Raw genomic sequence first — 226,809 nt, forward strand, 5'->3', positions numbered from 1 at the left:
GCGCGCTTCTCCGAGCCCTCGATGCACTCCTTGTAGAAGTCGTTGCCGAAGATGTTGACGCCGTAGGATCCGGTGAGGTCGTAGGAGGTGTTGCCGTCGAAATCCGTGACGGTGACGCCGCTGGACGATTCCATGAAGGTCGAGGTGCCCAGATGCTCGCGGACGAGGCGCGAGAACTGGAACGGCACGCGGTAGGTTTCGGTGAAGTGCAGGTCGGAGATCTTTTCCGCCGCTTCCTTCGTCATCGCGCGGCCCTTGGGGTAGCGCTCGGCGTAAAGGCTGGCGAGGCGGAAGAAGGCGTCCTTGCGCTGCTGCACTACGTTATCAGGCGCGCCGTCGCAGCCGAAATACTTGTCGCCCTCGAACTCGTAGAACGGGAGCAGCTTTGCCACCCGGCGCGACATCTTGGAGTGTCCGGCGAGCGACCGGTGCTTGGCGCGGGAGAGCTCGATCCGCGCCTTGAGCTTCGGGAAGGCGGCGGCAGCGGACGCTGCGGCGGCCACGGAAAATGAGAGAATCGGGAGTGTCGTTTCCATGACAACAAGCGCTAATACTGCGAGCTGACAGATTCATGACAGTCAAAGCCCTCATCGCCTCTTTCACCCAGCAGGAAGACCTCAACTTCCTGTTGACCAACCGCATCCCCCGCGCGGCCCTGACCCGCTTCATGGGCCGGTTCTCCAAGATCGAGAACCCGCTCGTCAGGGACTTCTCGATCGCGCTGTGGAAGCTGTTCTCCGACCTCGATCTGTCGGAGGCACGCAAGACCCACTTCAAGAGTCTGCACGACTGCTTCACCCGGGAGCTCAAGCCGGGGCTGCGTCCCTTTGATCCCGACCCTTCCATTGTCGCCAGCCCTTCGGATGGCATTGTCGGCGCCCATGGCCGGATCGCCGACACCGAGCTGTTCCAGGTCAAGGGCGCGCCCTATTCGCTGCTCGACCTGCTCGGTGATTCAGCGCTGGTCGACCAGCACCGTAACGGAAGCTTCGTCACGTTGCGGCTGACATCGAGCATGTATCACCGCTTCTATGCGCCATATGATGCGCATATCGAACGCGTCACGCTGATCCATGGCGACGTCTGGAACGTCAACCCGATCGCGCTGAAGCGGGTCGAGCGTCTGTTCTGCAAGAACGAGCGCGCGGTGATCCGCACGCATTTGTCGACTGGCGAAGCCGTGACGCTGGTGCCGGTCGCCGCGATCCTGGTCGCGAGCATCCGCCTGCACTTCCTCGACATGGTGCTGAACGCGCAGACCCGCGGGCCGGTCAATTTCCCCTGCGACGTCAACGTGACCAAGGGCGAGGAGCTCGGCTGGTTCGAGCACGGCTCCACCATCATCATCCTGGCGCCCGGTGATTTCAACTTCTGCGACGGCATCGGCGAGGGCACCCGCATTCGCGCAGGTCAAGCGCTGTTGAAGAAGAACTAGCCTTCAATCCGCCGCGTCGGCAGCCTATATCGTCGGCGGGCCGATTGGATCGACACGGAATCTTGTGATGGCGCGGGCGCCGGTGATGGCGGCGGGTGGTATTGTGCTGCGGCGTGGCGCACCGCCGCTGGTTGCGGTCGTGCGCCAGCGCAAGCGCAACGAATGGGTTTTGCCCAAGGGCAAGCTCGACGACGGCGAGACGCCGAAGGAAGCCGCGCACCGCGAGGTGCTGGAAGAGACCGGCCACGATGTGGCCATCCACGAATTCCTCGGCACGCTCGTCTACCAGTCGGGAGGGCGCTCCAAGGTCGTGCATTTCTGGCGCATGGAGGCCGAGGGCGGTCCCGTTCGCAAGCTGATGAACGACATCAAGGCGGTCGACTGGCTGACGCTGGAGGATGCGCTCGCGCGCCTGTCGCGCGAATATGAGCGGGCATTCCTGGTGCAGGTCGGTCCGATCGCGCTCGCAGCGGCCGGACTGGCGCCTACGCCGGTGCCCGAGCCGGCGCCAGCAACCGACGACATCGATATAGCTTTGCAACCCCTGACACCAGCTGAAGCCGCCTCAGTCGACGAACTGCGTCATGGCCTGTTGCAGAAGGTGAAGGCCTGGCTGCGCGGCGAAGCGTGAGTTGTCTTCACGCTGCTCTGCTCGCGAGTTTGGAAAAATCCGCGAGCTAGCAAGTTTGTGGGAGCCTTAGTTCCCTCCAAGTCGTCATTGCGAGCGCAGCGAAGCAATCCAGAGTCCCTCAGCGGAAAGATTCTGGATTGCTTCGCTTCGCTCGCAATGACGGAGGAGAGGGCCGCGCACTCGACGTCGACCCTCATGGTGAGGAGCGCGCGTCGCGCGTCTCGAACCATGCGGCCCGACTGTGGCCTCGCCCTTCGAGATGCTTGCTTCGCAAGCTCCTCAGGGTGAGGGGAGGCACCGTTCACCGCCGCTCTTTCTTCTCCTTCGGAGCGGGCGCCGGTCTGCGCGGTGCTGCGGGACGTTGCGCGGCGGGGAGGCGCTGCTGGAATCCGCCCTGGCGCTGGATGCCGCCTGGCTGCTGAGCCGCGGGCGGCTGGCCCGGCTGCAATCCGGTGCGGGGCGTTTGCGGCTGCGGCGCCGTGCCCGGCTGTGACGGCGCGACTCCGCCGGGCTGCGCCGGGGTCTGTCCGTTTCGCTGTGGCTGCGTCTGCAACGCGCCGCCGGGCTGCGTGCCTTGTCCGGTACGCGGCGCACCTGCCGGCTGTCCCGCACCTTGCTGCTGACCTGGTTGCTGCTGGCCCTGTGGTTGCTGGCCTCGCTGCTGCTGCCCCTGGCCCGCGCGCGGCGCGCTCGGCTGCACGGCGCCGCCTTGTCCTTGCCGCTGCGGCGGCTGCGCGCCCTGGCGGCCTGGCGTGCCCGGCTGCTGCTGACCCGGACGGTTGTTCCGGCCAGGCTGGCCGTTCGGGCGCTGCGGCTGCTGGCCGGGCGCTGTCGTCGGCCGCAATTGCTGCTGCTGCGGAGGCTGGGTCGGCCGCGGAATGCGGCTGATCGCGGCCGGATTGGCGCGGCGGAAGTCGCGCTGCTCGGTGACGATCTGCCGGCCGGTGGTCTGCGCCAGATGCACCTGGCTGACGAAGCCGCGGTCGCGCGCGATCTGCTGCGGGGCGATCGTGATTGGCACGGCGGCAAAGCGCATGCCGCCTGCGCTGCCGGCGCCTGGGCGGATCGCAAAACCGCTTGCGGCCTGCGTCAGCGCGCCGAGTCGCGTGCCGCTGGTGCGGTCGTTGACCTCGATGTGGCCGACCCGGCCGTCGGCGTCGGGATAGAGCTTGATGTTGACGTTGTTCGCAGCACTGGCCGTCGCGCCTTCGGGAACGTCGACGACGCCGGTGGTGCCCCGGATGCCGAGCGTTGCGGTCGGCGTTGCGATCTTCATGTCGCCGGTCTTCGCCACGGCTGCCGCAACGAAGGCAACGGTGCCCTTGCCGATGTCGAAGATCGCCGAATTTTGCTTGCCGCCGTCCTCATAGACGTAATTGTCGATGGTGATCTTCGCGCTGGCGGAGAGGTTGAACGTGGTGGCGTCGTTGAAGGTGATGCCGAGCGAGGAGTTCGACGAGGTCTGCACGACGTCGTTGAGATAGATGTCGTCGCGCACGCGCAGCGGATAAGAGTTCTTGTCGCGGACCACGGTCGCGATCCCCGTCACGGTCGCGACGTTGCCGATCGGCTCGATGGCGGCAGGTTGCGCGTCCGTGGCAGGCGCAGGTGAAGCCGACGGCGTCGGGGAGGGGGCGGGATTTGGCTGCGCCTGGGGCTGGGCCTGCGCAAGCTCGATTGCATCGGATGCGAGCGCCACGCTCGCGCCGGCCAGCGGCAACGCCAGCAACGGAAGCGCGAAGACGAAGCGGCGCCAAGCCACCATTGATGTCACGAGGAAGTCCCGGTGAGAGCGCGAGGCGAGATCGGCCGATATCAGCCGGGGTTAGCTGAATGGCGGATGAACATGTGTCGCATGGATGGGGCGGACGTTCAAACGACCTGCGATACGAGCGAATGAGCTCGGCCCTCTCTACTGCGTCATGGCGGGGCTTGTCCCGGCCATCCACGTCTTAACGCGCGCTACCGAGAACGTGGATGCCCGGGCCTTCGCCTCGCCGAAGCGGCTTCGGCCGCGCAGGCGGGACAAGCCCGGGCATGACGATCATTGTGCACCTGTCGAGGATGACACCTCCGGTGTCAGCTGACACGCTTCCAGGTCTGGCCGCCGCAGAACATGCCGCCGAAGGCGCAGCCCTGCACGCGCATCGCATTCGGGCCCTTCATCGCGATCGTGGAGTCGTAGTTGCGGCCGGAGTCGGGATCGTGGATGCGGCCGCTCCACTTCGCGCCGTCGGGCTTCATGTTGATCAGGATGCGCTCGTTGGACTTGACGGCGTAACCGCAGAGATTGGCGCCGCACTGTTCGACGCGGACATTGCCCTTGTTCTCTTCGGTCGCCCAGACGCCGATCGGCGTATTGGCGGCTTGCACGGGCGCGGCAGCAACCGGCGCCGGAGCGGGCGCGGGAGCAATCGCGACCGGCGCCGTGTTGTCGTAGCCGGCGGCCGGAGCGGCGGCAACAATCGTGGCGGGAGCCGCGGGGGCGGCGACAGCAGGCGCGGCCGGCGCGGTCGCCTGCAGCGGCGCCTGTTGCACGGGCTGCTGCTGCACCGGAGCCGGCGCCGGCTTTGCGGTCGTCGTGGACGGAGCTGGCGTGGTGTCGTCGTCGTCCTTGGAGCCGCCGAGGCCCTTGAGGTTGATGTTGTTCAGTTTGATCGGCTTGTCCGACAGGCCCGGTGCGACGATCGTCACGCAATCGAGCGAGGCGCAGTTGCGCGGCGTCTCGATGCGGATGTGCTGGCCTTCGATCTGGAACGCAATCGAGTTGCCGGCATGCGCAGCGGCGGTCGAAGCGAGGAAAAGCGCGGTGGCGGCGATGGTGAGCTTGTTCATGACAACCTCCGAAAATTGTGCCGGTCTGAACAGGTGTCGCTGGTGGATGGAGCGTGGTTCGACCCTAGGCCGAGCCTGTCCCGCCTTCTGTGATGGATGTCACAACGGACCGCGTCGGCTGGGTGAGGCAGCGCACATTCAGCGGTGGGTCGTCCCGCGTAACCTCGTCGCGACACAGAGGGAGGCGCCGATGAAGCGGCTTGCGACATCGCTTGGCACATTGATCGCTTTGGCGGCGATGGCGTCGTCGGCCCAAGCCGGTTCCTACACCTTCTCGATCGGCGGCCACCGGTTTCATGTCGAGGCGCCGCGGACTTGCCGGTCTGTTTCCTGTGTGTCGGTTTCATCCAATCGCAGGTTCCGGCCGACGAACGACGTCGACACGACACCTGCTCCGTCGCCCGCGGTCGCGCCGTCGCAACCGGCGTGTCCGGCAGCTCCGGTCAGGCCTGCGCCAGCGGCCGTCGTCGTGGCACCGCCAGTGCCGCCGGCTCCTGTCATGGCCGCGACCACATCGCAGCCTGTTGTCCTGCCGCCGCCAAGACTCGAGCCGCCGAGCCCGCCGAGAGTTGAGCTGCCGCGCACGGATCCGCCGAAGACGGTCCTGCTCGATCCGCCGCGCATGGAGGCGACGGCCGTCGCTCCGAGGCCCGACGAGACTTCATCGATCGCCCAGCGCAGCGATGACGAGCCGGCTTATTCGCCGCTCGGCGAATGGGAGAGCCCAGGCGCGAAGGGCATGGTTCGCATCGAACGCTGCGGCGCCGCGCTGTGCGGCTATGCGTTGACCGAAGCCTCGAGCCGGGGCGAAAGCGTGCTCGTCAACATGAAGCCGAAAACGCACGATTCCTGGACCGGCAGCATCTACAGCCGTTCCAGCGGCAGCACCTATTATGGGACGATGACGCTGACGGCTTCCGGCAGGCTTCGCGTCGAAGCCTGCGCGCTCGGCCACTTCTGGTGCTCCGGCAACGACTGGACGCGCGTCGAGGAGCGGCAGCAGAAGGTGATCACGACATCGCGGCAGTGGGGGGCAAGGTCGTAGCGTTTCTCTTACCCTCCCCCTCCAGGGGAGGGTGGCAGTTTGCCCCTGTCCAATTTGTAATCGTCCCGCACCGAACCTGCTTCTCGCTTGCGCGCGACCGATGGCTGACGACGCATGCAAGGACAGCCAACATGAAACGTCTCGGCCTCATCGCCGCGCTGCTGATCGGCAGCGCGATCCCGGCCCACGCCGACACCGACATCTGGAACAACATGCTGAAGCGGCAGCGCGGCGACGATGCGGTGCATGTCGACAGCGCGTTCTGCGATGCGCAACTCGGTGCGCCGCAGAACGGCAAGGTGACCTCAGCGCAATACAAGCGCTGCATGCGCACGCGGGGCTGGCGCTTCAGTCATACGGTTCGCGAGAAGGACGACGGCTATCCCGATCCTGACAATCCCGGTCTCGTCTGTCACGACTTCAAGATCGGCGGCGTCACGGGATCGTCCTGCTCGAATTTCTGAGCACGGCAATAGGCCCGACGGCCGGATGATCCGGCGCCGCCAGGCAAGCCCGTGATGCGGTCGGTGATGTCTCTAGATCATGCCGAGCACGATGGCGCCGACAAAGGCCATGGCGAGGTACGCGGTGATAACGCTCAGTCTCCCGGCGAACGTCATAAGGTCGCTCCCGCTGTTGTCCCCCGTGCGAGCGGCATCATGGTTAACAGAGAGTCTCTCTCCGAAAAAGTCAGCCTTGCTTCCGCTGCTGCCGGACGGCGCATGCGCGGGCGCGCCGGTATGGTTAAAGAACACTGAAATCAACACGTTGAAGAGTCTTTAAGTAAATTCACCGAACGTGCGTGCATGACGCGCGGAGTTCGTTTGTATCTCGTCGGCTCCATCGTCCTTGTTTCGCTTGCGGGTTGCGGACGCGGCTTTTTCCAGGCCGAACGCGAACCGTGGCGGGCCGAGGCCGAAGCCGCATGCCTGAAATCGGGCGCGGTGAAAGAGGGGCCGGATCTCGTCCGCATCGACCCGATCTCGGGCCCCGGCATGTGCGGCGCCGAGTTCCCGTTGAAGGTCGCCGCCATCGGCGAAGCCTCGGGCAGCTATGGCTTCGCCGACGAGGAACTACGTCCGCCGGGGAGTGTCGGCGGCCAGCCGCGATGGCCGGTGACGCAGCCGCGATCGAACGCTCCGCAGAACCAGAACTATCCGTCATCCTCCTATCCGCAGCGGTCGAACTATCCCGAGAGCGCGGTGCGCCAGCCCTCCGGCTATGGCAATTCGCCCGGCCCGATGTCGCTGAACGCGCCCGGCGTGGCACAGCAAGAGGACGAGATCGACTTACCGCCCGAGGGCACCGATGCCGCGGGCGCCGCACGCTACATGAATGCGCCGAGCTATCCGGCGCGGCCGGCGCCGTACTCGCAGGCGCCCGCGCAACAACCCTTGCCGCGTCTTGGTCCGGCGCAGGGCAATCCCGTCATCGCCGTCGGCCCCGTCGCGATCAAGCCGACCGCGACGCTCGCCTGTCCGATCGTCTCCGAGCTCGATCGCTGGCTCGCCGATACCGTGCAGCCATCGGCGATGCGCTGGTTCGGCGCCCGCGTCGTCGAGATCAAGCAGATCTCCGCCTATTCCTGCCGCGGCATGAACGGCAACTCGCACGCCCACATTTCCGAGCACGCCTTCGGCAACGCGCTCGACATCGCCGCCTTCGTGCTCGCTGACGGCCGCCGCGTCACCGTGAAGGACGGCTGGCGCGGCATGCCGGAAGAGCAGGGGTTCCTGCGCGACGTGCAGTCGGGCGCGTGCGCGCATTTCACCACGGTGCTCGCGCCGGGCTCGAACGTCTATCACTACGATCATATCCATGTGGATCTGATGCGCCGCGCCAGCCGCCGCCTGATCTGCCAGCCCGCCGCTACCTCGGGCGACGAGGTCGCCGGCCGCGCGCAGCAGCGCAACCCTTACGCCGGTCGGCGTGATCCCTATGTCACGGGCTCGCTTGGAACGCGCAAGAGCGCGACGCGCAAGCAGGAAGAGGACGAGTACGCCGACGAGTAAGATGACCGCCGATATCGTCCGCTATCTCACCCATCCGCAGGTGCAAATCGATCCCGCCGTGCCGGTGCCGCAATGGGGCCTGAATTCGGTCGGTCGCGCGCGCGCCGAAGCGCTGGCGAATGCGGGCTGGCTCGCGAGCACCACGCAGATCGTCTCGAGCGCCGAGCGCAAGGCGATCGAGACCGCCGAGATCATCGCGGGCCGCCTCGGAATCATGATCGAGATCCGCGAGGCCATGCATGAGAACGACCGTTCGGCGACCGGCTTCCTGAAACCGGCCGAGTTCGAGGAGGTCGCCGACCAGTTTTTCGCGCAGCCGCATCTCAGCGTTCGCGGCTGGGAGCGCGCCGTCGATGCGCAGGCGCGCATCGTGCGCGAAACCGAGGCGGCGCTCGCCCGCAACCGTCCCGGCGATGTTCTCTTCGTCGGCCACGGTGCCGTCGGCACGCTGCTGTTCTGCCACTATGCCAGTCACGCAATCGATCGCGTTCACGATCAGGCGGCCGGCGGCGGCAACTGCTTCGCATTCACCCGGGAGGGGCGCCGCGTCCTGCATGGGTGGCGCAAGATGGAAGAGATCGGGGCCTAGCTCCAGGGCGCCGGACAATCATTTCGAGAGCGGCTTTGACGGTGCGGGGACCAGCCCCATGCACCGCTGCACCTCGCCCGGAACGTTGTAGGTCCGCATGATATGGCGGCTGTCGCGCAAGCCGGTCGCCTCACGTTGCACCACGAGCATCCAGAGCGCCTGGCCGGCTTCCATCACCAGCTTGCGCCGCGCCGCTTGCATTGAGGCCGGCACTTCCGAGCGCGCGTGAGCGGCGTCGAATTCGCGCAAGCGCGCAAGACTCTGTTCGAGTGCACTGCCCATCCGTCCAAGCGCTGAGGCCTGTTCCTGGACGATCTCGTAATGGAGGATATCGACGGGCGGGCGAAGATCACGGGACATGGCGCTTAATATAATGCCGCGGCAGCGGGCTGCGCAACGCGTGGCCCGCTGCTGCTACTTCGCCCTGTACGCCGCCAGAAACATCCGCGTCGCGCTGTCGACGACCTCGGTCATGCGTTCTTCCGACGGCGCAGGCGCGGCCTGGAAGACGAAGGGCAGGAAGAGCGAGGCCTTGCACAGCTCCATGAACTGCGACGCCGCCAGATCGCAATCGTCGATCTTGAGATCGCCGGAGGCGACATGGATTTTGAGATATTCGGAGAGCCGGTTGATGGTCTTGTCCAGCACGCGCAGATAATAGCGGCGGCCGACGTCGGGCATGCGCTCGGCGATCGCCATCACGGTGCGAATCGCCGAACCGCCGCCGGGCCGGCACAGCAGATGGATATAGGCCCGGCCAAAATCCTTCAGCGTGGTCTCGGCGTCGCGCGCGGGATCGAAATTGAAAACGACCTGGCCGTGCTGGAGCGCCTCCTGCTCAAGGATGGCTTCGAACAGCGCGCATTTGTCGGCGAAGTAGACGTAGAGCGTGCCCTTGGAGACCTGCGCGGCGCGCGCGATCTCGCCCATGCTGGCGCCGTCGAAACCGAGATCCATGAACACCTTGCGGGCTCCGTCCAGGATCTGGCGGCGCTTGGAGCTGTCCTCCACCTGGACGATGTGGAGATGTTCGCGGCCGGCTACAACCATTGGTTCAGCGTCTCTGAAGGTTTCTGGATCGGGCCCGACCCATGAAACCCAAATAAAGGATTCGGGCCAGTAGGGTCCTGCCCGGGAATATTATCTATGTTGACCGAACCGTTCGGTCAATGATATTTGGAATGGGCGAGAGGGAACCGGCCGCAGGACGGCCGTCCCTGGTCGCCGCTTTTTTGTTGGGGAGGCCTTTATGGCCGTATCGAGAGACCAGGCTGCGCGTGTCCTTCGCCAGGAAGCGGTGGAGACGACGCCGGGGCAGGCCGGCAGTGAAGCTGCGACCGAGAAATCCGTCGCCCTTGCCGAGCAGTTGCGCTCTCATGTGGCCGAGGAAACCAAGCGCCGCACCAATGAGGCGCCGGAGACGCCCGTGACCGACAAGCCGGCTGCACCCGCTGCCGCCGACGGGCCGAAGCCCGGCAAGCGCAAATTCGTCCTGATGGGTGTTGGCCTCGTGCTGGCGCTCGCGGCCGCGAGCTATGCCGGCTACTACACGCTGGTCGGCCGCTTCTACGTCTCCACCGACGACGCCTATGTCCGCGCCAACAACACCATGCTGGGCGCGCGCGTTGCCGGCCACATCTCTTCGATCCTCGCCGGCGACAACACGACCGTGCGCGCCGGCGACGTCGTCTTCCGCATCGATGACGGCGACTACAAGATCGCGGTCGATGCCGCCGCGACCAGGATCGCGACCCAGCAGGCCACCATCGATCGCATCGGCCGCCAGATTGCAGCGCTCGACAGCCAGGTTGCACAGGCCAAGGCGCAGCTCGTCTCGGCCGAGGCGGGCCTCAAGCGCGCCGATCTCGATTATGAGCGCCAGCAGGCGCTGAGCAGCAAGGGCTTTGCTTCGCGCGCCACGTTCGAAAGCTCGGAAGCCGGACGCGACCAGGGCGCCGCCGCGGTCAAGGCCGCCCAGGCCGCCTACGACGTCGCGGTCAGCAATGTCCACGTCACCAAGGCGCAGCAGGCCGAAGCGCAGGCGCAGCTCGCCGAGCTCAAGACCTCGCTCGCCAAGGCCGAGCGCGATCTCGCCTTCACCGCGGTGCGCGCGCCGGTCGACGGCACGTTCTCGAACCGCCTGGTCAGCGCCGGCGACTTCGTCGCGGTCGGCCAGCGTCTCGGCAACATCGTGCCGCTCGACGACGTCAATATCGACGCCAATTTCAAGGAAACCCAGCTCAAGCGCATCCGTCCCGGCCAGCCGGTGACGATCAAGGTCGATGCCTACGGCATGCGCAAGTTCTCCGGAATCGTCGACAGCATCGCAGCGGGCTCCGGCTCGGTGTTCACGCTGCTGCCACCTGACAACGCCACCGGCAACTTCACCAAGATCGTGCAGCGCGTGCCGGTCCGCATCCGCGTGCCGAAGTCGGTGGCGAAGCAGAACCTGCTCCGCGCCGGCATGTCGGTGTATGCGACCGTCGATACCAACAAGGGCGCGGCCGACGCCGACAGCGAGATCGATCTCGACGATCCCACCGCGATCCACCCGCAGTAGCCACAAATCGAGCGCTGCGAGGTCAGACCATGGCCAACGCCACCACCGCCTCACCCGCCATGATGGCGAACCCCGACTCGGAGCGCATCGCGCCGAAGCGGCTGTTCGCCTTCATCATCATGGTGTTCGGGATGTTCATGTCGATCCTGGACATCCAGATCGTCTCGGCGTCCCTCAGTGAAATCCAGGCAGGCCTGTCGGCAAGCTCCAGCGAGGTCGCCTGGGTCCAGACCGCCTATCTGATCGCCGAGGTCATCGCGATCCCGCTGTCGGGCTTTTTGTCGCGCGCTTTCGGCACGCGGCTGCTGTTCGCGATCTCGGCCGCGGGCTTCACGGCCTCGAGCCTGCTCTGCGGCTTCGCCACCACGATCGAGGAGATGATCCTCTGGCGTGCCCTTCAGGGCTTTTTGGGTGCCGGCATGATCCCGACCGTGTTCGCCTCGGCCTATACCGTATTCCCGCGCTCCAAATTCCACATCGTCGGTCCCATCATCGGGCTTGTTGCGACCCTGGCTCCCACGATCGGCCCGACGGTCGGCGGCTACATCACCGATCTGATGTCGTGGAACTGGCTGTTCTTCATCAATGTCGTGCCCGGCATCGGCATCACCCTGGGCGTGCTGGCGCTGGTCGATTTCGACGAGCCGCATTTCGAGCTGCTCGACCGCTTCGACTGGTGGGGCCTGCTCTTCATGGCCGGCTTCCTCGGCACGCTGGAATACGTGCTGGAGGAAGGTCCGCAACATGAGTGGATGCAGGACACGTCCGTTGCGATCTGCGTCTGGATCTGCGCGATCTCGGCGATCGCCTTCTTCTGGCGCGTCTTCACCGCGGCCGAACCGATCGTCAATTTGCGCACCTTCTCCAACCGCAATTTCGCGGTCGGCTGCGTCCTGCAGTTCTGCATCGGTATCGGCCTCTACGGCCTGACCTACATCTATCCGCGCTACCTCGCCGAAGTGCGCGGCTACAGCGCGCTGATGATCGGCGAGACCATGTTCGTCTCCGGCATCACCATGTTCCTGGTCGCGCCGCTGGTCGTCCGTCTCATGGTGAAGGTCGACATGCGCTACATGATCGCGTTCGGCCTCATCGTGTTCGCGATCGGCTCCTACCAGATGACCTGGATCACGCGCGACTACGATTTCTACGAGCTGCTGGTGCCGCAGATCCTGCGCGGCATCGGCATGATGTTCGCGATGGTGCCGACCAACAACATCGCGCTCGGAACGTTGGCGCCCGACAGGGTGAAGAACGCCTCCGGCCTGTTCAACCTGATGCGCAATCTCGGCGGCGCGGTCGGCCTTGCCGTCATCAACACCGTGCTCAACAACCGCACCGACCTGCACATCACCCGCCTTCAGGAGCGGGTGACCTGGGGCAATGCGACCGCGACCGAAACCCTGACCATGTTCATGCAGAAATTCCAGGGGCTCGGCGATTCCACGCTGATGGCGATGAAGCAGCTCAGCCAGATCGTGCACCGCCAGGCCGTGGTGATGAGCTTTGGCGACGCCTTCTTCGCGCTGACGCTGTTTTATCTCGGCCTCAGCCTGCTGGTCACGCTGCTGAGCAAACCGGCCTCGATGACCGGTGGCGGCGACGCGCATTAGGCAAGCGGCTTACGAGGTGTCATCGCCCGCGGAGGCGGGCGATCCAGTACTCCGCGGCGGAAGTTGTGTGAGCTTACTACCGCCGCGGAGTACTGGATGCCCCGGTCAAGCCGGGGCCTGACAGCGGAGATTGAGGCGGCGGCGATGCCGGACCAAGGCGCCACGCACCAAATTGCAACACTCGTCCGTGAATTCGCGGGAGCCCCGTTGCAAACCGGAAACGATACATCTATAAAGCGCACCTCATTGAAGCCAACCGGGGAGGGATTTGCATGATTTCGTCGCATTCGCAGATCGTACGCCCGCGCTCGATGATCGCCTGGTTCGGTATGTACGCGGCCTGTTAGAGGCCCCTTCCGCCAGATTCGATCGGGTCACGAGTCCCGATCTCTCCACTTCCCAAGTCAAAATCAGCTGTGAGTGATGCCGGTCAGCCCTCCGTGGCGGACTTGCGTCCGTCGATGGAGCCGGCCTGCGCCGAAAGCGGCCGGATAATGTCATGACCTCTCTGTCAAAAAGGCCCGCGGCCATACGCGTGGTGCTGCCCTTCGTATTCCGGCACTGGCTGAAGCAGCCCGGACGCGGCCTGATCGTGGCCGGCGGCCTGCTGGGCGCAACCATCGCCGACTTGTTCATGCCGGTATTCTCCGGACATATGGTCGATGCGCTGACGCGCGGCTCGTCCGATCCCGACGCGCGCCGCGCGGCGCTGGTTGCGTTCGGCGCCATCGTGGCGCTCGGTGCGGCCTCCGTGGTGCTGAGGTTGATCGGTCTCCAGGCGATCGTCCCGTTCACGCTCAAGATCATGTCGGATGTCGCCCAGGAGGCTTTCACGCGCGTGCAGCGCTTCTCGACCGACTGGCACGCCAACTCCTTTGCCGGCTCCACGGTGCGCAAGGTCACCCGCGGCATGTGGGCGCTCGACCTGCTCAACGACACCATCCTGATGGCGTTGGCGCCGTCTCTGCTGGTGTTGATCGGCTCCATGGTCCTGATCGGCCTGCACTGGACGTCGCTCGGCGCGGTGATCGCGGTGGGCGCGCTTTTCTACGTCGCCATCACCGTGCTGTTCTCGACGCGCTACATCGCGCCGGCCGCGCGCGTCTCCAACGCCTGGGACACCAAGGTCGGCGGTACGCTGGCGGACGCGCTGACCTGCAACGCCGTGGTGAAATCCTTCGGCGCCGAAGCGCGCGAGGATACGCGGCTCGCCCGCGTCATCAACCGCTGGCGCGTGCGCGTGCGGCGGACCTGGTTTCGCTACAACTACACGGCCATGGCGCAGCTCTCGCTGCTGCTATGCCTGCGTGCGTCCGTGATCGGCGGCGCGGTGCTGCTGTGGATGTCCGGGCACGCCTCGCCCGGCGACGTCACCTATGTGCTGACGAGCTATTACGTCATCCACGCCTATCTGCGCGACGTCGGCATGCACATCAACAACCTCCAGCGCTCGGTCAACGACATGGACGAATTGGTGGCGATCCATGGCGAGCCGATCGGGATTGCCGATGCGGCCAGTGCGCGACCGATCGCGATCGAGGCCGGCGAGATCGTGTTCGACGACGTCACGTTCCACTATGGCGGACACCGCGCGCCACTGTATGACGGACTGTCGGTCACGATCCGCGCCGGCGAGCGCGTCGGCCTGGTCGGCCGCTCCGGTTCCGGCAAGACGACCTTCGTCAAGCTGGTGCAGCGGCTCTACGACGTCTCCGGTGGCCGCGTGCTGATCGACGGGCAGGACATCGCGCACGCTACGCAGCAATCGCTGCGCAGCCAGATCGCGATCGTGCAGCAGGAGCCGATCCTGTTCCACCGCACGCTTGCAGAGAACATCGCCTATGGCCGGCCCGGTGCCAGCCTGGAGGCCATCGAGCATGCGGCGCGGCTGGCGAATGCGCACGACTTTATCCTGCGCCTGCCGAAGGGCTACGGCACGCTGGTTGGCGAGCGCGGCGTGAAGCTGTCGGGCGGCGAGCGGCAGCGTGTGGCGCTGGCGCGCGCCTTCCTGGCGGACGCGCCGGTGCTGATCCTGGACGAGGCGACCTCGAGCCTCGATTCGGAATCGGAGGCGCTGATCCAGCAGGCGATGGAGCGGCTGATGAAGGGCCGCACCTCGATCGTGATCGCGCACCGGCTGTCGACGGTGCGCAGCCTCGATCGGATCCTGGTGTTCGACCGTGGCGAGATCGTCGAGCAAGGTAACCATGCCATGCTCGCGGGCAAGCCAGGGGGCATCTATCGCGGTCTGTTCGAGCGCCAGGTGGTGGAGCTCGGGCGTATCGCGGCGGCGGAATGAGAGGCGCGCGGCAGCGGGACGAAAGTCCCGCGGTCACGCCGTTAAGGATGGAATGAGATGAAGGACCTGACGCGCGGCTCCATCGTGAGCCACATCCTGAGCATGGCGCCTCCGATCGTGGTTGGCATGATCACGATCATGATCTGTCAGCTCGTCGATCTGTATTTCGTCTCGGGTCTGGGCGAGGCGGCGATCGCCGGCGTCGCGGCGGCCGGTAATGCGGGCTTTCTGGTCAATGCGCTGATGCAGGTGCTCGGCGTAGGCACGGTTGCGCTGATGGCGCACGCCGTGGGGCGGAAAGACCGCGACGACGCCAATCTGGTCTTCAACCAGTCGGTCGTCCTGTCGGTGCTGTTCGGGATCCTGACATTGGTCGCGGGCTTCGCGCTGTCGCGCCCCTACATGCGCGCGGTTGCAGCCGACGAAGCTACGGTCGAAGCCGGTACCGTTTATCTGCTCTGGTTCATGCCGGCGCTGGCGCTGCAATTCGCCACGCAAGTGATGGCATCCGCATTGCGGGCGACCGGTATCGTGCGGCCGAGCATGCTGGTGCAGGCGCTTGCCGTGGTCATCAACATCGCGCTGGCGCCGGTCCTGATCACGGGCTGGGGCACCGGACATGCGCTCGGTGTCGCCGGTGCCGGCCTTGCCAGCTCGATCGCCGTCTTCGTCGGCGTGCTGATGCTGCTCGGTTATTTCCTCAAGCTGGAGCGATACGTCGCGTTTCACCCCGAGCAATGGCGGCCGCAGCTGCGGCAGTGGAAGAGAATCCTCAATGTCGGCCTGCCCGCCGGCGGGGAATTTGCGATGATCTTCATCATCATGGCCGTGGGCTATTACGTGCTGAGCGTCTTTGGTCCAGCGGCGCAGGCGGGGTTTGGCATCGGGACGCGTCTCCTCGGGCTGATCCAGATGCCGGCGCTCGCCATCGCCCTTGCTGCAGGGCCCATCGCCGGCCAGAATTTCGGCGCCGGCAATGGCGCACGTGTGCGGGAGACCTTTGTCAAGGCGTCGCTTATCGCGACCGCCGTGATGATTGTCTTCATGATCCTCGCGCAGTTCGCGCCCGGTCTGTTGCTTGCCGGCTTCTCGAGGGATCAGGAGACGATGGCGGTTGCGTCGCTGTTTCTGCGCCTCGTCTCGCTCAACATGGTGGCGCAGGGGCTGATCTTTACCTGCTCCAGCATGTTTCAGGGGCTTGGCAACACCAAGCCGGTGTTGTGGACCTCGGCGACGCGGGTTCTCACCTATTCCCTGCCGTCGATCTGGCTCTCGACGTGGCCGGGCTTCCGGATGGAGCATGTCTGGTATTTGTCGATCGCGACGACCACGCTACAGGCCGCCCTGAGCGTGTGGCTGTTGCTCCGGGAGTTCAGAAAACGCCTTGCGCTGCCGGCACAGGAGAAGGTCACGAAGCCGGCAAATCCCGAGCCGGTTGTGCCTCCCATGCGCGAGCCCGCGTAGCAGATCGAACGGACGCGCGCTTGTCGCCCACCCACGGCTCCGGCTAGTTTGCCGCGCCGTGGGTGGGCCGCGAATCTGCAAGGGACAGCAATGACCGAGGTGTTGAACGAGCAGGGACGAGCGTCCTGGCACTCCGCGATCTGGGCGGCGCGCTACCGCACACCGGCCCGCTTCGTTGCGCTGGTCGCGTTGCTGCTGCCCTGGAGCACCACCGGCGTGACTTTTGCGCTCGTGCCCTGGCTGATCGCCTTTGCTTTCATCGACCTTCGCGAACTCCCGCGCTCGCTGCTGCGCCCGATCTGCCTGCTGCCGATCGCGCTGTTCGTGCTGGCACTCGTCGGCACGCTCTGGTCGGTTGCGCCCTGGGCCGAGCGGCTGCACGCGCTCGGGCCGCCGGCAAAACTGCTGGTGATCCCGCTGCTGATCTACCAGTTCGAGCGCTGGCCCTACGGCAAATGGGTTTTTGCGGCGTTCCTGGTCTCCTGGACGCTGCTCATGCTGTACTCCTTCACTGTCGCGATCGATCCCAGGCTCTCGCTAAAGCTCTATCTGTCGCGCGGGCCCTACCAGGTCGAGAGCGGGATTGCCGTGCGCAATTATATCGACCAGAGCCAGGAATTCGCGCTCTGTGCGATCGCGCTGGTGTACCCGATCGTGACGCTGGTCCAGCAGGGCCGCGTTCGGATCGCGGCGTTATTCGCCGTATTGGCGCTCGGCTTCCTCGCCAACATGATGTTCGTCGTGGTCTCGCGCACGGCGCTGGTGACGCTGCCGGTCCTGCTCGTGGTGTTTGCACTGCTGCATCTGCGCTGGCGGGCGGCGCTCGTCGCCGGCGCTGCGACGGCGTTGATCGCCGTGGCGCTCTGGGCCGTCTCGCCGCATCTGCGCGCGACCGTCGGCAAGTTCCAGAGCGATTATGAAAGGAGCCTGGAGGCCGACAACAATTCGATCAGCGGCATGGGCTCGCGTCTCGAATACTGGCGGAAGTCCTTCGGGTTCATCGCCGACGCGCCGCTGATCGGGCACGGCACCGGCTCGATCCGCGGTCTGTTCGCCAGCGTGGCCGCCAATCCGCACGACGACCCGCTGCGCGGCGAGATCGTCAGCAACCCGCACAATCAGACCCTCAGCAACGCCGTGCAGTGGGGCATCGTCGGCGTGCTGGTCCTCTACGCGCTGTGGATCGCGCACCTTCTGATGTTTCTCGGCGAGGGACTGGCCTGCTGGATCGGCATGCTGGTTGTGGTGCAGAACATGCTGTCCTCACTGCTCAACACGCATCTGTTCGATTTCACCTCGGGCTGGATCTACGTGCTCGGTGTCGGCGTCGCCGGCGGCATGGCGCTCGCCGCGAAGAGAGCATCGAGCTAGAGCGCGGCAATACTGTTCCATACGAGGGTGAGGCCCGACAGGAACAACAGGCCGAGCACGACGTCGCCAAAATGCTTGTCGTTCAGCGCGTGATAGACGCGGGCGCCGGCCCAGGCGCCGATCAGCGTGCCCGGGAAGGCGACCAGCGCGAGCCAGACCACCTTGAACTCGACGAGGCCCGACGCCGTCTGCAACATCAGCGCGGTCGCGAGCACGGTGAAATTGAAGAGCTGGAAGATGCCGCGCCGCTCGTGCTTGTTCCAGCCGCGGATATTGGCCCAGAGGATCGGCAGCGGCCCGGACAATCCGGCGAGGCCGCCGAGAATGCCGCCGGCAAAGCCGATCGCGCCGTCGGCAATGCGGCCACCGAACGTCACGGCGAGGGGCCTCTTGTTGAGATAGAGAGCGGTCGAAAAGATCAGGATCAGCACGCCGACGCTCAGCTTGAACACTTTTGGATCGGCGGAGGCGATCAGCATGGTGCCGAGCGGCACGCCGATCAGGCCCCCGATCAGGAACGGCCAGACCAGCGACAGGTCAAAACTCTTCCACATCGACGGCAGCGTCGAGGTCTGGGCGATCACCGAGCAGATCAGCACCAGGGGCATCGCGAGCGAGGGCGGCAGGACGTAGAGCCAGATGCCGAGCGCCATCAGCGCGGTCCCGAAGCCGGCCAGTCCCGAGACGAAGCCGCCGGCCAGCGCGCCGAACAGCAGCAGCGCATAAGTGAGCGTTTCCAACAGATTGTCCTTGTCGCAACGGACGATCCCGAACTGTTGATCGCCAACGCCCGCATAGCACGGCTGCGGCCGTGCAGGTCAATTCCAAAACCGCACGCAAGCGTGATCCCCAACCGCGGGCATTCGCCAAAGGCAGGCCTACATGATGACCATACTTCAATCCGGGGGCCTGCCCGACGCCATGATGCGCTTTCATTGGCCTTTCCCCGAACGAGATGATGGAGAACGACCATGACCCGCACGAAGATTGCCGTTGCAGCCGCGCTGCTGTCTGCGGCGGCCCTGATGCCGACGATGGCGCAGGCGCAGTTCTCCGAACCCGCGGCCTATCAGGCCGCCCATCCCGACCGCGATGTGCTGAACGGCGGCCAGCTCACGCCTGCGGCGCGCCAGGCTCGTGGCGAGACGGTGGCACCGAGCGAGGCCTATGCGGCCTATCCGTCAGGTGTGACGCCGGTCGTTCGCCCGCGCCACCGCCGTCACCACCAATAAGAAGAGTCTAGACGATCTGCCTTGTGTCGGCCGGCCTGTGCAGCGCGCCGACCAGGATGCGCAGCGCTTCCGTCAGCTCCGATCGATTGCGCGCGGCGCCGAGCGAGACGCGCGCGGCATGCGGCGGTGTTCCGTCCACAGTGAAAGCATCGCCGGCGACGACTGCAAGTCCATTCCGCAACAGATGCGCGGCGACGTCGGGGCGGCCCTCCGGCAGCCGCAGCCAGAGATGATGGGCGGCGGGCTTGGCCAGGAACTGAATGCCTTTCAGCGCGCGCTGCGCAATCTGCTGGCGGCCGATCGCCTCGTTGCGGATGGCGGCGATGATCCGATCGGCGATGCCGTTCTCGATCCAATGCGTCACCAGCGCGACCATCAGCGGCGCCGGCATCTGCACGGTGGCCTGCAAGCCGGCACGCATGTCGCGCTGCGCGGCGTTGTCGGGCGTCACGAGATAGGCGACGCGCAGCGCCGGCGCGATGCATTTCGACAGCGTGGTTGCGAGATAGGTCCGCTCCGGAATGAGGTTTGCGATCGGCGATGCCGAACGGTCGAGCAGCCCGTAGGCATCGTCCTCGATCAGCGCCGTATCGGAATCGCTGATGATCTTTGCGATGGCGTTGCGCCGTTCGGCGGAAAGCGTCGCGGTGGTCGGATTGTGCAGCGTCGGAATGAGATAGACGGCCTTCGGCCTGTGCGCGCGACAGGCCTTCGCCAGCGCATCGGGCAGGATGCCGCCGTCATCTATGGCAACACCGACGAGCTTGACGCCGAGCCGCGCCGCGGCGGCCTTGATGCCGGGGAAGGTGAGCGCTTCCGTCAGCACGACGTCGCCGGGCCGTGCGAAATGCGCGAGCAGGTTGAACAGGATCGTCTGCGTGCCGGGAAAGATCACGAGCCTGTCGGCGTGCGCGTGCGGAACCCGTGCACGCATCCAGCGGGCCGCGACCTCGCGCTCATGCGCGCTGCCGCCGGGCGGCTGGTAGTTGAGATGCGCCGTCAGGCCCGATTGCGCGCGGATGGCTTCCATCCCGGCAATGATCCGCTCATCGAGTTGCGCTTCGAGCGGATGCGGCGGCACGTTCATCGAGAGGTCGATCGCGACCGGATGCGGCAGGTCGACCGCGCGGCGCGCGCTGGTCTCGGATACGAATGAGCCTTGTCCGACACGGGCTTCCATGATGCCGCGGCGCCGCGCCTCGGTGTAGGCGCGCGTCACCGTGGTGAGGTCGATGCCGAGGGCCTTGGCCAGCGCGCGCTGTGTCGGCAGCTGCTGGCCGCGCACCAGCCGGCCCGCGGCGATGTCGGCCTCCATGGCCTCGACGATGCGCTGGTAGCGCGGCCCGCTCAGCTCCGAGATTGTAGGGGTCCAATCCATGCAATTTAGGCCCATATCCTTTGAATGTATGGATGCAAGATATTATTGTATGGATCAGCGAAAAGGAAGAGGTGCTGTCATGGCAACCGGTTCAGTCTCTCTCACGAAAGCGATGTGGCGCGGCTTCTTGGGCAAGTGCCCGAACTGCAGCGAAGGACACATGTTCGGCCGTTTCCTGAAAGTGGCCGACAGCTGCGACCATTGCGGCGAGGAGCTGTTTCACCAGCGCGCCGATGACTTCCCGGCTTATCTGGTGATGGTCGTGGTTGGTCACCTCGTCGTACCGGCGATCCTCGCGGTCGAGACGGCTTACGCGCCGGCGGTCTGGCTGCAACTGGCCGTGTGGCTGCCCGTGACGCTGTTCGCTTCGCTCGCGCTGCTGCAGCCGACCAAGGGCGCCATCGTCGGCCTGCAATGGCAGATCGGCATGCATGGTTTTGAGGCGGGCAAGCTGCGGCGCGAGGCGGTTGCGCCCGTCCTCGTGAAGGCGAACACCCGCGCGGCCTGAGAGGCCGCAGCGTTTACATCGCGCGCGCGGCCGCTACACTCCATCGTACAAACAAGAACGATGGAAACGCCGATGGCCGCACGCGCGAAGACTTTTCTGCTCTGTCATGGTGCATGGTCCGGCGGATGGGCCTGGAAGAAGATGCATCCGCTGATGGCGCAGGCCGGCCACCGCCTGGTGGCGCCGACCTACACCGGCCTCGGCGAGCGCGCGCATCTGGCCAGTCCCGCGATCGATCTGGATACGCACATCCAGGACATCCTCAACGTCATCAAGTTCGAGGACCTCGACGACATCGTGCTGCTCGGCCACAGCTATGGCGGCATGGTCGCGACCGGTGTTGCCGACCGCGCGCGCGAGCGCGTCACGCAACTGATCTATCTCGACGCCTTCGTGCCGCGTGACGGCCAGTCGCTGTTCGATCTCAATGAGGGCGGCCGCGAGCCGATGCGCAAGGCGACTGCCGCGGGCGACGGCTACCGCATCCCGCCGAATCCACCGCCGCCGGATACGCCGCAGGCCGATCTCGACTGGCTCAATGCGCGCCGCATCAACATGCCGATCAAATGTTTCGAGACGAGGCTCAAGCTCGAGCATGGCGAGCCGGCGATGCCGCGCAGCTACATCTATTGCAAGCGCATTCCGCCGGGCGATGTGTTCGGGCAGTTCGCGAAGCGCACGAAGAACGAGGAGGGCTGGCGCTATTTCGAGCTCGATGCGAGTCATGCGCCGAACGTGACGGCGCCCGAGGCTTTGATGGGCGTGTTGAACGAGATTGTCGCTTAGTTCGCAGCCGTCATTCCGGGGCTCGCGAAGCGAGAGCCCGGAATCCATCAGGCGGCAGAGTCGGTGGATGAATGGATTCCGGGCTCGTGCTGCGCACGCCCCGGAATGACAGCCGGGTCAAAATGGTGAGGGGCTCGATGCGGTCAGCATCGAACCCCTCGTTGCAAGATATCAGCCGGCCTGTAAGCCGGGTTCTGTAAGGCACCGTCCGCTTGCGCGAACGATACGTGACGGCCATTCCTCTGGGACCATGTTTGCACATGGCCTCGAGCAACCTACCCGGACGGCGGGCCTGACATCGCCCCGCGGCGTTATCGCTTGCGCGAACAGCCCGCTACGCCGTCCCTATTCGGTTTTGCTCCCGGTGGGGTTTACCATGCCGGCTCCGTTGCCGGAGCCGCGGTGCGCTCTTACCGCACCTTTTCACCCTTACCTGCCTACGCAGCTTGCGCTGCTACGGCACGGCAGGCCCGAGGGCTTGCCGCGCCAGAGCCCCGAAGGGGCGTCGGCGGGCGGTTCGTTCTCTGTGGCACTTTCCCTGGGGTTGCCCCCGCCGGACGTTATCCGGCACCGTATGTCAAGGGAGCCCGGACTTTCCTCCCCGGCGGCCTTTCGGCACCTGCCGGAGCGGCCGTCCGGCCGACTGACCGGCTACGCATGGGGCATTTGTGACGGTTCCGTCAAGCAGAGATCGCCGCGCACGCCGGCTGCGAATAATTTATCCTGAACATGTCGTTGGGCGTGGGCCCGGTTCGACTGGATGCCGGCAATCCAGCCGAGCAACAGGAGTTAAGCGATGCAGTATTTGCTGCTGATCTACCGGAACGAAGCTCAACAGAGCAAGATGGACCCCGCGGATTACCAGAAGCTGTTGGCGGAGTATTCCGCCTACACCCAGTCCATCGTCCAGAGCGGCAACTTCAAGGCCGGCGACGGGCTCCAGCCGACCTCGACTGCGACCACCGTTCGCGTTCGCGACGGCAAGGTACTCGCGACCGATGGTCCGTTCGCCGAGACCCGCGAGCAACTCGGCGGCTATTATCTCGTCGAGGCGAGAGACCTCGACGCAGCGATCGCGATGGCCGCGCGGATTCCCGGAGCCAGGGACGGCTCGATCGAAGTCAGGCCCGTGATGATCTACAAATGATCTCGTCCCCTGATATCGAATAATTATCCCGAGGATGTCGTTTGATGTTGGCCCCGTTCGACTGGATGTCGGCAATCAGGCCGAACAACAGGAGTAAGCCATGCAGTACCTACTGCTGATCTACCGGAACGAAGCGAAAATGATCAACATGTCCCCCGCGGACCGTCAGGCGCTGTCGGCGGAGTACGGCACTTACACGCAGTCCATCGTCCAGAGCGGCCATTTCAAGGCCGGCGACGGGCTTCAGCCGACCACGACGGCGACCACCGTGCGCGTGCGCGAGGGCAAGACCCTGACGACCGACGGTCCCTTCGCGGAGACTCGCGAGCAGCTCGCCGGCTACTATCTGGTCGAGGCCAAGGATCTGGACACCGCCGTCGGACTGGCTGCTCGGATTCCCGAGGCCAAAGAGGGATCCATCGAAGTCAGGCCGGTCATGATCTACAAGTGATCTGTCCTGCCGACATCGCTCGGATTTTTCGCGACGAGGCGGGGCGGGTGCTTGCCACGCTGATCCGCCTCGTCGGCGATTTCGATCTCGCCGAGGACGCGCTCCAGGATGCCTTCGCGGTCGCGCTGGAGCGCTGGTCGGCGGGCGAGGTGCCCGATAATCCGCGCGCCTGGCTGGTCAATGTCGGTCGCAACAAGGCGATCGATCGCATCCGGCGGCAGGCCGTGTTCCGCGGCAAGCAGCGGGCGCTCGTGCATGAGCTCGAGTTCAACGCGCAGGCGCGCGACGAGCCGCCAGCAACGCTCGATGACGATATGCTGCGGCTGATCTTCACGTGCTGCCATCCAGCCTTCGCCATCGAGGTCCAGGTCGCGCTGACGCTGCGCACCGTCTGCGGGCTGTCCATGGCGCAGGTCGCGCGCGCCTTTCTCGTCGGCGAGGATGCGATGGCGCAGCGCCTCGTCCGCGCCAAGCAGAAGATCAGGCTCGCCGGCATTCCTTATGAAGTGCCCGAGCACGCCGCGCTTGCGCCGCGGCTCAACGGCGTGCTCGCCGTGATCTATCTCGTCTTCACCGAAGGCTATGTTGCGACCTCGGGTGCGGATTTGATGCGGCCCGATCTCGCGGTCGAAGCGATCAGGCTCGGCCGGTTGCTCGACCGGCTGATGCCGGATCGCGCCGGGATCAAAGGCCTGCTCGCCTTGATGTTACTGCACGATGCGCGCCGTGCCGGGCGCGAGACCACAGCCGGCGACGTCGTTCTGCTGGAAGAGCAGGATCGTTCGCTCTGGAATTGTGTGCAGATCGAGGAAGGTCTGCGTCTCGTGGACGACGCGCTCCGCGTGCCTGGCCGCCCGCAGCCCTATGCTGTGCAGGCCGCGATCGCCGCGCTGCATGCCCGTGCGCCGAGCTACGAGCAGACCGACTGGCCGCAGATCGCTGGCCTCTACGAAGTGCTCTTGCGCATCAATCCGTCGCCGGTGATCGAGCTTAACCATGCCGCCGCAGTCTCGATGGTCGACGGCCCGGCGCGCGCGCTCGATCTCGTCGACGCGATCACCGCGCGCGGCGGGCTTGGCGGCTACGAGCTGTTGCCCGCGGTGCGCGCGGATCTGTTGCGACGGCTTGGGCGCAAGGGCGAAGCGCGCGAGGCGTATGTCGCCGCGACGGCGGCGACGCAGCTGGAGCCGTTGCGGCGGCTCTATGCGCGACGGATGCGGGAGATGGAGTAGTTGCTAGATACTCCGTCATTGCGAGGAGCGTAGCGACGAAGCAATCCAGACTCTTTCCACGGAGGCAGTCTGGATTGCTTCGCTGCGCTCGCAATGACCGGAGTGTGTGGCTTGCGCCGTTACTTCGCCGCGACCGCCGTTGCATCCGCCGGCAGGCTCGCGAGCAACGCCTGCAATGTCGACAGCGTCGAGTGATCCGCGACACCATCGAGCCGCGCGGGGCGGAAATGGCGCTGGAAGGCGGTGACGACTTCCATCGTCGCGGCGTCGTATTTGCCGGTCAGCGGCACGCCGTAGCCGTATCGGGCGAGCGCCTGCTGCAGGCTCAGCACCTCGTCGCTGATGGTGCCGAGCATCAGGCTCTCGCCGCGCACGACCGGCGCGGGCGTCACCCAGTGTCCGACGCCGGAATTGGCCAGCGAATGCCACGGAAATTTCTCGCCGGGATCCTTCTTGCGCGCCGGCGCGACGTCGGAATGGCCGAGCACCCGGTGCGCGGCGACGTTGCGGCGAAGCATGATGCCGCGGCACAACGTGATCACGGCGGCGATCTGGCGCGACGGATATTCCGGATAGCCCCAGTCATGGCCGCGATTGATGATCTCGATGCCGATCGAGCAGGAGTTGATGTCGTCCTCGCCGGCCCAGGACGAGACGCCCGCGTGCCAGGCGCGCTTGGCCTCGGGCACGCATTGCACGATGCGGCCGTCCTCCAGCACGACGTAATGCGCCGACACTTCGGTGCCCGCCGTGCACAGCCGCGCCAGCGCGCCCTCGACGTCGGGCATGCCGGTGTAGTGCAGCAGGATCATATCCGGCTGCCGTCCCTTGTTGCGGTCGCCATGGTTCGGCGAAGGGATGATGTCGGAGACGATCGAGGAATCCGGCTCGAACGTCCGCGTGTTCGCCGCGGCCTTGGGAACCGGAAGAACGCGTTGACGTTTCGAATCAGATCCAGACGGCGTGGAAGGACCGGACGACATAGACAGCTCAAGTCGGACAGAGAGTGGGCCAAGCCCTTCTCTTTACTATTCCTTTACCCTCCGCCGCGCGCAATCGCGCGGCGCGGTTAATGGATGCATTTTGGCGCATGTGTGTGGATGGAGCATCACCGACGCGTCACCTTTTCGACTTGTAACAAGCCGATCAACGCTTTCTTAACGCTAAGGGCCGTTACTGAGGATTGAAGAGCCGACCCGCGTCCGGAGGCGGCCAAAGCGTATTTTGGCTCGAAATCCCATGGCTGCCCGACAAATTCCACTGGGAACACTGGGTTTGCGGCCCGGGATGACCGGGCTCGGTAACCATGCTGGACGAGGGTTGGGTCGTGGAACCGCCGCGACGCGGAATTATTCGAGGCGTTATGGACTCGCTCGTCCCAGATCTCGCATGGACGCTCTGCGGGTGTGGCGCATGAGCTCGGTTCCGCACATCCCCGTTCTTGGCCGCGAGGCGGTCGATCATCTCGCGCCGCGCGCGGGCGGTATCTATGTCGACGCCACCTTCGGCGCCGGCGGCTACAGCCGCGCCATTCTCGACGTGCCGGGAACCCGGCTGATTGCGATCGATCGCGACCGCACGGCGATCGCCGGCGGGGCTGAGCTCGTCGAACGCTCCGCGGGCCGGTTGACGTTGGTCGAGGATCGCTTCTCCAATCTCGCCGAGGTCTGTGCGGCGCAAGGCGTCGATGCCGTCGACGGCGTCGTGATGGATGTCGGGGTCTCCTCGATGCAGCTCGACCAGGCCGGCCGCGGCTTCTCCTTCCGTCTCGACGGCCCGCTCGACATGCGGATGGGGCAGGCGGGGCCGACGGCGGCCGACATTGTCGCGCGCGCCTCGGAAAGCGATCTCGCCGACATCATCTATCTCTTTGGTGAGGAGCGGCAGTCGCGCCGCATCGCCCGCGCCATCGTCGCCGACCGGCAGGAGACGCCGTTCACGACAACGCGCGCGCTCGCCGATCTCGTCGGCCGGGTCGTGCGCTCGAAACCCGGCGATATTCATCCGGCGACGCGAACGTTCCAGGCCCTGCGCATCTTCGTCAACGAAGAGCTCGAGGAACTCCAGACCGCGCTCGCTGCGGCCGAGCGCGTGCTCAGGCCGGACGGCCGCCTCGTGGTGGTCTCGTTCCATTCGCTGGAAGACCGCATCGTCAAGAATTTCCTCTCCGAGCGTAGCAAGACAGGCGGCGGTTCGCGGCATCTGCCGGAAGTGGCGCAAACCGCGCCGAGCTTCCAACTGCTGACCCGGCGGCCGGTGATCGCGGGTGAGGAGGAAGTCGCGCATAATCCGCGCGCGCGTTCCGCAAAGCTGCGCGCCGCTGAACGTACCGATGCGCCCGCGCACGACGACGGCGAGACCTCGTCCTGGCCAAAGCTCTCCGACGTGATGAGGGGCGGCTAGCGCATGCGCTTCATCCACCTCCTCGTCATCGGCGCGCTGATCTTCGCGGCGGCCTATGTCTACCGGATCAAGATGGACTCCACGGCGCGCACCGAAAAGGTGCTGCGGCTGCATGCGGAGATCCGCGAGCAGCGCGATGCAATCGCGGCGCTGCGCTCCGAATGGGCCAAGCTCGATGCGCCCTTGCGTCTGCAGGGCCTTTCCGACCGGCATCTGCCGCTCAAGCCGGTCAACGGCACGCAATATGACTCGCTGAAGAACCTGCCGGAGCGTCCGCCGCGGATGTTCAGGCCGGGCGAGCCGGATCCGATCGGGGCCATGCTCAACACCATCGAAGCCGCGAGCGATCCGGATACGGTGACGGGCTCCGTTCCTCAGCCCGAGGACAAGCAATGAGCGCTGTGACCCCGGCCAAGCCAACTCAAAAGCCGCCCGAGCCCTGGCGGCAGCGGCTGATCCGCAGCCTGCTCTACGGGCGCAACGTTGACCGCGCCGCGAAGGCGCGCGCGCGCGTTGGCCTCGCGATGATCGCCTTTACCTCGGTCTACGTCCTGATCGGCGGCCGGCTTGTGATGTTCGCGATCGGTGCCGACGCCCACAGCGCGCGCCGTGCTGCCGCGCAAGAGGTGGTCGCGACCGCGCGGCCCGACATCGTCGACCGCAACGGCGCGATCCTGGCAACCGACGTCAAGGCCGCGAGCCTGTTCGGCGAGCCGCGCCGCATCATCGACAAGGACGAGGCGATCGAGCTTCTCACCGCAACTGTGCCGGACCTCGATGAAGCCGAGGTGCGCGAGCGCCTGTCGTCGCGAAAGGGCTTCGTCTGGCTCAAGCGCGAGATCACGCCGAAGCAGCAGCAGGACATCCACAAGCTCGGCATTCCCGGCATCGGCTTCCTGCGCGAGAACAAGCGCGTCTATCCGACCGGCAACGAGGTCGCCCACCTCATCGGTCTCGTCAACATCGACAACCAGGGCATCGCCGGCATGGAGAAGTGGCTCGACAATCAAGGTCTCGCCGATCTCCACCGCGCAGGCTTTGCCACCGACCGGCTGCAGAAGCCGATCGAGCTGTCGGTCGATCTGCGCGTCGAGCACGCGCTGCGCGACGAGCTCTTGAAGGCCAAGGAGAAGTACCACACCAAGGCCGCCTCCGGCATCGTCTCGAATGTCAAGACCGGCGAGATCGTGGCGATGGTCTCGCTTCCGGATTTCGATCCCAACAATCCGAAGGAAGCGCACGACCCCGACCGCATCAACCGCCTGACCACGGGCGTCTACGAGATGGGCTCGACCTTCAAGGCCTTCACGCTGGCGATGGCGCTCGATTCCGGAAAGATCAATTTGAACTCGTCGTGGGATGCACGCGGAAACCTGCACTACGGCAAGTTCACCATCCACGACAGTCATTCGCTCGGACGTTTCATCAACACCAAAGAAGTGTTTTATTACTCCTCCAACATCGGCGCTGCGCGGATCGCGCTCGGCCAGGGTGTCGAGGCGCACAAGGCGTTCCTTGCCAAGATGGGCCAGTTGACGCGGCTGCGCACCGAGCTGCCGGAGAGCGCAGCTCCGCTGGTGCCGCGCCGCTGGAGCGAGCTGAACACGGTCACCATCGCGTTCGGCCAGGGTCTGTCGGTGGCGCCGCTCCAGGCGGTGATGGGCATCAACGCGCTGATGAACGGTGGCTATTTGATTCCGCCGACCTTCATGAAGCGAAGCGAAGCTGAAGCGGCGGCGATGGCCAAGCGCGTGATCAAGCAAGAGACCAGCGACAAGATGCGGTATCTGATGCGGCTCAATGCGGAGGTCGGGTCGGCGAGACAGGCAGACGTCAAGGGCTATTATGTCGGCGGCAAGACCGGCACGTCCGAGAAAGTCATCAATGGCCGCTACGCCAAGAAGCGGGTTCTCAACTCCTTCACGGCGATCATGCCCTCCGACAATCCAAAGTATCAGATCCTGATCATGCTGGACGAGCCGCAGGCGCTGCCCGAAACGCATGGTTTCATCACCTCGGGCTGGAACGCAGTGCCGACCGGCGGCAAGGTGATCGAGCGGATCGCGCCGCTTCTGGGCATCGAGCCACGGTTTGACCTGCCGCCGTCCGACCGCCTTATTCTTGCAGCATCCAGGACAACCCAGTAATCAACGGGGGTGGGCCGTCGCCGCTGCTGAGTCGGGGCTTTTCCGAAGATCCGGCTTTCCGGACGGCATGTCGACTGGAAGACCATGAAGCTGCGCGACCTCCTAGGTCAGGACATTCCAGGCAATGATGCCGCAATCGAGCCCGCTGTCGCGGCGCTCGATGTGACCGGCGTTGCGCTCGACAGCCGTGTGGTCAAGCCCGGCGATCTCTTCTTCGCCCTCGCGGGCAGCAAGACCGACGGCGCGCGCTTCGTCGATGCCGCGATTGCAGCAGGCGCGGTGGCGATCGTCGGCGACCATGCACCTGATGGCAGCAAGGTGCCGTTCGTTACCGTGGCCAATCCGCGCCGCGCGCTGGCGCTGGCCGCGGCCAAATTCTTCCCCGCACAGCCGGCGACCATCGCGGCGGTGACCGGCACCAGCGGCAAGACCTCGGTCGCCGCGTTCGCGCGCCAGATCTGGGAGCGACTGGGGCATGCCTCCGCCAGCATCGGCACCATCGGTCTCGTCTCGCCCAGGCGCACCGTCTACGGTTCGCTGACGACGCCGGATCCGATCGCGCTGCACCGGCAGCTCGATGAGATCGCGCGCGAAGGCGTGACGCATCTCGCCTTCGAGGCGTCCTCGCACGGGCTCGACCAGTACCGCCTCGACGGTGTCCGTGTCTCCGCCGGCGGCTTCACCAATCTCTCGCGCGACCACATGGATTACCATCCAACCGTCGCGCATTATCTCGCAGCAAAACTCCGCCTGTTCCGCGAACTGGTCCCGGCGGATGGGGCGGCGGTGATCTCCGCCGATCATGATTGCTCGGCGGAAGCAATCAATGCTGCCAGGTCGCACGGCCTGCGCGTGCTGGCGGTCGGCCGCAACGGCGACGGGGCAGGCGAGGGCATTCGTCTCGCCGCGGCGGAGGTCGAAGGTTTTTCGCAAGTCCTTGCCGTCGAACATCGCGGCAAGCGTTATGCGGTCCGGCTGCCGCTGGCCGGCGAATTCCAGATCGAGAACGCGCTGGTGTCAGCCGGCCTTGCCATCGGCACCGGCAGCGATCCGGCCAACGTGTTTGCGAGCCTCGAACATCTCGAAGGCGCCAAGGGTCGGCTCGAGCGCGTCGGCGAGCGCAACGGTGCGCCGATCTTCGTCGACTACGCCCACAAGCCCGACGCGTTGGAGAAGGCGTTGCAGGCTTTGCGGCCTTACGCAAAACGCCGGCTGGTCGTCGTGTTCGGCGCCGGCGGCGACCGCGATGCCGGCAAGCGCCCGATCATGGGCGAGATCGCGGCCGAAAACGCCGACCGCGTCATCATCACCGACGACAATCCGCGCAGCGAGAAGCCGGAAGCCATTCGCGCCGAAATCCTCGCGACTGCAAAAGGTGCCCGCGAAATCGGCGACCGTGCCGCGGCGATCCGCACCGCGATCGAGGAGTTGGAAGACGGCGATGCGCTGCTCGTCGCCGGCAAGGGCCACGAGACCGGACAGATCGTCGGCGGCGAGGTGCTGCCCTTCAGTGATCACGAGGCGGTCGCCGCCGCATTAGCGTCGAGGGATGCATGAGCGCGCCAATATGGACGGTTGCCGAAGTGGCGCGTGCGCTGGGCGCTGCGGGATCATTTCCGGACACGCCGATCGACTTCGTCACCCAGGACAGCCGCCTGGTGAAGCCGGGCTGCCTGTTCGTCGCGCTCAGCGGCACGCCGAGCGGCGGCTTCATCTCGGCCTTCGCCAGCGCGCGCGACGGCTGGGAGTTCGCCGACAAGGCGGAAGCTTCGGGCGCGGTCGCGATGATCGTGCCGCACGAGATCGCCGGCATCCGCATTCCCCAGATCGTCGTCAAGGACACGCTGATCGACGGTCTCTGGGGCCTCGCACGTGCCGCACGCGCCCGTTTCAACGGACCGGTGATCGGGCTCACCGGCAGCGCGGGCAAGACCAGCACCAAGGAATTCCTCGCGGCCTACCCCGGCGCCTATGCGAGCCCGTCGAGCTTCAACAATTTCTGGGGCGTGCCGCTGACGCTGTGCAACGCCAGGCCCGATGCCAGCCTCTGGGTCGTCGAGATGGGCATGAACCAGACCGGCGAGATCGCGCGGCTCAGCGAGCTGACGCGGCCGACCGTTGCGCTCGTCGTCAACGTTCAGCCGGTGCATCTGGAAAAGCTCGGCTCGCTCGAAGCCATCAGGCGCGAGAAGGTGTCGATCGCGCTCGGCCTGCCCGAGGATGGCGTGCTGGTGCTGCCTGCCGGGATCAAGGCGCCGGACTGGAAGGGCAAGGTCGTACGCTTCGGCGAGAAAGCCGAGGTGCACGAGGTCGCGCACGCGCCGCATGGCGAGAGCTGGCAGGTCGTGGCTGCGCTCGGCAAGAAGGAGATCGCCTTCAGCCTGACGCCGGGCGCACCGCACCGCGTGCAGAATGCGCTTGCGGCGCTCGCCTCGATCCGCGCCGCGAACCTCGATGCGGCGACGCTTGCGATCAAGCTCGACCGGGTCGGCATCATGACCGGCCGCGGCGTCGAGCAGGCGATTGGCGGCGTCACCGTGATCGACGACAGTTTCAACGGCAATCCGGCCAGCGTGGCTGCTGCACTGCAAAGCCTCCAGGCGCGCAACGTGACCGGCGGCCGTCGCATTGCGGTGCTCGGCGACATGCTGGAACTGGGCGATGACGCACCAAGCTACCATACGGCCCTCGCCAAGCATCTCGACGGCATCGACGGCGTTTACTGCGTAGGTCCCTTGATGCGCCATCTCTACGAGGTGTTGCCGGCGGGCAAGGGCCTGGGCTGGCACGACGACCCCGTCACGCTGAAGCCGGGCGAGGTCGCAAATCTGCTGAGGGCAGGCGATGTCGTGGTTGTCAAGGGCAGCAAGAAGATGTTCTGGGTCAACAAGTTTGTGCCGGGCCTAGTGGCCGCCTTGCAGGCAAAGGCGTAAACTGCTTGGAAGGCGCTGTTCCCGAATCCCACCCTTTGCGGCGCGAAGCCGTCCGTTTTCCCAGAGGTCGCCCGACCCATGAAGAAGACCCGCGAATGCGCGTGAGGCAAGTCAAGGCCAACACCAGGGCCGCGTGCAAAGGCGCCATAGGACCGTCTGAATGTTTTACTGGCTGATCGAGCTCTCCAACACATTTCCCGGCTTCGGTGCCGTTCGCACCTTCCTGAACGTCTTCCGCTACATCACCTTCCGCACCGGCGGCGCCGTCGTCACCGGCGCGCTGTTCGTGTTCCTGTTCGGGCCCTGGATCATCGACCATCTGCGCATCCGTCAGGGCAAGGGCCAGCCGATCCGGACCGACGGACCGCAATCGCATCTCGCCAAGAAAGGCACGCCCACCATGGGCGGGCTGATGATCCTGTCCGGCCTCACGGTTGGCACCGTGCTGTGGGCCAATCCGCTCAACCCCTATGTCTGGATCGTGCTGGCGGTGACGCTCGGCTTCGGCTTCGTCGGCTTCTATGACGATTACCTCAAGGTGACCAAGCAGACCACGACGGGCTTCGGCAGCAAGCTGCGCCTGCTGATCGAGGCCGCCATCGCGTTGGTCGCCTGCTATGCGCTGGTGCGGTTGAACCGCGATCCCGCGTCGACCGCGCTGACGATTCCCTTCCTCAAGGACACCGTGCTGCATTTCGGCTGGTTCTTCGTCGTGTTCGGCGCCTTCGTCATCGTCGGCGCCGGCAATGCGGTGAACCTCACCGACGGTCTCGACGGCCTCGCCATCGTGCCCGTGATGATCGCGACCGCGAGCTTTGCGATGATCGCCTATCTCGCCGGCAACGCGGTGTTCGCCGACTACCTCCAGATCAAATATGTCGCCGGCACCGGCGAGCTCGCGGTGCTCTGCGGCGCGCTGCTGGGCGCCGGTCTCGGGTTCCTCTGGTTCAACGCGCCGCCGGCCTCGATCTTCATGGGCGACACCGGCTCGCTCGCGCTCGGCGGCATGCTCGGCGCAATCGCGGTCGCGGTGAAGCACGAGATCGTGCTCGCGGTGATCGGCGGCCTGTTCGTGCTGGAAGCGGTTTCCGTCATCGTGCAGGTGGTGTCGTTCAAGCTCACCGGCAAACGCATCTTCCGGATGGCGCCGATCCATCACCATTTCGAGCAGCTCGGCTGGACTGAGCCGCAGATCGTGATCCGGTTCTGGATCATCTCGGTGATGCTGGCGCTCGCCGGTCTGTCGACGCTGAAGCTGCGGTGATCGATCGATGATCCCGGTCACATCCTTCGCCGGCAAGACGGTCGCGGTGTTCGGCCTCGGCGGCTCGGGGCTTGCGTCCTGTCACGCGTTGAAAGCGGGCGGCGCCGAGGTGATTGCCGCCGACGACAATGCCGAGAACGTCGCCAAGGCCGCGCAAGCGGGTTTCATCACCGCCGATTTGCGCAATGTCTCCTGGGTGAATTTCGCGGCGCTGGTGCTCGCGCCCGGCGTGCCGCTCACCCATCCCGTGCCGCACTGGAGCGTGCTGAAGGCGCGCGAGGCGGGCGTCGAGGTGATCGGCGATATCGAGCTGTTCTGCCGCGAGCGGCGGCGGCACGCGCCGAACGCGCCATTCGTCGCGATCACCGGCACCAACGGCAAGTCGACCACGACGGCGCTGATTGCGCATCTCACAAAGGTCGCCGGCTACGACACCCAGATGGGCGGCAATATCGGCACCGCGATCCTGTCGCTGGAGCCGCCGCGTACGGGCCGCGTCCACGTCATCGAGATGTCGTCCTACCAGATCGACCTCACGCCATCGCTCGATCCCTCCGTCGGCATTTTGCTCAATGTCAGCGAGGACCATATCGACCGTCACGGCACCATCGCGCATTACGCTGCGGTGAAGGAGCGTCTCGTCGCCGGCGTGCAGGCCGGCGGCACCGCGATCGTCGGCGCCGACGATGGCTTCTGCCGCGACATCGCCGACCGGCTCGACCGCGCCGGCAAGAACGTGGTGCGGATCTCCGTCAAGAATCCGCTGGCCTCCGGCATCCATGTCGAGCACGGCACCATCGTGCGCACCGCGGGCGGCGCGCGGAGCGAGGTCGCAAAGCTCGGCGGCATCGGCTCGCTGCGCGGCCAGCACAACGCGCAGAACGCGGCCTGCGCCGCCGCCGCCGCGCTCGCGATGGGCATCAGCCTCGATGTGCTGCAGAACGGCCTGCGCAGCTTTCCGGGCCTCGCGCATCGCATGGAGCAGGTCGGCCGTCGCGGCAACGTGCTGTTCGTCAACGACTCCAAGGGCACCAATGCGGATGCCACCGCGCATGCGCTGTCGTCCTTTTCGGAAATCTTCTGGATCGCCGGCGGCAAGCCCAAGGCCGGCGGCATCACTGGCCTGACCGGCTTCTTCCCGCGCATCCGCAAGGCCTATCTGATCGGCGAGGCCGCGCAGGAGTTTTCGGGAACGCTGGGCACGCAGGTCGCGCACGAGATCAGCCAGACGCTGGACATCGCCGTCGAGCACGCCGCGCGCGATGCCGAAGCCTCGGGCCTCGCGGATGCAGTGGTGCTGCTGTCACCCGCCTGCGCGTCCTTCGACCAGTACCGCAACTTCGAGATCCGCGGCACCAAGTTCCGCGAACTGGTTCAGGCGCTGCCGGGTGTGAAGCCGGTGGTGTAGGGCGCGGCTACTCCTTGCTCCGCTGTCGTCGCCCGGCTTGACCGGGCGACCCAGTATCCCAGAGGCGGTGCTTGAGCCGGGAGGCCACGGCGTACTGGATGCCCCGGTCAAGCTGGGGCATGACGAGCACGTGAGGTCGGCGCTCGCTCCTATCTCCAAACATCCGCATTTCCTTAACCCCCCGGTAACCAACCTCGGCGACCAATGGACCGACCTCTGTCCGAAAGCGGCCGCCCATGCTCTCCCGTGAAGAACGCACCCCCTTTTCCGAGTGGTGGTGGACCGTCGACAAGCCGCTGATGGGCGCCATCCTGGCGCTGATGCTCACCGGCGTGATCCTGTCGCTGGCGGCGAGCCCGCCGGTTGCGACCCGCATCGGGCTCGATCCGTTCCACTTCTTCAGCCGGCACGTGATGTTCCTGGCGCCCTCCTGCCTGGTGCTGCTCGGGGTGTCCTTCCTGACGCCGCGCGCGATCCGCCGCTCGGCCCTGATCATCTTCGCGGCCAGCATCATCCTGATCGTGCTGACGCTCGCGATCGGCCCCGAAGTGAAGGGCTCGCGGCGCTGGATCACGCTGCTCGGCGTCAACATCCAGGCCTCCGAAGTTGCAAAGCCGTCGTTCGTCGTCATCGCTGCCTGGCTGTTCGCGGAATCGACCAGGCGGCCCGAGATGCCGGCGACCTCGATGGCGCTGGTGCTGCTCTTGATGCTGGTCTCGCTGCTGGTGATGGAGCCGGACTTCGGCCAAACCATGCTGATCCTGATGGTGTGGGGCTCGCTGTTCTTCATCGCGGGCATGCGCATGATCTGGGTGTTCGGCCTGGCGGGCGCCGCCGCGGCCGGTCTGTTCAGCGCTTATCTGTTCGTCCCGCACGTCGCCGGCCGCATCAAGCGTTTCATGAATCCGGCTTCCGGCGACACCTTCCAGGTCGATACCGCCATGGAAGCCTTCTACAACGGTGGATGGTTCGGGCTCGGGCCGGGCGAGGGCATCGCCAAGCGCAGCCTGCCGGACAGCCACACCGACTTCGTGTTCGCGGTTGCCGCCGAGGAGTTCGGCATCATCCTGTGCCTTGCGATGCTGGCGCTGTTCGCCTTCGTCGTGATCCGCACGCTGTCGCGCGCCTACGCCAATGAGGACATGTTCTCGCGCTTCGCCGCATCCGGCCTTGCGATCCTGTTCGGCGTGCAGGCCGCGATCAACATGTCGGTCAACCTCCAGCTCATCCCCGCCAAGGGCATGACGCTCCCGTTCATCTCTTATGGTGGCTCCTCGATCGTGTCGCTGGCCTATGGTGTCGGCATGATGCTGGCCCTGACGCGGCTGCGCCCGCGCACCGAAGTCGAGGCAAGCGGCCACGCCGAGGCGATGCGCAGCTACGCGTGACCACTCTCGTGTCCCGGACAAGCTCCGCGAAGCGGCGCGCAGAGCCGGGACCCAGAATGCCGCACCAATGGGCCCCGGTTCAGCAGCGCACCACGCCGCGAAGTGCAGCGTACTGCGCTACGCCCGGGGCACGAGCACGGCTCGCAATAGGCGCTTTTTCCCTGTAAATACCGCTACCATGGACACTTCCCCCCTGATTCTTCTCGCCGCGGGCGGCACTGGCGGCCATTTGTTTCCGGCCGAGGCGCTCGGTGTCGAGCTGATCCGGCGCGGCTTTCGCGTCCGCCTCGTCACGGACGAGCGGGCGCTGCGCTATAGCGGGCTGTTCAGCAAGGACATGATCGACGTCGTCTCGAGCGAGACCGCGCGTGGCCGCAATCCGTTGCAGCTCGCCTATGCCGGCCTCACGCTCGCCGCCGGCACGCTGTCCGCCTACGGCCTGATCAGGCGATTGAAGCCCGTCGCCGTCGTCGGCTTCGGCGGCTATCCGACGCTGCCGCCGTTGGTCGCTGCGAAATTTGCGGGCGTGCCCAGCATCATTCACGACGCCAATGCGGTGCTCGGCCGCGCCAACCGGTTCCTGGCGAGCCGCGTCCGCGCCATCGCGACGTCGTTGCCCGGCGTGCTCGACCGCGATCCGGCGCTGGCAGGCAAGACCACGACCGTGGGCACGCCGATGCGTCCGGCGATCCTCGCCGCAGCCGCCGTACCCTATGTCGCGCCTGAAGCGAACGGACCGCTGCGCCTGCTCGTCGTCGGCGGCAGCCAGGGTGCGCGCATCATGGCCGACGTCGTCCCCGGTGCGATCGAGCGCCTTGAGCCTGCGCTATGGAGCCGGCTCGTCCTGACCCAGCAGGTGCGCGACGAAGACATGGCGCGCGTGCGCGCGGTCTACGACAAGCTCAAGATCAATGCCGAGCTCGCGCCGTTCTTCACCGATCTGCCGGCGCGGCTCGCCTCCAACCATCTGGTGGTGTCGCGTTCAGGCGCCGGCACGGTCGCCGAACTCGCCGCGATCGGACGGCCCTCGATCCTGGTGCCGCTACCCGGCTCGATCGACCAGGACCAGTTCGCCAATGCCGGCGTGCTGGCCAAGGTCGACGGCGCGATCCGTATCCCGCAGACCGAGTTTACCTCCGACCGGCTAGCCGCCGAGATCTCCGCCTTCGCCGCCGAGCCCGCGCGTCTTGCCTCCATGGCCGCAGCCGCGAAGAGGGCGGGGCGGCTCGATGCGGCCGAACGGTTGGCCGATCTGGTGGTCAAAGTCGCGGGAATCTGACGCGAAAAAGCCCTTGTCTTGGCCTTCCAAAGCGGGGCATCCAGTAACAACGGCGCGGCTGATTTGGCCGTGACCTTCGCCAGATGCCGCCTTTCCGGCGGCAAGGTCAGGGAACAGAGCATGAGACTGCCGCGCGAGATCGGACCCATCCACTTCGTCGGGATCGGCGGGATCGGCATGAGCGGGATCGCCGAGGTGCTGGTCAATCTCGGCTATGTCGTGCAGGGCTCGGACGCCTCCGACAATTACAATCTCGACCGTCTGCGCAAGGCAGGTGCAAAGGTCTCGGTCGGCCACAAGGCCGAGAATGTCGACGGCGCTGCGGTCGTCGTCGTCTCCACCGCGATCAAGCGCGACAATCCGGAATTGATGGTGGCGCGCGAACGCCGCATTCCCGTGGTGCGCCGCGCCGAGATGCTGGCCGAGCTGATGCGGCTGAAGAGCTGCGTCGCCATCGCCGGGACCCACGGCAAAACCACCACGACCACGATGGTCGCAACGCTGCTCGATGCCGGCGGCCTCGATCCCACCGTGATCAATGGCGGCATCATCAATGCCTATGGCTCGAACGCGCGCCTCGGTGCCGGCGACTGGATGGTGGTCGAAGCGGACGAGAGCGATGGCACGTTCCTGAAGCTGCCGACCGATGTCGCGATCGTCACCAATGTCGACCCCGAGCATCTCGATCACTTCAAGACCTTCGAGGCGGTGCAGGACGCGTTCCGGCATTTCGTCGAGAACCTGCCGTTCTACGGCTTCGCCGTGATGTGCATCGACCATCCCGTCGTGCAGAGCCTCGTCGGCAAGATCGAGGATCGCCGCATCATCACCTACGGCGAGAATCCGCAGGCCGATGTGCGGTTGCTTGACCTCACCCCGATGGGCGGTGGCTCGAAGTTCAAGGTCGCGTTCCGCGATCGCAAGACCGGCGCCGTGCACGAGATCGCCGATCTCATGCTGCCGATGCCGGGACGCCACAACGCCTCGAACGCGACGGCCGCGATTGCGGTCGCGCGCGAACTCGGCGTGTCGGACGAGGCGATCCGCAAGGCGATCGCAGGCTTCGGCGGCGTCAAGCGCCGCTTCACCAAGACCGGCGAGTGGAACGGCGTCACGGTGATCGACGATTACGGTCATCACCCCGTCGAGATCGCGGCAGTGCTGAAGGCGGCGCGGGAATCCACCAATGGCAAGATCGTCGCCGTGGTGCAGCCGCATCGCTACACCCGCCTGCAATCGCTGTTCGAGGAATTTTGTACCTGCTTCAACGACGCCGATGCGGTCGTCGTCGCCGACGTCTACGCCGCCGGCGAGACGCCGATCGACGGCATCGACCGCGATCATTTCGTAGCCGGCCTGCGCGCCCATGGCCACCGCGAGGTGATCCCGCTGCCGGCAGCGCCGGAGCTCGCAGGTATCGTCAAGGGCCTGGCGAAGTCCGGTGATCTCGTCGTGTGTCTCGGTGCGGGCAACATCACGCAATGGGCGTATGCCTTGCCCGGCGAATTGAAGGCGCTGGGGTGAGCGCTCTCATGAGAGTCTCACAGACAGCCACACGGCACACCGCACTCCCTCCCCCCTTGCGAGGGAGGGCGGGGGAGAGGGGTGGCCACGAACTCCGATCTCGCTTGTGGCTACCCCTCTCGCTGCCCCTCCCCCGCAAGGGGGGAGGGAACGGAGAGATTGTGCCTTCCTCACTTGAGGATGCACCATGACCTTCCCGGACATCACACCCGAACTTAAAGCCGCGATGCCGGAGCTGCGCGGCCGGATGCTGGCCAACCAGTCGCTCGCCGAGCTCACCTGGTTTCGCGTCGGTGGTCCCGCGCAGGTGCTGTTCACGCCGGCGGATGAGGACGATCTCGCTTACTTCCTCGCGCATCTTGCGTCCGACATTCCCGTCTATGTCGTCGGCGTCGGCTCCAACCTGATCGTGCGCGACGGTGGCATTGCGGGCGTGGTGATTCGGCTGGCGCCGCGCGCCTTTGGCGAGGCGAGCGCGAGCGGCGATGTCGTCACCGCTGGAACTGCCGCGCTCGACAAGCGCGTGGCGGAAGTGGCGGCCTCCGCCAATATCGGCGGGCTCGAATTCTATTTCGGCATTCCCGGCACCATCGGCGGTGCGCTGCGCATGAATGCGGGCGCCAATGGCGGCGAGACCAAGGACGTGTTGATCGAGGCGACCGGCGTTGCGAGGGACGGCAGCAAGCACGTGTTCTCGAACGCCGACATGAAGTTCGTCTACCGCAACAGCGGCGTCGATCCCTCCATGATCTTCACCTCCGCGCGCTTTCGCGGCGAGATCAGGGATCCCGATACGATCCGCGCGCGGATGGCGGAGGTACAGACCCATCGCGAGACCGCGCAGCCGATCCGCGAAAAGACCGGCGGCTCGACCTTCAAGAACCCGCCCGGCCATTCCGCCTGGAAGCTGGTCGACGCCGCCGGCTGCCGCGGCCTGCGCGTCGGCGGCGCGCAGGTCTCGGAGATGCACTGCAATTTCCTGATCAACACGGGCGATGCCACCGCGCACGACATCGAGACGCTGGGCGAGACCGTGCGCGAACGGGTGAAGGCAAACTCCGGAATTGAGCTACATTGGGAAATCAAGCGGATTGGAATTCCCGGCTAACCTGGACAGGCGACGAGAGAACATGCGCATCACCATCCTCTTCGGCGGCTCCAACCGGGAGCGTCTGGTTTCGGTCGCCTCAGCCCAGGCGTTACATCAGGCGCTGCCCGAGGCCGATCTCTGGTGGTGGGACGTCGAGGACAAGGTGCATGTCGTACAGTCGAAGCAACTGCTCGAACACGCCCGTCCATTCGAGGACGAGTTCAAGCCCGGCACATCGGGCATTCCGCTAGGGCAGGCGCTCGACCAGGCCAAGACGGAGGGCCGCGTGCTGGTGCTCGGCCTGCATGGCGGGCGCGCGGAGAACGGCGAATTGCAGGTGATGTGCGAGGCGCGCGGCGTGCCTTTCACCGGATCGGGCTCGGCCTCCTCGCATCTCGCCTTCGACAAGATCGCCGCCAAGCATTTCGCCGCGCTCGGCGGCGTGACGCCGCCGGCCAACGTTGCGCTGGACAAGATCGACGAGGCCTTCGCCGAATACGGCCGGCTGATCGCAAAGCCGGCGCGCGACGGCTCGAGCTATGGCCTGATCTTCGTCAACGCCAGGCAGGATCTCGTCGCCGTCCGCAATGCGGCGAAGCACGAAGACTATGTGATCGAGCCCTACATCGCCGGCGTCGAGGCAACCTGTGGCGTGCTGGAGCGCCCCGACGGCTCGATCATCTCGCTGCCGCCGATCGAAATCATTCCGGGCGAGGGCAATTTCGACTACGCCGCAAAATATCTCCTGAAGTCGACCCAGGAGATCTGCCCCGGGCGTTTTTCGCCCGAGATCACCGCTGCGCTGAAGGAGCAGGCGATGCTGGCGCATCGCGCGATGTCCTGCACCGGCTATTCCCGCTCGGACTTCATCGTCTCCGATAGGGGCCTGATCTATCTCGAGACCAACACGCTGCCCGGGTTGACCAAGTCCTCGCTCTACCCCAAGGCGCTGAAAGCCGAAGGCATCGAGTTCGTCGACTTCCTGCGCGGCCTGGTCGAGCTCGCCGGGCGGGGCGTAAGAAATTAATTAGGACTGGTTAACGGCCGAACGGGCGAAATGGCCGGTTTTGGAACCCAAAACCGGTAAAATGCCGAACATCGCGGCATAAATGCCTCACACGCCTGGGCAAAACGCATCCCGCGTTAACGAAGTTTACCTTTTGTTTACCAGGACGTCCGAAGGTTAACGCTGGCGGCGCATATGACGCTTTGGCTGCCGGCGCGTGGGCTGTTGCGGGTGATGTCACCTCCAGCGAACGCTTTGAAGGGGAGAGGTTTTCTTCTTCTGAAGACCAACACCCGGCCCGGCAAGTCCGAGACGTCATGTTCGCCAGGACCCGCGCGATGTCGCGGGCTAACTGTTGACGAGCTCGTGCAATGGATGGTGCAGGAAGCCTCACCCGGTCGTTTCTGAGATCGCTGAGGCCCCAAGCTGACCTGAAGGCGGCCGCTATCGGAGCGGTCGTGCTTCTGCGCGAGTGGGTGCAGGATAAGCGCGACCAGAAGCGCGCTGTCGCCCAGAACAAGATCAGATCCAAGACCAAAGCCAAGCCCGTCGTCGAGCGCGAGCCGCCGCCGCGCGTGGTCGCGCTGGTCGAGCGCTATGCGCCGCGCCGGATCGGGATCACCATGACCGTTCTGCTGCTGGTCGGAAGCTGCGGCTTCGGCATCGTCAGGGGCGGCCACCTCCAGGATTTCATCGCCGCAGTCAGCGACACCCGCAACGCGCTGGCCAATTCTGCGGGCTTCCGCATCACCTCTGTCGTGATCAACGGCCGCAAGCAGCTCAGCCAGGACGAGATCCTCGCGGTCGGCGGGGTCAGCGGCCGCTCCTCGCTGCTGTTTCTTGACGCCGACGTCGTGCGCGACAAGCTCAAGGCCAATCCCTGGATTGCGGATGCGACCGTGCTGAAGCTCTATCCGGGCCGGCTCATGATCGACATCACCGAGCGCCAGGCCTTCGCGCTGTGGCAGGAGGCCGGCCGGCTCTCCGTCATCGCCGATGATGGTGCGGTGCTCGAGCCTTACGTCTCGCGCCGGTTCCTGTCGCTGCCGCTCGTGGTCGGCAAGGGCGCCGACACCCAGGCGCGCGATTTCCTGGCGCTGCTGGCGCGCTATCCGCAGATCAATTCGGTGACCAAGGCCGCGATCTATGTCGGCGAGCGGCGCTGGAACCTGAGGCTCAAGGATGGCCTCGACATCCGTCTGCCCGAGCAGGACGTCGGCAACGCCCTCGCGATGCTGTCCAGGCTCGACAAGGAGGACAAGCTGTTCTCCCGCGACATCGTCGCCGTCGACATGCGCCTGCCCGATCGTCTGGTGGTGCAGCTGTCCGACGACGCCGCCAAGGCGCGCGAGGACCTGTTCAAGGACAAGAAGAAAAAGAAGGCCGGGGACGCCGCATGACCGGTCTTGATCGCACCCAGACCCCGAAGACGCGCCCGATGCCGCACAAGCGCGGCGGCATCGTCGCCTGCCTCGATATCGGCACCAGCAAGATCGCCTGCATGATTGCGCGGCTGAGGCCGTCGGCGCCGAGCGAAGCCCTGCGCGACCGTACCCACGCGGTGGAGCTGATCGGTTACAGCCAGATCCAGTCGCGCGGCATGAAGGCCGGCGCGGTGATCGATCTTGCCGAATGCGAGCAGGCGGTACGCCAGGCCGTCGGGCTGGCGGAGAAGATGGCCAAGGTGCGGGTCGAGTCCGTGCTGCTGTCGGTCTCCGGCGGCCGGCTCTCCGGCCAGCTGGTCGAAGCTGCGGCCGACATCCGCGGCGGCGCCGTGACGCCGGCCGATGTCAGCCGCGTCACCTCGACCGGCATGCGCCACGCCACCGGCGAGGGCCGCACCGTGCTGCACGCGCTGCCGGTCGGCTACACGCTCGACGGCGTCAAGGGCATCCGCGATCCGCGCGGCATGGTCGCGCATCAGTTCGGCGTCGACATGAACGTCGTCACCTGCGAGGCCACCGTTGCCCGTAACCTGATGCTGGCGGTGGAGCGCTGCCACATCAATGTCGAAGCCATGGCGGCGAGCCCGTATGTGGCCGGCCTGTCGGTGCTGACCGACGACGAGGCCGATCTCGGTGCGGCCGTCGTCGAGATGGGCGCGGGCACCACCACTATCGCGGTCTATTCCGGCGGCCGCTTCGTGCATGCGGCGGGCTTTGCGGTCGGCGGGCAACACATCACGATGGATCTCGCGCGTGGACTCTCCGCGACCATTGCCGATGCCGAGCGAATCAAGACGTTATATGGGACCGTCATCACCGGCGGATCGGACTCGCGTGAGCTGATGTCTGTACCGACAGCCGGTGACGAGCAGGATCTGCCGCAGATCGTCTCCCGCGCCACCATCGCCAACATCGTCAAGCACCGTGCCGAGGAAGTCTTCGAAATGGTTCGGGACAAGCTGAAGGATTCGCCCTTCGCCTCAGAGCGCAACGGCCGCGTCGTGCTCTCCGGCGGCGCCTCGCAGCTCACCGGCCTCGTTGAACTCGGCACACAGATTCTCGGCCGGCCCGTGCGGGTCGGACGTCCGCTCGGTTTCGGCCGGCTGCCCAACGAGGCGAAGAACGCCGCGTTCGCGGTGCCGGCAGGGCTCCTCGTCTACCCGCAATATGTTCATCACGAGCATGTCGAACCGCGGCATACGCGGCAGCAGGTCAAGACAGGGACGGGCGGTTATTTTGGAAAGGTCGGACGATGGCTACGCGAGGGCTTCTGATGAACCGGTTCCGCAACCTTCGCATTTCACCAACTCCCGCGGCCGCCGGCCGGGGCGAACCCACGCGCGCGTGATCGAGAGGCAAACATGACCATCAGCATCAATGTTCCTGATATTCACGAATTGAAGCCCCGGATCACCGTGTTCGGCGTCGGTGGCGCCGGTGGCAACGCCGTCAACAACATGATCACGGCGGGCCTCCAGGGCGTCGACTTCGTGGTCGCCAACACCGACGCGCAGGCGCTGACGATGTCGAAGGCGCAGCGCATCGTGCAGATGGGCACCGCGGTCACGCAAGGCCTCGGCGCGGGTTCGCAACCGAACGTCGGCGCGGCGGCGGCGGAAGAGGTGATCGACGAACTGCGCGACCATCTCTCGGGCGCCAACATGGTGTTCGTCACCGCCGGCATGGGCGGCGGCACCGGCACAGGTGCTGCTCCCGTCATCGCCAAGACCGCGCGCGACATGGGCATCCTCACCGTCGGCGTCGTGACCAAGCCGTTCCACTTCGAGGGCGGCCGGCGCATGCGCACCGCCGAGGCCGGCATCAACGAGCTGCACAAGGTCGTCGACACGCTCCTGATCATCCCGAACCAGAACCTGTTCCGGGTCGCCAACGAGAAGACCACCTTCGCCGACGCCTTCGCGATGGCCGACCAGGTGCTTTACTCCGGCGTTGCCTGCATCACCGACCTGATGGTCAAGGAAGGTCTGATCAACCTCGACTTCGCCGACGTCCGCGCCGTCATGCGCGAGATGGGCAAGGCGATGATGGGTACGGGCGAAGCTTCCGGCGACAAGCGCGCGCTGACCGCCGCTGAAGCCGCGATCGCCAACCCGCTGATCGACGATAGCTCGATGAAGGGCGCCAAGGGCCTCCTCATCTCGATCACCGGCGGCAAGGACCTCACCTTGTTCGAGGTTGACGAAGCCGCGACCCGCATCCGCGAGGAAGTCGACCAGGACGCCAACATCATCGTCGGCGCGACCTTCGACGAAGCGCTCGACGGCCTGATCCGCGTCTCGGTCGTTGCCACCGGCATCGAGCAGGCAACGATCGCCCGCAACACCCAGGCCACCAGCGCCCCGGTTGCGAACGCGGCGCCGCAGCAGATCCAGCAGGTGCAGCAGGCTCCCGCTGCTCCGGCCGCCGCTGCCGAGAGCCGTCTCGCCGATCTGACCGCGCGTCTGCGCGCCGACAATCAGCGCATGGCCGAGCGCGCCCAGAAGCTGGAAGCCCAGATCCCGGCCGCCGCCCCGACCGCGCCGCGTCCGAATGTCGAGCGCGCCGCGCTGGCCGCCATCGCGGCTGCCGTTGCCGAGGTCCCGCAGGCGCCCGCGCCGATGCAGACCTATGGCGACGTCACGGTGCGCCCGATCGCACAGAAGCCGACGCTGTTTCCGGAGCCTGACATGGCCCCGGTCGCGATGCAGGAGCCGATGACGCCGGATACCTTCATCCCGCCGCAGGCCGAGCGTGGGCCGGTCCGCGCGCCTCGGATGCCGCGCATCGACGAACTGCCGATGCCGGCCCAGGCCGAGCTTCGCCAGGCCCGCGGCGAGGTTGAGGAAGAGACCCCGCAGAAGACCCGCCTGTCGCTGCTCCAGCGCCTCGCCAATGTCGGCCTCGGCCGCCGCGACGAGGAGAGTGAGGCGCCGGTCGCAGCCCGCACCGCCGGTCCCGCGATGCCGCCGCTGCCCGATCGCCGGCCCCAGAAGAGCGTGGCGCAGCAGATCGCGGCAAGCGAGCCGGTATCGGAGTATGCCCGCCGTCCTGCGCCTCAGGGCCTGGACATGCATGGCCGCCCGGCGCCTGTTGCGCCGGCGCCACAGGGTGACGACCATCTTGATATCCCGGCCTTCCTGAGGCGTCAGGCGACCTGAGGATTGTTACAATAAGGCTGACGAAAAAAGGTCCCGGCGGGAAGCTTGCCGGGACCTTTCCTTTGGTCCCGTGCATGCCCGGATTGCGGGATCAAACAACTGATTTTAAATCATTAATTACGCATTTGGTGGTTCAGTAAAACTGCCGATAACGGTCCCAAACTCCGGCGCAATTTGGTTAAGCCTTGGCGCGAATACGGCAGGTTTGGGGTAACAATCGGTAAAAAAGCGTGAGTTGGCGCTGTTTGAGGCTGTGACTATGGTTTGCCGTGACTTGGGGATACGGAGATTCGCAACCGTCGGCACTGGCCGGCCAAGCGGGCCTAGTATAAGTCGCAGTGGGTCGTAGTGGGGCGGATTCCTGATGAAATTTAGCCGGCAAACAACGCTTCGTGCGCAAGCCACCGTGGCCGGCGTTGGCGTTCATTCCGGGCTTCCCGTCACTCTCACGCTGGGGCCTGCGCCCGTCGATGCGGGGTTTGTTTTTGTCCGCACCGGCCTCGAGGGAAGTGACCGTGAGATTCAGGCGACCGCCGACCAGGTGATCGCGACCGACTTCGCCACCGTCCTCGGCGATCGTGACGGCCCGTTGGTTTCGACCGCCGAGCACGTGCTTGCGGCGCTGCGGGGCATGGGTGTCGACAACGCCACCATCGAGATCGACGGACCGGAAGTGCCGATCATGGACGGCAGCGCCGCGGCCTTCATTGCCGCGATCGACCAGGCAGGCATCGTCAGCCAGCCGGCACAGCGCCGCTTCATTCAGATCTTGAAGCCGATCTCGGCCAAGGTCGGTGACTCCTTCGGCGAGATCCGGCCCTACGCCAACGGATTCCGCGTTGATATCGAGATCGACTTCACCAATCCCGTCATCGGCCAGCAGAGCTACGGCTTCGACCTGAGCCCGGAGCGCTTCCGCCGCGAAGTCGGCCGCGCCCGGACTTTCGGCCTGATGTGCGACGTCGCCCGGCTCTGGAGCGCGGGTTACGCACTCGGCGCTTCCTTCGACAATACCGTCGTGTTCGACGACGAGCGGCTGCTCAACACCGAGGGCCTGCGCTACGCCGACGAATGCGCCCGCCACAAGGTGCTGGACGTGATCGGCGATCTCGCGCTGGCCGGCCTGCCGCTGCTTGGCGCCTACCGCTCGGTGCGTGGCGGTCACAAGCTCAACCACGCTGTCCTGACCGCGCTGCTTGCCGACCGTACCGCCTGGCGGGTGGTCGAGGGCGAGGCGGTCCGCCGCACCACGCGTCCCGTGGGTGAAGTCGGTCGCGGCATCGTTGGCGGCCGGATCGCCGCGGCCTACGGGCCGGACGTGTCCTGAAGAGACCTGTCGCCACTGGCGTTTTGTTGCCGCCGGCGTTTGGCGGCGGCTTTCCCCGGGAAACTCCTGGTAACGATGATCGGCTAGGATTGCGGCGCGTTCGCCTTAATCCGGGCGAAATGCCTGCCTATCCGGTTGGTTCGAGATCGTTTTTCGGTTACACGGCGTGGTCGCATGGCAGGCGCCACGGCTACATTTCGCGCCCATGACGGGGTTCATGGGCTGGCGGACACCGCATCACAGGGCGTCAGGGCTTAAATTCATGTCGGCACAGCGTATGACGCGCGGATATCTCTCGGTCTCGCCTGGAGTCCGCGGGCTGCTTCAAGCCGCCACCTTCGTGGTGCTCGCGCTGCCGCTGGCCGGCTGCGGCACCGGCGCGCTCTGGGACAAGTTCACCGCCAAGGACGACACCTTCACCGAGGAGCCCGCCGACAAGATCTATAATGAGGGCCTGTACCTCATGAACGAGAAGAAGGACATGAAGGGGGCGAACAAGAAGTTCGAAGAGGTCGACCGCCAGCATCCTTATTCCGACTGGGCCCGCAAATCGCTGCTGATGTCGGCCTATGCCTCCTACCAGGGCGGCGACTATGACGGCTGCATCGGCGCTGCGACCCGCTACGTCACGCTGCATCCCGGCAGCCCGGACGCGGCCTATGCGCAGTACCTGATCGCCGCCTCCCACTACGACCAGATCCCGGACATCAGCCGCGACCAAGCCCGCACCGAGAAGGCGATCGCCGCGCTGGAAGAGGTGAACCGCAAATATCCGAACTCGGAATATGCGACCTCGGCCAAGGCCAAGATCGAGGGTGCGCGCGACCAGCTCGCCGGCAAGGAAATGAACGTCGGCCGCTATTACATGCAGAAGCGCGACTACACGGCGGCGATCAACCGCTACAAGGCCGTCGTCACGCAGTACCAGACCACCCGCCATGTCGAGGAGGCGCTGTTCCGGCTCACCGAGGCCTATATGACGATCGGCATCGTCGCCGAGGCGCAGACCGCAGCCGCGGTGCTTGGCCACAATTTTCCTGACAGCCGCTGGTACAAGGACGCCTATAATCTTGTAAAATCCGGGGGTCTCGAGCCGAGCGAGAATCAGGGTTCCTGGATGAGCAGGGCCTTCAAGAAGATAGGCCTATAGTCTCGGCTAGGAAATTTGATTCCATGCTGGCGCGTCTGTCGATCCGTGACATCGTCCTGATCGAGCGGCTCGATATCGAATTCGCCACCGGACTTGCGGTTTTGACCGGTGAGACCGGTGCGGGCAAATCCATCCTGCTCGATGCCTTTGCGCTGGCGCTCGGCGGCCGCGGCGACGCCGGGCTCGTGCGCCATGGCGCGGAGCAGGGGCAGGTCACCGCCGTCTTCGATATCCCCAAAAATCACCCTGCGATGAAGATTCTGGCCGAGAACGGCCTGGATGATACCGGCGAGATGATTCTCCGCCGGGTGCAACTCGCCGACGGCCGCACCCGCGCCTTCATCAACGACCAGTCGATCAGCGTGCAGACGCTGAAGGCGGTCGGTGGTGCCCTGGTCGAGATCCATGGCCAGCATGACGAGCGCGCGCTGGTCGATGCCGCCACCCACCGCCGCCTGCTCGACGCCTTTGCCGGGCTCGAAAAGGACGTCACCGCGGTCGAAGCGCTCTGGGACGCGCGCCGCACGGCCAGCGCCGCGCTGGAAGAGCACCGCGCCGCCATGGAGCGCGCCGCGCGCGAGGCGGACTATCTGCGCCACGCCTCCGACGAGCTGAAGCAGCTCGCGCCCAAGGAAGGCGAGGAGACCTCGCTCGCCGGTCGCCGCACCACCATGATGCAGGGCGAGAAGATCGCCTCCGATTTGCGGGAGGCGCAGGAAGCCGTCGGCGGCAATCATTCGCCGGTCGCCTCCCTGTCGGCCGCGGTGCGCCGGCTGGAGCGGCGCGGTGTCAATTCGCCGGCGCTGGTCGAGCCTGCCGTGAAGGCGATCGACACCGCGATCAACGCGCTGGAGGAAGCCGACCAGCATCTCCTGGCCGCGCTCGCCGCGACCGACTTCGATCCGGGCGAGCTCGAGCGCATCGAGGAGCGGCTGTTCGCGCTGCGCGCCGCCTCGCGTAAATATTCGACGCCGGTCGATGGCCTCGCTGCGCTTGCCGCCAAATACGCTGCCGATGTCGTCCTGATCGATGCCGGTGCTTCGCGGTTGAAGAAGCTGGAGCAGGCGGCGATCGAGGCTGACGCGCGCTATGCCGCTGCCGCCAAGAAATTGTCGATCGCCCGGCAGAAGTCGGCGGACAAGCTCAACAAGGCGGTCAACGCCGAGCTCGCGCCGCTCAAGCTCGAACGCGCCAAGTTCATGACGCAGGTCGAGACCGATGAGGCCGCGCCGGGCCCGCAAGGTTTCGACCGCGTCGAGTTCTGGGTGCAGACCAATCCCGGCACCAAGCCGGGTCCGATGATGAAGGTCGCTTCCGGCGGCGAGCTCTCGCGCTTCCTGCTGGCGCTCAAGGTCGTGCTGTCCGACCGCGGCTCGGCGCCGACGCTGGTGTTCGACGAAATCGACACCGGGGTCGGCGGTGCGGTCGCGGACGCCATCGGTGGGCGGCTCGCGCGGCTTGCCGGCAAGGTGCAGGTGATGGCCGTGACCCACGCCCCGCAGGTCGCCGCCCGTGCCGGCCAGCATCTGCTGATCTCCAAGGACGCCCTCGACAAGGGCAAGCGCGTCGCCACCCGCGTCAATGCGCTGGCCGCCGACCACCGCCGCGAGGAGATCGCCCGCATGCTCGCCGGCGCCGAGATCACCGCCGAGGCGAGGGCGGCCGCGGAGCGGCTGCTCAAGGCGGCGAGTTAGACTTTGTGTCCCGGATGCGCGTAGCGCGAGCCGGGACACGGAACGAGACCAACCGCCTTTACCCTCCCGCCCGCTCCGTCGTATCCAAGCACCATGGCAAGAGCAGCAAAATCCAAAGCAAGGCCTCTTCGCGACGTCGCCGACCTCACCAAGGCGCAGGCCAAGGTCGAGCACATGCGGCTTGCACTCGAACTCGAAGAGCACGACAGGCGCTACTATCAAGAGGACGCGCCCACCGTGACCGACGCCGAGTACGACGCGTTGCGCCAGCGCTTCAACGCGATCGAAAAGCGCTTTCCGGATTTCGTCAGCGCGGAGTCGCCGTCCCAGAAAGTCGGCGCGGCGCCGTCGGGGCGCTTCAGGAAAGTCCGGCATTCCGTTCCGATGCTGTCGCTCGACAACGCGTTTGCCGAAGAGGACGTCCGCGACTTCGTCGGCCGCATCGTGCGCTTCCTGAAGCTTGACGACGACAAGGTCGATTTCTCGGCCGAGCCGAAGATCGACGGCCTCTCGATGTCGCTGCGCTACGAGGGCGGCGAGCTCGTCACCGCGGCGACCCGCGGTGATGGCGCCGAAGGCGAGGACGTCACCGCCAACATCCGTACGCTCGAAGACATGCCGCAGAAGCTGAAAGGCCGCAACATCCCTGACATCTGCGAGGTGCGCGGCGAGGTCTACATGACCAAGAAGGCGTTCCTCGCGCTCAACGAGCGGCAGAAGGCGGAAGGCAGCACCATCTTCGCCAATCCGCGCAATTCGGCCGCAGGCTCGCTCCGGCAGAAGGACCCGACCATCACCGCCTCGCGTCCCCTGGGCTTCTTCGCCTATGCCTGGGGCGAGATGAGTGCGATGCCGGAGGGGACGCAGAGCGGCATGATCGGCTGGTTCGAGCGCTGCGGCTTCAAGACCAATCCGTTGACCAGGCTCTGTCATTCCGTCGAGGAGCTGCTCGCGTTCCATCATTCGATCGAGGAGCAGCGCGCAAAGCTCGATTACGACATCGACGGCGTCGTCTACAAGGTCGACCGCATCGACTGGCAGGAACGGCTCGGCTTCGTCTCACGCACGCCGCGCTGGGGCATCGCGCACAAATTCCCGGCCGAGCGCGCCGTGACGGTGCTGCGCGACATCGAGATCCAGGTCGGCCGCACCGGCTCGTTCACGCCGGTCGGCAAGCTCGAACCGGTCGGCGTCGGCGGCGTGATCGTGCAGAACGTCACCCTGCACAACGAGGACTACATCAAGGGCATCGGCAACAAGGGTGAGGTTCTGCGCGAGGGGCGCGATATCAGGATCGGCGACACCGTCGTGATCCAGCGTGCCGGCGACGTCATCCCGCAGGTGGTCGACGTCGTCCTCGACAAGCGGCCGAAGAGCGCCAAGGAATTCCATTTCCCGACGAAGTGCCCGTGCCCGCTGCACACCGACGTCACGCGCGAGGAGACGGCGGCCGGCGAAGAGGGCTCGCGCGCCCGCTGCACCGGCGAGTTCGCCTGTCCCTATCAGAAGATCGAGCACCTCAAACTGTTCGTGTCGCGGCGCGCCTTCGACATCGACGGTCTTGGCGAGAAGCAGCTCCAGTATTTCTTCGACGAGGGATGGGTGAAGGAGCCCGCCGATATTTTCACGCTGGAGAAGCGCAATGCGAAGCTGAAGCTCGAGGAGATCGAGGGCTACGGCGAAACGTCGGTGCGCAACCTGTTCGGCGCCATCGAGAGCCGGCGCAGAATCGCGCTGGAGCGCTTCGTCTTTGCGCTCGGGATGCGTCATGTCGGCGAGACCACCGCGCTGGCGCTCGCACGCGGCTATGGCTCGTGGGACGCTTTCCACGACGCCTGTCTCAAGGTCGCCAAGGGCGACGAGGAGGCGATGGCCGAGATGGACGCGCTGGACCAGATCGGCGAGACCGTGATCAAGAGCATCGCCGACTATTTCGGCGAGAGCCACAATCGCGGCATCGTCGAGCGCCTGACCAAGGAAGTCGAGATCATCGACGCCGAGAAGCCGAAGAGCAATTCCGCCGTCGCCGGCAAGACGGTGGTGTTCACGGGATCGCTGGAGAAGATGACGCGCGACGAGGCCAAGGCCACCGCGGAGCGTCTGGGGGCCAAGGTGTCGGGCTCGGTGTCGAAGAAGACCGACCTCGTCGTCGCCGGCCCCGGCGCGGGCTCCAAGCTCGCGGAAGCCAACAAGCACGGCGTCAAGGTGTTGACCGAGGACGAGTGGCTGACGCTGATCGGGGAGTGAGAGGGCACTTCACTCTCCACTTACTCCGCTGTCATTCCCCGCGACCCGTCTACGCCAAGGCTTCGCCGGGGTTTGAGGTCTAGGGGCGCCGAAGCTTTAGCGTAGGCGGCAGGCGGGGAATCCAGTATTCTAGAGGCGTGCGTTGAAGATCTCGCTGTTGCTGCCGGTGCCGCGGCGTACTGGATGCCCCGGTCAAGCCGGGGCATGACAGCGAGGTTGCGGCACGCGCGGTGCCCCCCTCACATCATCCCGCTCTCTTCCTCCTCGGCCTGCTCAATCAACTCCTCGCTCACCACCACCTCGCGGCGGGGAACGACGAAGATCATCATGCAGGCGCAGAGCAGCGAGATCGCCAGCACCGCCGAGGTCAGCGGTAGCGTCGTTGCGGAATGGCCGCCGAGATAGGCGCCGAATTGCGACATCAGCGCGCCGATGCCCTGCTGGAGGAAGCCCATCGCGCCTGACGCGGTGCCGGCGGCTTCAGGGCGGATGCTGATGGCGCCGGCGGCGGAGTTCGCCATCACGAAGGCATTGCCGACCATCACGATCATCTGCGTGCCGAATAGCCAGCTCGGAGCCTCGTTCCAGCCGGTGAAGCTCCAGAGCAGGTTCAACAGGCTGCCGCAGAGTTGCAGGCCGAGCCCGAACCAGATCAGCTTTTCCAGCGAGTGTCGCGGCGCGAAGCGCACGCAGAGCAGATTGCCGACGAGATACGCAAAGCCTGTTGTCGCGAACCAGGCGCCATATTCGGCGCTGGTCCGGCCCATCTGCGTCACCACGATGTAGGGGCCGCCGCCGGCGAAGGTGAAGATAATCTGGGACGCCAGCACCTGGCACATCACATAGCCGATGAAGGCGCGGCTCTTGATCAGGGTGCCGACGTCGCTGCGAAAGCCGCCGCTGCCGACCGCGCGATCGCGGCGGGTCTCGGGCAGCGCGATCGCGATGCCGATGGCGACCGCGATCGCGCCGATCGTGACGGCGTAGAAGATCGCCCGCCAGCCGAATGCGGTCTCGATCAGGCCGCCGGTGAGCGGTGAGACCATCTGGCCGATCATGAGCGCTGCGATTACGAGGCTGATCATGGAGGCGACGCGGTCGCGCTCGTAGATATCGCGGATGATGGCGCGGCTCACCACCATGCCGGAGGCGCCGCCGAGCGCCTGGAAGAAGCGCGCTGCGATCAGTTGCGGCAGGGTTTCGGCGAAGATGCAGGCGATGCTCGCCGCGACCATCAGCGCGAGGCCGCCAAGCAGCACCGGACGCCGACCGAACTTGTCCGACAGCGGTCCCATGATGAGCTGCGACAGTGCGATGCCGACCATGTACAGCGACACCGTCATCTGCGCGATCGAGATGTCGCGGCCGAACGTCGTCGCCAGCACTGGCAGCGCCGGAACCAGGATGTAGAGCGAGATCGGCGCGATCCCGGTCATGACGACCAGCAGCAGCAACACCACGCGCGAGGTCGCGATGTTTTTCGTCGCCGCGTCCGGCGGCCTGCTGATCATGCCGTGCATAGTCGTCCGTCTTTCGAAGTCGAATCGACTGTAGCGTGCTCGCGCAAGACGGATATCGGCGTTTCGGAATGCGGCTATTCGGATTTCGGGACGGTTAGGATGAGGGCACGATGGCGACCGATTGGGCGCGTTGTTCCTGCCTTAAAGGCAGTTGTCATCGCCCGCGAAGGCGGGCGATCCAGTACGCCGCGGCTTCTCCGCATGCGTTTGCTGTCTCTGGATACTGGATTCCCCGCTTCCGCGGGGAATGACAGCGATGGGTGGGGAAACAGCGTTGCGCAATTCGCGTAGAGCTATGCATCGTGCGCCGCAGGCCGAGCTCTACGTCAGCTCTGCCGTGGCCTGATCAAGCCAGGCCTTCGTCGCTTCGTCCAGCGCCGGCCGCACCTCGGCCCTCACGCGCGCGTGGTAGGCATTGAGCCAGTCGAGCTCGTCCTTGCCCAGCATCGCGACGTCGACCAGGCGCCGGTCGATCGGCGCCAGGGTCAGCGTCTCGAACGCATTCATCGGTTTTTCCGCGCCCTCGATGTCGGCGGCGACCACCAGCTCGAGGTTCTCGATGCGGATGCCGAAGCCGTCGGTCTTGTAATAGCCGGGCTCGTTGGAGAGGATCATGCCGCGCTTCAGCGGCGTTGTGCCGAGCTTCGAGATCCGCGCCGGTCCTTCGTGCACGCTGAGATAGCTGCCGACGCCGTGGCCGGTGCCGTGCTCGAAATCGACGCCGGCGGCCCAGAGATATTGCCGCGCCAGCGTGTCAAGCTGTGCGCCGGTGGTGCCGTCGGGAAACACCGCGCGCGCGATCGCGATGTGGCCGCGCAGTACCCGGGTGAAGCGGTCGCGCATCTCCTCCGTCGGCTCGCCCACGGCCATGGTACGGGTGACGTCGGTGGTGCCGTCTTCATATTGCGCACCGGAATCGATCAGCAGCAGATCGCCCGGCGCGATGCGCCGATTGCTCTTGCGGGTGACGCGGTAGTGCACGATGGCGCCGTTCGGGCCGGTGCCTGATATGGTCGGGAACGAGACGTCCTTCAGCGCGCCGGTGTCGCGGCGGAACGTCTCAAGCGCCTCGACCGCGTCGATCTCGGTCAGCTTGCCGCTTGATGCCTCGCGGTCGACGAAGGCGAGGAAGCGCGCCAGCGCCACGGCATCGCGGCGGTGCGCCGTCCGTGTGCCCTTGATCTCGGTCGCGTTCTTGACGGCCTTGAGCAGTGCAATCGGATCGCTGCCGCGCACTGGCTTGCCGCCGGCGCTTGCGATCAGCCGGCTGAGCGCGTCGGCCGCGGTGGCATTGTCGAGTGCGATCGCGGCGCCGCTCTTGGCGAGCGCCATCAGCGTCGGTGCCATCGCATCGGGTTCGCGCACATCGGCGGATTGCTCCAGATGGTCGCGGGTCAAATTGGAGAGTTTTCGGTGGTCGATGAACACGGTCGGGCGGCCGTCCTTCGGCACCAGCGCGTAGGACAGCGGCAGTGGCGTATGGGCGACGTCGGCGCCGCGGATGTTGAAGGTCCAGGCCACGGCGTGGCTGTCGGAGAGCACCAGCGCGTCGACGCCGAGCTTGGCGATCTCGCTTTTGATTTGCGTGATCTTCTCGGCCTCGGCGACCCCGGCATTTTGCAGGCTGTGCACGGCGACCGGGGCCAGCGGCGGCTGCGGCCGGTCCTGCCAGATCGCATCGACCGGATTGCTGTCGACGGGAACCAGCTCGGCGCCGGCCTTGGCGCAGGCGGCGGCGAGGCGCTCGGCTGCCGAAGAAGTGTGCAGCCACGGATCAAATCCGAGGCGGTCGCCGGCTTTCAGGTGCGTCGATACCCAGCTCTCCGGCGGCGGATCGATCAGCGATACCACCGCCCAGGCCTTTGCGTCGACCTGCTTGGCCGCCTGGATCGTGTAGCGGCCGTCGACGAAGATCGCGGCCTCATGCGTCAGCACCACCGCCAATCCTGCGGAACCGGTAAAGCCGGTCAGCCAGGCCAGCCGCTCCTCCGAGGGGGGCACATATTCGTTCTGCTGCTGGTCGGCGCGCGGAACGACGAAGCCGGTCAGCTTGCGGCGGGCGAGTTCTTCACGGAGCGCGGCAAGGCGCGCCGTCAATGCGACGCCGGCCTCGGGCTCCTCGAATGTCTGGAAGTGTGCTTCGAACATGGCTCAGTTTAGGATCATGAGGATCAGTCCGCAATGTAGACGCATTTGGGGTCGCATCTGGCACGGACCGTGCTTGAAAATGGTCCATTCGAATTGAGTGGAGTACAGGATGCAGCAGTTGCGCTTCGTCCGGATAACAGGGAAATTCGAGCGAGTGGTTCATCTCAACGGCGAGGGGACACACGATGCCAGCGTTCATGTTTGAGAAGATTTCGCCGCCGGCCCACCGCGCCCCGGCCGCAACGACACCGAAGAAGCCGCGCGGCCTCATCAGCCAGATGATCGACCGTTTCGCCGAGCGCCGCGCCAGGCGCGCCTTGCAGGGCAAGCGCGCGACACGTCGGGACGAGAAGCGGGCGGAGTAGGGCGGTGTCGTAGGGTGGGCAAAGGCGCAGAGCGCCGTGCCCACCATGTCTCCTTGATCCCAAATAGATGTGGTGGGCACGCTTCCGCCGTCGCTCTTCGAGCTATGGCGGACAAGTCGCTTTGCCCACCCTACGACAGTTTCCTCAGCAACAAACTGCTCCACCCCTCGATCCGCACGTGCCGCAGCGGCACGAGGCCGCGTGCGCGGTAGGCGGCGATCACGGCGGGGGCCTGGTGGGTCAAGAGGCCGGAGAGGATGACGCGCGCGCCGGGCGCGAGGTGCCGCGCCATCGGGCCGGCCAATTGCCTTAACGGATTGGCAAGGATGTTGGCCAGGACCAGGTCGAACGGGCCGCATCTGGCAAAGTCCGGTGCGGCAAATCCGGTTGCGCGGATCACCCGCACCTGGTTGCCGACGTGGTTCAGCATCGCGTTCTCTGCCGCCACCCGCACCGACGGCGGGTCGATGTCGGAGGCGAGCACCGCGCGATGCAGCGCCTTCGCTGCGGCGATGCCCAGCACGCCGGTGCCGGTGCCGAGGTCGAGCAGGTTCCTCGGCCGAGAACTCTTCAGGACGTGGTCAAGCAACAGTAAACAGCCGCGGGTGGTGCCGTGGTGGCCGGTGCCGAAGGCGAGCGCCGCCTCGATCTCGATGGCAAGCTTGTTCGGCGCGACGCGGTCGCGATCGTGGCTGCCGTGCACGACGAAGCGGCCGGCCGGTACCGGGACGAGATCCTCGAGGCTCGCCTTGACCCAGTCCTTGGCCTCGACAATGTCGAAGATGAGCGTGTCCGCGATCTCGTTTCCTGCCGAAGTTACAATGAGTTCCCGCAGCCATGCCTGATCGGGCGCCTCGGCGAAATGGAGCGTGACGTCCCACTGTCCGTCCGGCCGTTCGAAGGCGGCGACCGCCGCATCGCCGTCGAAAAAGACCTCCGTGAGCACGTCGACGACGCGCTTGGCCGCGGCCTCGGTGCCGATCGAAAAGCAGGCGCGATGAGTGGGAGAAAGCTGCATTCTAGGGTTCCGTCAGTTCAATTTTTGGAACTTTTGTTCCCAATTTTCCGCATAACTTGCAGGTTCCGATTTAACCTGACTGCAGGTTGTACCCCGTACATTTCCGGGTGTTGGATTCAGCCAACGCATCTTGGAATTGAAACGGAGGCGAGTCTTGAAGAGCATGGTTTTGAAGTTCTGGTCGGACGAATCCGGTGCAACCGCGATCGAATACGGCCTGATCGCAGCGGGCATCGCGCTGGCGATCATCACCGTGGTGAACAGCCTGGGCACCAGCCTGAACGACAAGTTCGGTTCGATTAGCAGTTCCTTGAAGTAATTTCCGCCTCCCATTTCCTGGCGGGGGCTGTTTTTCTTTAGAGGCTGTTACCTGACGATCGCCCGCACGGGGAGTTGCCCCCGGCGGGCGAGGTCGTTTTGGGGGGCGGCCCGGAAATGCCCACAGGCCTTCCACTCGTTTCCCCCAAGTTGTCCACGGCTTTATCCCGCCACTCGTCCCCAGCTTTTCCACCGCCTTGTACGGGGCGCGCCGGGCCTGCCGCGCGCAGGCGACCCACTGCTTTCTCACAGCCCTGCCAACAGCCTGTCCACAGCCCTATCCACGGCTTCCGAACAGCGAGCGGTGATCCCTCAAAATAGCCTGCGCGGCGTTGTGGCCGGGCGCGCCGGTGACGCCGCCGCCGGGGTGGGCGCCGGAACCGCAATGATAGAGGCCCTTCAGGGGACCGCGATAGTCGGCATGGCCCAGCATCGGCCGCGCCGAGAACAGCTGGTTCAGCGTCAGAGCGCCGTGGAAGATGTCGCCTCCCAGCAGGCCGAATTGCCGTTCGAGGTCGAGCGGGGAGAGGATCTGGCGGCCAAGCACGCTTGCCGCAAAGCCAGGTGCGTATTTGTCCACCGTCGCGATCATGAGATCGGCGACCTCCTCGCGATGGTCGTCCCAGGACTTTCCGTCGGGCAGTTCGGGCGCGACGTGTTGGCAGAACAGGCTCGCGACGTGTTTGTCCGCCGGTGCGAGCGTGTCGTCGAGCGTGGAGGGGATCAGCATTTCGACGACAGGCTCCCGGCTCCAGCCCAGCGCGCGCGCGTCGAGATAGGCGCGGTCCATGTAGCCGAGGCTTGGCGCGAGGATGATGCCGGAGGTGAGGTGATCGCCGTCGCCCGGGAGCGCGGTGAAGGAGGGCAGGCGGTCCAGCGCCACATTCATGCGGAAGGTGCCGGAGCCGTTCTTCCAGTGCCGGATGCGCGCGAGGAAGTCCGGGGGCAGCGCGTCGGCCGCGATCAGCCGCGTGTAGAGCAGCTTTGGATTGACGTTGGCCGCGACATATTTCGCGCGGATGGAGGTGCCGTTGTCCAGCACTACGCCCACCGCGCGGTCGCGCTCGACGATGATCTCGCGCACACCCGCATCCGTGTCGATCGTGACGCCGCGGCCCTGCGCGACGCGCGCCATCGCCTGCGTGATCGCCCCCATGCCGCCGATGGCGTGGCCCCAGACGCCCTTCTTGCCATTCACCTCGCCGAAGGCGTGGTGCAGCATCACATAGGCCGAGCCCGCCGCGTACGGACTGGCATAATTGCCGACGATGGCATCGAAGCCGAACAGCGCCTTGACCAGATCGTGCTCGAACCGCTCGTCCAGCATCTCGCCGGCCGAGCGAGTGAAGAGATCGAGCAGGCTGCGGCTTTGCTCCAGCGTCAACCCACGCAGGATGTTGGCGCTCTGCAACGCGTTCACCGCTTCGCGGATCGCGTTCGTGCCAAAACCGTCGAGCAGGTTCGGCGGCGCACGCAGCACGAACTGCCGCAGCACGTCGGCGATGTCTTCCAGTTCGCGCGAGAACCCGTCGAGCGCGCTTGCGTCATGCGCGCTCAGCCGCGCGACGGATTCCTTTGTCCGCCCCTCGCCGGTGAGCAGATAGCTGCCGTCGGGCGCGGGCAGGAAATTCTGCGCGCGCCGCTCGACGATCCGCAGGCCCTGTTCAGTCAGCCCTAAGTCACGGATCACCTGTGGATTGAGCAGGCTCACGGTGTAGGCCGCGACCGAGTTGCGGAATCCGGGGTGGAACTCCTCCGTGACCGCGGCCCCGCCGACCACCTTGCGGCGCTCGACAACGCGCACGCGCAGGCCGGCCATCGCGAGATAGGCCGCGCAGGTGAGGCCGTTATGGCCAGCGCCGATGATGATGACGTCGGTTTCGCTCATGAAGGATTCAAAATGTTCCGCGGTCTTTCCGGGATGGTCCGAAGGACCAGGCCCGGAATGACATCTGTATATCAAGCAATCGTCGCTGCAACATCACGAGACCCTTTATTGCCCGTTCATGCGCCTTGTGCTCCATTGCGCGCGTCCGGCGCCCGCCGGGGTTTAAGCCGGAGCTTCCATGGATTCGATCGTGCAACCCGCCGCCACGGAGCAGCCCTCCTCGTCGCGCAACCGGCTGCTGCTGACGGTCTATACTGCCGCGATCTTCGTCAGTGCGCTCTTGCTGTTCTCGGTGCAGCCGCTGTTCGCCAAGATGGTGCTGCCGCGGCTCGGCGGCTCGCCGGCAGTGTGGTCGGTGGCGATGGTGTTCTTCCAGTCGCTGCTGCTGGCGGGCTATGCCTATGCGCATCTCCTGATGCAGATCAGGAATCGCATCGTTCCGGTCGCGGTGCATCTGGTTTTGCTGATCGCAGCCTTCGCCACGCTGCCGCTCGGCATCGCCACCGCCTATGGTGAGCCGCCGGCCTCCGGCTATGCGTTCTGGCTGCTCGGCCTGTTCGTGGTCTCGATCGGCCTGCCGTTCTTCGCGCTCGCCGCCAACAATCCGCTGCTGCAGGCCTGGTTCGTCCGCACTGGCCATCCTGCCGGACACGATCCCTATTTCCTCTATGCATCCTCCAACATCGGCAGCTTCCTCGCGCTGTTGTCCTATCCGTTCCTGCTGGAGCCGATTTTCACGCTGCACACGCAGAACCGGTTCTGGACCCTTGGCTATGGCCTCCTGATCCTCCTGATCGCCGCCTGCGGCGTGCTGCTGCTGCGTTCGCCGAAGCTGGCCGTGGTCGACGCAAAAACCGAGGACATCAATGCGCCGGCGCCAGGCTTCGTGACGCGGCTGCGCTGGATCTTCCTCGCCGCAGTGCCGTCCGGCCTGCTGATCGCCGTCACGGCGCACATCTCGACCGACGTCGCGGCGGCGCCGTTGCTCTGGGTGCTGCCGCTGTCGCTGTATCTGCTCACCTGGGTGGTGGTGTTCCAGTCGCGGCCGCTGCTGCCGCACAAATGGATGCTGATGCTCCAGCCGGTCGCGATCGCGGGCGTCATCGTCCTGCTGGCGTTCGGCGGCGAACAGAATCTGCTGCTGACCCTCGGCGGCCACCAATTGTGCTTCTTCGTTATCGCCATGGCCTGCCATGGCGAGCTGGCGCGGACACGCCCGGCCGCCAAATATCTCACGGGTTTCTATGTCGCGCTGTCGTTCGGCGGCATGGTCGGCGGCCTCTTTGCCGGCCTCGTTGCTCCATTCACCTTCTCCTGGATCGCCGAATACCCGATCCTGGTCGCGCTGGCCGCGCTGTGCCGGCCGCCGGCGAACGAGCGGCTGGCGGGCATCGTCAGATGGTACTGGCTGGCACTCGCCGTGCTCGCGGTGGCGCTGGTCGCGCCGTCTTACATGCCGGGCAATCTCTCGACCTGGTTCGAGGATCATCGCGTCTGGGTCGCGGGGGCTGTCGGCGTGCTCGCAGCACTTCTGGCGCTCGCGCTCAACGCCAGCCGCTGGAAGATCTTCGCCACCGCCGCGCTCGCGCTGGCGTTGATCCGCGTCTATCCGGCGGACGAAGGCCGCGTCACGACGGTGCGCAGCTTCTTCGGCGTGCACAAGATCGTGGTGACGCCCGGCGGCTATTTCCATGTGCTGATGCACGGCACCACGATCCATGGCGCCGAGCGCTTTCGCAACAATGACGGCACGCCGGTCGTCGGCCGGCCCGAGCCGATCACCTACTACCACAAGGACGGCGGCATCGGGCAGGCCATCACCGCGATCCGCGAGCGCAAGGGCGCGCCGCTGAAGGTCGCCGCAATCGGCGTCGGATCGGGCACGCTCGCCTGCGCCGCCGAGCCCGGCGAAAGCTGGACCTTCTTCGAGATCGACCAGTCCATGGTCGACGCGGCGAGCGACCCGAAGAACTTTCGCTACATATCGAGCTGCATGCCGGGCCTGAAGCCGGTGATCGGCGATGCTCGCCTCACCTTCGCGAAGGAGCCTGACGGCGCTTATGACCTGATCATCGTCGATGCCTATTCGTCGGATGCGATCCCGATTCATCTCGCCACCGAAGAGGCGATGAATATCTACAAGGACAAGCTGGCGCCGCACGGCGCCGTGGTGATGCACGTCTCCAACCGGCACCTCGATCTCGAGACCGTCGTGGTTGGCATCGCCGATGCCAACGATCTGAAGAGCTGGGTCTTCAACGAGGATTCCGGACGCGACGGGGACTACATCTTCTCGACCGACGTCGTCATCTCCGCGCGCGAGGACGCCGACGTCGGCCGGCTCGCCTCCTCCAAGTCATGGGAGCAGACCGAAGCCGACGACCGGGTGCGGGTCTGGACCGACGACTATTCCAATATTTTGGGCGCGCTGTACCGGCGTCTGCGGGACGGGGAGTAGGGACGTCTTCGTAGCCCGGATGGAGCGAAGCGCAATCCGGGGGCGCTTCCGCGTGGCGACACTGCTCCCGGATTTCGCTGCGCTCCATCCGGGCTACAAGGGGAAGGCTTCTACGGCACGACCGGCGTTCCCGCCGGCAATGCAATTCCCTTCTCGCCCGCGACTTGCCGCAGCAGGTCCGGCCTGTCCGAGATGATGCCGTCGACGCCGAGCTCGATCATGCGCGCCATGTCCTCGCGCTTGTTGACGGTCCAGACCACGATGCGCAGTCCGAGCGTGTGTGCCTCCGAGACGACCGCCTCGGTCACATCGCCGAAATAGGGCGACCAGACCGCGCCGCCCGCAGCCTTGATCGTCCGCGGCAGCGAGCCGCCGTGATCGGCCGGGCTGAAACCCGCCGTCCAGTTCGTCGCCTTGTCCAACGCCACCGTCTGGCCCGAGCCGCGCTGGAGCGTCAGGTAGACCGTCGGAATGTTGGGCGCCTGTTGCTGGACGAGCAGCAGGGTCCGCCAGTCGAACGACTGGATCATGACGCGATCGGAAAATCCCTCGGCCTCGATCAGCTGGAGCAGCTTTGCGACGAAGCCTCGCGGATCGAGCGACTCGTCCGGATGGTTTGGATCGATCTTGGTCTCGATATTGAAACGCACGCGCGTGTTGCCGGCCTTGCGTACCAGCGCGAACAGCTCGCCCAGGGTGGGAACGCGTGTCCCCGGCACGGCCCGCTGGTCGGGGAATTGCTTCGCGTAGGAACTGTCGGGGCGGATCTGGCCGACGTCATAGGCCCTGACCTCTTCGAGCCGCAGCTTCACGAACGGTGTGCCGGGCGCGGCGACATAGGCGCCGCCTGCATCGCGCGCGAGGTCGGGATTGAGCCCGCGTTCATGCGACACGACGACCTCGCCATCCGCGGTCACGCCGACGTCGAGCTCCAGCGTGTCCACGCCCATCGACAACGCGTTGGCGAAGGCCGGCAGGGTGTTTTCCGGCAACAGCGCGCGCCCGCCGCGATGCGCTTCGAGATCAAAGGCCATGGCTCGTCCCGCAGTGAGAACCGAGAGCACGATCAGGATTGTCGCGGCACGTGACGGCATCAAGGTTCGCAGCCCAGGTGAAAGGAGGAGCTTATGAAATCTTCGCCCGGTTCGTCCAGCTTCGTGGTCGACGGGTGCTTGACGGCGGCCGGGGAAGGCGGAAACTGGCTCTCAAAAAACAACGGTTCAGGGAGCCATTCATATGCGGCTTATCTTCATCGCAACGATGGCGGTTCTCATGGTCGGACAGGCGCTAGCCAAGGATGTGCTCTCGGGTGCGAGCCTCTACGAAGATGTGGCGCGCTATGCGTCCTTCGGTCTGCACCGCTTCGGCTCTGCGGGCGATCGCGCGACGGCCGACTGGATCGCCGGCGAGATGAAGCAGGCGGGTTTCGAAATCAGCTTCCAGCCCGTCGTGCTCGGGCGGCAATATGTCGTCGAGCGGGCCAGCGCCGAAGCCGCCGGCATCTCTGTCGAGGCGACGCCTTTCTGGTGGCCGCCGGAGGACAAGGCCAGCTTCCATCTCGCCGCGCCGCTCGCGCGCGATGGCGATGTCACCGGCAGGATCCTTCTGCTCGATCTGCCGTTCGATCGCGGCGCCTATCTGGGGCCGACCCATCGTGCGGCGATCGCGGAAGCCGCGGCAAGGAAGCCGGCGGCCATCCTGCTGATGATCGGCAATCCCGCCGATGACCGCTTCGCCTATAACGTCACGCAGGAGGATGCGCCCTGGCCGGTGCCGGTGATCGTGGTCGGCGCGGCGTCGCGAGCGGTGCTCGAGCGCGCGCTTGCCTCAGGCGCGCCTGTCACCTTCGACGTGAAGGGCCATTACGAGCGCGATGTTGTCGGCCGCAACGTCATCGCCGAGATCGGGGCCGGCCGTGGGCCGGTCATCGTCGTCTCGACGCCGATGACCGGCTGGTACTCGTGCGTCTGCGAGCGCGGCCCCGGCATCGCCAACTTTCTCGCGCTGGCGCGCATCGTCGCCGCCGAGAAATGGCCGGCGCATCTTGTTTTCATCGCCACCGCCGGCCACGAGATCGGCCATGGCGGTATGGAGCTGTTTTTGAAGCACGGAGCGCCGGCACCGAAGGACACGCTGGCGTGGATTCACTTCGGTTCGTCGAACGCCTGCTATGCCTTCGCGGAAGGCGCCCGCACCGATCGGCCCGAGCAAGAGCGTTATCTCGTGCTGAGCAAATCCGCCGTCGCGCTGACCGATGAGACTTTTGCAAAAGTCGAGGCCAAGCGTCTGGTGACGGAGAAGCAGGCGGTCGGTGAGCTGCGCGACGTGCATGCGGCGGGCTACGCCAATTTCCTCGGCATGGCCGGGCGCCATCGGACGTTTCATACGCCGTCGGATGATCTTGCCGCGACCGGGCCCGAGATCCTCGAGCCGGTCGCGCGCGCCTTCGTCGATGCTGCGCGAAAGATCGTCGAACGCGGCAACGCCGCGTTCCGGTAACGTCAGTTCTGATAGTAACCGCGCGGCTGATAGTATTGCCGGGGCTGTGGCTGATAGTAGCCCTGCTGGCCGTAGCCTTGATTGTAGTATTGCTGCGGCTGCTGCTGTTGATAGACCTGTGCGTCATACAGCGGGCGGCTGGCCGAGCGCGGCGCGGGATAGCGCGTGCCGGTGTCGCTGCCGTCGGCCGGGTAGATGTAATTGTCGTCCTGCGGCATGTAGCGGCGGGCGGGCTGCGCCGGCGGTGCGAGATTCACGGGATCGCCTGAAGTGGCGTACTGCTCTTCGGCCAGCTGCGGCGCGCGGGCCACTGCAGTGGGGTTGCGGCCGCGCGGGTTGCGGGCCAGAGCCACCTGGGCCGAGCCGGTCAGCGTCACCGTGGTGTTGAGCACGCCCTGCTGCTGCACCAGCGCATAGAGCGTCGAGGCATTCTGACGCGACAGTCGCACGCAGCCGTGCGACGCCGGCGAGCCGAGGCGGCTGACCGAGTCGGTGCCGTGAATCGCGTGCCCGACCTTGGTGAAGAAGATCGCGTGCGGCATCGGCGCGTCGTCGAATTCCTTGGAGTAGTGATCCTCTTCCATGCGGAAGGCGCGGAAGGCGCCGCCCGGCGTTTCGCGCGAGGGGATGCCTGTCGACACCGGCCAGCGATAGCGCGCGACGCCGTCGACGGCGACGGTCATCTGCTGATTGTCCTTGTCGACGGTGATCTCGACCTTGGCCTGGGCGGCGCCCGCGCTCAAAAACATCAATGAGGAAAAAGCGATGAAAAAAGAACGCATCTGGAAACGCATTTGAGTTCTGGCCTCCGGCCTGTTCACGCTAGGCGCCGCAGCCCCGTCCCCCGGCGTGCAATATGCCTGCAATCCGGCTTTCGTTCCAGCGGGCTGCCCCTCCATCGTTAACGCGATGCCGGGCGTAAGCAAGGCCGCTTTGTGCCGCGTGGCTGGCGGCGGCGCTGACATTTTCGCGAGCGCGCCAAGCAGTCACAACGCCGACAATTCGTCACAAAGGCGCAACCATTCGGCCGCTTCAGGCGTTGATCGTGGCTGCCCTCGACGGGCGGCTTCCGCTGCCCTTTCCCCTTTAATTCCCTTGGGACCGAAGATGAACAAAGCCCGTATCGCCGCCGCGCAATTGCCGGCCGGTTTGCCCATCCGCCTGCTGTTCGCAGCCACCGCTATCCTGCTCGCGCTGTTGTCGCTGCCGCAAGCCGGCCACGCCCAGGGCATCGTGCGCGGCGCCCAGGAAGGCTCCTACGAAGGCAATCGGATCGCCGGCCCTGTCGTTGGCGGCGCGGTCGGCGCCGGTGTTGGAGGGGCCGTGGGTGCGGTGGAGGGCGTGTTCGGCATTCCGCATCACCGCCATTACCGCTGCCGCGGCTACTATGACGGCTACCATCGCTTCCACTGCTACAGGTGAGGTAGCGCCGTAGCCCGGATGGAGCGAAGCGCAATCCGGGGCCGCTGGTGCGTGAGGTGACGCTTGTCCCGGATTTCGCTGCGCTCCATCCGGGCTACGGATCTGCGGTCAATTCTTCAGCCGGTAGCCCGTGCGGAAAATCCACCAGATCACGGCGAGGCAGATCACCAGGAACGCCGTCGTCATGCAGATGCTGACGGACACGCTGACATCCGCAATCTCGTAGAAGCTCCAGCGGAAGCCCGAGATCAGATAGACGACCGGGTTCAGCAGCGCCACCGTGCGCCAGCCTGCCGGCAGCATGTCGATGGAATAGAAGCTGCCGCCGAGGAAGGTCAGCGGCGTCACCACCAGCATCGGGATCATCTGGAGTTTTTCGAAGCCGTCGGCCCAGATGCCGATGATGAAGCCGAACAGGCTGAACGTCACCGCCGTCAGCACCAGGAAGGTCAGCATCCAGACCGGATGATGGATGTGCAGCGGCACGAACAGGCCGGCGGTGGCGAGAATGATCAGGCCGAGAATGATCGACTTGGTCGCGGCGGCGCCGACATAGCCGAGCACGATCTCGCCATAGGAAATTGGCGCCGACAGGATTTCGTAGATCGTGCCGGTGAATTTCGGAAAGTAGATGCCGAAGGAAGCGTTGGCGATGCTCTGCGTCAGCACCGAGAGCATGATCAGCCCCGGCACGATGAAGGTGCCGTAGCTGACGCCTTCGACCTGGCTGATGCGCGAGCCGATCGCGGCGCCGAACACCACGAAATAGAGCGAGGTCGAGACGACAGGCGAGACGATGCTTTGCAGCAGCGTACGCCAGGTGCGCGCCATTTCGAACAGATAGATGGCGCGGATGGCGCGATGATTCATGACGTCCTCACGAGGTCGACGAAGATGTCCTCGAGCGACGATTGCGTCGTGTCGAGATCGTTGAAGCGGATGCCGGCGTTGCGGAGGTCGCTGAGCAGGCTGGTGATGCCGGTGCGCTCGCCCTTGGTGTCGTAGTCGTAGACGAGCGTCGCGCCGCCGTCGCAGACGTCGAGTTCGTAATGGCTGAGGCTGTCCGGCAACGTCGTGACCTTGCCCTGCAGATGCAGCGTCAACCGCTTCTTGCCGAGCTTCTCCATCAACGTCGCCTTGTCCTCGACCAGCACGATCTCGCCCTTGTTGATGACGCCGATGCGGTCGGCCATCTCCTCGGCTTCCTCGATGTAGTGCGTGGTCAGGATGATGGTGACGCCGGATTGCTGCAGCGTGCGTACTACTTCCCACATGCCCTTGCGCAGCTCGACGTCGACGCCGGCGGTCGGCTCGTCCAGGAATAGGATCTGCGGCTCGTGCGACAGCGCTTTCGCGATCATCACGCGGCGCTTCATGCCGCCGGAGAGCGTGATGATCTTGTTGTCCTTCTTGTCCCAGAGCGAGAGGTCCTTCAGCACCTTCTCGATGTGCGCAGGGTTCTTCGGCTTGCCGTACAGGCCGCGGGAGAAGCTCACCGTCGCCCACACGCTCTCGAAGGCGTCGGTGTGCAATTCCTGGGGCACGAGGCCGATCAGCGAGCGGGCCTTGCGGTACGACGTCTGGATGTTCTCGCCGCCGACGAGGACCGTGCCTTCGCTCGGGTTGGCGATGCCGCAGATGATCGAGATCAGCGTGGTCTTGCCGGCGCCGTTGGGGCCGAGCAGCGCAAAAATCTCGCCGCGCTTGATGTCGAGATTGACGTTCTTGAGCGCCTTGAAGCCGGACCCATAGGTCTTCGACAAATTGGCGACGGAAATGATGGAGGACATGATGGCCGCAGGGCTGAAAGGTAAAGACTGGGGAGGGGAGGCTGGAACCGTCCGGGAGGAGGTCAGCGGAGCCCTGAAATAGGAATGCACTTGCCCGGCCGCAATTGGCCGGAGAAAAATGGTCTCAAAACAGTCCCTTCGGTGGCAGGTTCCGGGCAAGTGTTGCGCGAGGGTCACGGCTTGTGGCTAAGATTGCCGCTCACGCGCCTCTTTGTTGCGTCTGCGAGCAGGCCGTGGCTACGATTCCGGCCAATCGCAAAGCTTATCGTCCCCAGGGAAAACATCGAGATGAGACCGAACGGCCGTCACACCGCCGGCGCCAGCCAGTTGCCCGCCCTCCGTGTGTGGGCGATCTGCCTGCTCCTGCTGTCAGCTGTTGCCATTAGCCCGACCACCGCCAGGGCGGCGCCGAGCCAGTCCGCGGCCGCGACCACGCATGTCTACCTGCTCCGCGGCGTGCTCAACATCTTCTCGCTCGGGCTCGATACGATCGGCTCCCGCCTCCAGGCGCAGGGCGTCCAGGTGACCGTCGCGAACTTCGTGTCCTGGTCCTCGCTCGCTGATGAGGCCGCGGCCAACTACAGGGCCGGTCGCGTCAAGACCATTGTCCTGGTCGGCCATTCCTCCGGCGCGACCGCGCTGCCGGACATGATCGCCAAGCTCAACCAGCTCGGGGTGCCCGTGAAGCTCGCGATCGGCCTCGATTCCGTATTCAAGACCAGGCTGTCGACCGGCGCCGAACGCTACATCAACATCTATATCGGCGACGGTCCCGGCGAGCCTGTGCGCGCTGCGGCTGGTCTCCGCGGCAAGCTCGACAATGTCGACGTCCGCGGCACCGGCGTCGGCCACATCTCGATCGACAAGAACGAGGCGATCCAGCGCCGCGTCATCGGCGAGATCGACGCCGCCATCTTGCGCTCGCGCGCCCCGGCAGGTCCGGTCGCCGAACCCGGCGCACCCAGGGCCCCGCGGCAGGCGCGCTCGGCGGCGGCGACGGCTCCGGCCAGGAACTGAGGGCGCGTCGCGCCCGCAGTACCGCGTGATGCCGCCTAAGCGGCGGTCACGCGGACCGGCATGCTCTCCAGCCCACGCAGGGAATTGTTGAGCCTGCGTTTCGGCTCTGCCGTGAGCTCGATGGTCTTCACGCGCCTTGCGAGCTCGCCGAATATCAATTCGCCTTCCAGACGCGCGATCATCTGGCCGACGCAGGCGTGAATGCCGGCGCCGAAGCCGACATGTCCGGTCGCACTTCGTTCGACATCGAAGTGGTCGGGTTTGTCCCACCGCGCCGGATCGCGGTTGGCGGAGGCCATGAACAGCAGCACCTTGCGGTGCGCGGGGATCACGCCGTCGCCGATCTCGACGTCGCGCGAGGTGGTGCGAAAGAACGTCTGCACCGGTGAGTCGTAGCGCAATCCCTCCTCGAAAGCGTTGCGCGCCAGCTCCGGCTTGTGGTGCAGCTTGCGATATTCATCCGGGTGCGTCGCGAGTGCCAGCAGGGTGTTGCCGATGCCATTGACGGTGGTGTCGATCCCCGCGGTGAGGAACGGCCGCACCAGGTGCGTTGCTTCGTGCTCGGTGATCTCGCCGTCGTCGGCCGCCTGGTAGATCATCATGCCGAGCCCGTCAGGCTGCAACGCATCCCGGGCGCAGCATTCCATGATCCAGCTCTGTACGGCGAGGCCCGCCTTGCGCGATGCGGCCAGCATTACGTTCTCCGGGCCAAAGCTGTCGAACACGAAGGTGCTCCAGGCCAGCAGCTTCTCGCGGCCATCCGGCCGGATGCCGATCGCATCCGGAAACACTTTCATGGGATAGGCCTCCGCAAGATCGGCCACGGCATCGAAGGTGCCTTTGTCGATCAGCTCCGAGACCTTCCTCTCCGCCTCCTGCTGAAACGTTTCGCGCAGCTTCCTTGCGACGCCCGGAGACAGCGTGCGGCCGAGAACCCGCCGGCCCTTGTCGTGATCGGGAGGATCGATCTGGAGTGTCAGCGGTTTCGGCAGGGCAGGATTCATCCCGTGAAGCCCGACACCCTCGCCGCTGATGAACGTCTTCCAGTCCTTCAGGGCCGGCTCGACTTCGGCATAGCCTGCCATGGCCCACACGCCATACTGCTCCAGCGCGAACGCAGGCCCGAGCGCGCGCAGCGCTTCATAGGCGGGATAGGGATCCATCAGGAAGCCAGGCGCGAACGGGTCGATCGGACTGGATGCAATGCCGCTCATGGTCAGCTCCCGGCCGTTATTGCGTGGTCAGCGGACACTTGCCTTCGCTCTCCGAGCGGAATGCGTCCTCGCCCTTGATCGTGGCGACGACCTTCAGCAGGTCCCAGGCCGAATTCGACTCCTCGGGCGCCTTGACCTGGAGCAAATAGAGCGGGTGGATCTTGCGTCCGTCCTTGCGGATGTAGCCCTTGCCGAACAGCGGATCGTCCGTCGGCATCTCCTTCATCGCGGTGACGACGGCCTTGCCGTCCTTGGCGCCGCCGACCTTGTCGACCGCCTTGAGGTAGTGAATGACCGAGGCATAGACGCCGGCCTGCATGTCGTTGGGATAAGCCTTCGAGGGAATGCGCTCGGCGAAGCGTTTGGCGAAAGCCCGCGTGCCGTCGTTCAGATCCCAGTAGAACGGGTTCATGATCTGCGCGCCCTGCGCAAACTTCAGTCCGAGTGAGGGAAGGCCGTTCATCCCCAGGATCAATCCGACCAGCTTGTGGTCCTTGGTCAGCCCGAACTCGGCGGCCTGCTTCATCGAGGTGATGGTATCGTCGCCGGCATTGGCGAAGCCGACGACGTTCGCGCCCGAAGCCTGGGCCTGGAGCAGGAAGGAGGCGTAGTCGGCCGTTCCCAGCGGATGCCGCACGCTGCCGAGCACCTCGCCGCCGGACGCTTTCACGGCCTCCGCGGCCTGCTTCTCCAGATCGTGACCGAACGCGTAGTCGGCGGTGATGAAGAACCATTTCTTGCCGCCCTGCTGCACGATCGCCTTGCCGAGGCCGCGCCCGTAGGCATAGGTGTCGTAGGTCCAGTGCACGTTGTTGGGCGTGCATTTTTCGCCGGTGAGCAGCACCGTTCCAGCGCCCGATCCGACGAAGACCTTGTTCTTCTCGGCGCTCATCCCGGCGACAGCGAGCGCGATCGACGGGTTGGGGATGTCGAAGATCGCATCGACGCCGTCGTTCTCGTACCAGCGCCGGGCGATGCCGATCCCGATGTCGGTCTTGTTCTGGTGATCTGCCGCGACGACCTCGACAGGCTTGCCGCCGGCCTTGCCGCCATAATCCTCGACCGCCATTTTTGCGGCGACGACCGAGCCGATCCCCTGATAGCTCGCGAACGGACCGGATTGGTCGTTCAGGATGCCAATCTTCACGGCATCCTGGGCAAAGCCCGGCGCGGCAACCAGCATCGGAGCCAAAATGCACAATTTGTGCAGGAATTTGCTGTTCATTGTGTCCCTCCCATATGCGGTCTTGGTGCCGCTAAATAATAGTTATATTTTATAGCTATTTTTGAGAGTGTCAATTCGGCTGTGGCCGCCGCGGATTGAGGATCATGAGTTCGAAAACCGTAAGACCCGGGTTGAAGTCCGATCAGCAGCCGGAGAAATCGCTGGACTTGCGCGCGCTCCGGCGGACGCCCGGCTTCATGCTGCGCCTCGCGCAGTTGAAGTTTTTCGAAGGCTTTTACGAGGAGTTCGCCGCGTTGGGCCTGACGCCGGCGACCTATGCGATCTTCGCCGTCATTCGTGACAATCCCGGCGTGCCGCCGAGCAGCCTCGCCAGCCTGCTTCGGCTGCGCCTGCCGAACCTGATCAAGATCCTGAACGAGCTCGAATCGTCCGGCTTCATCAAGCGCAACCGCTCGAAGGCGGATCGTCGCGCCGTCGAGCTGATGCTGACGCCGAAGGGCGCAAAGCTCATTGCCGAGGGGGCAAGGCTGACGGAGCCCTACAACGAAAAGATGCTGGCCCCGCTCAGCTCGGCCGAGCAGCGCGCGCTGCTGGAATTGCTGAACCGGCTCCTGCCGCTCTAGGGTCGGGCTCTATCGCTTCCTGACCAGCTTCAGGGGACGACCGGTCTTCTGAATGCGGGGCTTGGTCGCAACGCTCTGTGCGTCGGGGGGGTTCAGGAAGCGGACGAGCATCGTTCTCAGATGCTCTACGCTCTGCTTGATATCCAGCTTGGGATTGCGGATCGGCATGGCGCGGGATCCGTCGACGAGGGCGATCAGGATGTTTGCCGTCGCGTCCGGATCTAACCCCGGATCCACCCGCCCCTGCTGCTGCGCCTGGCGCAGGAAATCGCTCCACATGCGGCGGACCGCCCCGGTGTGGCGTTCGATGATCTCGGCGAATTCCGGATTGCGGGCGGCCTCCGCGAGGCCATCCAGATTGAGGATCTGGGCGGGACGAAATCGCAGGCTGGATTCCTCGATATCGACGAGCAGCGCCTCGATCACGTCGGGGGCGGCCAGAATTTTTTCGAACTTTTCGGCCGACCGCGCGAGACCGAGGTCGATCATCGCCTCGATGATCGCCTCCTTGCTCGCGAAGTAGTGATAGAGGTGGCCCGGACTGATGCCGGCTTCGGTGCAGATATCTGTCGTGCTGGCGCCGCGGAAGCCGTCCCTGATGAAGCAGCGGATCGCCGCGCCGAGGATTTCCCCGCGCTTCTGCTCATGCTTGACGGGGTCGACTTTCCTCAAACCGGACATCTCCATTCACACTCGCCCCGTTTAGCACGACGGTCCGCCACGAGAAAATCAAAATTAGAGAGTTCCATCTATTTATGTTGACGGATGTTGCGAGGCGTGAGAAGTGATTATTAGAGCGATCTCTCTAATAAGCTGCCGAAGCGGGAATGGGACCATGTGCTTTCCACGGACGGCCCTGATGGGTGCCGCGCTTGCGCTCGGAGGGTGTGCGACCGCGCCGCTCGAACAGGCCGGCTCGCTCAGGAGCTACGACCGGATGTCGGAAGCGAACGGGCTGGTGACGCGATCGAAAATCCGCGTGAACAAGCAGGATGTGCTGGCGGCGAAGACGATCCGGATCGCATCGACCGTCTTTCCCGCGCGCACCGATGTCGTGTTGAACGAAAAGGAACGTCGCCTGGTTGCGAACGCCATCAGCCGCGAGCTGTGTCTCCGCTTGAGCGAGCGCTTCCGTATCGTCTCATCCGATGACGACGCCGATCTCACGGTGCAGGCGACGGTGACGCATGCCGCGCCGACCAGCCCGACCGCCTCCGGCGCATCGAAAGCCCTGTCGATTGCCAAGACCGTTGCGCTGCCCGGCGTGCCTGTACCGGTGCCGAGGCTTCCGGTCGGGCTCGGCAGCCTGTCGGTCGAGGCGGAAGCGCGCGATTTTGCAGGATTTCAGAAGGCGGCCATGGTCTGGGCGCGCGGCGCCAACTCGATTACCAACTCTCCGCGGGTCGCCAATGAGGGCGATGCCTACGATCTCGCCGCCGATTTCGGCACGGACTTCGCAAAACTGGTTACGACCGGAGAGTCGCCGTTCGGCGGCATCCCTGCGCTGCCGCCGATGGACAGCATTCCCGTGCGCCTCGGCGGTGCACCCAAATACGTCGCCTGCGAAGCGTTCGGACGGTTTCCCGGCATCACCGGCATCGCGGGGCAGGGGCTCGGCCTGCCGCCGGCCTGGACCGATTCCGGCGCCAAGGAGAGCCCGGCCAACAATCCGGCCCCGCCGCCTGTGCCCGGAGCGAATTCAGAGCAGGCGCTGACACAATGATGCGGCTGCGCGCCCCGCAACATCCGAGCTCGACATATTGGTAGCCGATCAGAGTTGATGACATGCTGACATCCGGAATAACTCGCCCTTCCCAACGCGCCTTGCGCCAAAGCGCAGCGCGTGACGATGCGCGCGCGAGCAGCGTTCCCCTGTTCACGGCCGATGAGGCGTGGAGCCGGACGAACGCAGATCGGCATGCAGTCGACGAGAGGGATGACCAGGACTCGATGCTCGAGCCCGGCTTCTGGATGACGGCCCTGGTCGCGTTCCTGCCCACGGTCGCCGGCTGCCTCTATCTCGTCTTGACCCAGGGATGAGGCGCGCACCGAGCGCGGCACCGGGGACAAGCGATGCATTCACGATATGAGTTGGCGTGCGGCCAGCGAAGGTCCGTCTTCGGCCGCCGCAGATCTCTGGCGGCCTTGTCCGCCGTCTTGACGCTGCTGCTGGCGGGATGCGCGTCGAGCGGGAATTTGCCTCCTGTCTATCATCCTCCGCGTCCGCCTGGTGCCAAGGCGGTGCAGGAGGGCGTCAGGAAGGCAGCCGCCGAAGTCAAGCTGACCGGAGCACTCGAGACATCCGCCGTCCGCCCTACTGACCACGGGCCGGCGTCGTATTTCGTCTGCCTGAGGCAGCTCGGTGGTCCGTCTGACAGACACCCGGCCTATTCGGTCTTTTTCGACGATGACGCCTACAAGGGAATCCAGAGCTCGGTGATCCTCGACGCCTGCGAAGCCCAGCCATGGGTTCCGTTCAATTGATGTCGGGGATGGCAAGGGGGCCGAATGAGAACCTCGACCGACGGGCGTCACGGGCCCGGTTCCGTGCCCCAAAATCCACCCAATCGGTGGTCACTAAGCCCGCGGAGGAGGCCTTTGCCTCCCATGGCGGGACTGCTGGACGGATGATCGATTTGAGGCGGCTAGTCGTGCTGGCAGCGGTTGCGCTGCTCGCCCTAGGCACCGGCATGGCCGTTGCCTCACCTGCGAAGCCGAAGCGCCCCGCGGTCGCGACCGCTGTGCCGCCGCCTCCTGCCCCGCCCGCCGAACCGCTGCCGCCGCCAAAGATCTACCTGTTCCGCGGCGCCATGGGGCCGATCTTCTCGACCGGCATGGACCGGCTCAGCGAAAAGCTGACGAAGGCCGGCTTCTCGGCCGACGTCTATGAATTCACCATCTGCCGATGGATCGGCGATCGTGTCATCTCCAGCTACAACGAGAGCCCGGCGCCGATCGTGCTGATCGGCCACTCCATGGGCGGGCTGTGCTCGGTCGTGATCTCCGAGATGGCGGCCAAGGAGAACATCCGGATCAGCCTCGTCATCGCCATCGATTCCGCGCATGCGACCGGCGACGTGCCGCTCAATGTCGAGCGCTTCATCAACATCTTCCTCTCCGACAGCGTGCTCGGCGGCGGCGACGTCGTGGCCGTGCCCGGCTATCGCGGCCATTACGCGAGCTACGACCTCAAGGAGAACAGCCGCGTCTCGCACATCAACATCGAGAAGTCGGACGACATCCATCGCCAGATCATCGAGATGGTGACGCAGCTGCCACGCATCCCCGCGCAGAGCCAGGCCGATGCGGTACCGTTGCGCTATCTCGTGCCGCCGAACACGCCGGTGGAATTGTGGGACAGCGGCGTGCGGGTGCCGGTGCGCGCGGGCGACACCATGGAGAGCATCGCCGCCGCCCGCCGCGTGCCACTGTGGACGCTGGCGCAGAGCAACTCGCTGGCGGAGAACGCGACCCTCACCCCCGGCCAGTCCATCATCGTCCCGCGCCATCTGACGCCGCCGGAGCCTGTGGCCGCGATGGCGGCGCCGGCGCCGCCGCCGCAAGGGCGGAAGTAGTTGATCCACAACTCGTCATGGCCGGGACAAGCCCGGCCATGACGTCGGGTAGCGATTACACGTTCGTCCCGTGGATCGCGTCGATCACGGCGTCCGTGACTTCCTTCGTCGTCGCCTTGCCGCCGACATCGGGCGTCAGCACACCGGCCGCGCAGACGCGCTCGACCGCCGACATCAGCCGTATTGCCGCGTCCTTCTCGCCGAGATGCTCCAGCATCTGGGCACCGGTCCAGAAGGTCGCGACCGGGTTGGCGATGCCCTTGCCGGTGATGTCGAACGCCGAGCCGTGGATCGGCTCGAACATCGAGGGGAAGCGGCGCTGCGGGTCGATGTTGCCGGTCGGCGCGACGCCGAGGCTGCCGGCGAGTGCGCCGGCAAGATCGGAGAGGATGTCGGCGTGGAGGTTGGTCGCAACGATCGTGTCGAGGCTCTTCGGATGCAGCGTCATGCGCACCGTCATGGCGTCGACCAGCATCTTGTCCCAGGTCACATCGGGGAATTCGGTCGCGACTTCGGCTGCTATCTCGTCCCACATCACCATGCCGTGGCGCTGCGCGTTCGACTTGGTCACGACCGTCAGGAACTTGCGCGGCCGCGACTGCGCGAGCTGAAACGCGTAGCGCATGATGCGGGTGACGCCGACGCGGGTGAACACAGCGACCTCGGTGCCGACCTCTTCCGGCAGGCCCTTGTGGGCACGGCCGCCCATGCCGGCATATTCGCCTTCCGAGTTCTCGCGCACGATCACCCAGTCGAGATCGCCAATGCCGACATTGCGCAACGGCGAGGCGACGCCGGGCAGGATCTTGGTCGGCCGCACGTTGGCGTATTGGTCAAAGCCCTGGCAGATCGGCAGGCGCAGGCCCCACAGCGTGATGTGATCGGGCACATCGGGCGCACCGACCGCGCCGAAATAGATCGCGTCGAACTTCTTCAGCTCGGCAAGGCCGTCAGCCGGCATCATCACGCCGTGCTTCTTGTAATAGTCCGAGCCCCAGTCGAACGTCTTGACGTTGAAGGCGAGGTCGCCGCTGCGTTTTGCGAGCGCCTCCAGCACGCGGACGCCGGCCGAGATAACCTCGGGGCCGATGCCGTCGGCCGGAATTGCTGCGATCGAATGAGTGCGCATGAAGATGCTCCGTTTGAGATGTCAGTGGGATTGCGGGACGGGTTCGACGGGCGCGGTCTGCGCGCGCGACAATAGCAGGGTCAGGACCGCCGAGAGAACGAGCAGGCCGCTGACGAAATAGAGTCCGCCGACAAAACTGCCGGTCTGGTCCTTGATCCAGCCGATCATGGCCGGACCGACGAAGCCGCCGAGATTGCCGATCGAGTTGATGGTGGCGATCCCAGCCGCGGCCGCGGGGCCGGACAGGAACAGCGTCGGCATGCTCCACAGCGGCGGCTTGGCCGAGGAGATGCCGATGTTCACCAGCGCCAACGCCACCAGCACGGCGACGACGCCGGCCGCAAGCCCGGCATAGGCGAGGCCCGCAGCGGCGATCAGGCAGGCCCACACGACGTGCCAGGTACGCTCGCCGGTGCGGTCCGAGTGCCGCGCCCAGAGGATCATGGCGACGACGGCGGCGGTTGCAGGCAGGGCGTTGAGGAAGCCGACCTGAAGCGAGGAGAGGCCGAACTGCTTGATGATCTGCGGCGCCCAGACGCCGAGCGTGTAGAGGCCGGCCGAGGTGCCGAAATAGATCAGCGACAGCGCCAGCACCCGCGGGTCCGCAAGCCCGCGCCAGATGCTGTGGCTCGCGGTCGCGGCCTTGCTCGTGGTCTCAGCGTTCATGGTCTCGACCAGCCAGCGCCGCTCGTCCTCCGCAAGCCATTTCGCCTTCTCGGGGCGATCGGTCAGGAAACCGAGCACGACGAAGCCGAGCACCACGGCCGGCAGCGCCTCCAGCACGAACAGCCATTGCCAGCCCTTGAAGCCGAGATGGCCGTCCATCTCCAGCAGCGCGCCTGATATCGGCGAGCCCAGCACGGTCGAGAGTGGCGCGGCCGCCATGAACAGCGCGGTCACCGCGGCGCGCTGGCGCGCCGGGAACCAGTAGGAGAGGTAGAGGATGATGCCGGGAAAGAAGCCGGCTTCGGCGACACCAAGCAGGAAGCGCAGCACGTAGAAGCTGGTCGCGCCTTGCACGAACGCCATCGCCGCCGACACGAGGCCCCAGGTGATCATCACCCGCGCGATCCAGATCCGCGCGCCGACCTTGTGCAGGATGATGTTGGACGGCACCTCGAACAGGAAGTAGCCCCAGAAGAAGATGCCGGCACCGAAGCCGTAGACCACGGACGACAGGCCGATGTCCTTGTTCATCGTCAGCGAGGCGAAGCCGATATTGACGCGGTCGATGAAGGCCACGAAGTACAGCAGCATGATGAAGGGAACGATGCGCCAGGTGATCTTGCGCAGCACGCGCGTCTGAATCTCGCTCGCCACCCTGGCCTCCTCGAGTTCCGGTTCGTTGTTGTATCGGCGGACCCGGAGGTCCACGCCGGCAACGAGCCTAGGCGGGGGAAGGAGGCATACTCAATTGGCGCTGGTTTATACAAAAAAATGATATAATCCTCGCCTGGCGAGACGAGAGGACCTTGGATGGAATTGCATCAGTTGCGATGCTTCGTGGCGGCGGCCGAGCAGCTGCATTTCGGCCATGCGGCGCAGCAGCTTCAGATGCTGCCCTCCGCGCTCGGCCGGCAGATCAGGCTGTTGGAAGAAGATCTGGGAACGCGGCTGTTCGCACGGACCACGCGCGCGGTGTCGCTGACGGAAGACGGTTCGACGCTGCTGCGCGATGCCCGCGCCATCCTCGCCAAGGTCGAGGCGGTCGAGAGCAATCTGCGCAACCGCTCGCGTGCCGGCGCCGCGCGGCGGCTGCGGGTCGGCGCCATCGACAGCGCGGCGGCGGGATTGCTGCCGCCGCTCTTGCGCGATTTCCGCGACAAGCATCCTGAGATCGCGGTGCAGCTGCTCGAGGACAAGACCGTCCGGCTGCTGCCGAAGATTTTGACCGGCGCGCTGGATCTCGCCTTCGTCCGCCCGCCCGACAGTGCGGACAAGCGGCTCGAATTCCGCGATCTGCTCCAGGAGACCGCCATCGTGGCGTTTCCGCAGCGGCATGCGCTCGCCGAGCGCAAGTCGATCACGCTGGCGCAGATCGCCGACGAGGCGATGCTGGTGCCGGACCGCCGCTCGCGGCCGCACAGCCATGACCTCACGATCAAGCTGTTCGAGCAGGCCGGACTGACGCCGCGCATCGTGCAGGTCGCCGACGAGAAGCAGACCATCATCCATCTGGTGGCAACGAAGCTCGGCGTTGCGATCGTGCCGCGCTGGACCACGCGGATGGCGGTGACGGGCGTGCGCTTCGTGCCGCTGCGGCCGAAGCAGAGCGGCCCCATCGGCCGCCTGCCGCTTGCCGCCGCATGGCTGCGCGGTTCGCGCGACCCGGCCCGCGATGCCATGCTGGCGGTGCTGGAGGCGCGCCTGCGCAGCTATGCGCGGGAGGCGTGAGCGGCTATGACATTGGCCTGGCGAGAAGGTGGGATGCGATGACTGGACAGAAAGCTTCGAACGAATTGCGGGTTGCCATCGCAGGCCTGGGCTCGATCGGCACCAAGATCGCGTCGGCGCTCGATCAGGGTATCGAGGGCTTGACCCTGTCGGCCGTCGCGGTGCGCAATCCCGCCAAGCATCAGGCGTTTCTGGGCGGCCTGCGTCGTGCGCCATCCGTGCTGCCGATCGATCAGCTCGGTGACGCCGCGGATATCGTGGTCGAATGCGCGCCGAGCAGCCAGTTGCGCGCGATCGTCGAACCCGCGGTGAAACGCGGCAAGGCCGCGGTCGTCGTCAGCGTCGGCGGGCTGCTCGACAATTTCGATCTCGTCGATCTCGCCCGCGCCAATGGTGGCCGCATCATCGTGCCGACCGGGGCGTTGATCGGGCTGGACGCCGTCAACGCCGCCGCAATCGGCACCATCAACTCGGTGAAGATGGTGACGCGCAAGCCGATCGACGGCTTGAAGGGCGCGCCCTTCATCGTCGAGAACAACATCGATATCGACAATCTGCGCGAGCCGCTCAAGCTGTTCGAGGGCACCGCGCGCGAGGCCGCAAAGGGCTTTCCGGCCAATCTCAACGTCGCGGTCGCGCTGTCGCTCGCGGGCGTCGGGCCCGACCGCACCTCGGTGCAGATCTGGGCCGATCCGACCGTGACGCGCAACGTTCACCGCATCGAGGTCGAAGCGGATTCGGCGCGCTTCTCGATGTCGATCGAGAACATCCCGTCGGAGAATCCCAAGACGGGCCTGATCACGGCGCTCTCCGTGATCGCGCTGCTACGCAAGCAGCGCGCCACGCTTTGTGTCGGGACGTAACCTCTACGCGCCCGTGACGCGCCAGATCACGTTGCCGACGTCGTCGGCCATCAGCAGCGACTTCTTGTCGGGGCCGATCACGACGCCAACCGGGCGGCCGTAGGATTCCTTCTCGTCCGGGGACAGGAAGCCCGACAGGATGTCGCGACCGGGGCCGGAAGGCTTGCCGTTCTCGAACGGGATGAACACCAGTTTGTAGCCGGACAGCGTGCTGCGATTCCACGAGCCGTGCTGGCCGATCACCATGCCGTCGGGGAAGCCGGGCAGCGTGCCCGCCGGCATCCAGCACAGGCCGAGCGAGGCGGTGTGGCCGCCAAGCGCATAGTCCGGTTGAAGCGCCTTGGCGACCATCGCCGGATCCTGCGGCACGCGATCGTCGACCGTCTTGCCCCAGTAGCAATAGGGCCAGCCGTAGAAGCCGCCGTCGCGCACCGAGGTGAGATAGTCCGGCGGCGTCTCGTCGCCGAGCCCGTCGCGCTCGTTGACGACGGTCCAGAGCACGTTCGTATTGGGCTCCCACGCGAGTCCAACCGGGTTGCGCAGTCCCGCACCAAAAATGCGATGCGTGCCGGCGGCGAGATCGAGCTCATAGACCGCGGCGCGGCCTTCCTCGACCTCCATGCCCATCTCGGCGATGTTGCTGAGCGAGCCGACACCGGCATAGAGCTTCTTGCCGTCGGGGCTTGCGAGCAGGCTGCGCGTCCAGTGGCCGCTCGGCTTGAACGTCGTGAGCCGCTTGCCCGGCGCGGTGATGCGGTCGGCATTGGCGACATAGGGGAAGGCCATCACGCCGTCGGTGTTGCCGACATAGAAGGTGTTGCCGACCAGCGCCATGCCGAAGGGCTGGCTGAGGTTCTCCATGAAGGCGCCGCGCACTTCGGCGACGCCGTCGCCGTCCTTGTCGCGCAGCAGCGTGATGCGGTTGGCGCTGACGCCGAGCGCTGCGGCGCGCCGCATCGTCGCCTGCATCGCATAGTGAAACACCGACCTTGGCGCGCCCGCAATCTGCGTCGCCTCCGCGATCAGCACGTCGCCATTCGGCAGCACCTCGATCCAGCGCGGATGGTCGAGTCCAGTCGCGAACGCATTGACCTTGAGCCCGGGGGCGACCGTCGGCTTCTGCCCCTCGCTCCAGCCCCTGGCCGTCGGCATCTTCAAGGTCGGCAGCGCCCCCTGCGGCTTCGCTTCGGGAATCGCCGGCGCCTGGCCCCAGGCCGGCGCGGGCGCGGTGCCCGACAGCCGCCGCCATTGCAGCGCGGCACCGCCGATCAGCGCGACGAACTGCGCGAAGATGCTGGAAAAGGTCATGGAAATCCCCTGTTGAACGTACGGCACAGTCCAACGACGGATCGCCCAAAGCCCCGCGCGGGCTCAGACCTTATCGTCGACCTCTCCATATCCACGATGGGATGTCGTCGTGCCTTTTTGCGCGCGCATCCAACTGGGTAGCGGCAAAAAGGTCAACCGTTACGGAACTAGATCAGCGCCTATTCCCGAGGAATGGCAGCCGACCAAATTTGCATGGAGAGGAAAGTCAGCGGCCGATTTGCCGGTCCAGCCGCCGGCGCGAGCCTCTGCTCCTACGCTAGGCACGCCCAAAGGACGTTGCTGACTGATTTTCGGTGCCATTGCCCGCCGCGCGCCGTTACGACATCTCCAAGCATGCAACTGTTTAACCATCCGTTAACCATAGCTATTCATGATACTGCCCGTGTATGTGTGTTCGCGACGAGCTTGAATTGCATGGCGCAGCGTGGTTCCAGAGCGCCAGTTGGAGGGGATGAGGGCGTCCTGAGCTTTCCCTCACCGCTGGCACCAGACAAGGGAGCAACGGCTCTCGATCTGGTATATCAAGCGGCCGATGTCTTCCGCGATATGGAGAAGCACGCCCGCGTGACCGAAGCGCGTGCCCAATCACTTTGCACGAGCGCCATAGAAAGATTGCGGCTGGCCGAAGGGCGAGCGGAGGCCGCCGAGCGGGCACAGCGTGAACTCACCGTAGCCACCCAAACTAAGCTGCAAGATGCTTGCCGAGCGCTGGAGCAAGCCCAGTGCTGCATTGAAGCTCAGAAGGATAAGTTGACGGCCGTAGAGCTTCGCGCCGAAGTTGCGGAAGCCGAAGCGCGACAAGCCAAGGAAGCGCTCGCGCTCGTTGAAGAGGCCATTCGCAAGCGTCTGCTTTGCGCAAATCCGCATGCCGATGGCAGGTTGGCAGCGGTAGCCTGATCAATTGCGACTGCAATGACTCACTGGGTGCTACCGCGCGGGCAGGCGCGGAGCGGGCGAACTCACCCTGCTGTGAGCCTGGCGGTAGCCACCGCCTTCAGCATTTGAAATCGGGCGGGATGGGGTTCGACCCAAATAGGGCCGGTGCAGCCTGAGAGGCTCATTTTACTTACGGGACAACACCCCGCGTTACCCGCGCGCGCCAATTCCAATGACAGAGCCAAACGATAACGAACCATTAACCATGTTGGGCTATCTGGAGAATTGGGCATTCGGGGCGCGTGTGCTGGCTTGCGGGCCAGCCGGTGGGGATGTCCCGGGTTCTGTTGAATTTCTGAAGAGGTCGGCGTTGCCCACCTTGAGCCGGTAGGCTCGGGGTGCTGATTCCACAAAGGAGAGCAACGCCATGACGAGAGATATCACACCGGCTGGTTGGCCGGCGACCGGGGCTGTGGAGAATCATTTGCGGAAGTGCGAGCGAGCTTCGATCGGTTCTGCCTTGCGGCAGGAATCGAGGCGCTCGGCACGATGATGGAGGCGGATGTGACAGCGGCCTGCGGGCCGCGCCACGGTCGTGATGCGGCGCGGCGGGCGCACCGTTGGGGCCGAACGCGGGGGCGGATCGGTTTCCACGGCGGCAAGATCGAGGTCGGTCGCCCGCGGGTCCGGGGCATGGACGGCCGCGAGGTCACGATCCCGAGCTGGGAAACGGCGGCGCAGGAGGACTGGCTCGGTCGCTGGGCGATGAACCTGATGCTGATCAATGTGTCGACGCGCCGGTTCGGCCGCGCCGTCCGGCTGCCCGAGGGTGACGTGCCGGCACCGCCCGGATCGGGGATTTCGAAGTCGGCGGCCTCGCGGAGGTTCGTGGCTCTGTCGGCGGCGCGGCTGGCCGACTTCATGGCTGCCGATCTGTCCGCGCTCGACCTTCTGGTGGTCCAAATCGACGGGCTGCATCTCGACGACGATCTCGTGCTGGTGGCCGCGATCGGGGTTGACGGCGAAGGCAACAAGCATCCGCTGGCGCTGGTGGAAGGGGCGACCGAGAATGCAGCAACGGTTCAGGCCCTGCTGGACAACCTGGTCTCGCGCGGGCTCGACCCGACGGTGCCAAGACTGTTCATCGCCGACGGCGCGAAGGCGTTGTCGAAGGCGATCCGCCGCACCTTCGGTTCGGCCGCTGCGATCCAGCGCTGCCAGATCCACAAGGCGCGCAACATCATGGAACGCCTGCCGAAAGAGCATCATGCGGCCACCCGCCGGGTGCTGCGCCAGGCCTGGGAGCTCGATGACGCCGACAAGGCTGAAAAATTGATCCGCAATCTCGCGCGTCGACTCGACCAGCAATGGCCCGGCGTTGCGGCCAGTATCCTCGAAGGCCTCGACGAAATCCTGACTGTCGTCCGGTTGAAGTTGCCGAAGGAGCTTCGCCGATCGCTCGCCTGTACCAATATCGCCGAGAACATGATGGGCACCATTCGCCGCGTCACGCGCAACGTTAAACGCTGGCGGGATGCCGGTATGGCCTTGCGATGGGTCGCGGCCGGTATGATCGAGGCCAACAAGGGCTTCCGACGATTGAAGGCGCATAAGCAATTGTCGGTTCTGCGTGCGGCCCTTCAAGCTCACCACGATCGCATGACAATCAAGTCCGTTGCCCACGTCACGAGGGCTGCGTAATATTCATTCCGGCAACGTCGACCCGACGTAGTTCAACAGCGATCGGGACATCCCCCAGCCGGTAGCGTAGGCGTGGACCCATGGCCCTTGACCCGGAAGAACTCGTCACCCTGACAGATCACGGCTCGATGAAACTGCGCGCGGCAGTATCGCGCGCGATGACGTTGCCACCCAAGGAACGCAAGCGGACGACAATCGTCCGCGAGGGTGAACCGGCGATCCTGCATTTCGAGCAGATCAAAAACCTTGCGGCGCGGTGGAACGAACGGCTCGCGCCAATCGACTGACTAGTTTCGCTGTGCTGGTGTCAATCGAGCCCCGAGCCCCCAAAAGAGGCGGCCCGTGCACGGCCTCGTCGACCCTCGGTAAGCATGAGTTTGATGCCGGTCGCCGCATGCGGATTACCGTTCGTTGCGACCTGCGTCCGCGAAGGCCGCCGAGATTTCTCGCAATGAGCGCCGACCGCCCTTGGGCCGCACCCGCACGACTCATGGCTTCCGCTGCCCCGTTAAGATTTCATTAACCCTACTGGAGCAAGTCTTTTGGCCGGGCTGGGCGGATCATTCGCAAGGAAAATCCCATGCCAAATCTGGAAGAGGCAATTCGCGAGCGCGCCTACCACCTCTGGGTCGCCGATGGGCAACCCGACGGAAAGGCGGAAGTCCATTGGATGCATGCTCAATACGAAATTCTCGAGACGTCAGTTGCAAGCCCTGCTGTGGCTGACATCGTAGTGACAAAACCCGCCAGAAGGGTGCGATCCCCGAAAAAGCAAAACTCGCGCTAACGGGTCCAGCGCGAGGACGTGCGCCATTCGCAATTCGGTCGGCGGGCTGCCGGTCGTCGTTAGAAATGACATCCAACGATGCGGGAATTGGCAGCCTCGCTAACCCAAATTTCTTCGAGAGGAACAGACAACAACACCTAGACTATTCGTCGGGTCGGCAGTTCAATTGGCATTGGTTGATCGAGTCGGTTTCTCGCACCATCCAGCGCCGAGAGCGACGAGCGCCGACGTGACCAGAGCCAATGGCAACCAGTGTCCGACGGGACCAGCGTCCATAAGGCCAGCGTCAAAGAGGCCAGGGTCCAGAAGGCCAGCGTAGAGCGAGCATCAACCCTGCAAGCAGCCCGCCAAGTCTGCTCGCAGCCCAACTTGGCAAGACACGGCAAGGCCTTTGCCAGCGAAGAGCCTTTGAGGCTTTTGGGACCATCGGTTACTCCGATGGTCCCTTTTCATTGTGGTGCCATTGGCGCGAGACATCGGGCGGCTGTTGCTTCCGCGTTCACCATGCAATCGAGCGAGGAACGCTATTTGATCGTCGCGTGCACAGTGATTGCCGACGTGCCAGAAGCTGTCGGTCCCTGACCCGTCGCTTTGATGGCAAAGGTATCGCTACCCTTAGTGTCTGTTCCAAAACATGTTGAGTCGAATGAATCGGTTGTGATTCAAGGTGAGCGGCCTGATTCGATGGGGACGCGCCGCCAATGTGGACTACCGAGAACCGTGCACGCTACGACCGCAGCCGCCTGCGCTATCCGAGCGACTTGACCGACGAGGAGTGGGCGCTGATCGCGCCTCGCATCCCGCCGGCCAAGCGCGGCGGCAACAAGCGTACGGTGGACCTGCGCGAGATTGCCAACGGGCTGATGTACATCCTGAGCACAGGTTGCCAGTGGCGCGCGATCCCCAAGGACCTGCCGCCGCGCTCGACGCTGTATGGCTACTTCGATCTGTGGAGCTGGAACGGCACGCTCGATAAAATTCATCACGCCCTCTATGTCGAATGTCGCGAAAGGGCCGAGCGCGAGGCTTCTCCCACCGCCGCCATCATCGATAGCCAGAGCGTGAAAAGCGCTGAAAAAGGGGGCCTCATGATCTCCATGGCTACGACGCGGGCAAGAAGATCAAGGGCAAGAAGCGGCACATTCTCGTCGACACGCAAGGCCTCTTGATGCACGCCATCGTGCATGCGGCGGACATCCAGGATCGCGACGGCGGCGTGCTCCTGATGGCAACGTTGTTCGGCCTCTATCCCTTTCTTCTGAAGCTCTACGCCGACGGCGGATATCAAGGGCCACATTTCCAGAAGGGGCTGCGTAGCGCTCTGAAGCGCGTGAACCTCGAAATCGTCAAACGCTCCGATCAGGCTCACCGTTTCGTCGTCTTGCCCAAACGCTGGATCGTCGAGCGTACCTTTGCCTGGCTCGGGCGATGCCGAAGACTGTCCAAAGATTGGGAATGCTTCAATCACAGGGCGCTCGCCTTTCTCAAGCTGGCCTCCATCCGACTCATGCTGCGAAAGCTATGCAATCCAAGGTAATCTTTCCGGACAGACTCTTATATTTGGCCTTCGCCTTGTATTCGAACGTAGACAGGTTGACCCTTTTCAGCTTGCCGTGTGACGGCTTTTGAGAGATGTCCGAGCCACTCACCGTGCCGCGTATCTTGATTGGAAATTGGCAACTTCCTCCGGACGTGAGGTCAATGTCGGCCGTCGAGTTCTCGCCCCAATCCGCTAGTGTGCCTGAGATTGAGCATTCAGAAACGGCCGCCGCCCGAGATACAGACAGTAGGCTTGGACAAGCTAGCGATGAGCGCCAACGCGGCGACCTTTGACAACTGCATAATAGGCTTCTCCGTAGCGTTGTCAGTTTACGGACTTCACTCCTCTGGCACCACGGCTAGGGCTAGGCGCATGCCCTCGCAGACCCGCTCTCGTCCTGCGAGATATTTCGTATCGTCGCTTGCTTGGCTGACAAGCAAGCGACTGATGGTAAAACTTGGATCGAGCGCAAGTCCGACACTAGCAGTAACGTCGTGCAGAGAAAGCGGAACGCAGCGACCGCGCCTTCAGGACGCTCACCGCGGCGATAGGAACGGAATGATCATCGGCACGCGGCGGCAATAGGCGCCGTAGGCGTCTTCGCCGAGCTCCTTGGACAGAAACACCTCTTCCATCCGGCCCTTCTGCCACATGCCGAGCGAGATCAGGATGGCGCCGAGGATCGTCGTTACGAGGCCGATCGCGATGCCGGTGACGAGCATGCCTGCAATCAGTCCCGTGTAGATCGGGTGACGCACGATGCCGTAGGGGCCAGTGTCGATAACGCGGTGGTCTTCCTTGTGGGTGATGGTGTTGGACCAGAATTTTCCGAGATGCAGCCGGCCCCACCAGGCGAAGGCGATGCCGGCGGCCGAGAGGACCGCGGCGATGTAGATGCCGGTGTTGCCGAGCACCCAGAGCGGCTTCCAGCCCAGGACCTGTGCAACCCACGGCGTGTACAGGATTCCGCCGACCAGGATCGGCAGGCGATAGCGCTGCGACTCCAGCGTCATGACCTGCTTCTGGGTGCGGCCCTGCCAGAACGAGGCGCCGACCCAGCTGGCGAGAAAGGCGAGCCAGATCAAGGCCAGGAGTTCGGTCGGCCAGGTCGTGGTCCAGCCACCCCAGGCCACGGAGAGAAGCTTGCTGAAATCGAAGGACATGAAGGTTCTTTGCGTTTGGGCGGAGGCCTTAGCTCGCGCGCGAGGAAAGCGCGTGATGCTCGATGGCGCCGGAGGGCCGCTGGCCGTTGCGGGCGAGCAGATGGGTGATGGTTTCGCGCAAGACCGGTTCGATCGGGCGCGGCGCGTAGCCGAGCTCGGTGCGCGCCTTGCCGATCGAGAGGTCGCTCGCGGCAAGCGCGATGCGCACGCCCTCGGCGGTGCCGTTGGGCGGCCGGCGCGTGATGCGATCGGAGATGGATTCGAGCATGATCGCGGAGAGCTCGGCGATCTTGCCGGGCACGACGACCGGGAACTGCCGGCGGCCGCTCATCGCCGACATCATCCGCAGGATGTTGCCGAGCGGGACGCAGTCGCCGCCGAGGATGTAGCGCTGGCCGATGCGGCCGCGCTCCATGGTCAGCACAAGGCCCATCGCGACGTCGCGGACATCGACGAGATTGACCAGGAAGTTGAGATGCGGCTGCACCTTCTTCTGGAGGAAGTACCACAGCATTGCGGTCGGCGGCGTCAGGTTGTGGTCGGCGGCGCCGATCGGCATGGTCGGCGTGCCGATCACGAGCGGAAAGCCCGCGGCCGCCGCCTTCGCGGCGTGGTGCTCGGCGAGCGACTTCGACCGCGTATAGGCGCCGGGCATCGCATCGGCCGGCTGCAGCGCCTCTTCGGCGGCAACGCCGTTGAGGTCGGAATAGGGGAATAGGATCGATTCCGTCGAACAGTGCAGGAAGCGCGACACGCCGCGCTTCATCGCCGCGGCAAGCACGATTTCGGTGCCGCGGCAATTGACGTCGTGGAAGTCCTGCTTGTTGGCGACCCACATGCCGGGCAGGCCGGCGAGGTGATAGACCTGATCGACACCGGCGATCGCGGCCTCGACCGCGGTACCGTCCAGCACCGAGCCGTGGATGTGTTCAACGTCCGCGTTCGCTGCGGCCGGCGCACGGACATCGAGAACGCGTACCCGCTGCCCACGGGCGCGGAGCGCTTCTACAAGATGATGTCCGATGAAGCCGCTGCCACCGGTAACCAGTACGAGAGCCATGCAGAAGGTTTGCTGTTTCGCTTCTAGAGCTATCGGGTTGAAAGGGAATTGGTCGGAAGAGGCGCCAAAATCGCGGCAAGGTCGCGACGGAAGCCCAATGCAATGAATAATTTCGCCATGACAAACATCGGTCCAAGCAGGAAATGCGCGGGGTGGTCGACCATCGACGGCTGCCGTTCCTCGAAAACCCTGTGGCCCACGATCTGCGCCGCGACGCCAAATCCGATCAGCACCGCAAAAATCGACCACATCATGACGATCGAGGCCTGATTGCCGATTGCGGTTGCGACCGAAAGCAGCACGGTCATCGCGGCAAGGATGCCGAGTCCAATCCCGGCGTCCAGCATCAGCCAGTAAACCAGCACCGGCAGGGCCGCAACCACGGCCAGGCTCACCTCGATCCCGAAGATGGGAAAACGCACGAGGGTGAGCGGCAGCACGGCGCCGGTGAAGAGCAGGAGGATTCCGACCACGTGCATCGCGCAGTTCCAGGGATCGCGATGATATTCGACGTAATCGGCCAGTTGGCGTTGAAAATAACCAGCCATCTCGGTCTCGTGCAGCATGGGGTCGGGGAAGGGCGAGAACTGGCTATAGCACCTGATAGGGCAGTGCACAAACCGGCTCGCGTGTCGCGCAAAGCATGGCTGTTGCGCTTTCGACAGGCCGCAAAACGGTCGGAACTTCAAAGAGTTCCGTCAGGGGAAGCGATCTCGCTCAGCGCTTCTTGGCGGGCTTTTTCGCCGCAGGCCCGGGCGCCGCAGCTGGATGCGCAGGCGCCTCCTCCGGCACCTTGGCATAGGTCAGGATTTGCAACTGACCGTTGACCGTCGAGGTCGGCTTGGCCCGGTCGAGAAACTGCTCCTCGCCGAGGCCGATCGGATGCAGCCGCTTGGTCGAGATCTTGAAGGTGTTCACCAGGACGTCGCGGATCGCATCGGCGCGTCGCTGGCTCAGGATCGCATTGGCCTCGCGCGTCTTCACATTGGATTCGACATGGCCGACGATCAGGAACGTGTACGGCAGCAGCGAGGAGTTAACCAGCGCGTCCGCGATGCGGCCGACGGTCTGGTAGGACGCGGGCTGGATGATCGGCGTGTCGGCGTCGAACTGGATCTGCGCGTTGAAGGCGGGCAGGTTGGCGAGGTCAGGCGCGATCAGCGGGCGGTTCACTGGACCCGGATCGTTCTTGATCCTGGCCTTGGCGCGCTCCATCACCTGCTGCTTCAGCGCGGGAAGGTCGACCTCGGCGGCCTGTTCGAAATGGTTCAGCTTGCCGACGATGTCGTCACGGGTCGGCGCCGCCGTCTGCGCGCTTGCTGCGCCCGCGAGCAGGGCCAGGACCACGACCAGCGTGATGGCGATTCCGTTCGCGCGCATCACCGATACCCCGCGTCGTCGACGGCCTTCAGGCAGTTGTTGCTGATGCCCTTGGGCGTCGAGACCAGACAGGGGATCGACTTGCTGGTCTCCTTGGTCGAGCCGCCGCAGACCTTGACGATCTCGCGCTGGCAGGCGTTCGCCACCGTGACGCGCGCGGCGACGCGCTTCTGGATGGCATCGAAGGCGCCGAGATAGTCGCTCTGGCATTGCTGCGAGAGCACGTCGCGGTTGCGGGACAGGCACTCTTTCAGCCGGGTCGAGTCCGGGTTGACGCCGCGGCAATTCGCGACGATTTCCGCGCCGCAGCTCTTGGCCAGGAGCCCGATCGAATCGCCAAAGCTCATGGTCTCCGCCGCCGCTAGCGACGGCATAACCAATGCCAGCAAGATCAGTGTGATGGAGCCCCGGACCATGGGCGCATCTGATACGGGGAAGTTCGCGGTGGTCAAGGGGCGTTCGGGCGAGAACTGTCGAACGTCCGGCTAGTGCGGCGAACAGTCCTCACTCGGCCTCAGGGAGGGGTGGCCATTCGATCAGGGCGACCGTGTGTTTCCTGAGGTCGTCGGCCGCAGCAGGGTCGGCCTTGAGCTCGTCCAATGTCCGCGGCGGGGGAAGCTGGCGGCCGTCCGCGCGCAGCTCCTGCGCATAAAATGCGAGCGCCTCGGGCGCACCCTCCAGGGCCTCGTCGACGTCGTCGCCGCCGGAAATGCAGCCCGGCAGGTCGGGAAACCACAAGCCGACGGCGTCGTCCGGGCCTGCGTCCACGATGATGGCGACGTACCGAGGCATATCAGGCCTCACGCCCGCTGCACGAAGCTGTCCACGACCTTCTTCTCGCCGGCCTTGTCGAAGGCGATGGTGAGCTTGTTGCCGTCGATCTTGGTGACGCGGCCGTAGCCGAATTTCTGGTGGAAGACGCGGTCGGAGAGGGAAAATTCCGAGGTGGTGCCGGTGGATTTGGCGACCAGCTCGCCCTCGATCGTCATCGGCCCGCGGCGGCGTGAGGAGAAGCTGCCGAAATCCGGGCCGGATGAGGAGGAGAACGACGAGGCCTGTTCCTCGAAGCCGCCTTGGCCGCCGCCACTGCGGCCGCCGCCCCGGTTGCGGTTGGCCTGGGCGCGCTGCCAGCCCGGGGTCGAATAGGTGGAACCGAACGCCTCCATGTCGTCGAAACGCGAGGCGCCGTAGCCGCCGGTGCCGCCCCAGGCCGAGCCGCCCTTGGATTCCGTGATCTCGACATTGGCGGACGGCAATTCGTCGAGGAAGCGCGACGGGATCGTGGTCGACCAGGTGCCATGGATCCGTCGGTTGGTCGCAAAGTAGATCTTTGCGCGGCGCCTCGCGCGGGTCAGGCCGACATGGCCGAGCCGGCGCTCTTCCTCGAGGCCGGCGCGGCCCTGTTCGTCCAGCGTGCGCTGGCTCGGGAACAGGCCTTCCTCCCAGCCGGGCAGGAACACGTTGTCGAATTCGAGGCCCTTGGCCGAATGCAGCGTCATCAGCGACACCGCGTCTTCCTCGGCGCCGCCGTCGCGGTCCATCACCAGCGAGATGTGCTCCAAGAACCCCTGCAGGTTCTCGAACTCCTCCATCGAGCGCACCAGCTCTTTCAGGTTCTCCAGCCGACCCGCGGCATCCGCCGAGCGGTCCTTCTGCCACATCTCGGTATAGCCGCTCTCGTCGAGCACGATCTGGGCGAGATCGGTATGCGCGGTGACCTCGCGCTGGGCGCGCCAGCGGTCGAACTGGGCGACGACGTCGCGCAAGCTTCCGCGCGCCTTCGGCTTCAGCTCGTCGGTCTCGACCACCGCGCGCGCCGCCTCGAACAGCGGGATGCGGCGCTTGCGGGCGTGGTCGTGCAGCATCTGCACGGTGGCGTCGCCGAGGCCGCGCTTGGGCACGTTGACGATGCGCTCGAAGGCGAGATCGTCGGCGGGCGAGTTGATGACGCGCAGATAAGCCAGCGCGTCGCGGATTTCGGCGCGCTCGTAGAAGCGCGGGCCGCCGATCACGCGGTAGGGCAGGCCGAGCGTGACGAAACGGTCTTCGAATTCGCGCATCTGGTACGAGGCACGCACCAGGATCGCGATCTCGTTGAGCTTCTCGCCCTGGCGCTGGATCTGCTCGATCTCCTCGCCGATGCCGCGGGCTTCCTCTTCCGAATCCCACGAGCCGGTGACGGTGACCTTCTCGCCGTCATGGTCCTCGGTGCGCAACGTCTTGCCGAGCCGGCCTTCGTTGTGCGCGATCAGATGCGAGGCGGCGGCGAGGATATGGCCGGTCGAGCGGTAATTGCGCTCGAGGCGAATGACCTTGGCGCCGGGGAAATCGTGGTCGAAGCGCAGGATGTTGTCGACCTCGGCGCCGCGCCAGCCGTAGATCGACTGGTCGTCATCGCCGACGCAGCAGATGTTCTTGACGTGGGGCGACTGCTCCCTCGCCCCGCTTGCGGGGTCGCGACGAGCTTCGCTCGCGCTGAGAGCGTCGGGGTGAGGGGCTGTCTCCACGAGTTCAGTCTGCGGAGAGTCCCCCTCACCCGCATCGCTTTGCGATGCGACCTCTCCCCGCACGCGGGGAGAGGTGAAGGAGGGAGACGTCGGCGCCTGCGACAGCAGTCGCAGCCACAGATATTGCGCGACGTTGGTGTCCTGATATTCGTCGACCAGGATGAATTTGAAGCGCTGCTGGTACTGCCGGAGGATATCCTGGTGCTCGCGGAAGATGCGGATGTCTTCGAGCAGCAGATCGCCGAAATCGGCGGCGTTCAAGATCTTCAGCCGCTCCTGGTAGCTCGCATAGAGCTTGCCGCCCTTGCCGTTGGCGAACACGGCGGCTTCGCCTGACGGCACCTGCGACGGCGTCAGGCCGCGGTTCTTCCAGCCGTCGATCAGGCCGGCCAGCATGCGTGCCGGCCAGCGCTTGTCGTCGATGTTGTCGGCCTGCAGAAGCTGCTTGAGCAGCCGCACCTGGTCATCGGTGTCGAGCACCGTGAAGTTCGACTTGAGCTGCGCCAGCTCGGCATGGGTGCGCAGGATGCGGCCGCCGATGGAGTGGAAGGTGCCGAGCCACGGCATGCCTTCGACCGCATGGCCGAGCATCTGGCCGAGCCGATGCTTCATCTCGCGCGCGGCCTTGTTGGTGAAGGTCACCGACAGGATCTCGGCGGGGCGGGCGCGGCCCTGGCTGAGGATGTGGGCGATGCGCGTGGTCAGCACGCGCGTCTTGCCGGTGCCGGCGCCGGCCAGCACCAGGACCGGGCCGTCCAGCGTCTCCACGGCGTCGCGCTGCTCGCGATTGAGCCCGGACAGATATTTCGGGCCCACGGACGCGCGCGCACGCGCGGCGATGCCGCCGGCTGCGGGCTGGTGGTCGGGTACGCTGGTGATTTTGCTCGGCTCGGTCATGCGAATCATTGGCCCCACGATGGCACCGCAGGGTGGTGGAAGGGAGCCTTCTTAACAGGGATTGCTCCCTATATGGGGCGCCGGGCCGAGGTTTTCCACGTGCGCGGCGGGCCGATTTGTTCCCTCGGCGAGGGCGAATTTCCAGCTTGCGTGGGCCGGAACCATCGTTCCCGCGTCGAGATTGTCTGGACAGGTGGCGCGGCCAGCCGCGCCGACGCAGACAGACATCAAGACGAGGGTTTGACCATGCTAGGCTGGGTTGTGACGTTTCTGGTTATCGCACTGATCGCCGGCATCCTGGGCTTCGGCGGCATCGCCGGCGCCTCGATCGAGATCGCCAAGATCATCTTCTTCATCGCGGTCGTACTGTTCCTGGTCTCGGCCGTGGTGGGCCTTGCCCGAGGCCGCAACAGGGTGTAGCGCGGTCTGATGGGTGCATGGCCTTACCGGAAAACCGCTTCACACTTTTCCGGATCATGCACTACCGCTTCGAGGGCATCGCCACGTTTCGGCCGATGCCCTCGGGCCGCGGCACGGCGCCGTGGGCGCCCACGACGGCTGCAATGCGCTGCCGGATATCGGGCGGAAAGGCCGCCACCTTTCGCGAGCCCATGTCGATGTGGAGCGACATGTTTTCGGAGGTCGCCGACAGCCAGCCTTCGGTCGCGTGCCGCAACTCCTGGAACGTATGCAGCCGCTTGTCGTCGGCTTCGAGCAGCCAGACCGACACCTGCACGGGATCGCCGAGGTGGATTTCGCGCAGATGCCGCACATGGCATTCGGCAGTGAAGGTCGAGCCGCCTCGCTCCTTCATGTAGCCCGGCCCGATCCCGAGCTGTAACCACATCTGGTCGATCGCGCGGTCGAACATCACGTTGTAATAGGCCATGTTGAGATGGCCGTTATAGTCGATCCATTGCGGCTCGATCTGCATGATCGACGAGCGGAACGGCTCGGCAGCGGCGGTCTCCGGCATGTGTCTTTCCTGCTATGCGCGCGGTCGCTTGACTTGACCGGTTAGATGTCCTTTGCCACGGTTCTTCTGTCGGGAGGAATGTCCGTGGGTACGACCATCACCAATAATCCGCCGCGGGTCGAGCCGAAAGCCCTCGCAAGCGCGCTGGAGCAGCTTGCCGCACGGTTCGGCAACCGCCTCATCACCTCGCAGGCCGTTCGCGAGCAGCACGGCCATACCACCACGTGGATCGTCAACCAGCCGCCGGACGGCGTGGTGATGGCGCAGGAGACCGCCGACATCCAGGACGTGGTGCGGATCTGCGCCAGGAACCGCGTGCCCGTCATCGCCTTCGGCACCGGCACCTCGCTCGAGGGCCAGGTCAACGCGCCCGCCGGCGGCATCTCGATCGACCTGCGCGACATGAACAAGGTGCTCGCGGTGCATGCCGAGGACCTCGACTGCGTGATCCAGCCCGGCGTCACCCGCAAGGCGCTGAACGAGCATCTGCGCGACCAGGGCCTGTTCTTCCCCATCGACCCCGGCGCGGATGCTTCGCTCGGCGGCATGGCCTCGACCCGCGCCTCCGGCACCAACGCGGTGCGCTACGGCACCATGCGCGACAGCGTACTCGCTTTGAAGGTCGTGCGCGGCGACGGCGAGATCATCACCACAGGCACGCGCGCCAAGAAATCATCCGCCGGCTACGACCTGACGCATCTGTTCGTCGGCGCCGAAGGCACGCTCGGCATCATCTCCGAGCTGACCATTCGCCTGCGCGGAATCCCTGACACGATCGCGGCCGGTGCGGTGTCGTTCGAGACCGTGCACGGGGCATGTCAGGCGGTGATCCTGGCGATCCAGACCGGCATTCCCGTGGCGCGCATCGAGCTGCTCAACGCCGCGCAGGTGAAGGCCTGCAACGCCTATTCGAAGCTGACGCTGCCGGAAACGCCGCTGCTTCTGATGGAATTCCACGGCAGCGAGGTCGAGGTCGGCGAGCAGTCCAAGGCCTTCGGCGAGATCGCAAAGGATTGCGGCGGCGGCGATTTCTCCTGGACCACCAAGCCGGAGGATCGCACCAAGCTGTGGCAGGCGCGGCACGACGCCTATTGGTCGGTGAAGGCGCTGCGTCCCGGCGACAGCATCGGCGTGGTTGCAACCGACGTCTGCGTGCCGATCTCGCGGCTTGCCGATTGCGTCGGCGAGACCGAGGAAGATCTCAAGCGCCTCAACCTGCTGTCGCCGATCGTCGGCCATGTCGGTGACGGCAATTTCCACTGCTCGCTGGTCTGCGACACCAACGATGCCGACGAGATGGCGCGTGGCGAGGAGTTCATGCATCGCCTGGTCGAGCGCGCGCAGGCGATGGACGGCACCTGCACCGGTGAGCACGGCATCGGCCAGGGCAAGCAGAAATATCTCAAGGCGGAACTCGGCCCCGAAGCGCTCGACGCGATGCGGGCGCTGAAAAAGGCGCTCGATCCGCTGAATATCTTCAATCCTGGCAAGATCGTGCCGGAGGCATAGCGCGCGGGCGGCTGCGTCGCGGTCGCGGAACTTTCGGCAGTCAGGCCGGTTCCAATCCCGTCAATTTCCGATGCCTCGATGGCGCGGCTCTGCGGGAGGATGCGATGTTGCGACCTGTCATTGGAATTGCCGTGATGGCGCTTGCCTGCATGCTGGCGGGCACGGCTCTGGGCAAGGGCGGGCACGGTGGCGGCCATGGTGGTGGGCACGGAGGCGGGCATGGAGGCGGGCATGGCGGTGGCCATCACGGCGGCGGTCATCATGGTGGTGGTCATCATGGAGGCGGCCATTTTGGTGGTCATGGCTTCGGGCACGCGCATGGCGGCGGGCATCATGGCGGGCCCCGCTTCGCAACTGGCGCGCGACATCGCGGCCCGAACTTCGGCCAGATCCGCAATGCGGCCGTCCGTCCTGCGAATTTTCGCAACGCCCTCAACGTGCATTCCAGCGCCTTCCGCAACGGCCGTCTGATCAGCAATCCGGCCGCGCGAGCCCAGATCGCAGCGGCGGCCGCACTGGCCGGCTGGCACGGCGCCAGCAGCGGGTGGTGGCAACATGCGGGCGGCGGTTATGGCTGGGTCGGACCGCTGTTCTGGCCGTTCGCCTACAACGATCTCTACGACTACACGATCTGGGGCGACGGTCTCGGCTTCTGGGGCTACGGCTATCCGGACATCTATGCCGGCATCTTCGGGCCCTACGGCTATGACGGTCTCTCGGCCTATCTGCCGCAGCGGCCGGTGGGACGGCGCCAGGCGCGCGGCGTCCCGCTGGATCGGCTCTGCGGCAGCGACCGCCGCGAAATCGTCGGTCTGCCGATCGACCAGATCGCCGCCGCGGTGCAGCCGACCGAGGCGCAAGGCGCAAGCCTCGACGAACTCGGCAATGCCTCGATCCAGGCGTCCGAGATGATCCGCGCGTCCTGCCCGTCGCAGGTCGCGGCGACAGCGCCAGGTCGGCTGACGGCGATGCAGCAGCGCATCGAGGCGATGGAGAAAGCCGTCGATCTCGTTCAGCCCGCGCTCGATCGATTCTACGGCTCGCTCACCGACGAGCAGAAGGCGCGCTTCAATGCGCTGGCCGAGGATCAGCGTCGTGCGACGGCTTCCAGCAACACCGGGGGATCGCTGGTCCAGAATTGCGCGACGCCTGCTGCGCTCGATTGGCCCAGCACTGACATCGACGCGAGGCTTCATCCCAACGACACTCAGCGCGCCGCGCTACAGGTGCTCCAGGATACCAGCGCCAAGGTCAGCGCATCGCTCAAGGCGGCCTGCGAGCCCAGCGACGTGATGACGCCGCCGGCGCGAATGGCCGCGGTTCGCAAGCGGCTCGACACGATGCTCGACGGCGTCAAGTCGGTTCGCGCAGCGCTGGAGGATTTCTACGCCACGCTGAATGACGAGCAGAAGGCGCAGTTCGAGGCCATCGGACCACGTCGGACGTCCTGACTGCATATCGATAATGCGTGGCGGAAAAATCGCCTCGCCGATCTCGATCGGCCTCTCTATGCTGGGCGAGGCGGGAGCGCGAAACTACGGCGGCTGGAAGACCATTGGTGACGGGGCGATGAAGTGGTTCGCAAAGCGGAAGCCGGCGGACATCTGGGACGAGACGATCGAAGGACCGCTCGGCGACATCGAGGCCGCCGAGCGCATCCGCGCGATTTGTGACGCCGCAGCCGCGAGCGCGGCCGGTTCGGCGCGCAACGACACGCGCGAAGGTGAGCGCTATGAACGCGCGGCCAAGGTGGCGATGGAAATCGCGATGAAGATCTCGGATGGATTGATGCGCGACGCCGCCGTCCATCGCATCGTCGATCTCTGCATGACAGCGAACGACCTCAAGACCGCGCAGATCCTGTTTCGCGCGATCCATGCCAGCTGGATCCGTGAGGCGATACAGCGGGATCATCCGACCCTGGCCTAGAGGCGTGTACTCGTAAATCCGGTGTGCCCGGCAACGAGCCAAGTGCCATCGAGCTCTCCGGGCGTCATCGAAGCTGGTGACAAGAAGGCGAATTCCCGCTCACCGGTGGAATTGATCCTCTGCCGGGGTTAGATGGCCGCCTCGGTCTGCGCGTCGAAAACATGAAGCCTGGAAGGCCGCATGGCAACGCGCAGCCTGTCGCCCACCCTCACCCTCGCGGTCGGCTCGACGCTCGCCACCATGATACTCTCGCCGACCTTCATATCGAGCAGGATTTCCGAGCCGAGTTGCTCGACCACCTCAATCACAGCATCGAAGCATGAGTGGCCGAGATCAGCGCTACCCGCCACGGTAAGGTCCTCCGGCCGCACGCCGAGCATGACCTCGCGTCCGATATGGCCGCGCAGCCGCTGCGCGGTCTCGTCCGGCAGCTTGATGCGCAGGCCGGAGTTCTCGGCAATCAGCGATCCGTTCGCCTCGGTCACCGTAACGGCGGCGAAATTCATGGCCGGGGAGCCGATGAAGCCGGCGACGAACTTGTTGGCGGGCTGATTGTACAGTTCGAGCGGCTCCCCCACTTGCTGGACCACGCCGTCTTTCATGACGACGACCCGGTCACCCAGCGTCATGGCCTCGACCTGATCGTGGGTAACGTAAATGGCGGTGGTGCCGAGACGGAGATGCAGTTTCTTGAGCTCAACGCGCATCTGTACCCGCAGCTTGGCATCGAGGTTCGACAGCGGCTCGTCGAACAGGAACACGCGGGGGTGACGCACAATGGCACGACCCAACGCCACGCGCTGGCGCTGGCCGCCGGACAGCTGGCGCGGCTTGCGCGTTAGCAATTCACCGATGCCGAGGATGTCGGCCGCCTCCCGCACGCGCTTGTCAATCTCGGGCTTTTCGAATTTGCGCATCTTCAGGCCAAACGCCATGTTGTCGTGCACGCTCATGTGCGGGTACAGGGCGTAGTTCTGGAACACCATGGCGATGTCGCGGTCCATCGGCGCCAATTCATTGACCACGTTTCCGTCGATGGAAATGTCGCCGGAACTGATCGCTTCAAGCCCGGCGATCATTCTCAGCGTCGTGGTCTTGCCGCAGCCGGACGGTCCGACGAACACCACGAACTCCTTGTCGCGGATCTGCAGATTGACGTCTTTGACAGCGTGCACGCTGTCGTAGAACTTGTTGATCCCCTTGAGGACGACCTGGCCCATTCGCTCCACCCGCCTTCCGCATGCCCACTTTCCTGATGATCCGGGGTGCTGTCAGCCCTTCACCGATCCAGTCAGTCCTGCGACGTAGTGCTCGACGAAAAACGAATAGGCGATAGCAACCGGGATCGATCCGAGCAGGGCGCCAGCCATCAGCGGTCCCCAGAAGAATACATCGCCGCGGATCAGCTCCGATGTGACGCCGACCGGCACGGTCTTCTGTCCAGGCGAGGACAGGAAGACAAGTGCGTAGATGAACTCGTTCCACGACAGGGTGAAAGCGAAGATGCCGGCCGAGAGGATGCCCGGGATCGCCACCGGGATGACGATGTAGAGCATGGCCTGCCAGCGCGAGGCGCCGTCAATGCGCGCGCATTCCTCGAGTTCCTTGGGCACCGCCTTGAAGTAGCCCATCATGAGCCAGGTGCAGAACGGAATGAGAAAGGTCGGATAGGTCAGGATCAATGACCAGGGCGTGTCACCCAGCCGATAGTTGCGGATGATCTCTGCCAGCGGAATGAAGAGCAGCGTTTGAGGCACCAGATAGGTGATGAAGATGCCGGTGCCCAGGCTGCCTGCAAATGGAAAGTTCAGCCGCGAGAGAGCATAGCCGGCGAACACGCCGCACACGAGCGAGATGGCGGTTGACGCGAGCGCGATGAACGTCGTGTTCCACAGCCACGATGCAAACAGCGTCTCCTCGAACAGGTACCTGACATGGTCCCAGGTCGGGTTCCAGGTCCAGAACGGATTGTAGTTGATCGAATTCCAGGGTCGGTAAAGCTCGCCGTCCGGCCGCACCGAAGTGATCACCATCCAGTAGAACGGGAACAGCAGGAAAAGCAGGAACATCGCCATGGGGACGTAGAAGAACGCCCACTTTCGCCACCTTGCGCCCTCGATCATGGCTCAGCGGACCTCCACGCGGCGGATGTAGAGAAGTTGGATGATAACGACCAGAAACAGGACCGGAAACATGGCGAGCGAGATGGCAGCGCCCTCGCTTAGGAGGCCGGTGCCGATGCCGATCTGATAGGCGTAGGTGGCGAACAGGTGCGTTGCATTGGCTGGTCCGCCGCCTGTCATCACATAGACGATCTGGAAGTCGGCGAACGTCTGAATCACCGAGAACAGCACCACGACCATGGTCACGGGCAGCAGCAGGGGCCAGGTGATGTGCCAGAACCGCTGCCACAGCCTGGCACCGTCTATGGCGGCGGCCTCGCTAAGTTCGGGACTGATGGTCTGCAGGCCGGCGAGCAGGCTGATGGCGAAGAACGGCACTCCGCGCCAGATGTTGACGATGATGATCGAGATCATGGCGAGGTCTGGATCGCCAAGCCAATTGATCCGACCGCTGATCAAACCGAGATGGTAGAGGAGCCAATTGAGGACGCTAAATGTCGGGTCGAACATCCACTTCCAGGCGAAAGTCGAGAGCACGGTCGGGATGATGAAGGGCAGCAGGATGAAAGCACGGGTGAAAGCCTTGCCGCGGAAATTCCGGTTGAGCAGCATGGCCAGCCACAGCCCGAGCGCCAGCTTGAAGACGGTGGTTACGCCCGTATAAAGAAACGTGTTGTAGACGGAGGTGCGAAAGATCCCGTCATTGAAGATCTTGTAGAAGTTGGCGAGGCCGACGAACTCGCCTGGAACGCCGACGCGCGAGTTGGTCACCGACAACAAGATGCCGCGCAAGAACGGATAGGCGATGAACGTACCGAGCAGCGCCAGGGTCGGCACCAGCAGCACGAATGCGAGCCAACGCTCGTCCTCAAGCAGCCGGATTCTGGGCCGCGGCGCCTGCGGCATGTAGACTTGGGTCTCGGCGATCGCCATCTCGCTTCACCTCTAAGCGCACGCCAGCAGACGCGTCATGCGAAACTTTGATCGCGCCGCCTCACAGAGAGACGGCGCACCGTACAAGTCCGAGACGCGGGGCGCGCGGCAGCCACTTCGCAGCCGTGCGACTCGCTGCGCACGTACTTTCAAGAATAGACCTTCTTGAGTTCGACTTCCGCCCATTTCACGGAATCCTCCGCCGGAGCGCCCTGGATCGCTTTGGCGTACATATCTGTGATGATGTATTTGGTGAGCACTTCGGCAGCCTTCTTGCCTGATGAGGGCAGAGGGTACCCGGGCGTCTGACCCAGGAGGCCGGCGATCTTGAAGGGCGCCATGACCTTGTCCTCTTCCCACAACTTGTGTTTCTCCCATTCGTGGGTCGGCGGTGTCGCGAAACCTTTCTGGGAGACGAACCACGGCTCGTAGTTCGCCTTGGTATGGACCCACTTCAACAACGCCTTCGCACCGTCCTGATTCTTCGAATAGTTCGGAATGACGTGAGAGAAATAGGTGTGCATGGCGAATTGGCCGGCCGGGCCTTTGGGCAACGGCGAGTGCTGGATGTCGGTCTTCAGCTGTGCGCCTTTTTCAGTAATATATTTGTCGGGGTTGCGCAGCGATTCGATGTAGATCGAAGCGCCGTTGAGGGTGGCGCAGATGGTTTGCGACAGGAACGCACGGTTGTTGTTGGTGTCATCCCAGGCAAGCCCGCCCTCGTCGTGGGCTTCCTTCCAGAAAGCCGTCATGAACTTGACGGACTCGATGACCTCTTTCTTGTTGATGTTGACAGTCTTGCCGTCCTTCTCGACCTCGGTGCCGCCCCACGACCACATGTACGGGTAACTGAACGTCGGCGCGTCACCGAACGTGTGGCCGAGCGTCTGACCGATCGGCCGGCCCTGGGCCTTGAGCTTCTTGCCAACCTCGCGATACTTCTCCCAAGTGTCCGGGAAGGTCGATGAGCCGATCTCATCGAACCAGGATTTTCGGTAGGCGATCATGGCGCCGACGATGGTCCACGGCAAAGAGATCCATTTTTGGCCGTCGGCGGAGTTGGACTTGCACAGATCATAATAGCCATCTTCGGCCTCGCTCACACGACCTGCGATGTCGGACAGGTCGATGACGCTCTCCGAATAGATCTGCGGGTGGTTATTGAAGAGCATGATGATGTCGGGACCTGAGCCCGACTGGATCGCCGCGGTGATGCGCGGCTGCAGGTCGTTGCCATTCACAGTCTCAAGATTGATCTTGATTCCCAGCGCCTTCTCGGCAGCAGGCAGCAGCTCCTTGCGCAATAGCTGATCGGAAGCTGGCACGAAGTCATTCCAACGCAGCCAGTGTACCGTGGTGCCCTGTGCAAAAACGGGAGCCCTGCCAGTGGCCAGGATGCCGGCCATGCCGCCCACAAGCGCCGTGCCGCCCTTGAGGATGTTACGTCGGGTTACCGTCGTCATGCATTCCTCCCTCGGTGTGTCTGAGCTAATATCCTTTGGCCAGTCTAACGCCGGCCTGGAGTGCCTTTCAGTCTATCGCGCCTCCGTGGCCCAACGCATGCGCCCGCGACAACGTCCGCAATGTATTGGCTCGATGATCATTTGGTGGCGTTCCAGTTGCAGCGCCGGGGTGGCGAGTTCGCCGCGAACCAGGGGCGTTCTTCGCGGAGCAGCGGCGCGATTGCATCGCACCCAATCGTAACGGCGATACGATCGGCGGCCTGGATCATGTCGGCGCTGCAGCCAGCGCTTGAACCCTACCGTCATAACGATCCCTCCCGCGCAGCGACGGTATAGCCGCGGCCAAGCGGGTTTTCCCCGTCTTATATGAAGTTCGGTACCGGAAGCTGGCGCGACATCATTGTCGCCCGTCGCAGCAGGAAATCAAGTGCTAGCTTTGACGCGGCGGCCATGGTCTTACTCCGCGAACTGGCCGGCGACCAAAAGTATCGCTCCCTTTGGGGCGGCGGACCGAGTGAAGGCGGTGGTTATTTCGCCAGCTGGCGCACGGCTTCATCCACGCTGTGGAAGACGTGTTCGCGGGGCAGGGCGTCGAACAGTCTGAAACGTTCGAACGCGTTCTGCGCGCGCACCGATTCCAGCCGCGCCAGCGCGACGGTGACGCCCTGTTCGCTGCACGCCTTGAAGACGTCGAGCAGGATCTGTGCGGCGGTGAAGTCGATCTCGACCATGCCGCTCGCCTCCAGCACCAGCAGTTGCGGCGTCGAGGTGCCGAGCACTTTGGCCACGTCGCTGCGAAAACCCGGCGCGTTGAGGAAGGACAGCGGCGCCTGGAGCCCGATCACGGCGACGCCGGCGATGCGCTCGCCGGTGATGTGCGGATGCGCCGGCCACCAGATCGTGGTGCCCGGCACGCGCTCGAACTCGACGAGCCGCGCGCGCGTCGTGCTCCAGATGCCGTGCAGCAGCGACAGCACGATGCCGAGGAAGGCGCCCTGCTGGATCGGCAACACGATGATCAGCGCGGCAGTAGCGACGATCAGCAGGAACTCGCTGAACGATTGCCGGTAGATCATGGTGATCTGCTTCACCCGGATGATCCGCAGCGCCACGAACAGCAGGATGCCGCCGAGCGCGGCGTCCGGAACGTGCTGCAGCAGCCCCGTTCCGAATGCGAGCAGCGCCAGCACGATTGCCCCGGCCGCAAGGCCCGCGAGCTGCGATTGTCCGCCGGTCTCGGCAACGATCCCGGTTCGCGGCGGGCTGGCATTGACCGGAAACGCGCCGAACAGGCCGGACAGCACGCTGCCGGCGCCCGCACCGAGGAAGTCGCGGTCGACATCGGCAGGCTTGTCGGGATCGGACGGGAACGACCGCGTCGTCGCCGCGGTCTGCACCATCACCACGACCGTGATGACGAAGGCGAGCGGCACCAGGCGCACCCACAGCTCCGGCGCAAGGTCAGGCAAGGTCGGCCGCGGCAGCGTGCCCGGCACCGCGCCGACGACGCTGACGCCCTGGCTTTCGAGGCCGAGCGCGATTGTGGCCAGCGTCGCGGCGACGAGGCCGATCAGTGCACCCGGAATTTTCGCGCTGATCCTCTCGGCGATGAAGACCACGGCGAGCACACCAAGCCCGATGCAGAGCGTAAAGGGGTTGGTGCGGCCGAGTTCGGTCGCGAGCACGCCGATGCGGTCGAGCGTCGGCCCGCTCGGTGACGGAAGCCCGAGCACGCCCGGCAATTGCGACACGATGATGTGGACGGAAATGCCGGCGAGGAAGCCGACCATGACCGGCACGGACAAAAGATTGGCGATGCCGCCGAGGCGGAAAGCGCCGCTGGCCAGCATCATCGCGCCGACCATCAGCGCCAGCGCGATCGCAAGCCCCTGATACTCAGGCGAGCCGGTGGCCGCGAGCGCGGCAAGTCCGCCGGCGAAGATCGGCGTGATCGTGGAATCCGCGCCGCAGGACAGGAAGCGGTTGCCGCCGAGCAGCGCGAAGCCGAGCGAGCCCGCCATGAACGCGAAGAAGCCGATCTGCGGCGCAAAACCGCCGAGCCGCGCCGTGGCCATCTGCTCGGGGATCGCAATCGCCGCCAGCGTCAGGCCCGCCATGAGGTCGCCGGGCAGGGCATAGGACGCGAGTGACCGGAACAGCGGCCATGAGTTCTTGGCGGGCGCGTCGTGCGGCATCGATATGGAATCCCCGGAAAGGCTGGCGTCAGCAGATCAGCCTACAGTACTTCCGGAAGGCCACAGAAGGCGAAATATCCGCAACTCTCGTGTCCCGGACGATGCTTCGCATCGCCGGGAGTGCTGCGCTGCGTCCGGGGCACGAGAGTTGCTGGCCGCTCACCATCAACAGAAATGTCCGCAGGCAGGGCCTGCGGACATCCATTCGCTTGGTGAACTGGGGCTCAGTACCTGCCGCGATTGTAGTCGCCGCGTCCGTAGCCGCCTCCGCCACGACCGCCCATGCCGAGACCAATCCCGACACCGATTCCGACGCCCACGGCTTCAGGCGGCAAGCCAGGGGGTGGCGCGCGCTCGTAGATCACTTCGTCGGGCGGCGGCCGGCGCGACTTCGGCGGCGTCTCGACCACTTTTCGCTTCGGTGGGGTGTCGTCGACGCGCTTCTTGATGACGGGCGCCACCGCCGGATTGACCGGCGTTGCCGGTGTCGACGGCGCCGAGCACGGGCAGGTGGGGGCCATTGCGACCGCGACCGGAGCAGGGGCGGCAGCAGCCGCGACCGGCAAGGCATAGTTGCGGTTCTGCACGCGGAGCAGCAGCCGGCGCGCGGTTGCGGCGAGATCGCTGTTGTCCCAATTCGCCAGATAGGCCTCGAACGAAGCGCGGGTGTTGATCGCGGTGGCGCGCTCCCAGGCCAGCATCTGGCGCCGGCGCTCCAGGATCGTGCGCAGACGCGGCGTGTAGGAGGCCTGTGCGTAGAGTTCGACATAGGCCTGATACGCCTCGACGGTGTCGTCGGCGATCACCAGCTCATAGGCAGCCTTCGGCTCCTTGCCCTGCAAATCCTTGCGCCAGTCCGCGACGCTGCGCGTGCCGCTGGCGAGTGCCATGGCGGATGCGCCCGGGAGAGCAGGCTGTCCGCCGCTGCTCTCGCCGCCGAAGAACCTGAAGTCGGTCGTCAGCGACGAGCTCTCCCACGGGATCTGCCGCCCGTCGGTCGATTGCGCCACGGCGATGCGGATGCGCTTGAACACTTCCTCGATTGGCAGGTTTGGCTGCTTGGCGACGGTCAGCGCCGCGGTGGTGTAGGGGCTGTCGACGCCGGAGCCGTCCTCGGCTTCGGCGCCGGGCGAGGTCGAGTAGGAGATGAAGGAGCCGGGTGCACCGGCCTTGGTGTCGACGATTGCAAGCCCGTGGCCGGCGCCGCTGAGCGCAGGGAACGGATTGTTGCGGCAGGCGTCGAGCATGAAGATGCGTGCCCGCGTCGGCAGCGCGCCGAGCGTGTTGAGCAGATCGTTCAGCCGCACGCCCTGCAGCGGAATGTCGGCCTCGCGCTTGGGATCGAGATCGACCGGCACCAGATAGTTCTCGCCGTCGATCTGCAGGCCGTGGCCGGCATAGAACACCAGTGCGACGGTGTCGGCGCCGCTGGCGCTGACCTTGCCGGCGAAATCGGAGATCGCAGCGCGCATCTCGTTCTGCGCCAAATTGGCCGCCGTGGTGACGGTGAAGCCGGCATTGCCGAGCAGTTCCGTCATGCCCTTGGCGTCGTTGGCGGCGTTGGGCAGCTCCGGCACCGTGCGATAGGCCGATTGGCCGATCACCAGTGCGAGCCGCGCCTCGGCGTCGGCGTCGGTCGGCGTCATCAATTGCGCGAGCGCGACAAGGCTGGAGGCAAGAAACAAATTGCGAAGGACTGGACGGCGCATGGTGTCACCTCCATCGGCAATGCGCGCGATGATGTCACCTTTTCTAGGTCGCGGCCACGCGTCTGTCTGTGCACTGGATCACGCAGCAAGCTGCGGCAAAATGGGGCAGGGCGTCTGCCGGAGCCGCCGGGTATCGCTCCGGCAGCATCCATGTGAATTGCGCATTGATCCATGCACCAATTGGATTGATCCGTGCTGCCGCGCGAAGCGTCCTGTCGCACATCGACCCGCAGGCCGATCCGATCGAGAATCCCGGACAAACATGGTTGTTTTGACCGTGCCGATGCCGTCGATGTTCGCGACACGCCGCTTTGCGGCAGCCGGCCGCAACCCTTGCCTGCCCCGTCGCTTTGGCCATACAGTCCGCGCAACAGGCCGTGGCAGCGATCTCGGCCGTAAGCAAGAATATTCGGGGAGAGACCGCGCCATGACCATCGTGCCTGTGAGCCGTCGCACGTTCATCAAGTCGTCGACGGCGGTCACCGCCGGCCTCGTTCTCTCTCCTGCCATCATCGGTCGCGCCGAAGCGGCGACGCTGAAGCTGAAATGCTCCTCCTCGCTGCCGAACGATCCGAAATACGCCAACGGCCGCGTCTACTATGACAACCTCGTCAAGAACCTGAAGGGCAACGGGCTCGGCGAGCAGGTCGAGGTCGCCTTCTTCCCGGACAACCAGCTCGGGCAGGAGATCGACGTCATCAATTCGGTGAAGCTCGGCGTCATCGACCTCATGGTATCGGGTTCGTCGATCTCCGCCAACCTGGTGCCGCTGGTCGGCACCTTCGACCTCGGCTTTCTGTTCTCGAGCTTCCCGCAGCAGACCAAGGCGTTCGATTCCGGCGCCGCCAAGCCGATCGAAGACGCGCTGCTCAAGAGTGGCAACATCCGCATCATCGCCTGGGCCTATAATTTCGGCTCACGCAGCGTGCTCGCGAGGAAGCCGGTGAAGACGCCGGAGGATCTCGCCGGCCTCAAGATCAGGACGCTGCCGAATCCGGTGATCACGGAATGCCTGCGCCTGATGGGCGCCGCCGCGACGCCCCTGGCCTTCGGCGAGATCTACACGGCGCTCCAGGCCGGCGTGCTCGACGGGCTGGAGCACGATCCGCCGACGATCCTGGCCAGCAAGTTCTTCGAAACGGCAAAATTCTACTCGCTGACGCAGCACAATTTCTCGCCGCTTGCGATCTACTTCAGCGACGTGACCTACAACCGCATGGATCCGAAGCTGCGCGAGGGTTTCCTCGATGCCGCCAAGAAGGCCGCGGCCGACACGCGCGCCCACGGGCTTGCCGTCGAGAAGGAGGCGCTGACGGCTTTGACCGAGAAGGGGGTGACGGTGGCCGAATGCGACCGCGAAGCCTTCAAGAAGCGCGTCGCGCCGCAGCACGAGAACTTCATCAAGGCGCGGCCGGAGTCCAAGCCGGTCATCGACATCATCCGCGCGACGCAAGCTTGAGATGACCAAGTCTGAGATGGCGTTGACAGGCGCCGTACCCCTCTCGGGCGGCCGCCACGGGAGCATTACGCTGCTGCTTCGCCTCAGCGACGCGATCGCGGCCATCCTCCTGGCCGCCGATCTCGTGGTCGTCTGCGCCTCCGTGCTGCTGCGCTTCTGCTTCAATGCGCCGGTCGAATGGTCTGATGACGTCGCGCGCGGCCTGATGGTCGGCTCGGCCTTCTTCGGCGCGGCGAGCGCGCTCGCGCGTGGCGAGAATGTCGGCGTGTCCTTCTTCCGCGATCTGCTTCCGGTGCGGCTGCGCACGCTGGTGGATGCTGCGAGCGCGCTTCTGGTCGTACTGATCTCCGGCTATGTCGCCTACAACGCGATCAAGCTGGGATCATTGACTTCAGGCCAGACCACCGGGTCCGGCCTGCCGCTGGAGCTGACCTTCTACCCGATGGGCATCGGCGCGCTGTTCATGACGGTGTTCGCGATCGACCAGCTCGGCGCGCGGCCGCTGCCCGACATCGTCAGGGGCCTCGTTGCGGTCGTCATCGTCAGCGGCCTCTATCTCGCCTGGGATTATCTGTCGCCGTCCACGGTGCCGTCGGCGGGCACGCTGATGTTTATCGGCTTCTTCGCAACCCTGTTCGGCGGATTGCCGATTGGGTTCGCGCTGGCGCTGGCCGCGCTGATCTTCATCTGGGTCGAGGGCGCGCTGCCCGGCGTGATCTTCGCCCAGCAGATGGCGCGCGGCATCGACAATTTCGTGCTGCTCGCGATCCCCTTCTTCATCCTCGTCGGCTACCTCATGGAAGCCAACGGCATGTCGGTGCGGCTGATCGAACTGCTACAGCGCGGCGTCGGCCGTATGCGCGGCGGCCTGAATGTCGTGATGGTGGCCTCGATGGTGCTGTTCTCCGGCATCTCCGGCTCGAAGATGGCGGATGTCGCCGCGGTCGGCTCGGTGCTGATCCCGGCGGCGCGACGCTCGAAGCAGAATCCGGGTGGCGCGGTGGCGTTGCTCGCCGCGTCCGCGGTGATGGCGGAAACCATTCCGCCCTGTATCAATTTGATCATCCTGGGATTCGTTGCGAACTTGTCGATCGGCGGCCTGTTCGTCGCTGGCCTCCTGCCGGCGGCGCTGATGGCGCTGGTTCTGATCGCGGTGTCCATCATCTTCGGCAAGCGGCCGGCGGATACCGAGGACGTTGCGCCGCAGATGCCGGTGTCGGGCCTGTGGAGCGGCGCCATCGCCTCGTTCGGCCTGATCTTCATGATCTTCTTCGGCTTCAAGAGCGGATTTGCGACGGCGACGGAGATCTCCGCGTTTGCCGTGGCCTATGCGCTCGTCGTCGGCAGCGTCGTGTTCCGCGAGCTCACCTTTAAGTCGGCCGCACACAGCTTCGTGCAGGGCGCGACGCGTGCGGGGCTCGTGCTGTTCATCGTCGCCGCCGCGCAGTCGCTGGCGTTCACGCTGACCCTGCAGCAGGTGCCGCACGCGGTCGGCGACTTCATGTTGGGATTGTCCAAGACATCAGGGACGTGGCTGTTCATCCTGCTCGCGATCGGCGTGCTGATCGTGATGGGCTCGGTGTTGGAAGGCGCGGCCGCGTTGATCATCTTCGGGCCGCTGCTGCTGCCGGTGGCCGTGCAGCTCGGTGTCGATCCCCTGCATTTCGGTGTCGTGCTGGTCATTGCCATGGGCATCGGCCTGTTCGCGCCGCCGCTCGGGCTCGGACTCTACGGCGCCTGCCTGATCGGCAACGTGCCGATCGAGCAGACGGTGAAGCCGATCATGGGCTATCTCGGCCTGTTGTTCCTCTGCCTGCTCGTCATCGCCTTCGTGCCATGGCTCTCGACCGCACTGCCGCGGGCATTCGGCTACTGAAGGAGTCTTGTCGTGAAAGTCTTGCTGGCTCACACGCCGGAGATGCGCCGCAATTACTACGGCGACCGCAGCCTGAACGGCCTGCGCGCGGCCGCCGAGGTGATCCTGCACGAGAGCGACGACACGCTGGACGCGGTTACCCTCGTGCGCGCGGCGAAAGATGCCGACATCATCGTCGCCGATCGCATGACGGAAGGGCGTAGCGAGATCTTTGCGCAGTTGCCGCGCTTGCGTGCCTTCGTCCGCTGTGCCGTCGACATCCGCAATGTCGACGTCGATGCAGCCTCGAACGCCGGCGTGCTCGTGACCCGCGCCGGCCCGGGCTTCGTGCAGGCGGTGGCCGAGCTTGCGATCGGCTACATGGTCGATCTCTCCCGCGGCGTGTCGCGGGCGACGGCGGATTACCAGGCCGGCCGCAAGGTCGAGGCACGGATGGGCCGCCAGCTCGCCGGCAGCAAGATCGGCATCATCGGCTATGGCAGCATCGGGCGCTATCTCGCCGAGATCGCCAAGGTGATGCGCATGGAGGTACTGGTCTCCGATCCCTTCGCTGATGTCAGCGACAGCGCGATCCGGCAGGTCAGTCTCGACGAGCTTCTTGGTGCGTCCGACTACGTCGTCTGCCTCGCGATCGCCAACGAGCAGACCGAGAATCTGATCGGCGAGGCGGCACTGGCGCGCATGCGGAAGCATGCCGTCTTCATCAATCTCTCGCGCGGCAATCTCGTCGACGAGGCCGCGCTGGCACGTGCGCTGCGCGAGAACCGCATCGCCGGCGCGGCGATGGATGTCGGCCGCGCGCCCGACCAGATGCCGAGCCCGGAGCTGGCGAGGCTTCCCAACGTTATCGCGACGCCACATGTCGGCGGGCTGACACCACAGGCGATCGAATACCAGTCGCTGGAAACGGTGCGGCAGGTCGAGGCGATCGTCAAAGGCGAGGTCCCGCAAGGCGCCGTCAACGCCGAGCGCTGGACGCGCCGGCCTTGAAGACTTTCTAGCCGACAGCACAGCTCTCTCCGTTCCCTCCCCCCTTGCGGGGGAGGGGCAGGGAGAGGGGGGCCACTCGGGGACTCTATCCGTCGCGCACCGACCCCGTGTAAGGGGGGAGGGAACGCACCTCCATCGGTGCGCCAGTGGAGGTTCACCTTGTCGAGCCTACAGCCGATCCACTGCCCTGAACGTCCCGTCCTTCTGGATCACGGTCAAGAACACCTTCGGCGGCGCGTCGATCATGCGTGCGCCGACGGTGACGATGCTGCCGCTGATGTCGAAGCGGCCGACGTCGTTGATGGCGCGCAACAGGCTCGCGCGGGTCGGCTGCGGCCCGGCCTTTTCCAGCGCCGCAGCCGCGAGGCGGCCGGAGAGATAGCCTTCGAGCGACACGAAGTCCGGTGTCAGCGTCGGGTCGAACGCGTTCTGCGCCGCCTGGTAGTCGGCGACGAGCTTTTGCGAGCGATCCCAGGGAAACGGCACGACCTGCGAGACGATGACGCCTTCGCCGTCGGGGCCGAGCTCTCTGGCGAGCGCATTGGCGCCGACGAAGGAGATGCTGACGAAGGTCGGATGGAAGCCGCTGCGATGCGCGAGCTTAATGAACTCCGCGCAAGGGCCGTAGGTCCCGACCATGACGACGGCTTCGGGCTCGGCGCGCTTGATCATGCGCCAGGCCGCGCCGACCGCGCGGGTGTTGCGCTCGAAGGTGCCTTCGGCGGCGAGCTCGAGGCCGCGCCTGGCGAGTGCGCGCTTTACGCCGGCGAGACCGTCGCGGCCGAAGGAATCGTCCTGGTAGAAGATGCCGATGCGGGTGAAGTGGCGATCCTCGGTGAGGTGCTTGACCCAGGCCTCCGCTTCAGCGCCATAGCTTGCGCGAATGTTGACGACGTTCGCAAGCTCGAGGTCGCGCAGGAATTCGGCGCCGGTGAAGGGGCCGATGAAGGGGATGTTCCTGGTACTGGTGATCGGTATCGTCGCCATCGCGGTCGGCGTGCCCACCGCGCCGATCAGCGCGAACACCTTGTCGTCCTCGATCAGCCGCAGCGTTTGCGCCACCGAGCGGTCGGGATCGTAGCCGTCGTCGCGGCTGATGAGCTGGAGTTTGCGGCCGTGGACGCCGCCCTTTTCGTTGATCTCGGTGAACGCCGCGACGATGCCTTGCCGCATGCGCTGTCCGAGCGCGGAGGAGGGGCCTTCGAGCGCGGCGGCCTGGCCGAACAGGATCGCATCGTCGCTGACGCCGACCTCGTCGCCTTTCGCTGCAAGATTGGCCGCGGCGAGTAGCGCGACGGCCAGAGCGACGCAGGCCGCTGATCGCGATCGTGTCATGAGGATGTTTGCCGGATAAGGGAATACCTGCCGGAAACGATAGTCCCGTCGTCCTGAACAGCTCGCTAACCCCTGATGTGATGGTGCTCCGTAAGACTCCGGGGAAAAGCGGCAAATTGCTCGCACAATGGGCCCTGTTTGCAGGCCAATCGTTAACTAAGCCGCGCAATCTGCGATGACCCGGTTCTGAAATTGTGCGGTTTTTAACCTCGATCCTTGTCCGATAGCAGTTCCGGCAGCTCAACCAGAAGTGGGTTGCCGCGCTGAGGGGGACTTGCGGGATCAAGATGGGCGGTCGGGGTCAGAACGATCAGGATCGGGAACGTAGGACCGGATGGTGGCGTGCCGCGCCGCTGCTCGGACTCTATCGCCCTGCGCTCGTCGCAGTCGGCGTCGGTCTTCTGTTCTCGCTCGTCGGCGCCGCCGCCGTGGCGCGATGGGAAAACCGCGTCAACAGGATCGAGTTCGAGAACGCCGCCGAAACCGAAGCCATCGTCATGCAGAACGGCATGAGCGAGTACATCTCCAGGCTCGTCGCGCTGCGTACGCTGTTCGAATCGACCAACGAGGAAATCACCCGCAGCGAATTCGAGACCTTCAGCTCCCGGCTGTTCGAACGTCATCCCGGCATGCTGCGCATCTCCTGGCTGCCGCGCGTCAACCGCAAGGAGCGCGCCGAATACGAGGCCGCCGCGGCCACGGACGGCGTGTCCGGCTATCGCATCAAGTCGCTCCAGGGCGAGACCTTCGCGACCGCGCCGCAGGCCGATGAATATTTCCCGGTGTTCTACTCGACCCAGCCGAAGACGTCGTCGGTCTATGGCATGGATTACGCGACCGTTCCAGAGCGCCGCGCAGCCCTCGAGCGCGCGCGCGACAACGATCGCGTCGCCGCCATTCGCACACGCCTCTACGAGCCGAAGGAGGGTGGCCGGCAGCCCGACGTGCTCGTTGCCATTCCCGTCTACGCCAAGGGAACCTCGCGCGAGGCGGTGGCGGACCGGCGCCGCAATCTGGCGGGCTTCGTCGTCGGCGTCTTCGACCTGCCGCTGCTGATCCAGTCCATTCGCGTGACCACGGGAGCAAGCCCCGCGGTCAGCGTGAACGTCTATCCGCCTTTCACGGGACAGATCGTCAGCCTGGAACAAACCCTGCCGGACTATGCGTCGGCCTCCACGTCGCCGCAATCGATGCGGGACGTCGCCCGGGCGCTGCACTGGTCGGGCAGCCTCAAGATCGGGGATACCGACTGGCAGGTGCGCGCCATGCCGACGGCCGGCGGTTCGCTGGAGACGGCCTACGACCGCGCCGTTGCCGTCATCGTCGTCGGCATGCTGCTGACGCTGTCGCTCGCAACCTATCTCATGCTCGCCAGCCGCAACTCGCGGCGGCTGTCGCTGGCGAACCGGCGGGTGCTGGAGCTCGCCCAGACCGACATCCTGACCGGGCTGCCGAACCGCGCCTTCTTCCTCACCCGGCTCGACATGATGAACAGCCAGTTGGGCGTGCGGGGCCTGCCGTTCGCGATCCTGATGCTCGATCTCGACCGCTTCAAGAACGTCAACGACTCGCTCGGCCACGGTGCGGGCGATGCGCTGCTGCGCCAGGTGGCGCTGCGGCTGAGATCCGCGCTGCGCGCCACCGACGTGCTGGCGCGGCTCGGCGGCGACGAGTTCGCCATCATCCAGGAGGCTTGCGACGATCAGCGGGCCTGCGCGACCGAGCTCGCCGCGCGGATCGCGAAGCTGGTCGCCGAACCGTTCCTGCTGCCCGGCCATCGCGTCGAGATCGGCACCAGCATCGGCATCGCGATCGCACCGGACCACGGCAGCGACCAGGAGCAGCTGCTGAAGAAGGCGGATCTCGCGCTCTACCGCTCGAAATCGGCCGGCCGCAACTGCTTCACCGTCTACGACGAGGCGATGTCGGCCGAGCTCGAGGCCCGCAATACGCTGGAAGGCGATCTGCGCGATGCCATCGCGCAGTGCCAGCTGGAGGTGCACTATCAGCCCTTTGTCGACGTCGCCGGCGGTGGCCGTCGCGGCTTCGAGGCGCTGGTGCGCTGGCGGCATCCGAGCCGCGGATTGATCCCGCCGGACCAGTTCATCGCGCTTGCCGAGGAAACCGGGCTGATCGTGCCGCTCGGCGAATTCGTGCTTCGGCGCGCCTGTGCGGACGCCGCCGCCTGGCCATGCGATTTCATGGTTGCCGTGAATCTGTCGCCGATCCAGTTCAAGGAAGCCGAGCTGTTCGAGACGATCTGCGCGGCGCTGGCAGATTCCGGCCTGGCGCCGCAGCGGCTGGAGATCGAGATCACCGAATCCGTGCTGCTGGAACGCGGCGTCGAGAACCTTGCCTTCATGGAGCGGTTGAAGCACATCGGCATCGAGCTCGCGCTCGACGATTTCGGCACCGGCTATTCCTCGCTCAGCTATCTGACGACGTTCCCGTTCGACAAGATCAAGATCGACAAGTCCTTCATCCGCAACCTCACGCATCAGCCGCGCAGCTCCGCGATCATCGCCTCGATCGTGACGCTCGCACGCGGACTCGATATGTCGGTTACTGCCGAAGGCGTCGAGACACGCGAAGAGTTCGAGCGGCTGACGGCGCTCGGCGTCAATTTTGCGCAAGGCTATCTGTTCGGACGCCCGCAGCCGGTCGACCAGATCGAGTTCGACGCGCCCGTCCGGGCTTCGCAGCGCGACGCGGCCTGAGCGCGGGCTCGCAACATTTGAACATATACGAGAGGTCGTCATGCCCGGGCTTGTCCCGGGCATCCACGTTCCTTGTTCCGCGTAGCAAAGACGTGGATGGCCGGGACAAGCCCGGCCATGACGATGTGGCAACTTCTGCGCCCCGCCAAGAAACACATTCGCGAAAATCGCTTGACCCAGACGGCCCTGGATGGTCGGTAGCACCATCTAGGGATGAAATAAGCACAACATGCGGCTTCCGTTCTTCTACGGCTGGGTCGTGGTCGCGGTGACCTTCGTGACCATGGCGATCGGCGTCAACGCGCGCACCGCGTTTTCGCTGTTCTTTCCTCCCATCATCTCGGAATTCGGCTGGGAACGCGGCGTCACTGCCGGCGCGTTCTCCTTCGGCTTCGTCGTGTCGGGCATCGTCAGCCCGCTGATCGGCCGCCTGATGGATCGCGCCGGCCCGCGCGCGGTGATGGAGCTCGGTGTCGTGCTGATGGGCGGCGGACTGCTGCTCGCGCCACTCACCAGCACGCCCTGGCATCTCTATGTGACCATCGGCGTCATGGTCGGCGCTGGCTCGGTGTGTCTCGGCTATTCCGGCCAGTCGCTGTTCCTGCCGAACTGGTTCATCCGCAAGCGCGGCTTCGCCATCGGGATTGCCTTTGCCGGCGTCGGCATCGGCTCGGTGACGCTGCTGCCGTGGGTGCAGCACATGATCGAAGAGACCGGCTGGCGCACCGCCTGTACCGCGATGGGGCTGCTCATCCTCGTCGTGCTGGCGCCGATCAATCTGTTCCTGCATAAGCGACCCGAAGACATCGGCCTTCAGCCGGACGGCGATGCCACGCCGGCGGCGGGCGCGGCGACACCGGTCTCCAACATCGTCGATCCCGTCTGGGTCGGCACCGACTGGACGCTCAAGCGGGCGGTTGCGACCGCGCGCTTCTGGTGGATCGCGCTCGGCTATTTCAGCGGCTTGTACATCTGGTACGCGGTGCAGGTGCACCAGACCAAATTCTTGCTCGACATCGGCTTCAGCCCCGGTGTCGCGGTGTGGGCGCTCGGCATCGTCAGCCTGCTCGGCATTCCCGGCCAGATCCTGCTTGGCCACGTCTCCGACCGGATCGGGCGGGAATGGGTGTGGGCGATCAGCTGCGCGGGCTTTGCGATCTGCTTCGCGGCGCTGATGGCGCTGAAATTCCAGCCGTCGCTGTGGCTGGTCTATGTCATGGTGTTCGCGCAAGGCGCGCTCGGCTACGGCCTCACCTCGATCATGGGCGCGGTGGTGTTCGAGATCTTCCAGGGCAGGCACCAGGGCAGCATTTTTGGAACGATCATGCTGGCGGCCCTGGCCGGCGGCGCGGCGGGTCCCTGGCTCACGGGTTTCCTCTATGATCGCACCGGCGACTACACGCTCGCCTTCGCCATCGCCATGGTTGTGAGCGGACTGTCGGCGCTCTCGGTCTGGCAGGCCGCTCCCCGCAACGTGCGGGCGGTGGCCGGCCGGCTGCACAAGCTCAAGCCCACAAGCGCGGCCGAATAGGTTCCGAATGCATCGGATTGCCTTCGCATCTTTCGCGAGCCGTTAAGCATGTCGCGTCTTGTCCGGACGCGACCCGGTTGCAAAAACGTCTTGGACACCATCGCGGCGCTAGCCTCGGCCCCCCTTGCCATCTTCCCGATGCATCCGGGTCCAACGATGTCTGCCGCCGATTGTCCCATGACAGAAATTCCGGACGTGCTGCTGGCTGCGCTCGAATGCGCCGACGGCGGTATCGTCATCGTCGACAGCGCCCGTCGCATCACGCATTTCAATGCCGGTGCAGAGCGGATCTGGAAACTCGCGCGCGCCGAGGCGCTCGGCCGCGACGCCGAACTTCTCACGCTCAAATGCCTTCAGGCCGATCCGGTCGCGGAGTTCCGCGACGAGATCAGCCTCGTGCGGCGCGACGGCACCCGGATCCGGGCGGCGATCTCGCTTTCATCCGTCACGCGTGGCGGCGTCACCCATCACGTCGTGTTCGCGCGTGACGTCACCGCGGAGGCCGAGCGCCGCGTCAGAATCGGGCTTCTCCACGCCGTCTCCGACCAGACCAACCGCGCGGTGCTCATCACCGACACGGAGCAGAACATCGTCTACGTCAATTCCACCTTCGCGACGCTGTTTGGCTACTCCAGCGAGGAGGCCGAGGGCCGCCGCGCAGGCGAGTTGATCGCCGGCCGCCACACCGATCGGAAGGCCGTCGCGAAGCTCGTCAAGCGCCTGATGACCGGCGGCCGCCGCGGCGAAATCGAGACGCTGGTCTACAACAAGGGCGGCGAGGAGATCTGGGTCTGCGCCCGTATCGACGTCTTCCGCGACAAGAAGGGCCGGGCCAGGCACATCTTCGCGCTGCTCGAGGACATCACCGAGACCAGGCAGCTGCGCTCGCTCCAGCAGCTCATCATGAGTGCGCTGGCCGACGAGGTTCCGATCACCGATATCGCCGACAGGCTGTGCCGAAGGGTCGAGGAGATCGCGCCTGACGTGGTTTGCTCGCTGCTCCACGTCGATGCCGCAGGCCTTGTCCATCCGCTCGGCGGGCCCAGCCTGCCCGAGGACTATTCGCGTGCGCTGGACGGCATCGCGATCGGTCCGAATGTCGGATCCTGCGGCACCGCCGCCTTCTACGGTGAACCGGTGCTGGCCGAAGATCTCGACACCGATCCGCGCTGGCAGCCCTACAAGACGCGTCCGCTCGAAGTGGGCCTGCGCGCCTGCTGGTCGACACCGATCAAGGCCAAGGACGGCCGGGTCATCGCCACCTTCGCCTTCTATTTCCGTGAACCGCGCGCGCCGAGCAACTGGCACCGCCGCATCGTCAACGCCTGCGTCGATCTCGGCGCCTTCGCGATCGAGCGCAAGGAAGCGCGGGCCGAGATCGCGCGGCTCGCCTATCACGACATTCTCACCGGGCTGCCGAATCGCGCGCAGCTGCGGCACCTGATCACCACGGCCATCGATGCCTGCCCGACCGGAAGCCACGTCGCGCTGGCCTTCCTCGACGTCGATCATTTCAAGGACGTCAACGACACGTTCGGCCACGCTGCCGGCGATGAGCTGCTGATCCAGCTCGCGCAGCGCCTGCGCGAGCAGATAGGCCCTGAGGACATGCTGGGACGGCTCGGCGGCGACGAGTTCGTCATCCTGCTGCCGCAGCGCAACGCCGAGAGCGCCGAGCGCGTCGCGGCCGGGGTCACGGAGGCGCTCGCCGCGCCGCTGCGGCTTGGCTCCAGGCAGCTGCAGATGTCGGCAAGCATCGGCATCAGCCTCTATCCCGACCATGCGACCGACATCGACACCTTGATGCAGCAGGCGGACGCGGCCATGTACATGGCCAAGCAGGCCGGCCGCTCCACCCATCGCATCTTCAGCGCCGAAATGAACGGGCTCACCGAGCAGCGCCTGGCGCTGATTGCCGCGCTGCGCCGCGCCGTCGCCGAGGGCGCGCTGACCCTCAGCTACCAGCCGCAGATCCGCAGTTGCGACGGTGCCGTCCACGGCGTCGAGGCATTGGCGCGCTGGCACGATGCCGTGCTCGGCGACGTCTCGCCGGCGAAGTTCATCCCGCTCGCCGAAGAGTGCGGCCTGATCGACCAGATCGGCCTGTGGTCGGTGCGTGAGGCCTGCCGGCAGATGGCGGACTGGCGCCGCGCCGGGCTCAACATTCCCAGCGTGTCAGTGAACCTGTCGCCGATCAATTTCCGCAACGTTACGCTGGCGGCGCGGCTCAAGGACATCCTCGCCGAATACGATCTGCGGTCGGACGCCCTGATGCTCGAGATCACCGAGGGCACGTTCATGCGGGACAGCGTCGCCGCGCTGGAGACGATGAACGCGATCCGCGAACTCGGCGTCGGGCTTTCCGTGGACGATTTCGGCACCGGCTATTCCAGCCTCAGCCGGCTCGCGCATCTGCCGATCCGCGAGCTGAAGATCGACCGCAGTTTCATGCGCGACATCGAGAGAGACGCGGGCGCGCTCGCGGTCGCTACCGCCGTGGTGCGCGTCGGACAGGGCCTCGGCATGACCGTCGTCGCCGAAGGCGTCGAGACAGAAGGCCAGCGCAGGACGCTGGCCGAGCTCGGCTGCGACGTCGTCCAGGGCTTCCTCTACGCGCCCGCGCTGCCGCCGGTCGCGTTCGAGCGCTGGCTGATCGAGCACTGCACCGAGCAGGCGAGGGCGATGCTGGGGCGGCTCGATGTTACGCCGGCCGGTCGCGACGTGGTGAAGCGGTCGGCATAGTCGGCTCCAGGGCGTTCGCGCACAATCCGGCAGTCATCCCTCTCAACGGGTAGCTCCAGCCCCAGCTGATGATCGGCTGGTCGGATTTTTGTTTCTGGATATTTCTAGTTGCCGATCGGCAATATCGAGCAATCGGAGCGGCGCCCTGCCAAATGCTCCGCGCCAGCTCCCGTTCCTACCACCGCGCAACCGGGCAAATCCAACTGCCAGGGCGAACTCAGGACTGGATGGGACTCGGGGCAACGTCACCTCGGGTCCGCCAAAAGCACGGAAAGCCACCATGACCTCGATTTCTGCGCTCTCCTCCCATCACCACCGCTCATCACCGTTGCAACAAATACAAGACGAACTGCAAACGGAAGTCGATTCCGGCGCGATCGATGCGTCGGATCAGTCGGCGCTGTCGGCCGCGCTCAGCAGCATCGGCTCCGCGTTGCAGTCAACCGGCGCCAGCGATCAATCCGGCGGCGGGACATCTTCGCCCGACGCCTTCGCGTCGAAGATTAATGGCCTCATCCAGCAGCAAGTGTCGGCCGGCAAGTTGACGGACGAGCAGGCCACCGAGCTGCAAGGAATTTTCAAGGCGGCGCTCTCGCATGGGCCGCACGGAGCGGGTGGACCGCCGCCGGACGGGCCACCGCCATCCGGCGAGCCTCCCTCGGTCAACGGCACGGACGACTCGTCAAGCGGCAATTCGACGGCGGAGCTGCTGCAACAGTTTCTCCAGCAGCTGAAAAGCTCGCTTGCCGACTCGACCTATAGCGCGACGAAAGCAGGCGATACGACCAATGCGAACGATCCGTCGTTGTCCGGCGTCCTGATCAACGATCGGATCTGATATCGGCGGCGCGCCGCGCTGACTCGGTTCGCCGCATCGAAACCAGGGCCCGCCATGAATGCGCGCCCTGGTCTCACGTTGGCTCAGCGAGCGATCAGTAATCCCAGAACACCGGCACCCAGCGGAAGGCGTCGCCGGCGACCGCCACATGGCCGACGGACGGGAACGGCATGTGGGTCGCCACCAGCATCTCGCCGCTCGCGGCAATCTCTCGCAACAGACCGACCCGAACGCGCGCCGCCTCTTCGGGGTCGTGTTCGAAACCGTTGTGCCAGTCGGGTTGATCGAACCCGACGGCAAACACGGCGTCGCCGGCGAATGTCAGCCCGTCGCCGCCGGATGCCACGCGAACCACGCTGTGTCCGGGGGTGTGACCGCCGGTGCGACGAACGACGACGCCCGGCGCAACCTCGTGCTGCTCATCGAACTTCCGCAATTGACTTCCGTACTCCTTGACGAATCGCTTGGCGGTCGCCCGAAGCGCGTCCGGGAAACCCGGCGGCATGGCGGTGTGGGAGAAATCGGGCGCCTCCCAGAATTTGACCTCGGCGGCCGCCACGTGGATCCGCAGGTCTTTACGCAGCCGCTCCTTCACCCCGTCGACGAGCAGTCCGCCAATGTGATCCATGTGCAAGTGGGTCAGCACCAGATCGGTCACGGACGAGAGGTCGATGCCGGCGGCTTCCAGTCGCTTGATCAACTGGCCGGCGCGCGGCAAGTGCAGATCCGGGTCTGACCCCAGTCCAGCATCGATCAGGATGGTCTTGTCGCCGCTGCGGACCACGACCGCATTCAGCGCCCAGTCGAAAGCGTCCTGCGGCAGGAACATGTCGTGCAGCCAGGTCGCACGGACGGCCGGGTCGGCATTGTGCGCCAGCATCGTGGTTGGCAGCGGCAGCACGCCGTCGCTGACCACCAGCACGTCGATTTCGCCGACCTTCAGCGCGTAGCGCGATGGAACGAGCTCTTCCGGCTTCGATGTCGCGGGGTATGAGGTGTTGTGCAGGTTCATGTTGGTCTCCTGTTTCAAGGTAGGGCTCCCGGCTGGTCTTGGTTGAGCAGGCCGCGCAGCCAGGGAGGTGCGGCCGTGATCGTTTCGTGCTTCTAGAGGCTCGTCACACGCTCCGGATCGGCCGAGGCGAGCGCTGCGGCACGCTCGGCGCGGGGCGGGTAGATCCAGACCGTGTTGATCTCCTGCTTGGTCTTCTTGGCGACGTCACCGACCATCTCGACCTTGCGCTCCCAGCCGCGCGTGAACAGCGCGCCGGCTTCGCCGAGATCGAGGCAGGTGACGTAGGCCTTCTGGTGATACGGCCTGGTCGGGACGCGCAGGAGTTCAGCGGCCGCATTGTTGCCGGCAAAGGCGCCCATCCGCGTGGCGTGCTGGCAAGACATCAGCGCGTAATTGCCCTCGTCGTCGCATGCGGCTCGCGCCGCATCGCCGGTGGCGAAGACGCCGGCGACGCCGGACACGCGCAGATCGCGGTCCACCAGCAGCCGGCCGAAATTGTCGCGCTCGGCGGGAATCTGCGCTGTCAACGGCGCGGCGCGAATACCGGCTGCCCAGATCACCGTCTCGGTTTCGATGTGTTCGCCGGTCGACAGCGTCACGCCGGATTTGTCGAGCGAGGCAACGCCGGTGCCGAGCCTTGTCTCCACGCCGAGCTTGCGCAGCGCTTGCTCGATGACCGGGCGGGAGCCTTCGCCCATGTCGGGAGCGATTGCGCCGTTACGCTCGACGATGATCACGCGCGTCCTGGCGTTTTGGCCGAAGATGGCGCGCAGGCGCGCGGGCAGCTCGGTCGCCGCCTCGATGCCGGTGAAGCCGCCGCCGGCGACCACGACCGTGTCGCGTCCATTGACGGCCGGCCGGTCGGCGAGGCCATGCAGATGCTTGTCGAGAGCAACCGCATCGTCGAGCGAGTCGACGCTGAAGCCGTGCTCGGCAAGGCCGGGAATGTTGGGTCGGAACAGGCGGCTGCCGGTGGCGATCACCAGGCGGTCGTAGGACAGGGTCTTGCGGGTGCCTTTGGGAGTCGAGATCTGCACCGTCAGCGCCTCGGTGTCGACAGTCTCGGCGCTCCCCTGGATGTAGTCGACGTCGATCGCCTTGAGGACATCGAGCAGCGGCGCCGTCAGGGTTTCCGGCTTCGGCTCATAGAGCCGAGGGCGGACCACCAGCGTCGGCTCCGGTGCGATGAGCGCGATCTCGAGCTCTTCCGGCGAGACGCCCTGAATGTCGCGCAGGCGGGCGGGCGGAGAGGGCGGCGTACATGCCGGCGAAGCCGGCGCCAATGATGAGCAGTCGCATGTGGTTCACTCCTGGATTTGGTTCTGGGTTTGTTGGTTCGAAACGCGCGCCATCGCCGCCGCTCGATGCGAGCAGTGCCTGTTGCGAGCGATGATGACGCGAAGAGGTGAGACGGAGACCGCCTGGTCCTTACGGCGCGGTGCAGTTGGGCAGCGAGGACAGCAGCGCAGGGCCTTCACATCCTGCGCGGCAGCTTCGCGGGCCCGATGGCCAGCCGCGCAGGGCGACCGGCAGCGCAGGTTTGTTGGTCCAGCCGCGATCGATCAGGATCGACGTCGAGACCTTGGCGTCTTGTGCGATCTGTGGCGGCGCCTCTTCGGCCGTCGGCGAGGTGAAACGCACGGTCAGTGAAAGCCCGTACATGAGCGCCGTCGAGACGGCCTTCCGTCGTGGCGCGATTGCAAGCCGTTTCCTGTCCATCGTTTGTCTCCGTCCCCATGATGTGACGTTGCGATGTTTAGCCAACCGGATCGTCGACTGCGCCAGAGCGATTGCCGTCCCTGTCGAGAGATTGCTGCTAACCCACGCGCCTGCGCCAATCGCCCGGCGCCTAGCCGGTTAGCGGCGCGGAGGCCCGGCGTATTTCCCGAAGCGGCAATGCCTTGTCCGATCCTGCTGCAATCAGGCGCACGTTTTCAAAAACGCACGATTGGGGCGGGCGGCGAGTTGTCGGAGAATTCAACGCCGGTCGGATGGTGGGTCCGGTCGTGCGACTGATATCGGCGATCCAGGCTAGTTCGACGACAATCCGGTCCTGCGCCTCAAATCCGTGATCGCGCGCAGAAAACTGTCGGCCGGCGTCGTCTCCGGATCGATCAGGCGGTGCAGGCGAAAGCCGTCTTCCAGCGCCAGCACGACGGAGGCCATCCATGGCGGATTCAGCGTGTCGTTCCTGCCGTTGCTCTTCAACGTGGCCTCGACGATGTCGGCGACCAGCTTGCGCCGCGCGCGCAGCCGCTTGGCAAGCTCCGGGCGGCGCTTCTCGGCGCGCGCGACGAACAGGATCATCTCCATGTGCAGGAGGGGCGAGCGGCCGAGCGGGTCTTGCCGGCTGCGATCCATCGTCTTCAGCGCCGCGATGAAATCGTCGAGATTGTCGTGCTGCGCGAGGATGTCGAGGTTGCGCCGGATCGACTGCTCGACATGATCCTCGAGCATGGCGATGATCAATTCATCCTTACTCTTGAAGTTGGAATAGAACGCGCCGCGGGTGAAGCCCGCGGCGGCCGCGATCGCCTCGATGCTGGCGCCGCCGATGCCGTCCGCCTCGAACACGCGCGCGGCCGCCTCGAACAGTTTGTCGCGCGTGTCGTCCCTGGTCGGCCTGGTTCTCAGCCTTGACATCGGCGCAGGTTAGGGCAGAATGCAACTCGATACAACAATGTATCGAGTTTATAATCCTGGGGATGGTTACGCCGCGCGCAAGGGGACTGCCGGCGTATTCGTGTCATGCGGCAACCGATTGAGGTCACCATGAACGAGCAAGTGCAACCCGCAGGCGGACCGCTGTTCAATCCGCTGTCGCCGGACTTCATCCGCGATCCCTATCCGCACTATGACCGGCTGCGCACGATCGAGCCGATCCATGTGACGCCGTTCGGGCAGTTCGTCGCAAGCCGCCATGCCGACGTCAGCTTCGTGATGCGCGACAAGCGCTTCGGCAAGGATTTTGTCGAGCGCTCCAAGCGCCGCTATAGCCCTGCCATCATGGACGAGCCGGTGTTCCGCAGCATGAGCCACTGGATGCTGCAATCCGATCCGCCCGACCACACCCGCCTGCGCGGCCTCGTCGTGAAGGCCTTCACCGCCCGTCGCGTCGAGGACATGCGGCCGCGGATCCAGGCGATCGTCGACCAGGCCATCGATGCGGTGATCGAGCGCGGCCACATGGACCTGATCGAGGATTTCGCCTTCCGCCTGCCGGTCACCATCATCTGCGACATGCTCGGCATCCCCGAGGATCATCGCGAGACCTTCTACAACAGCTCGCGCGATGGCGGGCGGCTGCTTGACCCCGTGCCCCTCACGCCGGAAGAGATCGCGAAGGGCAACGCCGGCAACATGATGGCGCAGATGTATTTACAGCAGCTGTTCGAGCTGCGCCGCCGCAATCCCGGCGACGATCTCACCACCCAGCTGGTGCAGGCCGAGGAAGACGGCCACAAGCTCACCAACGAGGAATTGACCGCCAACATCATCCTGCTGTTCGGCGCCGGCCACGAGACCACCGTCAATCTGATCGGAAACGGCCTGCTCGCGCTGCATCGCAATCCGGATCAGCTCGCGCTCCTGAAGGCGCGGCCCGAGTTGATGGTCAACGCGATCGAGGAATTCTTGCGCTACGATTCCTCGGTGCAGATGACCGGACGCGTGGCGCTGGAGGACATTGCGGATCTCGGCGGCAAGAGCATCCCCAAGGGCGAGACCGTGCTGTGCCTGCTCGGCTCGGCCAACCGCGATCCGGCGGTCTACCCTGATCGCCCCGACCGGCTCGACGTCACCCGGCCCAACGTCAAGCCGCTATCGTTCGGCGGCGGCATCCATTTCTGCCTGGGCGCCCAATTGGCGCGCATCGAGGCCGAAATCGCCATTGCGACGCTGTTGCGGCGGCTGCCGGATCTGCGCATCGACGACGTCGAGAACCCGGAATGGCGCCCGACCTTCGTGCTGCGCGGCCTGAAACGCCTGCCGGCAAGCTGGTGATGGCCGCCAGCGCTGCATCTGCGCGCGCCGGTCCTCATCCTGAGGAGGCTGCAAAGCAGCCGTCTCGAAGGATGGCCGCGGGCGCGGGGCCTCTATGGTTCGAGACGGCGCTTAGCGCGCCTCCTCACCATGAGGGTCTTCCCGCCAGCGTTAACCTCCGCGCGCAACAGTCGCTGTGACTTCGCCACACTTCCCTTTATATAAGGGGCTGTTCCGGCGCGCCTGAGGCCCTCAGGTTCGGCCCGGGCCGGTTTGGCCGAGGGGAGACCCGTGCAGACGACGCTGCTCGGATTGGCGATTGCCTTCATCATTGCGCTGCTGACCGCGCTGATCGGGCCTTACTTCATCGACTGGAACCAGTTCAGGCCCCAGTTCGAGGCGGAGGCGGGCACGATCATGGGCGTGCCGGTGCGGGTGGCGGGCGAGCTGGATGCACGGCTGCTGCCGGCGCCGACGCTGCGGCTGCGCTCGGTCACCTTCGGCGGCAACAACGATCTCGGCCGCCTGCGCGCCGACAAGCTCGACGTCGAGTTCAGCCTCAGCTCGCTGATGCGCGGCGAATGGCGTGCCACCGAGCTGACTGTCAACGGCATGGCGGTGGATCTCGGCCTGGATGCCAAGGGACGGGTCGATTTGCCGTCCACCGCGAGCCGCACCTTCAATCTGGCCTCGCTTGCGATCGAACGGCTGAACCTCACCGGCCGCATCGCCCTGCACGATGCCGCCAGCCGCTCGACGCTGGAATTGAACGACATCACCTTTTCCGGCGACGTGCGCTCGCTGGCCGGCTCGGTCCGCGGCGACGGCAGTTTCACCGCCACTGGCGTGCGCTATCCGTTCCGCGTCTCCTCCGGGCCGAGCGCCGACGGCAGCGCCACCCGTCTCCACCTCAACATCGATCCCGGCGAGCGCACGATTTTGGCCGATTTCGAAGGCGTGCTCGCCTTCGACAACCGCCTGCCGAAATTCGACGGCGCACTGACGCTCGCTGTGCCCCCGGTCAAGAAGGCGGGCGCGGCGGGGCCGACACCCTGGAAGCTCACGGCAAAGCTCAAGGCCGATCCGGCCGGCGCCAAATTCGATCAGATCGATGCGAGCTTCGGCGCCGAGGACAATGCGCTCAAGTTTGGCGGTGTCGGCGATGTCAGGTTCGGGGCCTCGCCGCTGCTGCGCGCGGTGCTGTCGGCGCGCCAGGTCGATGCCGACAAGCTGGCGGGCAAGGACGATGCCGAGCCGCAGCGCGTCTTGCCGGCGCTGCGCGCGGGCCTTGCGGCGATCCCGCAGGCGCCGATGCCGGCGCAGATCGAGTTCAACTCCGACCAGATCATGCTGGGCGGGCGTCCGCTCCAGAACATCACGGCGGAGCTTCAGACCGACGGAAGGTCCTGGACTTTCCAGCGGCTCGAGCTGCGCGCGCCCGGCATGACGCAGCTCTCGCTCAACGGCGCAACGCCGGGCGCCGACAGCTTTAGCGGCCGTCTCAGCGTCGAGTCGTCCGACCCCGATACGCTGGTGGCCTGGCTCCAGGGCCGCAGCGAGATCAACCGCCGCAGCACGCGGCCGCTGCGCCTTGCCGGCGACGTGACCATCGCCGCCAACCATCTCGCCGTCGACAGGCTGAAGGCCGAGATCGAGGGCGGCGCGGTGGAGGGCCGCATCGCCTTCGTCCAGACCGGCGCGAGCAAGGGCTCGCGGATCGACGCCGAGCTCAAGGCCGACCGTCTCGACCTCGATGCCGCCGCAAGCTTCGTGCGCGCGCTCGCGGGGCCGCAGGGCGAATGGCCGGAGGAAGCCAAGCTTTCGCTCGATGTCGGCCGCGCGATGTCGGCCGGACAGGAGCTGCGGCCGTTCACGGCGAAACTCGGCTACGGCCCGGCGGCGCTGTCGCTGGAGCAGTTGCGCTTCGGCCAGGCGAGCGGGGTGACCACCGAAGCGAGCGGCAGCTTCGACCGCGTTCATGCCACCGGCAAGCTCGCGCTGAAATCCTCGGCCAATTCGCTGCGTGAGCTCACCGCGCTGCTCGAGCCGATCGCGCCTTCGGTGCGCGCACGGTTCGACGCCATCCCGTCATTGCCCGGTGCGACGCGGTTGAAGCTCGACCTCAGCCTCGACAAGAACGCCGACCATGCCGATCGCAACGACGCGCGCGCCGTGCTCGATCTCGATGCGCCGCAGCTCAAGGCCACCGCGACGCTGGCCGGGCAGACGCCGGTCGCGGCGGTCAACGGCATCGACATCGACCGCTTGCGCAACAGCGACTTCACGCTGGACTCGAAAATTTCGACGCCGAAGGCCGGCGCATTGCTGGCGCTGCTGGGCCTTGATCGCGTCGCCGCCGCGGGCGAGGGCGCCTCGCAGTTCGAAGGCCGGTTGAGCGGCGCGTGGCGCCGGCCGTTGCAATTGAACGCAAAGCTCAGTGGCGGCGGACTGGATGCGGATGCGCAAGGCAGCATCGAATTGTCGGACCCCAGTTCGTCCCAGCCGAAGGCCAGCGTGAATTTGCGCGTGCGCAATGCCAATCTGGCGCCGCTGTTCGGGACCAGCCCGGCGGACAAGTCAGTGCAGAGCGTCAACCTGTCCTCGCGCGTCGGCCTCTCCGGCAACCGCCTGACCTTCGACGATCTCGACAGCAGTGCGGCCGGCTCGCATCTGCGCGGGCATCTCGCGGTGACGCTCGATCAGGAGAAGAGCGTCGATGGCGAAATCGGCCTCGACGCGCTCGATCTTGCGCCGGCGTTCGCAATGGCCATCGGCGCCGCCGGACGTGATGCCGGCGATCCCCTGAGTGCGGGGCTGCTCGGCGGCTGGCGTGGCCGCATCGCCTTCCAGGCTTTACGCGGCACCTTGCCTGACGGCATCGAGCTGCGCCCCGTCGGCGGCACGATCCGTAGCGACGGCCAGTCGCTCGCGCTCGACGCGCTCAAGGGCGGGGTCGGCGGCGGTGAGATGTCGGCGAGCTTCGACGCGCGCAACGGTGCCAATGGCGTTGCGCTGAACGCGCGTATCGAGCTGCGCAATGTCGATGCGGCGGCGCTGCGCTACCGCGATCTCGCATTGCCCAAGGGACGCGCCTCAGTGCAAATGGCCCTGACCAGCCAGGGCCGCAGCGTTGCGGCGTTGACCGGTGCGCTCGCCGGCAATGGTACGGTGACGCTCGAGGCCGCGGAAATCAGCGGCCTCAATCCGCGCGCCTTCGAGATCGCCATCCGCGCCAGCGACGGCGGCCAGGTTGCCGACGACAACAGGCTGCGGCAGCTCGTCGAGCCCGCGCTGTTGGCTGGTCCGATCGCGGTCGCCTCGGCGCAGATCCCGTTCACGATCCGCGACGGGCGCCTGCGCGTCGGCGCGACACCGCTGGAAGCAAAGAACGCCCGCGCCATTGTCTCCGGCGGCTACGACATTCCCGCCGACCAGGCCGACATCCGCGCCAGCCTGACGCCGATCATGACCGGGCTTTCCGGCGCGCCGCCGGAGATCCAGTTGTTCGCGGCAGGTCCCCCCGACAAGCTCAACCGCACCGTCGATCTCGCGCCGCTGTCGTCATGGCTCGCGGTGCGCACGATCGATCGCGAGACGCGCCGGCTGGATGCGATCGAGCGCGGCGAGCCGCCGCCGGCGACTGCGGCGCTGCCGACGCTGGTCTCGCCCGATCCGGTGCCCGAGCCGTCGCTGACCGACGTGCCGTTGCCCGGCCGCGATCCGCGCCGCGCGCCGCCGAAGCCAAAGGCCGCGCCGACGCCGAAGGCGCCGCAGGCAGCGCCCGCGGTGCCGAGCCCGCCACTCACAAGCCCGCCGCTCGCGAGCCAGCAGATCGCCCCGCTGCCGCCGCCGATCGAGGTGAGGCCGGCGCCGGGCCCGCCGCCCGCAAAACCCAAGCCGAAGCCACCGCTGGTGCTGACGCCGTCGAATCCGTGAACGCGGCAGCCTGTTCGGCAAGCGCTGGCCCTTGCCCGCCGGTAAACCGATTCCCGCGCATTTTAACGAATTTTGCTCGGCAAAACTGATCTGCCGACTTTACTGGATTCTCGCGTTTGATCTCTAGTGTCGGTTCCCAGAGGAATTCGGCGTCCTGCCAGCACAAGCAGGATGGCTAACCAAGAACTGGGGTAACGAGATGAACGGGGCGAAATCGCTTCTGCAGGATCTGGACGACGCGATCGCGCGCGGCACCGACGAGAGCCGGGCGAAGGCGTTGTGGCATGCGACCGACATCCTGATCACCGGCCGCTACAGCGACGACGAGATCAGCATGTTCGGCGAGGTCATCGGGCGGCTCGCCGACGAGATCGAGGTCGCCGCGCGGGCGCAGCTCTCCGAGCTGATGTCGGCCTGCGACCACGCTCCGCTCAATGTCATCGAAAAGCTCGCCCTCGACGACGAGATCGACGTGGCCGGTCCCGTGCTGCGCGACTCCGCTCGTATCGACGAGAAGATGCTGGTCGAGAGCGCCATGACCAAGGGCCAGGCGCATCTGCTTGCGATCGCCCAGCGCAAGTCGATCGGCGAAGCCGTCACCGACGTGCTGGTCAAGCGCGGCGACCAGGCGGTCGTGACCTCCGTCGCAAGGAACGAGGGCGCGCGCTTCTCGGGCTCGGGCCTGCTGCACATGGTCCGGCGCGCGGAGGGCGACTCGATCCTCGCCGAGCAGCTCGGCCTGCGCAAGGACGTGCCGCGCCACATCTTCCAGCAGCTCATTTCCAAGGCGTCGGAAGACGTCCGCCGCCGCCTCGAGCACGAGCGGCCCGAGATGATGGCGCAGATCCAGAGCTCGGTGACCGACGTCACCGGCGATCTGCAGTCCAAGTTCGGTCCGTCCTCGCGCAGCTATTTCGTCGCCAAGCGCGTGGTGACGACGCAGTACCGCCAGGGCAACCTCAACCAGGACTCGATCTCGAACTATGCGCGCCAGCACCGTTTCGACGAGGTGCAGATCGGCCTGTCGCTGTTGTCGTCGCTTCCGGTCGACGTGATCGAGCGCGCGATGATGGACCGCAATCGCGAGATACTTCTGGTGCTGTGCAAGGCGCTCGACTTCTCGTGGGACACGACCATGTCGCTGCTGTTCCTCGGCGCCAAGGATCATCTGATCACGGCGCGCGAGCTCCATGACAGCGAGCGCGAGTTCGGCAAGCTCAAGATCGAGACGTCGCGCAGCATTCTGAAGTTCTACCAGTCGCGCAAGACCGGCGCGGGTGCCGATACGGGCCGTCAGCCCGAACTCCAGGTGCACTGAGCGAGAGGGAGTAGTTGCAATGTTGCCTCAATTCGGCACCGCAATTCGCAAGAACAAGAGCCTGCCCGTCGATGCCGGCGGTTCGGCTCCCGAGAAGGCTTCCGTCGACGCCGCCTGGCTCGTGCTCGAAGCCGCCAACGATCTCGGCGATCACGCCGCGATCGCGGCCTGCCGCCGCGTCATCGACGCCGAGCTCAACGGCACGGTTGCCGGCAGCGCGGATATCGATCTCGTGCTCGGGTATTTCAGGTAGCGACGGTCACCAGCGTCTAGTGCGCCATCGCGATTTCGCCGGACACTTGCTCGCGCCTTGCATCGATGCGTAGCAGCACGACAACGACTGCGCCCACCAGCGCGCAACCCGCCAGCAACAGAAGACCTGCGGTAAAACTGCCGGTTAAATCCTTCAGGTAGCCCATTGCGTAAGAGCCTGACTCAAAATTGCATTGCTGTTTTTATCGCTGCGATGCGCCTTGTCATGAGTTGGACAGAGGCGAGGAAGAGCCAGGCAGTTGCGCTTTCGATGGTTCGCTCGAAGTCCTTGGCCAATCTGCGGTTGCGGCCGAGCCAGGCGAAGGTTCGTTCGACCACCCAGCGGCGCGGAAGCACCTCGAAGCCCTGTGCGGCATCGGAGCGCTTGATGATCTCGACAGTCCACCGGCCGATCTTTTCCAGCACCGCCTTGAGCTTTTCGCCGGCATAGCCGCCATCGGCGAAGATATGGCGCAGCCAGGGGAAGCGGTAGCGAATGCTGCACAGGACATCTGGCGTGCCGTCACGATCCTGGACGTCGGCAGCGTGAACGATCGCTCCGACCAGGAGCCCTTGGGTGTCGGTGACGATGTGGCGCTTTCGACCCTTGATCTTCTTTCCCGCGTCGTAGCCGCGAGGGCCGCCACTTTCCGTGGTCTTGACCGATTGGCTGTCGATCACGCCGGCCGTCGGCGAGGCCTCCCGGCCGATCGCCTCGCGCGCCAGCATCAGGAGTGCGTGGTTGATCGATTGCCACAATCCGCTGTCGCGCCATTGGTAGAAATAGTACTGCACCGTGGTCATTGGTGGAAACAGAGTGGGCGGCAGCATGCGCCACGGCAATCCGCCGCGCAGCAGATAGAGTACTGCCTCGACGATGTCGCGATAGCTCCATTTCGGGCGCCGCCCGCGCTTGGCCCGCACAGGAAGCAACCTCTCCAGCACGCCCCATTCCGCATCCGTCAAGTCGCTTGGCAAACGCAGCTCCTCTCGGGCAAACTGTGCCCGGGTGATATCAGTCCACATTCTCGATCCCTTTGATGCTTCGCAACACCGATGGAATCAGAACTCGCTGATATCACTCAACTTATTTTTCGGTCGGACACTAAGGACCGGCGAAACCGGAAAGATTTCCAAGCGAGTTGATCGCGGCGATGCCGGCGGCAGCCGATGCTCCCGTTAGAAAGCTCGCCGGCAGCGGCCAAAACATCGGGGGGACCGCGGAGACGCCGATCTGTGCGAAGCAAAGCAATGCCATGACAAGGACGGAGTTGGAAACGAGACCCGCCACTCCGATTCCCACCGCTGCCATCAACAGTGCCGCGGCGACGTGACCCTTTCTTTCCATGGTCCGATCGGAATGACGACCAAGCAGCACCATGCCCGCGGCCCCGAAAATAAAGGGCAACGCTGCGAGCAAGCCGGTCTGGGTATCACTGACGCCAAAACCCTTGATGATGGTTGGCAGGAAGAACGCCACACCATAACTTGCAGCGTTCAGGCAGAAGTACACCAGAGCGCACAACAAAATGCGGTAATCGGTGAGCGCCTGACCCAATGACAGGTGTTCGACTTTCTCCTTGTTTCGCTTCTCGGTGGCCTGCACGTCTTCCAGCCAGGCAATCTCGTCTTGTTGCAGCCAGCGGGCCTGGCGCGGAAAATCGGTCAGATAGAGCAGGACGCAGATGCCTACCCACGGCCGACGGCAGCGCCTCGAGAATGAACAGCCACTGCCAGCCTTCCAATCCCCAACCGGTCACGCCGAGCAGAAGCCCGGAGATGGGCGATCCGATGATGGACGAAATCGGGATCGCCAGCATGAACAGGCTGATGACCCGAGCCCGGTAAACCGCCGGGAACCACAGGGTCAGATAGAAGATGATGCCCGGAAAGAATCCCGCCTCGCAGGCACCGAGCAGCAACCGAAGAGAGTAGAAGACGCCCGTCGTCGGTATTCCCGTTGCTGCCGATATCGATGGGATGAATGCGAAGGCCGCCGAGACGATTCCCCACGTAATCATGATGCGGGCGATCCAGACGCGCGCGCCGACTCGTTCCAGGAAGATGTTGGAGGGGACTTCAAACAGGAAATACCCGACGAAAAACAAGCCCGCGCCCAGTCCGAACGCTGCTTCACTTAAACCCAGCGCCTGGTTCATGTGCAGCTTGGCAAAGCCGACATTGACGCGGTCAAGATAGGCCACGAAATAGCAGACGATCAGGAACGGTATAAGCCGCCACATAACCTTGCCAATGACACGCTTCTCGACGTCTTGCATGGCAAGGCCTCCCGCTTGATCACCGGAACCCGCTCAACATCCGGGCGGCGTTGCGAAACAATGACGGGGGCGAACGATGAGTGCAAACGGCATTTTGACGTTCAAGCCAAAGTGACAGTCGTGCTGTCATGCTCGAAGCTGGACGAGAGACGAAGCACGCGACACGCTCTATCTAACGTTCGGGGGCGGCCCAGGCATCGGCCGCCCGCCATGATGATCGCGAACATCATCTTATTTTGCCATCGCAGTCATGGCCAGCTTCTCAACCTCCTGTTGGACGAACGCGAAGCGCCAGAATGTCTAGGCGTTCGCGCCGCCGTCGACGGTCAAGGTCGAGCCGGTGATGTATTTTGCCTTCGCGCTCGCCAGGAATGTCACGGCATTCGCGATGTCATCCGTCGCGCCGTACCGGCCGAGCGCCATGAACTGTTTCAGCGTCTCCGCGGTCGGGCCGTGCGCCGGATTCATGTCGGTGTCGATCGAGCCCGGTGCCACGAGGTTGACCGTGACGTCCCTCGGGCCAAGCTCCCGCGCCAGCGCCTTCGTGAATGCGGTTAGCGCCGACTTCGACGCCGCGTACACGCCGAGCGCCGGCGAGGGCACGCGGTCCGCAAAATAGCTGCCGATGGTGATGATGCGGCCGCCCTTGCCAAGGTGCGGCAGCGCGGCCTTGCTCGCGGCGATCGGCGAACGCACGTTGACGTTCAGCAGCGCGTCGATGTCGGCGAGCGAGATGTCATTGAGGCCTCCCAATCGCAGAATGCCGGCATTGTTGACCAGGATGTCGAGCCCGCCCAGCTCCTTGACGGTCTTGTCGACCGAAGCCTGAACGGCAGCGACATCGGCGCTGTCGGCCTGGATCGCTACGGCTTTCCGGCCCGTCGCCTTGATCGCGTCCACGACCTTGGCGGCGCTCTCCGCAGACTTCTCGTAAGTAATCGCGACATCGGCGCCTTCCGCGGCTAGCGCCTTCGCGATGGCCGCACCGATACCCCTGCTTGCGCCCGTCACCAAGGCCCGTTTTCCTGCCAGCGTCATGTGATCTCTCCAATTCTGTAATGATCGACACAGAATATGTGGAGTCTTGATTGCCGCGGTCAGGTGAATTATGTGTTGATCATTACAGAAAGACGGGCGATGGCAGGCCGGCCACGGGAATTTGATCGCGACGCGGCGTTGGAGGCCGCCATGCTGCTGTTTTGGCGCAAGGGCTTTGCGGCAGCCTCGATGCACGACCTCTGCGACGCCATGGGCGTCAGCTCGCCCAGCCTCTATGCGGCCTTCGAAAGCAAGGAGGCACTCTACCTTGCCGCGATCGAGCATTACGTCGAGACCCAGGGCCAGCCGGTCTGGGACCGGCTTGCGGAAGGCGCGACCGCGCGCGCCGGCATCGAGAATCTGCTGATCGGGGCGGCCGAGACCCTGCCGAAATCCCGGAGAGCGCCGGCCGGCTGCATGGCCGTGCTGGGCGCCGTCAGCGACGAATGGCCGGCAACGATTGCCCGCGAGATCAAGAAGGCCCGGCTCGACATGCTCGGCAATTTGCGCGGGCGGCTGGAGGCTGCGGTCGCGAGCGGCGAACTGCCTGCCGCAACCGACATCGATGCGCTGAGCCGGTTCTACCTCAGCGTCTTCGAAGGCATGGCGATCCAGGCCAAGGACGACGCGACGCCTGAGGAGTTGAGAGGCGTAGCGAAGGCGGCCATGGCGATGTGGCCGGGCGAGCGGTAGCTCGCGGCCTGTACCATGGGTAGAGCGCAGCGAGACCCATCGTTCCATCCAGGCGTGTTGATGGGTTTCGCTCCGCTCTATCCATCCTACGAGCTAGGCCGAGAGATTGATCTATCTCAAGACCGTATCCGAAACGCGGGCCCAGCTTACATTCGGAAGGCAGCGATACGTCCAGACAGGCGGGAGGTGAAGCATGTACCGGCATATTCTCATTCCGACAGATGGGTCGGAGCTAGCGGAGCACGGCGTGGCGCATGGGTTGGCGCTGGCGAAATCCCTTGGAGCCAAGGTATCTCTAATCTTCGTTGTGGAGCCGTTTTCAGAAATGACAGGGCGGTTCCGTGAAGCAGTCGCAACATATGCCGAGCTGCGCAAGGAACAGGCCACGAGCGCGTTGGATCGCGCGGCAAATGCGGCCAAGGAGGCCGGCGTTTCCTGCGAACCGATTCAAGTGGAGAACGGGCAACCCCATCAAGCCATCATCGCAGCAGCCGAGAATAAAGGTTGCGATCTCATCGTGATGTCATCCCATGGCCGCAGCGGACTCTCCATGCTTCTCATCGGTAGCGTGACAAACAAGGTGCTGGCACAGGCGAAAACTCCCGTACTGATTTGTCCGTGAATGTGCGGATCGGCTGACAGAGTTCTCGCTCGCCGCGAGGACTAGAAAACTCAACGGCCGCATAAACCGCCTTGTCTGCTTTTCGTCATCTGCGGGCCTTACCTGCCGGTCAGGCCTTGTCGGCCCGGCACCCGGGTAGCCGGTGACAGTGCGCTTAACTCGAAGCCGGGGACCCCGTGCGCATCAATTGAATGCACTGTCACCGCAATTGCGGCGACGGCTAGAGCCTGTCGATCCGAAATGCGCGAGTCTCGACCGTGGTGCGGACACGCGCGTTGCACGCAGCTGTGATCGTGGAACCCCGCCGCGGATGTAACGACGGACGCTCCCCTCCGAATAGCCCGTAGCGGACGCTTCGTTCGCCAATAGATGGATGCGCAATCCGGGGAGAAATCGTCGCATGATGGGATTCAACGTCGCGGAGAATGGTGGAGGCTCTTATCGTCCGCTCGCCATTCTGCGCTGGGTCATGGTGGTCATATTCGTATCGTTTGGAATGCAGAAATTCACACTGCAATCCGCACAGGGTATCGCCCAGTTCATCAGCCACAGCCCGTTCATCTCCTGGCTGTCGGTATTCGGCCTGAGGGGAGAGGCCTATGTTCTCGGTGTCGCCGAATTCGTGATCGCGGCGCTGCTCGTGGCAGGCAGCTTCAGTCCGGTCTTGTCGGCGCTGGGTTCGTTCATGGGCATGGTGACCGCGATCACGTGGTCGTTCTTCTTTACGACGCCGGGCGTCGTCACATGGAGCCTGTCAACCGATCCGATGGCGTGGAATCTGGCCGGCGAGTTCCTGTTCAAGGACATCGTCCTGCTGTGTGTTTGCGCGGTGTTGTTTCTCGCCTCGTTGCCGCAATCGGTTGTCCGGCTCCGCACCGGCGGAGCCTAAAGCGGCTTTGCGATAGCCCGTAGGATGGGTAGAGCACAGCGAAACCCATCACGCTTCAACGCGCCCGGAAGCAAGGATGGGTTTCGCTTCGCTCTACCCATCCTGCGAGACGCAGCTCACCGCCGAGCGCGGTAAATCACGACATCATTGCCATGACGCGTCGTGCTCTTCTCGAGGATGTAATTGGCCTTTTCCAGCACGCGGCGGGATGCGCCGTTGCTGACATAGACAAGGCCGATGAGAGACGGCAGTTCGTGGTGCGACAGCCCAATGTCCGTCAGCGCGATTGCGACCTCGCTCGCAAATCCGCGGCCCCAGAACTCGCGCTTGAATGCGTAGGCAATCTCGATCTCGTCGATGTCGTCCACGAGGATGTGCCGGATCCCCGCTCGCCCGGCGAAGGCGCCGTCCTTCGTTCGCAGCATCCACAGCCCAAAACCGTGCTGGTCCCAATGCGCCATGTTGGTCGCGAGATAGGTCTTGGTGACCTCGGGTGCACGCACGCCGCCGAGATAGCGGGACACCTCGGCATCGAGATGCAGCGTGACGAGGTCGTCGAGGTGGTCTTCGCGAAGCCTCTCGGCGGTCAATCTGTCGGTGCTGAAGCGGTCCATGGAGACTGATAGCCGCTTTGGCGGCCGGTCGTCGATCGCTTTCGCGATGCGACACCGCACGCGTCAGCAGCGGCTGGACCGCTTGGACTCCATGTCGCGCCCGGGTTCTGACTTGGCCGCGCTGAGCGCCGCGGCCAGCTCGTCGATATGGTAGGGTTTCGGCAGAATCTGCAGACCCGCCAATTCGGCGTCTTGAACCGCGGCTTCGGAGTATCCGCTGGTCAGAAGCACGGGGATGTCGCTTCGCCTTCTCTTGATCTCCCGCGCCAGCTCGACCCCATTCATGCCGCCGGGCATCATGATATCGGAAAAGACGAGGTCGACGGCGCGGCCGTCGGCCAGGGCACCGAGCGCGGCCGCGCCACTCGCCGCGTGCGTGACCTCGTAACCGAGCTGGCCCAGCATCTCGCTCACCAGTGCGGCAACCTCGTCATCGTCCTCGACCAGGAGGATGCGGCCATGATTGCTCTTCTTCGGCCGCACCATGTTGAGATCGATCAGGTGTCGCTCCCTGGAAGGAATGCTGAGCGATCGCGGCAAATAGAGTTCGATGCTGGAGCCTCGGCCGACTTCCGATCGAATGCGGACCGTCCCCCGCGACTGCGTCGCGAATCCATGGACCTGGGCGAGCCCGAGCCCCGAGCCCTTTCCGACCTCCTTGGTCGTGAAGAATGGTTCGAAAACGCGTGACAGGATCTCCGGACTCATGCCGACACCGGTATCGACGACGGACAGGCGCACATAGTCTCCGGCGATCTGCTCGTCATTCAGATCGGGCAGATTTTCCCCGCGCACGAGAATCGTGCCGCCATTGGGCATGGCGTCGCGGGCGTTGACGGCGAGGTTGAGGATCACGAGTTCGAGCTCGCCGGGATCGACCTCCACCGGCCAGAGCGTGTCCGGAAAATCGAACTCGACGTGGACGTCGCCTCTCAGGCTTCGATCGAGCAGTTCGCGCATGCCGCCCATCTGTGAGGCGACGTCGACAGGCTCCGGCCGGAGCGTCTGCCGGCGGGAGAACGCGAGAAGCTGCCTGGTCAGGCTGGCCCCGCGCTGGGCGGCCTGGACCATCCCGTCCATGAGCCGGCGACGACGGTCCGGATCGGTCTGGCGGTCGAGCATGTCGAGGCCGCCGGAGATCACCATCAGCAGATTGTTGAAGTCGTGCGCCACCCCGCCGGTCAGCTGTCCGATGGCTTCGATCTTCTGGGCTTGCCGAAGCGTCTCCTCGACCCGGGCCCGCTCGTCGATCTCGACGCGCAGTTGTTCGACGGCTTCCGCAAGGGCCCGCGTGCGCTCGACCACCAGCGTCTCGAGCTCCTGAGCCGCCTGTTCGCGCGCCGCAAACAGGGCCCGGATTTCATATTGGCGCCGCCGCGCGCGCAGTGCCGATTGAACGGCGCTGGTCAGCGTCATTGGCTGAACCGGCCGCTCGAGCAGCGAGACGTTACGGAGAAGCGCGACAATGCTGCGGCGCCAGGCGAGGACGGCCGGCTGCTCGCGATGGCTGGTCAGGACGACGAAGGGCAGGTCGGACCAGGGCGGCTGGCTCTCGATCCATTGTGCCAGCGGCGAGGTGTCTTTCCCGAACAGAGCTTCCTCGGCAAGGAAAACGGCGCCGACGCCGGCTGCCATCTCGCTGACGAGTTCGGGCAGACTGCGGCAGCTGGTCGCTTCCAGGTGCGAACTCCGGAACAGCTCGACGGAGGCAAGCCCGTCGCGCCCGATCGGAGCAAAGACGAGAACATGGTGATCTCGCTCAACGCTCATTCAACCGACCCTTCGGGCTTAGGTGCCCCGGTATAATGCGGATTGCCGGAAAAGATGCCGCTGAACTCCCTCAGGGGCGGGCCGAGCGTGATGCCGGCGCTGCTAAGCCGAAATTCCCGGATGGTATGCTCGTGTCGGCCGCTGCGCTTCTTGACGACAGACAGAGCGCGCCGCACCGTTCCGCCGACCTCGAAATAGCGCAGCATGACCACGGAATCGCTGAGATAGCTGATGTCGAGAGGCGTATCCATCGGACCGACGAGGCCATGCTGGGCGAGGACCAGGATGGTCAGCACACCCTGCTGCCCCAGGTAGCTCAAGAGTTCGTGCATCTGCAGGATGAGAAATCGCTCGTCGGGCATCGCGGCCAGATAGCCGTTCAGACTGTCGATGATGACGAGGCGGGCATTGTCGGCCTCGACGCTCTTTCGCACGTTTGCGGCGAACTCACCCGGCGACAGCTCGGCGGGATCGATCTGCTGAAACCGGACAAGCCCCGAATCGACGTGTTCTTGCAGGTGCAGGCCAAGTGTCCGGGCGCGCGCTTCGACCGTGCCGCGGCCTTCATCGAACGCGAAGAACACCGCGTGCTCGCCACGTTCGGCCGCCGCGATCGCGTAGGTGAGCGCAACCGATGATTTGCCCACGCCGGCGGCGCCGATGAGCAGCGCATTGGTGCCGCGCTCGAGGCCGCCTCCCAGGAGCTGGTCGAGCTCGGCGTTGCCGCTCGGGGTGAAGTCGCCGACGAAGGTCTTGTGATGTTCGGCCGCCACCAGGCGGGGGAATATCTGCAGGCCGCCTCGCTCGATCGTGAAATCGTGAAACCCGCCGCGAAACCGGATGCCGCGCATCTTGATCACGCGGAGCCGGCGCCGCTCGGCGCCGTAATCGATCGCGACCTGTTCGAGCATCACCACGCCGTGAGCAATGGAATGGAGCTGCAAATCGTCCTGAGATGACGAAAGATCGTCGAGCAGGACCACTGTGCAATTGCGGTTGGTGAAAAAATGTTTCAGGGCCAGCACTTGGCGCCTGTAACGAAGCGGGTTCTGGGCAAGCAGGCGCAGTTCGGACAGGCTGTCGAGCACGACGCGGTTGGGATTGACCCGCTCGACTTCCCTAAAGATCAGGCCGGTCGTCTCGCTCAGCTCCATTTCGGCGGGATGAAACACCGTGAGCTCGCGCTCCGGATCGAGCGTCGTCTCCGGCGGAACCAGTTCGAAGATGTCGATGCCGTCCAGCGTCCAGCCGTGCCGCTGTGCCACGACGTCCAGCTCGCGCTTGGTTTCGGACAGCGAAATGTAGAGCACGCGCTCTCCGTTCCGCACCCCCCTCAGCAGGAACTGAAGCGCGATGGTGGTTTTGCCCGTGCCGGGCTGCCCCTCGTAGAGATACATCCGGTTGGCGTCGAAGCCGCCTCCCAGGATGTCGTCCAGGCCGGCGCTGCCGGTCGATATTCTGGACAGCTCTCGGGGCGCACTGTCCGCAACAGTGCAGGATGGACTGCTCATTGGTTTCCCTTGACGCTTCGAGAGAACGGCGCCACCGCCCCTGCACGAGCTCCGGGGCTCGCACTCGGTTAAGGCCGAACGGCCTTGGAACGAACTCTCAGATCGGCGCCGGGTTCCCTGCTGATGGGGTGGCGGTCGGCCCTGATCACGACGCCGATCCAGCCCGAAGACGGTACCGCACCGCCACTCGCAGGACGGAGAAGGTCGCGAGCCGGATGTCACTGAAGCCGACGATGCCATCGTGCTCCTGTGTTGCCCGACGGGTCAACCGATCCTCCGTTCGCAGCCCGGCGCGTCAAGCGTTCGCAGTCAAGTCGCTGCTTGATCTGAATCAAACAGGCGGATGACAGCCGCACCATAACGCGACTCCAGGGACTGGTGACATGTTGGTGTGCGCAATGAGTCCGACCTGGTACGTCACCTTCGAAGTGCAACGGCGAGGCGTTCTGCCGAGACAACGAAGTCCGCGCGAGACGAAGACCTTCGCGACTGAACATGAAGCCAAGCTGTTTGCGCGCGCCAAGCGCGATGATGGACTTTCCGTCTTTGCAGGCACGATCAACCCGCACCTGCCGAAGCGGGTGATCCCATCCTCCGGCATCGGCGCGTGGCTTGCTGACGAACAGGACGGTGCTGGAGCGCACGGCACTTCAAAGACTGACTAAGCACGCTTCTGTGCACAGCGATGGCCCTTGGGTGTTGCCATTTTGATACGGGCCCAAAATCCTCTCGCGCGTAAACTTCAGGATGCTCGCAAGCTTTATGCACGCCAGCCTGCATTAGGGCTCGCTTCTGACGGAAGAGATTTGAGCAAAGGGGATGAGACGATGAAAAAGCTTTCGATCGCGGCGATCGGCTTCGCGGCGCTGAGCATGTCGGCTCCGGCCATGGCGGCCGATATGGCCGTCAAGGCGCCGCCGCCGGCACCGGTGGTGGCGGTTTACAATTGGACCGGATTTTACATCGGCGCCAACGGAGGCTGGGGGCAGAGCCACGGTTGCGTCGATTTGATAACGCCCGCAGGCAACGTCGCAAGTGGTTGCGCCGATCGCTCCGGAGGCCTCGTCGGTGGACAGATCGGTTATCGCTGGCAGACCAATCAGTTCGTGCTCGGCCTGGAAGCCCAAGGTGATTGGGCCGAGATCAAGAACACGCGCGTCAGTTTGATCGATCCGTTGATCTCGACCACGGGCAAGACCGATGCGATCGGGCTGTTCATGGCTCAGCTCGGTTGGGCATGGAACGCCTCACTGCTCTACGTGAAGGGCGGCGCCGCCGTGACGCGCAATCGCTTTGACATCTTCAACAATGTCACAGGCGTCGGCCTCGCCTCGGCAGGTCACACGCGCTGGGGCGGTGCTCTGGGTGTCGGCTGGGAGTATGGCTTCACCCCGAACTGGACGGTCGGTGTTGAATACGATCACCTCTGGATGGGGCGTGACAACACCTCCTTCGCAGGCGTGGTCACACCCGGTGGGTTCACCCTCACCGGCAGCGGAGTCACCCAGGATATCGACATGGTCACGGTTCGCGTGAACTATCGCTTCGGCGGTTACGGCGCGCCGCGCTATTGATCCAAAGTCCTCCCAGTGAACTCAGGCCCCGGCATCGACCGGGGCCTTTTTCATGGGGGAGCGAAAGAAAACGCAGAGGCACCGGAGGAGGCCTTGCGTCGCCTCCATTTGATTTGTTGATTTTGGTTCGGACCGAACGCGTCCAGTCGTGTGGTGGCGCAGTCGAGGCGGCAATCCCGGGAGGATGCCATCATGCTCCTGTTTTGCCCGACGGCGCAACCGGCACGCCGTAGTCCGTAGCCCGGATGGAGCGAAGCGCAATCCGGGCCCAGTGATACGTTGCGCAAGAATCCCGGATCTCGCTTCACTCCATCCGGGCTCCGTCTATTTCCTTGGATGCATCAATGGTTTCACTGCATCCATCGGTCGCTATCCCGGCAGCATGCGCGGCGTCCCGCATCACCGCATCCCGGTTCTTTGCTCTCCGCTCGCGATCGTCTCGAACCATCTGAACAGGTCCGGTCGGTTAGCCCTCAACCATTCGGGGTCGCCGATGTAAAGCGTGAACGCTTCCGGAAAGAATTCGTCTGCCGGTTTCGAGGCTGCATACCAGGTCACCGGCCTGATCTTTTTTGCTTTGACGAGTGCCTGGAAGGAATCCTTCAGACCCGGCGTCGCCGCTACGACATGACCGAGTTCGTGCGCAAAAGTCACGAATGTTTCGCCCGCGATCTCGGGCTGGCCGCCGACACCGGATCCTCCGATGAAAAGCGCGTCAGAGTTCATGTTCGAGGAATCGAAGACGATGACCATCCGGTCGTTGCCGCGCAGAAGCGCCAGTCCTGCCTCCAATCGGTTGTTGATCGCGAATTTGGTTGCGGTGACGCCAATCAGTTCGACTGCAATTTTCTGGCGCGCGATTCGCAGCCCCTTGAATTTCGCTGCGAGTTGATCGCTCATCCGCTCCAGGGTGACCTCGAGCATCTGCAGCTCGTTCGGCGTGAATTCCTGCAAGCCCGTAAGCTGTTGCGCGCTGTATTGGAACAGCCGGGCGAGCTGGCTTTGTGCCTCCGAGGGGGCGAGTATTTCAATTCCATAGTTTTCCCTAAACCAGGACGGCGTGCCGCTCCTCGTCTGGATTTCGGCGGTGACGCTGTTCTCCAGCTCGGCAACGGTCGTCCCTCGCGGCTTCACGCCGGGGTATCGCCTTTTCAACCACGCCATCAATGCGGCAGCGTCGCCTGAATTGGCGCTGAAACCGTTCACCCGACGCAATTCACCAGGACGTTCGAGTGTCGAACCCTTCCGGTCTTCGCCGATCCGCTGGATGCTGACGCTGTTGTTTGGCCCGAACCGGATGGTCAGCAGGACCCGCTTTTCGACGTTTGGAATGGGAACGATGGCATCGATTTCTGCGTCGCGTGTCCCGTTGCCGAAGTACTGCAAGATCATAAATTTGGCTGGAAGGTGCTCCTCGGCAGCAAGTCCGGCCAATCCCGTGATGTCGCCGAGCCTGCTCTGCTCCGCGGTTTGATTCTGCGCTTTTTCAATCTGCAGGTCCGCAAAATCCCTGGCGTCGTAACCCGCTGGCACGCCCGCACTCACGGGTGCCGTGTCGCTGAGGAAGGCGATACGCAACGTCAGGATGGGGCCCGAAGGGACCTTCGTTCCCGCGACGAGGAAGCTGGCCTGACGACCGGCGGCACCTTCAGCGGGGCCGGTCGTCAGAATCTGATCGAAGCCCGGATTGGGGCTGGCGGCAATCCAGGCCAAAATGCTCCTCAGCTCGCCGGGATGCCCGGCCCAGTAACTGACGATGTTGTTGTTCTGGGGAAAGCCTGCGTATGCGTAGGTCGACGGCAGCCGCGGAATTGCTCCAGCTGCGGTCGCCACGGCCGGTTTGGCGCTGAGCCCTTCCGCGATGAACCGGGTTTCAACCCTGTCCTTATCACGGGCGCTCATTCGCGGGATGAAGACGATCTGATATGCGAGGTCGGTCGATCGTGGTTTCGCCGGCCGCTTGGGAATGATCGCAACGATCTTTGTTTCGGCGTTGACGGTCTCAGGCTTGACTTGCCAGACCGTTGCAAGCACGGCGTCACGTTCCTCCGCGTTGGCCTGCATGCGGGGATCGAAGCCCATTTCGAAGGCTTCCCCGATCTTTTGCTCCCAGTAACTCGCGCCGGCCCAACGGCGCAGCTCCCTGCTGTCGAAAGGCGCACCCTTGGTTTGATATGTGGTTTGCTCCTGCGAATAGGCGGCGCTGACGGCCGGCTCTGCGATCGCATTGGCGGTGCCGATCAGTGTCGCGAACAGTCCAGCAAACCTGCTCGCAAGCCGTTTCATTCGCATCGAGGAAAAGTCCCAAAGGTCTCCACGCGCGAGGCGCGAAAGAAGCCGCACCGGCAATGATCTGAGCGCGTCAACCCTGGCGCGCGACATCGATTGCGTTCAATTCACGTTAGATATGCTGCTGAAAGTTATATTTTATGTGACGATCCACCGAGCCCGATGTCGGATGGTACGACAATATGTTGATTTTCCGAAGTTGTCATCATGCTCCTGTTTTGCCCGACGGGTCAACCGGCGCGCGGCCGATAGCCCGGATGGAGCGAAGCATAATCCGGGTCCGGTGAAGCGTTGCGCAAGACCCCCGGATCTCGCTTCGGTCCATCCGGGCTATGGTCAGATGATTTCGCATATGCGTAACCCATTGATCTCACAGCTTCCGTCTACTGTGCATGGGGTTGTTTTCGCAATTTTAGTTTAGAGAGGGCGCTAGCCCGCGCCGAGTGCGACCGCGACGTTGTAGGTCAGAAGGCTCGCGGCATAAGCCAGCACCAGCATGTAGAAGAAGGTCACGGCCATCCAGGTCCAGCTTCCGGTCTCGCGCCGGATCACGGCGAGCGTGGATGCGCATTGCGGGGCGAAGATGTACCAGGCCAGCATCGACAGCGCGGTCGCGAGCGACCATTTTGTCGCCAGCACCTGGCCGATCTGCTCGGCGGCTTCCTTGCCACCTTCGATCGCGTAGACGGTGCCGAGCGCTGCGACCGCGACCTCGCGCGCCGCCATGCCCGGGATCAGCGCGACCGCGATCTGCCAGTTGAAGCCGACGGGGGCGAGCAGCGGCTCGAGCGCCTTGCCGATGATCGCAGCGAGGCTGAAGTCGATCGCCGGCTCGGTGGCGCCCGCGGGCGGTTGCGGGAACGAGGCCAGAAACCAGATCAGCACCATCATCGAGAAGATCGTGGTGCCGGCGCGGTGCAGAAACATTTTCGCCCGCGTGTAGACGCCGATCGCGATCGATTTCAGCCGCGGCATCTTGTAGTCCGGCAGCTCCAGCATGAACGGCGCCGGCGCATAGTCGCGCAGCATGAAGAATTTGATCAGGAACGAGACGACCAGCGCGCTGGTGATGCCGGCGGCGTAGAGGCCGAACATCACGAGGCCCTGGAGGTTGATGAAGCCCCAGACGTCCCTGGCCGGAATGAAGGCAGAGATGATCAGCGTGTACACGGGAATGCGCGCCGAGCAGGTCATCAGCGGCGCGATCAGGATCGTGGTCAGCCGGTCGCGCTTGTTGTCGATCACGCGCGTCGCCATGATGCCGGGAATGGCGCAGGCAAAGCTCGACAGCAGCGGAATGAAGGCGCGGCCGTGCAGGCCGGCGCCGCCCATGATGCGGTCCATCAGGAACGCGGCGCGCGCCATGTAGCCGAAGTCTTCCAGCAGCAGGATGAACAGGAAGATGATGATGATCTGCGGCAGGAACACGATGACGCTGCCGACGCCTGATATCACGCCGTTCTGAAGGAAGCTCTGCAGCAGGCCGGCGGGCAGGGTGGCGTGCACGAATTCGCCGAGCGCGTCGAAACCGTTGTTGAGCAGGTCCATCAGCGGCTGCGCCCAGGCGAACACCGCCTGAAACATCACGAACAGGATCAGCGCGAGCACGAGGAGCCCGCCGACCGGATGCAGCACCACGGCATCGATCCGCGCAGTCCAGGTGTCGGGTCTAGCAGGCAGGCTGACGCAGTCGGCGATGATGCGGTCGGCCTCGCGCTGGGTGGCGCGCAGCTCGGCGACGCTGAGCGCGCGCCAGCTGTTCTCGGCCGGCTCGGCGGCGAGCTTGGCCGAGATCTCGTCCGTCAGCGCCAGCAGATCGGCCGTGCCGCTCTTGCGCACCGCGATCGAGGTGACCACGGGCACGCCGAGCTCCTTGGCGAGCCGCTCCACGTCGACAGTGATGCCGCGGCGGCTCGCGATGTCGAACATGTTGAGCACGAGGATCATCGGCCGGCCGGTGCGCTTCAGCTCCAGCAGCAGGCGGATGGTCAGGCGCAGATTGGTCGAGTCGGCCACGCACAGCACGAGGTCGGGTACGGTCTCGCCGGACGCCTTGCCGAGCACAAAGTCACGGGTGATCTCCTCGTCCGGGCTGCGGCCGCGCAGCGAGTAGGTGCCGGGGAGGTCGACCACCGAGACCTGGCGTCCCAGGGGCGTAACGAAGAAGCCTTCCTTGCGCTCGACGGTGACGCCGGGATAGTTCGCGACCTTCTGTCGGCTGCCGGTCAGCGCGTTGAACAGCGACGTCTTGCCGCTGTTCGGCGTGCCCACCAGGGCGAGATGCAGCAGAGGAGCTTCCATGGGATCAGATTTCCGGTCGCTATCTAGGCGACAATGATGGCCATGGCTTCACGACGGCGGACCGCGATCGTGATGTTGTCGACACGGACGGCGATCGGGTCGCGCCCGACCAGGCCCTCGTGCAGGACCTCGACCCGGGCGCCCTCGACGAAGCCGAGCTCGATCAGCCGGCTCTCGAGCTCGATGTCCGAGAGCGCCGAGCCCGCATCCCTGGCGGAAAGATGTTGGATGACGCCGATATAGCCGCGCTGGGCCAGGCCCAGCGGCATCCGCGAACGCGTGTCATTGGTGTCGGTCATGCCCTGTATTTTCAACGCAGGGCAGTGAGGTCAAGCGCGCGGGTCGGCTGAAACTGCACCTTAGAGTGATTTTAAAGTGCAGAACCGTGAGGCGCCGTTGGGGGACGCCCAACGGCTACTGGGCCGGGACCTTTTCCGGCTGGATGGCGGCCATGGCGCGGCTCTTGAAGTAGTCGAGGACGAACAGGCGGATCGCCGAGGACAGATTGCCCTGCTGGCGGTTGCCGTCGATCTCGCCGACCAGCTCGGACAGCGTCATGTTGCGCAGGCCCGAGATCTCCTTCATGCCGTTCCAGAACGCCTCTTCCAGGCTGACGCTGGTCTTGTGGCCGGCGACCACGATCGACCGTTTCACCACGGGCGACTTCATGACTGATCCTCGCGATCGATCTGATGCTGGTCCAGATGCGCCTTCGCCTGGTCCGCGCGCGTCTCCTCCGCCGACCGCTCCGCCTTCGTGCGGCCGAACTTCGCCCGGTTGACGTCCGCCTGCTTCGCCGTGGCTTCCCGCTCGGCGCGCTTCCTGAAACGATTCAGGTTGATGACGTTCCCCATGCCGCGTCTCCATCATCCGCTCCTCTTCTGGCAGGATGAAACATTCAGAAACTGGGTGCCGTGTTGCGCCCTATGAGACTTGATCGCCATTCGCTCGTCCTCGTCAATTGGCCCCTCGGGCCATCAAACGACGAATTAGCCCCGTCAAAGGGCAGAGAGGCCTGCGTAGCACGCCGCCTCGCCACAACATTGACGGTAATCAAATCCCGGCCCTTAGGCCTTATATTTATGAGCCCCAGGGCACCGTATCATTACGGATGACTATCGGAATTCGGAATTCATCCAGGCCGCGTCATTTTCTCCGGCTGCACCAGCCGGTCGAACTCGTCGGCGGAGACGAAGCCGAGCCGCAGCGCCTCCTCCTTCAGCGTGGTGCCGTTGGCATGCGCGGTCTTCGCCACCTTGGCGGCGTTGTCATAGCCGATCTTCGGGGCGAGCGCGGTCACCAGCATCAGCGAGCGCTGCATCAGCTCCCTGATGCGCTTTTCGTCGGCGCGGATGCCGCTGACGCAATGTTCGGTGAAGGAGCGCGCGGCGTCCGCCATCAGCCGGATCGAGTGCAGCATGTTGTAGGCGAGCACGGGCTTGTAGACGTTGAGCTCGAAATGGCCCTGGCTGCCGGCGACTGTGATCGCAGTGTGATTGCCGAACACCTGGCAGCACACCATCGTCATCGCCTCGCACTGCGTCGGGTTGACCTTGCCGGGCATGATCGAGGAGCCCGGCTCGTTCTCCGGCAGGATCAGTTCGCCGAGGCCCGAGCGCGGGCCCGATCCGAGCAGGCGGATGTCGTTGGCGATCTTGAACAGGCCTGTCGCGACGGAATTGATGGCGCCGTGCGCCAGCACATAGGCGTCGTTCGAGGCCAGCGCCTCGAATTTGTTGGCGGCGCTGGTGAAGGGCAGCTTCGTAATCCCGGTAACGTGCTTTGCGAACAGTCTTGCGAAGCGCGGCTTGGAGTTGAGGCCGGTGCCGACGGCGGTGCCGCCCTGGGCCAGCGGATAGAGGTCCTTCACCGCCACCTTGAGGCGGGCGATGCCGCTTTCGACCTGCGCGGCGTAGCCGGAAAATTCCTGGCCGAGCGTCAGCGGCGTCGCGTCCTGGGTGTGTGTCCGCCCTATCTTGACGATTTTTGCGAACTCTTTCTCCTTCTTGCGGAGCGCGCGCAGCAGCTCGCCGAGGGCAGGGACGAGATCGGCATTGATGCGGCTTGCGGCCGCGATGTGCATCGCGGTCGGGAACGAGTCGTTCGACGACTGGCTCATGTTGACGTGATCGTTGGGATGCACCGGCTTCTTGGCGCCGAGCTCGCCGCCGAGCAGCTCATTGGCACGGTTGGCGATGACCTCGTTGAGGTTCATGTTGCTCTGCGTGCCCGAGCCGGTCTGCCACACGACAAGCGGGAAATGATCGTCCAGCTTGCCCTCGATCACCTCGCGCGCGGCGCGGATGATGGCGTTGGCCCGGCGCTGGTCGAGCAGGCCGAGCGCGAGGTTGGATTGTGCGGCGGCGAGCTTGACGATGCCGAGCGCATGCACGAGCGCGATCGGCATGCGGTCGATGCCGATGCGGAAATTCTGGCGCGAGCGTTCGGTCTGCGCCCCCCAATAGCGATCGGCGGGGACCTCGATGGGACCGAAACTGTCGGTCTCGGTGCGGCTGGCGGGGCGGGCAGTCTTCGAGCGAGCAGTGTTCGAGCGAGCAGTCTTGGCCATGAGCACATCCATTCTGCGGCACGGAATGCCGTGCAGCCTCTTCATGTGCTCTTCTATATCGGCAGTTTGGCCGGGCGCGACCGTTTCGGGTCCAACCTAGATCATTTCTTGCGGAAACGATCGAGCCGCACCACCTCGGCGCCGCCCTGGTTCGGGGCGGTCGGCTCCTCGGCGCTTTCCGCCGGTTCACTGGCAGGTGCGGGCACCGCGACGGCCGACGGCGCGGGAGCGGCCGGCAATGTCTCGGGCGAGACCTCGGCGACATCGGAGGTGTCGAACTGGAGGCCGAACTTCACGGACGGATCGAGGAAGCTCTTGATCGCGCTGAACGGCACGATCAGCCGCTCCGGAATGCCGCCGAAGGACAGGCCGACCTCGAAACGATCCTCGAGTACGGTCAGATCCCAGAACTGGTGCTGGAGGATGATCGTCATCTCTTCCGGATATTGCGCCAGGAGCCGCGACGACAGCTTCACGCCCTCGGCTTTCGACACGAAGGTGATGAAGAAATGGTGCTCGCCCGGCAGTCCATGGGACGCGGCATCGGTCAGCACCTTCCGCAGCACGCCGCGCAGCGCGTCGCGGGCCAGCACATCGTATCGGATATGATCGGTCGCCATGGTGGTCCTGTTGCATTCCAGGAGTTGGGCCCTGCCGGCCCGACTCGCCAAGCCGCAATAGTACCGCGCCTGACGGGTCAGCAGGAGTCCCCGCCGGGAAGGAAATAAGAGGTAAGTGGAGGCTTCTGTTGCCAGGTGCCTCCGAACCCCGCCTAACGGAGCTTAACCCGTTAGGACTTTAAGATGGTCTTTCAAACTGCGTTACGCAGCCTGAGCAACCGGAGCAAAGTTGTCGTTGGCAACTATTGCAGTAGCCCGATAACGGCGGAACAATACCGGGAAAAAGCACGCCCTTTACGCCCTCGTCGATCCTATTTCGCCCCCGCCAAAACCCGCTCTGGGTGCGCCCGCTGGTGGGCTTTGGTGGAGGCGCCGGGTACCGCCCCCGGGTCCGAATGGTTTATTGCGACGACCGTTTATTTCCATAGCCGGCGAACCGGCAGCCCCAATATAGGGGGCAAAGGTTTCAAATGACAGGTGTTTCGAGCGGCGATCCCACGGTTCCCTTTGGATAGGTCCCGGGCGGGCCTCGGTATGATCTTGGCCCTGGGACGGCCAGCGTTCTAAGCTCCTGACATGTCCATGGATTCAGCACCGGCCGCCCAAGAGCCGGACCATCCAGCCGCCCACGCTCCTCCGCCCGGCCTCGTCGCGCTGTTCCTGGCCTTCGCCCGGATGTCGCTGGCCGGCTTCGGCGGGGTCCTGGTGTTTGCCCGCCACGCCATCGTCGATCAGCACCGCTGGATGACAGCGGACGAGTTCAACGAGACCTTTGCGCTCTGCCATTTCCTGCCCGGGCCCAACATCGTCAACCTGTCGATGGTGTTCGGGTCGCGGCTGCGCGGCATCGCCGGCGGCGTTGCCGCCTTTACCGGGCTGTTGCTGCCGCCGACGGTGATCATGACCGTGCTTGCGATCATCTACGCCCGGTTCGGCGATGTGGAGGTGCTGCGCCGGATCCTCGCGGGCATCTCCTGCGCGGCGGTCGGGCTGCTGATCGCGGTGGTCTTCCGCATGATGATGCCATTGCTCAAGCGGATGGACGCCGTCGTGCTCATTCTCATGCTCGGTGTGTTCGTTGCGATCGGCGTGCTTCGCCTGCCGCTCCAGGCGGTGCTGCTGGTCGCGATTCCCATCAGTATCGGCGTCACATATTGGGTGCGGCGGAAGGTAGCAGCATGAACAGCGAAAACCCGATCTGGGCGCTGATCTCCACCTTTGGTCTAATGTCGCTGTTCGCAGTCGGCGGCGCTGCGGCGGCGGTACCGGAGATGCACCGCATCGCGGTCGACGTGCATCACTGGATGACCGAGAAGCAGTTCGCCGACGCCTATGCGATCGCACAGCTCTCGCCAAGTCCGAACGTACTTATCGTCACGTTAATCGGCTATGCCGTCGCCGGCATCCCCGGCGCGCTGGCGGCAACGCTGGCGATGTGCCTGCCGACGGCGCTGCTTGCCTATTATGTCAGCCGTCTGCTGAGCCGGCCCAGCCAATCGCGCTGGCCCGCCTTGATTCAGACTGCACTGGTTCCGCTATCGATTGGATTGATGGCAGCCAGCGCCCTGATCCTGGCCCAGTCGACCGATCGCACCTTTGCTGCGCTGCTTCTGACCGCGGCAGTTGCAGTGCTCGCGTCCGTCTCGCGCATCAATCCACTCTGGCTTCTGCTCGCCGGAGGCCTGATTGGTTTTGCTGGCATTGTGTAATGAAAATCGCTAGGCAGTGATCCGGGCGGGGGATCCTTTTCCAGCCGATTAGAACAACAGTGCTCGTGACTTAGGAGTCGCGGAGGAGACAAGCATGGCCGACACGATGGGCCACTCGGCGACTGCCACCCGAAACACCTCGGTGGCGATCGGCTTCTGCCTGCTGGCGATCGCGCCGCAGATTTTCGAATTCATCTGGTCGATCGGGACGATCTTTGGCTGGGGTGCCGGGCGCGGCCCACTGCAGGTCGTAACCGGCCATGCGACAGCGCTGCTCGCCGGCGCGCCCAGTGCCATATTCGGATCGTTCGGTGCCGGCACCAAGAAGGCGTCATCTGATGTGCTGCTGGCGCTGATCTATTCCTATCCGCTGTTTGCGGTGGCGATCCTCACGCTGTTCATGACGATCCGGTCGGCGCAGGACTATGTCGGCGGCGTCATCCTGATGGCGCTCGCCCTGTTCGCGCTGTGGGCGTCGAGCGATCTGCAGGGCATGCGCGGCTTCTCCTTCGGTGCCGGCACGGCACCGCGGATGTTCGGTGGATTGCTGGTGGCCTTGTCGGCCGCCATCGCCTTGACCGGCCTTCTGACCGATGGGCCGGCGATGGCCCATTATTCCTGGCGCGGGCCTCTGTTCGTGATGGTCGCGATCCTGTTTTTCGCGCTGGCGATCCGGCCGCTCGGCCTCGTGGTCACGGCCTTCGTGAGCTTCATGATTGCAGCGCTGGGCTCGCATGAGACGCGCTGGCTGGAGGCCGCCATCGTCGGCGCCTGCCTGACGCTCGGCTGCGCAATCCTGTTCCCGTACGTGCTCGGGTTGCCGATGCCGATGTTCCCGCGTTTCCTGGTTCAGTGAGGGTGTAATGGAGCTCTTTGCCAACCTCGCTCACGGTTTTGCCGTCGCGTTCTCTCCGATCAACCTGCTGATGTGCCTGATCGGCGCCCTCGTGGGCACGCTCGTCGGCGTGTTGCCGGGCATCGGCACCATCGCGACGGTCGCGATGCTGCTGCCGATCACTTTCGGCCTGCCGCCAGTCGGCGCGCTGATCATGCTCGCCGGCATCTATTACGGCGCCCAGTATGGCGGCTCGACCACGTCGATCCTGGTCAACATACCCGGTGAGGCGACATCGGTCGTCACCGCCATCGACGGCCACCAGATGGCCAAGCAGGGCCGCGCCGGCCCGGCGCTGGCGATCGCCGCGATTGGCTCGTTCTTCGCCGGCTGCGTTGCGACCGTTTTGATCGCCGTCCTCGGCGCGCCGCTCACGAAGCTCGCGCTGGCGTTCGGTCCGGCCGAGTATTTCTCGCTGATGGTGCTCGGCCTGATCTTCGCGGTGGTGCTTGCCAAAGGCTCGGTGCTGAAGGCGATCGCGATGATCGTGTTCGGCCTGCTGCTCTCGATCGTCGGCTCTGACATCGAGACCGGCGCCTCGCGCATGGCCTTCAACATTCCGGAGCTCGCCGACGGCCTCGGCTTCGCGACGGTGGCGATGGGTGTATTCGGCTTCGCCGAGATCATCCGCAATCTCGACGCCGGCGCCGAGATGAATCGCGATCTCGTGCAGCAGAAGATCACCGGCCTGATGCCGACCAGGAAAGACCTGACCGACTCGGCGCCCGCGATCCTGCGCGGCACGGTGCTCGGCTCGATCCTCGGCATTCTGCCGGGCGGCGGCGCGGTCATCGCGTCGTTTGCCGCCTATACGCTCGAGAAGAAGCTCGCCAAGAACCCGTCGCGGTTCGGCCGCGGCGCGATCGAGGGCGTGGCGGGGCCGGAAAGCGCCAACAACGCCGCGGCGCAGACCTCGTTCATTCCGCTGCTGACGCTCGGCATCCCGCCGAACGCGGTGATGGCGCTGATGGTCGGCGCGATGACCATCCACGGCATCGTGCCGGGTCCGCAGGTCATGCAGAAGCAGCCGGATCTGGTCTGGGGCATGATCGCCTCGATGTGGATCGGCAATCTGATGCTGATCATCATCAACCTGCCGCTCGTCGGAATCTGGGTGCGGCTGCTGCGCGTGCCTTACCGGCTGATGTTCCCCTCGATCGTGATCTTCTGCGCGATCGGGATCTACTCGGTGAACAACGCACCGGTCGACGTCATCCTCGCGGGCGTCTTCGGTCTGGTCGGCTACTGGCTGATCAAGCACGATTTCGAGCCGGCACCGCTGCTGCTCGGCATGGTGCTCGGACCGCTGATGGAAGAGAACCTGCGTCGTGCGCTGCTGATCTCGCGCGGCGACTGGAGCGTGTTCCTGACGCGTCCGTTGTCGGCAGTGCTGCTGGCGATCGCGGCGTTTCTGCTGATCCTCACGGTCCTGCCCGTGCTGCGCGCCAAGCGCGACGAGGTGTTCACCGAATCCGAGAACTGACCGCGCCTGCGTTGTCGCGGCGCCCTGCGTCCGCACGCCGCATTCGGAAGTCGAATCGACTTGTGTGACCGCTTCGTGAAATGAAAATGCCGGCCCTGTGGCCGGCATTTTTGTTTTACGTCCGAGGGGATCGAGATGACTTCCATTCGCGCGCTTGCGGGCGCATGTGCTGCGGCGTTCGCATCGTTGTGCGGCTTTGTCGCACCGGCGGAGGCGCAGACCTATCCGACGCGCAGCATCACCATGATCGTGCCGTTCGCGGCCGGCGGACCGACCGACGTGATTTCGCGCATCGTCACCGGGCACATGGCGCGCAGACGCGGACAGAGCATCATCATCGAGAACGTGGTCGGCGCTGGCGGCACCACCGCGACGACGCGCGCTGCGCGCGCGGCCAATGACGGCTATACGCTCATTACCGGGCATATGGGCACGCATGCCGCCTCCGTGCCGCTCTATCCGAAACTCGCCTACCACCCGGAAAAGGATTTTGAGCCGGTCGCGCTGCTCGCGGGCACGCCGATCCTGATCCTGGCGCGCAAGGACTTTCCGCCGAAAGACCTCAAGGAGTTCGTCGCCTACGTGAAAGCGAACGCCGAGAAGGTCAACGCCGCGCATGCCGGCGTCGGCTCGGTCTCGCACGTCTCCTGCGAGCTCCTGCACTCGATCCTCGACATCAAGCCGGTCGGCGTGCCCTTCAACGGCACGGGCCCCGCGATGAATGCGCTGGTGGCCGGACAGGTCGACTACATGTGCGACCAGATCGTCAATGCGGTGCCGCAGATCAATGCCGGCACCATCAAGGCCTATGCGATCGCGACGGCCGAGCGCAATCCGTCGCTGCCGAACGTGCCGACGACGGCGGAGGCCGGCCTGCCTGCCTTCCAGGCCCAGGCCTGGAACGCCATGTTCGCGCCGAAGGGAACTTCGCCCGCGATCATTGCGAGCCTGAATGCCGCCGCCATCAAGGCGCTCGACGACGAGACCGTGAAGAAGCGCCTGCTCGAGCTCGGCAGCGTCATTCCGGGGCCCAAGGACCGGACGCCGGAGGCGCTGGCGACCCTCGTCAAGAACGAGATCGCGAAGTGGACCCCGGTGCTCAAGCCGGCAACTTAACGAGCACTTTCAAGCCGATAGGCGAGGGGCGGGACGCAAGTTCCGCCCCTCGTTGTTTGCACCGGGAATAGTCACTTTTCGGGGTATAATGGGCTTAAACAGCGAATCGCTGCTGTCGTAGCGCGGGGCGCGCCGTTAAGTTCGCCGCCTCCCCAAAGGCTCAATGGCACATGCACCAGTATCAGGACCTGCTCGAGCGGATTCTTTCAGACGGCGCCGAGAAGACCGACCGGACCGGTACCGGCACGCTGTCGGTGTTCGGCCATCAGATGCGCTTCAACCTGTCTGCCGGCTTCCCGATGCTGACCACCAAGCGGCTGCCGCTGAAGGCGATCGTGCATGAGCTGTTGTGGTTCCTGAAGGGCGACACCAACATCAAATATCTGCGCGACAACGGCGTCACCATCTGGGACGAGTGGGCCGATGCCAATGGCGATCTCGGGCCGGTCTACGGCCATCAATGGCGTTCCTGGCCCACGGCCGACGGGCGCAGCATCGACCAGATTGCCAATGTCATCGACATGATCAAGCGCACCCCGGACTCGCGCCGGCTGATCGTCACCGCCTGGAATCCCGCCGACGTCGAGAAGATGGCGCTGCCGCCCTGCCACCTGCTGTTCCAGTTCTATGTCGCCAACGGCAAATTGTCCTGCCAGCTCTATCAGCGCTCGGCCGATGTCTTCCTCGGTGTACCCTTCAACATCGCATCCTATGCGCTGCTCACGATGATGGTCGCACAGGTCACGGGGTTGAAGCCCGGCGACTTCGTTCACTCGCTCGGCGACACCCATCTCTATTCCAATCACCTGGAGCAGGCGCGGCTCCAGCTCACGCGCGCGCCGCGGACGCTGCCGGTGATGCGGATCAATCCCGATGTGAAGGACATCTTCTCCTTCCGCTACGAGGATTTCGAGCTCGTCGGCTACGACCCGCATCCGCACATCAAGGCGGAAGTCGCGGTCTAACGCAGATGTCGTTGACCATCCGCCGCGTGCGCGCCGGTGAAGCCGGGCTGGTTCTTGCTCTCATCCGCGAGCTTGCCGAATACGAAAAGCTTTCGCACGAAGTCGAGGCGACCGAGGCGATGATTGCGGAAGCGCTGTTCGGCGAGCGTCCGCAGCTCTATTGCGCCATTGCCGAGTGGAACGGCGAGCCCGTCGGCTTTGCGGTCTGGTTCGTCAATTTCTCCACTTTCAGCGGCCGTCGCGGCATCTATCTCGAAGATCTCTATGTGCGGCCGTCGCATCGGGGCAAGGGCCTCGGCAAGGCGCTGCTGGTCTATCTCGCCAGGGAGTGCGTCGACAACGGCTGGTCGCGGCTGCAATGGGCGGTGCTCGACTGGAACGCGCCGTCGATCGCGTTCTACAAATCGCTCGGCGCCGTCATGATGGACGACTGGACGCTGTGCCGCGTCACCGGCCCCGCGCTGACACGACTTGCAGGGAGCGCGTCCTGATGGAGATCATCTTCGTCGTAGCGATCGCGGAGAACGGCGTCATCGGCGCCGGCAACGGGTTCCCGTGGCGATTGAAATCCGATATGGCGCGCTTCAAGGCGCTCACGATCGGCAAGCCCGTGATCATGGGCCGCAAGACCTTCGAAACCCTGCGCCGGCCGCTTCCTGGCCGTACCAACATCGTCATCACGCGCGATGCGGATTATCGCGCCAATGGCGCCATCGTCACGACATCGGCTGCCGATGCGGGCGCGGTTGCGCTTGGCGATGCCCTGCGGCGTTCGGTCGCCGAGATCGCGGTGATCGGTGGCGCCGAGATCTACCGGCAATGGCTCGATCGCGCCGATCGCCTCGAAATCACCGAAGTGCATGCGCGCCCCGAAGGCGACACGCATTTCGACATCGACAAGGCAGAGTGGGATGAGGTTGAGCGCATCCGGCATCCTGCCGGACCCGACGACAGCGCCGACTACTCCTATGTGACATATCGTCGGCGGGCGGGCAATTAACCGCATTCGTCAATGTTTACATTGACTTTTTCGTGCCCGAGCATAGCTCGAAGGACAGCCCGGGCCGCGTTGTAAGGGACTTGCCTGTCCCCTATAAAGCCGGACCGGACAAAGCGGGCGGGGGCGATTTTCACCCTGCCGAGGAGAGCGTCGAATGCCGTGGAAGAATCAGGGCGGTGGCCCATGGGGCTCGGGTCCGAAGGGACCATGGGGCAACGGCCCGCAACCGGTCGGGCCAAGGCCGCCGGATCTGGAAGACCTTCTGCGGCGCGGCCAGGACCGCCTCCAGCAGATCATGCCGGGCGGCTATTTCTCCGGCATCGGCATCACGCTGATCGTCCTGCTCATCATCGCGTTCTGGCTGCTGTCGGGCTTCTTCCGGGTGCAATCCGAAGAGCTCGGCGTCGTGCTGCGCTTCGGCAAGCATGTCCGCACCGTGCAGCCGGGTCTGAACTATCATCTGCCCTATCCGATCGAAACCGTGCTGCTGCCGAAGGCGTTGCGCGTCAACACGATCTCCATAGGCATGACGCTGATCGACGATCCGGCGCGGCGCGGCCGCTCCATTCGTGACGTGCCGGAAGAGAGCCTGATGCTGACCGGCGACGAGAATATCGTCGACGTCGACTTCACCGTGCTCTGGCGCATCAAGCCGGACGGCGTCGGCGACTTCCTCTTTAACATCCAGAATCCCGAAGGCACCGTGAAGGCGGTCTCCGAGAGCGCGATGCGCGAGGTGATCGGCCGCTCGCAGATCCAGCCGATCCTGACCGGTGCGCGCAACGTTACCGAACAGGGCGTGCAGGAGTTGATCCAGAGGACCCTGGACAGCTACGGCGCTGGTATTCTCATCAGCCAGGTGCAGATGCAGAAGGTCGACCCGCCGGCGCAGGTGATCGACGCGTTCCGCGACGTCCAGGCGGCGCGCGCCAATCTCGAGCAATTGCAGAACGAGGCGCAGACCTACGCCAACCAGGTCGTGCCGCAGGCACGCGGACGTGCGGCGCAGATCACGCAGGCCGCCGAAGGCTACAGGGAGCAGACGGTCGCCGAGGCCAAGGGCCAGAGCTCGCGCTTCCTGAAGGTTTACGAGGAATACAAGAAGGCGCCCGACGTGACGCGTGAACGGATCTATCTGGAGACGATGGAGCGCGTGCTCGGCGGCGCCGACAAGCTCGTCTATGACGGCGGCCCCTCGGGCCAGGGCGTCGTGCCCTATCTGCCGCTCAGTGAGTTGACAACCAAGCGGCCGCCTACCACCGGTCAGCAGTCGAGCGGAGGCAACCGATGAGGTCTCCGGTCACAGGTATCGTCACGCTGCTCGCCCTCCTGCTCGTCGTGATCGTCGGCTACATGTCGCTGTTCACGGTGCAACAGACCGAGCAGACCATCGTGCTGCAGTTCGGCCGTCCCGTCGACGTCGTCACCGCGCCCGGCCTGCACTTCAAGGCGCCGTGGAATTCGGTGATCAACATCGACAAGCGGATCCTCGATCTGGAGAACCCGTCGCAGGAAGCGATCGCGTCCGACCAGAAGCGGCTCGTGGTCGACGCCTTCGCGCGTTACCGCATCAAGGACGCGCTGCGCTTCTACCAGAGCGTCGGCTCGATCCAGGCCGCCAACATCCAGCTCACCACGCTCCTGAACGCGGCGCTGCGCCGCGTGCTCGGCGAGGTCACCTTCATCAACGTGGTGCGCGACGACCGCGAGAAGCTGATGCAGCGCATCCGCGACCAGCTCGATCGCGAGGCCGACGGCTACGGTATCCAGGTCGTCGACGTCCGGATCCGCCGCGCCGACCTGCCGGAGCAGAACAGCCAGGCGGTCTACCAGCGCATGAAGACCGAGCGCGAGCGCGAAGCCGCCGAGTTCCGTGCGCAGGGCGGCCAGAAGGCACAGGAGATCCGCTCCAAGGCCGACCGCGAGGCGACCGTGATCGAGGCGGAAGCCAAATCGCAGGCCGAGCAGATCCGCGGCGTCGGCGACGCCGAGCGCAACCGCCTGTTCGCGGAAGCCTACGGCAAGGACGCCGACTTCTTCGCCTTCTACCGGTCGATGACAGCCTATGAGAACGGGCTGCGCGCGAACGACACCCGCTTCCTGCTGCGGCCGGACTCGGATTTCTTCCGGTTCTTTGGTAACCCGTCCGGCAAGACGGCGACCGAGACGCCGGCGAAGCCGTGAGCTAGACAGAGGGCGGCAGTTCTGCCGCCCTTCGTCCAGACAAGAACAGCACTACGGGAGGTTCCATTCCGATGAGGTCCATTGCGTTCGCCGACTTCCTCATCGGCTTAGGCATCCTGTTCGTGCTGGAAGGCTTGATGTTCGCGGCAAGTCCGAACTGGATGCGCAAGGCCATGAAAAGCGCGATCGCCACGCCGGACAATATCCTGCGGGCGGTTGGGATCGGTTCGGCCGTGGCCGGCCTGGTCTTGATCTGGGTTATGCGCCGTCCGATTTAGGCGTCACGCCAACGCCAAAGTGAAGGCGAGAGACTGGTTTTCGCCGTATTATCCGGGTCTTGAGGCCCGTTAAGCTCCGCGCTTGCGCCGTCCCCCCGTTCGAGCGCAGTCTTGGAGGCGAATCCTTGGGGCCTGATCCTTTTCTCTGGAGATACCAATGACCGCTGCCACCATTGCCCCGACCCGCTTGCGCTTAGGGCTGGCCGCGCTCGCCGTCAGTGCATTCAGCGCGTTCGGCACGCCGGCCCTTGCGCGTGGCCCGGACGGGATCGCCGACGTCGCCGAGAAGGTGATCGACGCGGTCGTCAACATCTCGACCTCGCAGACCGTCGAAGCCAAGGGCGGCGGCGGCGGCAGCAACACCATGCCGCAACTGCCGCCCGGCTCGCCCTTCGAGGAGTTCTTCGACGACTTCTTCAAGAACCGCCGCGGCCCCGGCGGCGGCGGCAAGGGCGGCGAGCGCGGTGACAACCCGCCCCGCAAGACCAACTCGCTCGGCTCCGGCTTCATCATCGACACCGCTGGCGTCGTTGTCACCAACAACCACGTCATCGCGGACGCCGACGAGATCAACGTCATCCTCAACGACGGCACCAAGATCAAGGCCGACCTGGTTGGTGTCGACAAGAAGACCGATCTCGCCGTGCTGAAGATCAAGCCGCCGAAGCCGCTGGTGGCCGTAAAGTTCGGCGACTCCGACAAGCTGCGCCTCGGCGACTGGGTGATCGCGATCGGCAATCCGTTCAGCCTCGGCGGCACGGTGACGGCCGGTATCGTCTCGGCCAAGAACCGCGACATCTCCTCGGGGCCGTATGACAGCTACATCCAGACCGACGCCTCCATCAACCGCGGCAATTCCGGCGGTCCGCTGTTCAACCTCGATGGCGACGTCATCGGCGTCAACACGCTGATCATCTCGCCCTCCGGCGGCTCGATCGGCATCGGCTTTGCCGTGCCCTCGAAGACGGTTGTCGCCGTGGTCGATCAGCTCCGCCAGTTCGGCGAACTGCGCCGCGGCTGGCTCGGCGTGCGCATCCAGAGCGTCACCGACGAGATCGCCGAGAGCCTCAACATCAAGCCCGCGCGCGGCGCGCTGGTCGCCGGCGTCGATGACAAGGGCCCGGCCAAGCCCGCCGGCATCGAGCCCGGCGACGTCGTCGTCAAGTTCGACGGCAAGGACGTCAAGGATCCCAAGGATCTCTCCCGCGTCGTCGCCGACACGGCGGTCGGCAAGGAAGTCGATGTCGTCATCATCCGCAAGGGCCAGGAGGAGACCAAGAAGGTCACGCTCGGCCGTCTCCAGGATCCCGACAAGGTGCAGGCCGCGGTGAAGACCGACGAGCCGGCGCCCGAGAAGCCGGTGACGCAGAAGGCGCTCGGTCTCGATCTTGCCGCGCTCAGCAAGGATTTGCGCACGCGCTACAAGATCAAGGACAGCGTCAAGGGCGTGGTCGTCACCAATGTCGACGCCAATTCGGACGCTGCCGAGAAGCGCCTCTCCGCCGGCGACGTCATCGTCGAGGTTGCGCAGGAGGCGGTGTCGAGCGGCGCCGACATCCAGAAGCGGGTCGACCAGCTCAAGAAGGACGGCAAGAAGTCCGTGCTGCTGCTCGTCTCCAACGCCGACGGCGAGCTGAGGTTTGTGGCGCTGAGCGTGCAGTAGTCGCGGTTCAATCCAGTAGGGTGGGCAAAGCGAAGCGTGCCCACCATCTTTCCACCATCGCGACAAGAGTGGTGGGCACGGCGCAAGTGCGCCTTTGCCCACCCTGCGGCCGCTGGGCGTGCCGCAAGTGCTGACGACGGGAGAGGCTAAGCCTCCACGAACTCGTCCCGCCGATACCCCTGCGCGTAGAGCAGCGCGGTGAGATCGCCATGGTCGATCCGCGCGGCGGCCGCAGCCGCGACCGCTGGCTTGGCGTGATACGCCACGCCCAGTCCCGCCGCCTGGATCATCGCGAGATCGTTGGCGCCATCGCCGACCACGACGGAGTCGATGTCGTCGAGATCGAACGACTCCATCAGGTCCACCAGCGTCGCAAGCTTTGCCGCGCGGCCCAAAATCGGCTCCTTGACCTCGCCGGTGAACTTGCCGTCGCGGACGACGAGCTCGTTGGCGCGGTTCTCCTGGAAGCCGATCTTGGCGGCGACCGCGCGCGTGAACAGCGTGAAGCCGCCGGAGACGAGACAGGTATAGGCGCCATGGGCGCGCATGGTCGCGACCAGTTCGCGGCCGCCCGGCGTCAACGTGATGCGCTTGGCCAGCACCTCGTCGACCACGCTGGCGGGAAGGTCCTTCAGCAGCGCGACGCGCTCGCGCAGCGCCGGCTCGAACTCGATCTCGCCGCGCATCGCGCGTTCCGTGATGGCCGCCACGTGGGCCTTCATCCCGACGAGATCGGCGAGCTCGTCGATGCATTCCTGGCCGATCATGGTGGAATCCATGTCGGCGAGAAAAAGCTTCTTGCGCCGGAAGCCGACTGGCTGCACCACGATGTCGATGGGAAGGTCGCCGCGAAGCTCGCGCAACCGCTGTTCGATGGCGTGACGGTCGCCTTGGAGGTTATCCTGCGCGCCGAAGGGAATGTCGACCGCAACCCCGTCGAACAGCCAGTGCGCAGGTTGCGCCTGGGGCAGCACGGCGCGGGCGCCGTCGACGATGGTGCTGTCGAGCGCGGGATTGTCGGGATTGCAGATCAGCGTGGCGACGAGGGACATTTGAGGTTTTCGTGAGCGAGGGACAAGTCAGCAGAAGACATGTTGGCAAGGCCGTGCTTATCGCAGGCCCGACCGCCAGCGGCAAGTCGGCGCTGGCGCTCGAGCTTGCCCTGAGTACGGGCGGAATCGTCATCAATGCCGATTCCATGCAGGTCTATCGTGACCTCCGCATCATCACCGCGCGCCCCACACATGGCGAGGAAGGACGCGCGCCGCACCGTCTCTACGGCCACGTCGATGCGGCCGTGAATTTCTCGGCCGGCGCATGGGTGGTCGACGCGACGAAGGCGCTGGAAGAGGCGAAAGCCGCAGGCCGCCTGCCGATCTTCATCGGCGGCACGGGCCTTTATTTCAAGGCGCTGACGGCGGGCCTCTCGGTGGTGCCGCCGATCCCCGCCGAAGTCCGCGACGACGTGCGCGCGCGGCTGGAGCGGAACGGCGTCGAGGCGCTGCATGAGGAACTTGCACGCCGTGATCCGCGCGCTGCGGAACGATTGAACCTGCGCGACCGCACCCGGATCGCGCGCGCTCTCGAAGTGGTCGAAGCGACGGGCCGTTCGCTGCTCGACTGGCACCATGAAGGCCAGCCGCCGCTGCTGCCCAAGGACAGTTTTCGCGCGGTGTTTCTCGCGCCCGAGCGCGACGAGCTCTATGCCCGCATCGATGCCCGTTTCGATGCCATGCTCGGTGCCGGCGCGTTGAGGGAGGTGGAGTGGCTCGCCGCCAGACATCTCGATCCGCTGCTGCCGGCGATGAAAGCCCATGGCGTGCCGGCCCTGATCCGGCATCTGCGCGGTGAGTTCGGCCTGGACGAGGCGGCCACGATCGGTCGCGCCGACACCCGCCACTACGCCAAGCGGCAATTCACCTGGTTCCGGCACCAATTGCCCGAATTCGAATGGGTGAAGCCGGAGGAGGCGAGGGGGTGGCTTGCCGCCATCGTGAATGCGGCCCGAGACCCCGGCTGACGCGCTTTTGTACCCGGGTTCCCGAATTTACCTCTCGCCGAACCCTGGGAACACCGCTACATTGCCAAAATCGCGCGGGAGCGGTCGCATTGCCTTGACATCCGGGCTTTGACCGTTATGTTTCGCGCAACCTTTGGGAAGCCGGGCACCTGCCATGCGTAACATTATTACCAAACTCCTTATCGCCGTCGTACCCAGGCACACCGCCGGGGGTGGCTAGCTGCCATCCACAAGACAGGCGGTGTGCATGGGCCCTCTTCGGGGCCTTTTTTATTTCCCGAACCCGACACGAACGAAGCCGCTGACAACAGCGCATCCGGAGCAAGACAATGAGCGACAAGAGCCACGATCCGAACCAGATGACCGGCGCCGCGATGATCGTTCGCGCGCTCATCGATCATGGCGTGACCGACATTTTCGGCTATCCCGGTGGCGCCGTGCTTCCGATCTATGACGAGATCTTCCAGCAGAGCGAGGTCCAGCACATCCTGGTCCGCCACGAGCAGGGCGCGGGCCACGCCGCCGAGGGCTATGCGCGCTCGACCGGCAAGCCGGGCGTTGCGCTGGTGACCTCCGGTCCCGGCGCCACCAACATGGTGACGCCGCTGACCGACGCGCTGATGGACTCGATCCCGCTGGTCTGCATCTCCGGCCAGGTGCCGACGCATCTGATCGGCAACGACGCGTTCCAGGAGTGCGACACGGTCGGCATCACGCGGCCCTGCACCAAGCACAATTGGCTGGTGCGCGACGTCAACGATCTCGCCAAGGTGCTGCACGAGGCCTTCTATGTCGCGACCTCCGGCCGTCCCGGCCCGGTGCTCGTCGACGTGCCCAAGGACGTGCAGTTCGCGACCGGCACCTATCATCCGCAGCGCAAGTCGGACGTGCACCGCTCCTACGCGCCGCGCGTGAAGGGCGACGCGACGCAGATCCGCAAGGCCGTGTCGCTGCTCGCCAACGCCAAGCGTCCGGTGATTTACAGCGGTGGCGGCGTCATCAATTCCGGCCCCGAGGCGACCAAGCTCCTGCGCGAGCTGGTCGAGGTCACCGGCTTCCCGATCACCTCCACGCTGATGGGCCTGGGTGCCTATCCGGCGTCGGGCAAGAACTGGCTCGGCATGCTCGGCATGCACGGCACCTATGAAGCCAACATGACCATGCATGATTGCGACGTCATGCTGTGCGTCGGCGCGCGCTTCGACGACCGCATCACCGGTCGCGTCGATGCGTTCTCGCCGGGCTCGAAGAAGATCCATATCGACATCGACCCGTCCTCGATCAACAAGAACATCCGGGTCGACGTGCCGATCATCGGCGACTGCAGCAACATCCTCGGCGATATCCTCCAGGTGTTCAAGGCGGAGGCGAAGAAGCCCGACATCAAGGCGTGGTGGCAGCAGATCGCGCAATGGCGCGCCCGCAACTCGCTCTATTACAAAAAGAGCAACGACGTCATCCTGCCGCAGCACGCGATCCAGAGCCTGTTCGAGGCGACGCGCGGCAAGGACACCTACATCACCACCGAGGTCGGCCAGCACCAGATGTGGGCGGCGCAGTTCTTCGGCTTCGAGGAGCCGCATCGCTGGATGACGTCCGGCGGTCTCGGCACCATGGGCTACGGCCTGCCGGCCGCGGTCGGCGTGCAGGTTGCCCATCCCGACAGCCTCGTCATCGACATCGCGGGCGATGCCTCGGTGCAGATGACGATGCAGGAGATGTCGACGGCGGTGCAGTACGAGCTGCCGATCAAGATCTTCATCCTGAACAACCAGTACATGGGCATGGTGCGGCAGTGGCAGCAACTGCTCCATGGCAACCGGCTGTCGCATTCCTACTCCGAGGCGCTGCCGGATTTCGTCAAGCTCGCAGAAGCCTATGGCGGCGTCGGCATCCAGGTGCACAAGCCGTCCGATCTCGACGGCGCCATCCAGGAGATGATCTCGGTCAAGCGTCCGGTGCTGTTCGATTGCCGCGTCGCCGCGCTGGAAAACTGCTTCCCGATGATCCCCTCCGGCAAGGCGCACAACGAGATGCTGTTGCCCGAGCAGGCGAACGACGAGGCCACGGCAAAGGCGTTCGCCGGCGGCAAGGCGCTGGTGTGACGTCATGTTCGACTTGACGGAGCTCGAGCGCGCACATGCGATCGTGGGGCAGGCGGTGCCGGCGACGCCGGCACGCGGCTGGCCGCTCCTCGCCGAGCGCCTCGGGACGCAGGTCATCGTCAAGCACGAGAACCATACGCCGATCGGCGCCTTCAAGGTGCGCGGCGGTCTCGTCTATCTCGAACGGCTGAAGCGCGAGCGGCCGAACATTCCCGGCATCATCTCGGCGACGCGCGGCAATCACGGCCAGAGCCTGGCCTTTGCCGCGAGCCGCCACGGCGTGCCGGCAGTGATTTACGTGCCGCGCGGCAACTCGGTCGAGAAGAACCGCGCGATGAAGGCGTTTGGCGCCGAGCTCGTCGAGCATGGCGAGGACTTTCAGGCGGCCGCCGAAGAGGCGCAGCGGCGCGCCCAATTTACCGGCCTGCACATGGTGCCGTCGTTCCATCCGGATCTCGTGCTCGGCGTCGCCACCTATGCGCTCGAACTGTTCCGGACGGCGCCGGATCTCGATGTTCTCTATGTGCCGATCGGGCAGGGCTCTGGCATCTCCGGCTGCATCATGGCGCGTGACCTGCTCGGCCTGAAGACCGAGATCGTCGGCGTGCAGTCGACCGAAGCGCCGTCCTACGCGCTGTCGTTCGCGGCCGGCAAGGTCGTGACGACGAAGACCAGCAACACGCTGGCCGACGGCATGGCAACGCGCATTCCCGACGCAGACGCGTTCGCGCTGATCCGCAAGGGTGCCGCGCGCATCGTGCAGGTTTCCGACGACGAGGTCGCCGCCGCGATCCGCGCCTACTGGACCGACACGCACAATCTCGCCGAAGGCGGCGGGCGCCGCCGCGCTCGCTGCGGCGCTTCAGGAAAAGAACAAGCTGTCAGGCAAGCGCGTCGGTCTCGTGCTGTCCGGCGGCAATATCGATTTCGATCTGTTCCGCAGTTGGGTCGGGGCAGAGGCGCCAGCGATGGCGTGACGGAGAGACAAGAGGGGACGACCATGAACCAGCCGGCATCCGCCTATTTCATCGAGGACCGCCACGATCCCAACGAGACGCATACGCTCTCGGTGCTCGTGCAGAACGAGCCGGGCGTGCTTGCGCGCGTTATCGGGCTGTTCTCCGGGCGCGGCTACAACATCGAGAGTCTCACCGTCTCGGAGACCGAGAGCCAGAAGCATCTGTCGCGCATCACCATCGTCACCACGGGAACGCCGATGGTGATCGAGCAGATCAAGCACCAGCTTGACCGCATGATCCCGGTCTATCGCGTCGTCGATATGACCCTGACCAAGCGCTCGATCGAGCGCGAGCTTGCGATGGTGAAGGTGCGCGGGCAGGGCGAGCATCGTGTCGAGGCGCTGCGGCTGGCGGATGCGTTCCGCGCTCGCGTGATCGACGCCACCACCGAGAGCTTTGTGTTCGAGATCACAGGCAATACGGACAAGATCAACCAGTTTATCGACCTGATGCGCCCGCTCGGCCTTGTCGAGGTGTCGCGCACCGGCGTTGCCGCGATTGGCCGCGGGCCTGAGGGGATGTGAGCCATGCTGGCGCGCGACTGGTACTATAACGAGCGCAACCGGATGGGGATCGAGCCCGCAGTGGCCTCGATCTACGACGCCCATGACGATGCCGATCTGCGGGCGCGCGCCGCGCTGAAAATGCTCGGGGTGCAGCGCGGCTGGCGCATCGCGGATATCGGCTGTGGCAACGGCGTGCTCGCGACCGAAGCGGCGCTGATGGGTGCCGAGGTGGACGCCATCGATATCTCGCCGGCGATGCTGGCGCTCGCCGAGATCTACGCCCGCGACCGTAAGGCGCCCGTGCGCACACAGTCCGCCGGCTTGCTCAGCTTCGCCTACCGCCCGGAATCCTACGATCTGATCGTCAGCGAGTTCACGCTGCACCATCTGCCGGATTTCTGGAAGGCGGTGGCGATGTCGCGGATCTACCGTGCATTGAAGCCGGGCGCGAGCTTCTATCTGCGCGACATCGTCTACGCCTCGATGCCCGATGCCATCGAGCGCGACGTCGAGCAATGGGCCGACTTCCATATCAAGAACCACGATTTTTCGCGCGAAAGCGTCGTCACGCACATGCGCGACGAATATTCCACCTTCGGCTGGGTGATGGAGCGGATGCTGACCGATGTCGGCTTCACGCTGGTCTCTGTCGACTACCACGCGCCCATGCACGGCACTTATCTGCTGCGGAAAGCGAAAGCCGGCGAGCAAGGCTAGAACAGAACAACAAACAGGGCTGCACGACAAAGCAGAACCGAGAACAACAATGAAGCCGGCCGATATCCTCATCGCCATTCTGGTGGCGGTCATCTGGGGGCTTGCCTTCGTGGCGAGCCGGATCGCGCTCGACGAATTTTCGCCGGAGCTGATGACGGCGATGCGCTTCACCATTGCCGCGGTGCCGTGCCTGTTCATTCCCAAGCCGAAGATCGCCTGGTCGCTGCTGATCGCGATCAGCTTCACGCTGTTCCTGGGCCAGTTCCTGAGCCAGGCCTATGGCATCGCGCGTGGTGTGCCGGTGGGGCTCACCTCTGTCGTCGTGCAGAGCCAGGCGCTGTTCACCATCGGCTTTGCCGCGATCGCATTCGGCGAGCGGCCGACGCCGGTGCAGACGCTTGGCATCGTCGTCGCCGCAGTCGGCCTGCTCTTGATCTGCGGTACCGTCGGTTACGATTTCAGCGTTGGTGCCTTCGCGGTGCTGATGATCGCCCCGATTTGCTTTGCCGTCGGCAATCTCCTGCTGCGCGGCGCCCGTGGCGCGCCGATGTTCGACCTGTTCGCCTGGCTCTGCCTCACCGCCGCCGTGCCACTGTTCGCGCTGGCGCTGGTCGTCAACGGGCCGGCGCCGACCTTCCAGTCGCTGATCCATATGTCGCCGACTGGCCTCGTCTGCCTGCTGGCGATCGGCGCCATCTCGACCAGCATCGCCTATTGGCTGTGGGGCCGGCTGCTGCGTGATTATCCAGCCGCTCAAGTGGTGCCGTTCGCGCTGCTGGTGCCGTTCGTCGGCTCGGCTGCTTCCAGCATCGTGTTTGGCGAGAAATTCGGACCGTTGCGGCTGGCCGGGATGCTGACGGTCATCGGCGGCATCGCGGTGATGGTGCTGGCGAGACGCCCGCAGCCGCTGCCGAAGACCGCGTGAGGTGAGCATGTCCCAGTCGCTGCTCTATGCCTTCATCATCTTCGCCCTCGTCATGTTCTTCACGCCGGGGCCGAACAACATCATGCTGCTGTCGTCGGGACTGACTTACGGCTTCCGCCGCACCATCCCGCATATCGCCGGCATCACGATCGGCTTCGCCTTCATGGTCGGCGCCGTTGGCCTCGGGCTCGGCACTGTGTTTCTGGCCTATCCGATCCTCCAGACCATCCTGAAATATGCCGGCGCCGCCTACTTGATTTACCTCGCCGCGGTGATCGCCTTCTCGGGTCCGGCCAAGCCGGGCGAGGAGGACGGCCGTGGCCCGATGACCTTCTGGGGCGCGGCGATGTTCCAGTGGATCAACGCCAAGGGCTGGGTCATCGTGATCGGCACCATCACCGCCTATGCGGCGATTGCCCAGTTCCCGATCAACATCGCGATCCAGACCGTAATCAGCCTGCTCGTCGGCACGGTCTCGACGGTGGTCTGGGCCCTGTTCGGCACTGCACTACGACCGGTACTGACCTCGGAGCGGCTGGTCCGCGCCTTCAATATCGTGATGGCGCTCCTGCTGCTCGCCTCCCTCTACCCCGTTTTCATGGATGCATGATGTCGCGGATTTCCATGCAGAAACGGGTTTCCCTAGGGGCTGAAAATGCTCTAGACAGCCCCCGAAATCCGCAAATTTCACCCTTCGGACACTGACCTTTGGCCGATTCTGGCCCTGAACGAGGAAACGACTATGCGTGTTTATTACGATCGCGACGCCGACCTGAACCTGATCAAGGGCAAGAAGGTCGCCATCGTCGGCTATGGCAGCCAGGGCCACGCCCATGCGCTCAACCTCAAGGACTCCGGCGTCAAGGAAGTCGCCATTGCGCTGCGCAAGGACTCGGGCTCGGTCAAGAAGGCGGAAGCCGCCGGCTTCAAGGTGATGGAAGTCGCCGACGCCGCCAAATGGGCCGACCTCGTCATGATGCTGACCCCGGACGAGCTCCAGGGCGACATTTATCGTGAGCACCTGCACGACAACATGAAGAAGGGCGCCGCCCTCGTGTTCGCGCACGGCCTCAACGTCCACTTCAACCTGCTCGACCCGCGCGCCGACCTCGACGTGCTCATGATCGCGCCGAAGGGCCCCGGCCACACGGTGCGTTCGGAATATCAGCGCGGCGGCGGCGTGCCCTGCCTGATCGCGATCGCCAAGGACGTCTCGGGCAACGCCCATGACCTCGGCCTCTCCTACGCCTCCGCCGTCGGCGGCGGTCGTGCCGGCATCATCGAGACCACCTTCAAGGAAGAGTGCGAGACCGACCTGTTCGGCGAGCAGGTCGTGCTCTGCGGCGGCTTGGTCGAGCTGATCAAGGCCGGCTACGAGACCCTGGTCGAAGCCGGTTACGCCCCGGAGATGGCCTATTTCGAGTGCCTGCACGAAGTGAAGCTGATCGTCGACCTGATCTATGAAGGCGGCATCGCCAACATGAACTACTCGATCTCCAACACCGCGGAGTACGGCGAGTACGTCACCGGTCCGCGCATCGTCACGGCGGAGACCAAGGCCGAGATGAAGCGCGTTCTCGCCGACATCCAGGGCGGCAAGTTCGCCCGCGACTGGATGCTCGAGAACAAGGTCAACCAGACCTCGTTCAAGGCGACCCGCGCCAAGCTCGCCGCGCATCCGATCGAGGAAGTCGGCGCGAAACTGCGCGACATGATGCCCTGGATCAAGAAGGGCGCGCTGGTCGACAAGAGCAAGAACTGACGGCTGCGCCGTCATTCCGGGTTCGCGACTTCGTCGCGCCCCGGAATGACGAGCGAAACACAAGCTTCGCTCGCCAAACCAAATTTTAAACCTTCTCGACTACATCGGAGCGAGATCGCGAACGGCGGTCTCGCTCCTTTCATCTCGCGCGAAGCATTGCTGCTTCATTCAAATTCTTCGCGAGCTGACGTGCCCTCTGAGCACGAAGAACTGACGCTTAAACCACATTCTTGGTCTCGCGTCGTTTTCATGACTTCTCCAAAAGCTCGCGATCGCCAAAACCCCAGCGTCTTCAGAGTCAAGGATTCGACTCTTCATCCGCATCTTCAGGGCGCACTCAATCTCATGTCGCGAAGCTCGCGCGCCGCTTCATCTTAAGAATCGACACCCGCGACGTCCCTTTGAGCGTTGGGTGGCATTGCGCTGACACATCCTTCTCTCCATGATCGCGGGAACTTGAGGGGAGGGGTCTATGCGATCTGTCGTCATCACCGGCGCGTCCACCGGCATCGGCTGGGCCAGTGCGAAATTTCTGATCGGGCGCGGCTACGGCGTCTTCGGCAGCGTCCGCAAGCAGGCCGACGCCGACCGGCTCAGGGGTGAGTTCGGCGCGAACTTCACGCCGCTCCTGTTCGAAGTTACCGACGAGGCCGCCGTGCTCGCCGCTGCGCGCCAGGTTCGCGAGGCGCTGGCTGGCGACACGCTGGCGGGGCTCGTCAACAATGCCGGCATTGCGGTCGCGGGGCCGGTCCTGGAATTGTCGGTCGACGATTTCCGCCGCCAGATGGACATCAACGTCATCGGCCCGGTCATCGCGACGCAAGCCTTCGGGCCGCTGCTCGGCGCGGACCCATCGCTGAAGGGGCCGAAGGGGCGGATCGTGATGATCAGCTCGGTCGCCGGCAAGAACGGCAATCCGCTGTCGGCGCCTTACTGCACCTCCAAGCACGCCATCGAAGGGCTGTCGGAGAGCCTGCGGCGTGAGCTGATGCTGTTCGGGATCGACGTCATCATCGTCGCCCCGGGCGCAGTGAAGACGCCGATCTGGAGCAAGGCCGAAGAGATCGATCTCTCCGTCTATCAGAACTCGCCCTATCTGCCGGCGCTGAACAAGGTCATGGCGTTCATGATGGACCTCGGTGCGAAGGGGCTGCCGGCCGAGCGGATCGCCGAAATCGTGTTCGAGGCGCTGACCGCCGCGAGCCCCAAGGTGCGTTACCAGATCACACCGGACCCGCTGCGCCATCTGATCGGCGCATTGCTGCCGAAACGGACGGTCGATCGCATCATCGCCAAGCGCCTGGGGTTCCTGCCGCAGGGCTGATCGACGTTCAGCTCGCTTCGGCCGTCCGTCGTCGGGGGTGGGCGGCCATCGCGATCAGCCGCAGCGCCATCACGGCGAGTAGCGGAATAAGGAAGGCGGCATAGAGCGGCATCGCCGGCACGCGCTTGCCGAACGACACCATGAACTGGAACCAGAGGTAATAGCCGCCCACGAGGTGCAGCACGCGCCAGGCCTGCGGTCCGAGCAGCGCGGCGGTGCGGTCGAACGAGGTCGCGCTCATGGCGATGATGAATGCATAGCCGATGCCGCCGAAGATGTAGGAGGCGGCCGAGGTGGCCTCCACAAAGCCGGCCGGGTCCATTTTGGCGAAGGCAACGATCGCGCCTGCGTGGATGGCGTGGGAGGCCGCAAAGCTCAGGCCCAGATCGCGACGGTTGCGGCGCTGCCAGCGGGTCCAGGCGTTAGGCCACAGCCGTGCGAGCGCCGCAGCACTGAAGGCAAGGCAGAACAGCAGCAGCGAGCTTCGCGCGGTGAAACGGATCACCATCCGTACGCCCTCGACCTCGAACTGCCGCATCGACGCGATCCACAGGCTGAGCGCGATCAGGCTCAGGGTGAGCACGGCGAGCAGCCGCCAGCCCTCGAACCAGTTTTGGCGTTGTGACATGGCGGTCTCCTCCCTAATGTAAGCATCGATTACATTTCAGGTTGGCGAAATCGTCAACGGTGTAATCAGTGCTTACATCGTTTGGGTGATGCTAGGAAGCGCCATGCCCGCCCGACAGCCGTCCAAGCCGCGCACCCGCCGCCAAACGCCGGAAGCCCGGCCCTATCATCACGGTGACCTCCGCCGCGTGCTGATCGATGCTGCGTTGCAACTGGCGGCGGAGGGTGCCGAAGTCTCGGTGCGCGAGGCCGCACGCCGGACCGCGGTTTCGCCGGGGGCGCCGTTCCGGCACTTCCCCAACCGCGACGCGCTGATGGCGGCGGTGGCCGGGGAGGCGCAGCGGCGCTTTCGAGCCGAGATCGAGGTGGCGCTGGACCAGGCGCCGGCCACCGACCCGCTCGGCCGCTTCCGCGCCTTCGGGCTCGCCTACCTGCGCTGGGCGATGCGCAACCCCGCGCATTTCGAGATCATCTCCACGGGGCGCTACTTCGCCCATGGCAGCTCCGCGGAGTTGACACGCGACAATGCCGAGCTGATCGCTCTGACCGAACGGATGGTGGCAGACGCGGCGGAGCAGGGCCTGCTGCGGTCGGCCGACCTCAAGCGAATCCAGATCGCCGGCCGCGCCCTGGTCTACGGCTTTGCCCGGATGAACCTCGACGGCCACTTTCCGCGCTGGGGGGTGGAGGAGGGCGAGACCGAGCGGATGGCGGAAGGGGTGATCGACCTGTTTATCGCGGGGATCGCGAAGTCGGGCCGCGGCTCCTGACCTGACTGACCCTCATGGTGAGGAGGCGCATAGCGCCGTCTGCGGACGATGCTTCGCATCGCCGCGAGATCCATGAAAGTCCCGGCTGCCAATCCGGGCCTCGCCCTTCGAGACGCCTGCTTCGCAGGCTCCTCAGGGTGAGGGATGGAGTTGGCCGTGCGGCTGTTCGCCGCCTACTAACATTAAGCGAAGGTCGGACCGCGACACGCGTTGCTTGTCCGTGACCATTCAATTACAGTTTTATGACACGGTGCAGGCTTCCGGCTGCGCCGAACGCCGCAGGCCGGTCCGACGGCTGGGTATTCATCGCGCCGGACCAGAAGTTGCGTGCCGTCGATGGCGTCCGCGCCGAATCCAGGTCCTTCTGCCACCACCGCCGTGCTGGCGAGCGTTGCCGCGCTCGGCATATGGCGCCTGCTTGCGGTTGCCGCGCCGCATCTTGCCGCCCTCGCGCTGATGTACGAGACCGAGACCGATTTGGGTTCGCGGCTTTCGTTCGTGCTCGCCTGGGGCATCCTCAATTTCTTCTGGATCACGCTCTTGCGGCGGCCGGCATTGTCGGGCGCGCTGTCGCTGACCATGGTCGTCGTGCTGGTGCTGCTGTCGCGGCTCAAGCACGACGTCGTGCAGATGACGGTCAACTTCATCGACCTGATGATGATCGACCGCGACACCGTGGCGTTCCTGTTCACGATCTTCCCGAACTTGCGCTGGTCGGTGATCGGGGCCGGCCTCGTCACGCTGCCGCTGATGTATGCGCTGTGGTGGCTCGATCCGTTTCGCATCCGCCGCCTGCCGGCGTTCGCGTCCACGCTCGCCTGTCTTGCCGCACTGGTCGGCTATTCGCTCTATCATCCAGACGAGGCCTGGCGCGGCTATTACGACGACGGCTATCTCTCGAAATTCTTCCGCTCCGGCGTCAGCGCGGTTTCCGACTTCGCGCAATACGGCTTCATGGAGTCGGCCGCCTCGACCAACGAGCGGCTCAACATGCCGCTGGTGGATGCCTGCCACCCCGCGGGCCGCCGGCCGAACATCATCATGGTCCATGATGAATCGAGCTTCGACATCCGCGCCGCCCAGGGCATCAAGGTGCCGCCGCGCTATGGCGATCATTTCAAATCCTTTGACGGCAAGCAGCGCACGTTCCTTGCCGAGAGCAATGGCGGGCCGAGCTGGTTCACCGAATACAACGTGCTCGCTGGCCTCTCCTCGCGCTCGTTCGGCCGCTTCGCTTATTTCGTGACGCGCATCGCCTCAAACCGCGTCGAGCGGGGCCTCCCGCTGGCGCTGCGCCGCTGCGGCTATGACACGTTATCGCTCTATCCCGCCTATGGCGGCTTCATGGGCGCGCGCAGCTTTCAGGTGACGACGGGCGTCGAACGCTTCCTCGACTCGAAGGATCTCGGCGCCAAGGACGTAGAGCCGGACTCCTTTTTCTACGACAAGGCGCTCCAGCTGATGGGCCAGCAGCCGCCGAACAAGCCGCTGTTCACCTTCATCTATCTCGGCGCCAATCATTTCCCCTGGGAGACGCGCTTCCGCCCCGACCTACTGCCGAACTGGCGCGCGCCGGGCAATAATGTGGCGTCCATCGACGAATATCTGCGCCGGCAGGCGATGAGCGCTGAGCAGTACAGAGCGTTTGTCGCGGGGCTGAAGAAGAATTTTCCCGGCGAGCCCTTCCTGATCGTGCGCTACGGCGATCACCAGCCTGAGTTTGCGCCGAACCTCCTCGAGCCCGGGCTCGACGAGGGTGCCCTCGGCAAGAAGCTCGACGCTTACGACCCGCGTCTCTACGCGACCTATTACGCGATCGACGCCATCAATTTCGAGCCGGTGAAGAGCGAGGCCGTGATGGACACGGTCGACGGCCCCTATCTCCCGCTGGTGATCCAGGAAGCCGCCGGCATTCCGCTCGATCCCTCCTTTGCCGAGCAGAAGCAGATCATGCTCCGCTGCAAAGGCATCTTCTACGGCTGCAAGGACGGCGCCGAGGCGCGGCGGTTGAACCGCCTCCTGATCAATGCCGGGATCATCCGGGGGCTGTAGCGCTGATCGCTACGCAGACCCAGATCGTAGGGTGGCAAAGCGAAGCGTGCCCACCATCCTGTTGCGCGTGTTGAGAGACGGTGGGCACGGCGCTTACGCGCCTTTGCCCCCCCTACGAAATCCGGGCCTACCGCTTGCCCACGTTCTCCCAAAGCCACTTCGCCACCGCATCCGGCGATGAATTCGCGTCGTTGCCGCTGGCGCGCAAATTGGCCTCGCGCATTGTGGCGATGTCGATCTTGCCAAGCAGCGGCTTGAGCGCGGCCTGTAGTCGCTCATCGCCGGCCCGCTTCGGCGCCAGCAGCAGGATCGCGTCGTAGGGCGGGATCGCGTGCCTGGGATCGTCCAGCACGACCAGATCGTATTTCGCGATCAGTCCGTCGCTGGTGTAGCCGGCGATCACGTCGACCTCGCCGCTGGCGACGGCCGCATACATGAAATCCGGCTGCATCTGGCGCTGGGCGCGGAACGAGAGGGCATAGGATTTTTGCAGCGCTGCCCATTCGGGGCGCGAGAAGAATTCGTAGTCGCCGGCGATGGACAGCGCCGGTGCATGCGCGGCGAGATCGGCGATGGTGCGGATGCCGAGCGCTTCGGCGCGCTTCTTCGGCATCACCAGCGCATAGGCGTTCTCGAAGCCAAGCTCGCCGAGCAGGGTGATATGGTCCTTCGCGAGCGCTGTCTTGAGCTCCGCCAACAACTCCGCGCGCGGCTTGATGTCCGTGCGGTGCAGCTGGTTGGCCCACAACGTACCCGAATAATCGACATAGAGATCGATGTCGCCGGCCTTGAGCGCCTCGAAGATCACGCTGGAGCCGAGACCCGACCGTGCGGTCGCGGAGAGGTCGGCGGCCTGGAGGCGGTCCCTCAGCAGGGCCGACAGCACATATTGCTCGGCGAACGTCTTGGCGCCGACGACATAGCTCTGCGACGAGCGTCCCATCGTCGGCACCAGCGTTGCGAGGACCAGCGCCGCGATCCCGATGCCGCCGAGCGCGGCAGGCAGGCGGCTGCGGTGGCGCAAGCCGCTCTCGATCAGGCCGAGCAGCTGATCGACGGCGAGCGCGAGCAGGGCCGAGGCAAAGCAGCCGAACAGCACGAACACCCAGTTCTGGGTCTGAAGCCCGGCAAAAATGTAATTGCCGAGGCTGGTCTGCCCGATCGGCGTTGACAGGGTCGCGGTGCCGATCACCCACACCGCCGCGGTGCGGATGCCGGCCATCATCACCGGCAGCGCCAGCGGCAACTCGACCATGATGAGCGACTGCCGCGCGGTCATGCCGACGCCTTTGGCGGCTTCGATCAGCGCGGGATCGATGCCGTTGAGGCCCGTGATACCGTTGCGCAGCACCGGCAGCATCGAATAGAGCGCGAGCGCCAGCATCGCCGGCAGGAAGCCGAAAGCCGAGAAGGAGATTCCGAACCAGGCGAGTGTCAAGGACGCGACCAGCAGCAGCAGCGGATAGAACAGCGCGAGCAGTGCCAAGCCGGGCACCGTCTGCACGATGCTTGCGAGCGCGAGCAGGACGGCGCGCGGGGCCGGGCGGTTGCGCGTCAGGATCGCCAGCGGCAGGCTGACGGCGAGGCCAAGCGCGAGCGCGGCGAGGCTGACCCGAACATGGTTGCCGAGATAGTCGGGCAGATGCGACAGCGCCTCGCCCCAGCGCGGATCGGCGAACAGGCTCATGCCGCACCGCTCTGCGGCAGCAGTGCGTTCAGCCGCTCGACCTGGCGCCGCGGCGTGCGCAGCAGCTCCAGCACATAGGCGTCGCTGCTGTTCGAGAGTTCCGCGGGCGTGCCCTGCGCCAGCATTTGTCCGCCGCGCATCACCGCGATGCGGTCGGCGAGCAGGATCGCCTCCGTCATGTCATGGGTGATCATGACGGTGGTCAGGCCGAGCTTGCGATGCAGCTCGCGAAAATCCTCGCCGAGCGCATCGCGGGTGAGGGGATCGAGCGCGCCGAACGGCTCGTCCATCAGCACGATGCGGGGCCGCGCCGCGAGCGCCCGCGCCACCCCGACGCGCTGGCGCTGGCCGCCGGAGAGCGCCTCGGGCAGGCGATCGCGATGCGCGCGACGGTCGAGTTGCACGAGCTCGAGCAGCTCGTCGACCCGCGCGGTGATGTCCGCTGCCGGTGCGCCCAGCAGCCTTGGCGTGATCCCGATATTGTCGGCGACGCTCAGATGCGGAAACAGCCCGCCGCTCTGGAAGACGTAGCCGATCCGGCGCCGCAGCGCGACCGGATCGACGGTTTGCACATCCTCGCCCTCAACCGTGATCGTGCCGGCATCGGCCTCGATCAGCCGGTTGGCGAGCCGCAGCAGCGTGGTCTTGCCGGAGCCGGAGCCGCCGACGATGGCCAGAAATTCGCCCTCGGCGATATCGAGCGACACATCGTCGACGGCCTTGAGTGAGCCGAAGTTCTTGCTGACGTGGGAATAGCCAATCATCGGCCTGGAAGACATTGGGCGGGGCTCACTCTCTTACCCTCCCCCTCCAGGGGAGGGTAAGAGCACGGCAGGACCCATGCGTAGCACGCTTGGCGGCTCGATTGAACTTGGCCGCGCGAGCGGCTAAGGCATCGGGCCAAGTTCGGAGGGAACACATGACGACGCCCACGGCAGTGGCGCTGGAAGACGCCAAAGTCGCGTTCCGGCTGGGGGACGACCGGGTCTATACGGCGGTGGAGAAGGCCCATCTTTCGGTTGCGCAGGGCGAGTTCGTCGCCATCGTCGGGCCGACCGGCTGCGGGAAATCGACCCTGCTCAACGTTGCGGCCGGCCTGCTCAAGCCCGCTGCCGGCAGCATCAAGATATTCGACCGTCCGCTTGCGGGGCTGAACCGGGACGCCGGCTACCTGTTCCAGGCCGATGCGCTGTTCCCCTGGAAGACCGCGCTCGACAATGTCGCGATCGGGCTCGAGATCGCGGGCACGCCCCGCGCCGAGGCACTGCAACACGCGCAAAAATGGCTGACTTCCGTCGGCCTCGGCGCCTTCGCCAACCGCTATCCGCACATGCTCTCCGGCGGCCAGCGCAAGCGCGTGGCGCTGGCACAGGTGCTGATCCGCGACCCAAAGATACTCCTGATGGACGAGCCGTTCGGGCCGCTCGATGCGCAGACCCGCCAGGTCATGGGCAATCTGCTGCTCGACCTCTGGAATGCCGACCGCAAGGCCGTGCTGTTTGTGACCCATGATCTCGAAGAGGCGATCGCGCTCGCCGACCGCGTCGTGATCATGTCGGCGGGGCCGTCCTCGCGCATCATCGGCGACTGGCGCGTGAGCTTGCCGCGCCCGCGCGATATTTTCGAGGTGCGGCTGGACAAGGAGTTCCATGCGCTCCACCGCGAGATCTGGAGCGTGCTCAAGGACGAGGTGATGAAGGGCTACGTGCAATCGACCCAAGCGGCGGAGGCGATCTGATGTCGCGCGTGACGCTGCTTGCGCTGCAAGTCCTGGTCGCCGTCGTCTGCCTCACACTGTGGCAGCTCTTTGCGACCGTGCCGGTGTTCGGAAAAATCCTGTTGCCGCCTTTCTTCTTCTCCAACCCGGTCGATGTGTTCAGCCAGATCGTCAAATGGTTCTCGTCCGGCGTGATCTGGAAGCATCTCGGCATCACGTTGACGGAATCGATTCTGGCGTTCGTGATCGGATCGCTCGGCGGCGTGCTGGTCGGCTTCTGGTTCGCGCGCCAGCCGCTGGTTGCCGCGGTGTTCGACCCTTACGTCAAGATGGTCAACGCGCTGCCCCGCGTCGTGCTTGCGCCGATCTTCGCGCTGTGGCTGGGCCTCGGCATCTGGTCCAAGGTCGCACTCGGCGTGACGCTGGTGTTCTTCATCGTGTTCTTCAACGTCTATCAGGGCGTCAAGGAAGTCAGCCGCACCGTGCTCGACAATGGCCGCATGCTCGGCATGAGCGAGCGGCAGCTGATGCAGCACGTCTATTGGCCGTCGGCGCTGTCGTGGATGTTCTCCTCGCTGCACACCTCGGTCGGCTTCGCCGTGGTCGGCGCCGTCGTCGGCGAATACCTGGGATCGGCGGCGGGGCTCGGCTATCTGATCCAGCAGGCCGAAGGCATCTTCGACGTCGCCGGCGTGTTCGCCGGCATGTTCGTGTTGTCGGCCTTCGTCATCCTGATCGACTTCGGGGTGACGCTGGTTGAGCGCAGGCTGCTGGTCTGGCGGCCGACCGTGGACGGGCGGGGGTAGGCCGCCTCGTTTGCCTGCTGACGTTTATGTGATTGACCGCCCGGAATAGAACGCGCGGCCATACGTCATACCCCCAAGCAACCACCTGCATGGGAGTTCAGGATGCCCCCCTCACAGTTTCGCCGCGCCTTAGCGGTGTTCGCAAGCAGATGCCGATGGCCCAAGCCCGGTCTCGGCACGGCGTTCCTTGCCGCGCCAATTCTGGTCGCGTCCGCACTCCCGCTGCTCGTGTTCGCGCATGAAACCCATCCGGCCGCCCCGCCGGCCGCGGTGAGCACGGAGGAGCGTGCGTTTTTGGAAGAAAACGAAGCGGCGATGACCAAGATGATGAACGACATGGCGGCCAAGCCGACCGGCGACATCGATCGCGACTTCGTCGCAATGATGAGCCCGCATCATCAGGGCGCGATCGACATGGCGGTCATCGAATTGCGGTATGGCAAGAACGAGCAGCTGCGGCGCATCGCCCAGGAAATCATCGTCGACCAGATGCAGGAGATCGCGGCCATGAAGCTCGCGATCGGCGAGCCGGCGACAGACACCGCGCCCGCCCCGACCCAACCGCCCTCAGCTCCCAACACAACCGTTCATCATCATCCGGGCATGCAGATGGATATGTCCACGGGAATGAAGAAGTAGGAGTCGCAGATGACCACGTCACGAAGCACTATGATGAAGAGCATTTTCCTGGCGGCCACGATGCTTGCGACCGGTTCGGTCGCGTGGGCGGGGCAGGCGCCGGGCGCGCTGTCCGCTGCCGATATTCCGGTGAGCCACCACGACCGTGTCTACGCCGCAGAGCAGTTCTCGAATACGGTCTCGGTCACCGATCCCGTCGACAACAAGCTGCTTGGCGTGATCCGGCTGGGCGACCCGCAACCCGGCAATTTCAGCCCGCTCTACAAGGGCCAGGTGCTCGTGCATGGCATGGGCTTCTCGCCCGATCACAAGACGCTCGCCGTGGTGTCGATCGGCTCGAATTCGGTGAGCTTCATCGACACCGCAACCAACGCGGTCAAGCATATCACTTACGTCGGACGATCGCCGCACGAGGCGTTCTTCACGCCGGACGGCAAGGAAGTGTGGGTCACCGTTCGCGGCGAGAACTACATCTCCGTCATCGATCCGATCAGCTTCAAGGAGAAGACCCGCATCACGACCCCGAATGGGCCGGGCATGCAGATTTTCTCACCCGACGGCAAATACTCTGCTCGTCGTTCAATCCCGAGACCGACGTCGTCGCGGTGGCCGAGCACAAGATCGTCGCCACGGTGAAGCAGGAGAGCCCATTCTGCCCGAACATCGCGGCGACGCCGGATGGAAACCAGGTGTGGTTCACGCTGAAGGACGTCGGCCGGACACAGGTGTTCAACGCCAAGCCACCGTTCAACGCGATCAAGACGATCGATACCGGGCCGATCACCAACCACGTCAATTTCGCGCACACTGCCAAGGGCACGTTCGCCTACGTCACCATCGGTGGCCTGAACGAAGTAAAAGTGTTCCGCACCGACGATTTCTCGCAGGTCGCGACGATCCCGGTCGGCAATCTGCCGCACGGCGTCTGGCCGTCGGGCGACGGCACACGCATCTATGTGGGACTGGAGAACGCCGACGCGCTCGCGGCCATCGACACGGCGACCAATAAAGTGGTCGGGAACGTTCCGATCGGCCAGGCGCCGCAGGCAATCGCGTATGTTCCAAATGCCGCGCCTAACCCTGATGACCGCCAGAATTTGCAGGCCCTCGGCGTCGCCGGGCAGGTCGCTCATCTCACGCTTGCGTCGAAGGACGGTGCAAAAGACGGCATGGCGCCGACCAGCGTGTCGCTGTTCGATCAGGGCCTGATTCAGATCTTGCAGGCTTCGGTGACGGGACTTCAGCCCAAGCAGAAATATGTGCTTGCCCTGGCGGAGCATGGCGACGGCAGTGGCCCGTTGCAGCCGTTGGCGGCGTTCATGACCAATCCGGCTGGATCCGCCATCGTCAATGTGGCCGGTCCGATCCGGCAGATCGTCGACCAGTCTGCCGCTGAAACAAGGCGGTACCTGGTGATTGCGGCCGGTGACGCGGCCATGCCTGGTGAGGCGGTCCAGATCGAGGCGCGATGACGCGCCGTCCGACGTCGGCAAAGGGCAGGTGGAGCGCCTCGTGAAGGACATGCTGGTTCAGGTCGAGCCGCTTATCCCCGCGCTCCGCCGCTACGCGCGCGCGCTTTTGCGCGATCGCGCGGCTGCCGACGATCTGGTTCAGGATTGCCTGGAGCGTGCCGTCAGCCATTGGCATCAGCGGCGCGACGGCAGCGTTCGCGCCTGGCTGTTCAGCATCCTCCACAATCTGGCGGTCACGCAATTCCGCCAGGCCACGGCGCGGGGCAGGCATATGCCGATCGACGATGCAGGCGAGCGTGAGCTCGCCAGCGCTGCCGCGCAGGAGCACAGGCTGATCTATCAGGATGTCCTGAAAAAGCTCGCGAGACTGCCGGAAGAGCAGCGTGCGGTGTTGTTGCTTGTTGCGGTTGAGGATCTATCCTACGCGGACGCCGCGGGAGTGCTGAAGATTCCGGTCGGGACCGTGATGTCACGCCTGTCGCGCGCGCGGGAGAGGCTATTGCAGGAGATGGAGGGCGTGGCTCCAGGGAACGTCGTGGCATTGCGGGGCGTGAAATGAACCGGCGGCCGATCACCGAGGACGATCTCCACGCCTATGTCGACCAGGCGCTCGAGCCTGAGCGGCGCGCGGAGGTCGCATCCTATCTGGACGATCATCAGGATGTCGCCGCGCGCGTTGCGGCCTTCGCCACCCAGCGCGAGCAGCTCCGCGGGGCGTTTGCGTCGATCGCCGACGAGCCGTTGTCGGCCGAGCTGAATCTGTCGCACATCATCGAGAGCCGGAGGCGGCCTCCCATGCGGACGTGGTGGGCGATCGCTGCGATGTTGCTTCTCGGCATCGGCGGTCTCGGCGGATGGACCATGCGCGGCGTCTTGCAGGAGGGCTCGAACGGACTGTCTGCGCTGGCACAGGAGGCGGCCTATTCGTATGGCGTTTACGCACCGGACCGCGTGCGGCCGGTCGAGATAAGGGCGTCCGACAGTGCCGAGCTCACGCAATGGGTATCGAATCGGCTGAAACAGCCGGTCAAGGTGCCGGATCTCTCTGTATCCGGCTATCGGCTGATGGGCGGTCGCCTGGTTGCGACGTCGCACGGCCCGGCCGCGATGTTCATGTACGATGACGATCACGGCGACCGGCTTGTCGTGCTGACGCGTCCGATGAGCAACCGCAATCTGGATACGCCGATGATGCCGCAATCGACCGGCGATGTCGCGGGCTTCGTGTGGGCGGATGGCGGCATGGGTTACACGCTCGTCGGCCAGCTTCCGGGAGACACCCTCAAGCCGATCGCGAACGAGATCCGGAAGCAGACGCGCCCGATCTAGCCTCGAAACTGACGAAATGGGCCCGCACGGCAGTGCGAGCCCGAACGTTCAACCGGCCCGAGTTGCGGGCAGCCTAGTCCAGCAGCTTGGTGTCATCGGGCGCCTGCGGCGGCGTCTTGATCGCGATGGCCTTGACCTGACCGCTGATCGGCTTGGTGCCGCCATGCGGCGTGCCCTTGGGGATGATGACGAGGTCGCCGGGTTTCACCGTCACCTCCTTGTCGCCGAGCCAGATCGTCCCGGTCCCGTCCAGGATGTACTGGATCTCGTTGGTGTTGGGATGCATGTGCTTGGGCACATTGCCGACCTGGATCGAGATGGTGGCACCGTCGGCGCTGGCGAACATCTTGGAACGGTAGCCGACATTATTGGCGGGGCCGAGTGCGTCGCCCTCCATCTCGCCGGTGTGGATGATCTGCGCGGTGACGTTCTCGGCTGCCAGCGCCGGCCGGAGCAGTTGGTTGGCGCCGCATCTGGCGGCAAAGGCGGCGGCGATCGACAGCCCGATTGCAAGGCGATTCATGGATGATCCTCCCCATCAAGAATTGTTCTTGTGGACCCATGCTATTGCGCCGAAAGGCTGATGGCGAGTCGCACTTTGGCAGTGCTTCTCAAGCCAATCCTGCTGCTCTATGGTGCCGCCAGCCGAACGGAGGAAACCAATGAAGAACACGATTGCAAGGCTCGCCGGCGCGCTGCTCGCGCTGACGCTCACCACCGGTCTTGCCGCGGCGCAAAGCAAGGTGACCATCGCGATCGGAGGCGGCGCCTGCCTGTGCTATCTGCCCACGGTGCTGGCCAAGCAACTCGGCGAATACGAGAAGGCGGGCCTCAATGTCGAGCTCGTGGACCTCAAGGGCGGCTCGGACGCGCTGAAGGCCGTGCTCGGCGGCAGCGCCGACGTGGTCTCCGGCTATTTCGACCATTGCGTCAACCTCGCCGCCAAGAAGCAGGAGCTTCAAGCCTTCGTGGTCTATGACCGTTATCCCGGCCTCGTGCTGGTGGTCTCGCCGTCGCACACGAACGAAATCAAGTCGATCAAGGATCTCGCCGGCAAGAAGGTCGGCGTCAGCGCGCCCGGCTCCTCCACCGACTTCTTCCTCAAATATCTACTGAAAAAGAACGGGCTCGATCCCGCCGGCACCGCCGTGATCGGCGTCGGCCTCGGCGCCACCGCCGTGGCCGCGATGGAGCAGGGGCAGATTGACGCCGCCGTGATGCTCGATCCCTCCGTCACCGTTCTTCAGGGCAGCCACAAGGATCTGCGCATCCTCAGCGACACCCGCACCCAGAAGGACACGCTCGAGACGTTCGGCGGCGAATATCCGGGCGGCGCGCTGTACTCGACCGTGGCCTGGATCAACAAGCACGAGAAGGAAACGCAGGCACTCACCAACGCAATGCTCGCCACGATCGGCTGGATCCATTCGCATTCGCGCGAGGAGATCATGGCGAAGATGCCGGAGGAGATGGTCGGCAAGAACAAGGAGCTTTATCTCGCCGCGCTGAAGAACACGATCCCGATGTTCTCCGAAACCGGCAAGATGGACCCGAGGGGCGCGGACGCGGTGCTCGCGGTGTTCAGCGTCGGCTCGCCCGAGGTGGCCGCCGCCAAGATCGACGTCAGCAAGACCTTTACCAACAAATACGTCGATCAGGCCAAGAAGACCACTGGGAATGCCAAATAACTGACGCGAAGGCATTGTAATCAGCTGTCATGACGTCATTGGTCATTCATCGCGTCACGACGCTTGATCTTGCCGTGCGGCCGACCGTCTGGCCGTTCGCGGAGGAACGCCGCGCCGAGATCGCGGCGCATTTCGACGAGAAGCAGCGCGAGCGGCCGAAGATGTGGAACGGCCGCGTCCTGCTCGGGCGCGATGCCGTGTTCACGGACGGCCATCTCGCCGCGACCTATTTCGAGACGGATTTTGCGAGCTTCCTTGCCTGGCGCGACTGGGGCTTTCCCGACAAGGCCGTGTTCAACGGTTTTGGCATGGGCGCGCTGCGCGCCTCCGACGGCGCCTTCATCATGGGCGAGATGGCGCAGCACACCGCCAATGCAGGCCGCATCTATTTCCCCTCGGGCACGCCTGATCTGGACGACGTCAGTGACGGCGCGCTCGACATTCCCGGCAGTGTCATCCGTGAACTCGGGGAAGAGACCGGCTTGACCGCGGCCGACTACCGAACCCAGCCGGACTGGCACTGTGTCGTCACAGGTCCGTCGATTGCAATGATTCAAATTATCAACCTGGACATGCCGGGTGACGTGGCCCGGGCCCGGATCGAGGCCAATCTCGCCCGCGAAGCCGATCCGGAGTTGTCGGCCATTCATCTCGTGCGCGGGATGAGTGATCTCACGCCGACCATGCCGCGATTTGTCACGGCCTTTATCGAGCAGCAGTTCGCTTCGCGCTGAAGCGCGAGGCTTGACATTGCTGCGCCCAGCCCATGTGATGGGCCAAAAAGCAAAAGCAACAAGAATGCAATGCACAATCGTCCAGGGAGGTTTTGATGCGCCTGCGCATGGCTGCCCGCTTGGTACGTGGGCTGTTGGTCGCGATATCAGCGACGGGCTTGATGGCTTCGGCTCAGGCTCAAGAGAAGAAGATCAAGATCGGCGTTGTTTTCGACCTGACCGGGCCTCTCGCGGGCGGTGGATCTGAGCTCGGCTATATCGGCGCAAAAATTATTCTCGACCATTTCGCCGAGACCGGCGTCGAAGGCTACAAGATCGAGGCGGTCTACGCCGACGCGCAGAGCAAGCCCGACATCGCCATCAACGAATCCGTCCGCCTGCTTGAGCAGGAGAAGGTGGACATGGTCCTCGGCTTCTTCTCATCGGCGCAATGCGTGCCGGTCGCTGCCCGCGTCGAGCAGCTCAAGAAGTTCATGTGGATGACGACCTGCATCTCGTCGGCCGTGTTCAACGACAAGGGTTACAAATACGTGTTCCGCCCGCAGGCGAGCGGCGACCAGTTCGGCATGATGACGATGGATTTCATCGCGCAGAATGCCAAGGCGAAGTTCGACAAGGAGCCGAAGGACCTGCGCGTCGCCATCATCCACGAGGATGGCGCCTATGGCGTCGACGTCTCCAGGGGCAACGAGGCCGGCGCGAAGAAGGCGGGCTTCAACGTCGTGATGAAGGAAGGCTATTCGGCGACGGCGCCCGATCTCTCCGCGCTGGTGACCAAGCTGAAGCGTGCCAAGCCCGATGTCATTTTCCACACCGGCTACAACCCTGACATCACGCTGTTGCTGCGCCAGGCCCGCGAGCAGGGGCTGAAGTTCGGCGCGCTGATGGGCCATGGCGCCGGCTACGGCGTCTACGAGAAGCTGAAAGAGGGGATGGGGGTCGACGCCACCTACATCTTCAACACCGACCCGATCTCGATCTGGCTCGCCAACCAGAAGACCATGGATCCCAAGCTCCCGCCCGTCATCAAGATGGTCGGCGAGGAGTTCGACAAGATCAGGCCCGGCGTTGTCATCCGCTCGGCGCATGTCGGCATCGGCGCGTCCAACACTTACGTGTTCATGAGTGATGTGCTGCCGCGCGCGATCAAGAAGTATGGCGGCGTCGATCCCGACGCGCTGCGCAAGGCCGCGCTCGACACCGACATCCCCGAAGGCGGGACCATGCTGGGCTTCGGCGTCAAGTTCTACGGCGAGGGCACGCCGATGGCCGGGCAGAACGAGCGCTCGTTCCCGGTCGTGATCCAATACATCGACGACAAATCCTCTGTGGTGTGGCCCAAGAGTCAGGCGCAGCGCGAGGCCGTGCTGCCGCTGCCGAAGGGCACCACCTACAGCAACCAGTAGCGGCGGAGCAGGGCGGTGCTGGAAGTCAGCGGGCTGGTGAAGCGGTTTGGTAGCTTCACCGCCGTCAACAACGTGTCGTTTCGGGTCGATCAGGGCGAGATCCTCGGCCTGATCGGCCCCAACGGCTCGGGCAAGAGCACGATCTTCAACATGCTCTCCGGCACGCTGGCGCCGACATCCGGCTCGATCCTGTTCGGCGGCGCCGAGATCGCAGGGCTCGCGCCGCACCGGATCATCAACAGCGGCATCGGCCGCACCTTCCAGATTCCGCGGCCGTTCCGACGCCTGACAATCTTCGAGAATGTCGCACTGGCCGGCTTCTACGGCCAGGGCCGCCACAGTCGTGCCAGGGCGGAGGAGGCGGCCGAGCGGTCACTTGCGATGGTGGGCTTGCCGACCGATCGCCATGCCAGCGTCGATGGCCTGGGCGCAGCCGGCCTGAAGAAGCTCGAACTTGCGAAGGCGCTCGCGACCGCGCCAAAACTGCTGCTTGCGGACGAGAGCCTCGGCGGTCTCGACGAGACCGAGATGGACCAGGCGGCGGACATGCTGCGCAACATCCGCGACGAGCTCGGCATCACCATCATCTGGGTCGAGCACATCATGGGCGTGCTGATGCGCGTCGTCGACCGCGTGATGGTGCTCGATCACGGCGAGAAGATCTCGGAAGGCTTGCCGAGCGCGGTTGCCGGCGACCCGCGCGTCATCGAGGTCTATCTCGGCACCGATGCCGAGACCACGCAGGCCGCGGCGGCGGAAGCGCGCCGCCGCTCGGGAGGCTAGACGATGCTGGAGCTTCGTTCGGTCAGCGCAGGTTACGGCACGTTCCAGGCGCTGTTCGACGTCAATCTCGACGTCAAAGCGGGCGAGGCCGTCGGCGTCATCGGTCCGAACGGCGCCGGCAAGACCACGCTGATGCGCGTCATCTCCGGCCTGATCCGTCCCACGCGCGGGTCGATCAGGATGGAGGGCGTCGATGTCGTGGCGACGCCGCCGCACAAGATCGTCAGCCTCGGGATCGCGCATGTGCCGGAGAACCGGCGGCTGTTTCCGCAGCTCACGGTCGACGACAATCTCAAGATGGGCGCCTTTGTGAAGGAAGCGCGCGGCCACTATGCCGAGCGGCTGGATGTCGTGTTCGACCTGTTTCCGCGCCTGAAGGAACGCCGCCACCAGATGGCCGGCACCATGTCCGGCGGCGAGCAGCAGATGTGCGCGATCGGCCGCGCGCTGATGTCGAATCCAAAACTTCTGCTGCTCGACGAGCCGTCGGCAGGGTTGGCGCCGGTCGTGGTGCAGCAGGTGTTCGAGCTGGTGAAGCGGATCCGCGCCCGCGGCCTGACGGTGCTGATCGTCGAGCAGAACGTGCAGCAGGTGCTGAAAGTGGTTGATCGCGCCTATCTGATCGAGGCGGGCACGATCCGGGCATCCGGCACCTCGGCCGAGATGCTGGCGAGTGACACGGTCAAGGAAGCGTATCTCGGGGTATGAGGTTCATGCAGGCATGCAAGCTTTTTTGGGCATTTTCGACATCTATCTGCTGGAGGCCGTGATCAACGGCATCCTGCTCGGCGGCGTGCTGGCACTGCTCGCGCTCGGGCTCAACTTGATCTTTGGCGTCATCGACGTGACCTGGATCTGCTACGCAGAGCTGGTGATGATCGGCATGTACGCCATGTATTTCATCGTGCAGTATTACGGCCTCAGCTACTTCATCGCAGCGCCGTTCACCATTTTGCTCGTCGCGATCCTCGGCGCCGCGCTGCACTACCTCGTGATCGCGCCGCTGCTCACCGCGCCGCCGATCAACCAGCTGCTTGCGACAGGCGGGGTGCTGTTCGTGCTCCAGAGCTTTGCCACCGTCGCCTTCGGCATCGACTTCCGCAATCTCGGCATCCGCCTGCCGGTGCTCGCCTTCGGCGACATGAATTTCAGCTACGCGCGGCTGCTGTCCTTTCTGGCCGCGCTGGTCGGCATGGTCGCAGTGTACCTGTTCATGACCCGCACCTTCACCGGCACCGCGATCCGCGCCATCTCCCAGGATAGGCAGATCATGGCGCTGATGGGCGTCGACACGAAGAGAATGTATCTCATCACCTCCGCGCTCGGCGGCGCGCTGGCTGGGCTCGCCGCTTGCCTGCTGGTGCTGCAATATGACGTGCATCCCTTCGTCGGCCTCTCCTTCGGGCCGATCACCTTCCTGATCTGCGTGCTCGGGGGGCTCGGCAATTTCATCGGAGGCTTCATCGCCGCCTTCGTGTTCGCCGAGATCATCTCGCTCGGCGGCCTGTTCTCCGATCTCGAATGGGGTTACGTGCTCGCCTTCGCCTTCTTCATCGTCATGATGTTCATCCGGCCCGCGGGCCTGCTTGCGAGGCGCCGATGATGGGGCAGGGGCGGCTTGCGGCATGGGCGGTGGGGCTGGCGGCGCTGGTCGCGCTGCCCTTCGTCTATCGCGATCCCTATCATCTGCACATCCTGGTGCTGATCCTGATCTGGTCGTTCGCCTACACGTCCTGGTCGATGATGGGACGGTTCGGTCTGGTCTCGCTCGGCCATGGCGGCTTCATGGGGATCGGCGCCTATGTCACCGCGCTGCTCTGGAATCATCTGGGCTGGTCGCCCTGGATCGGCATTCCCATCAGCATGGTTGCGGCGGGTGCGCTGGCGCTGATCGTCGGCTATCCCTGCTTCCGCTTCCGCATCACCGGCCACTATTTCGTGCTGGTGACGCTGGCGCTGTCAGGAATCGTGCTCCAGGTCATCACGGCGACGCGCGACTATACCGGCGGCTCGCTCGGCTATACGCCGAATCGCGCCTCCGGCAACAAGCTGCTGGCGCTGCAATTCGACGACAAGACGACCTGGTATCTGATCGCGCTCGGGGTCTGGCTTTTCGGCATCGTGGTCTGGCACTGGGTCGACCGCAGCATGGCCCGCTACGCGCTCGAGGCGATCTCGGAGGACGAGGATGCCGCGGCCGCCGCCGGCGTCGATGTCACCGCGGAGAAGCTGAAAATTACGTTGCTCAGTGCCGTGATGACGGCGCTCGCCGGCGCAATCTACTGCCAGTACCAGATGTTCATCACCCCCGACACCGTCAGCGGCATCGCGGTGTCGCTCCAGATGGTGTTCGCGGCCATCGTCGGCGGCCTGTTCGTCTCGCTCGGCCCGACCTTTGGCGCTGTCATCACCATTCTGCTGGCGGAAACCCTGCGTATCGGCTTCGGCACCAAGGCGGTCGGCTGGGACAACCTCGTCTATGGCGTGCTGCTGGTCCTTTTCATCATATTCCTTCCCAAGGGCATCCTTGGTAGCCTGCTCGACCGATTGAAGCCGCAACGCAAGGTGCCCCGCGCTCATGAGCAAGAAGCCGTCCAAATCGCTCGCCCAGGAACTTGACAGCTACATCACGCCGTTCCGTTACGACGGATCGGGCAAGTTTCACCTCAAGGATTACAAGACCAACGAGAAGGGCGATCTCGACAAGGAGAAGGCGCAGGCGATTCTCGACGCCAACAAGAAGCGGATGATCGAGTTTCAGGAGAAGCTCTACGCCCAGGATCGCTGGTCGGTGCTGATCGTGCTCCAGGCCATGGACGCCGCCGGCAAGGATTCTGCGATCAAGGCGATCTTCGAGGGCATCAATCCGCAGGGCTGCGAGGTCCATGCTTTCAAGGCGCCGAGCACCAAGGAGCTCGATCACGATTTCCTCTGGCGCCACGCGATCGCGCTGCCCGAGCGCGGCCATATCGGCATCTTCAACCGCTCCCATTACGAGGAGTGCCTGGTCACGCGGGTGCATCCGGAGATTCTTGCCAAGCAGAAGCTGCCGCAAAGGCTCGTGACCAAGAACATCTGGAAGGAGCGGTTCGAGGACATCTCCGCCTTCGAGCGCCACCTCAGCCGCAACGGCACGGTGGTTCTGAAATTCTTCCTCAATCTATCCAAGGAGGAGCAGCGCGAGCGCTTCCTTGAGCGGCTCGAGGAACCGGCCAAGCAGTGGAAGTTCTCGATGGACGACATCAAGGAGCGCGCGCTGTGGCCGCGCTACCAGGCGGTCTATCAGGACATCGTCCGGCATACGGCAACGTCGCACGCGCCCTGGTATGTCGTGCCGGCCGACCACAAATGGTTCGCGCGCGTCGTGATCGGCTCGGCGATCGTCGCGGCGCTCGAAAAGCTGGACCTGCGCTTCCCCCGCGCCGACAAGGCCTCGCTTGGCGAATTCGACGAGGTGCGCAAGGCGCTGGAGCGCGAGGGGAAGGGAGGCAGGAAGCCCGCAAAGTGACCGCCCGTGAGACCAGCAACCAGAAGAACGTCAACTTCGCGCTTCAGGGCGGCGGCGCGCACGGCGCCTTCGTCTGGGGCGTGCTGGACCACGTGCTCGAGGACGGCAGGCTCGCCATCGAGGCGATCAGCGCTACAAGCGCGGGCGCGATGAATGCGGTGGTGCTGGCCTCAGGCATGGCCATCGGCGGAGCCGAGGGGGCGCGGCAGAACCTGCATGCGTTCTGGTACGAGGTCTCGCGGATGGATCAGGTCTATGACCTGTTCTCGCCACTCAACCAGTTGATCCAGGCCCTCAAGCTGCCGCCGGAATATCACCCTGTCCATGCTTTCATCCACACGCTGACGCACACGGTGCCGCCGAACCTGCTCAACCCCCTCCACTTCAATCCGCTCCGGTCGTTGCTGCTACGCGTGGTCGATTTCGATCGGCTCAATTCATCGCCGGACGCACCGCAGCTATTTCTCAACGCCACGAATGTCCGTACCGGCAAGATCAAGGTGTTCCAGACGCCGCTGCTCAGCGCGGAGACCGTGCTCGCCTCGGCCTGTCTGCCGCCATATTTCCAGGCGGTCGAGATCGACGGCGAGCATTATTGGGATGGCGGCTATCTCGGAAATCCCGCGATCTTTCCGCTGATCTATCGAAAAGGTAGCCAAGACGTCATCATCGTGCAGGTGACCGCGATCCGGCGTGACGAACTGCCGGCGAGCGCCGCCGACGTTCTCCATCGCATCAACGAGATCAGCTTCAATTCGTCACTGATGCGTGAGATGCGCGCGATTGCCTTCGCGACCCGGCTGATCGATAATGGCGAGCTCGATAGCAACACGCACAGCCGCATGTTCATGCACTGGATTGGAAACGACCAATTGATGTCGCAGCTCGGAACGGCCACGCAGTTCCATCCCGAATGGAGCCTCTTGTGCCGCCTGCGTGACGAGGGGCGCGAGGCCGCGCGAATCTGGCTGACGCAAAACTTTGACTGTATCGGCAGCTCGTCGACGGTTGATTTGACTGAAATGTTTCTCTGATTTCGAGGTTGTCGTGTACAAGCCTGCTGTCGTCGTTTCCCTGTTCGCCGCGCTCTTGATCGCCGGTTCCGCGCGCGCCCAGACCTATGGGGGCGATGCGCCGGTCTGCCTGCACGTCTTCGGCGAGTTGGAGGGCGAGCGGATGGACTGCATTTTCTCCTCGTTCGCCCAGTGCCAGGCAAGCGCGCAGGGGCGTCCGGCGACATGTCTGACGAATCCGTATTTCGCGCAGGCGCCGTCGGCGAGGACAGGGCGGCGCGTTCGCTAGCGGCGATCCCTAGGGTGGGCAAAGCAAAGCGTGCCCACCAATCTTCATCCGGCCAGAGGTGGTGAGCACGGCGCAAGAGCGCCTTTGCCCACCCTACGATCTCAGCGCGAGCGAAGCTCGTCGCGTCTGAGCAAGCCGACCCTCAATACCCGCGGCCCCACCAGTAGCAGAAGCGCTCGATATTGGCGGGAAGGGCGGTCTCGTAATTCGCCCATTTCTCGTATTTCGGCAGCTTCACTTCCTTCATCGCGGTGTCGAAGCATTTGCCGGCATCGGCGGCCTTCTTCACCTCTGCGGACAGATCTTCCATGTAGGCGATGTCGTCCTCGACGTCCTTCTTGGTGCCGAAGCGCCCGCCGGCATAGGGATGGCCGGGGATCATCCGCTCCCAGTCGAGCGATGCCAGCTTCTTCAGCGAGGCGATATACTCGACCGGCGAGGCGTTGTCGGGAATGTTGCGGAACTGCACGGACTCGATCGGCGCGAAGTCGACGACGAAGACGATCTTCTCCTTCGGCAACCGCATCACCAGCGAATTGTCGGAGTGGTTGCGGCCGACATAGTTCAGCTCCAGCGTGGTGCCGCCGAGCGTGATGCTCTTCTTGTCGTCGATCACCTGGTCCGGCATCACGACATCGGCGAGCAGCGAATTCTGCTTCTTCAGCTCGAGCAGGCGCTCCTTGGTCCGCCGGTGCGCAATGAAGGTGGCACCGAGATCCTTGAAGGGCTGGCCGCCGGCGATGTGGTCGTAATGGTGGTGGCTGTAGATGACGTATTTGATCGGCTTGTCAGTGACGGCCTTGATGGCGTCGATATAGGGCTTTGCCGGACGCAAATACGAGATCGGGTCGGTCGCAATCACGCCCTGCGGCGTCACGATGAACATCGACTGATGACCGCCATAGCGGAAGACGTAGACGTTCTCGGTGCCGTCGACCTTCTTGGTTGAGGTCTGCGGCGGGGTCTGCGCGAAGGCTGATCCAGTCAGGAGGGCCGCGACAGCGGCGATGCAAAGTAATGCTTTCATGTCTTGCTTTCTGGAAATGGATGGAATGCGGAAGGCGGATAGACTCTCTGACACAAACGCGGCAGGAGGGAATTTATTCCCTGATCCATTGCGACCAATCTGTCGCGATGGGAGGGAACACGTCCTCAAATGTGATACCGGCGCCATTGATCCTGCTTGACAGTTTTATGTCACGGGAGGAGCATGGTTTCGGTCGCAAACAAGCGACGCGTTGTCCACCTCAAGAGCAAGGGGAGGTCTATGACACCACCTCCGCAGATCCAGCCGCGTTAAGTGCGATGGAGTTCGTTCGGACTATCGCATAGCGGCAGAAACCGCGAACGGCACGCCGGGTAAAGGTTTAGCGGGCTGCATCAGTGAGGCAAAGCCCCTACCTACCCGGCGCTGTATTTTGCATCACACCGATCGTGTCGGATGGCCGTGATGCGGCCGCTATGACAGGCGCTTTGACATCCTGCTTTCTCCTCCTCCTCGCCGTCATTCCGGGCCGACTCCCGGAATGACGGGAGGAATTTGTTGTGCGCATCGCACTCGATTGATGTCCGGCCGCGCGGAGCCGACGGTTCCCGTTCCTGCATTGCGGCAAATGCCAAGAGAATGTCGCCTCGTTGGCCAACTTCCGACACAGCGCCGGGGCGAATAGCGTCGATACGACATGACGCAGTGCTTCGGCGGCGACAGTCCCGACTCCGCCGGCGCATGCGCTTTTCCAGGGAATCCTCGTGTCGCACAAGCTTGCCCCGGCGTTCCTCGCCGCTCTCTTCATCGCGATCTCATCTCTTTCCACCGTTCGCGCCGAGCCGCCGGCCGCCAATAGGGCCGCCGCACTGTCGCCGGAGGAAGCCAAGCGGGCGCTGGAGACGCTCCAGGACGACAAAAAACGTGCGCAGATGATCGATACGCTGCGCGTGATCGCGAATGTGCCCGGTCAGCAGCAGCCCGTGCCCGCCGCGCCCGAGCAGAAATCGCCGATCCCGCTCTCGGCCGACGGCCTTGGCGCACAGCTCCTGCTCACGGTGTCGGAAGAGATCGGCGAGATCTCGCGCGAAATCGCCGACGTGGCGCGGACGCTGACGCATTTCCCCGCCTTCTATTACTGGATCGTACGGACCGCCAACGATCCCGTTGCCTACAACCTCCTGATCGAGATCGCGTGGAAGCTCGCGCTGGTGCTCGGCTGCGCCATTGCGGCGGAGTGGGTGATCTTCCGCGCGATCCGGCGGCCCGTTGCCTTCCTGGAAGGACGCGTCCCGCAAACCGCGCGCCTGCCGGCGCAGGTGCTGCCCATCGCCGATCCGCCGTCATCGGTCGCCGATGTCACGCCCGCGCCCGAACTGCACAAGCGCCGCCATAGTCTCGCACGTGTCTGGCAATTGCTGCTGCGGCTGCCCTTCGTGCTCGGGCGTCTCCTGCTCGAACTGCTCCCCGTGTTCGTCTTCATCGGCGTCGCAACCGCACTGCTCGGCACGGAGATCGGCGATCCCGCAACCGTTCGCCTCGTGATCCTCGCCGTCGTCAATGCCTACGCCTTCTCGCGCGGGCTCATCTGTGTCGTTCGCGCGCTGGCGGGGCCGTTTGGCCTCGTTCCGGTTCGGGCAGAAACTGCGGCCTATATCGAGATCTGGGCGCGGCGCATCGTCGGCGTCGGCGTCTCCGGCATCGCCTTCGCCAATGTGGCGCTGCTGCTCGGCCTGCATCGTGCCGGCTATGCCGCGCTGCTGCGCATGGTGTTGCTGGTCGTGCATCTCTTCGTCGTCGTCATCATCCTGCAATGCCGCCGCCAGGTCGCCGAAGCCATCCGCGCGCCGGCGGAGCGGCAGGGGATCGCGGCGCGCCTGCGCAACCGCATTGCCGGCGGCTGGCACTATCTCGCCATCGCGCTCGACCTCGCGCTGTGGGCGGTCTGGGCGCTCAACATCCGCAATGGCTATTCGCTGCTGCTGCAATATTTCGTCGGCACCGTCGTGGTGGCGCTGATCACGCGCGTCGCCATCATGGTGACGCTGAGCCTGATCGACCGCGGCTTCCGCATCAAGCCGGAGATCCTCCAGCGCTTTCCGGGCCTCGAGATCCGCGCCAACCGCTATCTGCCGCTGCTGCGCAAGATCGTATCCAGCGTGATCGCGTTCATCGGCTTCGTGGCCGTGCTCGAAGTCTGGGGCGTCGACGCCATCGTCTGGTTCTATGGGGGCCAGATCGGCGGCCGGCTGATTTCGGCGGTGGCGACCATCGGCATCGCCGTGCTCATTGCTGCCGCCATCTGGGAAGCCAGCAACGCGCTGCTGGATCGCCAGATCAATACGCTGTCACGCGACGGGCACTACGCCCGCGCGGCGCGCCTGCGCACGTTCCAGCCGATGCTGCGGACCGCGCTGCTCTGCCTGATCGCCACCGTCGTCGGCCTCACCGCGCTGAGCGAGATCGGCGTCAACGTCGCGCCGCTGCTGGCCGGCGCCGGCATCGTCGGCATCGCCATCGGCTTCGGCTCGCAAAAGCTGGTGCAGGATCTCATCACCGGCCTGTTCCTGCTGCTGGAGAACACAGTCCAGGTCGGCGATAACGTCAGCGTCTCCGGGCTGTCCGGCGTGGTCGAGAACGTGTCGATCCGCACCATTCGTCTGCGCGCCGGCGACGGCGCCGTGCACATCGTGCCGTTCAGCGCGGTGACGACCATCACCAATGCCAGCCGCGGCGCCGGCAATGCGTCCGTCAGCGTCAATGTCGCCTACAAGGAAGACACTGACCGCGCCGGCCAGATCCTCAAGGACATCGTCGAGGAGATGCGCCGCGAGCCGGAGTTTCGCGCGGCAATTCGCGGCGACCTCGAACTGTGGGGCATCGACAAGGTCGATGGTGCCATGGTGTCGATCGTCGGCCAGATCCGCTGCACGGAGGCCGGCCGCTGGCCGGTCCAGCGCGAATTCAACCGCCGCATGAAGCTGCGCTTCCAGCAGAACGGCATCGAGGTCGCATCCCCGGTCCAGACCATCCTGATGCAGATCGCGCCGCCGGCTGATGGCGCCGCCAATCTGGCCCCGCGGCGGGCGGCTGGTTAGCGCGCGGCATAATTTCCAGCTTGCCTCTGCCCGCCCGGCAGCGTTCACTCCGGCCCCAGCCCGCTGACAACATGCGGGCGATGAAAAAGGGTGGATGGAATGCAGGGGCTGTGGGCCGGACTACGTGGTCATGTGATCGTCATTTGCGCATTGATCGGATCCGCGGCGTGGGCCGTACCGGCGGGCGCCCAGCCGTTCCCGTCGCGCCCCATCACCCTCGTGGTGCCGTTCGCGGCGGGCGGCCCGACCGACACGCTGGCGCGGATCCTGTCCGAGCGGATCGCCGCTCAGCTGCACGCGACCGTCGTGGTCGAGAACGTGGCCGGTGCCTCCGGCAGCATTGCGGGCGCCCGCGTCGCGCGCGCGACGCCTGACGGCACGACGATCACGATCGGCCATTGGGGCACGCATGTGCTGAACGGCGCGATCTTCAAGCTGCCTTATGATGTGATCGCCGATTTCGAGCCGGTCGCGACGATCGCGATGGGAACGCAGCTGATCGTCGGCCGGAAGTCGCTCGAGGCCAACAATCTGAAAGAGATGATTGCGTGGCTGAAGGCGAGCCCCGGCAAGGCGACTGCTGGCACGGCTGGTGCCGGCACGGGCGCGCACGTCGCAGGCGTCTTCTTCAAGGAGAAGACCGGCGCCGATTTCCAGTTCGTGCCTTATCGCGGCGCCGGACCCGCCATGATCGATCTCGTTGCAGGCCAGATCGACATCATGTTCGGCCAGGCCTCGAACTCGCTGCCGCAATACAAGAACGGCGCGATCAAGGCGTTCGCAGTGACGTCGCCGACGCGGCTCGCGTCCGCGCCTGATATCCCGACCGTCGACGAGGCGGGCCTGCCCGGTCTCTACATCTCCTACTGGCACGGCATCTGGGCACCGAAGAACACGCCGAAGGAGATCGTCACAAAGCTCAACGCGGCCTTCGTCGCGGTGCTTGCCGATCCCGTTGTCAAGCAGCGTTTCGCCGAATTGGGGCAGGAGATTCCGCCTGCCGACCAGCAATCGCCTTCGGCGCTCGGCGCATTCCAGAAGGCGGAGACCGAGAAATGGTGGCCGATCGTGAAGGCCGCCGACATCAAGCCCGAGTAGTCCAGCTGCGTTAACCTCTTCTCGCGCGCAAATGCCGGCTTTTCGCGAAATCTCGCTGCGGTGCGAGATCACAATCGAGCCTTGAGTCTCTACGTCCTTGATCTCAGGTGAGCGCTGGCCGACAATGCTTGCCCTTCAATAAGAAACTCCCTGGGGGAATTCGTGAATAGACCTGCTCGGGTCAGCGCCCATTCGACATCATCCGACACCGCTCACGGCATGACGCTGCTGCGCGATCCCTTGCTCAACAAGGGCACCGCCTTCACGGAAGCGGAGCGCGATGCGCTCGGCCTGCGCGGCCTGCTGCCGCCTTGCGTGCTGACGATGGAGACGCAGGTCGAGCGCGTGCTCACCAATCTGCGCACGCTGCCGACGGATCTGGAGAAATACGTCGCGCTGAATGCTCTGCATGATCGCAACGAAGCGCTGTTCTTCCGCGTCGTCGTCGACAATATCGACGAGATCCAGCCGATCATCTACACCCCGACGGTCGGGCTTGCCTGCCAGAAATACGGCCTGATCTTCCAGCGGCCGCGCGGCATGTTCATCTCATCGCGCGATCGCGGCCAGATCGCCGAGATACTCGAGAACTGGCCCTATCCGGCCAAGCTGATCGTCGTGACCGATGGCGAACGCATCCTCGGGCTGGGCGATCTCGGCGCCAATGGCATGGGCATCCCGGTCGGAAAGCTCTCGCTCTATTCCGCCTGCGCCGGCGTGCATCCCGAGCATTGCCTGCCGATCGTGCTCGACGTCGGCACCAACAACGAAGAGCTCTTGAACGATCCCTATTATCTCGGCCTGCGCGAGCGGCGGCTCACCGGCGAGGCCTATGACAGCTTCGTTGACGAGTTCATGCAGGCTGCGCGAATGACGTTTCCGGGCGTGCTGATCCAGTTCGAGGATTTCGCCAATCACTCGGCGTTCAAGCTGCTGCACAAATATCGGGACGAGGCCTGCGTCTTCAACGACGACATCCAGGGCACCGCGGCCGTAGCGCTCGCCGGCCTGTTCTCGGCGCTGCGCGTCAATGGCGGCAAGCTCAGGGATCAGCGCATTCTGTTCCTCGGTGCGGGTGAGGCCGCAACCGGCATCGCCGATCTCGTCGTCTCCGCCATGATGGCGGAGGGGATTTCCGAGGCGGAAGCTCTCCGGCGCAAACTGGCTGGTGGATTCCCGCGGCCTCGTCGTCGGCGGCCGTGACGGCCTCTCTGGCCATAAGCTGCGCTATGCCCATGCCGGCCAGGCGCCGATCGCCGATTTCCTCACCGCGATCAAGACGCTGAAGCCGACGGCGATCATCGGTGTCGCCGCGGTCGGCGGCGCCTTCACGCCCGAGGTGCTCAAGGCGATGGCCGCGCTCAACGAGCAGCCGATCGTGTTCGCGCTCTCCAACCCGACCTCGAAGGCCGAATGCTCGGCCGAGGATGCCTACCGCTATACCGAGGGCCGCGCACTGTTCGCCTGCGGCAGTCCCTATGATCCGGTGAAGCTCAACGGCCGCACCTTCGTGCCGCGCCAGGGCAACAACTCCTACATCTTCCCCGGCGTCGGCCTCGGCGTCATCGCCAGCCGCTCGCGCCTGGTGACGGACGAGATGTTCATGGCGGCCGCCCATACGCTCGCCGATTGCGTCGGCAAGGAGGACCTCGCGCAGGGCAGCCTCTATCCGGCACTCCCTCGCATTCGCGAGGTTTCGGCCCGCATCGCCGTTGCGGTGGCAGACGTCGCCTACCAGCGCGGTCTCGCCGACGGACCCGCACCCAACGACGTGAAGGGCCTGATCCAGTCCCAGATGTACGAGCCGCAGTACTGACGCTCACAATTTCAGCCGAACGTGTGGAGGCAGCCCCTCACCCCAACCCTCTCCCCGTAAGAACGGGGCGAGGGAGCGCGACGGTGGCGCGTCCCTTACATCGATAGCAGCCAGATCGTTCGCGGTGACGCTTCTTAACCTCTCCCCGCTCTTCAGCGGGGAGAGGTCGGATCGCGTGAGCGATCCGGGTGAGGGGCAAGGCACGCTGCTGGCCAAAATCGAAAGTTTATCCGTCTCGTCAGGCCGGCCCACGACACCAGTTTAGGTGGAATCGCCGTTGCGTAGCGCGGCCGCATATGCGACGATCTGTAGCGTTACAAGAAAACTCAATCCGCAAGGTCAAATGCCATGGACGATCGTTTGCCCGAACTGGGCGACCTCGAGCACGAGGTCATGCAATTGGTTTGGGCCCATGGTCCCGTTACGGCCGAGGTCGTGCGCGAGCGGCTGTCGCGGCGTCTGAAGGAATCCACGGTCCGCACGGTGCTGCGCCGGCTGGAAGAAAAGGGCTATGCTCGGCACACCGTGGACGGACGCACCTATGTCTACCACGCTGCGGAAGAGCGCGCGCGGGTCGCGGCCAAGGCGGTGCAGCGTATCGTCGACTGGTTCTGCAACGGCTCGATGGAGGAAGTGCTCGTCGGCATGGTGGACAATGCGATGCTCGACCAGCAGCAGCTGCGTACACTGGCCGACCAGGTGGCCAAGGCGAAGAAGGCGAGGGGAGTGAAGAAAGAATGATCGCAACTCTGGCTGAGGCGGCGCTACGCTCCTTCGTGCTGGGAGGCGTCGTCTGGTTCGGTCTCAACCTGTTTCGCGTGCGCAATCCGCACGTCCACATGACGGCGTGGGTCGTCGTGCTGCTGGCATCGCTGGCGATGCCCTTCGTCATGCATTGGCCGACGCTGACGATCACCCGGATGCCTTTGCCGGTATCCGTGCCGGATGATTTCCTGCCGGCCGACATCTCGATGCTGGGGGCCCCGCAACCCGCGCTGCCGATTCCGCCGGGCGCGGCTGTCGTGGCGCCGGCAAAAGCTGTTGTATCGATCAATTGGTGGCTGGTCGCCACCATCGTCTATGCCGGCGTCGCCGGCGCGTTGCTGCTGCGGCTGGCCATCGGTCTCTGCCTGACCTGGCGTCTGGCACGCGCGGCAAGGCCGATGAGCGGCCCGCAGCTGATCGACGCCGACGTGCGCGTCAGCCGCGAGGTCGGCGGTCCCGTCACGTTCGGCTCGACCATTCTGGTGCCGCCGCAGTTCTCCGGCTGGGATGCGAAGAAGCGCCTCGCGGTGCTTGCGCATGAGGGCGCGCACGTCGCCAATCGCGATTTCTATGTCCTGCTGCTCGCCTCGCTCAACCGTGCAGTGTTCTGGTTCAGTCCGTTCTCGTGGTGGCAGCTCGCGCGCCTTGCCGAGCTCGCCGAGATCATCAGCGACGCCGAGGCGATCGAAGTCATCGACGACCGGTGGTCCTATGCCGAAATCCTGCTCGATGTCGCAACCAGCGTAAATCCGCGGCCGGTGGAGCTCGCGATGGCGCGGGTATCGACCGTGCGCGCACGCGTCGAGCGCATCATCGCGGCCGCCGCCATGCCCGTCGCGGTCGGCTGGCGCAAGCGGCTGTGGATCGCGGCCGCGATCATTCCGGCTGTGATCGTGTCCGCCGGCATGATCGCCTATCGCCCCCCGGATCCCGTGCCCGTCGCTGCGGATACCGGCGAGGTGCCGGCCCAGCATTACCGCCCCTTCGTCAATTTCTACGCCATGGGTCCTGCCTCGGTGTTCGCCATCTTCCGCGAGGGCGACGACCTTTACGGCCAGCTCACCGGACAGCGCAGGCTGCGCCTGACGGTTGGCAGTGACGGCACCGCGGCCTACGCGGCCTCGTCCGGCGAGATCACGTTCCCGCTCGATGCGGAGCGCCGCTCCTCTGAGCTGACGCTGCGCATGAACGGCCGCGATATCCGCGCCGTTCGCGTCGCCGAGATGCCGACGGCGGCCGTCGATCCCGCGTCGCTCGATCAATATGTCGGCTGGTACAGGATCGCGCCGAACCGCGTGCTCACGCTGCGGCGTGACGGCGATCGTCTCTGGTTGCGTGAGACGGGACAGGGCGCAACGCAGGTCCTCGCCGAGGGCGCTGACGCCTTCTCCTTCCGCGGCGACCATCTCTTGATCTTCCTGCGCGACGAGCAGTCGAAGGTTGCACGCGTGCTGGTGCAGAGCGCGATGTTCGGCGCTCGCCTCGCGCCTCGCGTCGATGCGGCGGTGGCGCAGGCGGTCGAGGCGGACTTCACGCGCCGCCTTGCGGAAGTTCCTGACAGGTTCAGGGAGCAAGTCCCGGTCGCGGGCGGCAAGGAGATGATCTTGCGCGGGATCGAAGACCTGCGCGCCGGAACGCCGAACTACGATCGCATGAGCGCGCCGCTCGCGGCCAAGGTCCACCGGCAGCTCAATGAAATGCGCGAGGCGTTCCAGGCGCTCGGCGTGGTGGAATCGATCTTCTTCCGCGGCGTCGGCCCTGGCGGCTATGACATCTATGGCGCGAAGTTCGAGAACGGCACGGCAGAATTCCGCCTGATGATCGAGCCCGACGGCAAGGCCGGCGACGTCATCTTCCGGCCCGACGGCAATGACGAGCTCGGCGGTATCGTGCCTTGCTCGGAGGAAGCGCGCGTGCGCGGCCACGCCGGCACTTCGCCGATCAGGATCATGGTCTATAACGAGATGGGCGACGACATCCAGGTCTTCAATCTCGACGCCGATGGCAATCGCAGGATGCAGAGCACCGTCAGGCCCAACGTGTCCTGGGCGTCCACGACCACCGTGAACAATCCCTGGGTGATTGCCGACAAGTCTGGGCGGTGCCTCGAGGTCCTGCTGCCGGGGCGGCAGACCCGCTTCCACAATGTCGAAGCGTCGAACATCGGCGCGCGGCCGGGGCGCGCGGCGCGCCGCGCCGTTCCGATCGCCAATGGCGAGGAGATGCTGCGCCGCTATATCGAAGGCGTCGGCAAGGGGCAGCCGGACTACGAGCGCATGACGTCGGAGGTGGCGGACATCACGCGTCAGCAGCTTCCGTTCGACCAGGCGATCCTGGCGCGGCTCGGCGCATTGCGCGCGGTTTCGTTCCGTGGCGTCACCGCGCTCGACAGCGACATCTATGTCGCCCAGTTCGCCAACGGCTCGGCGGAATGGCGCATCGGCGTCAGGAACGGCACGATCACGAAGATCGCGCTCGGACCCAATTTCTAGCGGTTCACATCTGCCGCAGGAGTGCCTGCTCAGACTTGTTGTGCTTCTGCGGAGACTGCGGAATGAGACTCGTCGCATCGATGTGGGCGATTCCAGTTGGGCTGTGCCTGTTGGGGACCGCGTTCGCCGATGACCTCGCGACGCCGGGCGATGCGAAAAGCCTGGGATTCTCGGCCTCGCGTCTGGCGCGGATCGCGCCGTGGTATCAGGCGCGCTTCGATTCTTTCTCGCCGTCGGATGGCCTTTTGCCCGGCGCGGTCGTCGCAATCGCGAAGGGCGGCAAGCTCGCCTATTTGCAGGCCATCGGATTTCAGGACCGCGCCAAGACCGTCCCGATGAGGACGAATTCCATCTTCTGGATCGCCTCGATGTCCAAGCCGGTGGCCAGCGTCGCCGCCATGATTCTGGTGGACGAGGGCAAGCTCGACCTCGACGCGCCCGTCTCGCAATATCTGCCGGAGCTTGCGAACATGCGGGTCGCTTTCCAGAAGGCGGACCCGGCGACAGGCGAAATGGAGTACGGGCTCGGTCTGCCAAAACCGGCAAAACGTGCGATGACGGTTCGCGATCTGTTGCGCCATACGTCTGGCCTGATCTATCCGGAGCTCGATTTTGCCTACCCGGAACGGGGCCTTGCCGACGCAAGCGCCGACTTCGGGATCCGGACGATCCATGGGCTCTACGGCTTGAGGGCCGTGCGGAGACGCGACACGACGTTGGCGGAATTCGTGTCGAGCCTGGCCCGCCTGCCGCTCGCGCACGAGCCCGGCGAGGTCCATGAATATGGCTGGAGCGCCGAAGTGCTGAGCCGGGTCGTTGAAGTGGCGTCCGGTCAGCCCTTCGATCAGTTCCTGGAGAGCCGCATCTTTGGTCCGCTGCATATGGTCGACACCGGCTTCTTTGTGCCGAAGGAGAAGCTCGATCGGCTGGTCGATTCTCCCATGCCGGAACGGCCGCCGATCTGGGATGTCACGACGCCGCCAAAGTTGTTTTCCGGCGACGGCGGACTCGTATCGACCGCGCCCGACTATCTCCGCTTTTGCCAGATGCTGCTCAATGGCGGCGAGCTCGATGGCGTGCGCGTGCTCAGCCAGCATGCGGTGAAGCAGATGACGACGAACGCACTGCCATCGGGTGTCACCATCTTCGGAGGTGACGAGGTTGGCGCCCGCGCGGGAACAACCTTCGGGCTTGGCTTCGCCATCCGCACCGATCCGGTCCAAAGCTGGATACCGGGAGCGGTCGGAAGCTTTTCCTGGGCTGGACATTGGAGCACGTATTTCTGGATCGATCCGGCCGAGCAATTGATCGGCGTACAGATGATCCAGGCGACGCCCGGCAGCAAAGGGCGCCAGGCGGTGCTGTATTCGGGGATCAATCACCTCGTCTATGGCGCATTGACGATTCCCGAGTCGTCCGCCGTCCCGCCGGTTGCGCCGGCGACCCTGAGCCCGGAAGCGCTCGCCGATTATGCCGGGAGCTATGACTTCGGCGCCACGGTGAGCTCGCGTGACAGGCAGGGCCTGGCCGATGGCAAGACCGGATGGCTTGGAATCGGGAATTTCGTCGCCATGGAGCAGGAGGGGCTGAGGATCAACAAGCCGAACCCTGGCGGCGGCCCCGCAACCAAAGCCGGTGTGACGGCGGGCGACCTCATCACTGAAATTGACGGCGCGCCGCTGAGAGGCCTCGCGCTCGCCGATGTCCTGGCCAAGCTGCGAGGGCCAGCCAACTCGACGATCAAGATGAAGCTCGTCCACAAGGGGCAAGACGGCGTGAACGACCTCAGTGTCGTGAGAGCCGACCGCCGTGTCAATTCGGTCCGGCTTCAACTTCGCGTCGAGCAAGGCAAACTCGTCGCGGAGGCGACTGGGGCTTGGCCGATTCTCGAATTCGAGAAGGGCAAGGCGACCCCGTTCGTGGCGACATCAAGCAACGAATTCACCGCAGCCGACGAAGATCGTACCTGGATCGCTTTCGTCAGGGACGCCGCGGGCAAAGTCTCTGGGCTCATCTTGAATCCTGGGCCTTGGGAGCAGCACGCGGCGAAGATCGCGCTCGGGCCGGATTTCTAGGCCTCTCACGCGCGTCCGCCGGGCAGCGGATGCGCGCTTGTTCTACCGAGATAGTGCAGCGGCGTTTTCAATCCCGGCTTGCGCAAGCCGATCTCTAGTGTTACGGTATGTAGCATTACGGTTCGTAGTCCGCACGCGGCAACATCGCGCTGCCGTCGGGTGGCTCGGAGAATTGGGCGTTCGCCATGAGCAATTCTGCAAAGGCTGAAGCGGTGCTGGCGCTTCATCGGTTCGGCATGGGGCCGCGACCGGGATCACTTGCGGCTGTCGGGACCGACCCGCGCGGCGCGTTGATCGCAGAGCTCGATCGGCCGCTCGCATTGAGCGCCGCCGCCAGCCTTCCCACCAGTGCGAAGGCCTATCGCACAGTGGCCGATGCCAATGCACGGCGAGCCGCGCGCGCCAAGCAGGCGCAGCAACAGGCCAAGAAGCAGCAGGTGGCTGCGGTGCCAACTGCTCCGGGTGACCAGGCTCAGGCTCAGGCTCAGGCGCAGACCGAGGGGCAAGCGCCAGCACAGGGCCAGGAGAAGGATGCTGCCGAGATGGCGGCCAAGCAGGCGGCCGACGCCGTTCCCGATCCCGGCCGTCCGATCTACTTGCAGGAAGCCAAGCTGCGCATCGAAGCCGCGCTCGCCGCCGACATCGGCTTCGCCGAGCGGCTGGTGTGGTTCTGGTCCAATCATTTCTGCATCTCGGCCTACAAGATCCAGAGCATGTCGGGTGCTTACGAGCGCGAGGCCATTCGCGCAAATGCGCTCGGCCACTTCGTCGATCTTCTGCTGGCGGTCGAAGGCCACTCGGCGATGCTGTTCTATCTCGACAATCTGGGCTCGATGGGCGCGAACTCGATCGCCGGCATCAACCGCAGCCGCGGCCTCAACGAAAACATTGCGCGTGAGATCATGGAATTGCACACGCTGGGTGTGCGGACCGGCTACACCCAGGACGACGTGATCAGCTTCGCCAATGTGTTGACGGGATGGACGCTTGTTCCTCCTGGAGACAATCCGGAGCACGGCGGCGAATTCACCTTCAACCCGCGGCTCCACGAGCCCGGCGGGCAGACGGTGCTCGGCAAGCGTTACGAGCAGGAAGACGCCGAGCAGGGCCGCGCCGTGCTGCGCGACCTCGCTGCGCATCCGGCGACCGCGACCCATGTCGCAACCAAGCTCGCACGGCATTTCGTGGCCGATGAGCCGCCTCCGCCACTCGTCGAACAAATGGCGAAGACGTTCCGCGACACCGAGGGCGATCTCAAGCAGGTCGCGATTACGATGGTCTCGTCGGACGAGGCGTGGCGCGGGCCGCCGTCAAAACTGAAGCGTCCGAGCGAATGGGGCGTTGGCATGGTGCGCGCGACGGGGATTACGGTCGTCGACCCCACGCGTTTCACGGCGGGCCAGGAGCTGCTCGGCGAAGGGCTGTGGCGGCCGTCGGCGCCCAAGGGCTATCCGGATGACGAGGCAAGCTGGATCGACGGCATTGGCCGGCGGCTCGACATCGCCAACAATTTTGCCGAGCGCGTGGCGGCCACTGCTGATCCGCAGGGGATCATCGAGGACGTCTTCGCATCGCAGATCGCGCCCGAAGTGAAGCAGGCGGTCGGCCGCGCCGAGAGCCGCCAGCAGGCGCTGGCGCTGCTGTTCATGTCGGCAGATTTTCAGAGGAGGTGAGCATGGGCTTCGTCAATCATTTGCCCACGCGGCGCGAGCTTCTGGTCGGCTCCGGTGCGCTGTTCGCGTGGAGCCAGATGCCGCGGATCGCACGCGCCGAAGGGCGCGATCCGCGCCTTCTCGTCGTCGTCCTGCGTGGCGCGCTCGATGGTCTCGGTGCGGTCGCGCCGGTCGGCGATCCCGACTGGGTCGGCTTGCGCGGCGATCGCGCGCTGGTGCTGGACGGCAAGCCGCCGGCATTGCCGCTCGATTCTTTCTTCGCGCTCAACCCGGCGATGCCGAACCTGCACCGGCTCTACAAGGGGGGCAAGGCGGCGATCGTCCACGCCACCGCGACGCCCTATCGCGAGCGCTCGCATTTCGACGGCCAGGACGTGCTGGAGAGCGGGTTCACCAAGCCCGGTGCCACCGCATCGGGATGGCTCAACCGCGCGCTGCTCGCGATGGAATCGGGTGGGCGCGTCGATCCGCGCGGCAGCCGCGCGCTCGGCATCGGCTCGGTGACGCCGCTGGTGGTGCGCGGCTCGGCGCCCGTTATGACATGGGTGCCGCAGAAACTATTGCCGGCGAGCGAGGACACGCAGAACCGCCTGCTCGATCTCTACCAGCACACCGATCCGAAGCTCGCGACCGTGCTTCAGGCGCGCATGAAGCTCGCCTCGCTTGGCGGCGCGCCCGGCACGGGCGATCCGATGTCGGACGATCCGACATTGATGCCGCCTGGCATCGCGCGCGTGCGCGCCTATTTCGCCGAAGCCGCCGGCACCGCCGCGCGCTATCTCGCCAAGCCCGACGGCCCGCGCGTCGGCGCGATGGGCTTCGTCGGCTGGGATACGCATATCGCGGAAGGCGCAGCGTCAGGCCAGCTCTACAATCTGCTCGGCGCGCTCGACAGTGCGTTTGCCGCGATCGAGAGCAACATGGGCGAGGTGTGGGGCGAGACGGTCGTCGCCGTCGTCACCGAGTTCGGGCGCACCGCGCGCATCAATGGCACGCAGGGCACGGATCACGGCACGGGCACGGTCGCCTTCCTCATTGGCGGCGCGCTCACCGGCGGCCGCGTGATCGCGGACTGGCCGGGACTGAAGTCCGCGCAACTGCTCGAGGATCGCGACCTCAAGCCGACCACCGATCTCCGTGCCGTGCTGAAGGGCCTGCTCAGGGATCATCTGCGTGTCGAGGAGAAGGTGCTGGCGGATGCGGTCTTCCCCGGCAGTGCTGACGTCAAGCCGATGGGCGGCCTCGTCGGCTGACGGCGCGGCCTGCGCAACCGGATCGGGTCCATGATGTGCACACTGACGCAACGGGAACTCGACTTTCTCGCCAGTCTGAAAACCGGCTGGCGGCGGCTCTATCGGCGCGAGCTGATGCGGCTCCTGAAGGGTGACACCGAGGCGAGCGACGCGCAGCTGGAGACGCGCCCGATCGTCTGGCGTGTTGTATCGGGTTAGTTTTTCGCGAGTCTGGCTCGACTTAGGACACGCCACTGTGGTGGAATCGCCACAGCCGGCGCGAAACGGTCGTGGCCCTAAGCCTGCTTTCCTTCAGCCAAGGTTCTGCCCTCATTGCCCGCCGAAACTCCGGGCAGTTCGGAGGGCGTACCATGTCTCGCATTGCACGTGCCGAAAGTGCCCGAATTTCCCTCGCAAGCTCATGCCGGTTGCTGCTCGCCATCGTCGGTGCCGCATCGCTCGCCGCCTGCGCACAATCGCCGGTCGGCCGCCAGAAGGCCGATCTTGGCACCAATCGGCAGGCTGCGGTCCAGCGGCCCCATAGGGTAGCGGCCTTGCATCCGCGTCCGATCAGCCGGGTACGCGTCCCCGACCGTGACGCAAAGCAAACCGCTTCGCACGGCGTTGCCAGCTTCTATTCGGACACGGAGACCGCGAGCGGCGAGAGGTTCGACAAGAACGAATTGACCGCGGCGCATCCCAGCCTGCCGTTCGGCACCAAGCTGCGCGTCACCGATGTCTCCTCAGGCCGCTTCGTGACCGTCAGGGTCAACGATCGCGGGCCCTATGTTCGCGGGCGCGTGGTCGACATCTCGCCGTCCGCGGCCGAGGCGCTCGGCATGGTCGACAAGGGCATCACCAATGTCCGGCTCGACGTGGTGCGATAGAGCACGATTGATTGACTTGAGCCGCCCCGCTTAACCGAGTGTTAGTCGCCCCGGCGCACCATGGGTGCCCAAACAAGTCGGGGCTCCAAATTTGGAGTCCTCGGGGGAGGCGGCGTTTGAACACGATCCAGTATCTCGAAGATCAGGCCGCGCGCGCCGAGCGGCTCGCCAAACGGATCACGGATACGCTAACCATCGAAAAGCTCCTGACCTTCGCCGGCGAACGCCGCCGCGAAATCGAGGTCATCGCCGGCAGGTACCGGCGCGCCTCATAACCATGCACTGAACGCATTCGCCCTCGCTGCGAGGCGCGGAACTTCTGCTCGTCTCTGGCGTCATGTCAATGATGAATGTGGAGGAGTAAAGTCATGGGTTTTGGACGAGGTGCTTTGCTTTGGCTGCTTGGCGTGCCGCTGCCGATCGTTCTGCTGCTGGCATTGTTCTGGCACCACTAGTCTTACTGCGTCACAAACGGTGGTCTGTGAAATGGGCGAACTTGATTGCACAACAAGGACATCTCGACAACGTTCGGACCAGCCCTTGTTCGAGTCGCCGTCGCATCGTCGTGATCGAATTTGGAATGTGACGTTGGGTCCGTAGCGGCAGAACCGCGGGGTCTGTAATCCGCGGAAACGCGAGCGAGCGGGATCGGCCGGGCGCGCCGAGCGCCTGAGGGGGGAAACGCCTCCCGCTCGGAGATCAGGAATCCGAAGGCTGCAATGCACATCGTTGCGTGATGATGAAAGCCGCGCCAGCCGCGTCCCTCGAAGTGGCCAAGCCCGACCTCCTGCTTGAGTTCCTGATAGTCGCGTTCGATGCGCCAGCGCAATTTAGCCGTCTCTACGAGAGTCCGGAATGCCACATCCTCCGGCAATGTCGAGAGCCAGTATTTGGTAGGCTGGTCCTCGCCTTTCGGCCATTCGATCAGCAACCATTCCTCCAACCGCTGGGTGGTTTGCCAATAATCACGGTGCGCGGCACGGACCCGCACGCGGGCAAAGCGCGAGCTCAGCTTTTCGTTCGTTCCTTGCCGCCACGTGATGGTGCGCCAAGCTTTGGCCGGCAGGCCGATCGCGAGCGCTTTAACGGCGGCCGGCCGACGCTGACGGTTGCGGCGCATCAGTTTCGGGGGACGGCCGCGGCCCGACCATGGCTTCGGCGGCAAGGGACCGGTGCCGGGCGCCCATACCGTTGTGCTCGACAGAAGACCCGCCACATAGGTCAATCCCAGCGCCGTGATCTCCGTGCGCAGATCGCTGTTGTTGCCATAGCCCGCGTCCATCAGCACGACACCACGCGGAAGGCCGGTCGCACAGGCCCACCGCAACTGCTCCAGCGCGATCTCCGGCTTGGTCCGGAAGCCGACTTCGGCAGGAATGCCCACCTTGCGCCGCCGATCGCAATCCTCAGTCCATTCCTTCGGAAGATAAAGGCGGTAGGCAACAGGCAGGCTGGCGTGGTGATTGGCAATCGATAATGACACCGCCACCTGGCAATTATCCTGCTTGCCGAGCTGCCCGCAATATTGCCGTGCAACTCCAACCGAATGTCGCCCCTGCTTGGGAAATCCGGTGTCATCGATGATCCAAGCTTCGATCGGGCCCTGGCGTTCGATCGCCGGCAGGACCATCTCTCGTACCTTGCCCAGCACCTTCTCATCCGACCAGGCGCCGCTGCCGACGAAATGCAGCAGCGATTGATGTTGGGCGGCCGTCCGTTCCGGAGCCGTCATCGCCGCCATTGGCTCCACGCTCTTACGACCGCCACAGGCCATGAGGCCGACGCAATAGTCGCGCAGCGGTGCCTTCCGATCAGCATGACCGATGACGCTGGCAAGCCCTTCCAAATACGTCGCAAATCGCATCTCACTGGTCTTGGTGCCACGCCCGCTCATGTAGCCTCCTCGGCTGATGGTCCATGCTTCAACCATCGCTGATTCCGGCCGGATAAAGCCTGCGGTTTTGTGACTCAGTCGTACTAGTGCATGATCCGGAAAAGCGTGGAGTGATTTTCCGATAAGATCACGCTCAAACAATAATGCTGCCACACGAAAAGCGCCGCGGAAGCGGCGCTTTTTTGTTGCCTGCGATTTGAAGCGTATCAATGAGAACGACGCGCGGTCAGGTCAGCTATGGCTCTCGACGAAGTCGCTGAGATAGTCGGGAAGCCGGACGCCATCGATGTCGCAGCGCGCCTTGATCTCGCCGGCGATTTCGGTCGAGATGTCCTTCATCCAATGCTCGAGCGTGTTGAACGAGATCACCTTGATCGGATCGTTGAAGCAGCCGGCGACAAGCTCGCCAATCGTGGCTTCAAGATCGCTTCGTTCGATGCGGATTTCAGTCGCCTTGTCGCGGCGATCAATCACCACGAACAGGGTCTGGTCTGCGCCATAGGGCACGACCGCGGATGGTACGCCGGCTTCAAGCATCTTGGGGCTCTCGTCTCGACTTCCGATCCCGGTTAACGGGAAAATCCGGTAGAAGGTTCCTGCCTCATGAAAAGCTTGTCGCGCGCGTGCAGCTTCCGCGTCTGCACGCAATCAGAGAAATTCTCTCAACCGCGATAGCTCGATGACATGCTCGGGCGAGAGGATATCGGTGACCAGCGGCGGCTGCGCAATCGTGTGAATCTCATAGAGATGCCTGGTCGTGGCCGGCTTCTCCATGAAGGCCGATATGCACTGGTCGAGCGTACCTTCGCTCACCTGATAAGAATCCCTGTCCGGTCGGCGCTGGTTCGCAAGCGACGGCCATTTATGCAGGGTTGCAGGCGCTCCGAAATCGACCTTTGAATCCGCAACCACGTCTCCCATCGTCCCTCACGCAACAAAAATTGCCCCAACACGCGGATCTGCGTGCCGGGGCCCACACCTATCACTGCATCTTAATGCCGAGCGCTTAACGCAGCAGCCGGGAAAAGGTTCCCGGCCGCCTTGTCGCAAATCAGCTCGCGGCCGCCGCGATTCTGTGGCCCGGGCTGGCATGATCGTGGCTATCCTCATCGCCGCGGCTGACTTTCGGCGGAAGCCCGGCGAAGCGCCGCAGGGCTTCGGCCATCTGCACCCGACCCGCTACACCGGTGATCACCACGTCGACCATCGCAAAGGACGAGTGGAAATGGCCGCGCGCCCTGAACTGCTCGACCGGGACGCCGGCGGCCGCCATTGCCTCGGCATAGGCGATGCCCTCGTCGCGCAACGGGTCGAATTCGCAGGTGACGACCAAGGCCGGCGGCAGGCCGGCGACGTTGCCGCGCAGCGGCGAGACGCGCGGATCGGTGCGGTCGGCCGGTGAGCAGTAGAGGTCCCAGAACCAGTGCATCAGCGAGCGCGTCAGGAAATAGCCGGTCGCATTGTCGTTGTAGGAGGGCCGGTCGAAAGTGCAATCGGTGACCGGGCAGACCAGGAGCTGGCCGGCGATCTCAGGCCCGCCGCGATCGCGAGCAAGCTGGCAGGTGACGGCGGCGATGTTGCCGCCGGCGCTCCAGCCCGCGACCAGCACCGGGCCCAGCCTGCCGCCAAGCTCGGCCGCATGCTCGGCGATCCAGCGCGTTGCCGCATAGCCGTCCTCGGCCGCGGTCGGGAAACGATGCTCGGGCGCGTGGCGATAGCCGACGCTGACGAACATCATGCCGGTCCGCCGCACCAGATCGCGGCAGAGCGGCTCGTCCGATTGCTCGTCGCCGAGCACCCAGCCGCCGCCGTGGAAATAGACCACGACCGGATGGGGCCCCGGCGTTGCCGGCTTGTAGATCCGGTAAGGCAGCGGGCCGTCCGCGCCGGGCAGCGTGCCGTCGACGATTTCGCCGATCGGCCGTCCCGCGGGCCGGCCCTTGTTGAACTCGTTGACGAAGGCGCGTGCGCCGAGCGCGCCCATCGACTCGATCGGCGGCAGGTTCAGCGATGCCAGCAGGTTCAGCACCAGCCGCACATCAGGCTGCAGGCATACCACCTCGCCGTCGTTGCATTGCGCGGCGCCGTTGGGGCCGGTCAGCTTGAATCCGAGCATGCCGCGAGCCGTGACCTCGTCGCAAATGCTGCGATAGGGGCCGACGCCGCCGGTGTAAGGCATCAATCCCTGCACCTTGCCGGGGACGTTGGCGCCCGTATACCAGGTGTTGGCGAGCCGGTGCAGGGTCACCATCGAACAGTCCGTCATGTGCCGGCCCCAGCCGGCCTGCGCCGTCTCGGTCGGCTCGATCGTGGTGAAGCCGGCGTCGCGCAGAGCAGCGATGCGGTCGACGACCCAGTCGACATGCTGCTCGATCGACACCGCCATGTTCGACAGCACCGACGGGCTGCCGGGCCCGGTGATCATGAAGAAGTTGGGGAACCCTTCGACCGTGACCCCGAGATAGGTCTGCGGCCCCTGCGCCCAGACATCGGTCAGCGACTTGCCGCCGCGTCCGGTGATCGGATGCACGGCGCGGATCGCGCCGGTCATGGCGTCGAAGCCGGTCGCGAACACGATGACGTCGACATCGACGCTGCGCCTGGCCGTCGTGATGCTGTTCGCGGTGATCGCCTTGATCGGCTCCTGGCGCAGATTGACCAGCGTGACGTTCGGCCGGTTGTAGGTCGCGTAGTAATTGGTATCGAGGCAGGGGCGCTTTGCGCCGAAGGGATGGTCGTGCGGCATCAGCGCCGCCGCCGTCTCCGGATCCTTCACGGCAGCGCCGATCTTCTCGCGGATCAGCTCGCCGATCAGCGCATTGCCGTTGAAGTCGACGCCCTGGTCGGCCCAGAGCTGCGTCAGGATGTGGACGAGGTCGCCGGCTGCCCAGGCACGTTCGAACCGCTCACGACGCTCGGCATCGCTCAATTGCCAGCTCACGACGGTTTGCTGCGGATAGGGCACGCCGGTCATCGACTGTCGCGCCTGCTCGCGATAGGCCGCGCGGTCGCTCTGGAAAATATCCATGCGATCGGATGGCGAGGGGCCGTTATGCGCCGGCAGCGCGAAGTTTGGGGTGCGCTGGAACACGGTCAGATGCGCGGCCTGCTCGGCGATCAGCGGGATCGACTGGATGGCTGACGACCCCGTGCCGATCACGGCGACGCGCTTGCCGGCGAGATCGACGCCGTCATGCGGCCAGCGCCCGGTGAAATAGACTTTGCCCTCAAAATCCTTGACGCCGTCGATCTCGGGCGGCTTCGGCGCGGAGAGGCAGCCTGTGGCCATGATGTAGTGGCGGCAGGAGACCGGCGTGCCGCTGCTCGTGGTGAGTTGCCAGCGCTCAGTCGCTTCGTCCCATTTGGCTTCGGTGACCTTGGTCTTGAAGCGGATGTCGCGGCGCAGATCGTAGCGATCGGCGACGAAGCCGAGATAGCGCAGTATCTCAGGCTGGGTCGCGTATTTCTCCGACCAGGTCCACGCGTTGTCGAGCTCGGGATCGAAAGTGTAGCTGTAGTCGATGGTCTGGATATCGCAGCGGGCGCCGGGATAGCGGTTCCAGTACCAGGTGCCGCCGACATCGCCGGCTTCCTCGAGGGCGACTGCCGTGAGGCCGGACTTGCGCAGGCGATGGAGAAGATAAAGGCCGGCAAATCCGGCGCCGACCACGGCAACGTCGACCTGTTGGGTTGTTCCACTCGCCGCTTTGGACTCACGTGCGGCGACCATTGCGTCTGGCATGGTATTCCTCCCGTGTCTTTTGTTTTGCCGGCAGGCTATCGCCGCAGGCTTGGCTTGTCATCAGGACAGGTACAATCTTCGGTAGTCGTTTGCGGCACCATCGTGACCGCGCGAAGGTTGCGGCGATACACGCACCGCGATGCACAACCGCCGGGATTGTCCGGGCTAATCAGACCACATCCTTCTGTGTATGCTTGCGGTTACAAGCCACGCGTACCAACCGGACGTCATGACAGAGTTGAGCGAGCGGACGAAAGCCAACATGGACGTCGTCCTGGAGCAGACGTGCCGCCAATTGCCGCACGGCGGCGATCACGACAGCCGCAGGTTCATCGCCGAGCGCCTGATCGAGGCGGCGCAATCAGGCCATTCCACGCTTGGTGAGCTCGGCATCGTCGCGCGCCGCGCGCTGGCGGAGATCGTCGCCAAAGGCGGCTAGAGCGTTTTCCGATCACGTTGCGTCGTAACCAGCCGCGACGAGATAATTTTGACATTCCTCGGGTGAGAAGCGTTTGAGAGCGTTGGCGATTGCTTGCCAGAGATCGGGCATGGTGCGGGCTGCGGCGGTCCGCAACAGCGCTTTCAGTTTGGAGAAGGCCATTTCAATCGGGTTGAAGTCTGGACTGTAGGGCGGAAGATAGAGCAGGCTAGCTCCGACCGCCTGGATGGCCTCTCGAACGCCATGGACCTTGTGAGCGGGCAAGTTGTCCATGATAACGGTATCGCCCGGCCGCAGCGATGGGGCGAGCAATTGCTCGACGTAGGCCAGGAAAGCGTCGCCATCCATTGGACCGTCCAGAACAAGCGGCGCGATCAGACCGTCGGAGCGCAATCCAGCGGTGAACGTCGTCGTCTTCCAATGTCCGTGTGGGATAGCTGCACGACATCGCTCGCCGCGTGGCGAGCGCCCGTAACGCCGCGCCATTTTGGTGTTGGCGCTGGTTTCGTCGATGAAGACGAGACGCTCAGGGTCAAGGTCGATTTGCCCTTCGAACCACTCCTCACGTGCGGCATTTATATCGCCGCGCCGTTGCTCGGCGGCGTGCGCTGTCTTTTTTTAAGTGTGATCTTTCTGCGCTGGAAAAAACGCCAGAGCGACGCGATGCCAGTCGATATTCCACGACGTTTCAACAGTTCTCGCAACTCGGCAAGCGTGATATCCGGCCTCGCTGTCACCGCCTCCAGAATCAATTGCGAATGCGCTTCGATGCGCTGCGATTTGCGGTCACCGCCCTGGCGTTTAGGAACGATGTCGCCAACTTTCTTGAGGCGACCGCGCCAGCGGATTGCACTGGCCGCGCTGACACCAAAGCGCTCAGCAGCCTGTCGACAGGACATGCCACCGTCAATCGCGGCTACCACCCTTTGGCGAAGATCAACCGAAAGCGCCCTGGCCATACATGCTGGCCTCCCTCGCCAGCATGCAGCTTGAATCTGACTCGCGCCGTTTTGGGAATCCCCACCCGATTCTTTCCGGTCGGAAAATGCTCTAGCTAGCGCCGCCGAGCTTGCCTCACCGCGGGCCGCAGACGTAACCTGTCGAGGAACCTTTTGGCGCATCGAGATCCCCAGGATGCGACTCCAGTTTGCGCTCGTTGTGGCGTCTTCACTCCTCTGCTGGGACGGTGCTGCCGTCGCTCAGGCGGTCGGGCAGTTTCCGTTCGCGCTGACGCGTGAAGGACAGATGCTCGGCGCGGTCGAGGGCGAGGTGGCGTCGTTCAAGGGGCTGGCCTACGCGGCGGCTCCGGTCGGCGCACTGCGCTGGCGCCCACCGCAGGCAACGGCCGAGAACCCCGAGATGCGCACCGCCTATGAGTACGGCGCGCCGTGCCTTCAGCCCTCGCTGCCGGGCGCGAGCGAGGACTGCCTCACGCTCAACGTATTCCGTCCCTTCGGCGTCGACGGCCCGCTGCCGGTGATGGTCTTCATCCATGACGGCGGCTTCGTCAGCGGCACCGCGAACGATCCGCTGTTCGACGGTGCAAAGCTCGCGCAAGCCGGCCTCATCGTGGTCACCGTGAATTATCGTCTCGGCGCGCTCGGCTGGCTCGCTCATCCCGCGCTGTCGGAAGGTGGCTCCGGCAATTACGGCCTGATGGACCAGATCGCGGCGCTGCATTGGGTGCACGACAACATCGCGGCCTTCGGGGGCGATCCGAACAACGTCACCTTGTTCGGCGGCGGCGCAGGCGCGACATCGATCGCGCTGCTGATGCTGTGTGCGCAATCGCTCGATCTGTTCCAGAAAGCCATTCTGCAATCGCTGCCCGGCCGCGCGCGCCTGCGCCCGGTGCAGGAGGCGGAGGCCATGGGCCGGCAATTCGTGGCGGCGCTTGGGCAGCAGGCGGATTTGCGCGTCGTCGCGCCGGCGCGGCTGCTTGCGGCCGAACAAAAACTGCTCGCCAAATCCGAACGCAGCTTCGCGCCCGCGATGGATGGAATCCTGGTGCGCGAAGACGTGGCCACTGGATTTGCGGCGGGACATGAAAGCCGCATTCCACTCATGATCGGCTCGAATGCCGACGAGACGCGTTTCGACGGCGAGCGGGAGATCAAGGAGACGCTGGCGTCCTCGGGCGAGAGCAGCGATGAGTTGCGCCAGCTCTACCCTGACATCGCCAAGCCATCGGATCGCGCAGCCAAATTCTATACCGACAAGGTTTTCTCCGAGCCGGTCAGGCTGCTTGCCCGCCTCCATGCGGCAACCGGTGCGCCAACGTTTCGCTATCGCTTCGCTTACGTGACCGAGGCCCGGCGCACAAATCCCGACGAAGGGCACGGGCGCGAGCTGCAATTCATCTTCGGCGCGGAAGGCGTGCCCGGCGCGGGACCGCTCACATGGGGGGATCGCGAGGTCGCGACCCGCATGCGCGGTTACTGGATCAACTTTGCGAAGACTGGCAATCCCAACGGCCCGGACCTGCCGCATTGGGACGCGGCCGCAGGCCGCGATCGCCTGCTGCTGATCACGAACGATCGCATCGCGAGCGGCGACGACCCCTGGTCGGATCGCCTGGACCGGCTTGCAAGTGAGAGCAGAAAATGAGTTGGGCTTAGGCCGCGAGCTCGACGCGCGGCGCCGGGCTCAGCCGGTGTTCTTCCAGATGGTCCATCGCGCCGTCCTTCTCGACGGCGTAGAACTGCTGGCCGTCCTTGGACCTGTAGGCGGCGCGAACGACGCCGCGGCGGCCCTTGTCACTGTTGACGACGTCCCCCAGCGCAAACTTCTTCATCTCACGTCTCGCTTGTCTTCAGGCCGACTCCTTCGGCCATGGCCGGATTGTGGGCGGCAAATCGTTAACGACTTGCTAACCATACCGGTTTGCCTATGCTCGCCGCCGTTCGCGCGGGCAGCTCGCACGCGCATGTTGTCAACGAGACGAGCCGGCATCCATGACGCGATTTCCAACCCTCTTCCTGTCGCATGGCGGCGGCCCCTGGCCCTTCATGGAGGACCGGCGGGTGCAATATGCCAAGACGGCCGCGGAGTTCGGCCGGCTGCCGCAGCTTCTCCCCGAGAAGCCCAAGGCCGTGCTCGTCATCACCGGCCATTGGGAGGCCGACGCCTTCACCGTGTCGACCTCGGCGCATCCGCCGATGGTGTACGATTACTACGGTTTCCCGGAGCATACCTATCATCTCAAATATCCGGCGCCGGGCAAGCCCGAGCTCGCCGCGGAGGTGAGGGCGCTGCTCGAGCACGCCGGCCTCGATTGCCGGGAGGATCCCAATCAGGGTTTCGATCACGGCACCTTCGTGCCGCTCGGCCTGATGTATCCGAACGCGGACATGCCGATCGTGCTGCTGTCGCTGAAGGCGAGCTACGATGCGGCCGAGCACATCAAGGTCGGGCAGGCGATCGCATCGCTGCGCGACGAAGGTATTTTGATCGTCGGCAGCGGGCTGACCTATCACAACATGCGCGGGTTCAACCGGCCGGAGTCGAAGCCCGTCTCGTATGATTTCGAGGCCTATCTGAACGAGGCGATCAGCAACCCGGATGCGGCGCGCCGCAACGCGATGCTGGTCGACTGGGAGAACGCGCCGAGCGCGCGCCTCGCGCATCCCCGCGAGGACCATCTGTTGCCGCTGATGGTGGCGGCAGGTGCCGCCGGCAGCGACGTTGGCAAGCGCGTCTTCGTCGACGAGGTCGCGAACGTCGCGATGGCGTCGTATGTGTTTGGATGAATCTTAGGGTGGATTAGCGCAGCGTAATCCACCATCGAGCCGCAATGAAGGTGGTGGATTACGCTGGCGGACTGCGCTTCGCGCAGCCGCGGGCTAATCCACCCTACGGGGTTCCGACTAAAAATGTCGAAAACAACCCCATGCACAGTAGAACGGCCCAGCAAATAGAATGGCTTAGCAGAGTACTTTTGCCGGGCAGGATACGCGAGCGGTATTTCGACGGGTTTGACACGTCGGGCAAAACAGCGGCAAAATTCGATCATGGCACCGCTCTCGCTGAAGCACAGCGATTCACGGCATTTGTGAGGAGTCCGCTTTGGGTTCGTTGCGCCATTGAAGGTGCGAGTCTCCGCCGCGATCAGGCGGCAGCTGTGGTGTCCGAGGCACAGTTCTCCAACAACTGGCTTCCAATCGGGAGGCCTGTCGATTTTGTCTAGACGGACAGTGCTAGTGCCGGCTTACTCTTGATTGTCCGAGTCTGGAAATACTTCGGTTTCAGGATTATCGACGCCTCTGATGACGCTGCATGTCACGGTCAACGACGCTCAGACTGGCGCCCCCCGCTGTGACGTGAAGGCGGTCATCGCCGTAGTTGGACTTGCGATCGAGGCCAGAATAGCCGGCGCGCCAGCGATGATCGCTGAAGGTGACCGGACCGCCTTTTACTTGCGTGACGCCATCAGACATGGCGCGCGCGGCATTATCAGTTTCGGGGTGTGCGGCGGGCTAGATCCGAAGCTCCGACCAGGTAACATTGTCATCGCCTCGTCGGTATTTGCCGCGAAAGATGAAGCTTATCCAGCTGACCTCCCCTGGGCCGAGGAGCTCCTTCGGATGATCCCGGGTGCCAGCTACTCTGCGATAGCTGGTGTCGCTTCCCCGATGACAAGTCTTGAAGAGAGACGGGATTTCCATGGCATCTCCGGGGCGGTTGCCGCCGATATGGAGTCGCAGATCGTTGCTCGAATTGCTTCCGAACTCAGAATTCCCTTTGCCGTCTGTCGTGTTGTTCTAAACCCCGCTCATCGAAAACTTCCGAGGGCAGCGCTCATAGATATCGGGCCAGCAGGTAAGCCTGAACTGCGCAAGATTGGACGTTCGCTTGTTCACGACCCGGGGCAACTCCCTGGTCTTACCCGGCTCGCCGTTGACTCCGTCATGGCGGTGATGGCTTTGCGCAGCGCCAAGCGACGGCTCGGAGCTCACTTTGGTTTCCCGCACCTGTGTTCACGAGACCGAGTCCCCATTCCGACGCGTGCACTTGAAACGATAGCCACACGCGCCTGATCCTGCAGCAGCGCGCTCCCGATCTCAGACTCCAGGCTTGTCCAGGTCCGAGATGGTGTTTGAATCTGCACGCCGGCGCAGGAAGACGTTACTCACCGAAAGAGCCGGCGCGGCCAAAATATCCGCCAGCGCGTTCCAGGAAAACGTTGGCCGAGGCGCGCCCGCGTGGCACGAAGTCTGCTCGGCCGCTCGTCCGAAGCAGCCTCGTCGTCTCATAAATCGCCAGGCGAGCGGGTTCCAGTCGCGCCAAACCTGCTCGGCCCTTTGGGATAGCAAGCCCGAGACGATTTCCGGCGCAGGTCCGAAGACCTCAGGCAGTTTGCTCGACAAGCTGTTGTCCGACAGAACGTCCCATCTCGAAAATCCGCCCATGATCGGAGATGAAATGGCGAACACCACGCGACCAATCCGCGCCTCCCGTGCCGGGAAAGAACACATTGGGCAAGGTTCGACGATTGAATACAAGGTGCAATCCGGCAAACGCATTTGTCTGAGAATCTTCTGCGCCTCTGAAAGAGCCACGAGTTCCGCGTGTCGGGTCACGTCGCATTCCGATGAAACGTGGTTGGTCGCTTCTGCGATGACCTGTCCTCGAAACGCGATTACGGCGCCGAATGGCAGCTCTCCTTGCTTCACCCCTTGCCGAGCGAGTTCGAGGCATCTTTCCATCATTCGCAGATCTTGGACGTCAGCTTCTGATCTACTCATAGGCGCCCCCTTGGGAACGCGAGATCGATGTTGAGAATGCGTCTGTCGCCGCCCCTTCATATTACGGCGGCGTCGTAGCGACGAAGAATGCTTCCGGCGCCGCTACGGAGGCGGCCCCTGCGGCCTGGCATATTGGCAATTAAGCAGCGAGCTACAAACAGTCTGACTTGATCTGGATCAAGGACCGTTACCTTTCAGGTACCGCACGGACCACACGATGATCGATTGTCTATGTCCGCTCCGGGGGCTCTCGAAAACAGACATCCCGGATTCTATGGGTGCACGCGCCAATCCGTCCTACGCAGCTTCAACCTCAGCCGTACTTCAGCTTCATGAACAGGATACCGCCGGCGAGCACCATGGTGATGGCGTTGGCCGCGACCAGCGGGGCGTCGCCAGAGAGCAGGCCGTAGATGAGCCAGAGCGCCAGGCCCAGCACCATGACCAGGAACATGCCGAGCGAGATATCGCGCGCCGATCGGGTCTTCCAGACCTTGATGAACTGCGGCGCGTAGGCGACGGTGGTGCAGGTGGCGGCGGCAAAGCCGATCAGCTTGATCGCGAAAGGGTCCATGCCGGCTCTATAGCATGGATTCGGTGGTGATCATGGCTAGAGCCTTTTCCGTTCCGATGAAATCGGAACGGGACTCTGGATTCTTGTTTTGACGCGTTTTCTTTACGCGAACCGGTATCCACTTCGCTCGAAAACGCTACGTCCGGCGCGCCGCCACGAGATCGCGATAGAGCACGGCATAGTCGCCGGCGCGGTTGCGCCAGGAGACGTCGGTCGCAAGGCCGCTCAATTGCAGCCGGCGCCAGGTCGCCTTGTTGCGGAAGGCGGTGTTGGCCTTGCGCAGCGTGCCGGTGAGGGCCTCTACGGTGACGGGCGCGAATTTGAAGCCGGTCGCGTCGCGGTCCGATGTGTCGGCCTCGCCGATATCGACGATGGTGTCTTCGAGGCCGCCGACGCGCGACACGATCGGGACTGCGCCATAGCGCAGCGCGTAGAGCTGGGTCAGGCCGCACGGCTCGAACCGCGAGGGCACGATGAGCGCGTCCGATCCGGCCTGGATCAGATGCGCCAGAATCTCGTCATAGCCGATCACGACGCCGATCCGTCCGGGGTTCGCGCGGGCGACGGCCTGATAGCGATCCTGGAGATCGCGATCGCCGCTGCCGAGCAGCGCGAGCTGCATGCCGTCGCCCAAGATGGTCGGGATGGCCTCGAGCAGGAGATCGAGGCCCTTCTGCCAGGACAGGCGGCTGATGACGCCGAGCAACGGCGCCTCGTCCGAGGAATCGAGATTGAACTGTTGCTGAAGCACCGCCTTGTTCGCGGCGCGGAACGTGAGGTCGTCCGCGCCGAAGCGGTAGGCGATGTGCGGATCGGTTTGCGGATTCCACACGTCGGTGTCGATGCCGTTGAGGATGCCGCTCAGCACATCAGCGCGCTCGCGCAGCAGGCCGCCGAGCCCCATGCCGCCTTCATCGCTCTGGATCTCCTGCGCATAGGTCGGCGAGACCGTGGTGATGCGATCGGCGAGTTGAAGCCCCGCCTTGAGGAAGCTGATGCCGCCGAAATATTCGAGGCCGCGAATGTTGAAGGAGTCCCAGGGCAGGCCGATCGAACCGATCAGCTCGGGAGCGAACTTGCCCTGATAGGCCATGTTGTGGATGGTCATCACGGTGCCCGGCCGCGGACGGTTGTCATAGTGCAGATAAGCGGGCGCAAGCCCCGCCTGCCAGTCGTGGGCGTGCACCACATCGGGCACGAACGCGGGGACGAGGCCGTGGCCGATGTCGGCGGCGATACGTGACAGCGCGGCGAAGCGCAGGCCATTGTCGGGCCAGTCGACGCCCTCGGGAGTGACGTAGGGATTGCCCGGACGTGCATAGAGATGCGGCACGTCGAGCACGAACAGATCGAGCCCGTCATGCGAGCCGGCGAGCAGGCGTCCGGGGCCGCCGAAATAATCCGGCCAGCGCCGGATTTCGCCGGCTCCCCCCAGCATCCGCATCACGTCGGGATAGCCCGGCATCAGCGTGCGCATCTCGACGCCGTGCGCCTTCAGCGCAAGCGGCAATGCACCGGCGACATCCGCGAGGCCGCCGGTCTTGACGATCGGGTAGACTTCGGAGGCGACCGCGAGGACGCGAACAGGCGTCATGTATTGAGCCTGTCGAGCATTGTCTGGGTGATGAGCGAAATGCCCTGCTCGGTGGTGCGGAAGCGCTTGGCGTCGAGTTCGGGGTCCTCGCCGACGACGAGCCCTTCGGGGATTTCGACGCCGCGGTCGATCACGACGTTCTTCAAGCGAGCGCCGCGAGCGACGTTCACGTAGGGCATGATCACGGCGTTCTCGACAGTGGCGTAGGAGTTGACGCGCACGCCGGTGAACAGCAGCGAGCGGCGCAGCGAGGCGCCGGAGATGATGCAGCCGCCCGAGACCAGCGAGCTCACGGCCTGGCCGCGCCGGCTCTCCTCGTCATGGACGAACTTGGCGGGCGGCGTGATCTCCGCATAGGACCAGATCGGCCAGGCGCGGTCGAACAGGTCGAGCTCCGGCACGACGTCGGTGAGGTCGATATTGGCCGCCCAATAGGCATCGACCGTGCCGGCATCGCGCCAGTAGGCGCGGGGATCGCTGCCCGAGCGTACGCACGAGGTCGAGAATTGATGCGCGATGGCGCGGCCGTTCTTGACGATATAGGGGATGATGTCCTTGCCGAAATCGTGACTGGAGTTCGTATCCTCGGCGTCGCGCTTGAGCTGGTCGAACAGGAATTTCGTATCGAACACGTAGATGCCCATGCTGGCGAGCGAGACGTCTGGTTTGCCCGGCATCGGCGGCGGATCCTTGGGCTTCTCGAGGAACTGCTGGATCCAGCCGTTCTCGTCGACATGCATGATGCCGAAGCCGGATGATTCCGCGCGCGGCATTTCGAGGCAGCCGACGGTAACGTCGGCGCCGCTGTCGACGTGCTGGCGCAGCATCACCTCGTAGTCCATCTTGTAGATGTGATCGCCGGCGAGCACGACGATGAAGCGTGCGTTGTGCGACTCGATGATGTCGATGTTCTGATAGATCGCATCCGCCGTGCCGACATACCACATGTTCTCCGAGACGCGCTGACTGGCCGGGAGGATGTCAAAGCTCTCGTTGCGTTCGGGGCGGAAGAAGTTCCAGCCCATCTGAAGGTGCCGGATCAGGCTGTGCGCCTTGTACTGGGTCGCGACCGCGATCCGGCGGATGCCGGAATTCACCGCATTGGACAGCGCGAAATCGATGATGCGGGACTTGCCGCCGAAATAGACCGCGGGCTTGGCGCGCCGGTCGGTCAGTTCCAGAAGCCGGCTGCCGCGTCCGCCGGCCAGGACGAACGCCAGCGCCTGACGGGCAAGCGGCTCGGGTCTCGCGGCACTCATGTCATCCTCCCACAACTCTGGCGCTTTGCGAGAAGCCTCCCGGCCGCGCACATTGGAACCGATAGTAACGGTACGAATAGTAAATCGGGAAGGTGCTTGTTGGTTGCGAACGCCCGGGAAGCTTAATGCTTTGCTGTGGCCTGTGGCTCCGTCGCACCGGTGTCATGTCCGTGCGGGCGCTGGCGTTGGCCGGACCACAATCGAGGCATGCGCGGGCATTCTTGTGCGGTGCACGCAATGCAGGCTGTGACTTTTCGGAGGCTTTGACTTGGGGCAAGGATGCCCGATCATGGCCTTGCGATCCTTTTCCAAACGAACGTCAGACAGGGAGCAAGACGATGAGTATCTGGAAAACGGCGATTGCCTGTTCGCTGGCGGGCGCGGTGATGGCCGGCCAAATCGAGCAGGCGGCAGCGGCTCCGCTGCCGACCAACGTCGCGACCATGAAGGCCGCCGTTGGTGAAGATGTCACCCCGGTGTATTGGCGCGGCCGTGGCTGGGGATGGGGCGCAGGAGGCCTCCTCGCCGGAGCAATCATCGGCGGTGCCATCGCGAGCAGCGCGCCCTATGGTTACTATGGCGGCGGCCCGTATTACGGCGGTTATGGTGGTTATGGTTATGGCTCGGGTTACGGCTATGGCTACGCCCCGTCCTATGGCTATGCGCCGGCCTATTACGGCGGCTACGGGCCGAGCTATGGGTATGGCGGCTACTACGCGCGTCCCCGCTACTACGGCTATCGAGCCTATCGTCCATATTACGGCCCTCGCTACGGCTACTACCGACCGTACCGGGCCTATGATCGCGGATATTGGTAAGGACGCTGCGCGGCTAGAGCGAGAGCCACACGATCAGGCTCATGCAGGCGAGATGCGCGAGCACGATCGCGGCGAGATGCAGCGGGCCGGCCTTGAGGCTGGACTTGCACATCCCGCCGCGCCCCGCGCTAGTTTGACGCCGCGGCCGCGGCTGTAAAGCTGCGGTCGACGGCCTTGCTCACATCGAGCGTCTTCGGCAGGATGCCGTAGCGCGTCGAGCGGTCGGAGGCTTCCTGCACCTCCTTCACCACGTTCTGGTCGATCACGATCGGGCTGGTGCGCTGCGCGGTGTAGGCCGACAGCAGCACGTCCTCCGGCAGTTTGGTCAGCTCGGCCGTGCTCTTTGCGTATTCGGCAACATGATCGAGCGACCATAGCCGCGCCTTGTTCAGCCGCTGCACGAGGTCCTGCACCGCCGCGCGCTTGGTGGCGATGGCGTTGTCGGAGGCCACGATGAAGGTGATGGTCGGCGTCAGGCCTTCGCCGTCGGCGATCACGCGGGCCTTGTCCTTCAGCGTCGCGAACGAGACGTAGGGCTCCCACACGGCCCAGGCATCGATCGAGCCGGCGACGAGTGCGATCTTGGCGTCGACCGGGCCGAGCGGCGCGAAGGTCGCGTCCTCCAGCTTGATCTGCGCTTTCTCCAGCGTCGCGTCGATCAGGAACTGGCCCCAGCCGCCGCGCGTGCCGGCGAGGCGTTTTCCCTTGAGATCGGCGGCCGACTTGATCGGCGAATCCTGGCGCACGAGGATCCCTTGCGTCTTCGCATCCGACTTTGTGCCGCCGATTGCCTTGATCGGCGCGCCGGCCGCATAGACCGAGAGGAAGGGAAGATCGCCGGTGTAGCCGACGTCGAGCGCGCCGGCGTTCAGCGCTTCCAGGATCGGAGCGGCGGCAGGGAATTCCGACCATTCGATCTTGTAGGGCAGATCCTTCGCATAGCCGGAGATTTCGAGCAGCGAACGGTTGCCGCCCTTCTGGTCGCCGACGCGCAGCACGACGGTGTCGGCCGCGAACGAGGCGGCCGCGGTCGACAAGGTGATGGCTGCGGCGAACAGCGATGCTGCGAGCCGGCGTGTGATGGAATGGTCGTCGAAGTTGATGCTCATTTGGCCTGTCTTGTTGCTTTGCTCACGACGCGTGAGCGAGCGATGCAGCGAGACGATCAAGTCTATGACGGCGCGATGCGCAGTCAATGAAATGGCTATCCGTATTGCAGATGCGTTGGGCAATGACGTTTCAGCGCAGCGCCGCATTCGAGAACGCACCGCGTGCGCGGCGGGTGATGCGCAAGAATGATGCAGGCTGCGGAGTCGCGGCGCATCCTTGCAGGATGATGCAGCAACGAAAATCGTTTCATCGCTGTCCCATGCGCTGATGGAGAGAATGACCTCGCTTCGCGTCACATTCGAAATTCCATTTCATTGACGATGCGGTGGGCGCGCCGCATGATTTGCGCATCGCATCAAAGCGGCGCGGGAAGCGCCGGCGAAATTATTCTCTCAACGCGGCTCCACATGGAACATGCGCAACGCGAAGCGTTGCGTGAATGGCGGAGCTGTGCCAGCGCAGGAGCGGGGACTGATGGGCAACGACAACAAGCGCAGCGGATCTGGCCTCGACCGGCGCCATTTGCTGCAGGCGGGGCTTGCGGCGGCAGTCGCCGCGCCGCTTGGTGCCTTTGGTGCAGCACAGGCCTTTGCGCCGCAGGTGATCGCGCCCGGTGTCGACTTGTCGGAGTTTCCGCTGTGCCGGACGGCTGCGGATGGTCCCGTCCTCACCGGCGCGCCGCGCAAGCTGAAACTCTCCTGGAACGCCGGCGCGGTCTGTCTCGCCCCGGTGCCCGTCGCCATCGAGCACGGCTTCTTCCAGAAGCACAATCTCGACATCGAGCTCATCAACTATTCCGGCTCGACCGACCAGCTGCTCGAGGCGATCGCGACGGGAAAGAGCGATGCGGGGCTCGGCATGGCGCTGCGTTGGCTGAAGCCGCTGGAGCAGGGCTTTGACGTCAAGATCGCCGCCGGCACCCATGGCGGCTGCATGCGCGTCCTGACCCGCGCCGACTCCAACGTGAGCAAGCTCGCCGACCTCAAGGGCAAGATCGTCGCGGTCGGCGACCTCGGTGGCCCCGACAAGAACTTCTTCTCCATTCAGCTCGCCAAGCTCGGTATCGACCCGGTCAAGGATATCGACTGGCGCGCCTATCCCGGCAACCTGCTCAACGTCGCCGTCGAGAAGGGTGAGGTGCAGGCTTTCCTGTCATCCGATCCGCTCGGCTATCTCTGGCTCAAGGACACCCAGTACAAGGAAGTCGCCTCCAATCTCGACGGCGAATTTCGCGACAAGAGCTGCTGCATCCTCGGCCTGCGCGGCAGCCTGGTGCGCGAGGAGCCGCGGGTCGCGCGCGCCCTGACGCAGGCGCTGCTCGATGCCGCGATGTTCACCGCGCAGAATCCGTCCGTGACGGCGAAGTCGTTCCAGCCTTACGCTCCGAAGACGGCGTCGCTCGCCGATATCGAGGGCATGGTGCGCTACCACACCCACCATCATCATCCCGTGGGTGAGGTGTTGAAGCGCGAGCTGAAGTCCTATGCCGACGATTTGAAGAGCGTTCAGGTCTTCAAGCAAAGCACCGATACCGCCAAATTCGCGGAGCGCATCTATGTCGACGTATTCGCTGTCTGACGGCCTCGCCTCCGGCGCGCCGCGCCTCTCGCGCGCGCCGGTTCTTGCGAGCTGGGTCCGGGAATCCGGCGTCGGCATTCTCGCCAGCGTCGCGTGGATCGCGTTCGGCCTGTCCTGCCTGTGGTGGGAGGATGTCGGCGACTGGTCGCGGACGCACTCGCTCGGCATCGCCGCCTTCATCGTTGCCGCAATCGCCTTGTTCGGCACCGTCGGCGCCGACTACCTCGGCTCCGCCGGTAAGGCCTTGCGCCAGCGCGCGCCCTGGCTCGTGGCGCTCGGCGCATTCCTGACGCTGTGGGAAGTTGCCACCGCAAAATTCGCCTGGCTGCCGCTGCCGTTCTTCCCGCCGCCGCAGTCGATCATCGAGGTCTATACCGACGATCTGCCAAAGCTGCTCGACAGCGTCTTCGCCTCGGTCAAGCTCCAGCTTGGCGGCTATCTGATCGGCGCCACGGTCGGCTTCCTGACCGGCGTCTCGATCGGCTGGTCGCGCGCGGTCGGCTATTGGGTGCATCCGGTGGTACGCTTCATCGGCCCGCTGCCGGCGACCGCCTGGCTGCCGATCGCCTTCTTCACGTTCCCGTCGAGCTGGAGCGCCTCGACCTTCCTGATCGCTCTGGCGACCGGCTTCCCGGTCACCGTCTTGACCTGGTCCGGCGTCGCGAGCGTCAGCAACGCCTATTACGACGTCGCACGCACGCTCGGCGCAAAGCCGTCCTTCCTGGTGCTGAAGGTCGCGATCCCCGCCGCACTCCCGCACGTCTTCGTCGGCCTGTTCATGGGCCTCGGCTCGTCCTTCGCCGTGCTGGTCGTGGCCGAGATGATCGGCGTGAAGGCCGGGCTCGGCTGGTACCTGCAATGGGCGCAGGGCTGGGCCGCCTACGCCAACATGTATGCGGCACTGATCGTGATGTCGCTGCTCTGCTCCGGCGCCATCACGCTGCTGTTCGCCATCCGCGATCGCCTGCTGGTCTGGCAGAAGGGGACCGTGAAATGGTAGCGGCAACCGCACTGGCCGAAATCGCGCCCCCGCCGGCCGCCGGCGCCGCGCTCGACATCGAGCAGGTCAGCCACGCCTTCGACATCGATGGCACTGAGCTGCCTGTTCTCAGCGACGTCAGCATCTCCGTGGAGCCGGGCGAGTTCGTCGCGCTGCTCGGCCCCTCCGGCTGCGGCAAGTCGACCTTGCTGCGGCTCGTCGCCGGCCTCGACAAGCCCAAGGCCGGAACGCTCCGCGAGGACGAGGTGCGCATCACCCGCCCGCATCCCTCGCGCGTCGTCGTGTTCCAGGATCCGACCCTTTTTCCCTGGCGGTCGGTCTGGGACAACGTCGCCCTGGGCCTCGAGGCCCAGGGCATTTTGAAGAGCCAGCGGAAGCGTGTCGATGACGCGCTCGATCTCGTTGGGCTGTCGTCGTTCCGCAATGCCTATCCG

199 protein-coding genes, 2 other RNA genes and 7 pseudogenes (2 of these 208 only partly in view) are annotated in these 226,809 nt (G+C 64.8%); 132 read left to right on the forward strand and 76 right to left on the reverse strand.

Annotation, left to right across the window (positions count from 1 at the left end):
* Window positions 1-536, reverse strand: the start of a protein-coding gene (locus HAP41_RS11805; RefSeq protein WP_166102022.1) for an aminotransferase class III-fold pyridoxal phosphate-dependent enzyme. The gene continues 1,129 nt to the left of window position 1, outside the view; only the first 536 of its 1,665 coding nucleotides appear in the window; it begins with the start codon at window positions 534-536; its stop codon lies off the left edge, out of view.
* A gap of 35 nt (window positions 537-571) precedes the next feature.
* Here HAP41_RS11805 and asd point away from each other — a divergent pair, with 35 nt between their 5' ends.
* Together asd and HAP41_RS11815 are read left to right on the forward strand one after the other, a co-directional pair.
* Window positions 572-1,435 (forward strand): archaetidylserine decarboxylase, encoded by an 864-nt coding sequence (asd, locus tag HAP41_RS11810; RefSeq protein ID WP_166102016.1) that lies wholly within the window; start codon window positions 572-574, stop codon window positions 1,433-1,435.
* A 67-nt stretch (window positions 1,436-1,502) separates the two neighbouring features.
* Window positions 1,503-2,066: an NUDIX hydrolase gene (locus HAP41_RS11815; protein ID WP_166102013.1), complete on the forward strand. Its 564-nt coding sequence runs from the start codon at window positions 1,503-1,505 to the stop codon at window positions 2,064-2,066.
* A 301-nt stretch (window positions 2,067-2,367) separates the two neighbouring features.
* Here HAP41_RS11815 and HAP41_RS11820 read toward each other — a convergent pair whose 3' ends face one another.
* Complete coding sequence (locus tag HAP41_RS11820; protein WP_166106077.1) at window positions 2,368-3,831, reverse strand: FecR domain-containing protein; 1,464 nt, start codon at window positions 3,829-3,831, stop codon at window positions 2,368-2,370.
* 314 nt (window positions 3,832-4,145) lie between these two features.
* Window positions 4,146-4,901, reverse strand: coding sequence for a DUF2147 domain-containing protein (locus HAP41_RS11825; protein ID WP_166102010.1), 756 nt, complete (start codon window positions 4,899-4,901; stop codon window positions 4,146-4,148).
* A gap of 499 nt (window positions 4,902-5,400) precedes the next feature.
* Between HAP41_RS11825 and HAP41_RS50225 the strand changes: the two genes are divergently transcribed.
* Window positions 5,401-5,946 (forward strand): DUF2147 domain-containing protein, encoded by a 546-nt coding sequence (locus HAP41_RS50225; protein ID WP_264302695.1) that lies wholly within the window; start codon window positions 5,401-5,403, stop codon window positions 5,944-5,946.
* Window positions 5,947-6,077: 131 nt separating this feature from the next.
* On the forward strand, window positions 6,078-6,410 hold the full coding sequence (locus HAP41_RS11840; RefSeq protein WP_166102004.1) for a hypothetical protein: 333 nt from the start codon (window positions 6,078-6,080) through the stop codon (window positions 6,408-6,410).
* A gap of 72 nt (window positions 6,411-6,482) precedes the next feature.
* On the opposite strand, the gene HAP41_RS11845 is transcribed toward HAP41_RS11840, so the two are convergent.
* Window positions 6,483-6,713: a hypothetical protein gene (locus tag HAP41_RS11845; protein ID WP_166051166.1), complete on the reverse strand. Its 231-nt coding sequence runs from the start codon at window positions 6,711-6,713 to the stop codon at window positions 6,483-6,485.
* Between the two features lie 39 nt (window positions 6,714-6,752).
* Here HAP41_RS11845 and HAP41_RS11850 point away from each other — a divergent pair, with 39 nt between their 5' ends.
* On the forward strand, window positions 6,753-7,958 hold the full coding sequence (locus HAP41_RS11850; RefSeq protein ID WP_166102000.1) for an extensin-like domain-containing protein: 1,206 nt from the start codon (window positions 6,753-6,755) through the stop codon (window positions 7,956-7,958).
* Between the two features lies 1 nt (window position 7,959).
* A complete protein-coding gene (locus HAP41_RS11855; RefSeq protein ID WP_166101997.1) occupies window positions 7,960-8,547 on the forward strand; it encodes a histidine phosphatase family protein in 588 nt (195 codons plus the stop codon).
* Window positions 8,548-8,565: 18 nt separating this feature from the next.
* Here the strand turns inward: HAP41_RS11855 and HAP41_RS11860 are convergent, their stop codons facing one another.
* The gene (locus HAP41_RS11860) at window positions 8,566-8,907 is read right to left on the reverse strand and encodes a DUF6665 family protein (protein WP_166101994.1); all 342 of its coding nucleotides are present in this window, start codon (window positions 8,905-8,907) and stop codon (window positions 8,566-8,568) included.
* Between the two features lie 54 nt (window positions 8,908-8,961).
* Complete coding sequence (locus HAP41_RS11865) at window positions 8,962-9,597, reverse strand: TetR/AcrR family transcriptional regulator (protein ID WP_166101991.1); 636 nt, start codon at window positions 9,595-9,597, stop codon at window positions 8,962-8,964.
* A 199-nt stretch (window positions 9,598-9,796) separates the two neighbouring features.
* Here HAP41_RS11865 and HAP41_RS11870 point away from each other — a divergent pair, with 199 nt between their 5' ends.
* From HAP41_RS11870 to HAP41_RS11890, 5 genes are all read left to right on the forward strand, one after another.
* Entirely contained in the window at window positions 9,797-11,107 is a 1,311-nt protein-coding gene (locus HAP41_RS11870; protein WP_166101986.1) for an HlyD family secretion protein, read from the forward strand.
* A 29-nt stretch (window positions 11,108-11,136) separates the two neighbouring features.
* Window positions 11,137-12,720: a DHA2 family efflux MFS transporter permease subunit gene (locus HAP41_RS11875; RefSeq protein WP_166101982.1), complete on the forward strand. Its 1,584-nt coding sequence runs from the start codon at window positions 11,137-11,139 to the stop codon at window positions 12,718-12,720.
* Window positions 12,721-13,219: 499 nt separating this feature from the next.
* Window positions 13,220-15,019, forward strand: coding sequence for an ABC transporter ATP-binding protein (locus HAP41_RS11880; RefSeq protein ID WP_166101979.1), 1,800 nt, complete (start codon window positions 13,220-13,222; stop codon window positions 15,017-15,019).
* A gap of 57 nt (window positions 15,020-15,076) precedes the next feature.
* Window positions 15,077-16,483 carry an MATE family efflux transporter gene (locus HAP41_RS11885; protein WP_166101976.1) on the forward strand — a complete coding sequence of 469 codons (1,407 nt, stop codon included), beginning with the start codon at window positions 15,077-15,079 and terminating at the stop codon, window positions 16,481-16,483.
* A 90-nt stretch (window positions 16,484-16,573) separates the two neighbouring features.
* The gene (locus tag HAP41_RS11890) at window positions 16,574-17,854 is read left to right on the forward strand and encodes an O-antigen ligase family protein (RefSeq protein ID WP_166101970.1); all 1,281 of its coding nucleotides are present in this window, start codon (window positions 16,574-16,576) and stop codon (window positions 17,852-17,854) included.
* Here the strand turns inward: HAP41_RS11890 and HAP41_RS11895 are convergent.
* A complete protein-coding gene (locus HAP41_RS11895) occupies window positions 17,851-18,594 on the reverse strand; it encodes a sulfite exporter TauE/SafE family protein (RefSeq protein ID WP_166101963.1) in 744 nt (247 codons plus the stop codon). The genes HAP41_RS11890 and HAP41_RS11895 overlap by 4 nt on opposite strands.
* 231 nt (window positions 18,595-18,825) lie before the next feature.
* Between HAP41_RS11895 and HAP41_RS11900 the strand changes: the two genes are divergently transcribed.
* Complete coding sequence (locus HAP41_RS11900; protein ID WP_166101958.1) at window positions 18,826-19,086, forward strand: hypothetical protein; 261 nt, start codon at window positions 18,826-18,828, stop codon at window positions 19,084-19,086.
* 7 nt (window positions 19,087-19,093) lie between these two features.
* On the opposite strand, the gene HAP41_RS11905 is transcribed toward HAP41_RS11900, so the two are convergent.
* The gene (locus HAP41_RS11905; RefSeq protein WP_166101955.1) at window positions 19,094-20,464 is read right to left on the reverse strand and encodes an aminotransferase-like domain-containing protein; all 1,371 of its coding nucleotides are present in this window, start codon (window positions 20,462-20,464) and stop codon (window positions 19,094-19,096) included.
* 79 nt (window positions 20,465-20,543) lie between these two features.
* Here HAP41_RS11905 and HAP41_RS11910 point away from each other — a divergent pair, with 79 nt between their 5' ends.
* Window positions 20,544-20,972, forward strand: a complete 429-nt coding sequence (locus HAP41_RS11910) for a DUF983 domain-containing protein (RefSeq protein WP_248577195.1) — start codon at window positions 20,544-20,546, stop codon at window positions 20,970-20,972.
* Between the two features lie 72 nt (window positions 20,973-21,044).
* A complete protein-coding gene (locus HAP41_RS11915; protein ID WP_166101946.1) occupies window positions 21,045-21,758 on the forward strand; it encodes an alpha/beta fold hydrolase in 714 nt (237 codons plus the stop codon).
* Window positions 21,759-21,925: 167 nt separating this feature from the next.
* On the opposite strand, the gene rnpB is transcribed toward HAP41_RS11915, so the two are convergent.
* Window positions 21,926-22,405, reverse strand: an RNA gene (gene rnpB / locus HAP41_RS11920) — RNase P RNA component class A.
* 149 nt (window positions 22,406-22,554) lie between these two features.
* On the opposite strand from rnpB, the gene HAP41_RS11925 reads away from it, so the two are divergent.
* The 3 genes from HAP41_RS11925 to HAP41_RS11935 all read left to right on the forward strand — a co-directional run bounded on the left by HAP41_RS11925 (window position 22,555) and on the right by HAP41_RS11935 (window position 24,588).
* Complete coding sequence (locus HAP41_RS11925) at window positions 22,555-22,905, forward strand: YciI family protein (protein ID WP_063981532.1); 351 nt, start codon at window positions 22,555-22,557, stop codon at window positions 22,903-22,905.
* A 100-nt stretch (window positions 22,906-23,005) separates the two neighbouring features.
* The gene (locus HAP41_RS11930) at window positions 23,006-23,356 is read left to right on the forward strand and encodes a YciI family protein (protein ID WP_063981533.1); all 351 of its coding nucleotides are present in this window, start codon (window positions 23,006-23,008) and stop codon (window positions 23,354-23,356) included.
* Entirely contained in the window at window positions 23,353-24,588 is a 1,236-nt protein-coding gene (locus HAP41_RS11935) for an RNA polymerase sigma factor (protein WP_414643373.1), read from the forward strand. Before HAP41_RS11930 ends, HAP41_RS11935 begins: the two co-directional genes overlap by 4 nt.
* Window positions 24,589-24,707: 119 nt before the next feature.
* Here HAP41_RS11935 and HAP41_RS11940 read toward each other — a convergent pair whose 3' ends face one another.
* Complete coding sequence (locus tag HAP41_RS11940) at window positions 24,708-25,571, reverse strand: N-acetylmuramoyl-L-alanine amidase (protein ID WP_175618141.1); 864 nt, start codon at window positions 25,569-25,571, stop codon at window positions 24,708-24,710.
* A gap of 430 nt (window positions 25,572-26,001) precedes the next feature.
* Between HAP41_RS11940 and rsmH the strand changes: the two genes are divergently transcribed.
* The 19 genes from rsmH (at window position 26,002) to ligA (ending at window position 52,051) form a co-directional block, all read left to right on the forward strand.
* The gene (gene rsmH, locus HAP41_RS11945) at window positions 26,002-26,991 is read left to right on the forward strand and encodes a 16S rRNA (cytosine(1402)-N(4))-methyltransferase RsmH (RefSeq protein ID WP_085399272.1); all 990 of its coding nucleotides are present in this window, start codon (window positions 26,002-26,004) and stop codon (window positions 26,989-26,991) included.
* A 3-nt stretch (window positions 26,992-26,994) separates the two neighbouring features.
* Window positions 26,995-27,387 (forward strand): cell division protein FtsL, encoded by a 393-nt coding sequence (ftsL, locus tag HAP41_RS11950; protein ID WP_014492951.1) that lies wholly within the window; start codon window positions 26,995-26,997, stop codon window positions 27,385-27,387.
* Window positions 27,384-29,138: a peptidoglycan D,D-transpeptidase FtsI family protein gene (locus HAP41_RS11955; RefSeq protein WP_166101940.1), complete on the forward strand. Its 1,755-nt coding sequence runs from the start codon at window positions 27,384-27,386 to the stop codon at window positions 29,136-29,138. The genes ftsL and HAP41_RS11955 overlap by 4 nt, the downstream gene beginning before the upstream one ends.
* A gap of 84 nt (window positions 29,139-29,222) precedes the next feature.
* Entirely contained in the window at window positions 29,223-30,695 is a 1,473-nt protein-coding gene (locus HAP41_RS11960) for a UDP-N-acetylmuramoyl-L-alanyl-D-glutamate--2,6-diaminopimelate ligase (protein WP_166101937.1), read from the forward strand.
* Window positions 30,692-32,071, forward strand: coding sequence for a UDP-N-acetylmuramoyl-tripeptide--D-alanyl-D-alanine ligase (locus tag HAP41_RS11965; RefSeq protein WP_166101933.1), 1,380 nt, complete (start codon window positions 30,692-30,694; stop codon window positions 32,069-32,071). The genes HAP41_RS11960 and HAP41_RS11965 overlap by 4 nt, the downstream gene beginning before the upstream one ends.
* A gap of 160 nt (window positions 32,072-32,231) precedes the next feature.
* Window positions 32,232-33,335: a phospho-N-acetylmuramoyl-pentapeptide-transferase gene (mraY, locus tag HAP41_RS11970; RefSeq protein ID WP_014492955.1), complete on the forward strand. Its 1,104-nt coding sequence runs from the start codon at window positions 32,232-32,234 to the stop codon at window positions 33,333-33,335.
* A 7-nt stretch (window positions 33,336-33,342) separates the two neighbouring features.
* Window positions 33,343-34,743: a UDP-N-acetylmuramoyl-L-alanine--D-glutamate ligase gene (gene murD / locus HAP41_RS11975; protein ID WP_166101929.1), complete on the forward strand. Its 1,401-nt coding sequence runs from the start codon at window positions 33,343-33,345 to the stop codon at window positions 34,741-34,743.
* 236 nt (window positions 34,744-34,979) lie between these two features.
* Window positions 34,980-36,131 carry a putative lipid II flippase FtsW gene (gene ftsW, locus HAP41_RS11980; protein WP_063981538.1) on the forward strand — a complete coding sequence of 384 codons (1,152 nt, stop codon included), beginning with the start codon at window positions 34,980-34,982 and terminating at the stop codon, window positions 36,129-36,131.
* A 178-nt stretch (window positions 36,132-36,309) separates the two neighbouring features.
* Window positions 36,310-37,410, forward strand: a complete 1,101-nt coding sequence (gene murG, locus HAP41_RS11985; RefSeq protein ID WP_166101926.1) for an undecaprenyldiphospho-muramoylpentapeptide beta-N-acetylglucosaminyltransferase — start codon at window positions 36,310-36,312, stop codon at window positions 37,408-37,410.
* A gap of 120 nt (window positions 37,411-37,530) precedes the next feature.
* Entirely contained in the window at window positions 37,531-38,934 is a 1,404-nt protein-coding gene (gene murC, locus HAP41_RS11990; protein ID WP_166101921.1) for a UDP-N-acetylmuramate--L-alanine ligase, read from the forward strand.
* 187 nt (window positions 38,935-39,121) lie between these two features.
* Window positions 39,122-40,042 (forward strand): UDP-N-acetylmuramate dehydrogenase, encoded by a 921-nt coding sequence (gene murB, locus HAP41_RS11995; protein ID WP_166101914.1) that lies wholly within the window; start codon window positions 39,122-39,124, stop codon window positions 40,040-40,042.
* Window positions 40,043-40,064: 22 nt separating this feature from the next.
* The gene (locus HAP41_RS12000) at window positions 40,065-41,051 is read left to right on the forward strand and encodes a D-alanine--D-alanine ligase family protein (RefSeq protein ID WP_166101910.1); all 987 of its coding nucleotides are present in this window, start codon (window positions 40,065-40,067) and stop codon (window positions 41,049-41,051) included.
* Between the two features lie 350 nt (window positions 41,052-41,401).
* A complete protein-coding gene (locus HAP41_RS12005; RefSeq protein ID WP_063981542.1) occupies window positions 41,402-42,430 on the forward strand; it encodes a cell division protein FtsQ/DivIB in 1,029 nt (342 codons plus the stop codon).
* Window positions 42,427-43,749 carry a cell division protein FtsA gene (gene ftsA, locus HAP41_RS12010; protein WP_028147625.1) on the forward strand — a complete coding sequence of 441 codons (1,323 nt, stop codon included), beginning with the start codon at window positions 42,427-42,429 and terminating at the stop codon, window positions 43,747-43,749. Before HAP41_RS12005 ends, ftsA begins: the two co-directional genes overlap by 4 nt.
* An 87-nt stretch (window positions 43,750-43,836) precedes the next feature.
* Window positions 43,837-45,633 carry a cell division protein FtsZ gene (gene ftsZ / locus HAP41_RS12015; RefSeq protein ID WP_166101906.1) on the forward strand — a complete coding sequence of 599 codons (1,797 nt, stop codon included), beginning with the start codon at window positions 43,837-43,839 and terminating at the stop codon, window positions 45,631-45,633.
* 364 nt (window positions 45,634-45,997) lie between these two features.
* Window positions 45,998-46,960 (forward strand): UDP-3-O-acyl-N-acetylglucosamine deacetylase, encoded by a 963-nt coding sequence (lpxC, locus tag HAP41_RS12020; RefSeq protein WP_071910404.1) that lies wholly within the window; start codon window positions 45,998-46,000, stop codon window positions 46,958-46,960.
* A gap of 262 nt (window positions 46,961-47,222) precedes the next feature.
* The gene (locus HAP41_RS12025; protein WP_028147628.1) at window positions 47,223-48,110 is read left to right on the forward strand and encodes an outer membrane protein assembly factor BamD; all 888 of its coding nucleotides are present in this window, start codon (window positions 47,223-47,225) and stop codon (window positions 48,108-48,110) included.
* Window positions 48,111-48,133: 23 nt separating this feature from the next.
* On the forward strand, window positions 48,134-49,804 hold the full coding sequence (gene recN, locus HAP41_RS12030) for a DNA repair protein RecN (RefSeq protein ID WP_166101903.1): 1,671 nt from the start codon (window positions 48,134-48,136) through the stop codon (window positions 49,802-49,804).
* Window positions 49,805-49,897: 93 nt separating this feature from the next.
* Window positions 49,898-52,051, forward strand: a complete 2,154-nt coding sequence (gene ligA, locus HAP41_RS12035; protein WP_166101899.1) for an NAD-dependent DNA ligase LigA — start codon at window positions 49,898-49,900, stop codon at window positions 52,049-52,051.
* 239 nt (window positions 52,052-52,290) lie between these two features.
* On the opposite strand, the gene HAP41_RS12040 is transcribed toward ligA, so the two are convergent.
* Both HAP41_RS12040 and HAP41_RS12045 read right to left on the reverse strand, forming a co-directional pair.
* The gene (locus HAP41_RS12040; protein ID WP_166101896.1) at window positions 52,291-53,571 is read right to left on the reverse strand and encodes a multidrug effflux MFS transporter; all 1,281 of its coding nucleotides are present in this window, start codon (window positions 53,569-53,571) and stop codon (window positions 52,291-52,293) included.
* Between the two features lie 321 nt (window positions 53,572-53,892).
* Window positions 53,893-55,719 carry an aminopeptidase P family protein gene (locus HAP41_RS12045; RefSeq protein ID WP_166101893.1) on the reverse strand — a complete coding sequence of 609 codons (1,827 nt, stop codon included), beginning with the start codon at window positions 55,717-55,719 and terminating at the stop codon, window positions 53,893-53,895.
* Window positions 55,720-55,904: 185 nt separating this feature from the next.
* Between HAP41_RS12045 and HAP41_RS12050 the strand changes: the two genes are divergently transcribed.
* Window positions 55,905-56,084 (forward strand): hypothetical protein, encoded by a 180-nt coding sequence (locus HAP41_RS12050; protein ID WP_166101890.1) that lies wholly within the window; start codon window positions 55,905-55,907, stop codon window positions 56,082-56,084.
* A 130-nt stretch (window positions 56,085-56,214) separates the two neighbouring features.
* Here HAP41_RS12050 and HAP41_RS12055 read toward each other — a convergent pair whose 3' ends face one another.
* Complete coding sequence (locus HAP41_RS12055) at window positions 56,215-57,102, reverse strand: 50S ribosomal protein L11 methyltransferase (RefSeq protein WP_166101887.1); 888 nt, start codon at window positions 57,100-57,102, stop codon at window positions 56,215-56,217.
* A gap of 163 nt (window positions 57,103-57,265) precedes the next feature.
* Between HAP41_RS12055 and HAP41_RS12060 the strand changes: the two genes are divergently transcribed.
* Entirely contained in the window at window positions 57,266-57,421 is a 156-nt protein-coding gene (locus HAP41_RS12060; protein WP_094183922.1) for a Flp family type IVb pilin, read from the forward strand.
* Window positions 57,422-57,697: 276 nt separating this feature from the next.
* On the opposite strand, the gene HAP41_RS12065 is transcribed toward HAP41_RS12060, so the two are convergent.
* A complete protein-coding gene (locus HAP41_RS12065; protein ID WP_166101884.1) occupies window positions 57,698-59,308 on the reverse strand; it encodes a phytoene desaturase family protein in 1,611 nt (536 codons plus the stop codon).
* A 178-nt stretch (window positions 59,309-59,486) separates the two neighbouring features.
* On the opposite strand from HAP41_RS12065, the gene HAP41_RS12070 reads away from it, so the two are divergent.
* Complete coding sequence (locus HAP41_RS12070; protein WP_166101878.1) at window positions 59,487-61,766, forward strand: fused MFS/spermidine synthase; 2,280 nt, start codon at window positions 59,487-59,489, stop codon at window positions 61,764-61,766.
* 110 nt (window positions 61,767-61,876) lie between these two features.
* On the opposite strand, the gene HAP41_RS12075 is transcribed toward HAP41_RS12070, so the two are convergent.
* Complete coding sequence (locus HAP41_RS12075; protein WP_166101872.1) at window positions 61,877-62,860, reverse strand: glycerophosphodiester phosphodiesterase; 984 nt, start codon at window positions 62,858-62,860, stop codon at window positions 61,877-61,879.
* A gap of 142 nt (window positions 62,861-63,002) precedes the next feature.
* On the opposite strand from HAP41_RS12075, the gene HAP41_RS12080 reads away from it, so the two are divergent.
* A complete protein-coding gene (locus HAP41_RS12080) occupies window positions 63,003-64,265 on the forward strand; it encodes a Zn-dependent exopeptidase M28 (RefSeq protein WP_166101869.1) in 1,263 nt (420 codons plus the stop codon).
* Window positions 64,266-64,267: 2 nt separating this feature from the next.
* On the opposite strand, the gene HAP41_RS12085 is transcribed toward HAP41_RS12080, so the two are convergent.
* Window positions 64,268-65,059 (reverse strand): L,D-transpeptidase, encoded by a 792-nt coding sequence (locus HAP41_RS12085; protein WP_175618140.1) that lies wholly within the window; start codon window positions 65,057-65,059, stop codon window positions 64,268-64,270.
* A 313-nt stretch (window positions 65,060-65,372) separates the two neighbouring features.
* Here HAP41_RS12085 and HAP41_RS12090 point away from each other — a divergent pair, with 313 nt between their 5' ends.
* Window positions 65,373-65,687 (forward strand): hypothetical protein, encoded by a 315-nt coding sequence (locus tag HAP41_RS12090; protein WP_166101865.1) that lies wholly within the window; start codon window positions 65,373-65,375, stop codon window positions 65,685-65,687.
* Window positions 65,688-65,795: 108 nt separating this feature from the next.
* Here the strand turns inward: HAP41_RS12090 and HAP41_RS12095 are convergent, their stop codons facing one another.
* Window positions 65,796-66,557 (reverse strand): ABC transporter permease, encoded by a 762-nt coding sequence (locus HAP41_RS12095; RefSeq protein ID WP_028147642.1) that lies wholly within the window; start codon window positions 66,555-66,557, stop codon window positions 65,796-65,798.
* Window positions 66,554-67,477 (reverse strand): ABC transporter ATP-binding protein, encoded by a 924-nt coding sequence (locus HAP41_RS12100; RefSeq protein ID WP_166101861.1) that lies wholly within the window; start codon window positions 67,475-67,477, stop codon window positions 66,554-66,556. The genes HAP41_RS12095 and HAP41_RS12100 overlap by 4 nt, the downstream gene beginning before the upstream one ends.
* A gap of 288 nt (window positions 67,478-67,765) precedes the next feature.
* Between HAP41_RS12100 and HAP41_RS12105 the strand changes: the two genes are divergently transcribed.
* A complete protein-coding gene (locus HAP41_RS12105) occupies window positions 67,766-68,494 on the forward strand; it encodes a hypothetical protein (RefSeq protein WP_166101856.1) in 729 nt (242 codons plus the stop codon).
* A 35-nt stretch (window positions 68,495-68,529) separates the two neighbouring features.
* Here HAP41_RS12105 and HAP41_RS12110 read toward each other — a convergent pair whose 3' ends face one another.
* On the reverse strand, window positions 68,530-69,708 hold the full coding sequence (locus HAP41_RS12110) for a cytochrome P450 (protein WP_166101854.1): 1,179 nt from the start codon (window positions 69,706-69,708) through the stop codon (window positions 68,530-68,532).
* A gap of 16 nt (window positions 69,709-69,724) precedes the next feature.
* A complete protein-coding gene (locus HAP41_RS12115) occupies window positions 69,725-70,933 on the reverse strand; it encodes an ABC transporter substrate-binding protein (protein WP_166101852.1) in 1,209 nt (402 codons plus the stop codon).
* A 104-nt stretch (window positions 70,934-71,037) separates the two neighbouring features.
* Here HAP41_RS12115 and HAP41_RS12120 point away from each other — a divergent pair, with 104 nt between their 5' ends.
* On the forward strand, window positions 71,038-71,517 hold the full coding sequence (locus HAP41_RS12120; protein WP_166101849.1) for a MarR family winged helix-turn-helix transcriptional regulator: 480 nt from the start codon (window positions 71,038-71,040) through the stop codon (window positions 71,515-71,517).
* A 9-nt stretch (window positions 71,518-71,526) separates the two neighbouring features.
* Here HAP41_RS12120 and HAP41_RS12125 read toward each other — a convergent pair whose 3' ends face one another.
* The gene (locus HAP41_RS12125) at window positions 71,527-72,204 is read right to left on the reverse strand and encodes a TetR/AcrR family transcriptional regulator (protein WP_166101846.1); all 678 of its coding nucleotides are present in this window, start codon (window positions 72,202-72,204) and stop codon (window positions 71,527-71,529) included.
* Between the two features lie 172 nt (window positions 72,205-72,376).
* Here HAP41_RS12125 and HAP41_RS12130 point away from each other — a divergent pair, with 172 nt between their 5' ends.
* The 4 genes from HAP41_RS12130 to HAP41_RS12145 all read left to right on the forward strand — a co-directional run bounded on the left by HAP41_RS12130 (window position 72,377) and on the right by HAP41_RS12145 (window position 75,092).
* On the forward strand, window positions 72,377-73,240 hold the full coding sequence (locus HAP41_RS12130; protein ID WP_166101843.1) for a DUF3313 domain-containing protein: 864 nt from the start codon (window positions 72,377-72,379) through the stop codon (window positions 73,238-73,240).
* A 62-nt stretch (window positions 73,241-73,302) separates the two neighbouring features.
* Window positions 73,303-73,557, forward strand: coding sequence for a hypothetical protein (locus tag HAP41_RS12135; protein ID WP_166101841.1), 255 nt, complete (start codon window positions 73,303-73,305; stop codon window positions 73,555-73,557).
* A 117-nt stretch (window positions 73,558-73,674) separates the two neighbouring features.
* Complete coding sequence (locus HAP41_RS12140; RefSeq protein WP_224580879.1) at window positions 73,675-74,001, forward strand: hypothetical protein; 327 nt, start codon at window positions 73,675-73,677, stop codon at window positions 73,999-74,001.
* Between the two features lie 143 nt (window positions 74,002-74,144).
* Entirely contained in the window at window positions 74,145-75,092 is a 948-nt protein-coding gene (locus tag HAP41_RS12145) for a LysM peptidoglycan-binding domain-containing protein (RefSeq protein ID WP_166101838.1), read from the forward strand.
* A gap of 55 nt (window positions 75,093-75,147) precedes the next feature.
* Here HAP41_RS12145 and HAP41_RS12150 read toward each other — a convergent pair whose 3' ends face one another.
* Together HAP41_RS12150 and HAP41_RS12155 are read right to left on the reverse strand one after the other, a co-directional pair.
* The gene (locus HAP41_RS12150) at window positions 75,148-76,221 is read right to left on the reverse strand and encodes a tartrate dehydrogenase (RefSeq protein WP_166101831.1); all 1,074 of its coding nucleotides are present in this window, start codon (window positions 76,219-76,221) and stop codon (window positions 75,148-75,150) included.
* A gap of 21 nt (window positions 76,222-76,242) precedes the next feature.
* Window positions 76,243-77,541 (reverse strand): MFS transporter, encoded by a 1,299-nt coding sequence (locus HAP41_RS12155; RefSeq protein ID WP_166101827.1) that lies wholly within the window; start codon window positions 77,539-77,541, stop codon window positions 76,243-76,245.
* 156 nt (window positions 77,542-77,697) lie between these two features.
* Between HAP41_RS12155 and HAP41_RS12160 the strand changes: the two genes are divergently transcribed.
* Together HAP41_RS12160 and HAP41_RS12165 are read left to right on the forward strand one after the other, a co-directional pair.
* Window positions 77,698-78,615 carry a LysR family transcriptional regulator gene (locus tag HAP41_RS12160; protein ID WP_028147653.1) on the forward strand — a complete coding sequence of 306 codons (918 nt, stop codon included), beginning with the start codon at window positions 77,698-77,700 and terminating at the stop codon, window positions 78,613-78,615.
* 38 nt (window positions 78,616-78,653) lie between these two features.
* Window positions 78,654-79,478 carry an aspartate dehydrogenase gene (locus HAP41_RS12165; RefSeq protein WP_166101820.1) on the forward strand — a complete coding sequence of 275 codons (825 nt, stop codon included), beginning with the start codon at window positions 78,654-78,656 and terminating at the stop codon, window positions 79,476-79,478.
* A gap of 3 nt (window positions 79,479-79,481) precedes the next feature.
* Here the strand turns inward: HAP41_RS12165 and HAP41_RS12170 are convergent, their stop codons facing one another.
* Complete coding sequence (locus tag HAP41_RS12170; RefSeq protein WP_166101817.1) at window positions 79,482-80,786, reverse strand: PQQ-dependent sugar dehydrogenase; 1,305 nt, start codon at window positions 80,784-80,786, stop codon at window positions 79,482-79,484.
* Between the two features lie 354 nt (window positions 80,787-81,140).
* Here HAP41_RS12170 and HAP41_RS12175 point away from each other — a divergent pair, with 354 nt between their 5' ends.
* The 5 genes and pseudogenes from HAP41_RS12175 to HAP41_RS12190 all read left to right on the forward strand — a co-directional run bounded on the left by HAP41_RS12175 (window position 81,141) and on the right by HAP41_RS12190 (window position 85,708).
* Window positions 81,141-81,704, forward strand: a complete 564-nt coding sequence (locus HAP41_RS12175; RefSeq protein WP_224580878.1) for a hypothetical protein — start codon at window positions 81,141-81,143, stop codon at window positions 81,702-81,704.
* 406 nt (window positions 81,705-82,110) lie between these two features.
* A pseudogene (locus HAP41_RS12180) lies at window positions 82,111-83,384 on the forward strand (IS256 family transposase).
* A gap of 80 nt (window positions 83,385-83,464) precedes the next feature.
* Window positions 83,465-83,671, forward strand: a complete 207-nt coding sequence (locus HAP41_RS12185) for a hypothetical protein (RefSeq protein ID WP_028147657.1) — start codon at window positions 83,465-83,467, stop codon at window positions 83,669-83,671.
* Window positions 83,672-83,964: 293 nt separating this feature from the next.
* The gene (locus HAP41_RS50725; protein WP_166101810.1) at window positions 83,965-84,171 is read left to right on the forward strand and encodes a DUF2934 domain-containing protein; all 207 of its coding nucleotides are present in this window, start codon (window positions 83,965-83,967) and stop codon (window positions 84,169-84,171) included.
* 701 nt (window positions 84,172-84,872) lie between these two features.
* Window positions 84,873-85,708 (forward strand): annotated as a pseudogene (locus HAP41_RS12190) (IS5 family transposase).
* Between the two features lie 539 nt (window positions 85,709-86,247).
* On the opposite strand, the gene HAP41_RS12195 reads toward HAP41_RS12190, so the two are convergent.
* From HAP41_RS12195 to HAP41_RS12225, 7 genes are all read right to left on the reverse strand, one after another.
* Window positions 86,248-86,874 carry a methyltransferase family protein gene (locus HAP41_RS12195; RefSeq protein WP_063981571.1) on the reverse strand — a complete coding sequence of 209 codons (627 nt, stop codon included), beginning with the start codon at window positions 86,872-86,874 and terminating at the stop codon, window positions 86,248-86,250.
* Window positions 86,875-86,902: 28 nt separating this feature from the next.
* Window positions 86,903-87,934: an NAD-dependent epimerase/dehydratase family protein gene (locus tag HAP41_RS12200; protein ID WP_071910445.1), complete on the reverse strand. Its 1,032-nt coding sequence runs from the start codon at window positions 87,932-87,934 to the stop codon at window positions 86,903-86,905.
* Between the two features lie 29 nt (window positions 87,935-87,963).
* The gene (locus tag HAP41_RS12205; RefSeq protein ID WP_166101806.1) at window positions 87,964-88,500 is read right to left on the reverse strand and encodes an Mpo1 family 2-hydroxy fatty acid dioxygenase; all 537 of its coding nucleotides are present in this window, start codon (window positions 88,498-88,500) and stop codon (window positions 87,964-87,966) included.
* Window positions 88,501-88,651: 151 nt separating this feature from the next.
* Complete coding sequence (locus tag HAP41_RS12210) at window positions 88,652-89,314, reverse strand: OmpA family protein (RefSeq protein ID WP_166101803.1); 663 nt, start codon at window positions 89,312-89,314, stop codon at window positions 88,652-88,654.
* Window positions 89,314-89,730: a hypothetical protein gene (locus tag HAP41_RS12215; protein WP_166101797.1), complete on the reverse strand. Its 417-nt coding sequence runs from the start codon at window positions 89,728-89,730 to the stop codon at window positions 89,314-89,316. Before HAP41_RS12215 ends, HAP41_RS12210 begins: the two co-directional genes overlap by 1 nt.
* An 88-nt stretch (window positions 89,731-89,818) precedes the next feature.
* Window positions 89,819-90,106, reverse strand: coding sequence for a type II toxin-antitoxin system HicB family antitoxin (locus HAP41_RS12220; protein ID WP_166101795.1), 288 nt, complete (start codon window positions 90,104-90,106; stop codon window positions 89,819-89,821).
* Window positions 90,107-90,114: 8 nt separating this feature from the next.
* The gene (locus HAP41_RS12225) at window positions 90,115-92,727 is read right to left on the reverse strand and encodes an ATP-dependent helicase (protein WP_166101792.1); all 2,613 of its coding nucleotides are present in this window, start codon (window positions 92,725-92,727) and stop codon (window positions 90,115-90,117) included.
* Window positions 92,728-92,964: 237 nt separating this feature from the next.
* On the opposite strand from HAP41_RS12225, the gene HAP41_RS12230 reads away from it, so the two are divergent.
* Window positions 92,965-93,138, forward strand: a complete 174-nt coding sequence (locus HAP41_RS12230) for a DUF1328 domain-containing protein (RefSeq protein WP_018319670.1) — start codon at window positions 92,965-92,967, stop codon at window positions 93,136-93,138.
* Window positions 93,139-93,199: 61 nt separating this feature from the next.
* Here the strand turns inward: HAP41_RS12230 and HAP41_RS12235 are convergent, their stop codons facing one another.
* Entirely contained in the window at window positions 93,200-93,694 is a 495-nt protein-coding gene (locus HAP41_RS12235) for a thioesterase family protein (RefSeq protein WP_166101789.1), read from the reverse strand.
* Between the two features lie 84 nt (window positions 93,695-93,778).
* On the opposite strand from HAP41_RS12235, the gene HAP41_RS12240 reads away from it, so the two are divergent.
* The 3 genes from HAP41_RS12240 (at window position 93,779) to HAP41_RS12250 (ending at window position 97,132) form a co-directional block, all read left to right on the forward strand.
* Window positions 93,779-95,203, forward strand: a complete 1,425-nt coding sequence (locus tag HAP41_RS12240) for an FAD-binding oxidoreductase (protein ID WP_085399524.1) — start codon at window positions 93,779-93,781, stop codon at window positions 95,201-95,203.
* Between the two features lie 104 nt (window positions 95,204-95,307).
* Entirely contained in the window at window positions 95,308-96,654 is a 1,347-nt protein-coding gene (locus HAP41_RS12245; RefSeq protein WP_166101786.1) for a Spy/CpxP family protein refolding chaperone, read from the forward strand.
* Window positions 96,655-96,772: 118 nt separating this feature from the next.
* Window positions 96,773-97,132, forward strand: coding sequence for a hypothetical protein (locus HAP41_RS12250; RefSeq protein WP_166106067.1), 360 nt, complete (start codon window positions 96,773-96,775; stop codon window positions 97,130-97,132).
* A gap of 128 nt (window positions 97,133-97,260) precedes the next feature.
* On the opposite strand, the gene HAP41_RS12255 is transcribed toward HAP41_RS12250, so the two are convergent.
* The 6 genes from HAP41_RS12255 to HAP41_RS12280 form a co-directional block, all read right to left on the reverse strand.
* On the reverse strand, window positions 97,261-98,352 hold the full coding sequence (locus HAP41_RS12255; protein WP_063981580.1) for an ABC transporter ATP-binding protein: 1,092 nt from the start codon (window positions 98,350-98,352) through the stop codon (window positions 97,261-97,263).
* A gap of 51 nt (window positions 98,353-98,403) precedes the next feature.
* Window positions 98,404-99,255 (reverse strand): carbohydrate ABC transporter permease, encoded by an 852-nt coding sequence (locus HAP41_RS12260; protein WP_085399493.1) that lies wholly within the window; start codon window positions 99,253-99,255, stop codon window positions 98,404-98,406.
* A gap of 3 nt (window positions 99,256-99,258) precedes the next feature.
* Window positions 99,259-100,188 (reverse strand): carbohydrate ABC transporter permease, encoded by a 930-nt coding sequence (locus HAP41_RS12265; RefSeq protein WP_166101783.1) that lies wholly within the window; start codon window positions 100,186-100,188, stop codon window positions 99,259-99,261.
* 149 nt (window positions 100,189-100,337) lie between these two features.
* Window positions 100,338-101,651 carry an ABC transporter substrate-binding protein gene (locus tag HAP41_RS12270; RefSeq protein ID WP_166101776.1) on the reverse strand — a complete coding sequence of 438 codons (1,314 nt, stop codon included), beginning with the start codon at window positions 101,649-101,651 and terminating at the stop codon, window positions 100,338-100,340.
* A gap of 527 nt (window positions 101,652-102,178) precedes the next feature.
* The gene (locus HAP41_RS12275; RefSeq protein ID WP_166101773.1) at window positions 102,179-103,846 is read right to left on the reverse strand and encodes a SulP family inorganic anion transporter; all 1,668 of its coding nucleotides are present in this window, start codon (window positions 103,844-103,846) and stop codon (window positions 102,179-102,181) included.
* A gap of 224 nt (window positions 103,847-104,070) precedes the next feature.
* Window positions 104,071-105,555: a caspase family protein gene (locus tag HAP41_RS12280; protein ID WP_166101763.1), complete on the reverse strand. Its 1,485-nt coding sequence runs from the start codon at window positions 105,553-105,555 to the stop codon at window positions 104,071-104,073.
* A gap of 427 nt (window positions 105,556-105,982) precedes the next feature.
* On the opposite strand from HAP41_RS12280, the gene HAP41_RS12285 reads away from it, so the two are divergent.
* Genes HAP41_RS12285 through HAP41_RS12295 form a run of 3 tightly spaced genes read left to right on the forward strand, consistent with a single transcriptional unit; the run spans window position 105,983 to window position 109,880 of the window.
* Window positions 105,983-107,014 (forward strand): TRAP transporter substrate-binding protein, encoded by a 1,032-nt coding sequence (locus HAP41_RS12285; RefSeq protein WP_028147675.1) that lies wholly within the window; start codon window positions 105,983-105,985, stop codon window positions 107,012-107,014.
* A gap of 1 nt (window position 107,015) precedes the next feature.
* A complete protein-coding gene (locus tag HAP41_RS12290; RefSeq protein WP_224580875.1) occupies window positions 107,016-108,890 on the forward strand; it encodes a TRAP transporter large permease in 1,875 nt (624 codons plus the stop codon).
* 12 nt (window positions 108,891-108,902) lie between these two features.
* Complete coding sequence (locus HAP41_RS12295; RefSeq protein ID WP_166101760.1) at window positions 108,903-109,880, forward strand: hydroxyacid dehydrogenase; 978 nt, start codon at window positions 108,903-108,905, stop codon at window positions 109,878-109,880.
* Window positions 109,881-110,048: 168 nt separating this feature from the next.
* On the opposite strand, the gene HAP41_RS12300 is transcribed toward HAP41_RS12295, so the two are convergent.
* Complete coding sequence (locus HAP41_RS12300) at window positions 110,049-111,215, reverse strand: ABC transporter substrate-binding protein (protein WP_166101755.1); 1,167 nt, start codon at window positions 111,213-111,215, stop codon at window positions 110,049-110,051.
* A gap of 287 nt (window positions 111,216-111,502) precedes the next feature.
* On the opposite strand from HAP41_RS12300, the gene HAP41_RS12305 reads away from it, so the two are divergent.
* The 4 genes from HAP41_RS12305 to HAP41_RS12320 all read left to right on the forward strand — a co-directional run bounded on the left by HAP41_RS12305 (window position 111,503) and on the right by HAP41_RS12320 (window position 119,043).
* The gene (locus tag HAP41_RS12305; protein ID WP_166101751.1) at window positions 111,503-113,932 is read left to right on the forward strand and encodes a bifunctional diguanylate cyclase/phosphodiesterase; all 2,430 of its coding nucleotides are present in this window, start codon (window positions 111,503-111,505) and stop codon (window positions 113,930-113,932) included.
* A gap of 229 nt (window positions 113,933-114,161) precedes the next feature.
* Window positions 114,162-115,463, forward strand: a complete 1,302-nt coding sequence (locus tag HAP41_RS12310) for an MFS transporter (RefSeq protein WP_166101748.1) — start codon at window positions 114,162-114,164, stop codon at window positions 115,461-115,463.
* Between the two features lie 156 nt (window positions 115,464-115,619).
* A complete protein-coding gene (locus tag HAP41_RS12315) occupies window positions 115,620-118,205 on the forward strand; it encodes an EAL domain-containing protein (protein ID WP_166101743.1) in 2,586 nt (861 codons plus the stop codon).
* A 280-nt stretch (window positions 118,206-118,485) separates the two neighbouring features.
* Window positions 118,486-119,043, forward strand: coding sequence for a hypothetical protein (locus tag HAP41_RS12320; RefSeq protein ID WP_166101737.1), 558 nt, complete (start codon window positions 118,486-118,488; stop codon window positions 119,041-119,043).
* Between the two features lie 94 nt (window positions 119,044-119,137).
* Here the strand turns inward: HAP41_RS12320 and HAP41_RS12325 are convergent, their stop codons facing one another.
* The 4 genes and pseudogenes from HAP41_RS12325 to HAP41_RS12340 all read right to left on the reverse strand — a co-directional run bounded on the left by HAP41_RS12325 (window position 119,138) and on the right by HAP41_RS12340 (window position 122,698).
* Complete coding sequence (locus tag HAP41_RS12325) at window positions 119,138-120,055, reverse strand: MBL fold metallo-hydrolase (RefSeq protein ID WP_166101732.1); 918 nt, start codon at window positions 120,053-120,055, stop codon at window positions 119,138-119,140.
* 92 nt (window positions 120,056-120,147) lie between these two features.
* Window positions 120,148-121,354 (reverse strand): annotated as a pseudogene (locus HAP41_RS12330) (NAD(P)/FAD-dependent oxidoreductase).
* A 129-nt stretch (window positions 121,355-121,483) separates the two neighbouring features.
* Window positions 121,484-121,774 (reverse strand): hypothetical protein, encoded by a 291-nt coding sequence (locus HAP41_RS12335; protein ID WP_166101726.1) that lies wholly within the window; start codon window positions 121,772-121,774, stop codon window positions 121,484-121,486.
* Between the two features lie 312 nt (window positions 121,775-122,086).
* On the reverse strand, window positions 122,087-122,698 hold the full coding sequence (locus HAP41_RS12340; protein ID WP_166101723.1) for a TetR/AcrR family transcriptional regulator: 612 nt from the start codon (window positions 122,696-122,698) through the stop codon (window positions 122,087-122,089).
* A 129-nt stretch (window positions 122,699-122,827) separates the two neighbouring features.
* On the opposite strand from HAP41_RS12340, the gene HAP41_RS12345 reads away from it, so the two are divergent.
* From HAP41_RS12345 to HAP41_RS12360, 4 genes are all read left to right on the forward strand, one after another.
* A complete protein-coding gene (locus HAP41_RS12345; protein WP_166101721.1) occupies window positions 122,828-124,057 on the forward strand; it encodes a cytochrome P450 in 1,230 nt (409 codons plus the stop codon).
* Window positions 124,058-124,327: 270 nt separating this feature from the next.
* Window positions 124,328-127,972 carry an AsmA family protein gene (locus tag HAP41_RS12350; RefSeq protein WP_166101718.1) on the forward strand — a complete coding sequence of 1,215 codons (3,645 nt, stop codon included), beginning with the start codon at window positions 124,328-124,330 and terminating at the stop codon, window positions 127,970-127,972.
* Between the two features lie 199 nt (window positions 127,973-128,171).
* Window positions 128,172-129,290: a DUF2336 domain-containing protein gene (locus HAP41_RS12355; protein ID WP_071910481.1), complete on the forward strand. Its 1,119-nt coding sequence runs from the start codon at window positions 128,172-128,174 to the stop codon at window positions 129,288-129,290.
* A 19-nt stretch (window positions 129,291-129,309) separates the two neighbouring features.
* The gene (locus tag HAP41_RS12360; protein WP_063981598.1) at window positions 129,310-129,543 is read left to right on the forward strand and encodes a hypothetical protein; all 234 of its coding nucleotides are present in this window, start codon (window positions 129,310-129,312) and stop codon (window positions 129,541-129,543) included.
* 16 nt (window positions 129,544-129,559) lie between these two features.
* Here the strand turns inward: HAP41_RS12360 and HAP41_RS12365 are convergent, their stop codons facing one another.
* From HAP41_RS12365 to HAP41_RS12380, 5 genes and pseudogenes are all read right to left on the reverse strand, one after another.
* The gene (locus tag HAP41_RS12365; RefSeq protein ID WP_175618138.1) at window positions 129,560-129,709 is read right to left on the reverse strand and encodes a hypothetical protein; all 150 of its coding nucleotides are present in this window, start codon (window positions 129,707-129,709) and stop codon (window positions 129,560-129,562) included.
* 16 nt (window positions 129,710-129,725) lie between these two features.
* Window positions 129,726-130,568, reverse strand: a complete 843-nt coding sequence (locus HAP41_RS12370) for an IS5 family transposase (RefSeq protein WP_166060442.1) — start codon at window positions 130,566-130,568, stop codon at window positions 129,726-129,728.
* A 79-nt stretch (window positions 130,569-130,647) separates the two neighbouring features.
* Window positions 130,648-131,148 (reverse strand): MFS transporter, encoded by a 501-nt coding sequence (locus HAP41_RS50030; RefSeq protein ID WP_349770485.1) that lies wholly within the window; start codon window positions 131,146-131,148, stop codon window positions 130,648-130,650.
* Between the two features lie 145 nt (window positions 131,149-131,293).
* Window positions 131,294-131,821, reverse strand: a pseudogene (locus HAP41_RS50035) (MFS transporter); the annotation flags it as partial.
* 300 nt (window positions 131,822-132,121) lie between these two features.
* A complete protein-coding gene (locus HAP41_RS12380) occupies window positions 132,122-132,859 on the reverse strand; it encodes a 3-oxoacyl-ACP reductase family protein (RefSeq protein WP_166101699.1) in 738 nt (245 codons plus the stop codon).
* 150 nt (window positions 132,860-133,009) lie between these two features.
* Here HAP41_RS12380 and HAP41_RS12385 point away from each other — a divergent pair, with 150 nt between their 5' ends.
* From HAP41_RS12385 to HAP41_RS12395, 3 genes are all read left to right on the forward strand, one after another.
* On the forward strand, window positions 133,010-133,552 hold the full coding sequence (locus HAP41_RS12385; protein WP_248577196.1) for a TetR/AcrR family transcriptional regulator: 543 nt from the start codon (window positions 133,010-133,012) through the stop codon (window positions 133,550-133,552).
* Between the two features lie 193 nt (window positions 133,553-133,745).
* Window positions 133,746-134,174, forward strand: a complete 429-nt coding sequence (locus tag HAP41_RS12390) for a universal stress protein (protein ID WP_063981602.1) — start codon at window positions 133,746-133,748, stop codon at window positions 134,172-134,174.
* A 400-nt stretch (window positions 134,175-134,574) separates the two neighbouring features.
* Window positions 134,575-135,063 carry a DUF417 family protein gene (locus HAP41_RS12395; protein ID WP_166106063.1) on the forward strand — a complete coding sequence of 163 codons (489 nt, stop codon included), beginning with the start codon at window positions 134,575-134,577 and terminating at the stop codon, window positions 135,061-135,063.
* 116 nt (window positions 135,064-135,179) lie between these two features.
* Here the strand turns inward: HAP41_RS12395 and HAP41_RS12400 are convergent, their stop codons facing one another.
* The 3 genes from HAP41_RS12400 to HAP41_RS12410 all read right to left on the reverse strand — a co-directional run bounded on the left by HAP41_RS12400 (window position 135,180) and on the right by HAP41_RS12410 (window position 138,958).
* On the reverse strand, window positions 135,180-135,677 hold the full coding sequence (locus HAP41_RS12400; RefSeq protein WP_166101692.1) for a GNAT family N-acetyltransferase: 498 nt from the start codon (window positions 135,675-135,677) through the stop codon (window positions 135,180-135,182).
* A 63-nt stretch (window positions 135,678-135,740) separates the two neighbouring features.
* Window positions 135,741-137,447, reverse strand: a complete 1,707-nt coding sequence (locus HAP41_RS12405) for a response regulator (protein WP_166101689.1) — start codon at window positions 137,445-137,447, stop codon at window positions 135,741-135,743.
* Window positions 137,444-138,958 carry an ATPase domain-containing protein gene (locus tag HAP41_RS12410; RefSeq protein WP_166106061.1) on the reverse strand — a complete coding sequence of 505 codons (1,515 nt, stop codon included), beginning with the start codon at window positions 138,956-138,958 and terminating at the stop codon, window positions 137,444-137,446. The genes HAP41_RS12405 and HAP41_RS12410 overlap by 4 nt, the downstream gene beginning before the upstream one ends.
* 398 nt (window positions 138,959-139,356) lie before the next feature.
* On the opposite strand from HAP41_RS12410, the gene HAP41_RS12415 reads away from it, so the two are divergent.
* Window positions 139,357-139,623, forward strand: a complete 267-nt coding sequence (locus HAP41_RS12415) for a hypothetical protein (protein ID WP_166101684.1) — start codon at window positions 139,357-139,359, stop codon at window positions 139,621-139,623.
* Between the two features lie 162 nt (window positions 139,624-139,785).
* Window positions 139,786-140,532, forward strand: coding sequence for an outer membrane protein (locus tag HAP41_RS12420; protein ID WP_166106059.1), 747 nt, complete (start codon window positions 139,786-139,788; stop codon window positions 140,530-140,532).
* 399 nt (window positions 140,533-140,931) lie between these two features.
* Here HAP41_RS12420 and HAP41_RS12425 read toward each other — a convergent pair whose 3' ends face one another.
* From HAP41_RS12425 to ssrA, 8 genes are all read right to left on the reverse strand, one after another.
* On the reverse strand, window positions 140,932-142,914 hold the full coding sequence (locus HAP41_RS12425; RefSeq protein ID WP_166101679.1) for a hypothetical protein: 1,983 nt from the start codon (window positions 142,912-142,914) through the stop codon (window positions 140,932-140,934).
* A gap of 336 nt (window positions 142,915-143,250) precedes the next feature.
* A complete protein-coding gene (feoB, locus tag HAP41_RS12430) occupies window positions 143,251-145,122 on the reverse strand; it encodes a ferrous iron transporter B (RefSeq protein ID WP_166101675.1) in 1,872 nt (623 codons plus the stop codon).
* A gap of 23 nt (window positions 145,123-145,145) precedes the next feature.
* Window positions 145,146-145,421, reverse strand: coding sequence for a FeoA family protein (locus tag HAP41_RS12435; RefSeq protein ID WP_071910502.1), 276 nt, complete (start codon window positions 145,419-145,421; stop codon window positions 145,146-145,148).
* Between the two features lie 115 nt (window positions 145,422-145,536).
* The gene (locus HAP41_RS12440) at window positions 145,537-145,791 is read right to left on the reverse strand and encodes a ribbon-helix-helix domain-containing protein (RefSeq protein ID WP_014493044.1); all 255 of its coding nucleotides are present in this window, start codon (window positions 145,789-145,791) and stop codon (window positions 145,537-145,539) included.
* The gene (locus HAP41_RS12445; protein ID WP_063981611.1) at window positions 145,788-145,976 is read right to left on the reverse strand and encodes a DUF4169 family protein; all 189 of its coding nucleotides are present in this window, start codon (window positions 145,974-145,976) and stop codon (window positions 145,788-145,790) included. Before HAP41_RS12445 ends, HAP41_RS12440 begins: the two co-directional genes overlap by 4 nt.
* A gap of 278 nt (window positions 145,977-146,254) precedes the next feature.
* Window positions 146,255-147,703 carry a class II fumarate hydratase gene (gene fumC / locus HAP41_RS12450; RefSeq protein ID WP_166106057.1) on the reverse strand — a complete coding sequence of 483 codons (1,449 nt, stop codon included), beginning with the start codon at window positions 147,701-147,703 and terminating at the stop codon, window positions 146,255-146,257.
* A gap of 89 nt (window positions 147,704-147,792) precedes the next feature.
* Window positions 147,793-148,311, reverse strand: coding sequence for an SspB family protein (locus HAP41_RS12455; protein WP_028147704.1), 519 nt, complete (start codon window positions 148,309-148,311; stop codon window positions 147,793-147,795).
* A 114-nt stretch (window positions 148,312-148,425) separates the two neighbouring features.
* Window positions 148,426-148,791: a transfer-messenger RNA gene (gene ssrA / locus HAP41_RS12460) on the reverse strand.
* A gap of 96 nt (window positions 148,792-148,887) precedes the next feature.
* Between ssrA and HAP41_RS12465 the strand changes: the two genes are divergently transcribed.
* The 12 genes from HAP41_RS12465 (at window position 148,888) to HAP41_RS12520 (ending at window position 159,604) form a co-directional block, all read left to right on the forward strand.
* Window positions 148,888-149,493, forward strand: coding sequence for a chromate transporter (locus HAP41_RS12465; RefSeq protein WP_166101669.1), 606 nt, complete (start codon window positions 148,888-148,890; stop codon window positions 149,491-149,493).
* The gene (locus HAP41_RS12470; protein ID WP_166101667.1) at window positions 149,490-150,020 is read left to right on the forward strand and encodes a chromate transporter; all 531 of its coding nucleotides are present in this window, start codon (window positions 149,490-149,492) and stop codon (window positions 150,018-150,020) included. The genes HAP41_RS12465 and HAP41_RS12470 overlap by 4 nt, the downstream gene beginning before the upstream one ends.
* A gap of 94 nt (window positions 150,021-150,114) precedes the next feature.
* Entirely contained in the window at window positions 150,115-150,876 is a 762-nt protein-coding gene (locus tag HAP41_RS12475) for a tripartite tricarboxylate transporter TctB family protein (RefSeq protein WP_166101665.1), read from the forward strand.
* Window positions 150,877-150,883: 7 nt separating this feature from the next.
* Entirely contained in the window at window positions 150,884-152,398 is a 1,515-nt protein-coding gene (locus tag HAP41_RS12480; protein ID WP_028147708.1) for a tripartite tricarboxylate transporter permease, read from the forward strand.
* Window positions 152,399-152,533: 135 nt separating this feature from the next.
* Entirely contained in the window at window positions 152,534-153,514 is a 981-nt protein-coding gene (locus tag HAP41_RS12485; protein WP_248577197.1) for a tripartite tricarboxylate transporter substrate binding protein BugD, read from the forward strand.
* Window positions 153,515-153,684: 170 nt separating this feature from the next.
* Entirely contained in the window at window positions 153,685-154,479 is a 795-nt protein-coding gene (locus HAP41_RS12490; protein WP_166101661.1) for a thymidylate synthase, read from the forward strand.
* A 5-nt stretch (window positions 154,480-154,484) separates the two neighbouring features.
* Window positions 154,485-154,970 (forward strand): GNAT family N-acetyltransferase, encoded by a 486-nt coding sequence (locus HAP41_RS12495; protein ID WP_166101657.1) that lies wholly within the window; start codon window positions 154,485-154,487, stop codon window positions 154,968-154,970.
* A complete protein-coding gene (locus HAP41_RS12500) occupies window positions 154,970-155,479 on the forward strand; it encodes a dihydrofolate reductase (RefSeq protein WP_166101654.1) in 510 nt (169 codons plus the stop codon). Before HAP41_RS12495 ends, HAP41_RS12500 begins: the two co-directional genes overlap by 1 nt.
* A 154-nt stretch (window positions 155,480-155,633) precedes the next feature.
* Window positions 155,634-156,770, forward strand: a complete 1,137-nt coding sequence (gene hflK, locus HAP41_RS12505; RefSeq protein ID WP_063981619.1) for an FtsH protease activity modulator HflK — start codon at window positions 155,634-155,636, stop codon at window positions 156,768-156,770.
* The gene (gene hflC / locus HAP41_RS12510) at window positions 156,767-157,663 is read left to right on the forward strand and encodes a protease modulator HflC (protein WP_063981620.1); all 897 of its coding nucleotides are present in this window, start codon (window positions 156,767-156,769) and stop codon (window positions 157,661-157,663) included. The genes hflK and hflC overlap by 4 nt, the downstream gene beginning before the upstream one ends.
* A gap of 71 nt (window positions 157,664-157,734) precedes the next feature.
* Entirely contained in the window at window positions 157,735-157,941 is a 207-nt protein-coding gene (locus HAP41_RS12515) for a DUF2065 domain-containing protein (protein WP_025038031.1), read from the forward strand.
* 157 nt (window positions 157,942-158,098) lie between these two features.
* Window positions 158,099-159,604 carry a Do family serine endopeptidase gene (locus HAP41_RS12520; protein ID WP_166101647.1) on the forward strand — a complete coding sequence of 502 codons (1,506 nt, stop codon included), beginning with the start codon at window positions 158,099-158,101 and terminating at the stop codon, window positions 159,602-159,604.
* Window positions 159,605-159,750: 146 nt separating this feature from the next.
* Here HAP41_RS12520 and serB read toward each other — a convergent pair whose 3' ends face one another.
* On the reverse strand, window positions 159,751-160,656 hold the full coding sequence (gene serB / locus HAP41_RS12525) for a phosphoserine phosphatase SerB (RefSeq protein ID WP_085399727.1): 906 nt from the start codon (window positions 160,654-160,656) through the stop codon (window positions 159,751-159,753).
* 11 nt (window positions 160,657-160,667) lie between these two features.
* Between serB and miaA the strand changes: the two genes are divergently transcribed.
* The 9 genes and pseudogenes from miaA (at window position 160,668) to HAP41_RS12570 (ending at window position 169,982) form a co-directional block, all read left to right on the forward strand.
* On the forward strand, window positions 160,668-161,624 hold the full coding sequence (miaA, locus tag HAP41_RS12530; RefSeq protein ID WP_166101642.1) for a tRNA (adenosine(37)-N6)-dimethylallyltransferase MiaA: 957 nt from the start codon (window positions 160,668-160,670) through the stop codon (window positions 161,622-161,624).
* A gap of 329 nt (window positions 161,625-161,953) precedes the next feature.
* Entirely contained in the window at window positions 161,954-163,729 is a 1,776-nt protein-coding gene (locus HAP41_RS12535; RefSeq protein WP_166101639.1) for an acetolactate synthase 3 large subunit, read from the forward strand.
* Window positions 163,730-163,733: 4 nt separating this feature from the next.
* Window positions 163,734-164,706, forward strand: a pseudogene (locus HAP41_RS12540) (threonine dehydratase).
* Window positions 164,707-164,729: 23 nt separating this feature from the next.
* Window positions 164,730-165,272, forward strand: a complete 543-nt coding sequence (gene ilvN, locus HAP41_RS12545) for an acetolactate synthase small subunit (protein ID WP_014493064.1) — start codon at window positions 164,730-164,732, stop codon at window positions 165,270-165,272.
* 3 nt (window positions 165,273-165,275) lie between these two features.
* On the forward strand, window positions 165,276-165,971 hold the full coding sequence (locus HAP41_RS12550; RefSeq protein ID WP_063981626.1) for a class I SAM-dependent methyltransferase: 696 nt from the start codon (window positions 165,276-165,278) through the stop codon (window positions 165,969-165,971).
* A gap of 49 nt (window positions 165,972-166,020) precedes the next feature.
* Window positions 166,021-166,896, forward strand: coding sequence for an EamA family transporter (locus HAP41_RS12555; protein ID WP_166101636.1), 876 nt, complete (start codon window positions 166,021-166,023; stop codon window positions 166,894-166,896).
* 7 nt (window positions 166,897-166,903) lie between these two features.
* Window positions 166,904-167,506, forward strand: a complete 603-nt coding sequence (locus HAP41_RS12560; RefSeq protein WP_166101632.1) for a LysE family translocator — start codon at window positions 166,904-166,906, stop codon at window positions 167,504-167,506.
* A 132-nt stretch (window positions 167,507-167,638) separates the two neighbouring features.
* Complete coding sequence (gene ilvC / locus HAP41_RS12565; RefSeq protein ID WP_063981628.1) at window positions 167,639-168,658, forward strand: ketol-acid reductoisomerase; 1,020 nt, start codon at window positions 167,639-167,641, stop codon at window positions 168,656-168,658.
* 472 nt (window positions 168,659-169,130) lie between these two features.
* Window positions 169,131-169,982, forward strand: a complete 852-nt coding sequence (locus HAP41_RS12570; protein WP_166101627.1) for an SDR family oxidoreductase — start codon at window positions 169,131-169,133, stop codon at window positions 169,980-169,982.
* Window positions 169,983-169,989: 7 nt separating this feature from the next.
* On the opposite strand, the gene HAP41_RS12575 is transcribed toward HAP41_RS12570, so the two are convergent.
* Window positions 169,990-170,610, reverse strand: coding sequence for a hypothetical protein (locus HAP41_RS12575; protein WP_166101622.1), 621 nt, complete (start codon window positions 170,608-170,610; stop codon window positions 169,990-169,992).
* Between the two features lie 103 nt (window positions 170,611-170,713).
* Here HAP41_RS12575 and HAP41_RS12580 point away from each other — a divergent pair, with 103 nt between their 5' ends.
* Both HAP41_RS12580 and HAP41_RS12585 read left to right on the forward strand, forming a co-directional pair.
* On the forward strand, window positions 170,714-171,379 hold the full coding sequence (locus tag HAP41_RS12580) for a TetR/AcrR family transcriptional regulator (protein WP_224580873.1): 666 nt from the start codon (window positions 170,714-170,716) through the stop codon (window positions 171,377-171,379).
* A 336-nt stretch (window positions 171,380-171,715) separates the two neighbouring features.
* Entirely contained in the window at window positions 171,716-173,431 is a 1,716-nt protein-coding gene (locus HAP41_RS12585) for a sulfatase-like hydrolase/transferase (protein WP_166101617.1), read from the forward strand.
* Between the two features lie 127 nt (window positions 173,432-173,558).
* Here HAP41_RS12585 and HAP41_RS12590 read toward each other — a convergent pair whose 3' ends face one another.
* Both HAP41_RS12590 and HAP41_RS12595 read right to left on the reverse strand, forming a co-directional pair.
* On the reverse strand, window positions 173,559-175,118 hold the full coding sequence (locus HAP41_RS12590; RefSeq protein WP_166101613.1) for a glycine betaine ABC transporter substrate-binding protein: 1,560 nt from the start codon (window positions 175,116-175,118) through the stop codon (window positions 173,559-173,561).
* On the reverse strand, window positions 175,115-175,897 hold the full coding sequence (locus HAP41_RS12595; RefSeq protein WP_166101610.1) for an ATP-binding cassette domain-containing protein: 783 nt from the start codon (window positions 175,895-175,897) through the stop codon (window positions 175,115-175,117). The genes HAP41_RS12590 and HAP41_RS12595 overlap by 4 nt, the downstream gene beginning before the upstream one ends.
* A 140-nt stretch (window positions 175,898-176,037) precedes the next feature.
* Between HAP41_RS12595 and HAP41_RS12600 the strand changes: the two genes are divergently transcribed.
* The 6 genes and pseudogenes from HAP41_RS12600 (at window position 176,038) to HAP41_RS12625 (ending at window position 181,081) form a co-directional block, all read left to right on the forward strand.
* Window positions 176,038-176,856: an ABC transporter ATP-binding protein gene (locus HAP41_RS12600; RefSeq protein WP_166101608.1), complete on the forward strand. Its 819-nt coding sequence runs from the start codon at window positions 176,038-176,040 to the stop codon at window positions 176,854-176,856.
* Window positions 176,856-177,641 (forward strand): ABC transporter permease, encoded by a 786-nt coding sequence (locus HAP41_RS12605; protein WP_166101605.1) that lies wholly within the window; start codon window positions 176,856-176,858, stop codon window positions 177,639-177,641. The genes HAP41_RS12600 and HAP41_RS12605 overlap by 1 nt, the downstream gene beginning before the upstream one ends.
* A 102-nt stretch (window positions 177,642-177,743) precedes the next feature.
* On the forward strand, window positions 177,744-178,280 hold the full coding sequence (locus tag HAP41_RS12610; protein WP_166101602.1) for a DUF305 domain-containing protein: 537 nt from the start codon (window positions 177,744-177,746) through the stop codon (window positions 178,278-178,280).
* 9 nt (window positions 178,281-178,289) lie between these two features.
* Window positions 178,290-179,752, forward strand: a pseudogene (locus HAP41_RS12615) (YncE family protein).
* Between the two features lie 49 nt (window positions 179,753-179,801).
* Window positions 179,802-180,311, forward strand: coding sequence for a sigma-70 family RNA polymerase sigma factor (locus tag HAP41_RS12620; RefSeq protein ID WP_175618527.1), 510 nt, complete (start codon window positions 179,802-179,804; stop codon window positions 180,309-180,311).
* The gene (locus HAP41_RS12625; RefSeq protein ID WP_166101596.1) at window positions 180,308-181,081 is read left to right on the forward strand and encodes an anti-sigma factor family protein; all 774 of its coding nucleotides are present in this window, start codon (window positions 180,308-180,310) and stop codon (window positions 181,079-181,081) included. Before HAP41_RS12620 ends, HAP41_RS12625 begins: the two co-directional genes overlap by 4 nt.
* A 73-nt stretch (window positions 181,082-181,154) precedes the next feature.
* On the opposite strand, the gene HAP41_RS12630 is transcribed toward HAP41_RS12625, so the two are convergent.
* Window positions 181,155-181,604: a cupin domain-containing protein gene (locus HAP41_RS12630; protein WP_166101593.1), complete on the reverse strand. Its 450-nt coding sequence runs from the start codon at window positions 181,602-181,604 to the stop codon at window positions 181,155-181,157.
* A gap of 139 nt (window positions 181,605-181,743) precedes the next feature.
* Here HAP41_RS12630 and HAP41_RS12635 point away from each other — a divergent pair, with 139 nt between their 5' ends.
* The 10 genes from HAP41_RS12635 to HAP41_RS12680 all read left to right on the forward strand — a co-directional run bounded on the left by HAP41_RS12635 (window position 181,744) and on the right by HAP41_RS12680 (window position 190,502).
* The gene (locus HAP41_RS12635; protein WP_166101590.1) at window positions 181,744-182,769 is read left to right on the forward strand and encodes an ABC transporter substrate-binding protein; all 1,026 of its coding nucleotides are present in this window, start codon (window positions 181,744-181,746) and stop codon (window positions 182,767-182,769) included.
* Window positions 182,770-182,798: 29 nt separating this feature from the next.
* A complete protein-coding gene (locus HAP41_RS12640) occupies window positions 182,799-183,503 on the forward strand; it encodes an NUDIX hydrolase (protein ID WP_166101585.1) in 705 nt (234 codons plus the stop codon).
* Window positions 183,504-183,598: 95 nt separating this feature from the next.
* Window positions 183,599-184,909: an ABC transporter substrate-binding protein gene (locus tag HAP41_RS12645; protein ID WP_166101580.1), complete on the forward strand. Its 1,311-nt coding sequence runs from the start codon at window positions 183,599-183,601 to the stop codon at window positions 184,907-184,909.
* A 15-nt stretch (window positions 184,910-184,924) separates the two neighbouring features.
* Window positions 184,925-185,692, forward strand: coding sequence for an ABC transporter ATP-binding protein (locus tag HAP41_RS12650; RefSeq protein ID WP_166101577.1), 768 nt, complete (start codon window positions 184,925-184,927; stop codon window positions 185,690-185,692).
* 3 nt (window positions 185,693-185,695) lie between these two features.
* On the forward strand, window positions 185,696-186,400 hold the full coding sequence (locus HAP41_RS12655) for an ABC transporter ATP-binding protein (RefSeq protein ID WP_166101574.1): 705 nt from the start codon (window positions 185,696-185,698) through the stop codon (window positions 186,398-186,400).
* A 13-nt stretch (window positions 186,401-186,413) separates the two neighbouring features.
* Window positions 186,414-187,295: a branched-chain amino acid ABC transporter permease gene (locus HAP41_RS12660; protein WP_063981643.1), complete on the forward strand. Its 882-nt coding sequence runs from the start codon at window positions 186,414-186,416 to the stop codon at window positions 187,293-187,295.
* The gene (locus HAP41_RS12665; RefSeq protein WP_135214126.1) at window positions 187,292-188,311 is read left to right on the forward strand and encodes a branched-chain amino acid ABC transporter permease; all 1,020 of its coding nucleotides are present in this window, start codon (window positions 187,292-187,294) and stop codon (window positions 188,309-188,311) included. The genes HAP41_RS12660 and HAP41_RS12665 overlap by 4 nt, the downstream gene beginning before the upstream one ends.
* Window positions 188,271-189,200, forward strand: coding sequence for a polyphosphate kinase 2 family protein (locus HAP41_RS12670; protein WP_166101568.1), 930 nt, complete (start codon window positions 188,271-188,273; stop codon window positions 189,198-189,200). The genes HAP41_RS12665 and HAP41_RS12670 overlap by 41 nt, the downstream gene beginning before the upstream one ends.
* Window positions 189,197-190,234, forward strand: coding sequence for a patatin-like phospholipase family protein (locus HAP41_RS12675; protein ID WP_166101565.1), 1,038 nt, complete (start codon window positions 189,197-189,199; stop codon window positions 190,232-190,234). Before HAP41_RS12670 ends, HAP41_RS12675 begins: the two co-directional genes overlap by 4 nt.
* A gap of 13 nt (window positions 190,235-190,247) precedes the next feature.
* Window positions 190,248-190,502: a DUF3551 domain-containing protein gene (locus HAP41_RS12680; protein ID WP_071910559.1), complete on the forward strand. Its 255-nt coding sequence runs from the start codon at window positions 190,248-190,250 to the stop codon at window positions 190,500-190,502.
* A gap of 142 nt (window positions 190,503-190,644) precedes the next feature.
* Here the strand turns inward: HAP41_RS12680 and HAP41_RS12685 are convergent, their stop codons facing one another.
* A complete protein-coding gene (locus HAP41_RS12685) occupies window positions 190,645-191,529 on the reverse strand; it encodes an MBL fold metallo-hydrolase (RefSeq protein ID WP_063981648.1) in 885 nt (294 codons plus the stop codon).
* Between the two features lie 722 nt (window positions 191,530-192,251).
* On the opposite strand from HAP41_RS12685, the gene HAP41_RS12690 reads away from it, so the two are divergent.
* From HAP41_RS12690 to HAP41_RS12740, 11 genes and pseudogenes are all read left to right on the forward strand, one after another.
* Entirely contained in the window at window positions 192,252-194,585 is a 2,334-nt protein-coding gene (locus tag HAP41_RS12690) for a mechanosensitive ion channel domain-containing protein (protein WP_166101560.1), read from the forward strand.
* A gap of 99 nt (window positions 194,586-194,684) precedes the next feature.
* Window positions 194,685-195,683, forward strand: a complete 999-nt coding sequence (locus tag HAP41_RS12695; RefSeq protein ID WP_166101556.1) for a Bug family tripartite tricarboxylate transporter substrate binding protein — start codon at window positions 194,685-194,687, stop codon at window positions 195,681-195,683.
* A gap of 219 nt (window positions 195,684-195,902) precedes the next feature.
* Window positions 195,903-197,499 (forward strand): annotated as a pseudogene (locus HAP41_RS12700) (NAD-dependent malic enzyme).
* Between the two features lie 348 nt (window positions 197,500-197,847).
* Entirely contained in the window at window positions 197,848-198,240 is a 393-nt protein-coding gene (locus HAP41_RS12705) for a BlaI/MecI/CopY family transcriptional regulator (RefSeq protein WP_014493096.1), read from the forward strand.
* Window positions 198,237-200,756 (forward strand): M56 family metallopeptidase, encoded by a 2,520-nt coding sequence (locus HAP41_RS12710; protein ID WP_166101553.1) that lies wholly within the window; start codon window positions 198,237-198,239, stop codon window positions 200,754-200,756. The genes HAP41_RS12705 and HAP41_RS12710 overlap by 4 nt, the downstream gene beginning before the upstream one ends.
* A gap of 62 nt (window positions 200,757-200,818) precedes the next feature.
* Window positions 200,819-202,831 carry a serine hydrolase domain-containing protein gene (locus HAP41_RS12715; protein ID WP_224580872.1) on the forward strand — a complete coding sequence of 671 codons (2,013 nt, stop codon included), beginning with the start codon at window positions 200,819-200,821 and terminating at the stop codon, window positions 202,829-202,831.
* Window positions 202,832-203,016: 185 nt separating this feature from the next.
* On the forward strand, window positions 203,017-204,504 hold the full coding sequence (locus HAP41_RS12720) for a DUF1800 domain-containing protein (RefSeq protein WP_166101549.1): 1,488 nt from the start codon (window positions 203,017-203,019) through the stop codon (window positions 204,502-204,504).
* Between the two features lie 2 nt (window positions 204,505-204,506).
* A complete protein-coding gene (locus tag HAP41_RS12725; RefSeq protein ID WP_166101546.1) occupies window positions 204,507-205,757 on the forward strand; it encodes a DUF1501 domain-containing protein in 1,251 nt (416 codons plus the stop codon).
* 30 nt (window positions 205,758-205,787) lie between these two features.
* Window positions 205,788-205,955, forward strand: a complete 168-nt coding sequence (locus HAP41_RS12730; RefSeq protein WP_166101541.1) for a hypothetical protein — start codon at window positions 205,788-205,790, stop codon at window positions 205,953-205,955.
* Window positions 205,956-206,107: 152 nt separating this feature from the next.
* On the forward strand, window positions 206,108-206,623 hold the full coding sequence (locus tag HAP41_RS12735; protein ID WP_085401556.1) for a septal ring lytic transglycosylase RlpA family protein: 516 nt from the start codon (window positions 206,108-206,110) through the stop codon (window positions 206,621-206,623).
* A gap of 116 nt (window positions 206,624-206,739) precedes the next feature.
* Window positions 206,740-206,898: a hypothetical protein gene (locus HAP41_RS12740; protein WP_166101534.1), complete on the forward strand. Its 159-nt coding sequence runs from the start codon at window positions 206,740-206,742 to the stop codon at window positions 206,896-206,898.
* Window positions 206,899-207,080: 182 nt separating this feature from the next.
* On the opposite strand, the gene HAP41_RS12745 is transcribed toward HAP41_RS12740, so the two are convergent.
* The 4 genes from HAP41_RS12745 to HAP41_RS12760 form a co-directional block, all read right to left on the reverse strand.
* The gene (locus tag HAP41_RS12745) at window positions 207,081-208,517 is read right to left on the reverse strand and encodes an IS701 family transposase (RefSeq protein ID WP_166105276.1); all 1,437 of its coding nucleotides are present in this window, start codon (window positions 208,515-208,517) and stop codon (window positions 207,081-207,083) included.
* Between the two features lie 231 nt (window positions 208,518-208,748).
* Complete coding sequence (locus HAP41_RS12750; RefSeq protein ID WP_014493104.1) at window positions 208,749-209,054, reverse strand: hypothetical protein; 306 nt, start codon at window positions 209,052-209,054, stop codon at window positions 208,749-208,751.
* Window positions 209,055-209,165: 111 nt separating this feature from the next.
* On the reverse strand, window positions 209,166-209,438 hold the full coding sequence (locus HAP41_RS50335) for a hypothetical protein (RefSeq protein ID WP_063979744.1): 273 nt from the start codon (window positions 209,436-209,438) through the stop codon (window positions 209,166-209,168).
* A gap of 130 nt (window positions 209,439-209,568) precedes the next feature.
* The gene (locus HAP41_RS12760; protein WP_166101531.1) at window positions 209,569-212,259 is read right to left on the reverse strand and encodes a flavin-containing monooxygenase; all 2,691 of its coding nucleotides are present in this window, start codon (window positions 212,257-212,259) and stop codon (window positions 209,569-209,571) included.
* A 190-nt stretch (window positions 212,260-212,449) separates the two neighbouring features.
* On the opposite strand from HAP41_RS12760, the gene HAP41_RS12765 reads away from it, so the two are divergent.
* Window positions 212,450-212,698 carry a hypothetical protein gene (locus tag HAP41_RS12765; protein WP_063979742.1) on the forward strand — a complete coding sequence of 83 codons (249 nt, stop codon included), beginning with the start codon at window positions 212,450-212,452 and terminating at the stop codon, window positions 212,696-212,698.
* A gap of 12 nt (window positions 212,699-212,710) precedes the next feature.
* Here the strand turns inward: HAP41_RS12765 and HAP41_RS12770 are convergent.
* Window positions 212,711-213,657, reverse strand: a protein-coding gene (locus tag HAP41_RS12770; RefSeq protein ID WP_166063836.1) for an IS630 family transposase whose coding sequence is annotated in 2 segments (ribosomal slippage) — window positions 212,711-213,318 and window positions 213,318-213,657 — 948 coding nt in all. Because the reading frame shifts where the segments join, the coding sequence is not laid out codon by codon here.
* 175 nt (window positions 213,658-213,832) lie between these two features.
* On the opposite strand from HAP41_RS12770, the gene HAP41_RS12775 reads away from it, so the two are divergent.
* Entirely contained in the window at window positions 213,833-215,305 is a 1,473-nt protein-coding gene (locus HAP41_RS12775) for a carboxylesterase/lipase family protein (protein ID WP_166101524.1), read from the forward strand.
* A gap of 7 nt (window positions 215,306-215,312) precedes the next feature.
* On the opposite strand, the gene HAP41_RS12780 is transcribed toward HAP41_RS12775, so the two are convergent.
* Window positions 215,313-215,492 carry a hypothetical protein gene (locus HAP41_RS12780; protein ID WP_014493109.1) on the reverse strand — a complete coding sequence of 60 codons (180 nt, stop codon included), beginning with the start codon at window positions 215,490-215,492 and terminating at the stop codon, window positions 215,313-215,315.
* A gap of 160 nt (window positions 215,493-215,652) precedes the next feature.
* On the opposite strand from HAP41_RS12780, the gene HAP41_RS12785 reads away from it, so the two are divergent.
* Both HAP41_RS12785 and HAP41_RS12790 read left to right on the forward strand, forming a co-directional pair.
* On the forward strand, window positions 215,653-216,447 hold the full coding sequence (locus HAP41_RS12785; RefSeq protein ID WP_166101519.1) for a DODA-type extradiol aromatic ring-opening family dioxygenase: 795 nt from the start codon (window positions 215,653-215,655) through the stop codon (window positions 216,445-216,447).
* A gap of 516 nt (window positions 216,448-216,963) precedes the next feature.
* The gene (locus HAP41_RS12790) at window positions 216,964-217,734 is read left to right on the forward strand and encodes a phosphorylase family protein (RefSeq protein ID WP_166101516.1); all 771 of its coding nucleotides are present in this window, start codon (window positions 216,964-216,966) and stop codon (window positions 217,732-217,734) included.
* 24 nt (window positions 217,735-217,758) lie between these two features.
* Here the strand turns inward: HAP41_RS12790 and HAP41_RS12795 are convergent, their stop codons facing one another.
* From HAP41_RS12795 to glgC, 4 genes are all read right to left on the reverse strand, one after another.
* Window positions 217,759-218,442 carry a nucleoside deaminase gene (locus HAP41_RS12795; RefSeq protein ID WP_166101511.1) on the reverse strand — a complete coding sequence of 228 codons (684 nt, stop codon included), beginning with the start codon at window positions 218,440-218,442 and terminating at the stop codon, window positions 217,759-217,761.
* A gap of 313 nt (window positions 218,443-218,755) precedes the next feature.
* Complete coding sequence (locus HAP41_RS12800; protein ID WP_085401565.1) at window positions 218,756-219,016, reverse strand: SemiSWEET transporter; 261 nt, start codon at window positions 219,014-219,016, stop codon at window positions 218,756-218,758.
* 136 nt (window positions 219,017-219,152) lie between these two features.
* Complete coding sequence (glgA, locus tag HAP41_RS12805; protein WP_166101508.1) at window positions 219,153-220,610, reverse strand: glycogen synthase GlgA; 1,458 nt, start codon at window positions 220,608-220,610, stop codon at window positions 219,153-219,155.
* Window positions 220,607-221,869, reverse strand: coding sequence for a glucose-1-phosphate adenylyltransferase (glgC, locus tag HAP41_RS12810; RefSeq protein ID WP_071910585.1), 1,263 nt, complete (start codon window positions 221,867-221,869; stop codon window positions 220,607-220,609). Before glgC ends, glgA begins: the two co-directional genes overlap by 4 nt.
* A 338-nt stretch (window positions 221,870-222,207) precedes the next feature.
* Between glgC and HAP41_RS12815 the strand changes: the two genes are divergently transcribed.
* Complete coding sequence (locus tag HAP41_RS12815; RefSeq protein ID WP_166101499.1) at window positions 222,208-222,687, forward strand: hypothetical protein; 480 nt, start codon at window positions 222,208-222,210, stop codon at window positions 222,685-222,687.
* 128 nt (window positions 222,688-222,815) lie between these two features.
* Here HAP41_RS12815 and HAP41_RS12820 read toward each other — a convergent pair whose 3' ends face one another.
* Window positions 222,816-223,796, reverse strand: a complete 981-nt coding sequence (locus tag HAP41_RS12820) for an ABC transporter substrate-binding protein (RefSeq protein ID WP_166101496.1) — start codon at window positions 223,794-223,796, stop codon at window positions 222,816-222,818.
* A 475-nt stretch (window positions 223,797-224,271) separates the two neighbouring features.
* On the opposite strand from HAP41_RS12820, the gene HAP41_RS12825 reads away from it, so the two are divergent.
* The 3 genes in view from HAP41_RS12825 to HAP41_RS12835 are tightly spaced (each overlapping or abutting the next) and all read left to right on the forward strand, a layout consistent with a single transcriptional unit that may run on beyond the window.
* On the forward strand, window positions 224,272-225,375 hold the full coding sequence (locus HAP41_RS12825) for an ABC transporter substrate-binding protein (protein WP_166101489.1): 1,104 nt from the start codon (window positions 224,272-224,274) through the stop codon (window positions 225,373-225,375).
* Entirely contained in the window at window positions 225,353-226,375 is a 1,023-nt protein-coding gene (locus HAP41_RS12830) for an ABC transporter permease (RefSeq protein WP_166101482.1), read from the forward strand. The genes HAP41_RS12825 and HAP41_RS12830 overlap by 23 nt, the downstream gene beginning before the upstream one ends.
* On the forward strand, window positions 226,369-226,809 hold the 5' portion of the coding sequence (locus HAP41_RS12835) for an ABC transporter ATP-binding protein (RefSeq protein ID WP_166101479.1). It continues 360 nt past the right edge of the window; only the first 441 of its 801 coding nucleotides appear in the window; the start codon lies at window positions 226,369-226,371; its stop codon lies beyond the right edge, outside the window. The genes HAP41_RS12830 and HAP41_RS12835 overlap by 7 nt, the downstream gene beginning before the upstream one ends.

Source organism: Bradyrhizobium barranii subsp. apii (genome assembly GCF_011516635.5).
GTDB classification, from domain to species: domain Bacteria; phylum Pseudomonadota; class Alphaproteobacteria; order Rhizobiales; family Xanthobacteraceae; genus Bradyrhizobium; species Bradyrhizobium barranii.

Bases quoted from the DNA above. Each gene is read 5' to 3' on its own strand.
- HAP41_RS11955 (WP_166101940.1), top strand. From the start codon at position 27,384: ATGAGCGCTGTGACCCCGGCCAAGCCAACTCAAAAGCCGCCCGAGCCC.
- ftsW (WP_063981538.1), top strand. From the start codon at position 34,980: ATGCTCTCCCGTGAAGAACGCACCCCCTTTTCCGAGTGGTGGTGGACC.
- HAP41_RS12585 (WP_166101617.1), top strand. From the start codon at position 171,716: ATGGCGTCCGCGCCGAATCCAGGTCCTTCTGCCACCACCGCCGTGCTG.
- HAP41_RS12205 (WP_166101806.1), bottom strand. From the start codon at position 88,500: ATGCTGCACGAGACCGAGATGGCTGGTTATTTTCAACGCCAACTGGCC.
- HAP41_RS11940 (WP_175618141.1), bottom strand. From the start codon at position 25,571: ATGTCGTCCGGTCCTTCCACGCCGTCTGGATCTGATTCGAAACGTCAA.
- HAP41_RS12380 (WP_166101699.1), bottom strand. From the start codon at position 132,859: ATGACGCTGGCAGGAAAACGGGCCTTGGTGACGGGCGCAAGCAGGGGT.
- HAP41_RS12775 (WP_166101524.1), top strand. From the start codon at position 213,833: ATGCGACTCCAGTTTGCGCTCGTTGTGGCGTCTTCACTCCTCTGCTGG.
- HAP41_RS12410 (WP_166106061.1), bottom strand. From the start codon at position 138,958: ATGAGCAGTCCATCCTGCACTGTTGCGGACAGTGCGCCCCGAGAGCTG.
- HAP41_RS11870 (WP_166101986.1), top strand. From the start codon at position 9,797: ATGGCCGTATCGAGAGACCAGGCTGCGCGTGTCCTTCGCCAGGAAGCG.
- HAP41_RS11840 (WP_166102004.1), top strand. From the start codon at position 6,078: ATGAAACGTCTCGGCCTCATCGCCGCGCTGCTGATCGGCAGCGCGATC.
- HAP41_RS11865 (WP_166101991.1), bottom strand. From the start codon at position 9,597: ATGGTTGTAGCCGGCCGCGAACATCTCCACATCGTCCAGGTGGAGGAC.
- HAP41_RS12320 (WP_166101737.1), top strand. From the start codon at position 118,486: ATGACCTCGATTTCTGCGCTCTCCTCCCATCACCACCGCTCATCACCG.
- HAP41_RS50225 (WP_264302695.1), top strand. From the start codon at position 5,401: ATGGCCGCGACCACATCGCAGCCTGTTGTCCTGCCGCCGCCAAGACTC.
- HAP41_RS12325 (WP_166101732.1), bottom strand. From the start codon at position 120,055: ATGAACCTGCACAACACCTCATACCCCGCGACATCGAAGCCGGAAGAG.
- HAP41_RS11915 (WP_166101946.1), top strand. From the start codon at position 21,045: ATGGCCGCACGCGCGAAGACTTTTCTGCTCTGTCATGGTGCATGGTCC.
- HAP41_RS12820 (WP_166101496.1), bottom strand. From the start codon at position 223,796: ATGAGCATCAACTTCGACGACCATTCCATCACACGCCGGCTCGCAGCA.
- HAP41_RS11900 (WP_166101958.1), top strand. From the start codon at position 18,826: ATGACCCGCACGAAGATTGCCGTTGCAGCCGCGCTGCTGTCTGCGGCG.
- HAP41_RS12125 (WP_166101846.1), bottom strand. From the start codon at position 72,204: ATGGAGATGTCCGGTTTGAGGAAAGTCGACCCCGTCAAGCATGAGCAG.
- HAP41_RS12395 (WP_166106063.1), top strand. From the start codon at position 134,575: ATGATGGGATTCAACGTCGCGGAGAATGGTGGAGGCTCTTATCGTCCG.
- HAP41_RS12405 (WP_166101689.1), bottom strand. From the start codon at position 137,447: ATGAGCGTTGAGCGAGATCACCATGTTCTCGTCTTTGCTCCGATCGGG.
- HAP41_RS12280 (WP_166101763.1), bottom strand. From the start codon at position 105,555: ATGCGCCGTCCAGTCCTTCGCAATTTGTTTCTTGCCTCCAGCCTTGTC.
- HAP41_RS12640 (WP_166101585.1), top strand. From the start codon at position 182,799: ATGACGTCATTGGTCATTCATCGCGTCACGACGCTTGATCTTGCCGTG.
- HAP41_RS12080 (WP_166101869.1), top strand. From the start codon at position 63,003: ATGCGGCTTATCTTCATCGCAACGATGGCGGTTCTCATGGTCGGACAG.
- HAP41_RS12110 (WP_166101854.1), bottom strand. From the start codon at position 69,708: ATGAGCGGCATTGCATCCAGTCCGATCGACCCGTTCGCGCCTGGCTTC.
- HAP41_RS12440 (WP_014493044.1), bottom strand. From the start codon at position 145,791: ATGAAGTCGCCCGTGGTGAAACGGTCGATCGTGGTCGCCGGCCACAAG.
- HAP41_RS12520 (WP_166101647.1), top strand. From the start codon at position 158,099: ATGACCGCTGCCACCATTGCCCCGACCCGCTTGCGCTTAGGGCTGGCC.
- HAP41_RS11820 (WP_166106077.1), bottom strand. From the start codon at position 3,831: ATGGTGGCTTGGCGCCGCTTCGTCTTCGCGCTTCCGTTGCTGGCGTTG.
- HAP41_RS12260 (WP_085399493.1), bottom strand. From the start codon at position 99,255: ATGATCGAGGGCGCAAGGTGGCGAAAGTGGGCGTTCTTCTACGTCCCC.
- HAP41_RS12165 (WP_166101820.1), top strand. From the start codon at position 78,654: ATGACTGGACAGAAAGCTTCGAACGAATTGCGGGTTGCCATCGCAGGC.
- murD (WP_166101929.1), top strand. From the start codon at position 33,343: ATGATCCCGGTCACATCCTTCGCCGGCAAGACGGTCGCGGTGTTCGGC.
- HAP41_RS12685 (WP_063981648.1), bottom strand. From the start codon at position 191,529: ATGAAAGCATTACTTTGCATCGCCGCTGTCGCGGCCCTCCTGACTGGA.
- HAP41_RS12555 (WP_166101636.1), top strand. From the start codon at position 166,021: ATGAAGCCGGCCGATATCCTCATCGCCATTCTGGTGGCGGTCATCTGG.
- HAP41_RS12470 (WP_166101667.1), top strand. From the start codon at position 149,490: ATGAACAGCGAAAACCCGATCTGGGCGCTGATCTCCACCTTTGGTCTA.
- HAP41_RS12305 (WP_166101751.1), top strand. From the start codon at position 111,503: ATGGGCGGTCGGGGTCAGAACGATCAGGATCGGGAACGTAGGACCGGA.
- HAP41_RS12090 (WP_166101865.1), top strand. From the start codon at position 65,373: ATGAACAAAGCCCGTATCGCCGCCGCGCAATTGCCGGCCGGTTTGCCC.
- HAP41_RS12225 (WP_166101792.1), bottom strand. From the start codon at position 92,727: ATGATTCGCATGACCGAGCCGAGCAAAATCACCAGCGTACCCGACCAC.
- HAP41_RS12230 (WP_018319670.1), top strand. From the start codon at position 92,965: ATGCTAGGCTGGGTTGTGACGTTTCTGGTTATCGCACTGATCGCCGGC.
- HAP41_RS12590 (WP_166101613.1), bottom strand. From the start codon at position 175,118: ATGAGCCTGTTCGCCGATCCGCGCTGGGGCGAGGCGCTGTCGCATCTG.
- HAP41_RS12550 (WP_063981626.1), top strand. From the start codon at position 165,276: ATGCTGGCGCGCGACTGGTACTATAACGAGCGCAACCGGATGGGGATC.
- HAP41_RS12500 (WP_166101654.1), top strand. From the start codon at position 154,970: ATGGAGATCATCTTCGTCGTAGCGATCGCGGAGAACGGCGTCATCGGC.
- HAP41_RS12215 (WP_166101797.1), bottom strand. From the start codon at position 89,730: ATGGTCCGGGGCTCCATCACACTGATCTTGCTGGCATTGGTTATGCCG.
- HAP41_RS12065 (WP_166101884.1), bottom strand. From the start codon at position 59,308: ATGAGCGAAACCGACGTCATCATCATCGGCGCTGGCCATAACGGCCTC.
- HAP41_RS12830 (WP_166101482.1), top strand. From the start codon at position 225,353: ATGTCGACGTATTCGCTGTCTGACGGCCTCGCCTCCGGCGCGCCGCGC.
- HAP41_RS12560 (WP_166101632.1), top strand. From the start codon at position 166,904: ATGTCCCAGTCGCTGCTCTATGCCTTCATCATCTTCGCCCTCGTCATG.
- HAP41_RS12605 (WP_166101605.1), top strand. From the start codon at position 176,856: ATGTCGCGCGTGACGCTGCTTGCGCTGCAAGTCCTGGTCGCCGTCGTC.
- HAP41_RS12670 (WP_166101568.1), top strand. From the start codon at position 188,271: ATGAGCAAGAAGCCGTCCAAATCGCTCGCCCAGGAACTTGACAGCTAC.
- ftsZ (WP_166101906.1), top strand. From the start codon at position 43,837: ATGACCATCAGCATCAATGTTCCTGATATTCACGAATTGAAGCCCCGG.
- HAP41_RS11860 (WP_166101994.1), bottom strand. From the start codon at position 8,907: ATGTCCCGTGATCTTCGCCCGCCCGTCGATATCCTCCATTACGAGATC.
- HAP41_RS12595 (WP_166101610.1), bottom strand. From the start codon at position 175,897: ATGTCTTCCAGGCCGATGATTGGCTATTCCCACGTCAGCAAGAACTTC.
- HAP41_RS12150 (WP_166101831.1), bottom strand. From the start codon at position 76,221: ATGCGCACTCATTCGATCGCAGCAATTCCGGCCGACGGCATCGGCCCC.
- HAP41_RS12655 (WP_166101574.1), top strand. From the start codon at position 185,696: ATGCTGGAGCTTCGTTCGGTCAGCGCAGGTTACGGCACGTTCCAGGCG.
- HAP41_RS12075 (WP_166101872.1), bottom strand. From the start codon at position 62,860: ATGCCGTCACGTGCCGCGACAATCCTGATCGTGCTCTCGGTTCTCACT.
- HAP41_RS12645 (WP_166101580.1), top strand. From the start codon at position 183,599: ATGCGCCTGCGCATGGCTGCCCGCTTGGTACGTGGGCTGTTGGTCGCG.
- HAP41_RS12735 (WP_085401556.1), top strand. From the start codon at position 206,108: ATGTCTCGCATTGCACGTGCCGAAAGTGCCCGAATTTCCCTCGCAAGC.
- HAP41_RS12040 (WP_166101896.1), bottom strand. From the start codon at position 53,571: ATGCACGGCATGATCAGCAGGCCGCCGGACGCGGCGACGAAAAACATC.
- fumC (WP_166106057.1), bottom strand. From the start codon at position 147,703: ATGGATGTGCTCATGGCCAAGACTGCTCGCTCGAACACTGCTCGCTCG.
- HAP41_RS12235 (WP_166101789.1), bottom strand. From the start codon at position 93,694: ATGCCGGAGACCGCCGCTGCCGAGCCGTTCCGCTCGTCGATCATGCAG.
- HAP41_RS50335 (WP_063979744.1), bottom strand. From the start codon at position 209,438: ATGGGAGACGTGGTTGCGGATTCAAAGGTCGATTTCGGAGCGCCTGCA.
- HAP41_RS12100 (WP_166101861.1), bottom strand. From the start codon at position 67,477: ATGTCCTCCATCATTTCCGTCGCCAATTTGTCGAAGACCTATGGGTCC.
- asd (WP_166102016.1), top strand. From the start codon at position 572: ATGACAGTCAAAGCCCTCATCGCCTCTTTCACCCAGCAGGAAGACCTC.
- HAP41_RS12780 (WP_014493109.1), bottom strand. From the start codon at position 215,492: ATGAAGAAGTTTGCGCTGGGGGACGTCGTCAACAGTGACAAGGGCCGC.
- HAP41_RS11885 (WP_166101976.1), top strand. From the start codon at position 15,077: ATGAAGGACCTGACGCGCGGCTCCATCGTGAGCCACATCCTGAGCATG.
- HAP41_RS11960 (WP_166101937.1), top strand. From the start codon at position 29,223: ATGAAGCTGCGCGACCTCCTAGGTCAGGACATTCCAGGCAATGATGCC.
- HAP41_RS12445 (WP_063981611.1), bottom strand. From the start codon at position 145,976: ATGGGGAACGTCATCAACCTGAATCGTTTCAGGAAGCGCGCCGAGCGG.
- HAP41_RS12415 (WP_166101684.1), top strand. From the start codon at position 139,357: ATGAGTCCGACCTGGTACGTCACCTTCGAAGTGCAACGGCGAGGCGTT.
- HAP41_RS12420 (WP_166106059.1), top strand. From the start codon at position 139,786: ATGAAAAAGCTTTCGATCGCGGCGATCGGCTTCGCGGCGCTGAGCATG.
- HAP41_RS12665 (WP_135214126.1), top strand. From the start codon at position 187,292: ATGATGGGGCAGGGGCGGCTTGCGGCATGGGCGGTGGGGCTGGCGGCG.
- HAP41_RS12245 (WP_166101786.1), top strand. From the start codon at position 95,308: ATGTTGCGACCTGTCATTGGAATTGCCGTGATGGCGCTTGCCTGCATG.
- HAP41_RS11925 (WP_063981532.1), top strand. From the start codon at position 22,555: ATGCAGTATTTGCTGCTGATCTACCGGAACGAAGCTCAACAGAGCAAG.
- glgA (WP_166101508.1), bottom strand. From the start codon at position 220,610: ATGACGCCTGTTCGCGTCCTCGCGGTCGCCTCCGAAGTCTACCCGATC.
- glgC (WP_071910585.1), bottom strand. From the start codon at position 221,869: ATGAGTGCCGCGAGACCCGAGCCGCTTGCCCGTCAGGCGCTGGCGTTC.
- HAP41_RS12575 (WP_166101622.1), bottom strand. From the start codon at position 170,610: ATGTCACAACGCCAAAACTGGTTCGAGGGCTGGCGGCTGCTCGCCGTG.
- HAP41_RS11815 (WP_166102013.1), top strand. From the start codon at position 1,503: ATGGCGCGGGCGCCGGTGATGGCGGCGGGTGGTATTGTGCTGCGGCGT.
- HAP41_RS12160 (WP_028147653.1), top strand. From the start codon at position 77,698: ATGGAATTGCATCAGTTGCGATGCTTCGTGGCGGCGGCCGAGCAGCTG.
- HAP41_RS12760 (WP_166101531.1), bottom strand. From the start codon at position 212,259: ATGCCAGACGCAATGGTCGCCGCACGTGAGTCCAAAGCGGCGAGTGGA.
- HAP41_RS12570 (WP_166101627.1), top strand. From the start codon at position 169,131: ATGCGATCTGTCGTCATCACCGGCGCGTCCACCGGCATCGGCTGGGCC.
- HAP41_RS12695 (WP_166101556.1), top strand. From the start codon at position 194,685: ATGCAGGGGCTGTGGGCCGGACTACGTGGTCATGTGATCGTCATTTGC.
- HAP41_RS12825 (WP_166101489.1), top strand. From the start codon at position 224,272: ATGGGCAACGACAACAAGCGCAGCGGATCTGGCCTCGACCGGCGCCAT.
- HAP41_RS12795 (WP_166101511.1), bottom strand. From the start codon at position 218,442: ATGAGTAGATCAGAAGCTGACGTCCAAGATCTGCGAATGATGGAAAGA.
- HAP41_RS12070 (WP_166101878.1), top strand. From the start codon at position 59,487: ATGGATTCGATCGTGCAACCCGCCGCCACGGAGCAGCCCTCCTCGTCG.
- HAP41_RS12730 (WP_166101541.1), top strand. From the start codon at position 205,788: ATGATGTGCACACTGACGCAACGGGAACTCGACTTTCTCGCCAGTCTG.
- HAP41_RS11930 (WP_063981533.1), top strand. From the start codon at position 23,006: ATGCAGTACCTACTGCTGATCTACCGGAACGAAGCGAAAATGATCAAC.
- HAP41_RS12475 (WP_166101665.1), top strand. From the start codon at position 150,115: ATGGCCGACACGATGGGCCACTCGGCGACTGCCACCCGAAACACCTCG.
- HAP41_RS12715 (WP_224580872.1), top strand. From the start codon at position 200,819: ATGAGACTCGTCGCATCGATGTGGGCGATTCCAGTTGGGCTGTGCCTG.
- HAP41_RS12000 (WP_166101910.1), top strand. From the start codon at position 40,065: ATGCGCATCACCATCCTCTTCGGCGGCTCCAACCGGGAGCGTCTGGTT.
- hflK (WP_063981619.1), top strand. From the start codon at position 155,634: ATGCCGTGGAAGAATCAGGGCGGTGGCCCATGGGGCTCGGGTCCGAAG.
- HAP41_RS12610 (WP_166101602.1), top strand. From the start codon at position 177,744: ATGCCCCCCTCACAGTTTCGCCGCGCCTTAGCGGTGTTCGCAAGCAGA.
- ftsL (WP_014492951.1), top strand. From the start codon at position 26,995: ATGCGCTTCATCCACCTCCTCGTCATCGGCGCGCTGATCTTCGCGGCG.
- HAP41_RS12660 (WP_063981643.1), top strand. From the start codon at position 186,414: ATGCAAGCTTTTTTGGGCATTTTCGACATCTATCTGCTGGAGGCCGTG.
- rsmH (WP_085399272.1), top strand. From the start codon at position 26,002: ATGAGCTCGGTTCCGCACATCCCCGTTCTTGGCCGCGAGGCGGTCGAT.
- HAP41_RS12790 (WP_166101516.1), top strand. From the start codon at position 216,964: ATGACGCTGCATGTCACGGTCAACGACGCTCAGACTGGCGCCCCCCGC.
- HAP41_RS12750 (WP_014493104.1), bottom strand. From the start codon at position 209,054: ATGCTTGAAGCCGGCGTACCATCCGCGGTCGTGCCCTATGGCGCAGAC.
- HAP41_RS12635 (WP_166101590.1), top strand. From the start codon at position 181,744: ATGAAGAACACGATTGCAAGGCTCGCCGGCGCGCTGCTCGCGCTGACG.
- HAP41_RS12435 (WP_071910502.1), bottom strand. From the start codon at position 145,421: ATGACCGACACCAATGACACGCGTTCGCGGATGCCGCTGGGCCTGGCC.
- HAP41_RS12485 (WP_248577197.1), top strand. From the start codon at position 152,534: ATGACTTCCATTCGCGCGCTTGCGGGCGCATGTGCTGCGGCGTTCGCA.
- HAP41_RS12465 (WP_166101669.1), top strand. From the start codon at position 148,888: ATGTCCATGGATTCAGCACCGGCCGCCCAAGAGCCGGACCATCCAGCC.
- HAP41_RS12120 (WP_166101849.1), top strand. From the start codon at position 71,038: ATGAGTTCGAAAACCGTAAGACCCGGGTTGAAGTCCGATCAGCAGCCG.
- hflC (WP_063981620.1), top strand. From the start codon at position 156,767: ATGAGGTCTCCGGTCACAGGTATCGTCACGCTGCTCGCCCTCCTGCTC.
- HAP41_RS12115 (WP_166101852.1), bottom strand. From the start codon at position 70,933: ATGAACAGCAAATTCCTGCACAAATTGTGCATTTTGGCTCCGATGCTG.
- HAP41_RS11855 (WP_166101997.1), top strand. From the start codon at position 7,960: ATGACCGCCGATATCGTCCGCTATCTCACCCATCCGCAGGTGCAAATC.
- HAP41_RS12360 (WP_063981598.1), top strand. From the start codon at position 129,310: ATGTTGCCTCAATTCGGCACCGCAATTCGCAAGAACAAGAGCCTGCCC.
- HAP41_RS12625 (WP_166101596.1), top strand. From the start codon at position 180,308: ATGAACCGGCGGCCGATCACCGAGGACGATCTCCACGCCTATGTCGAC.
- HAP41_RS12290 (WP_224580875.1), top strand. From the start codon at position 107,016: ATGACCAAGTCTGAGATGGCGTTGACAGGCGCCGTACCCCTCTCGGGC.
- mraY (WP_014492955.1), top strand. From the start codon at position 32,232: ATGTTTTACTGGCTGATCGAGCTCTCCAACACATTTCCCGGCTTCGGT.
- HAP41_RS12175 (WP_224580878.1), top strand. From the start codon at position 81,141: ATGCAACTGTTTAACCATCCGTTAACCATAGCTATTCATGATACTGCC.
- HAP41_RS12055 (WP_166101887.1), bottom strand. From the start codon at position 57,102: ATGCAGCTTTCTCCCACTCATCGCGCCTGCTTTTCGATCGGCACCGAG.
- HAP41_RS12285 (WP_028147675.1), top strand. From the start codon at position 105,983: ATGACCATCGTGCCTGTGAGCCGTCGCACGTTCATCAAGTCGTCGACG.
- HAP41_RS12220 (WP_166101795.1), bottom strand. From the start codon at position 90,106: ATGCCTCGGTACGTCGCCATCATCGTGGACGCAGGCCCGGACGACGCC.
- HAP41_RS12455 (WP_028147704.1), bottom strand. From the start codon at position 148,311: ATGGCGACCGATCATATCCGATACGATGTGCTGGCCCGCGACGCGCTG.
- HAP41_RS12800 (WP_085401565.1), bottom strand. From the start codon at position 219,016: ATGGACCCTTTCGCGATCAAGCTGATCGGCTTTGCCGCCGCCACCTGC.
- HAP41_RS12720 (WP_166101549.1), top strand. From the start codon at position 203,017: ATGAGCAATTCTGCAAAGGCTGAAGCGGTGCTGGCGCTTCATCGGTTC.
- HAP41_RS12600 (WP_166101608.1), top strand. From the start codon at position 176,038: ATGACGACGCCCACGGCAGTGGCGCTGGAAGACGCCAAAGTCGCGTTC.
- murG (WP_166101926.1), top strand. From the start codon at position 36,310: ATGGACACTTCCCCCCTGATTCTTCTCGCCGCGGGCGGCACTGGCGGC.
- HAP41_RS12210 (WP_166101803.1), bottom strand. From the start codon at position 89,314: ATGCGCGCGAACGGAATCGCCATCACGCTGGTCGTGGTCCTGGCCCTG.
- feoB (WP_166101675.1), bottom strand. From the start codon at position 145,122: ATGGAAGCTCCTCTGCTGCATCTCGCCCTGGTGGGCACGCCGAACAGC.
- HAP41_RS12300 (WP_166101755.1), bottom strand. From the start codon at position 111,215: ATGACACGATCGCGATCAGCGGCCTGCGTCGCTCTGGCCGTCGCGCTA.
- HAP41_RS12400 (WP_166101692.1), bottom strand. From the start codon at position 135,677: ATGGACCGCTTCAGCACCGACAGATTGACCGCCGAGAGGCTTCGCGAA.
- HAP41_RS12195 (WP_063981571.1), bottom strand. From the start codon at position 86,874: ATGTCCTTCGATTTCAGCAAGCTTCTCTCCGTGGCCTGGGGTGGCTGG.
- HAP41_RS12490 (WP_166101661.1), top strand. From the start codon at position 153,685: ATGCACCAGTATCAGGACCTGCTCGAGCGGATTCTTTCAGACGGCGCC.
- HAP41_RS12265 (WP_166101783.1), bottom strand. From the start codon at position 100,188: ATGGCGATCGCCGAGACCCAAGTCTACATGCCGCAGGCGCCGCGGCCC.
- HAP41_RS12275 (WP_166101773.1), bottom strand. From the start codon at position 103,846: ATGCCGCACGACGCGCCCGCCAAGAACTCATGGCCGCTGTTCCGGTCA.
- HAP41_RS12620 (WP_175618527.1), top strand. From the start codon at position 179,802: ATGCTGGTTCAGGTCGAGCCGCTTATCCCCGCGCTCCGCCGCTACGCG.
- HAP41_RS12365 (WP_175618138.1), bottom strand. From the start codon at position 129,709: ATGGGCTACCTGAAGGATTTAACCGGCAGTTTTACCGCAGGTCTTCTG.
- HAP41_RS11965 (WP_166101933.1), top strand. From the start codon at position 30,692: ATGAGCGCGCCAATATGGACGGTTGCCGAAGTGGCGCGTGCGCTGGGC.
- HAP41_RS12270 (WP_166101776.1), bottom strand. From the start codon at position 101,651: ATGACGACGGTAACCCGACGTAACATCCTCAAGGGCGGCACGGCGCTT.
- HAP41_RS12200 (WP_071910445.1), bottom strand. From the start codon at position 87,934: ATGGCTCTCGTACTGGTTACCGGTGGCAGCGGCTTCATCGGACATCAT.
- HAP41_RS12725 (WP_166101546.1), top strand. From the start codon at position 204,507: ATGGGCTTCGTCAATCATTTGCCCACGCGGCGCGAGCTTCTGGTCGGC.
- murB (WP_166101914.1), top strand. From the start codon at position 39,122: ATGACCTTCCCGGACATCACACCCGAACTTAAAGCCGCGATGCCGGAG.
- HAP41_RS12535 (WP_166101639.1), top strand. From the start codon at position 161,954: ATGAGCGACAAGAGCCACGATCCGAACCAGATGACCGGCGCCGCGATG.
- HAP41_RS12385 (WP_248577196.1), top strand. From the start codon at position 133,010: ATGCTGCTGTTTTGGCGCAAGGGCTTTGCGGCAGCCTCGATGCACGAC.
- ilvC (WP_063981628.1), top strand. From the start codon at position 167,639: ATGCGTGTTTATTACGATCGCGACGCCGACCTGAACCTGATCAAGGGC.
- HAP41_RS12515 (WP_025038031.1), top strand. From the start codon at position 157,735: ATGAGGTCCATTGCGTTCGCCGACTTCCTCATCGGCTTAGGCATCCTG.
- HAP41_RS12815 (WP_166101499.1), top strand. From the start codon at position 222,208: ATGAGTATCTGGAAAACGGCGATTGCCTGTTCGCTGGCGGGCGCGGTG.
- HAP41_RS12050 (WP_166101890.1), top strand. From the start codon at position 55,905: ATGCCAGCGTTCATGTTTGAGAAGATTTCGCCGCCGGCCCACCGCGCC.
- HAP41_RS12705 (WP_014493096.1), top strand. From the start codon at position 197,848: ATGGACGATCGTTTGCCCGAACTGGGCGACCTCGAGCACGAGGTCATG.
- HAP41_RS12335 (WP_166101726.1), bottom strand. From the start codon at position 121,774: ATGGACAGGAAACGGCTTGCAATCGCGCCACGACGGAAGGCCGTCTCG.
- serB (WP_085399727.1), bottom strand. From the start codon at position 160,656: ATGTCCCTCGTCGCCACGCTGATCTGCAATCCCGACAATCCCGCGCTC.
- HAP41_RS12390 (WP_063981602.1), top strand. From the start codon at position 133,746: ATGTACCGGCATATTCTCATTCCGACAGATGGGTCGGAGCTAGCGGAG.
- HAP41_RS12765 (WP_063979742.1), top strand. From the start codon at position 212,450: ATGCTTGCGGTTACAAGCCACGCGTACCAACCGGACGTCATGACAGAG.
- HAP41_RS50725 (WP_166101810.1), top strand. From the start codon at position 83,965: ATGCCAAATCTGGAAGAGGCAATTCGCGAGCGCGCCTACCACCTCTGG.
- recN (WP_166101903.1), top strand. From the start codon at position 48,134: ATGCTGGCGCGTCTGTCGATCCGTGACATCGTCCTGATCGAGCGGCTC.
- HAP41_RS12355 (WP_071910481.1), top strand. From the start codon at position 128,172: ATGAACGGGGCGAAATCGCTTCTGCAGGATCTGGACGACGCGATCGCG.
- HAP41_RS12315 (WP_166101743.1), top strand. From the start codon at position 115,620: ATGTCTGCCGCCGATTGTCCCATGACAGAAATTCCGGACGTGCTGCTG.
- lpxC (WP_071910404.1), top strand. From the start codon at position 45,998: ATGAAATTTAGCCGGCAAACAACGCTTCGTGCGCAAGCCACCGTGGCC.
- HAP41_RS11880 (WP_166101979.1), top strand. From the start codon at position 13,220: ATGACCTCTCTGTCAAAAAGGCCCGCGGCCATACGCGTGGTGCTGCCC.
- HAP41_RS11825 (WP_166102010.1), bottom strand. From the start codon at position 4,901: ATGAACAAGCTCACCATCGCCGCCACCGCGCTTTTCCTCGCTTCGACC.
- HAP41_RS11905 (WP_166101955.1), bottom strand. From the start codon at position 20,464: ATGGATTGGACCCCTACAATCTCGGAGCTGAGCGGGCCGCGCTACCAG.
- HAP41_RS12310 (WP_166101748.1), top strand. From the start codon at position 114,162: ATGCGGCTTCCGTTCTTCTACGGCTGGGTCGTGGTCGCGGTGACCTTC.
- HAP41_RS11875 (WP_166101982.1), top strand. From the start codon at position 11,137: ATGGCCAACGCCACCACCGCCTCACCCGCCATGATGGCGAACCCCGAC.
- HAP41_RS12105 (WP_166101856.1), top strand. From the start codon at position 67,766: ATGAGACCGAACGGCCGTCACACCGCCGGCGCCAGCCAGTTGCCCGCC.
- HAP41_RS12480 (WP_028147708.1), top strand. From the start codon at position 150,884: ATGGAGCTCTTTGCCAACCTCGCTCACGGTTTTGCCGTCGCGTTCTCT.
- HAP41_RS11890 (WP_166101970.1), top strand. From the start codon at position 16,574: ATGACCGAGGTGTTGAACGAGCAGGGACGAGCGTCCTGGCACTCCGCG.
- ilvN (WP_014493064.1), top strand. From the start codon at position 164,730: ATGAACCAGCCGGCATCCGCCTATTTCATCGAGGACCGCCACGATCCC.
- HAP41_RS12745 (WP_166105276.1), bottom strand. From the start codon at position 208,517: ATGAGCGGGCGTGGCACCAAGACCAGTGAGATGCGATTTGCGACGTAT.
- HAP41_RS12580 (WP_224580873.1), top strand. From the start codon at position 170,714: ATGCCCGCCCGACAGCCGTCCAAGCCGCGCACCCGCCGCCAAACGCCG.
- HAP41_RS12255 (WP_063981580.1), bottom strand. From the start codon at position 98,352: ATGGGCCAGGTCGTCCTCAAGGGGATCAACAAGTTCTACGACAGCGTG.
- HAP41_RS12345 (WP_166101721.1), top strand. From the start codon at position 122,828: ATGAACGAGCAAGTGCAACCCGCAGGCGGACCGCTGTTCAATCCGCTG.
- HAP41_RS12185 (WP_028147657.1), top strand. From the start codon at position 83,465: ATGGCCCTTGACCCGGAAGAACTCGTCACCCTGACAGATCACGGCTCG.
- HAP41_RS12250 (WP_166106067.1), top strand. From the start codon at position 96,773: ATGAAGTGGTTCGCAAAGCGGAAGCCGGCGGACATCTGGGACGAGACG.
- HAP41_RS12095 (WP_028147642.1), bottom strand. From the start codon at position 66,557: ATGAATCATCGCGCCATCCGCGCCATCTATCTGTTCGAAATGGCGCGC.
- HAP41_RS12710 (WP_166101553.1), top strand. From the start codon at position 198,237: ATGATCGCAACTCTGGCTGAGGCGGCGCTACGCTCCTTCGTGCTGGGA.
- HAP41_RS12785 (WP_166101519.1), top strand. From the start codon at position 215,653: ATGACGCGATTTCCAACCCTCTTCCTGTCGCATGGCGGCGGCCCCTGG.
- HAP41_RS12060 (WP_094183922.1), top strand. From the start codon at position 57,266: ATGGTTTTGAAGTTCTGGTCGGACGAATCCGGTGCAACCGCGATCGAA.
- HAP41_RS12005 (WP_063981542.1), top strand. From the start codon at position 41,402: ATGGATGGTGCAGGAAGCCTCACCCGGTCGTTTCTGAGATCGCTGAGG.
- HAP41_RS12145 (WP_166101838.1), top strand. From the start codon at position 74,145: ATGATCGATTTGAGGCGGCTAGTCGTGCTGGCAGCGGTTGCGCTGCTC.
- HAP41_RS12135 (WP_166101841.1), top strand. From the start codon at position 73,303: ATGCTGACATCCGGAATAACTCGCCCTTCCCAACGCGCCTTGCGCCAA.
- HAP41_RS12340 (WP_166101723.1), bottom strand. From the start codon at position 122,698: ATGTCAAGGCTGAGAACCAGGCCGACCAGGGACGACACGCGCGACAAA.
- HAP41_RS12170 (WP_166101817.1), bottom strand. From the start codon at position 80,786: ATGACCTTTTCCAGCATCTTCGCGCAGTTCGTCGCGCTGATCGGCGGT.
- ftsA (WP_028147625.1), top strand. From the start codon at position 42,427: ATGACCGGTCTTGATCGCACCCAGACCCCGAAGACGCGCCCGATGCCG.
- HAP41_RS12130 (WP_166101843.1), top strand. From the start codon at position 72,377: ATGGGTGCCGCGCTTGCGCTCGGAGGGTGTGCGACCGCGCCGCTCGAA.
- HAP41_RS11850 (WP_166102000.1), top strand. From the start codon at position 6,753: ATGACGCGCGGAGTTCGTTTGTATCTCGTCGGCTCCATCGTCCTTGTT.
- HAP41_RS12025 (WP_028147628.1), top strand. From the start codon at position 47,223: ATGTCGGCACAGCGTATGACGCGCGGATATCTCTCGGTCTCGCCTGGA.
- HAP41_RS12085 (WP_175618140.1), bottom strand. From the start codon at position 65,059: ATGCGTTTCCAGATGCGTTCTTTTTTCATCGCTTTTTCCTCATTGATG.
- ligA (WP_166101899.1), top strand. From the start codon at position 49,898: ATGGCAAGAGCAGCAAAATCCAAAGCAAGGCCTCTTCGCGACGTCGCC.
- HAP41_RS12045 (WP_166101893.1), bottom strand. From the start codon at position 55,719: ATGTTCGAAGCACACTTCCAGACATTCGAGGAGCCCGAGGCCGGCGTC.
- HAP41_RS12630 (WP_166101593.1), bottom strand. From the start codon at position 181,604: ATGAATCGCCTTGCAATCGGGCTGTCGATCGCCGCCGCCTTTGCCGCC.
- HAP41_RS12495 (WP_166101657.1), top strand. From the start codon at position 154,485: ATGTCGTTGACCATCCGCCGCGTGCGCGCCGGTGAAGCCGGGCTGGTT.
- HAP41_RS11910 (WP_248577195.1), top strand. From the start codon at position 20,544: ATGGCAACCGGTTCAGTCTCTCTCACGAAAGCGATGTGGCGCGGCTTC.
- HAP41_RS12425 (WP_166101679.1), bottom strand. From the start codon at position 142,914: ATGTCGCGCGCCAGGGTTGACGCGCTCAGATCATTGCCGGTGCGGCTT.
- murC (WP_166101921.1), top strand. From the start codon at position 37,531: ATGAGACTGCCGCGCGAGATCGGACCCATCCACTTCGTCGGGATCGGC.
- HAP41_RS12370 (WP_166060442.1), bottom strand. From the start codon at position 130,568: ATGTGGACTGATATCACCCGGGCACAGTTTGCCCGAGAGGAGCTGCGT.